The organism is Streptomyces xanthochromogenes (genome assembly GCF_014650455.1).
In the GTDB taxonomy this organism is placed as follows: domain Bacteria; phylum Actinomycetota; class Actinomycetes; order Streptomycetales; family Streptomycetaceae; genus Streptomyces; species Streptomyces xanthochromogenes.
This window is the reverse complement of the sequence record NZ_BMUZ01000002.1, coordinates 144586-373149: the sequence shown is the minus strand read 5'-3', so window position 1 is coordinate 373149 and position 228564 is coordinate 144586. Positions and strand designations below refer to the sequence as shown.

Annotated in this window: 203 protein-coding genes, 1 tRNA gene, 1 other RNA gene and 2 riboswitches (2 of these 207 cut by a window edge); of the genes, 118 read left to right on the top strand and 87 right to left on the bottom strand. The window is 72.4% G+C overall.

The features are described 5' to 3' along the window. A protein-coding gene (locus IE267_RS05495) for a cysteine desulfurase/sulfurtransferase TusA family protein (protein WP_189762313.1) crosses the window boundary here: on the top strand, positions 1–96 show its 3' portion. The gene continues 1359 nt to the left of window position 1, outside the view; only the last 96 of its 1455 coding nucleotides appear in the window; its start codon lies off the left edge, out of view; it ends in the stop codon at positions 94–96. Between the two features lie 34 nt (positions 97–130). Here the strand turns inward: IE267_RS05495 and IE267_RS05490 are convergent, their stop codons facing one another. Next, entirely contained in the window at positions 131–1105 is a 975-nt protein-coding gene (locus IE267_RS05490; RefSeq protein ID WP_161252825.1) for a carbohydrate kinase family protein, read from the bottom strand. Positions 1106–1269: 164 nt separating this feature from the next. Between IE267_RS05490 and IE267_RS05485 the strand changes: the two genes are divergently transcribed. After that, positions 1270–1473, top strand: a complete 204-nt coding sequence (locus IE267_RS05485) for a hypothetical protein (protein WP_167153746.1) — start codon at positions 1270–1272, stop codon at positions 1471–1473. A 114-nt stretch (positions 1474–1587) separates the two neighbouring features. After that, complete coding sequence (locus tag IE267_RS05480) at positions 1588–3084, top strand: hypothetical protein (protein WP_308428673.1); 1497 nt, start codon at positions 1588–1590, stop codon at positions 3082–3084. Between the two features lie 102 nt (positions 3085–3186). Here the strand turns inward: IE267_RS05480 and IE267_RS05475 are convergent, their stop codons facing one another. Continuing rightward, positions 3187–3543 carry a HesB/IscA family protein gene (locus IE267_RS05475; protein WP_030933606.1) on the bottom strand — a complete coding sequence of 119 codons (357 nt, stop codon included), beginning with the start codon at positions 3541–3543 and terminating at the stop codon, positions 3187–3189. 289 nt (positions 3544–3832) lie between these two features. Here IE267_RS05475 and nadA point away from each other — a divergent pair, with 289 nt between their 5' ends. After that, positions 3833–5047, top strand: a complete 1215-nt coding sequence (gene nadA, locus IE267_RS05470) for a quinolinate synthase NadA (protein ID WP_167153742.1) — start codon at positions 3833–3835, stop codon at positions 5045–5047. 110 nt (positions 5048–5157) lie between these two features. Here nadA and IE267_RS05465 read toward each other — a convergent pair whose 3' ends face one another. The 5 genes from IE267_RS05465 to IE267_RS05445 all read right to left on the bottom strand — a co-directional run bounded on the left by IE267_RS05465 (position 5158) and on the right by IE267_RS05445 (position 11521). Then, the gene (locus IE267_RS05465) at positions 5158–8277 is read right to left on the bottom strand and encodes an efflux RND transporter permease subunit (RefSeq protein ID WP_189762312.1); all 3120 of its coding nucleotides are present in this window, start codon (positions 8275–8277) and stop codon (positions 5158–5160) included. Between the two features lie 206 nt (positions 8278–8483). Beyond that, complete coding sequence (locus tag IE267_RS05460) at positions 8484–9173, bottom strand: response regulator (protein WP_161251196.1); 690 nt, start codon at positions 9171–9173, stop codon at positions 8484–8486. Next, on the bottom strand, positions 9170–10393 hold the full coding sequence (locus tag IE267_RS05455) for a sensor histidine kinase (protein ID WP_229860755.1): 1224 nt from the start codon (positions 10391–10393) through the stop codon (positions 9170–9172). Before IE267_RS05455 ends, IE267_RS05460 begins: the two co-directional genes overlap by 4 nt. A gap of 35 nt (positions 10394–10428) precedes the next feature. Beyond that, the gene (gene pspAA, locus IE267_RS05450; RefSeq protein WP_161251198.1) at positions 10429–10707 is read right to left on the bottom strand and encodes a PspA-associated protein PspAA; all 279 of its coding nucleotides are present in this window, start codon (positions 10705–10707) and stop codon (positions 10429–10431) included. Between the two features lie 19 nt (positions 10708–10726). Continuing rightward, complete coding sequence (locus IE267_RS05445; RefSeq protein ID WP_161251200.1) at positions 10727–11521, bottom strand: PspA/IM30 family protein; 795 nt, start codon at positions 11519–11521, stop codon at positions 10727–10729. Between the two features lie 263 nt (positions 11522–11784). On the opposite strand from IE267_RS05445, the gene IE267_RS05440 reads away from it, so the two are divergent. The 3 genes from IE267_RS05440 to IE267_RS05430 all read left to right on the top strand — a co-directional run bounded on the left by IE267_RS05440 (position 11785) and on the right by IE267_RS05430 (position 14415). Then, entirely contained in the window at positions 11785–12381 is a 597-nt protein-coding gene (locus tag IE267_RS05440; RefSeq protein ID WP_100574661.1) for a DUF3043 domain-containing protein, read from the top strand. Between the two features lie 86 nt (positions 12382–12467). Beyond that, positions 12468–13175: a class I SAM-dependent methyltransferase gene (locus IE267_RS05435; RefSeq protein WP_229860753.1), complete on the top strand. Its 708-nt coding sequence runs from the start codon at positions 12468–12470 to the stop codon at positions 13173–13175. A 142-nt stretch (positions 13176–13317) separates the two neighbouring features. Beyond that, positions 13318–14415, top strand: a complete 1098-nt coding sequence (locus tag IE267_RS05430) for a S1C family serine protease (RefSeq protein WP_189762311.1) — start codon at positions 13318–13320, stop codon at positions 14413–14415. 39 nt (positions 14416–14454) lie between these two features. On the opposite strand, the gene IE267_RS05425 is transcribed toward IE267_RS05430, so the two are convergent. Then, a complete protein-coding gene (locus IE267_RS05425; RefSeq protein ID WP_167153737.1) occupies positions 14455–14664 on the bottom strand; it encodes a hypothetical protein in 210 nt (69 codons plus the stop codon). A gap of 79 nt (positions 14665–14743) precedes the next feature. Here IE267_RS05425 and IE267_RS05420 point away from each other — a divergent pair, with 79 nt between their 5' ends. From IE267_RS05420 to IE267_RS05405, 4 genes are all read left to right on the top strand, one after another. Continuing rightward, positions 14744–15940, top strand: coding sequence for a bifunctional adenosylcobinamide kinase/adenosylcobinamide-phosphate guanylyltransferase (locus tag IE267_RS05420; RefSeq protein WP_189762310.1), 1197 nt, complete (start codon positions 14744–14746; stop codon positions 15938–15940). 30 nt (positions 15941–15970) lie between these two features. After that, complete coding sequence (cobT, locus tag IE267_RS05415) at positions 15971–17056, top strand: nicotinate-nucleotide--dimethylbenzimidazole phosphoribosyltransferase (protein ID WP_167153733.1); 1086 nt, start codon at positions 15971–15973, stop codon at positions 17054–17056. A gap of 79 nt (positions 17057–17135) precedes the next feature. After that, positions 17136–18905 carry a phosphatidylglycerol lysyltransferase domain-containing protein gene (locus IE267_RS05410; RefSeq protein ID WP_161251213.1) on the top strand — a complete coding sequence of 590 codons (1770 nt, stop codon included), beginning with the start codon at positions 17136–17138 and terminating at the stop codon, positions 18903–18905. After that, complete coding sequence (locus IE267_RS05405) at positions 18902–19633, top strand: hypothetical protein (protein WP_167153731.1); 732 nt, start codon at positions 18902–18904, stop codon at positions 19631–19633. Before IE267_RS05410 ends, IE267_RS05405 begins: the two co-directional genes overlap by 4 nt. Here the strand turns inward: IE267_RS05405 and IE267_RS05400 are convergent. Beyond that, positions 19582–20337, bottom strand: coding sequence for a hypothetical protein (locus tag IE267_RS05400; protein WP_167153729.1), 756 nt, complete (start codon positions 20335–20337; stop codon positions 19582–19584). The two genes, IE267_RS05405 and IE267_RS05400, sit on opposite strands and share 52 nt — an antisense overlap. 69 nt (positions 20338–20406) lie before the next feature. Between IE267_RS05400 and IE267_RS05395 the strand changes: the two genes are divergently transcribed. After that, positions 20407–21201, top strand: a complete 795-nt coding sequence (locus IE267_RS05395; protein ID WP_373304483.1) for an adenosylcobinamide-GDP ribazoletransferase — start codon at positions 20407–20409, stop codon at positions 21199–21201. A gap of 54 nt (positions 21202–21255) precedes the next feature. On the opposite strand, the gene IE267_RS05390 is transcribed toward IE267_RS05395, so the two are convergent. The 5 genes from IE267_RS05390 to IE267_RS05370 are packed head-to-tail and all read right to left on the bottom strand — an operon-like array spanning position 21256 to position 27768. After that, positions 21256–22089 carry an endo alpha-1,4 polygalactosaminidase gene (locus IE267_RS05390; protein WP_189762308.1) on the bottom strand — a complete coding sequence of 278 codons (834 nt, stop codon included), beginning with the start codon at positions 22087–22089 and terminating at the stop codon, positions 21256–21258. Continuing rightward, the gene (locus IE267_RS05385; protein ID WP_189762307.1) at positions 22086–22703 is read right to left on the bottom strand and encodes a spherulation-specific family 4 protein; all 618 of its coding nucleotides are present in this window, start codon (positions 22701–22703) and stop codon (positions 22086–22088) included. The genes IE267_RS05390 and IE267_RS05385 overlap by 4 nt, the downstream gene beginning before the upstream one ends. A gap of 49 nt (positions 22704–22752) precedes the next feature. Continuing rightward, positions 22753–24189 carry a hypothetical protein gene (locus IE267_RS05380; protein WP_189762306.1) on the bottom strand — a complete coding sequence of 479 codons (1437 nt, stop codon included), beginning with the start codon at positions 24187–24189 and terminating at the stop codon, positions 22753–22755. Next, positions 24186–25736: a GT4 family glycosyltransferase PelF gene (gene pelF, locus IE267_RS05375; RefSeq protein WP_189762305.1), complete on the bottom strand. Its 1551-nt coding sequence runs from the start codon at positions 25734–25736 to the stop codon at positions 24186–24188. Before pelF ends, IE267_RS05380 begins: the two co-directional genes overlap by 4 nt. Before the next feature lie 52 nt (positions 25737–25788). Then, positions 25789–27768: a hypothetical protein gene (locus IE267_RS05370; protein WP_189762498.1), complete on the bottom strand. Its 1980-nt coding sequence runs from the start codon at positions 27766–27768 to the stop codon at positions 25789–25791. 364 nt (positions 27769–28132) lie between these two features. Here IE267_RS05370 and IE267_RS05365 point away from each other — a divergent pair, with 364 nt between their 5' ends. From IE267_RS05365 to IE267_RS05330, 8 genes are all read left to right on the top strand, one after another. Then, positions 28133–29653, top strand: a complete 1521-nt coding sequence (locus tag IE267_RS05365) for a leucyl aminopeptidase (protein WP_167153719.1) — start codon at positions 28133–28135, stop codon at positions 29651–29653. A 333-nt stretch (positions 29654–29986) separates the two neighbouring features. Then, complete coding sequence (gene lpdA, locus IE267_RS05360) at positions 29987–31375, top strand: dihydrolipoyl dehydrogenase (RefSeq protein WP_161253784.1); 1389 nt, start codon at positions 29987–29989, stop codon at positions 31373–31375. Between the two features lie 55 nt (positions 31376–31430). Next, complete coding sequence (sucB, locus tag IE267_RS05355; RefSeq protein WP_189762304.1) at positions 31431–33215, top strand: 2-oxoglutarate dehydrogenase, E2 component, dihydrolipoamide succinyltransferase; 1785 nt, start codon at positions 31431–31433, stop codon at positions 33213–33215. Between the two features lie 128 nt (positions 33216–33343). Next, the gene (locus IE267_RS05350; protein ID WP_161244238.1) at positions 33344–33970 is read left to right on the top strand and encodes a GntR family transcriptional regulator; all 627 of its coding nucleotides are present in this window, start codon (positions 33344–33346) and stop codon (positions 33968–33970) included. A 226-nt stretch (positions 33971–34196) separates the two neighbouring features. Further along, positions 34197–36893: a pyruvate dehydrogenase (acetyl-transferring), homodimeric type gene (aceE, locus tag IE267_RS05345; protein ID WP_189762303.1), complete on the top strand. Its 2697-nt coding sequence runs from the start codon at positions 34197–34199 to the stop codon at positions 36891–36893. 149 nt (positions 36894–37042) lie between these two features. After that, complete coding sequence (locus tag IE267_RS05340) at positions 37043–37816, top strand: VOC family protein (RefSeq protein ID WP_189762302.1); 774 nt, start codon at positions 37043–37045, stop codon at positions 37814–37816. 442 nt (positions 37817–38258) lie between these two features. Beyond that, complete coding sequence (locus IE267_RS05335) at positions 38259–39239, top strand: helix-turn-helix transcriptional regulator (protein WP_167153711.1); 981 nt, start codon at positions 38259–38261, stop codon at positions 39237–39239. A 76-nt stretch (positions 39240–39315) separates the two neighbouring features. Continuing rightward, complete coding sequence (locus IE267_RS05330) at positions 39316–40227, top strand: GntR family transcriptional regulator (RefSeq protein WP_189762301.1); 912 nt, start codon at positions 39316–39318, stop codon at positions 40225–40227. Positions 40228–40267: 40 nt separating this feature from the next. Here IE267_RS05330 and IE267_RS05325 read toward each other — a convergent pair whose 3' ends face one another. Continuing rightward, a complete protein-coding gene (locus IE267_RS05325) occupies positions 40268–40495 on the bottom strand; it encodes a hypothetical protein (RefSeq protein ID WP_167153709.1) in 228 nt (75 codons plus the stop codon). A gap of 259 nt (positions 40496–40754) precedes the next feature. On the opposite strand from IE267_RS05325, the gene IE267_RS05320 reads away from it, so the two are divergent. Both IE267_RS05320 and IE267_RS05315 read left to right on the top strand, forming a co-directional pair. Next, entirely contained in the window at positions 40755–41627 is an 873-nt protein-coding gene (locus IE267_RS05320) for a GntR family transcriptional regulator (RefSeq protein WP_167153708.1), read from the top strand. A gap of 97 nt (positions 41628–41724) precedes the next feature. Next, the gene (locus IE267_RS05315) at positions 41725–42246 is read left to right on the top strand and encodes a DUF4240 domain-containing protein (RefSeq protein WP_167156305.1); all 522 of its coding nucleotides are present in this window, start codon (positions 41725–41727) and stop codon (positions 42244–42246) included. 92 nt (positions 42247–42338) lie between these two features. Here the strand turns inward: IE267_RS05315 and IE267_RS05310 are convergent, their stop codons facing one another. Further along, entirely contained in the window at positions 42339–43142 is an 804-nt protein-coding gene (locus tag IE267_RS05310; RefSeq protein WP_167153706.1) for an SDR family NAD(P)-dependent oxidoreductase, read from the bottom strand. Between the two features lie 124 nt (positions 43143–43266). Between IE267_RS05310 and IE267_RS05305 the strand changes: the two genes are divergently transcribed. Beyond that, positions 43267–43953 carry a TetR/AcrR family transcriptional regulator gene (locus tag IE267_RS05305; RefSeq protein ID WP_189762300.1) on the top strand — a complete coding sequence of 229 codons (687 nt, stop codon included), beginning with the start codon at positions 43267–43269 and terminating at the stop codon, positions 43951–43953. An 8-nt stretch (positions 43954–43961) separates the two neighbouring features. Here IE267_RS05305 and IE267_RS05300 read toward each other — a convergent pair whose 3' ends face one another. Further along, the gene (locus IE267_RS05300) at positions 43962–45227 is read right to left on the bottom strand and encodes an amidohydrolase (RefSeq protein ID WP_373304468.1); all 1266 of its coding nucleotides are present in this window, start codon (positions 45225–45227) and stop codon (positions 43962–43964) included. 87 nt (positions 45228–45314) lie between these two features. Continuing rightward, entirely contained in the window at positions 45315–45842 is a 528-nt protein-coding gene (locus IE267_RS05295) for a GNAT family N-acetyltransferase (protein ID WP_167153702.1), read from the bottom strand. Between the two features lie 36 nt (positions 45843–45878). On the opposite strand from IE267_RS05295, the gene IE267_RS05290 reads away from it, so the two are divergent. Then, positions 45879–46778 (top strand): TIGR01777 family oxidoreductase, encoded by a 900-nt coding sequence (locus IE267_RS05290; protein WP_189762299.1) that lies wholly within the window; start codon positions 45879–45881, stop codon positions 46776–46778. 87 nt (positions 46779–46865) lie between these two features. Here the strand turns inward: IE267_RS05290 and IE267_RS05285 are convergent, their stop codons facing one another. Next, on the bottom strand, positions 46866–47618 hold the full coding sequence (locus tag IE267_RS05285; RefSeq protein ID WP_167153698.1) for a DUF4097 family beta strand repeat-containing protein: 753 nt from the start codon (positions 47616–47618) through the stop codon (positions 46866–46868). 517 nt (positions 47619–48135) lie between these two features. Between IE267_RS05285 and IE267_RS05280 the strand changes: the two genes are divergently transcribed. Next, entirely contained in the window at positions 48136–49452 is a 1317-nt protein-coding gene (locus tag IE267_RS05280; RefSeq protein WP_167153697.1) for an NAD(P)/FAD-dependent oxidoreductase, read from the top strand. 26 nt (positions 49453–49478) lie between these two features. Here the strand turns inward: IE267_RS05280 and IE267_RS05275 are convergent, their stop codons facing one another. Further along, positions 49479–50927, bottom strand: a complete 1449-nt coding sequence (locus IE267_RS05275) for an NsdA family TPR-like regulatory protein (RefSeq protein ID WP_167153695.1) — start codon at positions 50925–50927, stop codon at positions 49479–49481. Between the two features lie 232 nt (positions 50928–51159). On the opposite strand from IE267_RS05275, the gene lipB reads away from it, so the two are divergent. From lipB to IE267_RS05255, 4 genes are all read left to right on the top strand, one after another. Continuing rightward, positions 51160–51957, top strand: a complete 798-nt coding sequence (gene lipB, locus IE267_RS05270) for a lipoyl(octanoyl) transferase LipB (RefSeq protein WP_161248500.1) — start codon at positions 51160–51162, stop codon at positions 51955–51957. 131 nt (positions 51958–52088) lie between these two features. Further along, positions 52089–53045: a lipoyl synthase gene (gene lipA / locus IE267_RS05265; RefSeq protein WP_161248475.1), complete on the top strand. Its 957-nt coding sequence runs from the start codon at positions 52089–52091 to the stop codon at positions 53043–53045. Between the two features lie 322 nt (positions 53046–53367). Then, a complete protein-coding gene (locus IE267_RS05260; protein WP_161248477.1) occupies positions 53368–53580 on the top strand; it encodes an SCO2195 family GlnR-regulated protein in 213 nt (70 codons plus the stop codon). Positions 53581–53599: 19 nt separating this feature from the next. Further along, a complete protein-coding gene (locus IE267_RS05255) occupies positions 53600–54307 on the top strand; it encodes a DUF4191 domain-containing protein (protein ID WP_100576873.1) in 708 nt (235 codons plus the stop codon). A 110-nt stretch (positions 54308–54417) separates the two neighbouring features. Here IE267_RS05255 and IE267_RS05250 read toward each other — a convergent pair whose 3' ends face one another. Further along, positions 54418–54885 (bottom strand): RDD family protein, encoded by a 468-nt coding sequence (locus IE267_RS05250; protein WP_161248479.1) that lies wholly within the window; start codon positions 54883–54885, stop codon positions 54418–54420. A gap of 209 nt (positions 54886–55094) precedes the next feature. On the opposite strand from IE267_RS05250, the gene glnA reads away from it, so the two are divergent. Together glnA and IE267_RS05240 are read left to right on the top strand one after the other, a co-directional pair. Next, entirely contained in the window at positions 55095–56504 is a 1410-nt protein-coding gene (gene glnA, locus IE267_RS05245; protein WP_161248481.1) for a type I glutamate--ammonia ligase, read from the top strand. A gap of 260 nt (positions 56505–56764) precedes the next feature. After that, a complete protein-coding gene (locus IE267_RS05240) occupies positions 56765–58576 on the top strand; it encodes an ABC transporter ATP-binding protein (RefSeq protein WP_189762298.1) in 1812 nt (603 codons plus the stop codon). Positions 58577–58591: 15 nt separating this feature from the next. Here IE267_RS05240 and nicT read toward each other — a convergent pair whose 3' ends face one another. Both nicT and IE267_RS05230 read right to left on the bottom strand, forming a co-directional pair. After that, positions 58592–59701, bottom strand: coding sequence for a Nickel transporter NicT (nicT, locus tag IE267_RS05235; RefSeq protein ID WP_167156296.1), 1110 nt, complete (start codon positions 59699–59701; stop codon positions 58592–58594). A 29-nt stretch (positions 59702–59730) separates the two neighbouring features. Then, positions 59731–59929: riboswitch (cobalamin riboswitch) on the bottom strand. Positions 59930–60014: 85 nt separating this feature from the next. Continuing rightward, positions 60015–60296, bottom strand: a complete 282-nt coding sequence (locus IE267_RS05230; protein ID WP_189762297.1) for a hypothetical protein — start codon at positions 60294–60296, stop codon at positions 60015–60017. 117 nt (positions 60297–60413) lie between these two features. On the opposite strand from IE267_RS05230, the gene IE267_RS05225 reads away from it, so the two are divergent. Continuing rightward, positions 60414–60776 carry an ArsC/Spx/MgsR family protein gene (locus IE267_RS05225; protein WP_189762296.1) on the top strand — a complete coding sequence of 121 codons (363 nt, stop codon included), beginning with the start codon at positions 60414–60416 and terminating at the stop codon, positions 60774–60776. Positions 60777–60883: 107 nt separating this feature from the next. Here the strand turns inward: IE267_RS05225 and IE267_RS05220 are convergent, their stop codons facing one another. After that, positions 60884–61789 carry a Gfo/Idh/MocA family protein gene (locus IE267_RS05220; RefSeq protein WP_189762295.1) on the bottom strand — a complete coding sequence of 302 codons (906 nt, stop codon included), beginning with the start codon at positions 61787–61789 and terminating at the stop codon, positions 60884–60886. 338 nt (positions 61790–62127) lie between these two features. Here IE267_RS05220 and glnII point away from each other — a divergent pair, with 338 nt between their 5' ends. The 6 genes from glnII to IE267_RS05190 all read left to right on the top strand — a co-directional run bounded on the left by glnII (position 62128) and on the right by IE267_RS05190 (position 69142). Further along, positions 62128–63159: a glutamine synthetase gene (gene glnII / locus IE267_RS05215; RefSeq protein WP_161248489.1), complete on the top strand. Its 1032-nt coding sequence runs from the start codon at positions 62128–62130 to the stop codon at positions 63157–63159. A gap of 389 nt (positions 63160–63548) precedes the next feature. Then, positions 63549–64133: a winged helix-turn-helix domain-containing protein gene (locus IE267_RS05210; protein WP_167153688.1), complete on the top strand. Its 585-nt coding sequence runs from the start codon at positions 63549–63551 to the stop codon at positions 64131–64133. A gap of 244 nt (positions 64134–64377) precedes the next feature. Then, complete coding sequence (locus tag IE267_RS05205; protein WP_167153686.1) at positions 64378–65643, top strand: sensor histidine kinase; 1266 nt, start codon at positions 64378–64380, stop codon at positions 65641–65643. Beyond that, positions 65628–66275: a response regulator transcription factor gene (locus IE267_RS05200; RefSeq protein WP_161248495.1), complete on the top strand. Its 648-nt coding sequence runs from the start codon at positions 65628–65630 to the stop codon at positions 66273–66275. The genes IE267_RS05205 and IE267_RS05200 overlap by 16 nt, the downstream gene beginning before the upstream one ends. A gap of 123 nt (positions 66276–66398) precedes the next feature. Next, positions 66399–67544: a methyltransferase gene (locus IE267_RS05195; protein WP_189762496.1), complete on the top strand. Its 1146-nt coding sequence runs from the start codon at positions 66399–66401 to the stop codon at positions 67542–67544. Positions 67545–67642: 98 nt separating this feature from the next. Beyond that, a complete protein-coding gene (locus IE267_RS05190; protein WP_189762294.1) occupies positions 67643–69142 on the top strand; it encodes a DUF1996 domain-containing protein in 1500 nt (499 codons plus the stop codon). Positions 69143–69192: 50 nt separating this feature from the next. On the opposite strand, the gene IE267_RS05185 is transcribed toward IE267_RS05190, so the two are convergent. Beyond that, entirely contained in the window at positions 69193–69579 is a 387-nt protein-coding gene (locus tag IE267_RS05185; RefSeq protein ID WP_229860747.1) for a hypothetical protein, read from the bottom strand. Positions 69580–69678: 99 nt separating this feature from the next. Here IE267_RS05185 and IE267_RS05180 point away from each other — a divergent pair, with 99 nt between their 5' ends. From IE267_RS05180 to IE267_RS05155, 6 genes are all read left to right on the top strand, one after another. Further along, on the top strand, positions 69679–70281 hold the full coding sequence (locus tag IE267_RS05180) for a rhomboid-like protein (protein ID WP_189762293.1): 603 nt from the start codon (positions 69679–69681) through the stop codon (positions 70279–70281). A 28-nt stretch (positions 70282–70309) separates the two neighbouring features. Beyond that, positions 70310–71104, top strand: coding sequence for a tyrosine-protein phosphatase (locus tag IE267_RS05175; RefSeq protein ID WP_167153680.1), 795 nt, complete (start codon positions 70310–70312; stop codon positions 71102–71104). Positions 71105–71181: 77 nt separating this feature from the next. After that, positions 71182–73125, top strand: coding sequence for a hypothetical protein (locus IE267_RS05170; RefSeq protein WP_189762292.1), 1944 nt, complete (start codon positions 71182–71184; stop codon positions 73123–73125). Positions 73126–73212: 87 nt separating this feature from the next. Then, positions 73213–74100, top strand: coding sequence for a metal-dependent hydrolase (locus tag IE267_RS05165; RefSeq protein WP_189762291.1), 888 nt, complete (start codon positions 73213–73215; stop codon positions 74098–74100). A 1-nt stretch (position 74101) separates the two neighbouring features. Beyond that, on the top strand, positions 74102–75202 hold the full coding sequence (locus IE267_RS05160; RefSeq protein WP_189762290.1) for a PDR/VanB family oxidoreductase: 1101 nt from the start codon (positions 74102–74104) through the stop codon (positions 75200–75202). Between the two features lie 13 nt (positions 75203–75215). Next, positions 75216–75929 carry a TetR/AcrR family transcriptional regulator gene (locus tag IE267_RS05155; RefSeq protein ID WP_161257053.1) on the top strand — a complete coding sequence of 238 codons (714 nt, stop codon included), beginning with the start codon at positions 75216–75218 and terminating at the stop codon, positions 75927–75929. 16 nt (positions 75930–75945) lie between these two features. On the opposite strand, the gene IE267_RS05150 is transcribed toward IE267_RS05155, so the two are convergent. From IE267_RS05150 to cynR, 4 genes are all read right to left on the bottom strand, one after another. After that, positions 75946–77547 carry a fused response regulator/phosphatase gene (locus IE267_RS05150; protein WP_189762289.1) on the bottom strand — a complete coding sequence of 534 codons (1602 nt, stop codon included), beginning with the start codon at positions 77545–77547 and terminating at the stop codon, positions 75946–75948. Positions 77548–77666: 119 nt separating this feature from the next. Beyond that, on the bottom strand, positions 77667–79697 hold the full coding sequence (locus tag IE267_RS05145; RefSeq protein WP_308428669.1) for an ATP-binding protein: 2031 nt from the start codon (positions 79695–79697) through the stop codon (positions 77667–77669). A 93-nt stretch (positions 79698–79790) separates the two neighbouring features. Further along, positions 79791–85100: a pullulanase-type alpha-1,6-glucosidase gene (pulA, locus tag IE267_RS05140; RefSeq protein ID WP_229860743.1), complete on the bottom strand. Its 5310-nt coding sequence runs from the start codon at positions 85098–85100 to the stop codon at positions 79791–79793. Positions 85101–85284: 184 nt separating this feature from the next. After that, entirely contained in the window at positions 85285–86181 is an 897-nt protein-coding gene (gene cynR / locus IE267_RS05135) for a transcriptional regulator CynR (protein ID WP_189762287.1), read from the bottom strand. A gap of 126 nt (positions 86182–86307) precedes the next feature. On the opposite strand from cynR, the gene IE267_RS05130 reads away from it, so the two are divergent. Together IE267_RS05130 and cynS are read left to right on the top strand one after the other, a co-directional pair. Further along, on the top strand, positions 86308–86886 hold the full coding sequence (locus IE267_RS05130; RefSeq protein WP_167153670.1) for a carbonic anhydrase: 579 nt from the start codon (positions 86308–86310) through the stop codon (positions 86884–86886). Positions 86887–86929: 43 nt separating this feature from the next. Further along, positions 86930–87400, top strand: coding sequence for a cyanase (cynS, locus tag IE267_RS05125; protein WP_167153668.1), 471 nt, complete (start codon positions 86930–86932; stop codon positions 87398–87400). A 25-nt stretch (positions 87401–87425) separates the two neighbouring features. On the opposite strand, the gene IE267_RS05120 is transcribed toward cynS, so the two are convergent. The 5 genes from IE267_RS05120 to IE267_RS05100 form a co-directional block, all read right to left on the bottom strand. Then, entirely contained in the window at positions 87426–88475 is a 1050-nt protein-coding gene (locus tag IE267_RS05120) for a LacI family DNA-binding transcriptional regulator (RefSeq protein ID WP_373304467.1), read from the bottom strand. Then, positions 88460–90109, bottom strand: a complete 1650-nt coding sequence (locus IE267_RS05115) for a glycoside hydrolase family 13 protein (protein WP_189762286.1) — start codon at positions 90107–90109, stop codon at positions 88460–88462. The genes IE267_RS05120 and IE267_RS05115 overlap by 16 nt, the downstream gene beginning before the upstream one ends. A gap of 77 nt (positions 90110–90186) precedes the next feature. Further along, a complete protein-coding gene (locus IE267_RS05110; protein WP_229860741.1) occupies positions 90187–91038 on the bottom strand; it encodes a sugar ABC transporter permease in 852 nt (283 codons plus the stop codon). 7 nt (positions 91039–91045) lie between these two features. Beyond that, positions 91046–92038 carry a carbohydrate ABC transporter permease gene (locus tag IE267_RS05105; protein WP_189762285.1) on the bottom strand — a complete coding sequence of 331 codons (993 nt, stop codon included), beginning with the start codon at positions 92036–92038 and terminating at the stop codon, positions 91046–91048. A gap of 81 nt (positions 92039–92119) precedes the next feature. Next, complete coding sequence (locus IE267_RS05100; RefSeq protein WP_189762284.1) at positions 92120–93394, bottom strand: extracellular solute-binding protein; 1275 nt, start codon at positions 93392–93394, stop codon at positions 92120–92122. 287 nt (positions 93395–93681) lie between these two features. Between IE267_RS05100 and IE267_RS05095 the strand changes: the two genes are divergently transcribed. The 3 genes from IE267_RS05095 to IE267_RS05085 all read left to right on the top strand — a co-directional run bounded on the left by IE267_RS05095 (position 93682) and on the right by IE267_RS05085 (position 97339). Further along, positions 93682–95286, top strand: coding sequence for a glycoside hydrolase family 13 protein (locus tag IE267_RS05095; protein WP_189762283.1), 1605 nt, complete (start codon positions 93682–93684; stop codon positions 95284–95286). A gap of 25 nt (positions 95287–95311) precedes the next feature. Next, positions 95312–96340: a LacI family DNA-binding transcriptional regulator gene (locus tag IE267_RS05090; protein WP_167153659.1), complete on the top strand. Its 1029-nt coding sequence runs from the start codon at positions 95312–95314 to the stop codon at positions 96338–96340. Between the two features lie 102 nt (positions 96341–96442). Next, on the top strand, positions 96443–97339 hold the full coding sequence (locus IE267_RS05085) for a phosphatase PAP2 family protein (protein WP_189762282.1): 897 nt from the start codon (positions 96443–96445) through the stop codon (positions 97337–97339). A gap of 335 nt (positions 97340–97674) precedes the next feature. Here the strand turns inward: IE267_RS05085 and IE267_RS05080 are convergent, their stop codons facing one another. Further along, positions 97675–100668 (bottom strand): bifunctional [glutamine synthetase] adenylyltransferase/[glutamine synthetase]-adenylyl-L-tyrosine phosphorylase, encoded by a 2994-nt coding sequence (locus tag IE267_RS05080; protein ID WP_167153655.1) that lies wholly within the window; start codon positions 100666–100668, stop codon positions 97675–97677. Positions 100669–101327: 659 nt separating this feature from the next. On the opposite strand from IE267_RS05080, the gene IE267_RS05075 reads away from it, so the two are divergent. Beyond that, positions 101328–103421 carry a PIG-L family deacetylase gene (locus tag IE267_RS05075; RefSeq protein ID WP_229860736.1) on the top strand — a complete coding sequence of 698 codons (2094 nt, stop codon included), beginning with the start codon at positions 101328–101330 and terminating at the stop codon, positions 103419–103421. Between the two features lie 118 nt (positions 103422–103539). Here IE267_RS05075 and IE267_RS05070 read toward each other — a convergent pair whose 3' ends face one another. Next, complete coding sequence (locus tag IE267_RS05070) at positions 103540–104646, bottom strand: acyltransferase family protein (RefSeq protein WP_189762281.1); 1107 nt, start codon at positions 104644–104646, stop codon at positions 103540–103542. Between the two features lie 199 nt (positions 104647–104845). Here IE267_RS05070 and IE267_RS05065 point away from each other — a divergent pair, with 199 nt between their 5' ends. From IE267_RS05065 to IE267_RS05055, 3 genes are read left to right on the top strand one after another with little or no spacing between them, the layout of a single operon-like run. Then, on the top strand, positions 104846–105733 hold the full coding sequence (locus IE267_RS05065) for an alkaline phosphatase family protein (protein WP_189762280.1): 888 nt from the start codon (positions 104846–104848) through the stop codon (positions 105731–105733). A gap of 1 nt (position 105734) precedes the next feature. Next, a complete protein-coding gene (locus tag IE267_RS05060) occupies positions 105735–107048 on the top strand; it encodes an MFS transporter (protein WP_189762279.1) in 1314 nt (437 codons plus the stop codon). Continuing rightward, entirely contained in the window at positions 107045–108070 is a 1026-nt protein-coding gene (locus IE267_RS05055; protein ID WP_189762278.1) for a TolB-like translocation protein, read from the top strand. Before IE267_RS05060 ends, IE267_RS05055 begins: the two co-directional genes overlap by 4 nt. A gap of 94 nt (positions 108071–108164) precedes the next feature. On the opposite strand, the gene IE267_RS05050 is transcribed toward IE267_RS05055, so the two are convergent. Next, entirely contained in the window at positions 108165–108524 is a 360-nt protein-coding gene (locus tag IE267_RS05050; RefSeq protein ID WP_167153646.1) for a 5-carboxymethyl-2-hydroxymuconate Delta-isomerase, read from the bottom strand. Positions 108525–108789: 265 nt separating this feature from the next. Beyond that, positions 108790–110151, bottom strand: coding sequence for a gamma-glutamylpolyamine synthetase GlnA2 (gene glnA2, locus IE267_RS05045; protein WP_161252544.1), 1362 nt, complete (start codon positions 110149–110151; stop codon positions 108790–108792). A gap of 291 nt (positions 110152–110442) precedes the next feature. Between glnA2 and IE267_RS05040 the strand changes: the two genes are divergently transcribed. The 5 genes from IE267_RS05040 to IE267_RS05020 all read left to right on the top strand — a co-directional run bounded on the left by IE267_RS05040 (position 110443) and on the right by IE267_RS05020 (position 116412). Continuing rightward, positions 110443–112419: an APC family permease gene (locus IE267_RS05040; RefSeq protein ID WP_189762277.1), complete on the top strand. Its 1977-nt coding sequence runs from the start codon at positions 110443–110445 to the stop codon at positions 112417–112419. A gap of 158 nt (positions 112420–112577) precedes the next feature. Then, complete coding sequence (locus tag IE267_RS05035; RefSeq protein WP_189762276.1) at positions 112578–112934, top strand: hypothetical protein; 357 nt, start codon at positions 112578–112580, stop codon at positions 112932–112934. A gap of 69 nt (positions 112935–113003) precedes the next feature. Continuing rightward, positions 113004–113678 (top strand): thioredoxin-like domain-containing protein, encoded by a 675-nt coding sequence (locus IE267_RS05030; RefSeq protein ID WP_167153642.1) that lies wholly within the window; start codon positions 113004–113006, stop codon positions 113676–113678. Positions 113679–113719: 41 nt separating this feature from the next. After that, positions 113720–114316, top strand: a complete 597-nt coding sequence (locus tag IE267_RS05025; RefSeq protein ID WP_167156284.1) for a DUF305 domain-containing protein — start codon at positions 113720–113722, stop codon at positions 114314–114316. Between the two features lie 176 nt (positions 114317–114492). Beyond that, positions 114493–116412 carry a S53 family peptidase gene (locus IE267_RS05020; protein ID WP_189762275.1) on the top strand — a complete coding sequence of 640 codons (1920 nt, stop codon included), beginning with the start codon at positions 114493–114495 and terminating at the stop codon, positions 116410–116412. Between the two features lie 371 nt (positions 116413–116783). On the opposite strand, the gene IE267_RS05015 is transcribed toward IE267_RS05020, so the two are convergent. The 3 genes from IE267_RS05015 to IE267_RS05010 are packed head-to-tail and all read right to left on the bottom strand — an operon-like array spanning position 116784 to position 118598. Continuing rightward, positions 116784–117620: an alpha/beta fold hydrolase gene (locus IE267_RS05015; protein WP_229860734.1), complete on the bottom strand. Its 837-nt coding sequence runs from the start codon at positions 117618–117620 to the stop codon at positions 116784–116786. After that, a complete protein-coding gene (locus tag IE267_RS39415; RefSeq protein ID WP_229860732.1) occupies positions 117617–118297 on the bottom strand; it encodes a DUF998 domain-containing protein in 681 nt (226 codons plus the stop codon). Before IE267_RS39415 ends, IE267_RS05015 begins: the two co-directional genes overlap by 4 nt. A 13-nt stretch (positions 118298–118310) precedes the next feature. Then, the gene (locus tag IE267_RS05010; protein ID WP_229860730.1) at positions 118311–118598 is read right to left on the bottom strand and encodes a hypothetical protein; all 288 of its coding nucleotides are present in this window, start codon (positions 118596–118598) and stop codon (positions 118311–118313) included. Between the two features lie 261 nt (positions 118599–118859). Between IE267_RS05010 and IE267_RS05005 the strand changes: the two genes are divergently transcribed. After that, a complete protein-coding gene (locus tag IE267_RS05005) occupies positions 118860–120611 on the top strand; it encodes an NAD+ synthase (protein WP_167153636.1) in 1752 nt (583 codons plus the stop codon). A gap of 63 nt (positions 120612–120674) precedes the next feature. Here the strand turns inward: IE267_RS05005 and IE267_RS05000 are convergent, their stop codons facing one another. The 3 genes from IE267_RS05000 to IE267_RS04990 all read right to left on the bottom strand — a co-directional run bounded on the left by IE267_RS05000 (position 120675) and on the right by IE267_RS04990 (position 124162). Then, positions 120675–121697: an endonuclease/exonuclease/phosphatase family protein gene (locus IE267_RS05000; protein ID WP_167153633.1), complete on the bottom strand. Its 1023-nt coding sequence runs from the start codon at positions 121695–121697 to the stop codon at positions 120675–120677. Positions 121698–121881: 184 nt separating this feature from the next. Further along, the gene (locus tag IE267_RS04995; RefSeq protein WP_189762493.1) at positions 121882–122493 is read right to left on the bottom strand and encodes a TetR/AcrR family transcriptional regulator; all 612 of its coding nucleotides are present in this window, start codon (positions 122491–122493) and stop codon (positions 121882–121884) included. 61 nt (positions 122494–122554) lie between these two features. Beyond that, on the bottom strand, positions 122555–124162 hold the full coding sequence (locus IE267_RS04990) for an MFS transporter (protein WP_167153631.1): 1608 nt from the start codon (positions 124160–124162) through the stop codon (positions 122555–122557). Positions 124163–124359: 197 nt separating this feature from the next. On the opposite strand from IE267_RS04990, the gene panB reads away from it, so the two are divergent. The 3 genes from panB (at position 124360) to IE267_RS04975 (ending at position 127351) form a co-directional block, all read left to right on the top strand. Beyond that, positions 124360–125232, top strand: coding sequence for a 3-methyl-2-oxobutanoate hydroxymethyltransferase (panB, locus tag IE267_RS04985; protein ID WP_167153629.1), 873 nt, complete (start codon positions 124360–124362; stop codon positions 125230–125232). Positions 125233–125465: 233 nt separating this feature from the next. Further along, entirely contained in the window at positions 125466–126500 is a 1035-nt protein-coding gene (locus IE267_RS04980) for an ATP-binding cassette domain-containing protein (RefSeq protein WP_167153627.1), read from the top strand. Next, positions 126497–127351: an ABC transporter permease gene (locus tag IE267_RS04975; RefSeq protein WP_161245841.1), complete on the top strand. Its 855-nt coding sequence runs from the start codon at positions 126497–126499 to the stop codon at positions 127349–127351. Before IE267_RS04980 ends, IE267_RS04975 begins: the two co-directional genes overlap by 4 nt. 40 nt (positions 127352–127391) lie before the next feature. On the opposite strand, the gene IE267_RS04970 is transcribed toward IE267_RS04975, so the two are convergent. Next, positions 127392–130691 carry an AfsR/SARP family transcriptional regulator gene (locus IE267_RS04970; RefSeq protein ID WP_189762273.1) on the bottom strand — a complete coding sequence of 1100 codons (3300 nt, stop codon included), beginning with the start codon at positions 130689–130691 and terminating at the stop codon, positions 127392–127394. A gap of 183 nt (positions 130692–130874) precedes the next feature. Here IE267_RS04970 and IE267_RS04965 point away from each other — a divergent pair, with 183 nt between their 5' ends. Further along, positions 130875–131678 carry a site-2 protease family protein gene (locus IE267_RS04965; protein WP_167153623.1) on the top strand — a complete coding sequence of 268 codons (804 nt, stop codon included), beginning with the start codon at positions 130875–130877 and terminating at the stop codon, positions 131676–131678. Here IE267_RS04965 and IE267_RS04960 read toward each other — a convergent pair. Together IE267_RS04960 and npdG are read right to left on the bottom strand one after the other, a co-directional pair. Next, on the bottom strand, positions 131662–131850 hold the full coding sequence (locus IE267_RS04960) for a hypothetical protein (protein ID WP_189762272.1): 189 nt from the start codon (positions 131848–131850) through the stop codon (positions 131662–131664). The genes IE267_RS04965 and IE267_RS04960 overlap by 17 nt on opposite strands. A gap of 155 nt (positions 131851–132005) precedes the next feature. Further along, positions 132006–132719, bottom strand: coding sequence for an NADPH-dependent F420 reductase (gene npdG / locus IE267_RS04955; protein ID WP_161245472.1), 714 nt, complete (start codon positions 132717–132719; stop codon positions 132006–132008). A gap of 95 nt (positions 132720–132814) precedes the next feature. Here npdG and IE267_RS04950 point away from each other — a divergent pair, with 95 nt between their 5' ends. Next, positions 132815–133417, top strand: coding sequence for a hypothetical protein (locus IE267_RS04950; RefSeq protein WP_161245471.1), 603 nt, complete (start codon positions 132815–132817; stop codon positions 133415–133417). 118 nt (positions 133418–133535) lie between these two features. Then, positions 133536–134834: an MFS transporter gene (locus tag IE267_RS04945; RefSeq protein ID WP_189762271.1), complete on the top strand. Its 1299-nt coding sequence runs from the start codon at positions 133536–133538 to the stop codon at positions 134832–134834. Between the two features lie 126 nt (positions 134835–134960). On the opposite strand, the gene IE267_RS04940 is transcribed toward IE267_RS04945, so the two are convergent. Then, a complete protein-coding gene (locus IE267_RS04940) occupies positions 134961–135191 on the bottom strand; it encodes a hypothetical protein (protein ID WP_161245858.1) in 231 nt (76 codons plus the stop codon). Positions 135192–135271: 80 nt separating this feature from the next. Here IE267_RS04940 and map point away from each other — a divergent pair, with 80 nt between their 5' ends. Both map and IE267_RS04930 read left to right on the top strand, forming a co-directional pair. Next, a complete protein-coding gene (map, locus tag IE267_RS04935; RefSeq protein ID WP_161245857.1) occupies positions 135272–136141 on the top strand; it encodes a type I methionyl aminopeptidase in 870 nt (289 codons plus the stop codon). 151 nt (positions 136142–136292) lie between these two features. Next, a complete protein-coding gene (locus tag IE267_RS04930) occupies positions 136293–136955 on the top strand; it encodes a biliverdin-producing heme oxygenase (protein ID WP_189762270.1) in 663 nt (220 codons plus the stop codon). Positions 136956–137303: 348 nt separating this feature from the next. On the opposite strand, the gene IE267_RS04925 is transcribed toward IE267_RS04930, so the two are convergent. The 3 genes from IE267_RS04925 to IE267_RS04915 form a co-directional block, all read right to left on the bottom strand. Then, entirely contained in the window at positions 137304–137990 is a 687-nt protein-coding gene (locus tag IE267_RS04925) for a PhzF family phenazine biosynthesis protein (RefSeq protein WP_373304466.1), read from the bottom strand. Between the two features lie 65 nt (positions 137991–138055). After that, complete coding sequence (locus IE267_RS04920) at positions 138056–139543, bottom strand: HtaA domain-containing protein (RefSeq protein WP_189762269.1); 1488 nt, start codon at positions 139541–139543, stop codon at positions 138056–138058. 99 nt (positions 139544–139642) lie between these two features. After that, positions 139643–141049 (bottom strand): HtaA domain-containing protein, encoded by a 1407-nt coding sequence (locus IE267_RS04915; protein WP_189762268.1) that lies wholly within the window; start codon positions 141047–141049, stop codon positions 139643–139645. A gap of 199 nt (positions 141050–141248) precedes the next feature. On the opposite strand from IE267_RS04915, the gene IE267_RS04910 reads away from it, so the two are divergent. From IE267_RS04910 to IE267_RS04880, 7 genes are all read left to right on the top strand, one after another. Next, positions 141249–142256 (top strand): heme/hemin ABC transporter substrate-binding protein, encoded by a 1008-nt coding sequence (locus IE267_RS04910; RefSeq protein ID WP_229860727.1) that lies wholly within the window; start codon positions 141249–141251, stop codon positions 142254–142256. Then, on the top strand, positions 142253–143344 hold the full coding sequence (locus IE267_RS04905; protein ID WP_189762266.1) for a FecCD family ABC transporter permease: 1092 nt from the start codon (positions 142253–142255) through the stop codon (positions 143342–143344). Before IE267_RS04910 ends, IE267_RS04905 begins: the two co-directional genes overlap by 4 nt. Further along, the gene (locus IE267_RS04900) at positions 143341–144195 is read left to right on the top strand and encodes a heme ABC transporter ATP-binding protein (protein WP_189762265.1); all 855 of its coding nucleotides are present in this window, start codon (positions 143341–143343) and stop codon (positions 144193–144195) included. Before IE267_RS04905 ends, IE267_RS04900 begins: the two co-directional genes overlap by 4 nt. Before the next feature lie 181 nt (positions 144196–144376). Continuing rightward, a complete protein-coding gene (efeO, locus tag IE267_RS04895; protein ID WP_167153607.1) occupies positions 144377–145522 on the top strand; it encodes an iron uptake system protein EfeO in 1146 nt (381 codons plus the stop codon). 24 nt (positions 145523–145546) lie between these two features. Continuing rightward, positions 145547–146812, top strand: a complete 1266-nt coding sequence (efeB, locus tag IE267_RS04890) for an iron uptake transporter deferrochelatase/peroxidase subunit (protein ID WP_189762264.1) — start codon at positions 145547–145549, stop codon at positions 146810–146812. Between the two features lie 9 nt (positions 146813–146821). Beyond that, positions 146822–147796 carry an iron uptake transporter permease EfeU gene (gene efeU, locus IE267_RS04885; protein ID WP_167153603.1) on the top strand — a complete coding sequence of 325 codons (975 nt, stop codon included), beginning with the start codon at positions 146822–146824 and terminating at the stop codon, positions 147794–147796. Further along, a complete protein-coding gene (locus IE267_RS04880; RefSeq protein WP_167156277.1) occupies positions 147684–148655 on the top strand; it encodes an SCO2278 family lipoprotein in 972 nt (323 codons plus the stop codon). The genes efeU and IE267_RS04880 overlap by 113 nt, the downstream gene beginning before the upstream one ends. Positions 148656–148881: 226 nt before the next feature. On the opposite strand, the gene IE267_RS04875 is transcribed toward IE267_RS04880, so the two are convergent. Continuing rightward, positions 148882–149619 (bottom strand): bifunctional DNA primase/polymerase, encoded by a 738-nt coding sequence (locus tag IE267_RS04875; protein ID WP_167153601.1) that lies wholly within the window; start codon positions 149617–149619, stop codon positions 148882–148884. 469 nt (positions 149620–150088) lie between these two features. On the opposite strand from IE267_RS04875, the gene ddaH reads away from it, so the two are divergent. Then, positions 150089–150931: a dimethylargininase gene (gene ddaH, locus IE267_RS04870; protein ID WP_346346922.1), complete on the top strand. Its 843-nt coding sequence runs from the start codon at positions 150089–150091 to the stop codon at positions 150929–150931. Between the two features lie 63 nt (positions 150932–150994). Here the strand turns inward: ddaH and IE267_RS04865 are convergent, their stop codons facing one another. Both IE267_RS04865 and IE267_RS04860 read right to left on the bottom strand, forming a co-directional pair. Continuing rightward, positions 150995–152014 (bottom strand): small ribosomal subunit Rsm22 family protein, encoded by a 1020-nt coding sequence (locus IE267_RS04865; protein ID WP_167153598.1) that lies wholly within the window; start codon positions 152012–152014, stop codon positions 150995–150997. 10 nt (positions 152015–152024) lie between these two features. Next, a complete protein-coding gene (locus tag IE267_RS04860) occupies positions 152025–153386 on the bottom strand; it encodes a Bcr/CflA family multidrug efflux MFS transporter (protein WP_167153596.1) in 1362 nt (453 codons plus the stop codon). Positions 153387–153588: 202 nt separating this feature from the next. Here IE267_RS04860 and IE267_RS04855 point away from each other — a divergent pair, with 202 nt between their 5' ends. Continuing rightward, a complete protein-coding gene (locus IE267_RS04855) occupies positions 153589–154350 on the top strand; it encodes an SDR family oxidoreductase (protein WP_167153595.1) in 762 nt (253 codons plus the stop codon). Between the two features lie 257 nt (positions 154351–154607). Next, a complete protein-coding gene (locus IE267_RS04850; protein ID WP_373304465.1) occupies positions 154608–155486 on the top strand; it encodes a PhzF family phenazine biosynthesis protein in 879 nt (292 codons plus the stop codon). Between the two features lie 34 nt (positions 155487–155520). Here the strand turns inward: IE267_RS04850 and IE267_RS04845 are convergent, their stop codons facing one another. Beyond that, entirely contained in the window at positions 155521–155844 is a 324-nt protein-coding gene (locus IE267_RS04845; protein WP_161249043.1) for a nuclear transport factor 2-like protein, read from the bottom strand. A 109-nt stretch (positions 155845–155953) separates the two neighbouring features. On the opposite strand from IE267_RS04845, the gene IE267_RS04840 reads away from it, so the two are divergent. Continuing rightward, entirely contained in the window at positions 155954–156319 is a 366-nt protein-coding gene (locus tag IE267_RS04840; RefSeq protein ID WP_167153594.1) for a MazG-like family protein, read from the top strand. A gap of 128 nt (positions 156320–156447) precedes the next feature. On the opposite strand, the gene IE267_RS04835 is transcribed toward IE267_RS04840, so the two are convergent. Continuing rightward, positions 156448–156642, bottom strand: a complete 195-nt coding sequence (locus IE267_RS04835; RefSeq protein WP_159030374.1) for a hypothetical protein — start codon at positions 156640–156642, stop codon at positions 156448–156450. Positions 156643–156888: 246 nt separating this feature from the next. Beyond that, positions 156889–157286, bottom strand: an RNA gene (gene rnpB / locus IE267_RS04830) — RNase P RNA component class A. A gap of 107 nt (positions 157287–157393) precedes the next feature. Between rnpB and IE267_RS04825 the strand changes: the two genes are divergently transcribed. Next, positions 157394–158191, top strand: coding sequence for a MerR family transcriptional regulator (locus tag IE267_RS04825; RefSeq protein ID WP_189762263.1), 798 nt, complete (start codon positions 157394–157396; stop codon positions 158189–158191). Further along, positions 158188–158796, top strand: coding sequence for a hypothetical protein (locus IE267_RS04820; RefSeq protein WP_189762262.1), 609 nt, complete (start codon positions 158188–158190; stop codon positions 158794–158796). Before IE267_RS04825 ends, IE267_RS04820 begins: the two co-directional genes overlap by 4 nt. Positions 158797–158807: 11 nt before the next feature. Here the strand turns inward: IE267_RS04820 and IE267_RS04815 are convergent, their stop codons facing one another. Then, on the bottom strand, positions 158808–160247 hold the full coding sequence (locus tag IE267_RS04815; protein WP_189762261.1) for an RNB domain-containing ribonuclease: 1440 nt from the start codon (positions 160245–160247) through the stop codon (positions 158808–158810). Positions 160248–161002: 755 nt separating this feature from the next. Here IE267_RS04815 and yaaA point away from each other — a divergent pair. Continuing rightward, a complete protein-coding gene (gene yaaA, locus IE267_RS04810; RefSeq protein ID WP_161249034.1) occupies positions 161003–161803 on the top strand; it encodes a peroxide stress protein YaaA in 801 nt (266 codons plus the stop codon). 71 nt (positions 161804–161874) lie between these two features. Further along, positions 161875–162519: a bifunctional 4-hydroxy-2-oxoglutarate aldolase/2-dehydro-3-deoxy-phosphogluconate aldolase gene (eda, locus tag IE267_RS04805; protein ID WP_189762260.1), complete on the top strand. Its 645-nt coding sequence runs from the start codon at positions 161875–161877 to the stop codon at positions 162517–162519. Between the two features lie 94 nt (positions 162520–162613). On the opposite strand, the gene IE267_RS04800 is transcribed toward eda, so the two are convergent. From IE267_RS04800 to IE267_RS04785, 4 genes are all read right to left on the bottom strand, one after another. Next, positions 162614–163921 carry a bifunctional RNase H/acid phosphatase gene (locus IE267_RS04800; RefSeq protein WP_167153589.1) on the bottom strand — a complete coding sequence of 436 codons (1308 nt, stop codon included), beginning with the start codon at positions 163919–163921 and terminating at the stop codon, positions 162614–162616. A 9-nt stretch (positions 163922–163930) separates the two neighbouring features. Then, positions 163931–164674, bottom strand: coding sequence for a zinc ribbon domain-containing protein (locus IE267_RS04795; RefSeq protein ID WP_167156273.1), 744 nt, complete (start codon positions 164672–164674; stop codon positions 163931–163933). Continuing rightward, a complete protein-coding gene (locus IE267_RS04790; RefSeq protein ID WP_167153588.1) occupies positions 164671–165519 on the bottom strand; it encodes a Nif3-like dinuclear metal center hexameric protein in 849 nt (282 codons plus the stop codon). The genes IE267_RS04795 and IE267_RS04790 overlap by 4 nt, the downstream gene beginning before the upstream one ends. 76 nt (positions 165520–165595) lie before the next feature. After that, positions 165596–166648, bottom strand: a complete 1053-nt coding sequence (locus IE267_RS04785; RefSeq protein ID WP_189762259.1) for an ABC transporter substrate-binding protein — start codon at positions 166646–166648, stop codon at positions 165596–165598. Between the two features lie 227 nt (positions 166649–166875). Here IE267_RS04785 and IE267_RS04780 point away from each other — a divergent pair, with 227 nt between their 5' ends. After that, the gene (locus tag IE267_RS04780) at positions 166876–168009 is read left to right on the top strand and encodes a hypothetical protein (RefSeq protein WP_167153586.1); all 1134 of its coding nucleotides are present in this window, start codon (positions 166876–166878) and stop codon (positions 168007–168009) included. A 55-nt stretch (positions 168010–168064) separates the two neighbouring features. Further along, entirely contained in the window at positions 168065–168211 is a 147-nt protein-coding gene (locus tag IE267_RS04775) for a hypothetical protein (RefSeq protein WP_189762258.1), read from the top strand. A 64-nt stretch (positions 168212–168275) separates the two neighbouring features. Here IE267_RS04775 and IE267_RS04770 read toward each other — a convergent pair whose 3' ends face one another. The 3 genes from IE267_RS04770 to chsH3 form a co-directional block, all read right to left on the bottom strand. Beyond that, positions 168276–169220, bottom strand: coding sequence for a 3-oxoacyl-ACP reductase (locus IE267_RS04770; protein ID WP_189762257.1), 945 nt, complete (start codon positions 169218–169220; stop codon positions 168276–168278). A gap of 54 nt (positions 169221–169274) precedes the next feature. After that, the gene (locus IE267_RS04765) at positions 169275–170351 is read right to left on the bottom strand and encodes a Zn-dependent alcohol dehydrogenase (protein ID WP_189762256.1); all 1077 of its coding nucleotides are present in this window, start codon (positions 170349–170351) and stop codon (positions 169275–169277) included. A gap of 67 nt (positions 170352–170418) precedes the next feature. After that, a complete protein-coding gene (gene chsH3, locus IE267_RS04760) occupies positions 170419–171273 on the bottom strand; it encodes an enoyl-CoA hydratase ChsH3 (RefSeq protein ID WP_189762255.1) in 855 nt (284 codons plus the stop codon). Between the two features lie 315 nt (positions 171274–171588). On the opposite strand from chsH3, the gene IE267_RS04755 reads away from it, so the two are divergent. The 4 genes from IE267_RS04755 to IE267_RS04740 all read left to right on the top strand — a co-directional run bounded on the left by IE267_RS04755 (position 171589) and on the right by IE267_RS04740 (position 175221). Beyond that, positions 171589–172521: an ABC transporter ATP-binding protein gene (locus IE267_RS04755; protein WP_189762254.1), complete on the top strand. Its 933-nt coding sequence runs from the start codon at positions 171589–171591 to the stop codon at positions 172519–172521. Continuing rightward, the gene (locus IE267_RS04750) at positions 172521–173246 is read left to right on the top strand and encodes an ABC transporter permease (RefSeq protein ID WP_189762253.1); all 726 of its coding nucleotides are present in this window, start codon (positions 172521–172523) and stop codon (positions 173244–173246) included. Before IE267_RS04755 ends, IE267_RS04750 begins: the two co-directional genes overlap by 1 nt. 104 nt (positions 173247–173350) lie before the next feature. Continuing rightward, entirely contained in the window at positions 173351–174553 is a 1203-nt protein-coding gene (locus IE267_RS04745; RefSeq protein WP_167153574.1) for a sensor histidine kinase, read from the top strand. A gap of 35 nt (positions 174554–174588) precedes the next feature. Further along, positions 174589–175221, top strand: coding sequence for a response regulator transcription factor (locus tag IE267_RS04740; protein WP_167156270.1), 633 nt, complete (start codon positions 174589–174591; stop codon positions 175219–175221). Positions 175222–175236: 15 nt separating this feature from the next. Here the strand turns inward: IE267_RS04740 and IE267_RS04735 are convergent, their stop codons facing one another. The 3 genes from IE267_RS04735 to IE267_RS04725 all read right to left on the bottom strand — a co-directional run bounded on the left by IE267_RS04735 (position 175237) and on the right by IE267_RS04725 (position 180417). Next, positions 175237–176676 carry an MFS transporter gene (locus IE267_RS04735; protein ID WP_373304462.1) on the bottom strand — a complete coding sequence of 480 codons (1440 nt, stop codon included), beginning with the start codon at positions 176674–176676 and terminating at the stop codon, positions 175237–175239. A gap of 369 nt (positions 176677–177045) precedes the next feature. Continuing rightward, positions 177046–178233, bottom strand: coding sequence for a lipid-transfer protein (locus IE267_RS04730; RefSeq protein WP_167156268.1), 1188 nt, complete (start codon positions 178231–178233; stop codon positions 177046–177048). Positions 178234–178257: 24 nt separating this feature from the next. Then, complete coding sequence (locus IE267_RS04725; RefSeq protein ID WP_189762251.1) at positions 178258–180417, bottom strand: acyl-CoA dehydrogenase family protein; 2160 nt, start codon at positions 180415–180417, stop codon at positions 178258–178260. A gap of 252 nt (positions 180418–180669) precedes the next feature. On the opposite strand from IE267_RS04725, the gene IE267_RS04720 reads away from it, so the two are divergent. The 4 genes from IE267_RS04720 (at position 180670) to IE267_RS04705 (ending at position 184398) form a co-directional block, all read left to right on the top strand. After that, positions 180670–181263 (top strand): class I SAM-dependent methyltransferase, encoded by a 594-nt coding sequence (locus IE267_RS04720; RefSeq protein ID WP_189762490.1) that lies wholly within the window; start codon positions 180670–180672, stop codon positions 181261–181263. Between the two features lie 56 nt (positions 181264–181319). After that, positions 181320–182276, top strand: coding sequence for an N-acetylmuramoyl-L-alanine amidase (locus IE267_RS04715; protein WP_229860722.1), 957 nt, complete (start codon positions 181320–181322; stop codon positions 182274–182276). Between the two features lie 144 nt (positions 182277–182420). After that, entirely contained in the window at positions 182421–183287 is an 867-nt protein-coding gene (locus tag IE267_RS04710) for a DUF5336 domain-containing protein (RefSeq protein ID WP_189762250.1), read from the top strand. Positions 183288–183387: 100 nt separating this feature from the next. Next, the gene (locus tag IE267_RS04705; protein WP_189762249.1) at positions 183388–184398 is read left to right on the top strand and encodes an LLM class F420-dependent oxidoreductase; all 1011 of its coding nucleotides are present in this window, start codon (positions 183388–183390) and stop codon (positions 184396–184398) included. A 7-nt stretch (positions 184399–184405) separates the two neighbouring features. Here IE267_RS04705 and IE267_RS04700 read toward each other — a convergent pair whose 3' ends face one another. Continuing rightward, entirely contained in the window at positions 184406–184975 is a 570-nt protein-coding gene (locus IE267_RS04700) for a hypothetical protein (RefSeq protein WP_167153564.1), read from the bottom strand. A gap of 15 nt (positions 184976–184990) precedes the next feature. On the opposite strand from IE267_RS04700, the gene IE267_RS40085 reads away from it, so the two are divergent. After that, positions 184991–185113 (top strand): hypothetical protein, encoded by a 123-nt coding sequence (locus tag IE267_RS40085; RefSeq protein ID WP_267907167.1) that lies wholly within the window; start codon positions 184991–184993, stop codon positions 185111–185113. Here the strand turns inward: IE267_RS40085 and IE267_RS04695 are convergent. The 3 genes from IE267_RS04695 to IE267_RS04685 form a co-directional block, all read right to left on the bottom strand. Further along, positions 185098–186174: a prenyltransferase gene (locus IE267_RS04695; RefSeq protein ID WP_161246292.1), complete on the bottom strand. Its 1077-nt coding sequence runs from the start codon at positions 186172–186174 to the stop codon at positions 185098–185100. The genes IE267_RS40085 and IE267_RS04695 overlap by 16 nt on opposite strands. Beyond that, positions 186171–186914: a class I SAM-dependent methyltransferase gene (locus IE267_RS04690; protein WP_161246294.1), complete on the bottom strand. Its 744-nt coding sequence runs from the start codon at positions 186912–186914 to the stop codon at positions 186171–186173. The genes IE267_RS04695 and IE267_RS04690 overlap by 4 nt, the downstream gene beginning before the upstream one ends. Before the next feature lie 73 nt (positions 186915–186987). Next, a complete protein-coding gene (locus IE267_RS04685) occupies positions 186988–188310 on the bottom strand; it encodes a glycosyltransferase family 4 protein (RefSeq protein ID WP_167153561.1) in 1323 nt (440 codons plus the stop codon). A 236-nt stretch (positions 188311–188546) separates the two neighbouring features. Between IE267_RS04685 and IE267_RS04680 the strand changes: the two genes are divergently transcribed. Then, complete coding sequence (locus IE267_RS04680) at positions 188547–189173, top strand: TetR family transcriptional regulator (RefSeq protein ID WP_167153559.1); 627 nt, start codon at positions 188547–188549, stop codon at positions 189171–189173. Between the two features lie 189 nt (positions 189174–189362). Here IE267_RS04680 and IE267_RS04675 read toward each other — a convergent pair whose 3' ends face one another. Together IE267_RS04675 and IE267_RS04670 are read right to left on the bottom strand one after the other, a co-directional pair. Continuing rightward, complete coding sequence (locus IE267_RS04675) at positions 189363–189596, bottom strand: ferredoxin (RefSeq protein ID WP_161246300.1); 234 nt, start codon at positions 189594–189596, stop codon at positions 189363–189365. Then, positions 189596–191056 (bottom strand): aldehyde dehydrogenase, encoded by a 1461-nt coding sequence (locus tag IE267_RS04670; RefSeq protein ID WP_189762248.1) that lies wholly within the window; start codon positions 191054–191056, stop codon positions 189596–189598. Before IE267_RS04670 ends, IE267_RS04675 begins: the two co-directional genes overlap by 1 nt. 261 nt (positions 191057–191317) lie before the next feature. On the opposite strand from IE267_RS04670, the gene IE267_RS04665 reads away from it, so the two are divergent. From IE267_RS04665 to IE267_RS04635, 7 genes are all read left to right on the top strand, one after another. Beyond that, on the top strand, positions 191318–192418 hold the full coding sequence (locus IE267_RS04665; protein WP_167153555.1) for a Strvi_7410 family MBL fold metallo-hydrolase: 1101 nt from the start codon (positions 191318–191320) through the stop codon (positions 192416–192418). Between the two features lie 439 nt (positions 192419–192857). Continuing rightward, positions 192858–192927: riboswitch (cobalamin riboswitch) on the top strand. 130 nt (positions 192928–193057) lie between these two features. Next, entirely contained in the window at positions 193058–194296 is a 1239-nt protein-coding gene (locus tag IE267_RS04660; protein ID WP_189762247.1) for an SCO2321 family membrane protein, read from the top strand. Beyond that, complete coding sequence (locus IE267_RS04655; RefSeq protein ID WP_189762488.1) at positions 194296–194943, top strand: SCO2322 family protein; 648 nt, start codon at positions 194296–194298, stop codon at positions 194941–194943. Before IE267_RS04660 ends, IE267_RS04655 begins: the two co-directional genes overlap by 1 nt. A 7-nt stretch (positions 194944–194950) precedes the next feature. After that, positions 194951–196234 (top strand): energy-coupling factor transporter transmembrane component T, encoded by a 1284-nt coding sequence (locus IE267_RS04650; RefSeq protein ID WP_189762246.1) that lies wholly within the window; start codon positions 194951–194953, stop codon positions 196232–196234. Beyond that, complete coding sequence (locus IE267_RS04645; protein ID WP_189762245.1) at positions 196231–197952, top strand: ABC transporter ATP-binding protein; 1722 nt, start codon at positions 196231–196233, stop codon at positions 197950–197952. The genes IE267_RS04650 and IE267_RS04645 overlap by 4 nt, the downstream gene beginning before the upstream one ends. Beyond that, entirely contained in the window at positions 197949–198821 is an 873-nt protein-coding gene (locus IE267_RS04640) for an ECF transporter S component (RefSeq protein ID WP_189762244.1), read from the top strand. The genes IE267_RS04645 and IE267_RS04640 overlap by 4 nt, the downstream gene beginning before the upstream one ends. A 330-nt stretch (positions 198822–199151) precedes the next feature. Next, entirely contained in the window at positions 199152–199550 is a 399-nt protein-coding gene (locus tag IE267_RS04635) for a lytic transglycosylase domain-containing protein (protein WP_506417143.1), read from the top strand. On the opposite strand, the gene IE267_RS04630 is transcribed toward IE267_RS04635, so the two are convergent. Then, positions 199496–200755, bottom strand: coding sequence for an alpha/beta fold hydrolase family protein (locus tag IE267_RS04630; protein WP_229860718.1), 1260 nt, complete (start codon positions 200753–200755; stop codon positions 199496–199498). The two genes, IE267_RS04635 and IE267_RS04630, sit on opposite strands and share 55 nt — an antisense overlap. Before the next feature lie 616 nt (positions 200756–201371). Continuing rightward, positions 201372–202541 (bottom strand): steroid 3-ketoacyl-CoA thiolase, encoded by a 1170-nt coding sequence (locus IE267_RS04625; RefSeq protein ID WP_189762243.1) that lies wholly within the window; start codon positions 202539–202541, stop codon positions 201372–201374. 237 nt (positions 202542–202778) lie between these two features. Here IE267_RS04625 and IE267_RS04620 point away from each other — a divergent pair, with 237 nt between their 5' ends. From IE267_RS04620 to IE267_RS04605, 4 genes are all read left to right on the top strand, one after another. Beyond that, on the top strand, positions 202779–204026 hold the full coding sequence (locus IE267_RS04620) for a cytochrome P450 (protein WP_167153541.1): 1248 nt from the start codon (positions 202779–202781) through the stop codon (positions 204024–204026). A gap of 84 nt (positions 204027–204110) precedes the next feature. After that, the gene (locus IE267_RS04615; protein ID WP_189762242.1) at positions 204111–205061 is read left to right on the top strand and encodes a phosphotransferase family protein; all 951 of its coding nucleotides are present in this window, start codon (positions 204111–204113) and stop codon (positions 205059–205061) included. A 217-nt stretch (positions 205062–205278) separates the two neighbouring features. After that, positions 205279–205998, top strand: coding sequence for a pyridoxamine 5'-phosphate oxidase family protein (locus tag IE267_RS04610; protein WP_189762241.1), 720 nt, complete (start codon positions 205279–205281; stop codon positions 205996–205998). A gap of 99 nt (positions 205999–206097) precedes the next feature. Then, entirely contained in the window at positions 206098–207219 is a 1122-nt protein-coding gene (locus IE267_RS04605; protein ID WP_189762240.1) for a DUF2330 domain-containing protein, read from the top strand. Positions 207220–207342: 123 nt separating this feature from the next. Here the strand turns inward: IE267_RS04605 and IE267_RS04600 are convergent, their stop codons facing one another. Then, on the bottom strand, positions 207343–207846 hold the full coding sequence (locus IE267_RS04600) for a GNAT family N-acetyltransferase (RefSeq protein WP_189762239.1): 504 nt from the start codon (positions 207844–207846) through the stop codon (positions 207343–207345). A gap of 77 nt (positions 207847–207923) precedes the next feature. Then, the gene (locus tag IE267_RS04595; protein WP_167153532.1) at positions 207924–209966 is read right to left on the bottom strand and encodes an MFS transporter; all 2043 of its coding nucleotides are present in this window, start codon (positions 209964–209966) and stop codon (positions 207924–207926) included. 195 nt (positions 209967–210161) lie between these two features. On the opposite strand from IE267_RS04595, the gene IE267_RS04590 reads away from it, so the two are divergent. Together IE267_RS04590 and IE267_RS04585 are read left to right on the top strand one after the other, a co-directional pair. Next, on the top strand, positions 210162–211028 hold the full coding sequence (locus IE267_RS04590; RefSeq protein WP_229860716.1) for a peptidoglycan-binding domain-containing protein: 867 nt from the start codon (positions 210162–210164) through the stop codon (positions 211026–211028). Between the two features lie 205 nt (positions 211029–211233). After that, on the top strand, positions 211234–211908 hold the full coding sequence (locus IE267_RS04585) for an HAD-IA family hydrolase (RefSeq protein ID WP_167153528.1): 675 nt from the start codon (positions 211234–211236) through the stop codon (positions 211906–211908). Positions 211909–212074: 166 nt separating this feature from the next. Here IE267_RS04585 and IE267_RS04580 read toward each other — a convergent pair whose 3' ends face one another. Together IE267_RS04580 and IE267_RS04575 are read right to left on the bottom strand one after the other, a co-directional pair. Further along, entirely contained in the window at positions 212075–212656 is a 582-nt protein-coding gene (locus IE267_RS04580) for a TMEM165/GDT1 family protein (protein ID WP_161255967.1), read from the bottom strand. Positions 212657–212914: 258 nt separating this feature from the next. Further along, complete coding sequence (locus IE267_RS04575; RefSeq protein WP_167153525.1) at positions 212915–213667, bottom strand: ABC transporter permease; 753 nt, start codon at positions 213665–213667, stop codon at positions 212915–212917. A gap of 465 nt (positions 213668–214132) precedes the next feature. On the opposite strand from IE267_RS04575, the gene IE267_RS04570 reads away from it, so the two are divergent. The 4 genes from IE267_RS04570 to IE267_RS04555 all read left to right on the top strand — a co-directional run bounded on the left by IE267_RS04570 (position 214133) and on the right by IE267_RS04555 (position 218080). Then, a complete protein-coding gene (locus IE267_RS04570; protein ID WP_167153523.1) occupies positions 214133–214801 on the top strand; it encodes an HNH endonuclease family protein in 669 nt (222 codons plus the stop codon). Between the two features lie 168 nt (positions 214802–214969). After that, positions 214970–216646, top strand: a complete 1677-nt coding sequence (locus IE267_RS04565; RefSeq protein ID WP_189762237.1) for an alkaline phosphatase D family protein — start codon at positions 214970–214972, stop codon at positions 216644–216646. Between the two features lie 82 nt (positions 216647–216728). Continuing rightward, complete coding sequence (locus IE267_RS04560) at positions 216729–217187, top strand: DoxX family protein (protein WP_161253939.1); 459 nt, start codon at positions 216729–216731, stop codon at positions 217185–217187. 257 nt (positions 217188–217444) lie between these two features. Further along, entirely contained in the window at positions 217445–218080 is a 636-nt protein-coding gene (locus IE267_RS04555; RefSeq protein ID WP_189762236.1) for a DedA family protein, read from the top strand. Between the two features lie 27 nt (positions 218081–218107). Here IE267_RS04555 and IE267_RS04550 read toward each other — a convergent pair whose 3' ends face one another. Further along, positions 218108–218338, bottom strand: coding sequence for a DUF2277 domain-containing protein (locus tag IE267_RS04550; RefSeq protein ID WP_161254988.1), 231 nt, complete (start codon positions 218336–218338; stop codon positions 218108–218110). Positions 218339–218509: 171 nt separating this feature from the next. Between IE267_RS04550 and IE267_RS04545 the strand changes: the two genes are divergently transcribed. Together IE267_RS04545 and IE267_RS04540 are read left to right on the top strand one after the other, a co-directional pair. After that, the gene (locus IE267_RS04545) at positions 218510–218923 is read left to right on the top strand and encodes an RNA-binding S4 domain-containing protein (protein ID WP_161254985.1); all 414 of its coding nucleotides are present in this window, start codon (positions 218510–218512) and stop codon (positions 218921–218923) included. Positions 218924–219101: 178 nt separating this feature from the next. Next, positions 219102–219368 carry a hypothetical protein gene (locus IE267_RS04540; protein WP_161254982.1) on the top strand — a complete coding sequence of 89 codons (267 nt, stop codon included), beginning with the start codon at positions 219102–219104 and terminating at the stop codon, positions 219366–219368. A 142-nt stretch (positions 219369–219510) separates the two neighbouring features. Here IE267_RS04540 and corA read toward each other — a convergent pair whose 3' ends face one another. From corA to IE267_RS04520, 4 genes are all read right to left on the bottom strand, one after another. Continuing rightward, positions 219511–220596 (bottom strand): magnesium/cobalt transporter CorA, encoded by a 1086-nt coding sequence (corA, locus tag IE267_RS04535; protein WP_167156260.1) that lies wholly within the window; start codon positions 220594–220596, stop codon positions 219511–219513. A gap of 85 nt (positions 220597–220681) precedes the next feature. Next, positions 220682–221266: a DUF1990 domain-containing protein gene (locus IE267_RS04530; RefSeq protein ID WP_229860714.1), complete on the bottom strand. Its 585-nt coding sequence runs from the start codon at positions 221264–221266 to the stop codon at positions 220682–220684. A 301-nt stretch (positions 221267–221567) separates the two neighbouring features. Beyond that, entirely contained in the window at positions 221568–222017 is a 450-nt protein-coding gene (locus tag IE267_RS04525) for a hypothetical protein (RefSeq protein ID WP_189762235.1), read from the bottom strand. Between the two features lie 235 nt (positions 222018–222252). Then, complete coding sequence (locus IE267_RS04520; protein ID WP_229860712.1) at positions 222253–223752, bottom strand: MFS transporter; 1500 nt, start codon at positions 223750–223752, stop codon at positions 222253–222255. Positions 223753–223869: 117 nt separating this feature from the next. Between IE267_RS04520 and IE267_RS04515 the strand changes: the two genes are divergently transcribed. After that, positions 223870–224406 carry a MarR family winged helix-turn-helix transcriptional regulator gene (locus IE267_RS04515; RefSeq protein ID WP_167153511.1) on the top strand — a complete coding sequence of 179 codons (537 nt, stop codon included), beginning with the start codon at positions 223870–223872 and terminating at the stop codon, positions 224404–224406. Between the two features lie 242 nt (positions 224407–224648). Here the strand turns inward: IE267_RS04515 and IE267_RS04510 are convergent, their stop codons facing one another. Together IE267_RS04510 and IE267_RS04505 are read right to left on the bottom strand one after the other, a co-directional pair. Further along, the gene (locus IE267_RS04510) at positions 224649–224825 is read right to left on the bottom strand and encodes a hypothetical protein (RefSeq protein WP_167153509.1); all 177 of its coding nucleotides are present in this window, start codon (positions 224823–224825) and stop codon (positions 224649–224651) included. 222 nt (positions 224826–225047) lie between these two features. Further along, positions 225048–225122, bottom strand: a tRNA-Val gene (locus tag IE267_RS04505). Positions 225123–225280: 158 nt separating this feature from the next. On the opposite strand from IE267_RS04505, the gene IE267_RS04500 reads away from it, so the two are divergent. The 4 genes from IE267_RS04500 to IE267_RS04485 form a co-directional block, all read left to right on the top strand. Further along, positions 225281–226642 carry a coiled-coil domain-containing protein gene (locus tag IE267_RS04500; RefSeq protein WP_167153506.1) on the top strand — a complete coding sequence of 454 codons (1362 nt, stop codon included), beginning with the start codon at positions 225281–225283 and terminating at the stop codon, positions 226640–226642. A 129-nt stretch (positions 226643–226771) separates the two neighbouring features. Next, a complete protein-coding gene (locus tag IE267_RS04495) occupies positions 226772–227290 on the top strand; it encodes a DUF4383 domain-containing protein (protein WP_167153504.1) in 519 nt (172 codons plus the stop codon). A gap of 177 nt (positions 227291–227467) precedes the next feature. Beyond that, a complete protein-coding gene (locus IE267_RS04490; protein ID WP_229860710.1) occupies positions 227468–228163 on the top strand; it encodes a FadR/GntR family transcriptional regulator in 696 nt (231 codons plus the stop codon). Then, positions 228160–228564 carry the 5' portion of a sugar kinase gene (locus IE267_RS04485; protein ID WP_189762232.1) on the top strand. 525 nt of this gene lie beyond the right edge of the window, so 405 of the gene's 930 nt are visible here — the first part of the coding sequence; the start codon lies at positions 228160–228162; its stop codon lies off the right edge, out of view. Before IE267_RS04490 ends, IE267_RS04485 begins: the two co-directional genes overlap by 4 nt.

Below are 228564 nucleotides of genomic sequence, written 5' to 3'. Positions count from 1 at the left end.
GACATCCCCGCGTGGTGCGAGATGCGGGACCAGGAGTACCTGGGCGAGCACCCGGTGGACGGCGGGACCGCCTACCGGGTGCGCCGCAGGAGCTGAACCCCGGCGGGGGGGGACACCGCCGCGGCAGGGGCTACTTCAGGTGGGCCTGGACCTCGGACGCGGCCTCGTCGCCGTACGCCTTGGTGAAGCGGTCCATGAAGTTGGCCCGGCGCAGGGTGTACTCCTGGGTGCCCAGGGTCTCGATGACCAGGGTGGCCAGCATGCAGCCGAGCTGGGCCGCGCGCTCGTGGCCGACGCCCCAGGACAGGCCGGTCAGGAAGCCGGCCCGGAAGGCGTCGCCCACGCCCGTCGGGTCGACCTTGGCCTCCTCCTCGGGGCAGCCCACGACGATCGGCTCCGCGCCGACCTTGTCGATGCGCACGCCGCGCGAGCCGAGGGTGGTGACCCGGTAGTCGACCTTGGCGAGGATCTCCTCGTCGCTCCAGCCGGTCTTGGTCTCGATGAGCCCCTTCTCGTACTCGTTGGAGAAGAGGTACGTCGCGCCTTCGAGCAGGGTGCGGATGTCGTCGCCGGACATCCGGGCGATCTGCTGCGAGAAGTCGGCGGCGAAGGGGATGCTCCGCGCCTTGCACTCCTCGGTGTGGCGCAGCATCGCCTCGGGGTCGTCGGCGCCGATCAGCACGAGGTCGAGGCCGCCCACCCGGTCGGCCACCGACTTCAGCTCGATCTGGCGGGCCTCGCTCATCGCACCCGTGTAGAAGGAGCCGATCTGGTTGTGGTCGGAATCGGTGGTGCACACGAAACGGGCCGTGTGCAGGACCTCGGAGATCCGCACCGAGCCGGTGTCGACGCCGTGCCGGTCGAGCCAGGCGCGGTACTCGTCGAAGTCGGAGCCGGCCGCGCCGACCAGGATCGGACGGCCGCCGAGCTGCCCCATGCCGAAGCAGATGTTGGGACCGACACCGCCACGGCGTACGTCGAGGTTGTCGACCAGGAAGGAGAGGGAGACCGTGTGCAGCTGGTCCGCGACCAGCTGGTCGGCGAAGCGGCCGGGGAAGGTCATGAGGTGGTCGGTCGCGATGGAGCCGGTGACTGCGATACGCACGGCGAGGGCGCTCCTGAAAGGAATGAGGAGGGCGCGCAAGGCGCTCCGATGAGGGCGGGCGTTGACAGTTCACGCTACCGGGTCGGTCCGGCTGGGCCGACCGGCGGAAACTACCCAATAGTAGGTCTTACTGCGCATGCTTCCTGATGCGTACGGTGCGAAGCATGGAAACCAAGCTGAACAGCGGGTACGGGGCGGCGGGCCGAGGCCTGGAGGAGCTGCGCGGCGACTGCGCGCGGATGGCACCGCACTGGGTCGTCCCCGCGACGAGCGCCCCGGCACCGGTGCCGCCGTCCCTGATCCACGGTGTGACGATTCCGCCCGCATCGGTACGGCTCATCGCGGACATGTCCGATTACGGGGACTGAAACGGCCTGATCGCGCGGGTGCGGCGCACGGATGGAACCGTGCGCTCCCCCGCTCCGTCCAACCGGCGTCCCTCGTAAGGGGGATGCGGGATACGACTGGACAGGAGCGATCTGGTGAGCAGCGAGCACACGCAGGACGAGCCCCGGCAGCGGCGTTCGCGTCGGTCTCCCTTGATCCTCGCCGCGGCGACCCTGGCCGTACTGGCCGTGGGGGGCGGTGGGGCGTACTGGGCGACGACGGCGTCCTCCAGCAGCGACGGGAAGCCCGGCGCGGACGGCGCGCCTCCGCCGCTCGCCCTCGACAGCACCCCCGGCGCCCCCGGCACCCCGGGCTCTCCCCGTGGTGGCAGCGGTGGCGGCAACGGGATCGCGCCGGGTGAGCCGGACCCCAACGGGGTGGTCTACCGGGCGTCGGTCAAGCTGCCCGAGGGCCCCGGCAGGGCGGCGGTCCATCAGCCGCGCGGCACGGTGGGTGAGGCGGATGTGAACCGGCTCGCCCGGGCGCTCGGCATCGACGGCACGGCACGCCTGGAGGGCGACAGCTGGAAGGTGGGCGCCACCAAAGACGGCTCGGGCCCGACTCTGACGGTCACTCAGAAGGCGCCGGGGACCTGGACGTTCGCGCGGTACGGCAGCGGCGGAACGGACAACTGCCCCAAGGGCAAGATGTGTCCGATGCACACCACCGGCGCGGACACGGGCGCCGGCGCCGGCTCGGGCGCCCCGATCGGCGAGCAGGCGGCGAAGGCGGCTGCGGCCCCGGTGCTCAAGGCGCTCGGCCAGGACGACGCCAAGCTGGACGCGTCGGAGATCCTCGCCTCGGCGCGGGTGGTCAACGCCGATCCGGTGGTCGACGGCCTTCCCACGTACGGCTGGACGACCGGCATCCAGGTCGGCTCGGACGGTCAAGTCGTGGGCGGCAGCGGCCAGTTGAAGACCCCGGACAAGGGCGACACCTACCCGGTGCTCAGCGCGGACAAGACGCTGGCCCAGCTCAACGGCCACCGCGAGCAGCCGAAGACCAAGGACTGCACGGGCCCGGTGCCGCTCGACGGGCAGCCCACCAAGGGGCGGCTGCCGAGTGACCCGCAGGGCAACACCCGGCCCTGCAAACAGCCCACGCCCTCGACCGTGACGATCGACGGGGCCACCTTCGGGCTCGCCGCGCAGTTCGTGGCGGGCACGCCGACCCTGGTGCCGTCGTGGCTGTTCCAGGTGAAGCCGGACGCGGGGCAGCCGTTCACCATCACCGCCCCGGCGCTGGCCCCCGAGTACATCGCCAAGCCGCCGGCCGGCGCCCCCGTCCCGACGCCGTCGGGCTCGGCCACCGCGCCGGGCGCGCACGGGCAGTCGCTGGAGTCGTACGCCCTGGCGCCCGACGGGCGGACCCTGAACGTGACGTTCTGGGGCGGGGTGTGCAGCACGTACACGGCGACCGCGGACGAGAGCGGTGACGGTGTGCGGGTGAAGGTGACCGGCCAGGTCACCGACCCGAAGAAGATGTGCGTCGCGCTGGCCAAGCAGCAGACGGTCTCCGTGGAGCTGCATCAGGCGCTCGCGGCCCGCAAGGTGCTCGACGCGGACACCGGCAAGGAGCTGCCGAAGAAGTAGCGGCGCGGGCCCGCCCGGCGCCGGACACGACGAAGGCGGGCGCCCCCGGATGACCGGGGGCGCCCGCCTTTCGCTGCCGCGAGGCCCGGCGGGCCGCTTCGACTAGCTGAACGAGTCGCCGCAGGCGCAGGAGCCCGTCGCGTTCGGGTTGTCGATCGTGAAGCCCTGCTTCTCGATGGTGTCGACGAAGTCGATCGAGGCGCCGCCCAGGTACGGGGCGCTCATGCGGTCGGTGACGACCTTGACGCCGTCGAAGTCCTTGACGACATCGCCGTCGAGCGAGCGCTCGTCGAAGAACAGCTGGTAGCGCAGGCCGGAGCAGCCGCCGGGCTGAACGGCGACACGCAGCGCCAGGTCGTCCCGGCCTTCCTGCTCAAGGAGGCCCTTGACCTTGGCCGCGGCGGCGTCGGACAGGAGGATGCCGTCGCTCACGGTGGTGGTCTCGTCCGATACGGACATCTGCTTCTCTCCCGGGTTGTACGGAGACTGCTTGCCGACGGTTGCAACCGGCGGGGCCCCGGAATCATTCCGGGTTCTTCTTCTTTCATGCTCGCACACACGGGGGCGGGCGGGAAAAGGCCTGGGGAGAACGCCGTTCGGGACCGGGTGCGTCACATCGACGCTATCGCCATCGTCAAAGTGACGTGAAGCGGTTATGATAGATAGCGTCATTTAGACGAAAACCCCTGGGTGCACGCACCTGGGGCCACTGGAGCGGCTCCGCCGCACTGCTCAGGAAACAGAAAGGGTGCGTGACGTGACCACCGCCCAGCCCCGTCAGGACCTCGCCGGCCGCGTCGAGCTCGACGTCCAGCCGACGCCGCTCGCGCTGCTCCTGCTCGGCCGCGAGGCCGACCCCAAGAGCGAGCGCGGCGTGGAGTGCCCCGGCGACCTGCCTTCGCCCTCCGACCCGGACCTGGTGGCGCGGGCCCGCGCGGCCAAGGAGAAGCTCGGGGACAAGGTCTTCATCCTCGGGCACCACTACCAGCGCGACGAGGTCATCGAGTTCGCCGATGTGACGGGCGACTCGTTCAAGCTCGCCAAGGACGCGGCCGCCAGGCCCGAGGCCGAGTACATCGTGTTCTGCGGTGTGCACTTCATGGCCGAGTCCGCGGACATCCTGACCGGCGACGACCAGAAGGTCGTCCTTCCGGACCTCGCCGCGGGCTGCTCGATGGCCGACATGGCCACCGCCGAGCAGGTCGCCGAGTGCTGGGACGTGCTGACCGAGGCCGGGATAGCCGAACAGGTCGTCCCCGTCTCGTACATGAACTCCTCGGCCGACATCAAGGCGTTCACCGGCAAGCACGGCGGCACCATCTGCACCTCCTCCAACGCCGAGCGCGCCCTGAACTGGGCCTTCGAGCAGGGCGAGAAGATCCTTTTCCTGCCGGACCAGCACCTGGGCCGCAACACCGCCGTGCGCGACCTCGGCATGTCCCTCGACGACTGCGTGCTCTACAACCCGCACAAGCCGAACGGCGGCCTCACCGTCGAGGAGCTGCGGAACGCGAAGATGATCCTGTGGCGCGGTCACTGCTCGGTGCACGGCCGCTTCTCGCTCGACTCGGTGAACGACGTGCGCGAGCGCATCCCGGGCGTGAACGTCCTGGTGCACCCCGAGTGCAAGCACGAGGTCGTGGCCGCGGCGGACTACGTCGGCTCGACGGAGTACATCATCAAGGCCCTGGAGGCGGCCCCGCGCGGCTCGAAGTGGGCGATCGGCACCGAGCTGAACCTGGTCCGGCGCCTGGCCAACCGGTTCGCCGCCGAGGACAAGGAGATCGTCTTCCTCGACAAGACGGTCTGCTTCTGCTCCACCATGAACCGCATCGACCTGCCGCACCTGGTGTGGACCCTGGAGTCGCTCGCCGAGGGCAAGCTGATCAACCAGATCCAGGTCGACCGCGAGACCGAGAGCTTCGCGAAGCTCGCCCTGGAGCGGATGCTGGCCCTGCCGTAACCCGGGCCCCGGACACAGCGGAAGGCCCCGGACACGACGGAAGGCCGCCCCCTTGCGAGGGGGCGGCCTTCGGCGCACCTACGGGCCGGATCGGGCCCGTACGGCGAGGATCAGGCGTGGGCCCGCTCCAACTCGTCGGAGTCGTCCGACGTCGTGGACTCGGGCGCCTTCCCGCCGCGCTTCGCCGCCTTCTTCTCGGCCCTGCGCTCCTTGCGGAGCTCGACCATCGCGTAGAGGGTCGGGACCAGCAGCAGGGTGAGCAGGGTCGACGTCACCAGACCGCCGATCACCACGACCGCGAGCGGCTGGGCGATGAAGCCGCCCTCGCCCGTGACGCCCAGCGCCATCGGGAGCAGCGCGAAGATCGTCGCCAGGGCCGTCATCAGGATCGGGCGCAGACGGTGGCGGCCGCCTTCGACGACCGCCTCGACCACGCCGAGGCCCTGCTTGCGGTACTGGTTGATCAGGTCGATCAGGACGATCGCGTTGGTCACCACGATGCCGATCAGCATCAGCATGCCGATCATCGCCGGGACGCCCATCGGGGTGTCGGTGGCCGCGAGGAGGCCGATCGCACCGGTGGCCGCGAACGGGATGGCGACCAGCAGGATCAGCGGCTGGATCAGGGACCTGAAGGTCGCGACCAGGAGCATGAAGACGATCGCGATCGCGGCCAGCATCGCCAGGGCCAGGTTCTTGAACGCGTCCGACTGGTCCGAGGAGACGCCGCCGATGGTGGCGGTGGCGCCGGCCGGCAGCTTCAGGTCCTTGATCTTGGCCTGGAGGTCGGTGCTGACCTTGCCCGTGTTGTCGCCGACCGGCTTGGCGGTGATGGTCGCCGAGCGGGCGCCGTCGATCCGGGTCATGGAGACCGGGCCGGGCACCAGCTTCACGTCGGCGACGTCACCGAGCTTGACCGGGCCGAGCGGCAGGTTCTTGAGCTGGTCCAGGGTCGTGGCCGGGTCGGGCGAGGTGATGTACACGTCCCGCTCGGAGTCCCCCATGATCGCCTTGGTGACCTGGGTGCCGTGCACCTGCTGGGCGACGGCCATGCCGAGCGTGGCCTGGTTGAAGCCCGCGTCGGCCGCCTTGTCGTTGGGCTGCACCGAGACCCGGGGCACGCTCTGCGCCAGGTCGCTCTGGACGTCGCTGACGTCCTTGAGGCTCGCGACGGCCTGGCGCACCTGCTCCGACGCCTTCTTCAGGACGTCGCCGTCGGACGCCTTGACGACCACGCTGAGGTCCTGGCTGCCGAATCCGCCGCCCGCGGTGATGGCCGGGTTGCCGGGCTGGCCCTTGAGCGCCTTCTCCAGGCGGTCGTGCGCCTTGTCGTAGTCGCTCGCGTTCTTCAGCGTCACCGTGTACGAGGCCTGGTTGGCGCCGGTGCCGCCGCCGAAGGCCGCCATGAAGCCGGAGGAGCCGACGGTGACCTGGTAGCTCTTGACCGCCGGGTCGGCGGCGAGGATCGCCTCGACCTTCTTGGACGCGGCGTCCGCCGCGTCCAGGCTGGTGCCGGGCGCCAGCTCCTGCTTGATCGACAGGCTGTCCTGCTCGCCCTGGTCGAAGAAGTTGGTCTTCAGGAGACCGGCCATGCCGAAGGTGCCGATCAGGACGACGACCGCGATCAGGACGCTGGTGAGGCGGCGGCGGGTCGCGAAGCGCAGCACCGGGACGTAGAGGCGCTGCAGGCGGGACTTGTTCTCCTTCTCCTCGGCCCTGCGGCGCGCCTCGTCCGGGTCGATGCCCGCGATCGCCTTGGGGGCGCGCAGGAACCAGTACGACAGGACCGGCACAACGGTCAGGGAGACGAGCAGCGAGGCGAGCAGGGCCGCGGTGACGGTGAGGCTGAACGAGCCGAACAGCTCGCCCACCATGCCGTTCACGAAGGCGATCGGCAGGAACACCGCGACGGTGGTGAGCGTCGAGGCGGTGACCGCGCCGGCCACCTCCTTGACCGCCGCGAGGATCGCCTCCTGGCGCTCCTCGCCGTAGCCGAGGTGGCGCTTGATGTTCTCCAGGACCACGATCGAGTCGTCGACGACCCGGCCGATCGCGATCGTCAGCGCGCCCAGCGTGAGCATGTTGAGGGAGAGGTCCTGCGTCCACAGCACGATCAGCGCGAGGACCACGGACAGCGGGATGGAGACCGCGGTCACCAGCGTCGAGCGGATCGAGGCCAGGAACAGCAGGATCACGATCACGGCGAAGAGCAGGCCGAGCGCGCCCTCGGTGGTCAGGCCGGAGATGGCCTTGGAGACCTGGGGGCCCTGGTCCATGGCGACGGTGAGCTCCGCGCCGGAACCGAGGTCCTTCTTCAGGTCGGGCAGCTTGTCCTTGACGGCCTTCGAGATCGCGACGGCGCTGCCGTCGTGGTCCATGGTGGCCGTCACGGCGAGGCTGGGCTTGCCGTTGGTGCGGGTGATGGAAACGCGCTGCGCGGGCTGCTGCTTGACGGTGGCGATGTCACCGAGGCGGACCGGGGTGCCCTGCTGCGGCTTGATCCGCAGGTCCTCGATCTGCTTGAGGGAGGTGTAGGGGGCGCCGACCTGGACCGTGCGGCTCTTGCCGTCCTCGGAGAAGGAGCCGCCGGGAACCGTCGCGCCGCCCGCCTTCAGGGCGTCGCCGAGCGTCATGGTGGTGAGGCCGGCCGCGGCGAGCTTCTTCGCGTCGGGCGTCACATTGACCTGGAGGTCCTGGACGCCGTCGACGCTGACGCGGCCGACGCCCTTGATGTCCTCCAGGGCCGGGACGACCGTGCGGTCCAGCTGGTCGGCGAGCGCCTGCTGGTCCTTGTCGGAGGTCACGGCGAGCACCACGGTCGGCATGTCGTCGGTGGAGCCGGCGACGACCTGCGGGTCGACCTCGGTGGGGATCTGGGTACGGGACCGGTTGACGGCCTGCTGGATGTCGGCGACGAGCTGCTTCGTGCCGGTGCCGAAGTCGAAGGTCGCCATGATCACGGCGTTGCCCTCGGAGGCCGTGGACGTGATGCCCTTGACTCCGCTGACGGCCTTGATGTTCTTTTCGAGCGGCTCGACGACCTGCTTCTCGACCACGTCGGGGGAGGCGCCCTGATAGGGGGCGAGCACCGACACCATCGGCAGTTCGATGGTGGGCAGCAGTTGCTGCTTGAGCTGCGGAATGGCGATCGCCCCGAAGACGATCGCGACGATCGACATCAGGCCTATCAGGGCCCGTTGTGCGAGGCTGAATCTGGACAGCCAGGACATGGGTGGGGTCTCTCTTCTGTGGCGTGCGAGCGGCGATACCCAGCAGGAGGGGCAGGCGGGCCGGCCCGCGATCACGCGGCGCGCCATCCGGGATGACCCGGCCCCCGCCTACAACCCTCTGCCATGGGACGGGTTCGATTCCTCGCTCCCAGGTCCCTTTCCTTATCCCGCGCATACCGCAGCCGCAGTACGCCGCACTCCACCCTTCAGTCCACCCGTGGACGGACAAGCCCCGATTCGTACGCGATTACCACCAATTGGGCCCGGTCCCGGGCGCTCAGCTTGGCCATCGCACGGTTGACATGGGTCTTGACCGTGAGCGGGCTGACGGCGAGGCGCTCGGCGATCTCGTCGTTGGAGTGGCCGCCCGCGACCTGGACGAGGACCTCGCGCTCGCGGACGGTCAGCGTGGCGAGCCGCTCGCCGTGCCGTCTCGGGTCCTCGTCGCCACCGTCCCAACTGCCGCCCTGCGCAAGGAAGGTGGTGATCAGGCCCTTGGTCGCGGCCGGCGACAGGAGCGCCTCACCGGCCGCGGCGACCCGGATCGCGCCGAGCAGTTCCTCGGGCTCGGCGCCCTTGCCGAGGAAGCCCGAGGCGCCGGCGCGCAGCGACTGCACCACGTACTCGTCGACCTCGAACGTCGTCAGCATCACCACGTGGACGGTGGCGAGGGCCGGGTCGGCGGTGATGGCGCGGGTGGCGGCGAGGCCGTCGGTGCCGGGCATCCGGATGTCCATCAGGACCACGTCCGGCAGGGTCGCGCGGACCACGTCGACGACCGCCGCCCCGTCGGCCGCCTCTCCCACGACCTCCATGTCCGGCTCGGAGTCCACCAGGACCCGGAAGGCCGAGCGCAGCAGCGCCTGGTCGTCGGCGAGTACCACCGTGATGGTCATGACGTGCCTTCCCCCGGGGCCCCGGTCTCCGCGGCCTTGACCGGCAGTATCGCCTGTACGCGGAAGCCGCCGCCGTAGCGGGGTCCCGCGGTGCAGCTGCCGCCGAGGGCGGTGACGCGCTCGCGCATGCCGAGCAGGCCGTGGCCGCCGCCGTCGCCGGCCGTGCTGCCGGTGCCCGTGCCGTTGTCGATGACGGTGATCTCGGTGTGGGGCCCGACCCGTACGACGCTCACCTCGGCCCTGGCGCCGGGCCCCGCGTGCTTGCGCACATTGGTCAGGGCCTCCTGGATGACCCGGTACGCGGCGAGGTCGACGGCGGCGGGCAGCGGGGCGTCGTCGGTGCGGGCGAGCTCCACCGGCAGGCCCGCGCGCCGGAAGCCGCCGAGCAGGTCGTCCAGGACGGCGAGGCCCGGGGCCGGCTCGGTGGGCGCGGCGGGGTCGCCGGACTGGCGCAACAGGCCGACGGTGGAACGGAGTTCGTTCAGGGCCGAGCGGCTGGCCTCGCGCACATGGGCGAGCGCCTCCTTCGCCTGGTCGGGCCGCTTGTCCATGACGTGGGCCGCGACACCGGCCTGCACGTTGACCAGGGCGATGTGGTGGGCCACCACGTCGTGCAGGTCGCGGGCGATCCGCAGCCGCTCCTCGGCGACCCGGCGACGGGCCTCCTCCTCGCGGCCGTGCTCGGCCCGCTCGGCGCGCTCGCGGATCGCGTCGATGAAGGCGCGCCGACTGCGCACGGCGTCCCCGGCGGCCGCGGCCATGCCGGTCCAGGCGAAGATCCCGAGGTGTTCCTGGGAGTACCAGGGCGGGGTGCCGAAGAGCATCGCCGTGCCGGTGAGCACGACGACGCTGAGCACGCCGACGCGGTAGGTGGTGGAACGGTCGGTGTGGGCGGCGACCGTGTAGAGCGCGACGACGGCGCTCATGGCGACCGGCGCGGGCGGATCGCCCAGGCTCAGCTCGATCATGGCCAGCACGCCGGTGCAGCCGAGCACGGCCATGGGCCTGCGCCGCCGCAGGACCAGAGCGCCGGCGCCCAGAATCATCAGGACGAGCGAACGCAGACCCGGCGTACGGGTGCCGAAGGTCGGCCCGTTCGGCCCGTGCGGGTCGGCGAAGGAGCCGAGGACCATGCAGATCAGGACGCCGAGGGCGAGGGCGGCATCCAGGGCCAGCGGATGCGCCCTGAGCCAGGGGCGGGCACGGTCGATGGGGGTCACGGTCACCTACCGTAAGGGGGCCGGGACCCCGCCCGTCAGCCCGGGATGAGGCCGTCGTCGCTGAGCATCTCCCTGACCTCGTCCAGACTCGCGTCCGGGCTCGGAAGGATCAGCTCGGACGGCTCCAGGGAGTCGTCGGGAAGCGGCTCGCCGAGGCGGCGCACCGCGTCCAGGAGCGCGCCCAGGGTGCGGCGGAAGCCGTCCTCGTCGCCCTCCTCCATTTGGGCGAGGAGGTCGTCGTCGAGCTTGTTGAGCTCGGTGAAGTGGCTGTCCGCCAGCTTCACCTGACCCTCCCCCATGATCCGGACGATCATGAACGTCTCCTGCCGCTCGTCACTGCTTGTCGAAGCGCGGGCTCTGCTGCGGGGCCTTGTCCTGCGGAGCGGCGGCGCCGCCCTCGATGGCCTGCTTCCCGGCGGACCCGCCGCCCGTCAGCTCGGCCTTCATCCGCTGCAGTTCCAGCTCTACATCCGTACCACCGGACAGCCGGTCGAGCTCGGTCTGGATGTCGTCCTTGGCGAGCCCCGACTGGTCGTCGAGGGCGCCCGAGGCAAGCAGTTCGTCGATCGCGCCGGCCCGCGCCTGGAGCTGCGCGGTCTTGTCCTCGGCCCGCTGGATGGCCATGCCGACGTCGCTCATCTCCTCGGAGATGCCCGAGAAGGACTCCGCGATCCGGGTCTGCGCCTGGGCCGCGGTGTACGTCGCCTTGATCGTTTCCTTCTTGGTCCGGAAGGCGTCGACCTTGGCCTGGAGGCGCTGGGCCGCAAGGGTGAGCTTCTCCTCCTCGCCCTGCAGCGTCTGGTGCTGCGTCTCCAGGTCGGTGACCTGCTGCTGCAGCGAGGCGCGGCGGGACAGGGCCTCGCGGGCCAGGTCCTCACGGCCGAGCGAGAGGGCCTTGCGCCCCTGGTCCTCCAGCTTGGAGGACTGGCTCTGCAGCTGGTTGAGCTGCAGCTCCAGACGCTTGCGGGAGGTCGCCACGTCGGCGACTCCCCGGCGCACCTTCTGGAGCAGCTCAAGCTGCTTCTGGTACGAGTAATCGAGGGTCTCGCGAGGGTCCTCGGCCCGGTCAAGGGCCTTGTTCGCCTTCGCGCGGAAGATCATCCCCATACGCTTCATGACACCGCTCATGGGCTTCGCGCGCCCCCTTCTGACGGACTCCAGCTCCAGCTGCTGCAACAGAACCCACAGTACGGGCCCTGCATCCATTACCGCACTGTTCGGGCGACGATGCGCTCATCCCCAAGGACGACTGTGTCCGGCGTTGATCCGGCGCAGGGAGTAGGTGAACCTCGGGGAACGGTGCATCGGTCACCGGTGAGGACGCAAGGCGTTGTGGGATCGTTCCCCACCGGCCTGGGGTCCATGCCGGGTACCCCGTACCCTTGGGGATTGTGTTCCGTAGCCGTTCCAACGCAGAGAAGGCCCCCACCGACAAGGTGACGGCGGACCTCTCCAAAGCGCCCCGCGACCCCGAGGCCCCCAAGGGGCGCCCCACTCCCAAGCGGAGTGAGGCGCAGACCCAGCGGCGCCGTGCCTCGACCGTGCCGACCGACCGCAAGGAGGCCGCCAAGCGCCAGCGCGAGGCCCGCCGGGTCGACATGGCCAAGCAGCGCGAGGCCCTCGCCAATGGTGACCAGCGCTATCTGCCGGCCCGTGACAAGGGTCCGGTGCGCAAGTTCACCCGTGACTTCGTCGACTCCCGGTTCTCGGTCGCCGAGATGTTCCTGCCGCTCGCGGTGATCATCCTCGTGCTCTCGATGATCCGGATCGGCAGCCTGCAGAACCTTTCTCTGCTGCTGTGGCTCGTGGTGATCGTGCTCATCGTGCTCGACTCGATCGGCCTCGCCTTCCGGCTGAAGAGGGCGCTCGCCGCCCGCTTCCCGGACGAGCCGAAGAAGGGCGCCGTCGCGTACGGCCTCATGCGCACGCTCCAGATGCGCCGGCTGCGGCTGCCCAAGCCGCAGGTCAAGCGCGGAGAGCGGCCCTGAGCGGGAAGCCGTCCGGGTTCACCGGCGCCTCCGGCGCCTGGCTGAAGGGCCTCGGCGGGCTGCGCAATGTGGTCCGCCAGGAGCTCGTGGCCCGTCATCTCGACGAGCAGATAGCCGGGCGTTTCCCGGTGGGCCAGCGCCTGCGCGTCCTGGACGTCGGCATGGGCCAGGGCACCCAGGCCCTGCGCCTGGCCCGCGCCGGCCATTCGGTGACCGGGCTCGAATCCGACGTCCAGATGCTGAAGGTGGCCCGCGAGGCGCTGGCCACCGAGCCGGAGGGCATCCGTGAGCGGGTCCGCCTGATCGAGGGCGACGGCCGCGAGACCGGGGTGCACTTCCTGCCCGGCTCCTTCGACGTGGTGCTCTGCCACGGCGTCCTGATGTACGTGGAGGAGCCGGACGCCATGCTCGCGGGCCTGGCCCGGATGCTGGCCCCCGGCGGCCTCCTCTCGCTCCTGGTGCGCAACGCGGACGCGCTCGCGGTGCGGCCCGGCCTCGCCGGTGACTGGGCCGGCGCCCTCGCCGCCTTCGACTCCGACTCGTACACCAACCGGCTCGGCCTGCCGGTGCGGGCCGACCGGCTCGCCGCGCTGACCCGCACGCTGGACGGGATCGCGGCGCCGCTGCACACCTGGTACGGGGTGCGGGTGTTCACCGACAACGTCTCCAACGACGCGGACCTTCCGGCCGCCGACGAGCTGGCGCGGCTGCTCGCCGCCGAGGACCGGGCCGGCCGCACCGACCCCTACCGGCACACCGCGGCACTGCTGCACCTCTTCGGCGTACGCGGCTGACGTCCCGGTCGCGCGGGGCCGAGGGCCCCGGCGTACCGGTCTTGGGCAGGGGTATCCGCCGAACGGGCCCCGGCCCGGGACCCCGGTACCTGATCGGGCTCACCGACAGGCCGCCATATCGGACCAAAGGGATACTCCTGCCATGGATGCATCTCTTCACCCCGGCCGGGTGCGCCGTGCGGTGCTGCCGCTGACCGCCGCCGTCGCCACCGCCGCTCTGCTCGGCGGCTGTTCGGACGGCAGCACGGCCGCGGCACCCAAGCCGGCCAGTCCGTCCGCGAGTTCCTCACCGGCCCAGCGCAACGGCTCCGGCGTGACCGACAGCCTGCAGAGCGACTACCAGCGGGTCATCAAGAACGTGCTGCCGTCCGTCGTGCAGATCGACGCGTCCAACAGCCTCGGGTCCGGGATCGTCTACGACGACCAGGGGCACATCGTCACCAACGCGCACGTGGTCGGCAACGAGCGCACCTTCAAGGTGTCGACGTCGGGCAGCGGTACGGCGATCACCGCGCGGCTCGTGTCGTCGTACCCGGAGCAGGACCTCGCCGTCATCAAGCTCGACTCGATGCCCAGCGGCCTCAAGGCGGCGCGGTTCGGCGACTCGTCCAAGGTGGAGATGGGCCAGATCGTGCTGGCGATGGGCTCGCCGCTCGGCCTGTCCTCCAGCGTCACCCAGGGCATCGTCTCCGCGACCGGACGCACCGTCTCCGAGGGCAGCGCGGGCGGCGGCACGGGTGCCACCATCGCGAACATGGTGCAGACCTCGGCCGCGATCAACCCGGGCAACAGCGGCGGCGCCCTGGTGAACCTGGACAGCGAGGTCATCGGCATTCCGACGCTGGCCGCGACCGACCCGGACATGGGCGGCAGCGCGGCCCCCGGCATCGGCTTCGCCATTCCGGTGTCCATGGTCAAGACGGTCGCCGACCAGATCATCAAGAGCGGCAAGGTTACCGACTCGGGCCGGGCCGCGCTCGGCATCACCGGCCGCACGGTCGTGAACGCCGGCTACCAGCCCGCCGGGGTCGCGGTCGTGCAGGCCCCCGCGAACGGAGCGGCCGCCAAAGCAGGACTGAGGGCGGGCGACGTCATCACCAAGGTCGACGACACCGAGATCGCGACCATCACCTCGCTGACGGAGGCCCTGGCCGCGGACAAGCCCGGCCAGAAGGTCACGGTGACGTATACGCGCGACGGCGCGAAGAAGACCGCCGAGGTCACCCTCGGCGAGATCTGAGCGGGGCCGGGGGCGCCCCGTGCGCCCCCGGCCGGACCGTCAGACCTGCTCGGCGTGCAGACTCATCGGGCCGTAGATCTTGGTTCCGTCGTCGAAGAGGAACACCTGGTCGGCCCCGCCTTCGACCAGGTCCTTCCACACCTCACCTATCCAGGACTCCGCATCGCCCTGGGTCGTGAACTCCTCCGGCGCCACCGCCGGCTCGACCTCCGTACCGTCCGACTTCTCGAAACGCCACGTCCACGCCATGTCCGCCTCCTGGGTCACGTTGCTGCCCGCAGCGTAACCGGGCGCGCAAGAGGGCCGACGACGCGGGAGGATCGTGCATGTGGAACTGACTCTCCTCGGCACCGGGGCCCCCGCCGGCCTGCCGCGCCCCGACTGTCCCTGCGCCGCGTGCGCCCTCGCCCGTGGCAAGGACGCCCGCGCCGCCACCGCCCTGCTCGTCGACGGCGCACTGCTGCTCGACCTCACCCCGGGCGCGGCGCTCGCCGCCGCCCGCGCCGGGCACTCGCTCGCCGGGGTGCGCCAGGTGCTGCTCACCCATCCGCACGACGGTCCTGCCGTGGAGCTGCCGGCCGGGCTGCCCGCGGCGGGCCGGGTGCCGGACGGACGCAGGCTGACGCTGATCAGCGGGCACCGCGTCCTCGCCGTACCGCTGGACTCGCCGGGCACCGGCTACGAAGTGACGTCCCCCGAGGGCGAGCGCCTCCTCTACCTGCCGCCCGGCGGCGCCCCGGCGGGCCTGGCCGAAGTGCGGCCGTACGACATGGTGGTGGCCGACGTGTCCGGGCGGCCCGACGCGCTCGCGCGGCTGCGGGCGGCCGGCGGCATCGGTCCGGCGACCGATGTGATCGCGGTGCACATCGACCACGACGTCCCGCCCGGGCGGGAGTTGGAGCGCCGGCTCGCCGCGCTCGGGGCGCGCGCGGTGCCGGACGGCACGACGCTGATCGTCGGCGAGTACCACGCGGTGCCCGATCTGCCGCGCCGCACGCTCGTCCTGGGCGGGGCCCGCTCGGGCAAGTCGGTGGAGGCCGAGCGGCGCCTGGCGGGTTTCCCCGGCGTCGTCTACGTGGCGACGGGCGGCGGCCGGGACGGCGACGCGGAGTGGGCGGCACGGGTCGGCCTGCACCGCGAACGGCGGCCCGCCTCGTGGCGCACCGAGGAGACCTGCGACCTCGCACCGCTGCTCGACGAACCGGGCCCGCCGCTCCTGATCGACTGTCTGGCCCTGTGGCTGACCGACGCGATGGACCGGGTCGACGCCTGGGACGACGAGAAGTGGGCGGCGGGCGGCGAGCGCGCGCTGAGGGAACGTACGGAGGAACTCGTCGCGATGGTGCGGTCCACCGCGCGGACGGTGGTGGCGGTGAGCAACGAAGTGGGCTCGGGGGTGGTCCCCGCGACGTCGTCGGGGCGGCGCTTCCGCGACGAACTGGGGCGCCTGAACGCGGCGTTCGCGGGCGAGTGCGAGCAGGTGCTGCTCGTCGTCGCGGGGCAGGCGCTCACGCTGCGCGGCTGATGTCCACCCGCTGGCGGTACTGTTCGGCAAATGAGCAGGCTGAACCTGGACGACTTCTCCGATCTGATCGAACGCCCCGACAACGGTGTGCGGCGTGACGCCGAGGAACGCCGGGAGCGGCTGACCGTGCCGCCCGGCGCGCTCGGCCGGCTCGACGAGCTGGCCACCTGGCTGTCGGCGGCGCAGGACGCCAGCCCGGTCCGGGCCGTCGAGCGCCCCCGCGTGATCCTCTTCGCCGGGGACCACGGCGTGGCCGGGCTCGGCGTCTCGGGCCGCCCCGCCTCCTCCGCACACACCCTCGTACGGTCCGTCCTGGACGGCGCGAGCCCGGTCGCGGTGCTCGCCCGCCGCCAGGGTGCCTCGGTCCGCGTCGTCGACGCCGGCCTGGACTGCGACCCCGCCCTGCTGCCCGAGGACGTCGTACGCCACCGGGTGCGGCGCGGCAGCGGCCGCATCGACGTCGAGGACGCCCTGACCGTCGAGGAGGCGGAGGCGGCCGTACGGCTCGGCATGAAGATCGCCGACGAGGAGGCCGACTCCGGCACCGACCTGGTGGTGCTCGGCGACCTCAGCGTGGGCGGCACCACCCCGGCGGCGGTGCTGATCGCGGCGCTGTGCGGCACGGACGCCTCGGTGGTCACCGGGCGCGGCGGCGCCGGGATCGACGACCTGGCCTGGATGCGCAAGTGCGCCGCGATCCGCGACGCGCTGCGCCGGGCCCGGCCGGTCCTCGGCGATCAGCTGGAACTTCTGGCCGCGGTGGGCGGCGCGGACCTTGCCGCCGCCACCGGTTTCCTGCTGCAGTGTGCGGTGCGCAGACTGCCGGTGATCCTGGACGGGGTCGTCTCGTCGGCCTGTGCGCTGGTGGCCCAGCGGGCGGCCTTCCGGGCTCCGGACTGGTGGCTTGCGGGCCAGTTGAGCGGCGAGCCGGGCCAGGCGAAGGCGCTGGACCGGATGGCACTCAACCCTCTGCTCGATCATGGCGTCACAGTGGGCGAAGGAACCGGGGCATTGCTCGCTCTTCCCCTCGTACAAGCCGCGGCCGCCCTGGCCGCGGAGCTGCCCGAGCGCACTGACCAGCGCGCGGAGAGCGCCGAGGAGAACAGCGACGCGTGAGCCACGGCGGGGCCGGGGGATTCCCCCGGCCCCGCCCGAGGCCGCTGTGAAACGCTTTGCCGCCATATCATCGCGTTTCATGGGAGAAGTCCGCTTGAGCACCACTGAAGGAACGAACCGGAGCACCCCCCGCTCACGCACCGGCGCGGCGTTCGCCGTCTGGTACCTGCGCGTGGTGACGTTCATCAACTTCCTCAGTGCCGTGTGGGTGACCCTCGGCCAGGGGCTGCGGCGGCACAACACCGACGACTACTTCACGCCGTACCTGCTCGAAGCCGGTTTCACCTCCGGGCTGGTCACGCTCTTCCTCGCGGTCACCATGCGCCGCCGCAAGCGGGCCGCCTGGATCCTCAACATGGTGCTCGGCGGGCTCTTCCTGATGCTGTTCGTGTTCGCCATGACGTTCCCGGAGATCCACCGCTACGCCCAGAACTGGATCTCGCTCGTCCTGACCGCGGCGTTCGTGCTCGCCCTGCTCGTGGGCCGCCGCGAGTTCTACGCCAAGGGCGACCGCTCCAACCCGCTGGCCGCGATCGCCACCGCCGTCGGCGGCCTGCTCGTCACCTCGCTCGTCGCGGCGGTCCTGGTCAGCGCCACCAACACCTACGACGGCACCGACCAGTCGACGTTCCTGCAGCGCTGGCGCTACGGCGTGATGCGCCTGGTGTTCCTCGTCCCCGACGACCGGCACACCCAGGGCGTCACCACCCCCGGCTGGGTCAACGTCACCATCAACGTACTGGCCACCCTGCTCCTGATCGCGGTCATCTACGCGGCCTTCCGCAACCGCAGGGCCGTCGACCCGCTCACCGTCGAGGACGAGGAGAAGCTCCGGGCCCTCCTGGACAAGCAGGGCGAGCGCGACTCCCTCGGCTACTTCGCGCTGCGCCGCGAGAAGGCCGTCATCTGGTCCCCGACCGGCAAGGCCGCCGTCACCTACCGGGTCATCAACAGCGTCTCGCTGGCCTCCGGCGACCCGATCGGCGACCCCGAGGCCTGGCCGGGCGCGATCGAGCCCTGGCTCGCCGAGGCCCGCGCGCACGGCTGGATCCCGGCCGTCACCGGCGCCAGCGAGGAGGCCGGGCAGATCTACGCCCGGCACGGCCTGGACGCCCTGGAGATGGGCGACGAGGCGATCGTGGAGACCGCCGAGTTCACCCTGGAGGGCCGCGCGATGCGGACCGTGCGCCAGGCGTACAACCGGGTGAAGAGGGCCGGGTACGAGGTGCGGATCCGCCGTCACGCGGACATTCCTGCCGAAGAGATGAACGAACTCCTGCGCAAGGCCGACGACTGGCGCGACGGCGCCACCGAACGAGGCTTCTCCATGGCGCTCGGCCGGCTCGGCGACCCCGCCGACGGCCAGTGCATGATGCTCGAATGCTTCGACGGCGACGGCGAGTTGAGGGCACTGCTCAGCTTCGTGCCCTGGGGCCCCGAGGGGCTTTCGCTCGACCTGATGCGGCGTGACCGCGACTCCGAGAACGGCCTGATCGAGTTCATGGTGATCGAACTCCTGCAGCGCGCCAAGGAGATCAGGATCACTCAGGTCTCACTGAACTTCGCGATGTTCCGTTCCGTCTTCGAGCGCGGCTCGAAGCTCGGGGCAGGACCCGTGCTGAGGCTGTGGCGCTCGCTCCTCAGCTTCTTCTCCCGCTGGTGGCAGATCGAGTCCCTCTACCGGTCCAACGCCAAGTACCGGCCGATCTGGGAGCCGCGGTTCACCTTGTTCGAGAAGAGCGCGGATCTGCCGCGCATCGCCATCGCGTCCGCGCGCGCCGAGGGATTCCTGGAGGCACCGGGCCTGCCCAAGTGGCTGCACCGCAGACACCTGGAGTCCGAGAGATGAGCGGTGGGGCACGGAGCCGGGTGGTCCGGTTCGCCGAGCGCGAGTGGGGCCCCCTGTTCAAGACCGTGAAGTACGCGCTGTACACCCAGCGCTGGCGGGCCATCTGGCTGACGCTCTCGGCGGTCGCCCTCACCTCGGTCTTCCAGGCCGTCCAGAACCAGTCCTGGGGCTTCAGACCGATCCAGATCATCGGTTCCGTCAAGGCCGAGTACCCCTTGTGGATCTCGCTCCTGCGCACCCCGTTCTCGCTCTTCGTGCCGGCCCTCGACCTGCCGGTGTGGGGCGCGCTCGCCCAGGTGCTGCTCGTCTTCGGCATCGCGGAGATCTGCATCGGGCGGGGCCGGATGCTGCTCATCGCCTACGTGGCGACGCTCGCCGGCACGCTGTACGCCCGGGTCGGCATCCGCATCGGTCCCGACAGCGTCTTCGGGCTGCCCGCCTCCGCCGCCGACATGGTCGACACCGGCCCCTCGGCGGCCGTCGTCGCCCTCGCGGTGTACGTCTGCTGGCGCTACCGGGCGTACTGGACGGCCGGGGTGGTGGCGGGCTCGATGGTCGTCGAGGTGGTGCTCAAGAACAACCTCGCGGGCAAGGAGCACATCGCGGCCCTGATCGCGGTGGCGGTGATCTGCTGGATCACCTGGGTCCGCAGGAAACGGCGGCGCGACCGCCATGATCAGGGGCGGCGCACCGGAAGCTTGTCGGGTGCGCCGCCGATCCAGTCCTGAAGGCGCCGGCGCGGCATCGACCAGCGCCGGTCGTGGCGGTAGGCCCGGAGCCCGGCCCGCGCCCTGGCCCGCGCCCGCTTGCGGTAGAAGCGCTGGGCCCACGGGGAGCCCGGCTTGGCCAGCCTGATCGCGCCGAACAGCGCCACGAACGGCACGAAGATGCCGATCACCGCCACCCGCACCTTGCCCTTGAACAGCGCGATCAGCACGAAGCAGAAGTTGATCGCGATCGAGGTGATGAAGGAGGCCCGGTCCTGTCGCTCCCCCGGGCTCACATCGTTGACGCCGAGCGGTGAGAACCCGGCGAGCACCAGCGTCATGAGGGCCGCGGCGAGCACCACGATCTCGACGCTCTTGCGCCCGTTCTCGCTCCAGTACACGTCGTCCAGGTGCAGGATCAGCGCGAACTCGTCGAGGACCAGGCCCGCGCCCATCCCGAACAGCACGGCGAAGACGGCCGGCGCGATGCCGTGCCGGCCGCTGCCGACCGCACCGAAGCCCCCGATCATGGTGAGGATGACCCCGGGCACCACGTGGTGGATGTGCAGGCCGCCGGGCCTGATGTTCCGGAAGGGCCCGCGTCCGGCCCTGATCAGCCGGGTGATGGAACGCGTGATCAGGAACGTCAGGACGAACGAGGCCAGCGCGAGCAGCATGGGGAGCTTCCCCGGCTCGGTGATGTTGCGGTAGAACCAGTGACCCATCCCACCCGCTCCTGTTTGCTCCGATATGCGCAATTTACCGCCGGGGCGGCCCGGAGTGCTCGGGATAGCCTGCGCCGGGTGAACGCAAGCAAGGCCCTGCACGGCGTACGTTTCGCCTTCGGCACCCTCACCGTCTTTCCCGCCCGCATCACCCGGTGGGACCGCGCCGCCGCCCGCGCGGGCATGACGCTCGCCCCGCTGGCCGGGCTCGCCGTAGGCCTGTGCGCGGCCGCCGCGGGCGCGGGGTTCTGGGCGCTCGGGACCGGGGCGCTGCTCGCGGGGGTGGTGAGCACGGCCGCGCCCGCCCTGCTGACCCGGGGTCTGCATCTGGACGGGCTCGCCGATGTCGCCGACGGGCTCGGCAGCGCCAAGCCCGCCGAGCACGCGCTGCGCATCATGAAGCAGAGCGACATCGGCCCCTTCGGCGTGGTCACGCTGCTGTTCTGCCTGCTCGCCCAGATCGCCGCGCTGGCCCATCTGTACGAGCAGGACGGCTGGGCCCGGGGCGCGCTGGGTGCCGGCGTCGCGGCGACCGGTGCCCGCACCGCGCTGACCCTGGCCTCCCGGCGGGGCGTCCCGGCGGCCCGGCCCGACGGGCTCGGCGCGGTCGTGGCGGGCACGGTGCCGGGCCGACGCGCCCTGGTGGTGGCCGCCCTGGTGACGGCGGCCTCCGCGGCCGCGGGGCTGCTGTCCGGGCCCGGGGCCGCCCTGCACTTCGCGCTCGCCGCGGCGGCCGGGCTCATCGCGGCGGAGGGCTTGCTACGGCGCTGCGTACGGCGGTTCGGCGGGGTGACGGGCGATGTGTTCGGGGCGGTCGCGGAGACCTCGGCGACGGTGACCCTGGTCGCCCTCACCCTCGGCTGAGAGGCCGAGAGCCCGAAAGCGCGGGAGGCCGGTCGGGGGCCGCGGGCCGGGCGCTCAGCAGGGGTCGCGCCACACCTGGAGGTCGTACTTCTTCGCCATCGAGCTGAGGCCCAGCTTCTTGGACGCGGCACAGAAGCGGGCCGGGGGCAGCTCGTACTCGACGTGGAAGACGGCCTTGCCCGCCTCGACGAACGGCGTGAGCCGGTCGCACTCGTGGTACTGGGCGCACTGCTCGTTGACCGCGAAGTCGAAGTGGGCCAGGAGCCGCGGGATCTGGTCGAGGTCGTTCTTCAGGCCGACGGCGAGACCCCGGTCATGGGCCAACCGGGCGATCAGCTCGTTGTAGCGGAGCTGGTCGGCGGCCTTGAGGGGAAAGCCGGTGTCGTTGTTGTAGCCGTCCATGTTGTCGGGCTCGACCGCGTCGAAGCCCTTGGCCCGGCACAGGTCGAAGCGCTGGGCGATCAGCGGCTCCAGGACGTCGGTGCGGCGGATGTCGAGCCACTTCTCGCCGTCCCAGCCGTTGCCCTTGCCGAGCACCTCCTTCGGGAACCGGCCCGCGTCGGGCCGCCAGTTCTCCCAGGCGCCCGTCGAGACGTAACAGATCACCTTGCGGCCCCTGCGGTGCAGATCGGCCACGGCCGCCGCGCTCTGGTCGAAGGCGTCGATGTCGTAGACCTGGGCGTCGACGCTCGGGTCGAGCCTGCCCTTGAGCTGCCACTGCCAGGTGAGGCCCGGCTTCGGCTGCCAGTGGGGTCCCGAGGACGCGGGGGGCGCCGTGCCCCGGCCGTCCCCGCCCCCGTCGTCGGGGCCGTCCGGTGAGCCGGTGCAGGCCGTGAGCAGGAGCAGGGGCAGGAGCAGGGGCAGGAGCAGCCGGCGCGCAGGCCTCATCGGACGGGCTCCAGCTGGTACGGCAACGTGCCCCAGGGGTGCGGGAGTCGGCCGGGGACCAGGCAGTGGACCGGGGCCTGGGCCACCGCGTCCGGCGGGGCCTCGTACACCAGGTGGCAGGTGTCGGGCCCGGGCGGCCCGGACGGCCGGTAGGCCGACCAGGGCCCCTCGAAGGTGACCAGGAGGTCGGCGATCCGGGCATAGCCGGCGTGCGGGACCGCGCCGTGGTTCAGGACCAGCGTGACGTACGTGTCGTGGGTCGCGGCGAGCGCGGTGCGCAGGTCGGCGTAGTAGGGCAGTTGGCGCGCCGAGGTGGCCGCCTGGTCGAGGAAGAGCCCGTGCACCCCGTACCAGGCGTGGTGGCGGGCCGCCTCGCGCACCACGTCCTGGGGCGGGCGGCGGCCGTAGGCGGTGTCCACGTAGCCGAGCACCCGTACCCCCGCCGAACGCAGCCGGCCGGCCACCGCGGCGAAGGCCTCGTCGGGTGAACTCCCGGGCCCGTCGGCCGGGTTGAGGACCACCCCGTACAGCGAGGGCGCGGCGGCGATCAGCGCGTCCCAGGCGTCGGGACGCTCGGCCGGGTGCTCGTAATAGGGCACCAACAGCTTGCTCATGTGCTTCCTCGCAGCGTGCTCGGGGTACTCGGGGTGCTCCGCGACGGTCTCATGAGCGGTGGGCGGTCGCCCGTCCCAGGAGGACGCAGACCAGGGCGGCCAGCAGCGCGGCCGCGGTCCCGGACACCACGAGGCCGGTCGTCGGCGGCGCGCCCAGCACCAGCGCCAGCGTCTGGGCGACGGCCGCGGCACAGCACACCAGGGCCGCGCCCGGCGCCGCCCCGAACGACTGGAGCAGCAGCCCGGTCCACAGCACCGCGCCGATCAGGAGCAGCGTCGCCAGGCGCAGCCCGCTCAGGACGGGGGCGTCCGGCCACAGCCCGGTGCCGGCCTCGGCGAGCGCGGCGAGCACCAGCAGGTACGCACCGAGACACAGGGTCACCGTCGCGACGACCGAGCCACGGAACCCCCGGGCGGTCTGGGTGAACCGGAGGCCGGTGGCGCTCCGGGCGCGGAAGCGGTGCAGCAGCCATTCGGCGGGGCCCATGCTGAGCGTGAGGGCGACCGCGGACGGCCCGGCGACGGTGCCCGTCGAGCCGTGCCGGAAGATGTCGCCGAGGGCGGCGTACAGCACGAGGACACCGGTACCGAGGCCGAACAGGCCGTACGGCACGGACGCGGCGAGCCGCGGCGAGACGGCGCCGTGCGGCCCCGGACCGGCCGCCTCGCCGCGCAGGGTGAGCACGGCGAGCGTGACCGCGGCGATCAGCGAGACGAGCAGCAGCAGCGGCCCCACGGCGGCGGGCAGACCCGGCAGGGCCCCCGGAGTCAGGGGCAACAGGGCCCAGAACAGCGGGCGTTCACGGCCGAGCACGAGCAGGGCGGTCGCCGCCGAGAGGTAGCAGCACTGGCCGGCGGCGAACGCGGCGGCGGACAGTTCCCCGGGTCCGGTCACGGCGATCGCGGACAGGGCGCTGAGGGCGGCCCCCAGCGGGGCGCCCAGGCGCAGGGCGCGGACCGCGGCGGGGCGGTCGGCGAGGCTGAGCCAGGAGTGTGCGCGGTGCGAGAGGGACTGGTTCCACATCCAGCCGGTGACCGTGCCCGCGAGCAGCGGAACGGTTCCGGCGGGCAGACCGAACGCGGCACGGGGCCCGGCGAGCAGGGGTGCGCCCAGGACGTAGGCGAGGCCGGGAAGGGCGAAGACGAGGCCGCGCAGCAGGCACGAGCCGAGGTGGGCGTGCCAGGGCTCCGGGGGCGGGGCGGGAGCCGTGGGGTAACGGCGCTCCACGCGGCCGTAGAGCTCCTCGGCGAGCGAGAAGGAGTCGGGGTGCCCGTAGCGGGCGCTTATCTGGGCGTCGGTCATGCCGTCGGACTCGATGACCGCGGCTATCTCGTCCGGGTGGACGGCCGCGGCTATCAAGTCGTCGAAGCGCAGGGCGAGTTCGGACATCGGATCGCCGCCGGCCGGCCTGGCGGGGCGCTGGCGCGGGATGAAGGGCAGGGTGTCCCGCCCTTCGTTCCCGCCGATCCACAGGGAACCGCTCACCGGGCGGCCCCGCCGAGGGTGGCGGCCGGGACGTCCCGGGACAGCTCGCGGCGCCAGGGGCCGACGAGCTGCAGGGTCCAGTCGTCCTCGGGCGCGGACCCGGCCGGTACGGGCTCGGGTTCGAGGACCCCGGCCAGCTCCCGGTAGATCCGGCGGAAGCCGTCCACCGAGCGGTGCAGGGTGAACTTGTCGATCACCCGTTGGCGGGCCTCGGCACCGAGCCGGGCGCGGCGTTCGTGGTCGCGGAGCAGCCCGACGGCCGCCTCGGCCATCACGGCGGGCTCCCGCGGCGGCACCACGATCCCCGCCTCGCCCGCCGCCTCGCGCACGCCTCCGACGTCCGTGGAGACGGTGGCGCGGCCGCAGGACATCGCCTCGATCAGCGAGAACGGGAAGCCCTCGCTGATGCTGGACAGCATCACCACGCTGCCCGACGCGTACGCGCTCGCCACGTCGGTGACGCGGCCCTCGTAGGAGATGCCGTCGGTGACGCCGAGTTCGGCGGCCAGCTTCTCCAGCCTGATCCGGTAGTCCTCGCCGCCGGCCGGCACTCCCCCGTACAACCGCAGCCGGGTGTCGGGGAGTTCGGCGCGGACGATGGCGTACGAGCGGATCAGGGTCTCCAGGTCCTTGATGGGGTCGATGCGTCCGCACCAGCTCAGGGTGGGGACGGCCGGGTCGGGTCCGGCGTGCGGGAACAGGTCGGGGTCGACGCCGTTGTAGACGGTCCGGATGCGCTCGGAGGGGGCTCCTCCGCGCTCCTCCCAGCGGCGGTTGTACTGGTTGCACGGCGTGATGAGGTCGGCCCTGCGGTAGCCGAGCGTGTTGAGCTCCCGGTAGAAGCTCAACAGGACTGCTTTTACGGGCCAGTTCTGCTCGACGGTGCGATAGCCGAGGTAGCGCTCGCGCAGGTAGATGCCGTGTTCGGTGAGCAGGAACGGCACGCCGTCGAAGTACTGCGCGGCGAGTGCGGGCAGCGTGGCGAGGCCGCTGCTGACCGCGTGCGCCACGCTGTCCGCCGGAATGCGGGCGGACAGCGGGCGCAGTGCGTGTTCCAGGAGGTCGGTCACGGTCAGGGCGTCGTGCACGGTCGGCTTCGCCCTGGACAGTGCCAGGTGCGGCATGGTCCAGATCCACATCAGCGACGTGAGGGCCGCCTCGGAGCGGAGCGCCGCCGAGAGCCGCCCGTCCCGGGCCAGCTCCGCCAGGCCGTACAGGGCCGAGGCGAAGTCACAGCCGGACTCCGGGTCGAGCATGGCGAGCAGGAAGCGCTCGTAGGTGTCGGTGAACCGGCGCCTTTCCTTGCCGAGGAGCGGCCGTCGCCTGCCGGGCTGCGGCCCCCACAGGGGGAAGGCCGTGTGCCGGTAGACGTTGGCCGGGAGCTCCCAGGCGACCGGCTCACGGCCGCTGCCGGTGAGGGCGACGACGTTGAAGTCGACCTCCGGCATGCCGCGTACGAGCTGGTCGCACCAGGTGCTCACACCTCCGTGTATATGCGGATATGTGCCTTCCGTGAGCATGGTGACATGACGGCCACTGCTCGGCATTGTTGTCCCCCCAGGACAAGCGGTCGTGCGGTACTGACGATCAGCCGGCAGGTCAGGCCGGCAGCTTCAGTGTGATCGCCGACTGGAGCACCTCGGGCGAGGACCAGTCGGAGCGCTCACCCGCGTACGGCGTCCCGAACGCGGCGGTGCCGATGAACAGTTGCTTGAGCGTGCCCTCCGGTGCCGTGATCGGTGCGGCCACCCCCTTCGGAGCCTGCACGGTCACCGCGGTGCCGATCCGGTAGGCGGTCACCGAACCGGAAGCGAGCGCCTTGTCCCAGGACGCACGGCGGCTGAACTCGGTTCCCGCGTCCTTCTCGCGCAGGTTCACGATCGGGGCGTTGTCCGCGTACAGCGCCTTGTAGTCGCCGAGCACCTTGTCGAGCACCGGGTAGAGGATCCGCTCCTCGGCCAGGTTCGACTGGTGGACGTAGTGCGGCCGCGGGTCGTTCCACAGGACGTGGCCGAGCGCGGTCTTGGCCTCGCGGGGCACGATGTACGACTGGTAGCCGGTGGCGGTGTCCAGCGGTGCGGTCATGCAGGTGGACGCCGGGTTGTCCTCGCAGATGCCGCTGCCCCCGTTGGCCTTCGAGGTGTACAGCCAGTTGTACTCGTCGGTCATCTCGGCGGCCTTGCCGACGTTGTAGTACACGTTCATCGGGTGCCGGGGCACGGTGAGGGCCGCGCCGACCGCGCGCTGGTCCGGCTCGCGCGAGGCGTCGCTGCCCGCCCACTTGATTCCGTTGTCGGCGAAGGCGCCCGCCAGGTTCGGGTTGTCGTCGGGCTGCTGCGGCAGCACCTTCATGCCGGAGTGCTCACCGGTGACGATCTCGCTCTTGTCGACCGGGAGGCCCTTCTGGACGGCCCAGTTGTAGTTCTGCGAGATCTGCGACGAGATGTCTGCGCGGGTCATCCACTGGGTGGACCCGTCGGCGTTCTTCTTGCAGACCCACGGCACCACGGTGTTGTCCTGCACACAGCCGAGGAACTCGTGCGTGTAGGTGTGGTTCATCCAGCGGAACTTGGCCTTGTCGGCGAGGAGTTGGGCCGCGAGGGCGTCGGTGCCGCCGTTCTCGGACTTCCACTCCTCGCCCGAGCCCGCGTTGAAGACCATGTCGAGCGTGAACCCGCTGGTGGCCTCCCACTGGGCCGCGTACTGGGCGTCCGCCGCGGTCATCCGGATGTCGGTGCTCGCGGTGCCGCCGTCGGGGCAGTCGAAGTCGCCCGGGGTGCAGTTGTGGACGCTGTCCCAGCGGGCGTCCGGCGCGAACACGTCGTCGACGTGCACCGAGAAGTAGTTGTGGCTCTGGCCCAGGTGCACCCCTTGGGTGACCCACTCCACCATGCCCTTGGCCAGTGCCTGGAACTGCTGCTGGTACTGGTTGTAGGCGAAGGTGACGACCAGTTCGCTGCGGCCGTCGTGGGTGTACTGGCCGAGCATGGAGCCGCCGCTCGGGGCGTCGAGGTAGCTGGTGAAGCCGGCCTGGGGGTGGGCCGCGTAGCCGTAGCTCTCGGGCACCGCCGGGTCGTTGTCCTCGAAGGTGAGCGGGCCGTCGAGATACCCGAAGGGCCCCGCCTTGCCGGCCGCGCTGACGGTGGTCTTCACGCCGTCCAGGGGACCGGAGAAGCCCCCGGGCTGGTCGGTGTAGTCGAGCCCGACCTCGGGGTGGGCCCAGGTGTAGGCGTCGATCTGGCGGATCCCGAAGGTCTTCTCGTACGCGGCGAGCGCGGTCTGCTCGGCGGCCGCGGCGCTGCCGAACGGGATCTCGTTGGGCGCGACGACGCCCTGGAACTTGGCGTGCGGACGGCCCGCGATGTTGTCGCTGAGGAACGCGGCGTTGATCGTCGGCCGCCCCGCGGCGCTCAACGCGACCGTCTGGTACGGCACTCCGGTGTTCTTCAGCTCGGCGACGATGGCACCGACCGCGCTCCCGCCGTCGTCGAGTACCAGCACCTTCAGATCGATCCGCGGCAGCACCGTGGCCGCGGCATTGGCGGCCGGTATGGCCGTGGACAGCAGCCCGGCGGCCATCAGCGCCGTGAGCGCGAGCCGCGATCTGCTCAGTTTCAAGGCCTTCGCCTTCATATGTCCCCCCTCGTAGGGCCCTCCGTACGCGGAGCGCGCAGGGAGAACCTGTGGTGATGATGCAAAGGGGCGCGATGCCCCTTGTCCCGATTGAGGCGAGTGTGACGGAGCTCTCAGCGAGCGTGCGGGCCAAACGTGAAAGAGACACCACGGATGAGTGAATTAAGGCCACCGCGATCGAACGCCGTCACCGCGCGTAGGCTCGTGGCTGGTGGTCGACCCGCCCGAAATACGATGTACCGGGCCCCGGCCGGCCCATCCGACGGTCGAACACTCCACAGGATTCTCAAGGAAGAGAGATCTCACCACCGTGACTGCTCTGACTCTCAGCACTGCCGGTGCGGCGACGCTGCGCGCCGACGCCCTCGTCGTCGGCGTCGCCAAGGCCGCGGGCCCCAAGGGTGGGCTGGTCGTCGCGCCCGGCGCCGAGGCCGTGGACAAGGCGTTCGGCGGGAAGCTCGCCGCCGTCCTGGAAACCCTCGGCGCCCGCGGTGCCGAGGGTGAGGTGACCAAGGCCGTGTCGCCCTCCGGCCTCAAGGCCCCGTTCGTGCTCGCCGTGGGTCTCGGCACCGCGCCGGGCGCGGACGAGGCGTACGGCGCCGAGGTGCTGCGCACCGCCGCGGGCAACGCCGCCCGCGCCCTGCACGGCGTCAAGAAGGCCGCGTTCGCGCTGCCGATCGAGGCCGCCGAGGACATCGAGGCGATCGGCGAGGGCGCCCTGCTCGGCGCGTACGCCTTCACCGCCTACCAGGACCGCGGCCCCGACGCCAAGGAGCCGCTCGCCGAGGTGGCGCTGCTCGGCGCCAAGCCGCGCGACAAGGCCCACAAGGCGGCCGTCGAGCGCTCCCTCGCGCTGACCGAGGAGATGAACCGCGCCCGCGACCTCATCAACACCCCGCCGAACGACCTGACCCCCGAGGCCTTCGCCGCGGTGGTCTCGGCCGCCGGCAAGGAGCACGGCCTCAAGGTCCAGGTGCTGGACGAGAAGGCGCTCGAGAAGGGCGGCTTCGGCGGCATCCTCGGCGTCGGCGTCGGCTCCGAGAACCCGCCGCGCCTGGTGAAGATCACGTACACCCACGCCAAGAACGCCAAGCACCTCGCGCTCGTGGGCAAGGGCATCACCTACGACTCGGGCGGCATCTCGCTCAAGCCGGCCGGCCACAACGAGACGATGAAGTGCGACATGAGCGGCGCCGCCGCCGTGTTCGCCGCCGTCGTCGCGGCCGCGCGCCTCGGCGTCGAGGTCAACGTCACCGGCTGGCTCGCGCTCGCCGAGAACATGCCGTCGGGTTCGGCCACCCGCCCCGGCGACGTGCTGCGCATGTACAGCGGCAAGACCGTCGAGGTCCTCAACACCGACGCCGAGGGCCGGCTGGTCCTGGCCGACGCGCTGTGGAAGGCCTCCGAGGAGAAGCCGGACGCGATCGTCGACGTGGCGACGCTGACCGGCGCCATGGTGGTCGCCCTCGGCGACCACACCTTCGGCATCATGGCCAACGACGACGCCTTCCGCACCGCGATCCACGAGATCGCCGAGGAGTCCGGCGAGCAGTCCTGGCCGATGCCGCTCCCCGCGAACCTGCGCAAGACCATGGACTCCCCCACCGCCGACCTCGCCAACATGGGCGTGCGGATGGGCGGCGGCCTGGTGGCCGGCGTGTTCCTGAAGGAGTTCGTGGGCGAGGGCATCACCTGGGCCCACCTGGACATCGCGGGCCCCGCCTACAACGACGGCGCCCCGCACGGCTACACCCCCAAGGGCGGCACCGGCTCCTCGGTGCGCACCCTGCTCCGCCTCGCGGAGCGCACCGCCTCGGGCGACCTCGGCTGACAGCCCGTCCACAGCCGACACACAGGGCGGTCCCTGGCATACGTGCCGGGGCCGCCCGTGTTCACGCTCCGTACCGTCACGCTTCGGCCGGATTTCGCTGTAGATGAAATCCGTACGTCTTCGCGCGGCGGTGGAGTGACCTCTGAGCGGCTCCGTGCCCGACGATCGGCCGTCTCAGACCCCGGCCCCGCGTCCCGCCTTCCGTCAACAAGTGCGAAGATGGGTTCTCGGCAGGACAGGGCCCCCACCACAGGGCCGAAGACAAGCGGCCGAACACCAGCCGCCGCCGGTCATCGACGACCGCGCCCGGCGCACATGCATGGAGGACGTGACGTGGCGAACGACGCCAGCACCGTTTTCGACCTAGTGATCCTCGGCGGTGGCAGTGGCGGCTACGCCGCGGCCCTGCGCGGAGCGCAGCTGGGCCTGGACGTCGCCCTGATCGAGAAGAACAAGCTCGGCGGCACCTGCCTGCACAACGGCTGCATCCCCACGAAGGCCCTGCTGCACGCCGGCGAGATCGCCGACCAGGCGCGCGAGGCCGGCCAGTTCGGCGTCAAGGCGACCTTCGAGGGCATCGACATCAACGCGGTCCACGCGTACAAGGACGAGGTCATCTCGGGCCTGTACAAGGGGCTGCAGGGCCTGGTCGCCTCCCGCAAGGTGACCTACATCGAGGGTGAGGGACGCCTGTCCTCCCCGACCTCGGTGGACGTCAACGGCCAGCGCATCCAGGGCCGCCACGTCCTGCTGGCGACCGGCTCCGTGCCGAAGTCGCTGCCGGGCCTGGAGATCGACGGCAACCGGATCATCTCCTCCGACCACGCGCTGACCCTGGACCGCGTCCCGCAGTCCGCGATCATCCTGGGCGGCGGCGTCATCGGCGTCGAGTTCGCCTCGGCGTGGAAGTCCTTCGGCACCGACGTCACCGTCATCGAGGGCCTCAAGCACCTCGTGCCGGTCGAGGACGAGAACAGCTCCAAGATCCTGGAGCGCGCGTTCCGCAAGCGCGGCATCAAGTTCAACCTGGGCACCTTCTTCCAGAAGGCCGAGTACACCGCCAACGGTGTGAAGGTCACGCTGGCCGACGGCAAGGAGTTCGAGGCCGAGGTCCTCCTCGTCGCCATCGGCCGCGGCCCCGTCTCCCAGGGCCTCGGTTACGAGGAGCAGGGCGTCGCGATGGACCGCGGTTACGTCCTGGTCGACGAGTACATGCGCACCAACGTGCCCACCGTCTCCGCCGTCGGCGACCTCGTCCCGACGCTCCAGCTCGCGCACGTCGGCTTCGCCGAGGGCATCCTGGTGGCGGAGCGTCTGGCCGGTCTCAAGACCGTCCCGATCGACTACGACGGCGTGCCCCGGGTGACGTACTGCCACCCCGAGGTCGCCTCCGTGGGCATCACCGAGGCCAAGGCCAAGGAGATCTACGGCGCGGACAAGGTCGTCGCTCTGAAGTACAACCTCGCGGGCAACGGCAAGAGCAAGATCCTCAAGACCGCGGGCGAGATCAAGCTCGTCCAGGTCAAGGACGGCGCCGTGGTCGGCGTCCACATGGTCGGTGACCGTATGGGCGAGCAGGTCGGCGAAGCCCAGCTGATCTACAACTGGGAGGCGCTGCCGGCCGAGGTCGCGCAGCTCATCCACGCGCACCCGACGCAGAACGAGGCGCTCGGCGAGGCCCACCTGGCGCTGGCCGGCAAGCCGCTGCACTCCCACGACTAACAGCCCCTCGGGCGCGACGACCACTACCGCAATTTCGTAAGGAGCAACCGAAACCATGTCGGTTTCCGTAACCCTTCCGGCGCTCGGCGAGAGCGTCACCGAGGGCACCGTCACCCGCTGGCTGAAGGCCGAGGGCGAGCGCGTCGAGGCCGACGAGCCGCTGCTCGAGGTCTCGACCGACAAGGTCGACACCGAGATCCCCGCCCCCGCCTCCGGCATCCTGGCCTCCATCAAGGTGGCCGAGGACGAGACCGTCGAGGTCGGCGCCGAGCTCGCCATCATCGATGACGGCACCGGCGCCCCCGCGGCCGAGGCCGCTCCGGCCGCCGAGGCCGCCCCGGCACAGGAGGCTCCGGCCCAGGAGGCGCCCGCGCCGCAGGCCGCGCCCTCCACCGAGGCCGAGACCCCCGCCCCGGCCCCCACGGCCGAGGCCGCTTCCGGCGGTGGCTCCGCCGAGGGCACCGACGTCGTCCTCCCCGCGCTCGGCGAGAGCGTGACCGAGGGCACCGTCACCCGCTGGCTCAAGGAGGTCGGCGAGGAGGTGGCCGAGGACGAGCCGCTGCTCGAGGTCTCCACCGACAAGGTCGACACCGAGATCCCGGCTCCGGTCGCGGGCGTGCTGCTCGAGATCGTCGTCGGTGAGGACGAGACCGCCGAGGTCGGCGCCAAGCTCGCCGTCATCGGTGCCCCGGGCGCCGCTCCGGCCGCTGCCCCGGCTCCGGCCGCCCCGGCCCCCGCGGCCGCCCCCGCCCCGGCTCCGGCCGCTGCCCCGGCGCCCGCTCCGGCCGCTCCGGCTCCGGCCCCCGCCGCCGCTCCGGCCGCCCCCGCCGCACCGGCTCCGGCCACCCCGGCTCCCGCGGCCGCTCCGGCACCGGCTGCCGCTCCGGCGTCCGCTCCCGCCGCCACCTCCGGTGACGACGGCGCGTACGTCACGCCGCTGGTCCGCAAGCTCGCCTCCGAGTCCGGTGTGGACCTGGGCGCTGTCAAGGGCACCGGCGTCGGCGGTCGCATCCGCAAGCAGGACGTCATCGCCGCCGCCGAGGCCGCCAAGGCTCCGGCTCCGGCCGCTGCCGCCGCTGCCCCCGCCGCGAAGGCCGCCCCCTCCCTGGAGGCGTCCCCGCTGCGCGGCCAGACGGTCAAGATGACCCGCATGCGCAAGGTCATCGGCGACAACATGATGAAGGCCCTGCACTCGCAGGCGCAGCTCACCAGCGTCGTCGAGGTGGACATCACCAAGCTGATGAAGCTGCGCGCGGCCGCGAAGGACTCCTTCGCCGCCCGCGAGGGCGTCAAGCTGTCCCCGATGCCGTTCTTCGTGAAGGCGGCGGCCCAGGCGCTGAAGGCCCACCCGGTCATCAACGCCCGGATCAACGAGGACGAGGGCACCATCACGTACTTCGACTCGGAGAACATCGGCATCGCCGTGGACTCCGAGAAGGGTCTGATGACCCCGGTCATCAAGAACGCGGGCGGTCTCAACCTCGCCGGCATCTCGAAGGCGACCGCGGAGCTGGCCGGCAAGGTCCGCGCCAACAAGATCACCCCGGACGAGCTGTCCGGCGCGACCTTCACGATCAGCAACACCGGCTCGCGCGGTGCGCTGTTCGACACGGTCATCGTGCCGCCGAACCAGGTCGCCATCCTGGGCATCGGTGCCACGGTCAAGCGTCCGGCGGTCATCGAGACCGCCGAGGGCACCGTCATCGGTATCCGCGACATGACCTACCTCGCGCTCTCCTACGACCACCGTCTGGTGGACGGCGCCGACGCGGCTCGCTACCTGAGCGCCGTCAAGGCGATCCTGGAGGCCGGCGAGTTCGAGGTCGAGCTCGGCCTGTAAGGCCCTGAGAGGCACCGTGGGACGGCTGTAAGACTCGTCTCACCAGCGGCCGCGTCCCCGTCCGGGCACTTCCGGACGGGGACGCGGCCGTATTGTTTGGAGGTCACCGCTCGCCCTAAGGAGCCCGCATGACCGTGCCCGTCGTCCACTCGCTGCGCGAGCAGATCCGCGAGCACATCGTGGAGGGGATCGTCAGCGGGCGCTGGAAGCCCGGTGAGCGGATCGTGGAGCGGCGCATCGCGGTGGAGCTCCAGGTCAGCCAGACGCCGGTGCGCGAGGCCCTGCGCGAGCTGGAGAGCCTGCGCCTGATCGAGTCGGCGCCCAACAAGGGCGTACGGGTGCGCAATCTGAGCGCGGCGGACCTGGAGGAGAGCTATCCGGTCCGGGCCGGTCTGGAGCAGATCGCGGCCGAGCTCGCGGCCGAGCGGCTCGCCGGGGACTGCTCGGCCCTGGAGCCGCACGTGGCGGCCCTGTACGCGGCGGACCGGGCGGCCGACGGCACCGCGCAGGTGCGGCACACGGTCGGATTCCACCGGGAACTGGTGCGGGCCGCCGACAACAGTGTGCTGTTGCACACATGGGAGGGCCTCGGCATCGAGGTGTTCACGGCGCTCTCGATCCGCTGGCTCGGAACCGTACAGAAGTCGTACGCCGAGGAGCACGAGGACCTCGTGGCGGCGTTCCGGCGGCGCGATCCGGCCATCGGCGCGCTGGTGAAGGCCCATGTCCTGGGGTGCGCGCCGCGTAGCGCCTGACCTGCACGGCAGCCGGCCGGGCACCTGGCAATCCAAGGCACCCGGTGCCCTTTTTTACGGCACCCTGTGCCGACTTTTGCGATTCGAAGAAGTTTTTGGCCCAACGCTTTGATCGATCATCGATCGTCGGCTTACAGTCAACGGCGGACTCACCGGTCCAAGGCCCCGTCCTGCCAGACAAAGGCCCCTATTTCTCCACCCCCCTCCTGTCCGGAAGGCGGCGATCATGATCGACCCCGTAGCCAAGTTTCCGAGCGAGCTCGACCAGCTCCCGGACCGTGACACCGAGGAGACCGCCGAATGGGCGGCCTCCCTCGATGCCGTCGCCAAGGCCGCCGGCCCGCACCGGGCCGCGTATCTGATGCGCCGCACGCTGCAGCACGCCGAAGGCGCGGGCCTCGCCCTGCCGAAGCTGCTGGAGACGGACTACGTCAACACCATTCCCTCCTCCTCCGAGCCCGCCATCGACGGCGACGAGGAGATGGAGCGCCGGATCACCGCGTGGAACCGCTGGAACGCGGCGGCCATGGTGACCCGCGGCTCGAAGTACGGCGTCGGCGGCCACATCGCGACCTTCGCGTCCGCGGCCTGGCTGTACGAGACCGGCTTCAACCACTTCTTCCGCGGGAAGGAGGGCGACGGATCCGGCGACCAGCTCTACATCCAGGGCCACGCCTCGCCCGGCATCTACGCCCGCGCCTTCCTCGACGGCCGCCTCACCGAGGCGCACCTCGACAAGTTCCGCCAGGAGTCCGGCGGCGACGGCCTGCCGTCCTACCCGCACCCGCGCCGCCTGCCCTGGCTGTGGGAGTTCCCGACCGTGTCCATGGGACTCGGCCCGCTCTCCGCGATCTACCAGGCGCGCTTCAACCGGTACCTCACCAACCGGAACATCAAGGACGTCTCCAACTCCCACGTGTGGGCGTTCCTCGGTGACGGCGAGATGGACGAGCCCGAGTCGACGGCGGCCCTCGCGCTCGCCGCCCGCGAGGGTCTGGACAACCTGACCTTCGTCATCAACTGCAACCTGCAGCGCCTCGACGGCCCGGTCCGCGCCAACTTCAAGATCGTGCAGGAGCTGGAGGCCCAGTTCCGCGGCGCCGGCTGGAACGTCGTGAAGTCGCTGTGGGGCGGCGCCTGGGACGAGCTCTTCCAGCTCGACACCACCGGCGCGCTCGTCCGCCGCCTCCGCGAGGTCCCCGACGCCCAGGTGCAGACGTACCAGACGCGCGACGCGGCCTACATCCGCGAGGACTTCTTCGGCAAGGACCCGGCGCTCGTCGAGATGGCGAAGCTGCTCTCGGACGACAAGATCCTGGAGTGCTTCCACCTCTCGCGCGGTGGCCACGAGCCGCGCAAGGTGTACGCCGCCTACAAGGCCGCCCTGTCCCACAAGGGTGCGCCGACCGTCATCCTGGCGCAGACCGTCAAGGGCTTCACCCTCGGTGAGGGCTTCGCGTCCAAGAACGCGAACCACCAGATGAAGAAGCTCACCAACGACGAGTTCAAGAACATGCGTGACCTTCTTGAACTGCCCATCTCGGACGCCCAGTTCGTCGACGGCCAGGTCCCCTACGGCCACCCCGGCGCCGGCTCCCCCGAGGTCCGCTACCTCCAGGAGCGCCGCGCGGCGCTCGGCGGCCCGGCCCCGGCCCGCCGCAGCCACGCGATCGCCCCGCTGCCGGCCCCGGCCGACAAGTCGTTCGCGGCCTTCGACAAGGGCTCCGGCAGCCAGTCCATGGCCACCACCATGGCGTTCGTCCGGCTGATGAAGGACCTGATCCGCGACAAGACGACCGGCAAGCGCTGGGTCCCGATCGTCCCGGACGAGGCCCGCACCTTCGGCATGGAGTCGCTGTTCCCCTCGCTCGGCATCTACTCGCCGAAGGGCCAGACGTACGAGCCGGTCGACCGCGACCAGCTGATGTACTACCGCGAGGCCAAGGACGGCCAGATCCTCAACGAGGGCATCACCGAGGCCGGCTCGATGGCCGACTTCATCGCCGCGTCGTCCGCGTACGCCACGCACGGCGAACCGATGATCCCGTTCTACATCTTCTACTCGATGTTCGGCTGGCAGCGGACGGCCGACCAGATGTGGCAGCTCGGCGACCAGCTCGGCCGCGGCTTCCTGGTGGGCGCCACCGCCGGCCGTACGACCCTGACCGGTGAGGGCCTCCAGCACGCGGACGGCCACTCCCCGGTGATCGCGGCGACCAACCCGGCGGCCCTGTCCTACGACCCGGCCTTCGCCTACGAGGTCGCGGCCATCGTCAAGGACGGTCTGCGCCGGATGTACGGCGAGGCGGCCCCGGGCGAGGACCGGGACGTCTTCTACTACCTGACGGTCTACAACGAGCCGATGCCGCAGCCGGCGAAGCCCTCGGGCATCGACGAGGGCATCGTCAAGGGCCTGTACCGCTTCAACACGGCGGAGTCCGCGGGCGTCACCGTCCCTGTCAACGCCTCGCGCATCCAGCTGCTGGGCTCGGGTACCGCGATCCACTGGACGCTCGAAGCACAGAAGCTGCTCGCCGAGGAGTGGGGCGTGGCCGCCGACGTGTGGTCCGCCACCTCCTGGACCGAGCTGCGCCGCGACGCCCTGGAGGCGGACGCCGCCCTGCTGCGCGGCGAGGAGCGAACTCCCTTCATCCGCAAGGCACTTGAGGGCGTGGAGTCCCCCGTCCTCGCGGTGTCCGACTACATGCGCCAGGTCCCGGACCAGATCGCGCAGTGGGTCGAGCAGGACTACTCCTCGCTGGGCGCGGACGGCTTCGGCCTCTCCGACACCCGCGAGGCGGCCCGCCGCCACTTCGGCGTCGACGCCCAGTCGATCGTCGTCGCGGCCCTGGCCCAGCTCGCCAAGCGCGGCGAGGTCCCGGTCACGTCCGTGAAGGAAGCGCGCGAGCGCTACGGCCTGTAGGCCGCGGGGTCCGGTCCCGGCTCCGGTGTGCGAGCACCGCGGCCCGGGCCCGACCCGGAGGTCACCCACGCGTGCCCCGTCCCGATTGCCGGGTCGGGGCACGCGTGCGTCAATGTCGACCGGGGGCGGTACGACTCCGGGAGCAGCGCATGAAGATCTCCGACCGCCCGTCCGCACCCGTCTGGGCCGACCTCTCGACGACCGACGTGCCCGCGGCCAAGGCCTTCTACGGAGACCTCTTCGGCTGGCAGGGCGCGGACGTGCCGATGGAGGAGGCAGGTGGCTACGGCATGTTCCTGCTCGGCGACCGGTACGTCGGCGGGTACGGGCCCTGCATGGCGCCGGAGCAGCCGGTGGCCTGGCTGGCGTACTTCCAGGTCGAGTCGGCCGACGCGACGGCCGCGACGGTGACCGGCAACGGCGGCTCGATCGTCGCGGGCCCCATGGACGTCTTCGAGTCCGGCCGGCTCGCGGTGCTCAGCGACCCCGAGGGCGCGGTGTTCGGCGTCTGGCAGCCCAAGGAGCACCACGGCTTCGGCGTCGTGGACGAGCCGGGCGGCATGTGCTGGTTCGAGCTCCTCACCCGCGACAGCGACCGGGCGAAGACGTTCTACGGGACGGTCTTCGGCTGGCACGCCGACGCGGCCGACCCGTACGGATCGTCCTCCGAGTACACGGAGTGGAAGCTCGGCGGGGAGAGCTTCAGCGGCATGATGCGGATGGGCTCCGACTTCCCGCCCGAGGTGCCGGCGCACTGGATGGTGTACGTCCAGGTCGAGGACTGCGACGCGGTCGCCGCGCGGGCACGGGAACTGGACGGCGAGGTCCACGTCCCGCCCACCTCGATCCCGCCCGGCCGCTTCGCCCTGCTGCGGGACCCGCAGGGCGGGGTGTTCTCGGTGATCGCCCTCACCGAGTCCTAGCCCTCCGGACGCGACCGGGGCCCGGGCCTTGGGGGGGCGCAGGTCCGATGGCCGGTGGTCCAGGCGCGGGCCGGGCCCGGGGTGTTGCGGACGCAGGTCCGATGGCCGGTGGTCCGGGCGCGGGCCGGGCCCGGGGAGTTGGGGGCGCGGGGAACTGTGCGACCGGCCACGCACGGTCCGCACCCGAAGACGGGGTCCGCAGGCACGCCCCGAAGACACGTCCCTGTCCAGCCCCAGGCAACCAGGGGCGCGGGGAACTGCGCGACCGGCCGGGGACGGCCCGCACCCGAAAAGCGACCGCCTTCGACCCCAGGCCGTGCGCGGCCGAGCGCGCAGTCCCCCACCCTCCCCCGGAAGGCAGCCGCGCGGACAAGCCCGCCCCGCCGGGGCAAGCCCGCACGGCCAGCCACGGCCGCGCGGCGAGAGCGCGCAGAATGGGCCCATGCGTGCTGCCCGGCTCATCAAGATGGTGCTGCTCCTCCAGGCGAGGCCCGCCATGACCGCCGCCGAACTGGCCCGGGAGCTGGAGGTCTCCGAGCGCACCGTCACCCGGGACGCGCAGGCGCTCGCGGAGGCGGGGGTGCCGGTGTACGCGGACCGGGGACGGGCGGGCGGCTACCGCCTGGTCGGCGGGTACCGCACCCGCCTCACGGGCCTGGCCCGCTCCGAGGCCGAGGTGCTCTTCCTGTCCGGCGTACCGGGCGCGCTGCGGGAGATGGGCCTGGAGGACGCCGCCTCGGCCGCCCGTCTGAAGGTGTCGGCGGCCCTGCTCCCCTCCCTCAAGGACGCTCCCTCCGTCGCCGCCCAGCGCTTCCATCTGGACGCCCCCGGCTGGTGGCAGGAGCCCGAGACGCCCGAGCTGCTGCCCGCCGTGGCCGAAGCGGTGTGGGACGACCGGAACGTACGGGTGGGCTACCGGCGCCCGGACCGCCCCGAGGCGGAGCGGAACCTGGAACCGTACGGCCTGGTCCTGAAGGCGGGCGTCTGGTACCTGTGCGCACGCCCCGCCGAGGAGCGCGGCGACTTCCGGGTGTACCGGCTCGACCGGTTCACGGCGGTCGCGGTCGGCGAGGACCGCTTCGTGCGGGACGAGGACTTCGACCTGCCGCGCTTCTGGGAGGCACGGGCCGAGGAGTTCGCCCGCGCGGTGCTCAGGGAGACGGTGGTCGTACGGGTCTCGCCGGCCGGAGCCGCCCTGTTGCCGTACGCCACCGGCGACCGGGGTCCCGTCCGCGAGGCATTGGAGCGCGCCGGAGAGGCGGACGAGGACGGCTGGCTGACCCTCACCCTTCCGGTCGAGTCCCAGGACGTGGCGTACAGCCAACTCCTCTCCCTGGGACCGGAGTTGGAGGTCATGGAGCCCGCCGGCCTGCGCGCCCGCTTCATCGAGGCCGCCCATGGGCTGCGCCAACTCTACGCATAGCGCGGGCCATTGGCAGATACGGGCAGTTTCCGGCAGACAACTCGCCGTCATTGGCAGCCCGTTGTAGGCTTGCTGTGTGCCTGGAATCAGCGCTTCTACCGATGGACAGCGTCGTCCGCGGGATGTGGTCGCCGACGGTCTGCGTGCCCTCATCTCCTGCGGGGAGCTGCGGGTCGGTGAGCACCTCCCGACCCAGGCGCAGCTCAGCGAGCGCTTCTCGGTACCGCGCGGCGCGGTCCGCGGCGCCGTCGAGCTCCTGGAGCGGGAAGGCCTGATCCGGCGGGCCCAGCAGGGCACCCCGCCGACGGTGGCCCGCCCGGACCGGCGCCCGGACCGGCAGGACCGGCGCGAGGTACCCGGACCGCGCCGCCATTCGCCCCGCCCCGCCGGCGTCTTCCTGGGCGAGCGGGTGGCGCAGTGCTTCCGCCAGGACGAGGTGACCATCGACGCGTACTGCCTCAATGGCGAGACGCTGGCCTCGGCGCTGGCAGGCCCGCTCGTCACCGTGCAGGCCGAGGGCGCGGGCCCGCGCCGTGTCGCGGTGCGCATCCTGCTGCCCGACGCCGAGGCGCCCCTCGCGCTGCCGCAGGTGATCGGCGACCTCGGCAACACCCGGCCGCGCGAGCGGCTGCGGATCACCAGCGACCACATCTACGGCTCGCTGCGCCACTCGCTGCGGATGCTGAAGGTCCGCGATCTGGTCCCGGACGTGACGGTCGAGGCCCGCAAGGTGTCGATCACGCCGACGCAGAAGGTCTACATCCTCAACGGCAGCGAGGTCCTCGCCGGGCACTACCAGGTGACCGAACGCACCGTGGATCTCGACCGGAATCCGATCGAGATCTACGACATGCTCGGCGTGGAGGGCATGCTCTTCCGGCACACCGTGGTGGACGACGACCAGGTCACCCGCAGCTATGTGGAGCAGACCCAGCAGTGGTTCGACTCCCTGTGGAACACCATCGCCCGCCCCATGGAGCCGAACTGAGCCGCATCCGGAGCGGGCGCCGTTCGCCGTGACGTCCCGCTCAGCGGGCGGCGATCAGCAGGATCACCAGGAGCACGGCCGCCACGCACACCAGGTTGGTGCGCGGCCCGGCCGGGACCGCGGGCGGCCGTTCGCCGTCCGAGCCGCCGCCCTTCGCGAGCAGCACGCCCAGCGCGAGCACCAGCAGGCCCGACGGGCCGAGCAGGGACACCACACCCACGTTCGACAGCAGTTCGAGGACGATTTGCACGCGTGTCTCCAGTCCCATGGAACACCTCCTCCGGTTGTCGCCGCCGCGGACCGCGTGGAGTGACGCTCGGCACCCTCAATGGCAGGCGATCGTGTGCCCTCTTCCTACCCGGGCTGAATGGCTGCCATCTATGGTCAACCGACTGCATATTGAGCAACACGACTATGCCAATGGGAGGTTGACCGACCATGCACCCCAACCAACCGGGCAACAGGGCCAGTTGACCGGTCGATGCAGCCATCTGTCCTGTCCTGACCGCGAGTTGTAGCCTCGGTGGGTGACGACCCACATCAACGGGGCCGACCGGGAAGACGCCGGGGAGATCCCCCGCTACCGATTGGTCGCCGACGCGCTGCGCCAGGACATCCAGAACGGGGTGCCGGCGCCCGGCGAGGGGCTGCCCAAACAGGAGCAGCTCATGCGGCGCTTCCGCTGCGGACGCGGCACCGTGCAGAAGGCGCTCCAGCTGCTGCGCGACGAGCAGCTCCTGGAGGAGGGAGTGTCCGGGCGCGGCGCCCGGGTGGCCCGGCAGGCTGCCATCGGGCGGCCATTGGTCCATTACGTCTCCCGCGCCTTCGAGGCCCCCCACGTCTCCCTGGACGTATGGTCGCTGCACACCGAGGAGCTGTCCCGCGCGGTCCAGCAGCAGGCCGAGCTGATCCGCCTCGGCGACCGGGCGGCCCCCCGTTCGGTCCGGGTACGGGTCCTGGTGCCGGACCTGGACACCCACCACCCCTATCCGCGCCACCTCGACGACCCGGGGGACCTGCGCCCGCTGCGGCGGCTTCGCCGGGTCATCCGGATGTACGCGGAGGCGCTGCACCACTCGCTCACCCAGCTGGCCGAGGAGGGCACGGTCGGCTCGGTGTCCGTGGAGATCCGGGGCCTTCCGACGGTGCCCGGCGAGAAGCGCTACCTCATCAACGGCACCCAGATGCTGACCGGCTACTACTTCCTGCGCAAGACCCGCATCCTGGTGGACGCCGCGTCCATAGAGGTACTGGAACTGCACAGCGACACCCTGTTCCCGGCCACCTTGGAGGGCAACGGGGCGCGGCCCCTGGAACGCGCGGAGTTCCAGCAGGTCCAGGCGTGGTTCGACTCGCGCTGGGAGACGGTGGCGACCCCGCTGCGTCCGCTCGACGAGTAGCCGGGCCGGGCGCGGGGCAGCGTCCGGGAGCGGCAACCGGACGAATAGCGCCGCTCCGCGTGCGCCGCCCTCCCCCACCCACGATGCTGGTTCCGTGATGGACGAGACGGAGTTCTGGGAGATCGTCGACCGTGCTCGCGAGGCCGCCGACGGCGACCCCGAGGAACAGGCCGACCTGCTGGTGGACCGGCTGCTGCAGTACGACCCCGACTCCGTGCTCGACTTCGCCCGGCACTTCGAGGCGCGCTACAACCGGGCCTACCGCTGGGACCTGTGGGGAGCCGCGGCCGTGCTGCTCGACGGGGCGAGCGACGACGCCTTCGACTACTTCCGCTGCTGGCTCATCGGCCAGGGCCGCGAGGTCTTCGAGGGCGCGCTGCACGACCCGGACGCGCTCGCCGGCCTCCTCGGCGAGTTCGACGAGGAGGTCGACGGCGACGGCGAGGAGCTCGGCTACGCCGCGGACGAGGCGTACGAGCAGCTCACCGGAGTCGAGGCTCCGGACCTCGGCATCCCCGCCCAGGCCGAGGAGCCGGAGGGGACGCCGCTGGACTTCGAGGACGACTCGGCGCTCGCGGACCGTTTCCCGCGCCTGTGGGAGCGGTTCGGCACCGGCTGAGCGCGCCGGGACGGGCCGCGCGCCACCGGCCGGAGCCGCGTACCGGCCCTCAGAAGTGCGTGCCGCCTCGACGTGGACCTCGGTGTCGGACCTCAGAAGTGCGTGCCGCCGTCGACGCGGACCTCGGTACCGGTGATGAAGCGCCCGTCGTCGCTCGCCAGCATCGCGACCACCGAGGCCACCGTCTCCGGGCCCGCGAAGCCCTGGCCGATGGCCGGGGCGAGCTTCATGAAGAGGGACATGTCGGCGTCGGCGGGCAGGCCGGGGCCCACGCTGGAGCGGGAGGCGCCGCTTCCGTCCGTCATGCCGGAGGAGATCGAACCGGGCTGCACGGCGGTGAAGCGGATGCCCTGCTTGGCGTACTCGGCGGCCAGTGCGTGCGTCATCGACTGGATTCCGCCCTTGCTCGCCGCGTAGGCCGCCATGTACGGGTGGGCGAACACCGCCGAGGTCGAGCTGAAGTTGACGACGGCGGCCCCGTTGCCTTCGAGCAGCGCCGGAACGGCCTCGCGGATCATCAGGAAGGTGCCGGTCAGGTTGACCGCGACGACCTGGTTGAAGTCGGCCAGGCTCGTTTCGTGGGTGTGCGAGGAGCGCAGGATGCCGGCCGCGTTGACCAGCACGTCCAGGCCGCCGAGCGCGGAGACCGCGGCCGCGACGCCCTCGCGGACCGACGCCTCGTCGGCTATGTCGACGACGAGCGTGGTGAGCCGTCCGATGCCGGCGCCCGCCTTGTCCGCGGTGTCCTTCAGGCCCGCCTCACTGACGTCGGCGGCCACCACATGGGCGCCCTCGGCGAGCATGCGCAGCACGGTGGCCTGCCCGATGCCGGAGCCACCCCCGGTGACCAGGGCGCGGCGTCCTTCGTAGCGGTCGGTGACGGTGTTCACGCTCATCGCGGGTCCAGCTTTCTCGATGTGTCCGACGACTGCCGGGACGGCAGCGTCCGCCTACCGGGGGGTGGCAGCGTTCGACGTCCACCGTACGCCCGGATGGCACGTTTTGCCACGACGTCAATCCATGCACACCCAGAGGTCCCGGGCGTACGCTGGCGAAGTGACCCACCCCGTTCCGCAGTCCCCGTCCGCGCCCGCCCCCTCGCTCACCGAACGCCGCAAGGCCGCGACCCAGCTCGACATCGCCCGGGCCGCGGCCGCACTCTTCGCCGAGCACGGGCCGGACGGCACCACCGCCGAGGCCATCGCCCGGCACGCCGGGGTCGCGCTGCGCACCTTCTACCGCTACTTCCGCTCCAAGCAGGACGCGGTCGGGCCCCTGCTCTCGGGCGGCGCCGAACGGTGGCGCGCGCTGCTGGAGGCCGCCGAGCCCGGCCCCCTCGCCAGGACCCTGGAGGTCGCCGTCCGCCAGGCCCTCTCGGCGCCCGACGCGGCCGCCGTCGAGCAGCTGCGATGGACCAGGGGACTGCTGCGCGCCGCCGAGCACGACGCGGCGCTGCGCGCGGTCTGGTACCGGGTGAACCAGGACTCCGAGGAGCGCCTGCTTCCCGTGCTCGCCCGGCTCGCCGGGCCGGGCGCCGACGGCCTGGAGGTCCGCCTCGTGGCGGCGGCGGCCACCGACGCGATCCGGGTGGCCCTGGAGGCGTGGGCCGTCACCGACGCCCCCGCCTCGGGCGCCGGCTCCCCCGCCGAGCTCGCGGTGCGCTGTCTGCGCGAACTCACCGGCGGGATGCGCCTGTTGGGCCGTTGAGCGGCCGGCTACCGCGCGTCGAGCCAGGCGAGCGCGGCCGTGGTGAGGGCCGTGACACCGGTGGTCAGGGTGGGCTCGACGACCGGGGCGAAGAAGGGCGAGTGGTTGGAGGGGATGTCCCTGTCGACGGTGCCCGCGGCGAACGCGGACCCGTACGCCTCGGGGTCCGTGCCACCGAACAGCCAGTAGCAGAGCGGGACTTGGGCCTCCGTGGCGAACAGGCCGACGTCCTCGCTGCCGGTCACGGGCCCCGGGTCGAGCACGCGGTCGTCGCCGATGACCGCGCCGACCGCGGCCATCGTGCGGGCCGTCGCGCCGGCGTCGTTGACGAGCACCGGGAACGAGTCGATCCCGGTGATGCTGGGCTCGCGCTCCGCCCCCGCGACGGCGGCCTCCCCGCGCACGATCCGCTCCACCGCGGCGAGCACCTTCGTGCGCACCTCGTCCTTGTACGTACGGATGTTGAGCTGCAGCTCGGCCTCGTCCGGGATGATGTTGTCCTTGGTCCCGGCGTTGAGCGCGCCCACGGTGACGACGGCCGTCTCACCGCCCGGGATCTCGCGCGAGACGATCGTCTGGAGCCGCATGACGGTCGAGGCGGCCATCACCACCGGGTCGACCGACGCCTCGGGCCGCGAACCGTGCGCCCCCTTGCCGTACATGACGACCCTGAGCGCGTCGGTGGCGGCGAAGGCGGGACCCGCGTGCGCGCCGATCAGCCCGGCCGGGAACGGCCCGACGTGCTGGCCGAGCACCACGTCGGGGGTGCCGAACCGCTCGTAGAGACCGTCGTCGAGCATGGCCCGCGCGCCCTGTCCGACCTCCTCGGCGGGCTGGAATACGCCGAGGACGGTGCCGCTCCACAGCGAGCGGGCGTCCGCGAGGAGCTTGAGCGTTCCGAGGAGACAGCTGACGTGCATGTCGTGCCCACAGGCGTGCATGACGCCCTCGGCCGTCGACGCGTAGTCGAGCCCGGTCCGCTCGGTGACCGGCAGGGCGTCGAAGTCGGCCCGCAGCAGCACGGTGGGCCCGGGCCCGTTGGCCAGCACGGCGACGACCCCGGTGCGCCCGACCCCGGTCGTCACCTCGCACCCGAACTCCCGCGCCCTGCGCGCGACTTCGGCGGCCGTGCGGTGCTCGGCGAAGGACAGCTCGGGATGGGCGTGCAGATCGCGGTAGACGGCGGCGAGATCGTCCCGGATCGCGTCGAGCCCCCGCAGGGCGATGCGGGCGGTGTCGGCGGCGGCCTTGGCGGAAGGGGTGGAGTCTGACACGGAGCTGCCCTGCTTTCGGGGTCGAGGGGGGGGCGGTGCCGGGGGTAACGGAGTCGATGTCACGCGGGCCGGAGACCGGGCCGGTGGTCAGCGGTCGAGCAGCGTCCGGCCCATCAGGACGTCGTCCACGTGGGCGCCGTCGAGGAGGAACTCCCCCGGCAGTACGCCCTCGACGGCGAAGCCCTCCGCCGCGTACAGGGCACGGGCCGGGGCGTTGTGGCCGAGGACGCGCAGGGTGATCCGGGTGGCGCCCTGGCGGCGGGACGCGTCGTACGCGGCGTGCAGCAGGGCCCGCGCCACGCCCCTGCCACGTGCGGCCTCGGCGACTTCGAGGCCCTGGATCTGGCGGACGTGACTGTTGCACGCGAGCGAGGTGGCCGGCACCAGGCGGACGAACCCCACGACCTCGCCGTCCGCCTCCGCGACGAGATAGTGCTCGGGCTCGTGCTGCTCGTCGTAGAAGGGCGCGTACGGCGGAGCCGGGCGCGGCTGTACGGAGTGCAGCGGGGACCAGGCGGCCCGGGTGAGCTCCCCCAGCGCCTCGCCGTCCGAGCGGCGGGCGGGCCGTATGAGCAGAGGAGTGGGACCACTGGGCTCGGTGTACGACTCAGGCATGCGGCCACTGTGCCATGCGGGCCGGGGCAGGCGAGGATGGACCGCATGAAGATCGCGGTGACGGGTTCGACAGGACTGATCGGTGCGGAACTGGTGCGCTCGCTGCGCGCGGACGGGCACGAGGTGCTGCGTCTCGTACGGCGCAGGCCCGGCGCTCCCGACGAGGTCGAGTGGGATCCGGTACGTCAGTACGTGGACGCGGCGGGCCTGGCCGGCAGCGCGGCGGTCGTGCATCTGGCCGGGGCGGGCGTGGCCGACCACCGGTGGACCGACGCGTACAAGAAGCAGATCCGGGACAGCCGGGTGCTCGGCACGACCGCGCTCGTCGAGGCGCTCGCCTCCCTGGACACCCCGCCGAAGGTGTTGGTCAGCGGGTCGGCGATCGGCTTCTACGGCGACACGGGCGACCGTGCCGTCGACGAGTCGGCGCCGCCGGGCGACGGGTTCCTCTCCCGGGTGTGCGTGGAGTGGGAGGAGGCGGCGGCCCCCGCCGAGGAGGCGGGCATCCGCACGGTGTTCGCCCGCACGGGCCTGGTGGTGTCCCGCAAGGGCGGCGCGTGGGCGAAGCTCATCCCGCTGTTCCGGGCGGGCCTGGGCGGGCGGCTCGGCAGCGGGCGCCAGTACTGGTCGTTCATCGCGCTGCACGACGAGGTGGCGGCGCTGCGGTTCCTGATGGACACGGAGGGTCTTTCCGGTCCGGTGAACCTGACGGCGCCCGAGCCGGTCACGAACGGCGAGGTGACCGCGGCCATGTCCCGGATCCTGCACCGCCCCGCCCTCTTCCCCGTTCCGGCCCCCGCGATGCGCCTGGCCCTGGGCGAAGCGGCCGGGGACATCCTGTCCAGCCAGCGCGTCCTGCCCTCGCGGCTGCTGTCGGCGGGGTTCGCGTTCGCGTTCCCGGGGGTGGAGGACGCGATCACGGCGGCGCTGGACTAGCCGGACCGGCCCCGGGGAGACCGAGGACGAGCGCCCCACGGCCGGGGTCCGGGGCGGAGCCCCGGGGTCCGGCACCCCCGAGCCCGTTCAGGAAGTCCGCACGCTCACGTCCCCGCTCCCGGTCGTCAGACCGATCCCGTACGGGCCCGCAGGGTCATCGGGCACCTTGACGTTCCTGTCCCCGCTGCCGGTCTTCACGGACACCCGGTACGCGGCGGACGGCACGGTCAGGACGACATCGCCGCTTCCGGCGGTGATCTGCACGCTCTGCGGCCTGCTGGGCGTGAGGTGGACGTCCCCGGAACCCGTCCGGGTGTCGATGCCCCCGCCCGCGAGCCCCTTCCCGGTGATCTCGCCGCTGGTGGTCCTCACCTTGACCGCACCGGTGACGTCCGCAAGGTCGATGTCACCGGAACTCGCCGCCACATCCACCGCGCCCACCCGGTGCAGGCTGACGTCACCCGAGGACACGTCGCCGCTGATGGGGATGCCGGCGGGCACCTGCACGGTGTACTTGACCGAGCAGGACCCGGAGCAGCCGCCGAGGACGAGTACGCCGTCCTCGATCCGGTGGGTGGCTCCCGACGGCCTGGTCGCGCCCTTCTCGTAGTACACCTTGCGGTGCAAGGACGCCGAGCCGCCGTCGGTGCCGTTCACGGTGACCCCGCCCGAGCCGTTCTCCAGGCGCACGGCGGTGATCCTGCCGGAGAGCGCGGGGTCGTCCTCGAAGGACTGCGACCCGATCGAGCCGATCGAGCCGATCGAGCCGCACGCGGCCAGTCCCCCGGCTGCGACGCCGACCGCGGTGAGGACGCCGAGGGCGCGGAGCTGCTGACGCATGAATGTCTCCCGGTTCTGGAGAATCGGCTGGACCCGAACGGGCGTGCCGCCCGCACGGGCATGGGGAAAACCCCGGCCCCGAGGGGTCGGACCGTTCCGCGTCACGACGCTAACGCGGTGCGTCACGGCGGGAACATGGGGCAGACCCCCGGGTTCTTCTTGAGGACCGCCCCCGCCGCACGCGGGCCGGACGCGCGTTCACCCGCGGCTCGCACGTGGCCGATCGCGCGGTTCTCCGCGCCCCGAACTCCTCGGCGTCGGCCCGCAGCGCGCCCACCGGCCCGTCACGCTCGGGGGGCCTGGGCGAACCCCCAGGACGCCGGGGCGGAACCCCGGCGGTATGGGGTGGGCCGCCCCCGGGAGGGGCCCCGTGCGCCCGCCGTGCGCCCACGCCCACCCGCACGCGCGCAGCGCGAAGCCGCGGAACCTCCCTACTCTCTCCCCGAACTCCGGCATTCCGTGGGCCAGTTGGGGGCATGAGGCCTCCACCGACCGCGCCTACCTCGGGGAGGGCCACGTGCTCAGCACCGCACACCATGCGGACGTACTCATCGTGGGGGCCGGGCTCGCGGGCCTGTCAGCGGCTCATCGGCTGACCGGCGCGGGAGTCACGGTCAGCGTCCTGGAGGCGGCCCCCGACGTGGGCGGCCGCATGTCGACCGCCCACGTCGACGGCTTCCGCCTCGACCGCATCGGCCAGCTGCTGTCGACCTCGTACCCGGAACTGGCCCGCACCCCGGGCCTGGAGGACCTGCCGCTGCGCCCGTTCTCGCCCGGCGCCCTCGTGCACAGCGAGGGCCGCCGCTACCGGGCCGGCGTCACCGGGAGCGCACGGGGCGCACTGGCCGCCGCGCGCGCCCGGGCGAGCGCCCCTCGCGGCACGGCCACCCCGCTCGGCGGCGCACTCGACCAGGCCCGGCTCGGCAAGGCGCTGGCCAGGCTGGCCGCGACCCCCGTCGAGCGCATCGTCGCCCGGCCCGAACTCCCCATAGGGCAGGCCCTGTTGAGCCGCGGACTGCCCGCCCGCACCCTGGACGGATTCGTCCGCCCGCTGCTCTCCGCCCTGCTCTGCGACCCGGACCTGACCACGTCGAGCCGCTGCGCGGACCTCGCGCTGCGCGGCTTCGCCCGAGGCCGGCTGTGCGTCCCGGCGGGCGGCGCGGCCACCCTGCCGGAGCTGCTCGCCGCGGCGCTGCCGCCCGGCACGGTGCGTACCGACGTGAAGGTGACCTCCGTCGCCACCACCTCGGTCACCACCGCCGACCACGGCGTGCTCGGGTGCCGCTCGGTGCTCCTGGCCACCGACGCCCCCGCCGCCGCCGAACTGCTGCCGGGCCTGCGGGTCCCCGGCTTCCATCCGCTCACCGTGCTGCACCACACCGCCCCCCGCTCCCCGCTCGCCGACCCCGCGCTGCTCCTGGACGCGGACCGCAGCGGCCCAGTGGCGTACACCTCGGTGATGAGCGAGGTCGACCCGAGCCGCGCGCCGCACGGCCGGGCCCTGATCACCTCGACCGTGCTCGGCACCCCGCCGCCCGACCTGGAGGACGCCGTACGCCGCCAACTGGCGCGCCTGTACGGCACGTCCACGCACGACTGGGAGCTGCTCGCGGTGCACCACACCCCGCAGGCCGTGCCTTCGATGCCCGCCCCGCACGACCTGCGCCGCCAGGTCCGCCTCCTGGCCGGCCTGTACGTCTGCGGCGACCACCGCGACACCAGCACCGTCCAGGGCGCCCTGTACTCGGGCCGCCGCGCCGCCCGGGCGATCCTCACCGACCTGGGCGTCCCATCCTGGCAGGCCACGGCGGAGGTGATCCACAAGGCCGCCTGAGGCCCGGCGCCCCGGTCCGGGGCGCCTCAGCCAAGGGCGGCCACCCGGTCCCGGTAGGTGCGGACCGCCGCCGCGTCCCGGTACGGCTCCAAGCGGCGCTCGAAGTCGCGTACGTACTCGACCGCGCGCGCCGACCGCATCTCGCCGGCCTGCTGCGCGGCCTCCGCGCCCAGCGCGCAGGCCTGGTCGAGTTCGCCGAGTCCGAGGCGGGCGGTGGCGAGCACGACCCGGCAGAACAGCCGGGAGCGGGCGTAGCCCGGCGCGCGCAGCTGCAGCGAGCGCTCCGCGTGCTGGGCGGCCGCGCGGTACTGCTGGAGGTCGCGGTGGCAGTGGCCGAACTCGTCGGCGAGCTGCGCCTCGTCGAAGTGCCGGCCCCAGTGCGGCACGTCGTCGCCGGGGCGGGCGCTCTCCAGGGCGCGTTCGGCCCGCGCGAGGGATGCCGTGCACGCACGGACCTCGCCCAGCACCCCGTGCCCCCGCGCCTCGACGGCGTTGAGCAGCGACTGCACGACGGGCGGCGCCGCCGAGCCCACGCCCTGCTGGGCGACCCTGGCGAGCTGCACCGCCTCGCGGCCGTGCCCCAGATAGACGGCCTGCCGGCTCATGGTGACCAGGACGTAACTGCCGTAGGCCCGGTCGCCCGCCGCCTGCGAGAGCCGCAGCGCCTGCACGAAGTACCGCTGGGCGAGCCCGTGCGCCGCGATGTCGTACGAGGTCCAGCCGGCCAGTCTCGTCAGGTCCGCGGCGGCCGCGAAGAGCCGGCGCCCCACGTTCTCGCCGTAGGTGCCGCGCAGCATCGGCTCGGCCTCGTGCTCCAGATAGCGCACCAGGGCCTGGCGGGCGTGGCCGCCGCCGTAGGCGTGGTCGAGCGTGCGGAACAGTTCGCCGACCGAGCGGAGCGCCGCGATGTCCCCGCCGGTCACCCGCTGTCCGGGGCCCCGGTCGGTGGTGCGCTGGCGGGGCACCGTGGGCCGGCCCTGGACCGGGATGCGGGTCACGTTGCCCGGCGGGCCGGGCTCACCGCGTCCCACCCGGTCGTCGGCCCGCCCGATCAGCCAGTCCCGGCTCGGGACCACCAGGCCCGCCGGGGTGAATGCGATCTTGCGGAGCTCGGCATGGCTGCCCGAGTCCTTGCGCCACAGGCCGCTGACGATGTCGACGGCCTCCTCGGGTGTCGCCGCGAACTCCAGGCCCGCGTACACCGGCGCGCAGGCGTCGAGCCCGAGGTCCTGTGCGGAGAGCCGGCGGCCCAGCCGCCGGGTGAACACCTCGGCGATCAGTGCGGGTGTGGTGCCGCGCGGCTGCTGGCCGCGCAGCCACCGGGTGACCGAGGTCTTGTCGTAGCGCAGGTCCAGGCCGTGCTCGAGACCGAGCTGGTCAACGCGACGGGCGAGCCCCGCGTTGGAGAACCCGGCTTCCGCGATGAGTGTGGCGAGCTGGCGGTTGGGGGTGCGCTGCGAGGGTCGTTCCGTCATCAGCTCTGCGTTCTCCTGCCTTCCGGGCCAACCTTGCAGCCCTCATGGAACGGCGAGAATTTAGCGGTCAATACGGCCGGTGCCGCCACCTTCGCCCCGCATTCATCCGATCGTGTGGTGACGTGCCGTTTCTGCCGGGCTCCGGGGGGCGTGCGGGGGTCCTCGAACACGGTCGTACAGTGATTGAGGGCGCGCATCGATGGCATCCGAGAAGTTCGACAGGGGAGCTGGAGTGAACGAGCTGCGATTTGTCCGGCTGGGTTTCGGCGAGGAAGCGGTCGAGTACCAGGAGGCCTGGGACGAGCAGCGCCGGGTGCACGCGGCCCGGTTCGCGGACGAGGTCCCGGACACCTGCCTGCTCCTTGAGCACCCCCCCGTCTACACCGCGGGCCGGCGCACCGAGGACAGCGAGCGCCCCCTGGACGGCACCCCGGTGATCGACGTCGACCGCGGCGGCAAGATCACCTGGCACGGCCCGGGCCAGCTGGTCGGCTACCCGATCCAGAAGCTGCCGCGCCCCGTCGACGTCGTCGCGCACGTACGCCGCCTCGAAGAGGCCCTGATCCGTACCGCCGCCGACTTCGGCCTCGCCACCACCCGGGTCGAAGGCCGCAGCGGGGTGTGGGTGCTCGGCGACCCGGTCGAGCAGCGCCCGAAGCCCGGCGGTCTCTCCCTCGACTTCGACCCGCGGCTGAACGACGACGAGTTCGACCCCCGGCTCAACGGCCCCGAGTACGCGCCGTCCAACGCCGGCCAGCGCCGCGAGGACCGCAAGCTGGCGGCGATCGGCATCCGCGTCGCCAAGGGCGTCACCATGCACGGCTTCTCGTTCAACGTGAACCCGGACAACACCTGGTTCGACCGGATCGTGCCGTGCGGAATCCGCGACGCGGGTGTGACGTCGCTCTCGTACGAGCTGGGCCGCGAGGTCACGATCGAGGAGGTGCTGCCCGTGGCGGAGCGCCACCTCAAGGACATCCTGGAGCACGCGGAGCTCGCCCCCCGCGAGATCGAGCGGGCCTCGGCCTGACCGACCCGCGGCGAGGGAATGCTCCCGCGCCTCCCCGGGTTGCTCCCACGGCAGTGGGCCGCACCCCGGCCGTTCAATCAACGGGCGTACCCTAGGGTTCGCCGAAGAATCGAAGTCACAGGGAGCCGGACGTGTCCGCAGTCGCACCCGACGGACGCAAGATGCTGCGCCTGGAGGTCCGGAACAGCCAGACCCCCATCGAGCGCAAGCCCGAGTGGATCAAGACCCGGGCGAAGATGGGCCCCGAGTACAACCAGTTGCAGAAGCTGGTGAAGAGCGAGGGTCTGCACACGGTCTGCCAGGAGGCGGGCTGCCCCAACATCTTCGAGTGCTGGGAGGACCGCGAGGCGACCTTCCTCATCGGCGGCGACCAGTGCACCCGGCGCTGCGACTTCTGCCAGATCGACACGGGCAAGCCCGAGGCGCTCGACCGTGACGAGCCCCGCCGCGTCGGCGAGTCGGTCGTCACGATGGACCTGAACTACGCGACCATCACCGGCGTCGCCCGCGACGACCTCGCGGACGGCGGTGCCTGGCTGTACGCGGAGACCGTGCGCCAGATCCACGCGCAGACCTCGCAGCGCGCCGAGGGCCGCACCAAGGTCGAACTGCTCGCCCCGGATTTCAACGCGGTCCCCGAGCAGCTGGAGGAGGTCTTCTCCTCCCGCCCCGAGGTGTTCGCGCACAACGTCGAGACCGTGCCGCGGATCTTCAAGCGGATCCGCCCCGGTTTCCGTTACGAGCGTTCCCTCGACGTGATCACCAAGGCCCGCGACTACGGCCTGATCACCAAGTCGAACCTGATCCTCGGCATGGGCGAGACCCGCGAGGAGATCAGCGAGGCGCTCCAGCACCTGCACGACGCGGGTTGCGAACTCATCACGATCACGCAGTACCTGCGGCCCTCCGTGCGCCACCACCCCGTCGAGCGCTGGGTGAAGCCGCAGGAGTTCGTGGAGCTGAAGGAGGAGGCCGACGAGATCGGCTTCTCCGGTGTGATGTCGGGCCCGCTGGTCCGCTCCTCGTACCGGGCCGGGCGCCTCTACCAGCAGGCGATGGAAGCCCGGAGCGCCGCCACCGCCGTCTGATCGAACAGCGGGTCCGTGAGCGGACCCGCAGGCCGCTCCGGGGCCGGCCCGACGGCCGCCCCGGGAGGGCCGTACGTGAATCCGCTCACAAGCGGCTACTGATCAGTAATGGCCGATTCGTCGCGGCTCGTACCTTCCCCGCAGGTCGGGGCCGCGTACGGGCCGCGTCAACGTTTTGCGGGGCCGCGTCAATGTTTCATTGGCGTTTGACCGGTCGGACACGCCCTGGTAACACCAATCAGTGACCCTGGCTTTACGCACCGCGCATGCCCCCACACCACCGTCCGTTCCTGACTTCCCGTCCCGAGGGGGGACCTCGACGATGCAGGCCGCTACCGCTCCGCAGACCGTGCGAGCCACCACGCTTCCGTCCGTCACCGGCGCGCTGCGCGCCATGGAATCGCTGATCATGGGCTCCGGCCAGCGGACCGCCCGGCGCAACGCCTGGACCGCGGTCCTGGAGGACCGGCGCCGGGCCAAGGACCGGGTCGAGGCCCAGCACGTACTGGAGGCCGTGGCCACCCGTCCCTCCTAGGCCACGTAAACTTCCTGGTATGGCGAGGAAGGCAACCGCAGAGAGCGCTGCGAACGATGCGAATGCGGGGCGACTGAAGCAGATCGCCCTGACCTACAAGATGACCCGCAAGGCCGATTCCAAGATCGGGCTTGTCATCGCTGGCGTGGGAATCGTCGTCCTCGGCGTCTTCCTCGCGATCGGGTTCCTGCTCGGGCACCCGGTCTATCTCGGCATCCTGGGCCTCCTGGTGGCCGTGCTCGCGATGGCGATCGTCTTCGGACGGCGTGCCGAGCGGGCGGCGTTCGGTCAGATGGAGGGCCAGCCGGGCGCGGCGGCCGCCGTGCTCCAAAACATCGGGCGCGGCTGGACCACCACCCCGGCCGTGGCGATGAACCGCAGCCAGGACGTCGTCCACCGGGCCGTCGGCCGGGCCGGCGTCGTGCTGGTGGCCGAGGGCAACCCGAACCGGGTCAAGTCCCTGCTGGCGGCCGAGAAGAAGAAGATGGCCCGCATCGTGGTGGACGTCCCGGTCCACGACGTGATCGTCGGCGACGGCGAGGGCCAGGTGCCGCTGAAGAAGGTCCGCACCACGCTCCTCAAGTTCCCCCGGGTGCTCTCGGGCCCCCAGGTGACCGCGGCTAACGACCGGCTGCGCGCCATGGGCGACCTGATGAGCAACATGCCGCTGCCGAAGGGTCCGATGCCCAAGGGCACGCGGATGCCGCGCGGCGGAAAGATGCGCTGACCTCCACCGCGCGGGCACCCGAGGCCTCGTACGCACACGAAGCCTCCTAGGCATACGAAGGCGGCCCGGACCGAGATGGTCCGGGCCGCCTTCCCACGTCGGTGGGCCGGTCAGATCCTGACCTGGACCGCGCGGGCGAGGCGGTCGTGCAGACCGCGGCCGTCGCGGTCCCAGATCAGCGCCGGGATCGCCAGGCACAGCAGCACGGTGCGGACGACCACGCGCACGATGCCGAGCCGGCCGCCCTCCTCGGCGACCACGCGCAGCCCGAGCAGCCGCTTGCCGGGCGTGAACCCGACGGTCCCCACCGTGAGCACGCCGAGCACCAGGAACACCAGGAGCGCCCAGTTGCTCGCGCTGTGCGGGTTGCCGCGGGCGATCAGCTGGTACGCGATCAGGGCGCACAGGGCCCAGTCGATGAAGATGGCGGCGAAGCGCCGCCCGAGCGGGGCCACCGAGCCGGGCCCGTCCTTGGGCAGACCGAGCCGCTGGCCCCGGTAGCCGAAGTCGACGCCCATCTCCTCGGCGGCCGCGCGGGGTCCCGAGAGCCACGATCCGATTGCTTGCCTGTTGTCCACGGATCCCACGGTACTGCGCCCGTTTTCGATCACTTCGGCCCGGGTCAGTCTTGGCACGCTCGTCACCAGGCCGGTTAACTTGGGTGAAACAAACGGGTCACGCTTGAGAAATCCCGCCTGCCTATGGTCGGGTCCAGCGTGTGCCACCGCACTGGCCGCACGACCGAGCTGCAACCCCGCCCCTCCCGGGCGGGAGTAGGAGGAGTTGGATGTTCCAGAACGGCGACGACGCGAAGAAGTTCATCGCGGACAACGACGTGAAGTTCGTCGACGTCCGGTTCTGCGACCTGCCGGGCGTGATGCAGCACTTCACGATTCCCGCGAAGGCGTTCGACGCGACGGAGGAACTGGCCTTCGACGGCTCGTCGATCCGCGGCTTCCAGGCGATCCACGAGTCCGACATGGCGCTGCGCCCGGACCTGTCGACGGCCCGCCTGGACCCCTTCCGCCGTGACAAGACGCTGAACATCAACTTCTTCATCCACGACCCGATCACGGGCGAGCAGTACAGCCGCGACCCGCGCAACATCGCCAAGAAGGCGGAGGCCTACCTCGCCTCCACCGGCATCGCGGACACCGCCTACTTCGGCCCCGAGGCCGAGTTCTACGTCTTCGACTCGGTGCGTTTCGAGACCTCCGCGAACCAGTCCTTCTACCACATCGACTCCGAGGCCGGCGCCTGGAACACCGGCTCCGAGGAGAACAACCGCGGCTACAAGGTCCGTTACAAGGGCGGCTACTTCCCGGCCCCGCCGGTCGACCACTTCGCCGACCTGCGTGCCGAGATCTCCCTGGAGCTGGAGAACTCCGGCCTCCAGGTCGAGCGCCAGCACCACGAGGTCGGCACGGCCGGCCAGGCCGAGATCAACTACAAGTTCAACACGCTGCTCGCCGCGGCCGACGACCTGATGCTCTTCAAGTACATCGTGAAGAACGTCGCCTGGCGCAACGGCAAGACCGCGACCTTCATGCCGAAGCCGATCTTCGGCGACAACGGCTCGGGCATGCACGTCCACCAGTCCCTGTGGTCCGGCGGCGACCCGCTGTTCTACGACGAGCAGGGCTACGCGGGCCTCTCGGACATGGCCCGCTACTACATCGGCGGCATCCTCAAGCACGCCCCGTCGCTGCTCGCCTTCACCAACCCGACGGTGAACTCCTACCACCGCCTGGTCCCGGGCTTCGAGGCGCCGGTCAACATGGTGTACTCGCAGCGCAACCGCTCCGCCGCGATGCGCATCCCGATCACGGGCTCCAACCCGAAGGCCAAGCGCGTCGAGTTCCGCGCCCCGGACCCGTCGTCCAACCCGTACCTGGCGTTCTCCGCGCTGCTGCTCGCGGGTCTCGACGGCATCAAGAACAAGATCGAGCCGGCCGAGCCGATCGACAAGGACCTCTACGAGCTGGCTCCCGAGGAGCACGCCAACGTCCAGCAGGTCCCGACCTCCCTCCCGGCCGTCCTGGACGCCCTGGAGGCGGACAACGAGTACCTCCAGGCCGGCGGTGTCTTCACCTCCGACCTGATCGAGACCTGGATCGACTACAAGCGCACGGCCGAGATCGCCCCGATCCAGCTGCGGCCGCACCCGCACGAGTTCGAGCTGTACTTCGACATCTAGGCCCAGCGGCCCCCGCACCCCCGAGCCCCGCCACCCTCACCGGGCGGCGGGGCTCGCTGCGTCGCGGCTCGCTCCCCCGTTGTGCTCCCTCCCAACGGGTGGTGCCTGGTACGGGACGGGCCCGTGGCGGGGATCTTGCGGGAAAGTGGGCGGATCCTAGCTCGGGGGGCGGCATCGTGGCACCGGACGTCGATGAGCAACTGCGTTACCGGTCAAGCTCGTTGGAGGCGAGTCGGCGGCGGCCGGTGAATACGCGGACCATGGCCCGGCGACTGCCGCAGCTGGTGCGCAAGGCGCTCGCGCTGGCCTGGCGGGTGGACCGGCGGGCGGTGCTCGTGCTGCTGTGCTGCCAGGCGCTCTCGGGGTTCTTCGAGGCGTTCGGACTGCTCGCCACGACGCGTACGATCACCGCGCTCATTGCGAGCGGGGACATCGCGCACCGGCTGCGCGACGCCCTGCCCTCGATCGTGGTGCTCGCCGGGGCAGCCGGGCTGCGGGCGCTGCTCGGGATCGTGGTGGTGAACATCTCGGGGCGGCTCTCGCCGCGGATCTCCCGCGAGGCCGAGATGCAGATGCTGGCCGCCGCCGTCCAGGCCGAGCTCTCGGCGTACGACCAGCCCGGGTTCAACGACAAGCGGGAGGCGGCCGACCGGGGCGCCGAGGTCGCCCAGCAGCTCCTGACCGACTCGCAGGACCTGATGGCGTGCGTGGCCTCGCTCGTCGCGGCGGCCGGGGTGGTCACCGTGCTGCATCCGGCACTGCTCCCGCTGCTGCTGCTCGCCGCGCTGCCGCAGGGCATCGCCGGGGTCCGGGCGGCCCAGGTGCACTACGAGGCGTCGCGGGCGATGAGCGCCGAGCGGCGCACCCTGAACCTGTTGCGCTGGTTCGTGATCGACAAGGACACCGCCGACCAGCTGCGGTCCTGCACGATGGCCCGGTTCCTGCTCGACCGCTACCGGGCGATCGGACAACGGGTGGACGCGGCGACCGACAAGGCCGTGCACCAGGGCGCCCGTTACTCGGTGCTCGGCGCCCTGGTGGGCGGGCTCGCGGCGGGGATCGTGTGGGGCGCGCTCGCCTGGCTGCTCGGGTCGGGGCGGATGTCGGTGGCCTCCGCGGGCACCGCGGTGTTCGCGCTGCGCACGGTCTCCTCCTCGCTGCACGGCGTGGTCGGGTACGGGACGCGGCTCTTTCGCACCGGGCTCTATCTCGACGACTGGGCCGAGTTCATCGACGAGGCGGGCGGGCACCGGATGGCCCGCGGCTCCCTGGCGCCGCCCGCGCCGGAGGTCGTCCGGGCCGAGTCGCTGACGTACCGCTATCCCGGCAGCGAACGGGCCGCCCTGGAGAAGGTGACCCTGGAGGTGCGCAAGGGCGAGGTGCTCGCGCTCGTCGGCGAGAACGGGTCCGGCAAGACCACCCTCAGCAAGCTGCTCACCGGCCTGTACCTGCCGAGCGAGGGGGCCGTGACCTGGGACGGGATCGGTGTCGAACGGTGCGATCCGCAGGCCCTGTGGCGGCAGACCGCCGTCGTGCCGCAGGACTTCGCGCACTGGCCGATGTCCGCGCGCGACAACATCACGCTGGGCCAGCCGCACGGCGGCGACGAGTCCGTGCGCCGCGCCGCCGCGCACTCCGGCGCGGCGGAGGTCGTCGACGGGCTGCGCAGCGGCCTCGACACCCTGCTCGCCCGGGAGTGGTTCGGCGGGGTGGAGCTGTCCGGCGGGCAGTGGCAGCGGATCGCGATCGCCCGGGCCTTCCACCGCCCGGCCGGGCTGCTCGTGATGGACGAGCCGACGAGTGCGCTCGACGCCCGGGCCGAGCACCGCATCTTCACCGGCCTGCGGACGGTCGCCCGCGACCGCGCGGTGGTTTTGGTGACCCACCGGCTGGCGAACGTGGCGGTCGCCGACCGCATCGTCGTGCTCGACCGGGGCCGGATCCTCCAGGAGGGCACCTTCGCCGAACTCGTCGCGTCGGACGGCCTGTTCAGGGAGTTGTGGCGGCTCCAGAACGACCGGGGCGCACCCGGCAGCGACCACGGTGTGCCGGGGCCGCGCGAGGGCGGCTGAGCCCCGGCCCGCGCCTCACGCCCCGCCGGACGCCCACTTCTGCTCGACCTTGCCGAGCCGCCAGTACGCCAGCGCCGCCGCCCACACCACCACGAACAGGCCGACGATCACGAAGCCGACGTTGTCCATGTCCAGCTCCGCGATCCAGCCGCTGACCGGGTCGGTGAGGTCGAGCTTCTCGTGCAGGACGCCGACGAGTTCGATCGTGCCGATGAAGAAGGCCACCGCGATCGAGAGGCCCGTGATGGTGAGGTTGTAGTAGACCTTGCGGACCGGGTTCGAGAACGCCCACTGGTAGGCGAAGTTCATGAACGTGCCGTCGAGCGTGTCGAACAGGCTCATTCCCGCCGCGAACAGCAGCGGCAGGCACAGGATGGCGTACCAGGGCAGTCCGGCGGCGGCGCCGGTGCCGGCCATCACCATCAGGGTGACCTCGGTCGCGGTGTCGAAGCCGAGACCGAAGAGGAAGCCCAGCGGGTACATCTGGCCGGGCCGGGATATGGACTTGGTGAAGCGGCCCAGGACGCGGTTCATGAACCCCCGCGCATCCAGGTGCGCTTCGAGTTCCTTCTCGTCGTACGCGCCCGCCCGCATCGCCCGGAACACCTTCAGGATGCCGAACAGGGCCACCAGGTTGAGGGCCGCGATGAGGTAGAGGAAGGAGCCGGAGGCGGTGGTTCCGACCACGCCGAGCACCTGGTGGGCGCGGGAGTCCTCGTTCATCAGGGTGCCCGCGAGCTGGGCGCCGCCCGCCACCAGGGCCGCCATGATCACGACCACGCTGGAGTGGCCGAGCGCGAACCAGAAGCCCACGGACACCGGCCGCTTGCCGTCGGCCATCAGCTTGCGGGTGGTGTTGTCGATGGCCGCGATGTGGTCGGCGTCGAAGGCGTGCCGCATGCCGAGGGTGTATGCGGTGATGCCGAGCCCGATGCCGTACGTCTTGGTGCCGACGGCGTAGTGCGCGGGGGCCACGAGCAGGAACAGGACGCCGAAGGCGAGGATGTGCAGGGCGGCTATCACCGTGAGGAGGACGGCGGTTCGGACGGTGTCCTCGCGCCGCCAGTGGAAGGAGGGCACCGCGTGGGCGCCCGTCTCGGGGGACGTGCGAACGGGCAGGGTCATGCGGGTCACGCTCCAGCACCTCGTGGATCACTTCGTGAGATGCCGCGGCCGGTCTCCTGGCTGACGGGTGGGTGCCTTCGTCCCGGCCTTCCCGGGCAGGTGGGTCCTGGCCAGTGGCGTCGCGCGGGGACGGCGGCTCCCCAGAACCCCGGGGAACCCGATCACAGTGGCGAGGGCCGCTCCGGTTTCGCACCGGTCTTCCCGAACACCACGGCCAGGCCACACTAAATCATCGGCGCCCCGGGCTCCGGTGCGGGCCCGGGTCACGCCCCCGGCTCCACGGGGGCGTGACCCGGCCCGGATCGCGGGTGCCTCAGCGGCCGTCGTAGATCAGCCCGCGCACCATCCGGCAGGTCGTCTCCGACGGCGGATGGACGCCGATGAGCGCGGCCACGGTGCGTATCGTGCGGTCGGGCGCCTGCTCGGGCCGGTAGACGCCCGTGTCGAGCAGGGCGATGGCCAGGCGCATGGCCTTCAGGCGGCGGTTGTGCGACTCGTACCAGACGCGCGGGCGCCCGGCGGGCAGCGGGACCTTGTGAAGGGGCTGGAGGGACAGCTGTTTCGAGGTGTGCGAGGCGAGTGCGGCAGCGGTCATGGGCGTCCTCCTGGGCGGTCGGGAACCCTGGCTTACCCTCTCGATTTTACTGGGCACCACTGACAATCGCCCCTGGCCAGCCGGGCTTTGAGGCCGTAGCGCGGGTAGCCTGGCGGCATGGAGATCTGGATCAACCCGGCCTGCTCGAAGTGCCGCGGCGCGGTGAAGCTGCTGGATGCCGAGGGCGCCGACTACACGGTGCGCCGCTACCTGGACGACGTGCCGTCGCCCGAGGAGATCAGGGCGGTGCTCGACCGGCTCGGCCTGGAGCCGTGGGACATCACGCGCACGCAGGAGGCCGCCGCCAAGAAGCTCGGCCTGAAGGACTGGCCGCGCGATGCGGAGGCCCGCGAGCGCTGGGTGACCGCGCTCGCCGAGCACCCCGGGCTGATCCAGCGCCCGATCATCACGGCGGACGACGGCACGGCCGTGGTGGGCCGCACCGAGGAGGCCGTACGGAACGCCCTCGCGCGCAAGTAGCGCTCCTTCAGGCCGGGTTGGCCTCCCTCAGGCCCGGCCGGCCTCCGTCAGGCCCGGCCGGCCTCCGTCAGACCCGGCCGGCCTCCGTCAGACCCGGCCGGCCTCCGTCAGACCCGGCCGAGCTGGGTCTCGGCGTCCGCCAGGAGCTCGGTGATGCGCGCCCCGAACCGGGCGTCGCACGGGTGCGGCACCCCGGTGCGGGCGGCGTCGAGCAGCGCGTCGAGCGCGGCACCGAACGCGTCGAGCGCGCCGCCCCAGCCCGGCATCACCTCGGCGCCGGTCTCCCCGAGCAGCGACACCTCGACGCCCGCGGCGGCCGGCGGCGCGGTGAAGCTCAGGTCCGCGGTGCTGGAGGCGCCCGAGGCGTGCCGCAGGATCAGGTGCGCGGTGTCGCCGGGGCCGGCCGCCGCCGTCAGGGCGGTCACTTCGCCGAGCACCCCGGCGAGCACGGCAAGGGCGTGCGGGCCGACGTCCCAGAGCGCGCCCTTCTCGCCCCGCCAGGGCGAGGCGGCGTACGGGCTGCGCTCGGCGCCCGGCGTGAACAGCGACCCGTACCACCGCGCCCGGCCGGTGAACCACCCTTGCGCGGCTGCCTGTCGAGCCACCCACGCCGCGGTCTCCGGCGCGAAGCGGAGCGTGAAGAACACGACGGAGGCGACCTGGGCCCGCTCGGCCGCCTCGGCCAGTTCGCGGGCGCCGGCCACGTTCGTGGCGACCGGCTTGTCCAGGAGCAGATGACAGCCCGCCGCCGCGGCCCGCACCGCGAGCGGCGCCTGCACGTCCGGCGGCAGCGCGAAGGCCACGGCATCGCAGTCCGCGAACAGCTCGTCGGCGTCCTCGTACACCGCGACACCGTGCTCCCGCGCGAGCGCGGCGGCCGCCTCGGGCCGCCGCCCCCACACCCCGGCGAAGTCGACGCCGGGGTGCGCGGCCAGAGCGGGCGCATGCGTGGCGACGGCCCAGGGGCCGGTGCCGAGGAGTCCGATGCGGGGGGTGCGGGTGGTGTCGTTCATGGCGACCAGTCTGCCCCGGCCGTCGGACGGGGCGCGAAGGACCGTTCGCGCTCTCGGTATACGAGCCGGAGCGCGCCGGGGTGCCGAGCGATCGCGCGGGGTCCTCGAAGGCCGCTCCGGGCGGCTGCTTGGGAGGAAGCGCCGAGGCACCGGGCACCGGCCTCGGACGAACCACAGAGCCGCGGGCTCCTCGGGGCACCTGAGGAACCCCAGGTAACACCGGGTTCACAAACGGGCAACGGGCGGGAAATTTCGGGGTGTGAGGCTGCGGGTCGTACAGCAGCGCCGCAGCGTGGCAGCGCGCAGGCAACCCGCAGCTCCCACAGAGGATGGCTTCCGTGACGTACAAGGCCGAGTACATCTGGATCGACGGCACCGAGCCGACCGCCAAGCTCCGCTCGAAGACCAAGATCATGGCCGGTACGCCCGGGGCCGTCGCCGAGCTGCCCGTCTGGGGCTTCGACGGGTCAAGCACCAACCAGGCCGAGGGCCACGCGTCGGACCGCGTCCTGAAGCCGGTGTTCTCCTGCCCGGACCCGATCCGCGGCGGCGAGAACATCCTGGTCCTGTGCGAGGTCTTCGACATCGACGGGACGCCGCACGCCTCCAACACCCGCGCCCTGCTGCGCCCGCTCGCCGAGCAGTTCGCGGCGCAGGAGCCGATCTTCGGCATCGAGCAGGAGTACACCTTCTTCGACGGCGCCCGTCCGCTCGGCTTCCCCGTGAACGGCTTCCCGGCCGCGCAGGGCGGTTACTACTGCGGTGTCGGCGCGGACGAGATCTTCGGCCGCGAGATCGTCGAGAAGCACCTCGACCACTGCCTCGCCGCGGGCCTGAGCATCTCCGGCATCAACGCCGAAGTCATGCCCGGCCAGTGGGAGTTCCAGGTCGGACCGGTCGGCCCCCTCGAAGTCTCCGACCAGCTGTGGATCGCGCGCTGGCTGCTCTACCGCACCGCCGAGGACTTCGACGTGTCGGCCACCCTCGACCCGAAGCCGGTCAAGGGCGACTGGAACGGCGCGGGCGCGCACACCAACTTCTCCACCAAGGCCATGCGCGAGGGCTACGACGCGATCATCACCGCGTGCGAGGCGCTCGGCGAGGGCTCCAAGCCCATGGACCACGTCAAGAACTACGGCGCCGGCATCGACGACCGCCTGACCGGCCTGCACGAGACGGCCCCGTGGGACCAGTACAAGTACGGCGTCTCGGACCGCGGCGCCTCGGTCCGCATCCCGTGGCAGGTCGAGGTGGACCGGAAGGGTTACATCGAGGACCGCCGCCCGAACGCCAACGTCGACCCGTACGTGGTGACCCGCCTCATCGTCGACACCTGCTGCACCGGCCTGGAGAAGGCCGGGCAGGTCTGAGCCGGACGGCCGGGTTCCGTCGGGGCGTCCACCGCTGGTGCGGTGGGCGCCCTCGCGCGTTGGTGGCCGGGTCGCTTCGGCCGGGTCGCGGTGGCCTGATCCGGTCACGCTGTGCCAAGGATTCGTATCAGTCCGTGGGAGGGGGCTGCTGCACCGGGCGGATCGTCTGGTTGAATGGGGACATGACCAGCATCCGGAGCACCTCGACAGGTCGCACCGACCTCGAGCCGTTCTGGCCGTCCCGTCAGGACCACGACTTCGACCGGGTGTGTTGCCGCGCGATGAACGCGCCGGCCCTCTAACGCCTCGATCCACTCCAGGCCTTCGGCCCGCGCGCAACGACGTACGTCTCCCGCTGACGACTCCTCGCGCGAAAGAGCTGACCCCTCATGGCGAACACCCGTACCCTCCCTTCCGCCGACGCCCACACCCCGCTTCCCCTGGGCCGGCACCGACTGCGAGCCGTGGACCGTGACGAGGTGGCCCGGCCGGCCGCCGGTCAGGTCGTCGACTTCCTTCCGCCGGGCGCCACTTGGCTGCCCGCCCCGCAGCACACGCTGCCCGCGCTGCCGGGCCGCCCGGCGATGGTCGGCTACCTGGTCCTCGTCCCCGCCGACCAGCAGCCCCCGCTGCTCGCCGCGGCGCCCGAGCCCCTGACGTCGGTGTCGGTCGAGCCCGCCGCGACCACCGGCGACGCCCTCGTACGGATCGACACGGTGCGCCGCACCGCCGAGGTCGACGGGGCCCAACTCGACCTCACCTACCTGGAGTTCGAGCTGCTCGCCCATCTGGTGGCGCACCCGCACCGGGTGCACACCCGCGACCAGCTGGTCACCACGGTGTGGGGCTACGGCCATGTCGGCGACGGCCGCACCGTGGACGTCCACGTGGCCCGGCTGCGCCGCAAGCTGGGCGCCCAGCACCGCGGCGCGATCCAGACCGTGCGCCGGGTCGGCTACAAGTACGCGCCCTGACAGGCGAGTCGGGAAGGGCGGGGCGCCGGGGGGCGCCCCGCCCTTTTCGCGCCCGTGCCCCGTTCCCCCGCGCTCCCGTTCTCCCGCACACCCGGGCCCCGATCCCCCGCGCGTGCCCCGCGACGCAGCTCAGGGGGTGTTGCCAGCAACACCCCCGGGCCGGGGGCGGAACCCAGTGACCACGCGTGCCGTGTCCGGCGACACTGGAGGCCGGTCCACCGGCGGCGAGGAAAACGGGGAGACAATGAATGCGACCAAGGCGCGCGAAGCGCTTCTGGCGGGGGTGCGGGGCCTCGCCCTGGCGCTGGTGTCGATGGCCGGATCGGTCCTGCTGTTCACCCTGACCGTCGTCTCCATCGGTCTCATACCCGTCGGCATCGGCGTCTTCGCCGCCCCGCTGTTCATCGAGCGGGTGCGCGCCCACGCCGACTTCCGCCGGACGCTGGCCCTGAGCTGGAGCGGCGTACGCATCCCGTCGGCGTACCGGCCGGTGCCGCGTCGCCCGGGCCCGGCCGGCTGGGCCGCGCGGTGCACCACGCTCCTGCGCGACCCCGCGACCTGGCACGACCTGCGCTGGATGCTCGCCGACATGACGGCCGGGTTCGGCATCGCGCTCCTGCCGCCCGTCCTGCTCGCGTACGTGGCGTACGGCTGGGTCATCGCGCTCGGCGTGTGGCGGCCGATCGCGAACGCGGGCGGCGACTGGTTCCTGTTCATCCACGTCACCAGCCAGCAGAGCGGCTACGCGGCGGCCGCGCTCGGCACCGCCCTGTTCGTGCTCGGCCTGTTCGTCAACCCGGCCCTGCTGCGCGGCCACTTCCAGCTCGCCCGGGCGCTGCTCTCCCCCTCCCGCGAGGCCGAGCTGGCGCAGCGCGTCGACCGGCTCACCGAGACCCGGCACGACGCCGTGGACACCTCGGCGGCCGAACTGCGGCGCATCGAGCGGGACCTGCACGACGGGGCGCAGGCCCGCCTCGTCGCCATGGGCATGAACCTGGGCACCATCGAGGCCCTCGTCGAGAAGGACCCGGCCCAGGCCAAGCGGCTCCTCGCGACGGCCCGCCAGTCCTCCGCGGAAGCCCTGACCGAACTGCGCGACCTGGTGCGCGGCATCCACCCGCCGGTCCTCGCCGAACGTGGACTCGCGGACGCCGTAAGGGCGTTGGCGCTGCGCCTGCCGGTGGCGACCGAGGTGTCCGTCGACCTGCCGGACCGCGCCCGCGCCGAGGCACCGGTCGAATCGGCGGCGTACTTCGCGGTCAGCGAGCTGCTCACCAACGCGGTCAAGCACGCGGCGGCGGACAGCGTCTGGGTCGACCTGTCGTACGAGGCCGGCGCGCTGCGGGTGTCCGTCGGCGACAACGGCAGGGGCGGCGCCGAGGCCGGGGCGGGCGGCGGCCTGAGCGGGGTCGAGCGACGGCTCGGTACATTCGACGGCGTCCTGGCCGTCAGCAGCCCCGTGGGCGGCCCCACCCTGGTCACCCTGGAGATCCCTTGCGCGTTGTCCTAGCCGAAGACCTGTTCCTGCTCCGCGACGGCCTGGTCAGAATGCTGGAGGCGTTCGACTTCGAGATCCTGGCCGCCGTGGAGACCGGACCCGAGCTGACCCGGGCCTTCGCCGAGCTGGAGCCGGACGTCGCGATCGTCGACGTCCGGCTTCCGCCGTCGCACACCGACGAGGGCCTCCAGTGCGCGCTCGCCGCCCGCCGGGCCCGGCCCGGCCTGCCGGTCCTGGTCCTGTCCCAGCACGTGGAGCAGCTGTACGCGCGCGAACTCCTGGCGGACGGCGACGGCGGGGTCGGCTACCTCCTCAAGGACCGGGTGTTCGACGCGGCCCAGTTCATCGACGCGGTGCGCCGGGTCGCGGGCGGCGGCACCGCGATGGACCCCCAGGTCATCCAGCAGCTCCTTTCCCGCAGGGCGCGGGACGAGCCGCTCGGCGGGCTCACCCCGCGCGAGCTGGAGGTGATGGAACTGATGGCACAGGGCCGCTCCAACGCCGCGATAGCCGAGCGCCTGGTCGTCACCGAGCGGGCCATCGCCAAGCACACCTCCAACATCTTCGCGAAGCTGGGCCTGCCGGTCTCCGACGACGACAACCGCCGGGTCCTCGCCGTCCTCGCCTACCTCGACCGGGGCTGAACCCGGGCGGATGCGGGCCCCGGCCGCCACGGACGCGGGGCCGAGCCCGGGCGGATACCGGCCCCGGCCGCCACGGCGGGGCACGACCACGGTTTCGGGTTAGCCTGGCAAGCAATGAACCGCATGATCACGCCCTGGGGCGAGCACGACCTGACCCGATTTCCCGAAGACGCCCGTGACCCGCTGCGGGCCTGGGACGCCGCCGACGACTATCTGCTGCGGCACCTCGCCGAGATCGGGAACCTGGACCTCTCGGGGACCGTCGTCGTGACCGGCGACCGCTGGGGTGCGCTCACGACGGCGCTCGCCGAGCACCACCCCGTACAGATCAGCGACTCGTTCCTGGCCCAGGAGGCGACCCGGGCCAACCTGGCGCGGGCCGGCTCCGCGCCCGACGCGGTACGTCTCCTGTCGACCCGGGCCGCGGTGCCCGAGCGCGTGGACGTGCTGCTCGTACGGGTACCCAAGAGCCTCGGGCTCCTGGAGGACCAGCTCCAGCGGATCGCGCCCTCGCTGCACGCGGGCACGGTCGTGGTCGGCGCCGGCATGGTCAAGGAGATCCACACCTCGACGCTGAACCTGTTCGAGCGCATCCTGGGTCCGACGAAGACCTCGCTGGCCGAGAAGAAGGCCCGGCTGATCTTCACCACCCCGGACCCGAAGCTCTCCAGGCCGCGCAACCCGTGGCCGCTGACGTACTCCCTTGAGCTGGGCATCGGCCCCGCCTCCGGCCTCGCGGTCACCAATCACGCCGGGGTGTTCTGCGCCGACCGCCTGGACATCGGCACCCGTTTCCTGCTCCAGCACCTGCCCGAGCGCACCGGCCCCGACCACGTGGTGGACCTGGGCTGCGGCAACGGCATCGTGGGCACGGCCGCGGCGCTCGCGAACCCGGAGGCGCGGATCACCTTCGCCGACGAGTCGCACCCGGCGATGGCCTCGGCCGAGGCCACCTTCCGGATGTGTGCCGGGCCCGCCCGCGAGGCCGAGTTCCGGCTCGGTGACGGCCTGGCGGACTTCCCGCCCGGCAGCGCGGACCTCGTCCTCAACAACCCGCCGTTCCACACCCACCAGGCGACGACGGACCGCACCTCCTCGCGCATGTTCGCGGATGCCCGGGCCGCCCTGCGCGAGGGCGGCGAGCTGCGGGTGGTGGGCAACCGCCACCTCGGCTACCACGACAAGCTGCGCCGGATGTTCGGCACGTGCGAACTCATGGCCTCCGACCCGAAGTTCGTGGTGCTGCGCGCGGTGAAGCAGGCGCGCTGACCGAGGGGGTTTCCTCAACTCCCGTGAATCTCCTGAGCCGTTGAACGCCCCACCGTTCCCATCCGTATGGAACTGCGCGCTTCAAGCGAAGGAGTTCCATGGGACGCATCGCACGCTCACCCCGAAAACGGCCGACCCTCCCCCGCCGGATGACGCTGGCCGCGGCCGCGCTCATCCTGGGCGGAGGCGGGCTCGCCGCGGTCAATTTCTACGCCTCCGCCAGTGAGGGCGGTGCGGGCGGCCGCGGGCCGTCCGGGCACGACATGTCACAGATGCGCATGTTGTCGACCATCGACTGTCCGGACGTAGGCAATTCCCTTTCCACCGTGCCCGATGCGGCGAAGCCGCGGGTCGACCGGCAGCTCGCCGATCTCGATACGCAGATCACCGACGCGTACACCGAGTTCGCCGACAACAAGGACCGGATCCAGCGCGACCCCGGCCTCGCGGACCGCATGGTGCTCGCCCCGCTGAAGGCGAAGCGGACCGATTCGATCGGGCAGATCGCGGACGCCACCGGGCAGCCGGACCTCAACGGCAAGGGCCTGGCCGCCTGTTCGATGCGGGCCGCCGACGCACCGGCGCCGGGTGACCAGGGCAGCGACCCGCGCGGTGACCGCACCGGCGTGCAGGACGACGGCCAGGGCGGTGACCAGGCAAGCGGCCAGGGCGACGGCCAAGCGGTCGCCGCCGCTTCGGCCGCCTCCGCCTCCGGCCTCTCCCGCCGCGACTTCGTCGACATCCGCTCCGTACGCCCGAACGTCGCCGCCCCCGCCCCCCGGCGCGGCGCCTCCACCGGCACCTTCACCAGCGACTGCGGCCGCAACCAGAACGGCAAGCGCAATCCCGACAACGTCATCGTGGCGCCCGGCGTGAGCAACGGCGCCCACCACATGCACGACTACGTCGGGAACCAGGCGACGGACGCCTTCTCCAGCGACGGTGACCTCGCCAGGGGCGGCACCAGCTGCCGCAACCAGGGCGACAGGTCCACCTATTACTGGCCGGTCGTACGGGTCCTGGATCAGGGCAACGACGTGGACGCGAAGGCCGACGGCGGCGGCAAGGACAAGAACCTGGGAAAGATCCGGACCCCCGTGCAGGCGACGATCACATTCGTCGGGAGCCCGGTGGGCAAGGTGACCGCGATGCCCAAATTCCTACGGATCATCACCGGTGACGCGAAGGCGTTCACCAATGGCAATGCCAATGCCAACGCCTCCTGGAGCTGCACCGGATTCGAGAACCGACAGCTCAAGGACAAATACCCGCTCTGCCCCCAGGGCAGCAACGTGGTCCGTACCTTCAAGTTCCAGAGCTGCTGGGACGGGAAGAACACCGACAGCGCCAATCACCGCACCCATGTCGCCTTCGCCGACAAACGGGGTGCCTGCCCGGCCGGATTCAAGGCGATTCCCCAACTGGTGCAGCGCATCGTCTACGACGTGCCCGCCAAGGCCGGCGCGTTCGCGGTGGACTCGTTCCCCGAGCAGCTGCACAAGCCCGTCACCGATCACGGTGACTTCATCGACGTCTTCAGCGATCAGCTGATGGGGAAGGCGGTGAACTGCATCAACACGGGGCGCTCCTGCGCCTGACCTCCCGCGTCCTACGCGAGGGGGCGTCTGCCGCTGCGCGGCCGACCCGGTCAGTGTCCGGAATGCATGGTCCCGGTCTCGACACTGCCACCGAGCCGGCCGTGCAGTGCCGTGACCACGGGCTGCTCGCCCACCGCCACCCACTTGCGGCCGACCAGGTAGACACCGCCGTAGTCCTTCGCCTCATTGATCCACTCGCGCTGGCCCCGGTCGGTGGCGAAGGTGGCGAGCACGTAACGGCCGTCCCTCGTGGTGCAGTTGGCCTGGCGCAGCTCCGCGGAGTCCGTCGAGACGACCGGCGTGCAGTCGGCCCGCGCGGCCAGTTGCTCCAGGGTGCCGCTCGCGGTCGGGTCCGGGTGCGGGGACGAGGAACCGCAGCCGGTCACGACCACGGCCGCCACCAGCACCCCGAGGACCACTCGCGCATCGTTTCGCATCACCCCATCGTGCCCCCAACTCCCTTGTGAATAAAGCGACTTGGCGATACTTGCCGGGCCGATGGGCGGCCCGCTCGCGCGATGCCGGATCATGGGGGCATGCGTGTACCCACCCTCGCTCCCGCCTACGTCGGCGGCGTCCAGCTCCTCGCGCACGCGAGCAGGCGCCTGCTCGCCGGTCCGGCCCGCCGGGACCTGCTGCGCTCGTGCTCCACCAACGTCGACAACCTGGCGGCCGGCCGCTGGTCCACCCTCGTCACCAGCGCGCTCCTCGTCGAGGAGCCCATGGAGCTGCCCTACGCGCTGCTCCTCCTGGCCGTCCTCGGCTACGCGGAGTACGCGCACGGCGCCTGGTGGACGGCCGGGGTGTTCCTGTTCGGGCACACGGGAGCCACGCTCCTGGTGTACGGGGGCCTGCGCGCCGGCCGTCCCTCGCCCGCCACCCGCGCCGCCCTGGACGTGGGCACCAGCTACGGCTTCTACGCGGTCCTGGGGGCCCTGACCTCGGCCCTGCCGCGCGGCCCGCTGCGCGGCGGCGCCCGGCTCGCCCTGCTCGCGCTGGCCGCCAAGCCCCTCCTGGACCGCGGGCGCACCTTCACGGACGCGGGACACTTCGCGGCACTGGGGCTCGGTCTCGGGGTGGCGGGAGTCATCGACCACCGTTCGGACGTCGTGGACTACCGTTCGGTTGCAAACCGGTAGATTCCACCCGCTCAGGAGCCGCCCACCCATGATCGCGATTCCCGCCACCACCGTCGCCAACCTCCGCGACCTCGGCTCCACCCCGCTGTCCGGCGGCCGTACGGTCCGCCCGGGCCTGGTCTTCCGGGCCGGCCAGCTCGACCGCATGGACCCGGCCGCCGACCCGGCGGTGGCCGGGCTCGGGCTGCGCACGGTCCTGGACCTGCGCACCGACGCCGAGCGCGCCGACCACCCCGACCGGGTGCCGGACGGCACCCGGCTCCTGATCGCCGACGCGCTCGCGGACAAGCTGTCGGAGGCCGGGGCGCCCGCCGCCGCCCAGCTCAAGCACATCCTGGCCGACCCGGTCGTGGCCGAGGAGCACCTCGGCGGGGGCAAGGCGCAGGCCCTGTTCGCGGACACCTACCGCTCGCTCGTCTCCTCCGGTTCGGCCCGCGCCGCCTACCGCACCCTGCTGACCGAGCTCGCCGCCGCGGACGCGGGCCCGCTGCTCTTCCACTGCACGGCGGGCAAGGACCGCACCGGCTGGGGCGCGACGGTGATCCTGGCGCTGCTCGGCGCCGACGGGGCGACCGTCGAGCGCGAGTACCTGTCGGTCAATCCGGCGGTGCGCCAGGCCTTCGCCCCGCTCATCGAGGGCTTCGTCGCACAGGGCGGCGACCCCGAGATCGCGCTCGCCATCATCGGCGTGGTGCCCGCGTACCTGGAGGCGGCGCTCGACGAGGTCGACTCGACGTACGGATCGATGGAGAAGTACGTCCGCGAGGGCCTCGGGGTGCCGGACGACGCGGTGGCCCGGCTGCGCGAACGGCTCATCGCGTGATCACCTCACGGCGTCGTCAACTCGCCTGATACCCCGGCCGGTTGGGTGCGGGGTGACCATCTCCACATTCGCTCGTTTTGCTGAACGTGGCCCCAGAGCAGGACATCCTCAACCCACCCGCCCCCAGCGTCGGCGTCGAGCAGGCCGAGGCCGCGCTCGTCGAGCACTATCCGCGACTGGTGCGGCTCGCCTACCTCGTACTGCCGCCCTCCCTCGGGCGCAACCGCCGGGTGCTGACCGCGCACGCGATCGTGCAGCGCTCGCTGCCGCGCGGCCGCGGCGGCCCCGGTGACGGCGCCGAGGAGGGGCTGATCCCGGGGGCCCGGCGGCCCGGGGCCGGTGTCGACCCGGGGTACGTGTACGTGCGGCGCCGGGTGGTGCGCCAGGCGCTCGAAGCGGGGCTGCCGCTGCGCCGCAGGGCCTGGCCCAAGCGCGCCCAGCTCCCGCCGCTGCTGCCCCAGGTCTGGGGCCTGCGACTGTTCCCGCGCTCGGGCGGCGCCGATGAACTCGCCCTGGACCAGCGCCTTTCCGCCCTGTCCGGGCCGGCCCGTGCGGCCTACGTGCTGCGCGGTCTCGAACGGCTCAGCGACGACGCGGTGGGCGCCGAGCTGACCGCGGCCGGGGTCGGCGACGCCCGCCGGGCCCTCGTCGAGGCGGGCGAGCACGAGTCGCGCTCGGCCCTCCTGGAATCCGCCGAGTTCGACCCCTGCTCGCTCCAGGCCAGGCCCACCGATCTGATGCGGCGGCGCCAGCACGGCCGGGCCGCGCTCGCGGCCGTCGCCGCCCTCGTGGTGTGCGGCGCGCTGATCGGGCTGCCGGACGACGGCTGGGGGCCCGACGGCGCGGCCGCGCCCTCCTACGCGCAGAACCCGGCGGCTCAGGCCGCGCTCGACCCCGCCCATCTGCTGCGGGTGGAGCCCACGGCGTGGACGACCGCGACGCGCAGCGACTTCTCCGTCTGGCCGGCCCGGGGCGATCTGCTCGGGGACTCGGGGCTGCTGCGGCGGGCGCTGGCCGTGTGGGCCAGGCCGGGCCCCTCGGTACAGGTCTCGGCGACGCCGGGCACCCCGGCCGGTCCGCCGATGGGCGCGCCCCAACTCCTGTTCGCCGGCGATGTGGATCGGGCCAGGGTGGTCCTGCTCTACGACGGTCTGCGGGTCGCCCGCTATGCCGAGCCGCACGAGGGCACGGCCGGGGCCGCGCTCGACTTCGCCCGGGTGGACGCCGCCGACCTCGCGTCCGCGGGCGCCCTGGTGGTGGGCCGCACCGACGGCAACGTGCGCTATCTGACGGCGCCTTGGGTGCGCGAGGCCTCCGTACGCGATCTGCTGACGCCGGGCGCGGCGGCTCGGCCGCTGCACCGGGACACCTACGGGGTGACCGACCCGGTCGTGTCGCCCACGCAGGCCCGCCAGTGCACGTCCTGGGACGCACTCGAACTCCACGACGACAGCGGGGTGCGGCTCGTCACCGACCTCGGCGAGCTGGCTCCGGCCCGGCTCACCTGGGGGCCGCCGTCGGACCCCCGCGACGTCGGGGACCGCTCCGCACGCGAGGGCTGGGCCCGCACCGCGTGTCTGCTGCCCACCGTCCGCTCGCACGGGGTGCGGTCGGTCAACGACTGGCAGTTCGCACAGCAGGCGCTGCCCGAGAACAACGGCACCGCCGGCTGGATCTGCACCCGGGCCGAGACCTGGCGGGGCGCGGGCAGCCGGGTGTTCGCCCAGTTCCAGGCGCCCTCCGAGCGGCTCGCGCCGGGGGCGATCGCGGCCCGCGCCGAGAACTCCGCGTCCTGCGGATCGCGTGAGGCGCGGGTGCTCGCCGGGGTGCTGTGGAAGTCGCGCGGCGGCAACTGGTTCGTGCTCGCGGCGGGCAGCCCGCAGGTGTCCTCGGTGACCCTGTCGGGCGGGATGTCCGGCACCGAGAAGGGGAACCTCCTGGCCGTGCGGGCCAAGGAAGGGGCGCGCGCCGAGCTCAACGGGCGGCTCGCGGACGGGAGTCCGATCAGCACCCTGCGTTGACACCACGGCCCCCGGCCCGGGGGCCTTCTCCGAACAATCCGGTGCGGACCCCTGTCGCTGCGGCGTACCCGTCAGTACATTGACGCCATGTCTAATACGCCGCAGCCCGCTCCGGTCGCGGAGGAGCGCATCGAGCTCAAGGCCCGGAACGTCTCGTTCGCGTGGGAGAACACCCCGCTGCACTGGATACCGGGCGACCCGTTCACCGGCCACACCATCAACGTGCTGCACCTGTTGCTGCCGGCCGGTGAGCGCTGGTTCGTGCACGTGTACAAGCAGGTCCTGCCGCTCATCACGGACGACCGGCTGCGCGAGGACGTCATCGGCTTCATCGGCCAGGAGGCGATGCACTCCGCCGCGCACGACGACGTACTCCCCCATCTGAAGAAGCTCGGCCTCGACCCGACGCCGTACACGGCGCAGGTGGACTGGCTGTTCGAGAAGCTGCTCGGGGACCGTACGCTGCCGCCGGGCCGGGCCCGCCGGTGGTGGCTGATGGAGCGGGTCGCCACCATCGCGGCGATCGAGCACTACACCGCGTTCCTCGGCAACTGGATCCTCAACGCCGAGACCCTGGACCGGCGCGGCGCCGACCCGACGATGCTGGACCTGCTGCGCTGGCACGGCGCGGAGGAGGTCGAGCACCGTTCGGTGGCCTTCGAGCTGTTCATGCACGTCGACGGGGGCTACCGGCGCCGGGTGCGCACCTGGGCGACCGCGTTCACCGCGCTCGCCTTCCTGTGGCAGCGCGGGGCCCGCTTCTTCATGGACAACGACCCGACACCGGCGGTCGGCAGGGCGAGCCTCGGGGCGTTCTACCGCGCGGGCCAACGGGGGATGCTGCCCTCCACCCCGTCCATGCTCAAGTCGATCCCGCGCTATCTGAGCCGCACCTACCACCCCTCGCAGGAGGGCAGCACGGCCCAGGCCGTGGCCTATCTCGCCTCCTCGCCCGGCGCCAACGGAGGCCACTGACATGCGACGTGCCACCACCGTCGCCCTGGCCGCCGGCGCCGCGCTGCTCGCCCGGCGGGCGCTGCGCCGACGCATCGGGGCCTCGCCACTGTGGCCGATGCCCGCCCTCGAAGAACCCGTCTCGGGGCACGGCACCCGGCGTTCCACCGTCGCCCTCAGGCTGACCGTCACCGAGCGCGCCGGGCCCGCCGAAGGCGTCGTACGCCTGCGCCTCGCAGCCCCGGACCGGTCCGAGCTGCCCGCGTGGGAGCCCGGCGCCCATCTCGATCTGGTGCTGCCCTCCGGTCTCGTGCGGCAGTACTCGCTCTGCGGCGACCCGGCCGACCGCACCGCGTACACGGTCGCCACCCGGCTCGTCGAGGGCGGCCGGGGCGGTTCGCGCGAGGTGCACGAGCAGCTGCGGGAGGGGGTGGAGCTGTCGGTGCGCGGGCCGCGCAACCGCTTCCCGCTGGTGCCGAGCGCCTCGTACGTGTTCATCGCGGGCGGCATCGGGATCACGCCGATCCTGCCCATGATCAAAGCAGTTGAGGCCTCGGGCACGCCGTGGCGGCTGCTGTACGGCGGTCGCTCACGGGCCACCATGCCGTTCCTCGACGAGATCGTGGGGCTCGGCGGGACCGGGGAGTCCGGCGGGACCGAGCGGCTCGGCGGGAAGGTCACCGTCGTCCCGGAGGACGAGTCCGGGACCCCGGACCTCGTGGCGTTCCTCGGCGCATCGCCCGCGGACGCGGCCGTGTACTGCTGCGGGCCCGAGCCGCTGATGGACGCGGTCGGCGTCGCGCTCGGCCCCGGCCGCACCCCGTACCTGGAGCGCTTCGCGCCCGGCGCGGCCACGGCGGGCGCCGGGTTCGAGGTCGAGCTGCGCCGCTCGGGGCGTACGCTCCCCGTTCCGGCGGACCGCTCGCTCCTCTCGGTGCTGCGCACGGAGGTGCCGGGCGTCACCTACTCGTGCGAGCAGGGCTTCTGCGGAACATGCCAACAGCGCGTCCTGGAAGGGGAGATCGACCACCGCGACGAGTTGCTCACGCCCGCGGAGCGCGACGGCTCGATGCTGATCTGTGTATCGAGGTGCCTCGGAAAGAAGCTGGTGCTCGACCTATAGGTACTCTGTTCGCATGACGACCGGGGTACGGCGCAGGATGGGCGTCGACGAGCGCAGGCAGCAGTTGATCGGGGTCGCCCTCGAACTGTTCAGCCACCGTTCGCCCGACGATGTGTCCATCGACGAGATAGCGGCGGCCGCGGGGATTTCGCGCCCGCTGGTGTATCACTACTTCCCCGGCAAGCAGAGCCTGTACGAGGCCGCGCTGCGCCGGGCGGCGGACGAGCTGGCGGGGCGCTTCCTCGAACCGCACGAGGGCCCGCTCGGCGCCCGGCTGCTGCGGGTCATGGGCCGCTTCTTCGACTTCGTCGACGACCACGGGCCCGGCTTCTCCGCCCTCATGCGGGGCGGACCCGCGGTCGGCTCGTCCACCGCGAACGCCATGATCGACGCGGTGCGCAACGCCGCCTACCTCCAGATCCTGTCGCACCTCGACGTCCAACAGCCGCCCGCGCGGCTTGAGTTGGTCGTCAAGTCGTGGGTCTCGCTCGCCGAGTCGACGGCTCTGATCTGGCTGGACGGGCGGCGGATTCCGCGCGCCGAGCTGGAGTTGCAGCTGGTGCACGACTTCGCCGCGCTCGCCGCGGTGAGCGCGGCCCACGACGAGGAGATGGCGGCGATCATGCTGCGCATGCTCGCGGACGAGCCGGCCGACGGCCCGTTCGGCGAGCTCCTCGACCGGCTGACCGCCCTGCTCCCCCTGGTGCCCGCGCCGCGCGTGGGCTGAGCGGCGCGCCGGACGGTCACATCGGCACGGCCGCGCTCCGGTCCGCGCCCAGGCGCAGCGCGAGGAGGGCCACGTCGTCCTCCGGGTCGTCGCCGAAGCGCTCCAGGAGGGTGTCGCAGAGCGCTTCGGTGGCGGAGGGGGCCTCGGCCGCCGCTCGCCTGAGGTGCTCCAGGGACACTTCGAGATCGGTTCCACGGCGCTCGATGAGGCCGTCGGTGACCATCAACAGGCCGTCGGACGGGCCGAGTTGGAGCCGTGTCGAGGGCGGATGGCGCAGGCCGAGGCCGAGCAGCGGACCCCGGGTCTCGATGTACGACGCTCCGCCGCCCCCGGGGAGGAGCAACGGCGGCAGGTGTCCGGCGTTGGCGATGCGGGCCGCGCCCGTGGCCGGGTCGATCAGGGCCAGGCACAGCGTCGCGGTGGCCTCGGGGTGGTAGAGCTGGAGCATCCGGTCGAGGAGGCGGACCAGGGCCGCCGGTTCGTGCTGGTCGGTGGCGTACGCCCGTAAGGCGTGGCGGAGTTCGACCATGACGGTGGCCGCGTCCAGGGAGTGCCCGACCACATCGCCGACGCCGACGAGGAGTCCGGCGGGAGTGCTGAGCGCGGTGTAGAAGTCGCCGCCGATCTCGGCGCGGCTGGAGGCCGGGACGTAGCGCAGGGCGATGTCGGCACCGGGCAGCCGGGGTGCGCGCTGCGGCAGGAAACTGCGTTGCAGGGTGAGCGCGATGTGGCGCTCCTCGGCGTGGGTGCGCAGGGACTCGGCGGCGACGGCGAGGGACTGCGCGAGCCGGGAGAGCAGCGTCTCGGTCTCCTGCCCGTACGGCAGCCGGGCCGGGACGGCCAGGCACACCGGCGGCTGGTCGGCGTGGCAGCGGGCGAGCACCAGGCGGGCCCCTTCCGGGCCGAACAGCTGCGGGGGCCACAGCGGGGCCGGGGCGAGGACCGAGCGGACCCCGCTGCGGCCTGCCATGGCGCGGCGCAGCAGCACGGCGAGGGCGGGCGTCTCGGCGGCCTGGTCGGGGCGGGCCGCGCCACCAGCGTGGAGCAGGGCGTCGGTGCCGAACACGAAACCGGTGACGGGGCCGGAGGTGAGCAGCATGGCCGCGGCGGCGGCCGCGTCCGCGAGTTCCTGCGGGCAGCTCGCCTCGTACAGGGTGGCGGTGGCCTCCGCCAGGCGGCTGAGCCGGCCCGCGCGGGCGGCGGACTCGTGGCGCAGCCGGGCGCCGCGCAGCACGGCCCGGACGACGGCCTGGATCTCCTCGGGCTCGACCGGCACGGTGAGGTAGGCCTCGGCGCCCGCGTCCAGGCCCCGGCTGCGGTCGTGCGGCGTGACGGCCGCGGCCGAGAAGTGCACGACGGGCATGGGTGCGATGCCGGGATGGGCCTTGAGGCGGCGGCACAGCTCGAAGCCGTCCATGTCGGGCAGGCCCACGTCGAGGACGGCGGCGTCGGGCAGGGCGCCCGCGCGCAGCCGGGCGTCCAGTTCGACGAGCGTGGCCGAGGCGCTGGCCAGCGGGACGACCCGGTGCCCGGCACGGCTCAGGACAGCGCCCATCGCGCAGCGGTTGGCCTCGACGTCGTCGACCACCAGGACGGTCGTGTCCCAGGACCTGAACATCCGCTTGTTCACCGCCGATCGGATCAGGGGCCCGTCAACGAAGTCGTCACTGCCCGCTGTTGACCCGTCGCCCACGGTAGCGCTGCCGGGGCGTCCGCCGCGGGCACATCCCGGATTCGTCAACTCCCGTCCGCGAAACCACCCTTGAGGGCCATCGCGAGACCCTCGTCCAGACCGGTGGCCACGCCCCGGTCGAAGGCCGAGTCGTACGCGCCGTCGCCGAGCGCCGCGCGCGCCCGGCGTTCGCACCGCTGGCGCACGGCGGTCAGCTCGGGCGCGCCCATCTGGGCCTTGCCGACCGTACGCCAGCACTCCTGGCCGACGCCGAGGAGCAGCGCGCCGTCCTCGCCGTCGCCCTGGAAGGCGACCGCGCAGGCCAGCAGGTCGAGGCCGATCGCGATGCCGAAGCTGTCGTGCAGCAGGCGTTTGCCGCCCAGCATCGCGCGGGCGTGGGCGGCGGCCTCGGCGGGCCGGCCGAGCGCGAGCGCGCTGACGGCCAGCATGTAGTCGGCGTACGCCCGCATCCAGCGTTCGCCGAGCGCCGCGCACTCGTCGCGCAGCAGGACCGCCTCGGCGGACGCCTCGTGGTGGCGGCCCAGGTTGTTCAGGGCGTAGATCCGGGCGAGTGCGCACAGGGCCCGGCCGGGGGTGAAGCCGGTGTCCTGGGCGAGCGCCGGGCCGAGGATGCCGAGCGCCCCCTGTGGGTCGCCGGGCATCAGGACACTGCCGCCGTGGAGGTAGGCCGCGCGCAGCCGCTGCTCGGGGTCGGTGGCGGCGCGTGAGCACTCCTCGCCGAGCCGGTGCGCGATGACGAAGTCGCCCTGCAGGAAGGCGCACATGCCCAGTGCCCACACGGCGGCGGCCCGGTAGGGGCCGGGGCCCGGGCAGCCGTCCAGGGCGCGCTGCAGATAGCCGCGCCCCTCGCGCAGCCGACCACAGCAGAACCAGACGAACCAGAGCGAGCCCGCCATGTCGAGGGCGGCCTCGGGGTCGGTGGCCAGGAGGTGTTCGAGGGCGGTCCGCAGGTCGGCGTGCTCGGCCTCCAGGCGTGCGTACCAGTCGAGTTGACCGGGGCCGAGCCAGGCCGCGTCGGCCTCGTGGGCGATGCGCCGGAAGCGGCGGGCGTGCCGGTCGGCGACCTCGGGGCCCTCGCCCAGTTCGTCGAGCCAGCGCAGCCCGTACTCGCGGATGGTGTCCAGCATGCGGTGCCCGAGCCGGCCCGAGGGGGCGAGCCGGGTGCGTACCACCGACTTGTCGACGAGGCCCGCGAGGACCTGTTCCACGGCGCGGGCGGGCAGCGGGCCGCCCGCGCCGATGTCCTGGGCGGCGGCGAGGTCGAAGTCGCCCGCGAACGCGGAGAGGCGGGCCCACAGGAGCCGCTCCAGGGGTTCGCACAGCTCGTGGCTCCAGCCGATCGCGGTGCGCATGGTCTGGTGGCGCGGCAGGGCTCCGACGCGGGTGTCGGCGAGCACGTCGAAGCGGGAGCCGAGCCGGTCGGCCAGCTGCTCGACCGACCACAACTTGATTCGGGCGCCCGCGAGTTCGAGGGCCAGCGGGATGCCGTCGAGGCGTCGGCAGACCTCGGCGGCGGCCGCCGCCCGGCCGGGGTCGTCGAAGTCGAGGCGGGGCACGGCCTCGGTGGCGCGCTCCTTGAACAGGGTCAGCGCCTCGTGGGCGACGGGCAGCGGCTCCAGGGGGAAGACACGTTCCTGCGGTCGTCCCAGGGGTTGCCGGCTGGTGGCGAGGACCGTGAGGCCCGGCGAGGTCTGGAGCAGCTCGCCGATCAGGTGGCCGCAGGCGCTGATCAGGTGTTCACAGGTGTCGAGCACCAGGAGCATGCGTTTGTCGGCGAGCCGGCCGCAGAGCGCCTCGCAGGCGGTGCGCAGGCTCTGGTCGGTGATGTCGAAGGCGTCGGCCACGGTGGCCGCGAGGAGGTTCCGGTCCCGCAGCGGGGACAGCTCCACCCACCAGGCGCCGTCGGGACAGCGGTCCTGGAACTGCCGGGCGGCCCGCAGCGCGAGCCGGGACTTTCCGACGCCGCCGGGACCGGTGACCGTGACCAGCCGATGCTGTTCGAGAAGGCCGTCCAGGGCTGCCAGTTCGGCGGACCGGCCGATGAAACTCGTGCTCTCCGCAGGAAGATTCCCCACCACGGGCACAGTCTGGACCACTGCGCGGTCCGTGACGGAACCCGGGGCGGGGAACATCCGAAATCACTCGTCGAGCGACCTGGAATGATCGCTTCAGTGTCGCTTGAAGACCGCAACGGTACGGGCCGGGACTGTGAAGCTCCCCGAACCCTGATCGTATGTGGCCGTCCTGACCACGGGGTCGGCCCCGGCCGCCTGCCGCGGATGCAGGGCGTAAGCGGTTCCCGCGAGGTCACCGACCCGCTGGGTCTGCGCCGTCGGGGTCGCGTTGAACACCACGACCAGCGGGCCGAGGCGCATGGTGATCACCCCCGGGGTCTCCGCGCTCCCCGACAGCGGGAACGAGAGCGCCGACTGGACCTGGCCGGCGGTGGCGAGCCCGAACGCGCTCTCCTGGCCGTGGATCGCCAGCAGGTCCTGGTAGGCGGCGGACGTCCCGTTGATCCGGGCACAGTTCTGGGTGAGTGCCGGGTTGGTCAACAGCGGCCTGGCATAGGGCCACTTGGGCTGGTTGTCGGCGGCCGGCGGCAGCCCCCGTCCGAAGCCGTTGCCCGCCGCGCAGTTCCAGTGCAGGGCGTTGAACCAGTCCCCGCTGTCGTAGGAGTTGCGGTCGAGCGACTTGGAGCGCAGCAGGTCGCTCCCGGCCTGGGACAGCGCCGGGCCCTGCGAGAGGGCGGCGGTGGCGAGCGCCAGGACCTGCATGCGGGAGCGGTCGGCGGCCGAGGTGCGCGCGGGCAGCTTGTAGGCGAGCGCGTCGTAGAGCGACTCGTTGTCGTGGGCGTCCGCGTAGGCGAGGGCGTCGCCCGGGGCGGCCGCGTAGCCCGCGGGGGCGCCGTTGTAGTCGACGTCGGAGCCCTTGACCGTGCGGCCCGCGCTGTCGGTGAAGGTGTACGCGGCGAGGTTGCCGCTCAGGCCCACCTTGAGGAGGTCCTGGTAGTGCAGCAGCCGGGCCTTCTGCTCGGCCGGAGTGCCGTTCGCCGTCGAGGAGTTGGGGTCGGTGTAGAGGCCGGAGGCGAAGCCCTGCACACCGGGGTCGGCGTCGAAGGGGCTGCCGCCGCGCACGGCGTCGCGGGCGCGGTCGGAGAACGTGGCGATGCCGGTGCCCGCCATGTTCTTCTGGGTGGCCTGCGTGAACCGGGCGTCGTCGGCGACCTCCCCGAAGTTCCAGCCCTCCCCGTACAGGATGATCTTTTTGCCGTCGACGCCGTCCTTCGCCGGGGTCAGCGCGTCGAGGGCGGCCCGCACCGCGAGGATGTTGGCCTTGGGGTGGTGGCCCATGAGATCGAAGCGGAATCCGTCGACCTTGTACTGCCTGGCCCAGGTCACCACCGAGTCCACGACGAGCTTGCCCATCATGGTGTTCTCGGGCGCGGTGTTGGCGCAGCAGGTGGAGTCGGCGACGCTGCCGTCCGCGAGGAGGCGCTGGTAGTAGCCGGGCACGATCTTGTCGAGGACCGAGTTGTCGGCCTGGCCGCTCGCCGCGGTGTGGTTGTAGACGACGTCCATGACCGTACGCAGACCCGCGTCGTTCAGCCCCTGCACCATCCGGCGGAACTCGACCGTGCGCCGCGTCCCCTCCGGGTCACTGGCGTAGGAGCCCTCGGGCACGGTGTAGTGCAGCGGGTCGTAGCCCCAGTTGTACGCGTCCTTCGCGGCCGACCGGGCGATACAGGCCTGCTGCTCCTGCGAGTCCGGTGCGAAGACCTTCAAGTCGCAGGCGGGCGTGGCCTGTTCGGACCTCTTCTCGGGGATGCCCGCGATGTCGAAGGCGGGTAGCAGATGGACGTAGGAGGTGCCGGACTTCGCCAGCCGGGCGAGGTGCTTCATGCCGTCGGAGCCGGTGTCGGTGAACGCCAGGTACTGGCCGGGGTAGTGCGAGGTGGGGTCCGCGACGGAGAAGTCGCGGATGTGCAGCTCCTGGATCCGCGCCTCGCGCAGCGGCACCGCGGCCGGCTTCCGCAGGGTGTCCCAGCCCTTGGGGGCCAGCTTCGGATCGGCGAGGTCGACGACCAGGCTGCGCGCGGAGTCGGTGGTGAGGGCGGTCGCGTACGGGTCGGTGACCAAATTGGTCACCACCCGCCGGACGGTCGGCGCCCACACCGTCACGGCGTACCGGTACGGCTTGCCCGCCCAGGACGCGGGCCCGGTCACCGACCAGACTCCGGTCGTGTCGTCGCGCCGCATCGCGACCGTGCGCCCGTCGAGTTCCAGGGACACCCCCCTGGCCGTGGGGGCCCACAGGGACAGGGTGGGACGGCCGTGGGCGAACACCGGGCCGAGCGCGGCCCTGGCGGCCTTCGCTCCGTACAGGTCGTCGAGGACGCCCTGGGTCTGGACGCCGGTCGCGGAGAGCAGCGCCCCGTTCGCGGCCCGCTGGGTCGCGATGAGCTGGCCGCGCAGGGACTCGCGGACGCGGGAGCGGTCGCGGGCGTCCACGGTGAACGCCGGGTAGTCCTTGAGCTGGGGGAACCTGGCCTTCTGGGCGTCGGTCAACGCGGTGGGCGCGAGCCGCAGCCACTGGCCCTCGTCGGACAGGGCGCCTTCCTCGACGGTGATGCCGCCGCCCGGCGCGTACACCAGCTGCTCGCTGGTCGCGTCGGTCGCCTTGACCTTCCACACCACCGTGCCGGCGTCGATCCACTGCGCCGCGGACCTGCCGAGGTCGAGCGAGACACCCGAACTCCCCTGCGGCAGAAGGTACTTGGGCTGTCCGGCCAGCAGCCACGCCTCGTGGCCGTAGGTGGCGAGGTCGAGGGACTGGTCGTCGGGCAGGTCCTTGCGGTCGCCCTGGTGCAGGATGTAGCTCAGCGAGGTCGCGCCCGGGGCGAGCGGCACCTCGAAGGTCACGCCGAACGCGTCGCGGCCGGTCGGCCGGAGCGGCTCGGACCAGTCGGTGGGCGAGGCGGCCCCGGTCCAGGTGTGCAGGCCCCAGCCGTCGTAGTCGCCGTCGGGCCGGGAGTAGTGCAGGACCACCTTGGAGGTGTCCTGGGGCGGGTACGCACCCGGCGGCGCCTGGTCCGACTGGCCGTCCTTGCCCTGCTCCACCCACACCTCGCCGGTGCGGCCCAGGTCGACGGCGCGTTCGGGCCCGTCGGCGCCTTCGCCCCTGGTGACGGTGTACGTGAGCGATGCGGCGCCCTGCGGGACCTTGACCCAGGCGAAGGCGCCGTAGGCGTCCCGTCCGGTGAAGGCCGCGTTCTGGTCCCCGGACGTCAGCCGCCAGCCGTCGTAGTCCCCGGCGGGGCGCCGGTAGTGCACGACGGCGTAGTCGCGCTCGACGGCCGTGGGCCTACCGGGTGCGGGGGTCTGCCCCGCCGTGGTGGCGGCGAGGGCGCTCGCGGTGCGTCCGGCGCTGTCGACCACAACAGCCTTGTACCGCACGGGAGTTCCGCCGGGAAGGTCCAGGTACTGGGTGATCTTGTAGGGGGCGTGGTCGGCGGAGCCGAGCGTCCGCCACGGTCCGCTGCCGCTCTGCGCGGCGAAGACGACCCGGTCGAGCTGCCCACCGCTGACATCCGCGGACAGCTCGACGGTGCCGGTGGCCCCGGCGGCCGGGGCCTTCAGGGTGATCGACGGCTTGGTGGCGGGGGCGGGCAGCGGGGCAGCCGCCTTCAGGACGAGGGAGGACAGGGCGGGCACGGTCACCTCGACGGCGGCGTCCGATCCGCTGCGGACCGAGCCCGAACCTCCGTACAGCACGCGGAAGTCGGCGTTCGCCGAGCCGGTGGGCACGGTGACCGTCCTCGGCCCGGTGGCGTTGTTCACGGCCACGACGTACTCGGTGCGCGCCGTGGCGTCGGTGCGCGAGAAGGCGTACACCGAGTCCTTGGCGTAGCGCTCGGTCTGGACGCCGTCGCGCAGCGCCGGATTGGCCTTGGTGAGGCGGGAGAGGTCGGCGATGGTGCGGTAGAGCGGGTGGGCCCGGTCGTAGGCGTCCGATGCGTGGGTGCGGTCGGTGCCCAGCTCGTCGTCGTCCAGGTAGTCGGGGACCTGGGACGCGAACATGGTCTGCCGGGCGTCCTTGTCGCCGCCCGCGCCGGTGAAGCCCTGCTCGTCGCCGTAATAGACCACCGGGTTGCCCCGGCTGAAGAACATCAACTCATGGGCCAGGCGGTCGCGTTGGAGCAGTTCGGCATCGCTCGCCTGCTGATGGTCCTGTCGGAGGAAGGCCCCGATGCGGCCCATGTCGTGGTTGCCGAGGAAGGTGACCTGCTCGTAGGCGTTGGCCTTGTCGGTGGTGTAGCGGTAGTCGTCGGCGAACAGGGCGGCCAGCTTGGCGGCCGGGGCGCCCTGCGAGGCGTACTGGCGGGCGGCGTCCTGGAAGGGGAAGTCGAGGGTGGCGTCGAGCCGGCCCCGGGTGACGTAGGGGGAGGTGACGGCGGGGTCGGCGGAGTAGGTCTCGCCGAACATGAAGAAGTCCGGCCGCCCCTGCCGCTTCGCGTACGCGTCGAGGGCGGTGGCCCACTGGGTCCAGAAGTCCAGGTCGACGTTCTTGACGGTGTCGATGCGGAAGCCGTCCACATCGAAGTCGTGGACCCACTTCTCGTAGATCCTCTCCATCCCGGTGACGACCTCGGGCCGCTCGGTCCACAGGTCGTCGAGCCCGGAGAAGTCGCCGTACTCGCCGCTCTCGCCCGCGAACCTCGAATCGCCCCGGTTGTGGTACATCGTGGGGTCGTTCAGCCAGGCCGGGACCTTCCGCTCCGTCCCGACGGGCACGACGGGCGTGTAGGGGAAGGAGTTCGCGTCGACCTGCTTCATCCCGGCGCGGTCGTCGAAGGGGCGGCCGGTGGTGTCGAGGTAGGGGTAGGCACCCTTGGGGCGGTAGTCGTACTGCTTCTCGGCGTAGTCGACGGTGTCGGCGGTGTGGTTGGTGATGACGTCGAAGAAGACCTTCATGCCCTTGGCATGGGCCCCGGCTATCAGCCGGGTGAGGTCGGCGTTGGTGCCGAAGTGCGGGTCGACCTGGGTGAAGTCGGTGATCCAGTACCCGTGGTACCCGGCCGACGCGTCCTTGCCGGTGCCCTGCACGGGCTTGTTCTTGAAGATCGGGGCGAGCCAGATCGCGGTGGTGCCGAGGCCCTTGATGTAGTCGAGCTTCCGGGTGAGGCCCGGGAGGTCGCCGCCCTGGTAGAAGCCCTTGTCCGTCGGGTCGTACCCGGTCTCCGTTCGCGAACCGGTCAGTCCCCCGCGGTCGTTGGCCCGGTCTCCGTTCGCGAACCGGTCCGGGAGCACGAAGTAGAACTGCTCCCGCGTCGCCTCGTGCCGGGCGGGTTCGGCGGCGAGACGGGCGTCGCCGGGCGGCGCGGGCGGCCCGGCCACGGCCGTGGCGGGCGGCGCGGGGACGAACGCGGTGCACAGGGCGGCCGCGAGCGCGACCGCCGTTCTTCGCAGGGGGATCACCGGGTGCTCCTCGGTCGTACGTACCGGCGCGGGCTGAATGTTCTTGCTGCAAGATTGCAAGTGCCTCTGAGCAGGTGACCGTAGGAGGAGGGAGGGCCCGGGTCAACGGTTCGGGCGAAATCCGCGGCACGGATGCGTCCATCTGCAAGGAATTGCGCGGCCGTTGGGCCGCGCCCGGCCGCCGTCAGGCCGGCGCGTAGCCGCGGGCGCGGACGAGGTCCTGGGTGAGCCGGGTGAACTCCCGGGCGGCGGCGCTGCGGTATGCGCTCTCGCGTCGCAGCAGCGCGACCGTACGGGCGGGCAGCGGTGGATCGAGGGCGACGGGCGCCAGGTCCGGGTGCTCGTGGGTGACGGCGTCGGGCAGCACGGTGGCCAGCGGGGTCCGGCGGACGATCTCGGTCAGCGCCTGGAGCGAGTTGGCCTCGACGGCGATGCGCGGGGTGACGCGGTGCTGCCCGAGGTAGGCGTCGATATGGCCCCGGGTCGCGAAGTCGCCGCTGAGCAGCGCGAGTTGACGCTCACCGAGGTCGCGTACGGCGAGCGGGCCGGCCGGTGCCGCACCGGCGCCGACGACGAGGCCGAGGGTCTCGGTGTAGAGGGCCGTCGCCTGGATGCCGGGCAGGTGCGGCCCCGCGAAGGCGATGCCGAGGTCCAGCTCGTCGGCGAGCAGCGCCGCCTCGATCCGGTCCTGCGCCAACTCCCGCACGTCCAGGGAGATGTGGGGGTGGCGGGTGTGCAGATCCGCGACGAGCGGGCCGACCAGGTAGGCGGTGAAGGTCGGGGTCACCGCGAGGCGCAGGCCTCCGCGCGAGAGGTCGGCGACGTCCAGGACGGCACGCTCGGCCGCGGCCAGGTCGCGCAGGGCGCGCCGCGCGTAGTGGGCGTACGTCTCCCCCGCGTCGGTGAGCCGGACCGCGCGGCCGCTGCGGTCCAGGAGCTGGACGCCCACGGTGCGCTCCAGCTGCTTGATCTGCTGGGACAGCGTGGGCTGGGAGATCCGCAGCTCCTCGGCGGCGCGGGTGAAGTTGCCGTGCTCGGCGACGGCGAGCAGATAGCGCAGATGACGCAGTTCCGGGGCCATGGAGACAACTATAGATGAGCTCTATGACGGATATGGAAACTGCGTCTTGGACGCTATAGGCCCAGCTCATGCATGGTGGGTTCCGTCGGGCCCCACGGGGCCGGCACCCACCGAAAGGGAGTGACCATGCAAGACCTCGCCGAGGGCGTCGCGCGTTTTCAGCGCGGTGTCTTTCCCGCCAAGGCGGAGCTCTTCGCCCACCTCGCCGCCACCCACCGCCCGGGCACGCTGTTCATCGGCTGCTCGGACGCCCGGGTGGTGCCCGAGCTGCTCACCCAGAGCGAGCCGGGCGAGCTGTTCGTCATCCGCACGGCCGGGAACCTGGTGCCCGCGTACACCCCGGGGGCGGACGGCGTCGCGGCGAGCGTCGAGTACGCGGTCGGCGTGCTCGGCGTGCGCGACATCGTGGTCTGCGGCCACTCGGCCTGCGGCGCGATGACCGCGCTCGCCGAGGGCCACGACCTGGCCGCGCTGCCGGCCGTCGCCGACTGGCTGCGGCACGCGGACGCGGCCCCCGCCCACGCCGACACCGCGGACCTCGCGGCCCTCGTGCGCGGCAACGTACGGGCCCAGCTCGCGAACCTGGCGACGCACCCCTCGGTGGCCCGCGCCTTGGCCGAGCAGCGGCTCACGCTGCACGGCTGGGTCTACGACATCCCCACCGGCAGCATCGAGGAACTCGACGCCGCGCGCGCCCTCGCCTGAGCACCTGTCCCCTCAACTCGCCTGATCCACACAGGAGTTACTCATGATCCAGTCCCAGTACGACACCACCGCCCGCCAGGACCTGGCCACCGCCGCCGTCGAGGCGAAGCTGCGCAAGGACCTCTCGTGGCAGCAGATCGCGGACGCCGCGGGCTTCTCCGTCGCGTTCGTCACCGCGGCCGTGCTCGGCCAGCACGCGCTGCCCGTCGAGTCCGCGCGGGCCGTCGCCGAACTGCTCGGCCTCGACGACGACGCGGCCCTGCTCCTGACCACCATCCCGAGCCGCGGCTCGATCCCGGGCGGCATCCCCACCGACCCGACGATCTACCGCTTCTACGAGATGCTCCAGGTGTACGGCACCACGCTGAAGGCCCTGGTGCACGAGGAGTTCGGGGACGGCATCATCAGCGCGATCAACTTCAAGCTGGACGTGAAGAAGGTCGCCGACCCCGAGGGCGGCGAGCGCGCGGTGATCACCCTGGACGGCAAGTACCTGCCGACCAAGCCGTTCTAGCGGCGGGCCGGGGCGGCCCCCGGATTCACCCCCGCGCCCGCGCCGTCGACCCCCGTACCACCAGCTCCGGCTGGAAGACGAACTCCGTTCGCTGGACGGGGGTTCCGGCGATCTCCTCCAACAGGGCGGACACCGCGGCCGCCGCCATCGCCTGCACGGGCTGGCGGACCGTGGTCAGGGGCGGGTCGGTGAAGGCGATGAGCCGGGAGCCGTCGAAGCCCACCACCGAGACGTCCACCGGCACGTCGAGGCCGCGTTCGCGGGCGGCGCGCACCACGCCCAGCGCCATCATGTCGCTGCCGCAGACGATCCCCGTACAGCCCTGGTCGAACAGCGAGCCCGCGGCGACCTGACCGCCCTCGACGCTGTACAGGGTGGACCGGACGAGGGCGGCCGCCTCGTGTCCGGGCAGGCCGAGGCGCTCCCCCAGCGCCGCCGTGAACCCCTCGGACTTGCGGCGCGAGGGGACGTACCGCAGCGGTCCGATCGCGAGGCCGATCCGGGTGTGCCCGAGGTCGGCCAGATGTCCCACCGCCATCCGCATCGCCGCGTGGTCGTCGGGCGAGACGAACGGCCCGCGCAGCGCCTCGTTGTAGCCGTTCACCAGGACGTACGGGACGCCCCGTTCGGCGAGCGCCAGGTAGCGGCCCGGGTCGGTGGAGGTGTCCGCGTGCAGCCCGGACAGGAACACGATGCCGTTGACGCCGCGCTCCTCCAACTGCTCGACCAGCTCGTCCTCCGTTGCCCCGCCCGGCAGTTGGGTGCACAGGACGGGCGTGTAGCCGTGGCCCGCGAGCACCTGCTCCACCGCCTGTGCGAAGGCGGGGAAGATCGGGTTGGTCAGCTCCGGGGTGACCAGCCCGATCAGTCCCTCGCTGCGCCGGCGCAGCCGGGCCGGGCGCTCCCAGCCGAGCACGTCCAGGGCCGCGAGCACCCGCTGACGGGTGGGGTCGGCGACACCGGGCCTGCCGTTGAGCACCCTGCTGACGGTGGCCTCGCTGACGGCGGCCTGCGCCGCTATGTCGGCGAGGCGCGGCCCGCCCGGCTGCGCGGCTTGGCTCACACCGTCCACCACACCGTGGTGTCGCCCGGCAGCTCGAACCGGTCGCCGTCCACCGCGAAGGGGGCGCTGGCCAGGACCGCGCGCCCGGGCAGCGGCAGCGACACCAGGCGGCCCGTGAGGTTCACCGTGCACACGAAGCCCTCGCGGGCGAAGGCGAGCACGCCCTCGGGTGCGTCGAGCCAGCGCAGGTCGTCCCCGGCTCCGAGGCCCGGGTGGGCGCGGCGGGCCGCGATGGCCCTGCGGTACAGCTCCAGGGTGGAGTCCGCGTCACCGGTCTGCGCCTCGACGCTGAGCCCGGCCCACGAGGCGGGCTGCGGCAACCAGCTGCCACCGCTGCCGAACCCGTACGAGCTGCCTTCGACGGTCCACGGGATCGGGACGCGGCAGCCGTCACGGAAACCGTCCTGTCCCGCGGCGCGGAAGAACGACGGGTCCTGGCGCACCTCGTCGGGCAGGTCCGTGACGTCGGGCAGGCCGAGTTCCTCGCCCTGGTAGACGTAGGCCGAGCCGGGCAGCGCCAGCATCAGCAGGGTGGCCGCGCGGGCCCGGCGCAGGCCGAGTTCGCGGTCGCCCGGGGTGCGCAGCTGGGTGCCGAGGCCGGGCGGGTTGGCGAAGCGGGTGGCGTGCCGGGTGACGTCGTGGTTGGACAGGACCCAGGTGGCGGGGGCGCCGACCGGGCGCATCGCGGCGAGCGAGGTGTCGATGACCTTGCGCAGCGCCGAGGCCTCCCAAGGGGTGCCCAGATACTGGAAGTTGAAGGCCTGGTGCAGTTCGTCGGGGCGTACGTACAGGGCGGTCCGCTCGACGGTGGGGGTCCAGGCCTCGGCGACCGCGATGCGCTCGCCGTCGTACTCGTCGAGGATGGTCCGCCAGGAGCGGTAGATCTCGTGCACGCCGTCCTGGTCGAAGAACGGCATGACGTCGTTGCCGAGCAGCTTGAGCTGGTCGTGTCCGCCGATGTCGGGCAGTCCCGGCGCCTTGACGAGGCCGTGCGCCACGTCGATGCGGAAGCCGTCGACGCCCATGTCCAGCCAGAAGCGCAGGACGGAGCGGAACTCGTCGGCGACCGCCGGGTGGTCCCAGTTCAGATCGGGCTGCTCGGGGGCGAACAGGTGCAGGTACCAGTCGCCGTCCGCGGTCCTGGTCCAGGCGGGCCCGCCGAAGATGGACTCCCAGTCGTTGGGCGGGAGTTCGCCGTTGTCGCCCTGGCCCGTACGGAAGTGGTAGCGGGCCCGCAGCGGTGAGCCGGGGCCCTCGGCCAGGGCGCGCTTGAACCACTCGTGCTGGTCGGACGAGTGGTTGGGCACCAGGTCGGTGATGATGCGCAGGCCCAGCGCGTGGGCGTCGCGGATCAGTGCGTCGGCGTCGAGCAGGGTGCCGAACATCGGGTCGATGGCCCGGTAGTCGGCGACGTCGTAGCCGGCATCGGCCTGCGGGGACGCGTAGAAGGGGGAGAGCCAGACGGCGTCGACGCCGAGGTCGCGCAGATAGGGCAGCCGGGCGCGTACGCCTTCGAGGTCGCCCATGCCGTCGCCGTTCCCGTCGGCGAAGCTGCGCGGATAGACCTGGTAGATCACGGCGTCCCGCCACCACTGGGTACCGGTCTTCCCGGTGAGGCGGTCGGGGGCGGTGAAGTGCTGGGTCATGTCGTCCTTAGAAGGGGGGCCCGGGGGTGGTCGACCCCCGGGAACCGGTGGGATGGGCGGCCGGGGCGGAGCCCGCGTCAGCCCTTGGTCGCGCCCGCGGTCATGCCGGTGACCAGGTGCTTCTGCACCAGGTAGAACACGGCGGAGACGGGGATGGCGATGAGTACGGCGGTGGCGGCCATGTAGTTCCACTGGGCGTCGTGCTGGCTGACGAAGCTGGAGAGGCCCACGGCGAGGGTGTACTTGCCGTCGTCGAGCATGAACGTGGAGGCGAACGCCACCTCGCCCCAGGCGGTGAGGCAGGTGTAGAACGCGGCGACCGCGAGGCCGGGCCGGGCGAGCGGCAGGATGAGGCGGAAGAAGGTGCCGAACGGGGTGAGCCCGTCGACCCGGCCCGCCTCGTCGATCTCGATCGGGATCGAGTCGAAGTACCCCTTGAGCATCCAGGCGCAGTACGGCACCGCGGTGGAGCAGTACACCAGGATCAGGCCGCCGTAGGTGTCGATGAGGCCGAGGTCGCCGAGGATCTGGTACATCGGCACGATCAGCACGGCGATCGGGAACATCTGGGTGACGAGCAGCACCCACATCAGCTTGCGGTAGCCGGGGAAGCGCATGCGCGAGACCGCGTAGCCGGTGGTGGCCGCGAACATCACGCCGATGACGCAGGTCGCGACCGCGATCAGGGCGGTGTTGCCGAGCCAGGTGAAGAACTTGGTGTGCTCGGTGACGAACGCGTAGTTGGAGAAGGACATCTTGGACCAGATGCGGCCCGGGTGCAGGTAGTCGTCCTTGTCGGGTCCGAGGGAGAGGAAGAGCAGCCAGACGATCGGGAAGAGGGCGACGAGGCTGGCGATGCTCAGTGCCAGGTGCGACAGGACGGCGGTGCGGCGCCGGGTGTGGTCCCGGGAGACGGCCTTGTTGGCCATGGGGGCATCAGACCTGTTCATTGCGGGCCAGCCAGCGTCGGTAGAAGGAGGTGAAGACGATCAGGATGGAGAGCAGCAGCACGCCGTAGGTGGCGGACTGGGCGAAGTCGCGGGGCTGCTGTCCGAAGCCGAGCCGGTAGGCCCAGGTGACCAGGATCTGGGCGTCGGGGGCGCCGCCGTTGCCGAACAGCAGGAAGATGATCACGAACTGGTTGAACGTCCAGATGATGCCGAGCAGCACGACGGTGGCGCTCACCGGGCGAAGGCCGGGCAGAGTGACGTGGCGGAAGCGCTGCCAGGCGCTCGCGCCGTCCATCTCGGCGGCCTCGTACAGGTCGGCGGAGATCGACTGGAGCCCGCCGAGCAGCGAGACCATCATGAACGGGACGCCCACCCAGGTGTTGACCAGGATCGCGGCGAGCTGCTGGAAGTGCGGCTGCTCCAGCCACTCGGGCTGCGGCAGGTGGAGAGTGCCGAGCACGGTGTTCACGATGCCGGAGTCGCTGAGCATCAGGCGCCAGGAGAAGACGGTGACGAAGGTGGGCACCGCCCAGGGCAGGATCAGCATCATCCGGTAGAAGGTGCGCCCGCGCAGCTTCTGGTTGAGCAGCAGGGCGAGCGAGAGCCCGATGACGTAGTGCAGGGTCACACAGGCGACGGTCCACACCACGGTCCAGACGAAGTGCGACCAGAACCGGTCCCAGGCGGTCGGCCCCCACAGGATGTCCGCGTAGTTGTGCAGCCCGACGAACTCGTAGGTCGCGTCGATGTGGTTGACGCCGATGGTGCGCGCCGAGTTGAGGCTGTTGGCGTCGGTGAGCGTGTAGTAGACGCCCTGGACGAGCGGATAGAGCACCAGGACGCCGAGCACGACGACGATCGGCGCGACCATCGCGTACGCGTACCAGTGCTTCTGCCAGGAGCGCCGGATGCGCTCCAGCGGCCCCCGGCGCGCCGGGGACGCGCTCTTCGGGGCCGCGCCATCGACGGCAACGGTCATCTCGACACCTTTTCCGGGGGAGTTCGACGTACGTGCGTGCCGCCGGGCCGTCCCCGAGGGGGAACGGCCCGGCGGCGGGGCTCACTTGGTGAAGTCGGGAACCAGCTTGGCCATGTCCTGCTGAAGGCTCTTGGTGGCGTCGGCGACGGACTCCTTGCCGTCCGCGACCTTCGGCAGTTCGGTGTCCATCGGGGTCCACAGCGAGCTGTACTCGGGCAGCTCCGGGCGCGGCCGGGCGGCGGCGAGCACGCCCTGGAAGCCGGCGATGCCCGGGTCGGCCTTGACCTGCGCGGTGTACGCGTCCTCGCGGGTCGGCAGCGTGGAGTTCTTCAGCGCGATGCTCTCCTGGCTCTTGGCCGAGGTCATGAAGTTGACGAACTTCATCGCGGCGGCCGCGTGCGCCTTGTCGGAGCCCGCGTACACGGACAGGTTGTGGCCGCCGGTCGGGGCGCCCGCCTTGCCCGCGGATCCGGCCGGGACGGTGGCGATGCCGAGGTTGGCCTTGTCCTTGAAGGCGGCGCCCTTGTAGAAGTTGGTGATCTCCCACGGGCCCTGGACGATGGCGGCGACCTTGCCGTTCACGAAGGCGTCCTGGATGTGCGCGTACGCGTCGGCGGTGACGTCCGCCTTGTGCAGGCCCGGGCCGTCGAACAGGCCCTTCCAGGTCTCAAGTCCCTTGACGGCCGGGGCACTTGCGATGGTGACCTTCTTGCCGGCCGCGTCCACCGTGTCGGTGCCCTCGCCGTACAGGAACGGCTGGGCGTAGTACCCGGCGGTGGAGCCCCAGTAGCCGTCGACGCCGGCCTTCTCCTTGACGAGGGCGGCGTCCGCCTTCAACTCGTCCCAGGTGGCGGGGGCCTTGGTGATGCCGGCCTTGGCGAACAGGGCCTTGTTGTAGACCAGGGCCAGGGTGTCGGTGACCAGCGGGACGCCGTAGGTCTTGCCCTGGAACTGGGCCTGCTTGATCAGGTTGGGCCCGAACTTGGCCTGGTCGGCGAGGGCCTCGGTGCCGTCGAGCGGAAGGAAGTAGCCCTTCTTGGCGAACGCGGGCGTCCAGCCGACCTCGGCGCGCAGCACGTCCGGGGCGCCCTTGGCGCCGGCGGCGGTGTCGAACTTGTTCTGCGCCTGGTCGAAGGGCACGTTGACGTACTTCACCTTGATCGTCGGGTTCGCCTTCTCGAACTCCGTGACCAGCGCCTGGTACGTGGGTGCCTCGTTCGTGGCGTTCGAGGTGTCCCACCAGGTGATGGTGACGGGGCCGTCCGCCTTGCCGCCATCGCCGTCGCTGCCACCGCAGGCCGTCGCCGCGAGCGCGAGGGTCGCCGCGATCGCGGTGGCCGCTATGCCACGTCGCATGAGAACTCCTTCACTGGGTGCCGCTCCATCACGGCGCCGGATCGCCAGGAACGTAACAAGGATGAAAGGCGACCGAAAGACCTTGCGAAGAATTTCTGCAAGAGCGGTCGATCGTTACATCAGCGTGTCCGCACGGTTGCCGTTGTGCGCCTTGTCAAAGCCGGTATTGCCGGTCCATCTGCATCCGCACAGGGGCTGCAAGGGTTCCGCAAGTCCTTGCAAGGCTGTTACTTTCGAGGCCCATCGGCGTTGATCCCGTGAGTGCAGGATTCTCGAGAGGGCACCCCATGACGCAGGAGCTGACGACGGCCGCCGTCGCCCACGAGCCCACCGGGCCCCGGACCGGCTGGTGGCGCGACGCGGTGATCTACCAGGTGTACGTGCGCTCGTTCGCGGACAGCGACGGCGACGGCATCGGCGACCTGCCCGGCGTCACCGCCCGGCTCCCCCATGTGAAGGAGCTGGGCGCGGACGCGGTCTGGCTCACCCCCTTCTACGCCTCCCCGCAGGCCGACGGCGGCTACGACGTGGCGGACTACCGGACGGTCGACCCGCTCTTCGGCTCCCTGTCCGACGCCGACGACCTGGTGCGCGAGGCCCACCGCCTCGGCCTGCGCGTCATCGTCGACATCGTCCCGAACCACACCTCCGACCAGCACCCCTGGTTCCGCGCGGCGCTGGCCGGCGGCCCCGAGCGCGAGCGCTACCACTTCCGCCCCGGCAGCGGCGCGGGCGGCCAACTCCCGCCCAACGACTGGGAGTCGGTGTTCGGCGGCCCCGCCTGGACCAGGACCGCGGACGGCGACTGGTACCTGCACCTGTTCGCCCCCGAGCAGCCCGACCTGAACTGGGACCACCCGGCGGTGCACGCCGAGTTCGAGTCCGTGCTCCGCTTCTGGCTGGACCTCGGCGTGGACGGCTTCCGCATCGACGTCGCGCACGGCATGGTCAAGGCGGCGGGCCTGCCGGACATCGGCGCGAGCGAGCAGGCCAAGCTGATCGGCAGCCAGGTGCTCCCCTTCTTCGACCAGGACGGCGTCCACGAGATCCACCGCGCCTGGCGGACCCTGCTCGACTCCTACCCCGGCGAGCGCATCGCGGTCGCCGAGGCCTGGGCCCCCTCCGCCGAGCGCCTGGCCCTGTACGTACGGCCCGACGAACTGCACCAGGCCTTCAACTTCCAGTTCCTCACGTGCGGTTGGGACGCCGAGCGGATGCGCGCGACCGTCGACGCCTCGCTGGCCGCGACGGGCGCGGTGGGCGCCCCCACCACCTGGGTGCTCTCCAACCACGACGTCGTACGCCATGTCACCCGCTACGGCGGCGGGGAACAGGGCCTTCGCCGGGCCCGCGCCGCGACCCTGTTCACCCTGGCACTGCCCGGCTCGGCCTACCTCTACCAGGGCGAGGAGCTGGGCCTGCCCGAGGTCGCCGACCTGCCCGACGAGCTGCGCCAGGACCCCGCCTTCCTGCGTGCGGCGGGGCAGGACGGCTTCCGTGACGGCTGCCGCGTCCCGATCCCGTGGACCGCCCAGGGCCCGAGCTTCGGCTTCGGGGACTCGGCGCCCTGGCTGCCGCAGCCCGCCGCCTGGCGCGGGCTCGCCGTCGCGTCCCAGTCGGGCGACCCGCACTCCACCCTGGAGCTCTACCGCGCGGCCCTCGCCCTGCGCCGCGAACTGCCGGGGCTCGGCGACGGCACGATGAGCTGGCTACCCGCCCCCGAGGGGGTGCTCGCCTTCGCCCGGCCGGGCTTCGTGTGCACCCTGAACACCCTGGACCGGGAGGTCCAACTCCCGCTCCCCGGAAGGCCGCTGCTCACCAGCGCGGCCGTCCAGTTCGGTGCGGACAGCGCGCTGCTCCCGGCCGAGGCCGCCGTCTGGTGGGCAATCTGACGTGCGACCGGTACAGTCCAATCCCGTGACCGCACGGCTCGCCGACATCGCAGCCCAGGCGGGGGTCAGCGAAGCCACAGTCAGCCGCGTGCTCAACGGCAAGCCCGGTGTGGCCGCGGGCACCCGCGAATCCGTCCTGGCCGCACTCGACGTGCTGGGCTACGAGCGGCCCGTACGACTGCGCCGGCGCAGCGCGGGGCTCGTCGGCCTGATAACGCCGGAGCTGGAGAACCCGATCTTCCCCGCCCTCGCCCAGGTCATCGGCCAGTCGCTGACCCGGCAGGGGTACACCCCGGTGCTCGCGACACAGACCCCGGGCGGCTCCACCGAGGACGAGCTCACCGAGATGCTGGTGGACCGCGGCGTCTCCGGGATCATCTTCGTCTCGGGGCTGCACGCGGACACCACCGCCGACATGGAGCGCTACGAGCAGCTGCGCGCCCAAGGCGTCCCGTACGTCCTGGTGGACGGCTTCTCGCCGAAGGTGCAGGCGCCCTTCATCTCGCCCGACGACCGGGCGGCGATGCGGCTCGCGGTCACCCACCTCGCGGCGCTCGGCCACACCAGGATCGGCCTCGCGGTCGGCCCGAAGCGCTTCGTGCCGGTGCTGCGCAAGATCGAGGGCTTCACGGCCGGGATGCAGGACCGGCTCGGCCTGACGACCGCCGAGGCGGAGTCACTGATCCAGCACTCCCTGTACACGCTCGAAGGCGGCCAGGCAGCGGCCTCCGCGCTCATCGCGCAAGGCTGCACCGCGGTCGTGTGCGCCAGCGACATGATGGCGCTCGGCGCGATCAGGGCTGCCCGCCAGGCGGGTCTCGATGTGCCCCGTGATGTCTCTGTGGTGGGGTTCGACGACTCTCCGCTGATAGCGTTCACCGACCCGCCGCTGACCACCATCCGCAAGCCGGTGACGGCGATGGGGCAGGCCGCGGTCCGCGCCCTGCTCGAAGAGGTCGGGGGCACCCCCGCGCCGCACAGCGAGTTCGTCTTCATGCCGGAACTGGTCGTACGCGGCTCCACCTCGGGCGCGAGACCCCGAAGCCGACCCTGACGTACGCCGGGAAACCTCGTCCTTTGGGAGTAGCAGGTGCGCAGCGAACCCGACCGGAGGATGATCGGCGGGGGGTATGTGCATCTGGCAGACTCTCTTCCTATGGGTGAAATGACCGTGAAGACTCTGGAAGGCCGGACGGCCGCTCCACCACATGAGCCGTCGGCCACACCCTCGAACGACGAACCGGGCCGCAGCGGATTTTCCGCCCGGCTGCGGAGCGTGCGCCTGCCGCGCCGCCCGCGCATCTGGTTCGAAGTGCTTCTGATCGCGGTGAGTTACTGGGTGTACTCACTGATTCGCAACGCGGTGCCCGAGCAGAAGGCCAAGGCGCTCAAGAACGCGGACTGGATCTGGAGCGTCGAGCACCACCTCGGCATCGCGGTGGAGCAGTCGGTCAACCACGCCGTGAATTCGGTGACATGGCTCATCGTCGGCATGAACTACTACTACGCGACACTGCACTTCATCGTCACCATCGGTGTCCTGGTGTGGCTGTTCCGCTACCACCCGGGCCGCTACGCGGCGTCACGCCTCGTGCTCTTCGCGACCACCGGCGTGGCCCTGGTCGGCTACTACTTCTTCCCGCTCGCCCCGCCCCGCCTGATGAACGGCGGGCACTTCGTCGACACGGTCCTGGTGCACCACACTTGGGGCTCGATGGCGTCGGGCGACCTGAAGAACATGTCGAACCAGTACGCGGCGATGCCGTCCATGCACATCGGGTGGTCGACCTGGTGCGGCCTGACGATCTTCGCGCTCGCCTCCGCGCCCTGGGCGAAGATCCTGGGCCTGCTCTACCCCACGGCCACGCTGATCGTGATCGTCTCCACGGCGAACCACTTCTGGCTGGACGCGGTGGGCGGCCTGCTCTGCCTGACCTTCGGCCTCCTGGCCTCCCGCGCCTGGTACGGCAGCTTCCCCCACCAGCTCCCGAAGCTGGTCCCCGCCTCCCCTCCGAAGCGCCGCTCAGCGAAATCCAGCCCGCCCGGCGTCTGAGGACGAGCGCGCCTGAGCCCGCGAACACCGGGTAGCCCACAGCCCGTCCGGCGCTTGAGGACAACCACGCCCGAGGCCGCGAACACCGGGTCGTCCACAGCCCGTCCGGCGCTTGAGGACAACCACGCCCGAGGCCGCGCACACCGGGTCACCCACAGCCCGTCCGGCGCTTGAGGACGAGCACGCCCGAGGCCGCGAACACCGGGTCGTCCACAGCCCGTCCGGCGTTTGAGGACGAGCGCCCTTGAGGCGCGACGGGGGTCTGGGGGCAGAGCCCCCAGGAGGGGGCCCGGGGTCGGAGAGAAACCCCGCAAACCCCCGCCCGCGCCGCACGGCTAGAGGTGTGCCCCGTAGAACAGCTCCTCCACGATCCCCCGCGCCCTGCGCGTGAGGCGCCGGTAGTCCTCCAGCATGTCCCCGACGTGTCCCGGCTCGTACCCCAGGTAACGTCCCACCGCCGCGAGCTCCCGCCCGTCGGACGGGAACGTGTCCCCGGCCCGGCCCCGGACCAGCATGACCCCGTTGCGCACCCGCGTCGCCAGCACCCACGCCTCGTCGAGTATCGAGGCCTCCTCCGTGCCCACGAGCCCGGCCGCGTGCGCGGCGGCCAGCGCCTGGCGGGTCCGCGTGGTGCGCAGGCCGGGCAGCTCCCAGCCGTGCCGCATCTGCAGCAGCTGGACCGTCCACTCGACGTCGGAGAGCCCGCCCCGGCCCAGCTTGGTGTGCAGCGTGGGGTCGGCGCCGCGCGGCATCCGCTCGGACTCCATCCGGGCCTTGAGGCGGCGGATCTCGCGGACCGCGTCGTCGCCCAGGCCCTCCACCGGATACCGCAGCGGATCGATGAGCTCGATGAAACGGGCCCCGAGATCCGCGTCGCCCGCCATCACCTCGGCGCGCAGCAGCGCCTGGCTCTCCCAGACGAGGGACCAGCGCCGGTAGTACGCCCCGTAGGACTTCAGGGTGCGCACCATCGGACCCGACTTGCCCTCCGGCCGCAGATCCGCGTCGATGAGCAACGGCGGGTCCGCGGTGGGGAGTTGGAGCAGTCGGCGCATCTCGGCGACGACGCGGTTGGCGGCCCGCGCGGCTTCCTGTTCGTCCACGCCCTCGCGGGGCTCGTGCACGAACAGGACGTCCGCGTCCGAGCCGTAGCCCAGCTCGTGGCCGCCGAAGCGGCCCATGCCGATGACCGTGAAGCGGGTCGGCAGGGTCTCGCCCCACTCGGCCCGTACGGCGGCGCGCAGGGCACCCGCGATGGTGGCCGCGTTCAGGTCGGTGACCGCGTTGCCGACCCGGTCGACGAGCGCGCCCGGGTCCTCCTCGGCGGGACTGTCCTCGGTGCCGTAGGAGCCGATGAGGTCGCCCGCGGTGGTCCGGAACAGTTCGCGCCTGCGCACCCCGCGGGCCGCCGCGACCGCGCCCTCGGCGGTCTCGGCACGGCCGACCGCGGCGAGCACCTCCTGCTCCAGGTGGTCCTGGCCGCGCGGCACGAGCCCGTCCGGGTCGCCCAGGATGGCGACCGCCTCGGGGGCGCGGAGCAGCAGGTCGGGGGCGAGCCGGCCGGCCGAGAGGACCCGGGCCAGGTTCTCGGCGGCGGCGCCCTCGTCGCGCAGCAGCCGCAGGTACCAGGGGGTCTTGCCGAGCGCGTCGGAGACCTTGCGGAAGCCGAGCAGGCCCGCGTCCGGGTCGGCGGAGTCCGCGAACCAGCCGAGCAGGACGGGCAGCAGGGTGCGCTGGATGGCGGCCTTGCGGCTCACGCCGGAGGACAGCGCCTCCAGGTGGCGCAGGGCGGCCGCCGGGTCGGCGTAGCCGAGCGCTTCCAGGCGGTGGGCGGCCGCGCGGGCGCTGAGCCGGGTCTCGCCGGGCGCGAGCTGGGCGACCGCGTCCAGGAGCGGCCGGTAGAACAGCTTCTCGTGCAGTCTGCGCACGACGGATGCGTGCCGCTTCCACTCCTTGTTGAGGCTGACGACGGGCTCGGTGCGCAGCCCGAGCGAGCGGCCGAGCCTGCGCAGGTCGGCCTCGTCCTCCGGCACGAGGTGGGTGCGGCGCAGCCGGTAGAGCTGGATGCGGTGTTCCATGGCCCGCAGGAACCGGTACGCCTCGTCCATCTGGGCCGCGTCCGCCCGGCCCACATAGCCTCCGGCGGCGAGCGCGGCGAGCGCGTCCAGGGTGGAGCCGCTGTGCAGGGTGGCGTCGCTGCGCCCGTGCACCAACTGCAGGAGCTGGACGGCGAATTCGACGTCGCGCAGCCCGCCGGGGCCGAGCTTCAGCTCACGCTCGACCTGGGCGGCGGGGATGTTGTCGACGACCCTGCGCCGCATCTTCTGCACGTCGGCGACGAAGTTGTCCCGCTCGGCGGCCTGCCACACCAGGGGTGAGACGGCCTCGACGTAGTCCCGCCCGAGCCGGGGGTCGCCCGCCACCGGGCGCGCCTTGAGCAGCGCCTGGAACTCCCAGGTCTTGGCCCAGCGCTGGTAGTAGGCGAGGTGGCTGGAGAGGGTGCGGACGAGCGGGCCGTTGCGGCCCTCGGGGCGCAGGTTGGCGTCGACGGGCCAGATCACGCCCTCGACGGTGGTCTCCGAGCAGATCCGCATGAGGTGGGCGGCGAGCCGGCCCGCGGCCTGCATGGCCTTGCCCTCGTCGAAGCCGTCGGCGGGCTCGGCCACGAAGATCACGTCGACGTCGGAGACGTAGTTGAGTTCGTGGCCACCGCACTTGCCCATCGCGATCACCGCGAGCCGGCACTGTGCGGCGTCGGCCGGGGCCTCGGTGCTCGCGATGGCGAGGGCGGCGCGCAGGGTCGCGGTCGCGAGGTCGGCGAGTTCCGCGGCGGTCTCGGCCACATCGGTCGTGCCGCACACGTCACGGGCCGCTATGGCAAGCAGGCAGCGTCGGTAGGCGACCCGCAGGGACACGGGGTCGGTGGCCCCGGCCAGGCCCCGCTCGAACTCGGCGACCCCGGGGTGCAGGTCGGCCGCCTCGTAGGTGACCAGGGCGTGCCAGTCGTGCGGGTGGCGGGCGAGGTGGTCGCCGAGCGCCTCGGAGGCGCCGAGCACCCCGAGCAGCCGGTCGCGCAGCGGCTTGGCGCTGACCAGGGTGTCCAGGAGGGCGCGGCGTTCGTCGTCCTCCTGCGCCTCCACGATGCGGACAAGGCCGAGCAGGGCGAGGTCGGGGTCGGCGGTGGCGCCGAGCGCGTCCAGAAGCACCGGGTCGGACCGTACGGAGACGAGCTCGGGACTCTCCAGGAGCCGCTCGGCGGCCGAGGGGTCGGTGAAGCCATGCCGCAGCAGCCGCGTGAAAGTACTGCTCCTGCGCCCCGGCACCGTCATCTGGCCGCCTCCCACGTGTCCGTACACCCGCACGCCCGGCCGGGGGGCGGTTCCCGGAACCGGCCCACCCGATCAAGACCCGGATTCCGAGCCTAGCCGCAGTGGGGCCGCCGGGCCCCGGCGAGGGTTGCCGGGGGCGGCCGGAACGCGGCGGACCGGGTCCGGTCGCGGGCCACGGGCGGGCAGGGGCCCTGCGGCCGGCGGGCGGGGCGAGGAGGCCGAGGGCGGCGGGCGGGCGGGGCCGAGGGCGGGGTTGGGCGCCACGGTCGGACGTCACGGGCGGCGGGGCCGGATGTCACCGGGGGCAGGGCAGGGCGGGCCGGGACTTTCGACCCGAAAGACACCCCGTGCCGCCCGCCCCGGCGTGACGCCCCCTTCACCCGCGGCGACCCCGGAGGGCCTCCGCCCGCGAACTCGCCCTCCCCCGGGTTCCGTTCACGACCCATAAGACGTACTTGTGCCGATATAAGGGCAATTCGGGGTGATCAAGGCCACACGATTTGCCGAGACGTCCAAATGAACCCGATTCTTAGAGCTTTCGTCTTCATAGCCGATCAGGTTCTGACGAACTCTGATCGAGCACTCACCACCGGGCTCGGCGAGGACGTGCTCACGCACTGACCGGCCGTCCAGGCCGCCCGTACCGAAAGACCACACCCATGAAGTCCAGGCTGCCGCTGCGCTCCGCGCTGCTCTCCCGCCGTGGCGCCGTCGCCGGTTCCGCGCTCGCCGCCGTCCTCGTCGCGGGCGGTGCCTTCGCCGAACTCGCCATGTCCGACACCGAGGGCGCCACGCCCCCCGGCGGCCACACCGCGGCCGTCCCCGCGTCCGTGTCCTCGGGCCCGGTGCGGCCCGCGAGCGGCTCGGTGATGCAGATCATGGCGCACCCGGACGACGACCTGTTCTTCATGAACCCGGACACCGGCCAGTCGCTGCGCTCCGGCCGCCCCATCACCTCCGTGTACGTCACGGCGGGCGAGGCGGACGGAGTGAACTCCCCGCCGGTCAGGAAGGGCACCCCCCGCCCGCGCGCGGACCGGGCCGCGTACTCCGAGGCCCGCCAGAACGGCATACGCGGGGCCTACTCCCAGATGGCGACCGGCGACCGGGGCGGCACGTGGACCCGTGCCTCGCTGCCCACCGCCGGCGGCGGCACCGCCGAGGTGGACACCCTCGACGCCCGGCCCGACGTCCACCTGGTGTGGCTACAGCTGCGCGAGTCGGAGACGATCCTCGGCAACCAGCCGCACAGCCTGCGCGGCCTGTGGAACGGCCAGACCGGGACGCTGACCTCGCAGATGGCCTCCGGGAGCCCCGCCCGCCCCTTCACGTACACCAAGGACCAGCTCGTCACGACGCTGGCCGGGCTGATGGAGCGGTACCGCCCGACGCATGTGCGCACCATGGACCCGACGCCGAGCCGGGACGGCAAGCCGCAGAAGATCATCGACCACCAGGACCACATCTTCAGCGCCCGCTTCGCCCAGGCCGCCCTCCAGGAGTACGCCCGCTCCGCGAACCACCCGGACTTCAGCGTCCAGACCTACTTCGGCTACAACACCAGCCACCTGCCGCACACCTTCGCCAAGCCGGCTGCCGACGCCAAGACCGACATCGTCAAGACGTACGCCTGGATGAACCCGAAGGACAACTACTGTGCCAGCGCGGCCGGTTGCGGTGACCGCAAGGTGGCGCCCAACCCGCGCGGCAACAACTGGGTGAACTCGGTGCGCTACAGCCGCACCAACTCCACGTCCTGGCTGCAGACGGCCAAGGACGGCGGCCTGTGGGCGTTCGGCGTGCTCAACCAGCGGCTCGCCGCCTGGCACAAGGCGTCCGGCCCGCAGGGCAGCTGGAGCAAGCCGCAGCTGCTGCCCGGCGACGGCATGGACCCCGGGGTCGGCTCGGTACGCCTGGCCGACGGCCGGCTCGCGGTGTTCGGCACGCGGACCCTGTTCGGCGCGGGTCCGCACGACTACCACCGCGAGGTGGTCACGACCGAGCAGACCGCATCGGGCGGCTTCACCCCGTGGCGTTCGCTGGGCGCGCCCGGCACCAGCGGCAGTGACGGCGTCTTCGACATGTCCACGCCGTCGGCAGCGGTGGACGGCACCGGCCGGCTCACCGTGTTCCTGCGCGGCGGCGACCGCAAGCTGCACGGCACCGTCCGGGCCGCGAACGGCGACTGGACCCCGTGGACCCCGCTCGGCGGCACCGACCTGGTCGGCGACCCGGTCGCGGCCACCGACGGCGGCGGGCGCGTCCACGTCTTCGCCAGCACCGCGCGCACGACGGCGACCTGGGCCCAGCCGGAGCCCGGCGCCCCGATGCCCGCGCGCGCCTCGGACACCGGGCTGCCGGCGAACACGACGGGCCTCTCCGCCCGCGCGGACGGCGACGGGGTCCGGGTGTACTACCGCAAGGCGGACTCGGGCAACGTCCAGAGCGTGACCTTCGCCGACTCCACGCCCACGGCCGTCACCGACCTCGGCGACACCTCCGGCTACGGCATGGTCGGCACGGCCGGACCCCTCGTCGCCGGCCGCACCGCCTCCGGCGCGCTCGCCACCCTGGAGCCCGGCGCCCCCGCCCCGGCCTGGAAGGCGGACAGCGGCATCCTGTTCACCGGGGCGCCCGCCGCGGTGCAGGACGGCAACGACGCCGTGGCCGCCGCGATCGGCCTGGACGGGCGGCTGTACTGGACGGCGACCACGGGCGGCCCGGCCGCGCCCTGGCAGCCCGTCGCGAACTGACCGGAGGGGCCCGTCGGTGGGCGCTCGCCCGAACCGACGGGCCGGTCCTGGCGGGCGGACGTTTGCCCGAACCGACCGGCCGGGCCTGCCAGTTCGGGCAAACGGCCACCGCCGCACCTCAGCCCGCGAGCGTCTTCTCGCGCTCGGCGGCGGCCGTCGGCACGGTCGCCGGCGCGGACACCGCCTCCGCCCGGGGCACCAGCCACTTCGGCAGGCGCGGCTCCACCAGGGGCCGCATCACCGCGCGCACCGGCGGCGTCGACAGCAGTACGACCACGCCCACCGCGGTGGCGCTGAGCACCAGCACGCCCGGAATCCCCGCCTCCCGCACCACCCGGAAGGCGCCGTAGTACTCGGCGACCCGGAGCAGGATTCCGTGCAGCAGATACGGGTAGAGGGTGACCGCGCCGAGCCCGGTCAGCCACGTCCGGCGGCCTGGCACGAGGGCGAGGAACGACGCCACGAGCAGCGTGGTCACCGCGAACAGGGCAAGCCTGATCAGCAGGTACTGCACGAGCGACACGTTCAGGACCGTGTTGTCCGCATCGCTGGAGAGCCAGTCGTCGCTCGGATACGGGGAGAGCCAGTAGGCGAGCGCGAAGACGCCCGCGAAGACCGGCACGGCGATCAGGCGGGCCGTGCGGGTGCGCAGCTTGGCGAAGTGTTCGGGGCGAAGGCGCAGCCCGAGGACGAACCACGGCAGGAACATCAGGACCCGTGGCAGCGCCAGATCACCGCTGATCAGGGTCGTGCCCGCGGCGAGCGAGACGACGATCGAAAGGGGCAGCGGATAGCGCACCGCCTTCCAGATCGGCGTGGTCAGCCGCCACAGGAACAGGGCGATGAGGAACCAGCACAGATACGTGGGCGAGGTCGGCGTGATCGCGAGCTCGGTGCCGCGCAGCCAGTGGTACACGAAGCTGTAGATGGTCTCGAAGATCAGGTACGGCAGCAGCACCCCGGTGAGCAGCCGACGGATCTGGTCGGGGCGCCCGGTGAAACTGCGGGAGAAGTAGCCGCAGAGCAGGATGAAGGCCGGCATGTGAAAGCCGTAGACCAGGTTGTGCACGGCTCGGAGAACCGGTGTGTGCGGGGTGATGACCTGTTCCCAGCTGTGGCCGAGCGCGACCAGTGCGATCAGCAGGAACTTGGCGTTGTCGAGGAACGGACTGCGATCGGGGGTTCGGGGACTGCCAGGACCGGAGTGGGAGGTGGAGCTGGTCATTCGCCCCAACCTAGGGGATGGCGGAGCATTCCCCCAGGCACCACCGCCTCGGGCACGGGACGTTCCCCGGGTCTTCACCCACTTTCACCTTCCCGGTTGACATGGACACCCCTACTCTCTGGGTGCACCGCCGCCCGTGGGTGCATCCCCCATCGACGGGCCCCCCGGGCCCGCCGTCCCCCTCACTCCGGAGGTAGCCGTGTCCGGCGAGCCCAAACCGCGCCGCACCCGCACCGCCCTCTTGTCCGCCCTGGGCCTCGCGGCCGCATCCGCCGGCCTGTGGGCCGGCCTGGGCGGCACGTCATCGGCGCAGGCCGCGGCGAGCGTCCCGACCCCCGACCACGTGGTGGTCGTGGTCTTCGAGAACCACGCCTACGACCAGGTCATCGGCAGCTCCGGCGCCCCGTACATCAACTCGCTGAAGTCCGGTGGCGCGAGCCTGCCCGCCTCGTACGCCGAGACGCACCCGAGCCAGCCGAACTACTACGCGATGTTCTCCGGCTCCACGCAGGGCGTCACCGACGACAGCTGTGTGACCCCCGGCTTCTCCTCCGCGCCCAACCTCGCCTCCGAGCTGATCGCGGCCGGGAAGACCTGGGCGAGCTACAACGAGACGCTGCCCAGCCAGGGCTCCACGAAGTGCACCAGCGGCAAGTACGCGCAGAAGCACAACCCGTGGTTCGGCTTCTCCAACGTGCCGACCTCCTCGGCGTACACCTTCGCCCAGTTCCCCACCGACTACACCAAGCTGCCCAAGGTCTCGTTCGTGACACCGAACCTGTGCAGCGACATGCACGACTGCTCGGTCGGCACGGGTGACACCTGGCTGAAGAACAACCTGGGTGCGTACGCGACCTGGGCCAAGACCCACAACAGCCTGCTCGTCGTCACCTTCGACGAGGACAACCGGCTCGCCGGCAACCGGATACCGACGGTCCTGTACGGCCAGCAGGTGACCCCGGGCTCCTCGTCCTCGGCCACCTACAACCACTACAACCTGCTGCGCACCATCGAGGACATGTACGGCACCGCGCACGCCGGACAGGCCGCCAACTCCGCCGACATCACGGGGATCTGGGCCGGCTGACGTGTACGTAGCGGACAGCCGCGGCACCCCCGCCGCCGCCACCGACGCCGCCCGGGCCCGTTCCGGGCGGCGTTCGGCGATCGCCCCCACCGTGTTCGCGCTCGGCACGGTCAGCCTCATCACGGACGTCTCCTCGGAGATGGTCACCGCCGTCCTGCCGCTGTACCTGGTGACCGGCCTCGGCCTGTCCCCGCTCGGCTTCGGCCTGCTCGACGGCGTCTACAACGGTTTCAGCGCCCTGGTCCGGCTCGTCGGCGGCCATCTCGCCGACCGCGGCGGCCGGCACAAGGCGGTCGCGGTGCTCGGCTACGGCCTGTCCGCGCTGTGCAAACCCCTTCTGCTGCTGGCGAGTTCACTGCCGATGATCGGTGCGGTGCTCGCCGCGGACCGCACCGGCAAGGGCCTGCGCACCGCCCCGCGCGACGCGCTGATCTCCCTCGCCTCCGCGCCCGAGGCGCGCGGCCGGGCCTTCGGGGTGCACCGGGCGATGGACACGGCGGGCGCCATGCTCGGCCCGCTGACCGCCTTCCTGATCCTGCGCCAGGCGGCCGAAGGATACGACGCGGTGTTCACGGTGAGCTTCTGCGTGGCGGCCCTCGGCGTCCTCGTCCTGCTCCTCTTCGTGCCCTCGCGCATCCCGCTCGCCGGACCGGCGGGCCGCGCACCGACGGCAGGCACACCGTCGGCAGGCGCTCCGGCGGAAGCCGCGCCACACCCCTCCCTGAAGGCGGCACTCGCCCTGCTGCACGTCCGGCCGGTACGTCAACTCACCCTGGCAGCACTTCTGTTGGGCCTGGCCACGGTCAGCGACTCCTTCGTCTACCTGCTGCTCCAGCACCGGCTCGGCGTGCCCGACCGCTGGTTCGCGCTGCTGCCGCTCGGCACCGCGGCCGCGTTCCTGCTGCTGGCCGTGCCGCTCGGCCGGCTCGCCGACAAGGTGGGCCGCTGGCAGGTGTTCCTCGGCGGCCACGCGGCCCTGCTCCTCGCGTACGTCCTGCTCCTGACCGGCTGGCAGAGCCCGGCACTCCCCTTCCTCACCCTGGCCCTGCACGGCGGGTTCTACGCGGCGACCGACGGCGTCCTGATGGCCGCGGCGGCCGGCTCGGTGCCGGCCGAACTCCGTTCCTCCGGACTGGCGTTGATCCAGACCGGCCAGGCGCTCGCCCGCTTCGCCTGCTCGATCGCCTTCGGCGCGGCCTGGACGGCATGGGGCGACCGCACGGCGCTCGGCACGGCGGCGACCGTCCTGACCGCGTGCGCGGTGGGTGCGTTCCTGCTCCGGCCCTCGAACTCCCCTAAGGAAGCCCGGCCTTGACCCTCCGCAACAAGATCCTGGTCCTGGTGGCGGCCCTGGCCGTCCTGGCGGGCGTCGCCACCGCGTCCCTGCTGCACGCGGCGGGCCGCGCGGACAAGAAGAACCAGATCCAGGCGGGCGGCCCGCACGTGAGCACGGGGACGGTGTCGTTGGCTTCGGGCTCCGAGCGGCGGATCGTGTTCCGCAACATGGCGTGGGGCCCGCACCGCGACGAGCTGGCCACGGTCGCGGCCACCGCCCCGGCCGGACCGCGCACCGCCTCCGGCGTGAAGTGCCTGCGCTTCTACGCGGCGGCCGGCACCGGCATCTGCCTCCAGGCCGAGCGCGGGGCGGTGACGGACTCCTACCGTGCGGTGGTCCTCGACGCCGGGCTCAAGGAGCGCGCCCACTACGGCCTGCCCGGCATCCCGACCCGCGCCCGGGTCTCGCCCAGCGGGCGCTGGGTGGCCTGGACGGTCTTCGTGGGCGGCGACTCGTACGCGGGCACCAACTTCTCCACCCGCACGGCGGTCCTCGACACCCGTACAGGTCGCCTCACGTCATCCCTGGAGGACTTCACGGCCACGCTGGACGGCAAGGAGCACCACGCGGCCGACACCAACTTCTGGGGCGTGACCTTCGCCGCCGACGACCGGCACTTCTACGCGACGATGGCGACGGGCGGCCACACCTACCTCGTGCGGGGCGATCTCGCGGCGCGCACGGTGACCTCACTGCACACCAACGTCGAGTGCCCCTCGCTCTCCCCCGACGGCACCCGGATCGTCTACAAGAAGCGGGTGCTGGGCCTGCCGGCCGACGCCCCGTGGCGGCTGTACGCCCTGGACCTGGCGACGATGCGCGAGACCGCGCTCGCGGAGCCGCGCAGCGTCGACGACCAGGCGGTCTGGCAGGACGGCAACACCGTCGCGTACGCCCTGGCCGGCGACTACGGCACCGACCTGTACACCGTCCCCGCCGACGGCACGGGAAAGCCCCGCCGCCTCCTGACGGCGGGGCTCGCCCCGGCCTACCTGGGCTGAGCCGGGCCGCGGCCCGGTTCCCGCGGCGAGGCACCCGGGCCGCTCCGCCCGGGACCGGCACACGGCTCACTGCCGGTGCGCCCCGGTACCCGGGTCACTCCTTGTGCGCGCGGTAGTAGTCCCGCTCCATCTCGCGGGTCTCGACCATGACGTGCAGGCGGCGCCCGGCGACCCCGGTCACATGCTTGCGGGCGATCTCCAGGAGGGTCTCGCTCAGCACCTCGATCGCCTTCGGGGTACGCCCGGAGAGGATGGCGGCCTGGATGAAGACGGCGTCGATGTCGTCCTCGTCCGCGCCGAAGTACGACTCCTCGATCACCCGGAACCGGGTCTTGAAGGCCTCGGTGGACGCGTTGATCCCGGTGGGCGCGACCTCGTGGACCTCACGGGCGAAGGCCCGCCGGTCGAAGGTGCCGGCGAGCCGCTCGGAGTATTCGACGGTGACGAATGGCATGGCGATTCCCTTGCGTAGTAAGCCGGTTGGCCGGCTGGAGGACGTGCGGGAGGCGTTGCGGCGGGCGGTCACGGCCCGGACAGGAACGCCTCCACCCGCACGATTCTGCCGAAGCGGGGCGCCTTCGACGTCGACGGGTCGCGGACGGCTCCGGACCGGCGCGCGGCTCGGCCCCGACGGGGCCGTCCACGCACCGAGCCCCCGGTCAACGACCGTTGGCCGCCTGGTACTTGACGCCGCGAAACCTGTGCCGACCGGCCCGCCCCTACAGCACCGGCAGGTTCTTCCGCAGCTCGAAGGCGGTGACCTCGCTGCGGTACTCCTCCCACTCCTGCTTCTTGTTGCGGAGGAAGAAGTCGAAGACGTGCTCGCCCAGCGTCTCCGCCACCAGTTCGCTGCGTTCCATCAGGGTGATCGCCTCGCCCAGGTTCTGCGGGAGGGGTTCGATGCCCATCGCCCGGCGTTCGGCGTCGGTGAGGGCCCAGACGTCGTCGTCGGCGCCCGGGGGGAGTTCGTACCCCTCCTCGATGCCCTTGAGGCCGGCCGCCAGGAGGAGGGCGTAGGCGAGGTAGGGGTTGCAGCCCGAGTCGAGGGAGCGGACCTCGATGCGGGACGAGCCGGTCTTGCCGGGCTTGTACATCGGGACCCGGATGAGGGCCGAGCGGTTGTTGTGGCCCCAGCAGATGTACGAGGGGGCCTCGCCGCCCGCGCCCGCCGTGCGCTCCGAGCCGCCCCAGATGCGCTTGTAGGAGTTGACCCACTGGTTGGTGACCGCGGCAATCTCGGCGGCGTGCTTGAGCAGGCCCGCGATGAAGGAGCGGCCCACCTTGGAGAGCTGGTACTCGGCGCCGGACTCGTAGAACGCGTTGCGGTCGCCCTCGAAGAGGGAGAGGTGGGTGTGCATGCCGGAACCCGGGTACTCCGAGAACGGCTTCGGCATGAACGTGGCCTGGACGCCCTGCTCCAGGGCGACCTGCTTCATGACCAGACGGAACGTCATGATGTTGTCGGCGGTGGACAGTGCGTCCGCGTACCGCAGGTCGATCTCCTGCTGGCCCGGCGCACCCTCGTGGTGGCTGAACTCGACCGAGATGCCCATGGATTCGAGCATCGTGATCGCCTGGCGACGGAAGTCCATGCCCACGTTCTGCGGGGTGTGGTCGAAGTAGCCCGAGTTGTCGGCCGGAACCGGACGGGTGCCGTCCAGCGGCTTGTCCTTGAGGAGGAAGAACTCGATCTCGGGGTGGGTGTAGAAGGTGAACCCGAGGTCGGAGGTCTTGGCCAGGATGCGCTTGAGGACGAAGCGGGGGTCCGCGAAGGACGGGGAGCCGTCGGGCATCCGGATGTCGCAGAACATCCGCGCGGTGCCGGGGGCCTCCGCGCGCCAGGGCAGGATCTGGAAGGTGGACGGGTCCGGACGGGCGATCATGTCCGACTCGTAGACCCGGGCGAAGCCCTCGATGGCCGACCCGTCGAAGCCGATGCCCTCGTCGAAGGCCTGTTCCAGCTCTGCCGGAGCGACGGCCACCGACTTCAGGAAGCCCAGCACATCGGTGAACCACAGGCGCACGAACCGGATGTCGCGCTCCTCGAGAGTCCGGAGCACGAACTCCTGCTGCTTGTCCATAGCCACATCCTTGCAGTTCAGACGGCCTGTGCACCGCTCCCCCGGCGGAGCCGGGGACGGCGGGGGAATCCTCAGTATCGAGGCGCGGGATTACCTCCACATTACGCACCCGGTATGACCTGCGGCACGTCCCCTCCCGATGGGTGCCCCTGCGGGCTCCAGGCATGACGATGTGGTGAATACTCGCTCCTCGTTGCCCGCCGAACGGCCGATCGATCCGCTCGGCGCACCCTCGGCACACACTCGGCCGAACGACGCAGAACGACGCAGAACGACTCAGGAGAACGTCGCATGACCGGCACCCAGGTGGATCCTCCGGATACCGCCGTCGTACCGCAGGCCCGGCGCCGCTGGCGCGGCTGGCTGCTCGACGGGCTGAGCGAGCGCTCGGCCCGTCATCCCGGACCGCACGGCACCCCGCCGGCCGAGCACAAGGGCCACCGCTGGTGGCGCGTCATGTGCCTGACCGGCGTCGACTACTTCTCCACCCTCGGCTACCAGCCCGGCATCGCCGCGCTCGCCGCCGGGCTGCTCTCGCCGCTCGCGACGCTGGTGCTCATCGCCCTGACACTCGGCGGGGCGCTGCCGGTCTACCGGCGGGTCGCCAAGGAGTCGCCGAACGGCGAGGGCTCGATCGCCATGCTGGAGCGGCTGCTGCCCTGGTGGGCGGGGAAGATCTTCGTCCTGGTGCTGCTCGGCTTCGCCGCCACCGACTTCATGATCACGATCACTCTTTCGGCCGCGGACGCCTCCGCACACGTCGTGGAGAACCCGTTCGCCCCCGGCTTCCTGCACGGCTCCAACCTCTGGATCACGCTGGCGCTCGTCGCCCTGCTCGGCGCGGTCTTCCTCAAGGGGTTCAAGGAGGCCATCGGGATCGCGGTGGCCCTCGTCGGCGTCTACCTCGCGCTGAACCTGGTGGTGCTCGCGACGGCGGTCTGGAAGATAGCCACCGAGCCGGTCGTCATCGGCAACTGGTGGGACGCGATGACCGCCGCGCACTCCTCGCCGCTGGCGATGATCGGGGTCTCGCTGCTCGTCTTCCCCAAGCTCGCGCTCGGCATGTCCGGGTTCGAGACGGGTGTGGCGGTCATGCCGCAGATCCAGGGCGACGCCTCGGACACGTACGACAAGCCGGCCGGCCGCGTCCGTGACACCCGCAAGCTGCTGACCACGGCCGCGCTCATCATGAGCGGGTTCCTGCTGGTCTCCAGCCTGGCGACGACGATCCTGATCCCGGAGTCCGAGTTCAAGCCCGGCGGCGGCGCCAACGGCCGCGCCCTCGCCTATCTCGCCCATCAGCACCTGGGCGAGGGCTTCGGGACGGTGTACGACATCTCGACCATCGCCATCCTCTGGTTCGCCGGGGCCTCGGCGACCGCGGGGCTGCTCAACCTCGTGCCGAGGTATCTGCCGCGCTACGGCATGGCACCCGAGTGGACGCGTGCGGTGCGGCCGCTGGTGCTGATCTTCATGGCGATCGCCTTCTTCATCACCTGGTGGTTCGACGCCAACGTGGACGCGCAGAGCGGCGCGTACGCCACCGGCGTCCTCGTCCTGATGCTGTCGGCCTCGTTCGCCTCGACGGTCGCGGTGCACCGGCGCGGCCGGCGGGCCGCCGCACTCGGCTTCGGGGTGGTCACCGCCGTCTTCGCCTACACGCTGGTCACCAATGTGATCGAGCGGCCGGACGGCATCAAGATCGCGATGCTGTTCATCGTCGGCATCGTGGTGTCGTCGTTCGCCTCGCGGGTGCACCGCGCCTTCGAACTGCGGGCGACGGCCGTGACGTTCGACGCGTGCGCCGCCCGGTTCGTGGACGAGGCCGCGCGCAGCGGCCCGCTGCGGATCATCGCCAACGAGCCGCAGGAGCACTCCCGGCGCGAGTACCGCGCCAAGGAGTACAGCCAGCGCGAGGAGACCCACATCCCGGACGGGCGGCCGGTGCTGTTCCTGGAGGTCTTCATCCAGAACTCCTCGGACTTCACCACCGAACTCACCGTCCAGGGCGACGAGAAGCACGGGGTGCGCAGGCTGCGCGTCGAGGGCGCGGTCGTGCCCAACACCATCGCGGCCGTGATGATGGAGCTGCGCGACCGCACCGGCGAGGTGCCGCACGCGTACTTCAACTGGACCGAGGGCCATCCGCTGAGCCATCTGCTGCGCTTCCTGGTGTTCGGCGACGGCGAGGTCGCGCCCGTCACCCGCGAGGTGCTGCGCCGGGCCGAGCCGGACCTCGCGCGCCGACCCCGGGTACACGTGGGCTGACCCCGCCGGGCCCGGCGGCGGTCGGGCCGCAGCCGCGGAGCCGGGGCCGGTCGGGTCGGGCCCGCGGAGCCCGTGCGGCAGAGCCGGGCCCGCTGTTTTCGGCCGGTACGCGACCCGGCCTGCCCCGAGCGGCACTCCCTCGCTTAGCATCTGCGCCCATGGGGGGAGTGCGGCTCACGCGCATCACGCGTCCCGTGGCGCTGCTCGGTGCCATGGCGACGCTGCTCGCCGCGCTCTTCATCTGCCTCGCGGCGGGCGGCGGTGCACACCCCCGCCACCACGAGCCGCCGGCGAGCGGCGCCGCCGCGTACGTCTGCCCCTACGAGCAGGGCGACTGCGGGCTGTTCCCGCGGGACGTTCCGGCCGTGCTCACGGCGCCCCCGCTGGACGCCCCGGCTCCCGCGGCGGTGCAGGACGTACACCCGGCCCCGCCCCGCGCCGGGGCCGCGTCCGGCCGTCCCGACGCCCGGCCACGTGCGCCGGACCTGCACGTCCTTCAGGTGCTGCGGACTTAGCGGGACCCGCGGCCGGAGCCCGGCCGCCCATCCTCCAACTCCCCCTCAGCAGAAGGACGTTACGTACCCATGGCCATCAACGACGACCCCCACACCGCCCGCCGGGCCCGCATGGAGGAGCTGCGCCGCGCCGAGCAGGCCCGGCAGCGGCGCGGCCGGCTCGTGGTGATCAGCTCCGTCACCGCCGGCGTGCTCGCGGTCGCGGGCCTGGTCGGCTTCGGCGTGTACGAGTTCGGCAAGAAGGACGGCGGCGGTTCGTCCGACGCCAAGGCGCAGGGCAGCAGCGACCCCAACGCCTCGATCGCGGGCGAGAAGGACTGGGACGCCAAGAAGCTGACCCGCAACCACGTGACGACGAAGGTGAACTACCCGATGAAGCCGCCGGTGGGCGGCGACCACGACCAGGTCTGGATGAACTGCGGCGGCAACGTCTACCAGAAGCAGGTCCCGGACATGAACGCCGTGCACTCCCTTGAGCACGGCGCGGTGTGGGTGACGTACACCGACAAGGCGTCCGCCGCCGATGTGAAGAAGCTCGCCGACAAGGTGTCGAAGACGCCGTACTCGCTGATGAGCCCGTACAAGGACCAGTCCGGGGCCATCATGCTGAGCGCCTGGGGCAAGCAGGTCACGGTGGACGGGGCGGACGACCCCCGGGTGAACCAGTTCTTCACCAAGTACGTCCAGGGCCCGCAGACGCCCGAGCCGGGCGCCGCGTGCACCGGCGGGTTGGACGAGCAGTGATCCGCAGGTACTGGGGGGTGGCCGCCGCCCTCGCCCTGCTGATGGTGTTCGCGGCGGCCGCGGTGCTCGTCTCCTCCGGCGGGGACGGCTCGGCGGCCGAGGCCAAGTCCCGCACGCCGACGGCCACTTCGGCCGACGCCGGGTTCGCCCGGGACATGTCGACGCACCACCAGCAGGCGGTCGAGATGTCGTTCGTCGTGCGCGACCGCACCACGGACGATGAGGTGCGCCGCCTCGCGTACGACATCGCCAACACCCAGGCCAACCAGCGGGGCATGATGCTCGGCTGGCTCGATCTGTGGGGGCTGCCGAAGAACGAGGCGGCCCAGCTGCCGATGGCGTGGATGGGCATGGGCGTGGAGCCGGGCGCCGACGGCGCGCTGATGCCGGGCATGGCCACCAACACCGATCTGGACCGGCTGCGGGGGCTCAGCGGCAAGGACGCCGAGGTGCTCTACCTCCAGCTGATGACCGAGCACCACAAGGGCGGCATCCACATGGCCGAGGGTTGTGTGCAGCGCTGCACGGTGGGCCCGGAGAAGCAGCTGGCGCAGGGCATGGTCGACTCCCAGCAGTCCGAAATCGACCTGATGGCGCAAATGCTGAAGAAAAGGGGCGCCGCTCCGCGCGCCAACTGAGCGTCGGTAAACGCTCTTTGGCGTTTCTTGGTGATCACATGCCCCCCGCATGAACCGTTCCTGACAAGAGTGACGCATTACATGCACGCATCAGTCAGTGCATGTACAGCAGGCGAAGACCTCACGCAGGGGGTTACATGAGAACCAGCCGCGCCAGGCGGCGCGCCGGTGTGAGCATGGCAGCGACACTGCCACTGCTCGCCGGCGCGCTCGCCTTCGGCATACCGTCCGCCCAGGCGGCCGACCCGGTCCCGAGCGGACGGGCGGCCCTCGCGGGCACCCAGCCCGTCTGGGCCACCGGCTCCGCCGACCAGGGCGCCACCGCCGGCTCCACCAAGGTCAACGCCCGGGTATACCTCGCCGGGCGGGACGCGAAGGGCCTCGACGCATACGCCGCGGCCGTGTCCGACCCGCAGTCGGCGTCGTACGGCAAGTACCTCAGCGCCGCTCAGGCGCAGCAGCGCTTCGGCGCGACCCAGGAGCAGATCGACGCGGTCACCAAGTGGCTGAAGTCGTCCGGACTGACCATCACGGGCTCCAACCAGCACTACATCGCGGTTTCGGGTGACGCGGCGGCGGCGCAGAAGGCGTTCGCCACGCAGCTGCACAACTACCGCAAGTCGGGCCGGACTTACCACGCCCCGTCCAAGAACGCCTCCGCGCCGAACGCGCTCCAGGGCGCCGTTCTGACGGTGACCGGACTGGACAACGCCCCGCACCAGTCGACGCACCAGGACACCCTTCCGGGTCCGGGCGCCGGCTTCCGCAACGCGGGTCCGTTCTCCACGTACTACGGCTCGAACATCGCCAAGACGCTGCCGGACGCGTACGGCACGAAGATCCCGTACGCCGTGCACGGCTACACCGGCCAGCAGCTGCGGGCGGCGTACGGCGCGGGCAAGTACACCGGCAAGGGCGTCACGGTGGCGATCACCGACGCGTACGCCTCGCCGACCATGGCGTCGGACGCCGCGAAGTACGCCAAGCGCAACGGTGACAAGCCCTACAAGACGGGCCAGTACACCGAGGTGCTTCCGACGGACTACAACAGCACGGAGGCGTGTGGCGCGTCCGGCTGGTACGGCGAGGAGTCCCTCGACGTCGAGGCCGTGCACGCGGTCGCTCCGGACGCGAACATCGTGTACGTGGGCGGCGCGTCCTGCAACGACCCGGATCTGCTCGACGCCCTCAACAAGGTCGTCGACCGGCACCTGGCCGACATCGTCTCCAACTCGTGGGGCGACATCGAGGCCAACGAGACCCCGGACGCCGCGGCCGCGTACGACCAGACGTTCAAGCTGGGCGCGATCGAGGGCATCGGCTTCTACTTCTCCTCGGGCGACGACGGCGACCAGGCCGCCGCCTCCGGCAAGAAGCAGGTCGACACCCCGGCCAACTCGGCGTGGGTGACGGCGGTCGGCGGTACCTCGCTGGCGGTCGGCAAGCACGACAAGTACCAGTTCGAGACCGGCTGGGGCACCGAGAAGGCCTCCCTGTCCGCCGACGGCAAGAGCTGGGTGAACTTCCCGGGCGCCTTCACCAGCGGCGCGGGCGGCGGCACCAGCTCCACCGTGAAGCAGCCGTTCTACCAGCGCGGCGTCGTGCCGGACTCGCTGGCGAAGGCGAACGGCGCGACCCGGATGCGTACGGTTCCGGACATCGCGGCCGTGGCCGACCCCAACACCGGGTTCCTGGTGGGCCAGACGCAGACCTGGCCCGACAAGTCGGTGAGCTACGACGAGTACCGCATCGGCGGCACCTCGCTGGCAGCCCCGGTCACCGCGGGCATCCAGGCGCTGGCCCAGCAGGCCAAGCGCTCCCCGATCGGGTTCGCGAACCCGTCGATCTACGAGCGCTTCGACTCGAAGCTCTACCACGACGTGACGGACCACCCGCTGGGTGCGTCCCGTGACCTCGCGGTCGCCCGGGTCGACTTCGCGAACAGCGTGGACGCGTCCGGGGGGCTTCTGACCTCGGTGCGGACGCTCGGCAAGGACAGCTCGCTCGCCGCGACGCGCGGCTACGACGACGTGACGGGTGTGGGTTCGCCCGCCCCCGGCTACGTCGCCTCGTACGCCAACCCGTTCCGCCGCTGACCCCTTCCGGGGTTCCGCCCCGCCCCTCGGCCATGTACCGGCCGGGGGGCGGGGCGGTTTGCTTTTCCCCCGCCCCGGGCCACCACCAGCACCGCCAGGGGCGCGGGGAACTGCGCGAACGGCCCCCGCGGTCCGCAGGCAACGAACCCTCCCCCGGACGACCCCGGCAAGCCCACACCCCCGGCCACCACCAGCACCGCCAGGGGCGCGAGGAACTGCGCGCACGGCCCCCGCGGTCCGCAGGCAACGAACCCTCCCCCGGACGACCCCGGCAAGCCCACACCCCCGGCCACCACCAGCACCGCCAGGGGCGCGAGGAACTGCGCGAACGGCCCCCGCGGTCCGCGGGCGATGAACTTCCCCCGGAGGGTCTAGGGAAGGGGCGGGGTGGGGAAGATCGCCCCCGCCACCAATCCCGGCGCATCCAGCATCACCAAGTGCCCCGCCCCATCGGCCAGTTGGAAGGTCGCGTCCAGCGCCGACGCGAGGGCGCGCTGACGGGCGGTCCAGACGGGGCCGCCCGCACCGCCCGCCACCACCGTCACGGGTACGGACGGCAGGGGCAACCGGCGCCGCAGGTCCAGGAGTTCCGCCGCCACCGAGCCGTACGTGGCGTTCTCCAGGACCATCCCCCGCAGCACCCGGGACGTGCGGTAGCACCCCCGCACCAGCTCCCGCGGAGCCGGATCACCGCCCCCCGTGCGGGACACGCGGACGGTGGCCCGGCGCAGTGCGGGGCCGAGCGCGGCCGGCACTCCCGCGCGGCACAGCCCCGCCGCGACCGCCCGCGCGAGGGCGAGCCGCAGTGCCGGGGCGGCCGGCGGGCGCGCGCGCTCCTCGACGCTGGAGTCGACCAGGACGAGTCCCGCCGTACGGGCGGGGTACAGCCGCGCGAAGGCCTCCGCGTGGAACCCCGCGATGGAGTGGCCGGCCACCGTGGCCGGACCGGTGAGACCCAGCGCGTCGAGGAGAGCCGCGATCCGGCCCGCCTCCCCCGCGGCGCTCGGCGGCACCGCGGCGGGCCCGGACCTGCCGTGCCCGGGCCGGTCGAAGCGTACGACCGTGCGGTGCGCGGACAGGAGCGGCACCACCGGGTCCCAGTCGAACCAGCTCATGCCGAGGCCCGCGCTGAGCACCACCACCGGGCCCGATCCCTCCACCACCACGTAGTGGGCCACCCCGCCCAGCTTCACGAACTCCCCCGTCACTCCCGCTCCTCCCGTGCCACGCTCCACGCGAGCACCCCCAGCCAGACCGCCACGAGCAGCACCTGGAGGCGCTGGCCCGCGCCCAGGGCCCAGGTCCCCCGGCCCGCCTGGAAGGCGGCGACGGAGGCCAACGTCCATACGGTGGCGGCCAGTTCGAGGACCAGGAGGGCCGGGCCGACCCGTGCCCCGAGCAGGGGCCACCAACCGTAGCGGCGGGCCGCCACGGTCAGGGCGACGACCCCGACGAGCGCCCCCGTCATCGCGAGGCCGCTGCTCACCGCGTGCGCGGTGTGCGTCGCCGGAACCAGGCCCGCCGTCTCGCGGGCCGCGCACACCGGGTCGGCGGTGGGGGCGCAGCTCAGCGGGAGCCGCGAGTCCAGGGCGGTGGCCCCGCCGAACAGCGCGAGCCCGGACCATCCGGCGAGCGACCAGCGGCGCCGGTCGCAGCGCACCAGCGCGCAGATAGCCGCGCCGAGCACGAGCAGCCCCGCCGTCAGGTCGGTCGCGCGGAAGAGGCCGCCGAGCGGCTGGTCGGCGGCGGCGAGTTCGCTCACGTACGCCTGGATCGGGTCGAGGCCGGTCTGGAGGACGACTTCGAGCACCCAGGCCGTGTAGGCCAGCGCGCCGAGCGCGAGCAGGACGGCGACGGGCCGGGTTCGCACACCACTGTGGGACATAGTGGGACCAATGCTACGAGGGTGGCAGGGGCTGCTCGTGGTCCGGATGCACCCAGCTGGGCTTGCGGAACGTCAGGAAGGCGATCGGGGCGAGGAGCCCGAGGACGAGCAGGCCGCCGCCGATGAGGAGGTACCGCCAGAGCGGCTGGTTGCCGAACTGGTCCGGCGGCACGAATCCGATGCACAGCGCGGCCACCGACGCCACGAATCCGCTGCCCGCGACCCACGCGACGGCCGGCACCCGGAAGCCGCGCTCGACCTCCGGCCGGGTCCTGCGCAGCCGGGCCACCGCGACGAACATGAGGAGACAGGCGATCGGACGGGTCGCAGGCGTCCGTCGTCGTAGTGCGCCCATGATCGGTTCGACGGCCCGGTCCCGCACGTCGGCCGGCCCCGCATCCGCATGTCGGGCGGCCCCGAATCCGTAAGAAACGCGCCACCTCGCGATCCGGTCCGATCCGGTCGGGGCCGGGTCGGTCGAAGGCAGACGCACCCCGGCCACCGCACGCCGCGCACCCTGCTCCACCCCCATCGCGTCGCTCTGACGATTAAACTGGGCCGCGTGCCTCAACTACGTCTCGCCCTGAATCAGATCGACTCGACCGTCGGGGACGTTCCCGGCAACACCGAGGCGATCGTGCACTGGACACGGCACTGCGCCGAGCAGGGGGCGCACCTCGTCGCGTTCCCCGAGATGATGCTGACCGGCTATCCCGTCGAGGACCTCGCCCTCAGGTCGTCCTTCGTGGAGGCCTCCCGCCGGGCACTGACCGCCCTCGCCGGGCGCCTCGACGCGGAGGGGTTCGGGGAGATCCCCGTGGTCGTCGGCTATCTGGACCGCTCGCCCGTCGCGGTCCCCCGGCTCGGCCAGCCCGCGGGCGCCCCGCAGAACGCGGCGGCGGTGCTGCACGGCGGCCGGGTCGTGCTGGCCTTCGCCAAGCACCACCTCCCCAACTACGGCGTCTTCGACGAGTTCCGCTACTTCGTGCCGGGCGACACGCTGCCGGTGCTGCGGGTGCGCGGCATCGACGTGGCCCTCGCCATCTGCGAGGACCTGTGGCAGGACGGCGGCCGGGTGCCGGCCACCCGGTCGGCCGGGGCCGGGCTGCTCGTCTCGATCAACGCCTCGCCGTACGAGCAGAACAAGGACGACTCCCGGCTCGACCTGGTCCGCAAGCGGGCCCAGGAGGCGGGCTGCACCCTGGCCTATGTCGCGACCATCGGCGGCCAGGACGAGCTGGTCTTCGACGGCGACTCGATCGTCGTGGACGCGGACGGCGAAGTCGTGGCGCGGGCACCGCAGTTCAGCGAGGGCAGCGTGATCCTCGATCTCGAACTCCCGGCCGCGGGGCCGGTCCCGTCCGGCGTGGTGGACGACGGCCTGCGCATCGACCACGTCGTCGTCTCCGATGAGCCCCTCGCGGCGTACGAGCCGGAACTGACCGGCGGTTACGCCGAGCGCCTCGACGACGACGAGGAGGTCTACTCGGCGCTGGTGGTGGGTCTGCGGGCGTACCTGGCGAAGAACGGGTTCCGGTCGGCGGTGATCGGCCTGTCCGGCGGCATCGACTCGGCGCTGGTCGCCGCGATCGCCTGCGACGCGCTGGGCGCGGCCAACGTCCACGGCGTGTCCATGCCGTCGAAGTACTCCTCGGACCACTCCAGGACCGACGCGGCCGAGCTCGCGCGGCGCACCGGGCTCAGCTTCCGCACCGTACCGATCGGGCCGATGTTCGACGCGTACATGGGCTCGCTCGCCCTGACCGGGCTCGCCGAGGAGAACCTCCAGTCGCGGCTGCGCGGCACCCTCCTGATGGCGCTGTCCAACCAGGAGGGCCATCTCGTGCTCGCCCCGGGCAACAAGTCCGAGCTGGCGGTGGGCTATTCGACGCTGTACGGCGACTCGGTGGGCGCGTACGGTCCGATCAAGGACGTCTACAAGACGGCGGTGTTCCGGCTCGCCAAGTGGCGCAACCGTGCCGCGGCCGAGCGCGGCCAGACCCCGCCGATCCCGGAGAACTCCATCTCCAAGCCGCCGAGCGCCGAGCTCAGCCCCGGCCAGGTCGACACGGACTCGCTGCCCGACTACCCGGTCCTGGACGCGATCCTGTCGATGTACGTCGACCGCGACCAGGGCGCCGACGCGATCGTGGCCGCCGGGTACGACCCGGAGCTGGTGGCGAGGACGCTGCGGATGGTGGACACGGCCGAGTACAAGCGGCGCCAGTACCCGCCGGGCACGAAGATCTCCGCGAAGGGGTTCGGCAAGGACCGGAGGCTGCCGATCACCAACCACTGGCGCGAGTCGCTCTGAGCACCGGGGCGTCCCTCGGGGGCGCCCCCGAGGGACGCCCCGGCCCGGACCCGGACCCGTGCCTCAGACCTGGAGCCGGGCCGCGATCGGCAGGTGGTCGCTCTCCGTCTTCGGCAGCGTCCACGACGACTTGGGCTCGATGCCCTTGACCATGATCTGGTCGATGCGGGCCATCGGGAACGAGGCCGGCCAGCTGAAGCCGAATCCGCTGCCCGCCGCGCCCTGGGTGGAGCGCATCTGGGCGGTGACGTTGTTCAGGGAGCGGTCGTTCATCGTGCCGTTGAGGTCACCGAGCAGGACCACCTTCTTGTTCGGCTCGGCCGAGATCGCCTCGCCCAGCAAGTAGGCGCTGTTGTCCCGCTGGTTGGCGGTGAACCCGGCGTTCAGCTTGACCCGCACCGAGGGCATGTGGGCGACGTACACCGCGATGTCGCCGGTCGGGGTCTTCACCGTGGAGCGCATCGCGCGCGTCCAGCCCATGTTGATGTCGACGGGCCGGCTGTCGCTGAGCGGGTACTTGGACCACAGGCCGACCGTGCCCTGCACCGAGTGGTACGGGTAGAGGTCGGCGAGCGCCCTCTTGTACGTGTCGACCTCGTCGCTCGGGATCTCCTCCAGCGCCAGCACCTGCGCCCCGGAGGACGCGACCTGGCGGGCGGTGCCGTTCGGGTCGGGGTTCTGGGCGTTGACGTTGTGGGTGGCCACCACCAGGTTGCCGCCCGAGCCCTGCTTGTCGGTGAGCAGCCCGCCGAACACGTTGAACCAGACGATCACCGGCAGCAGCAGCGCGACGAGCGCGCTCGCCGAGCGGCGCCACAGCGCGAGGCCGAGCAGCACCGGCAGGAACACGCCGAGCCAGGGCAGGAAGGTCTCGGAGAGCGAGCCGAGGTTGCCGATCGAGTTGGGGATGCGGCCGTGCACCAGCATCACCAGGGCGATCAGTACGGAGAGCCCCGCGAGTACCAGGCCGCGGCGCCAGATGCCGCGGTCGCCCCGCCAGCGGTCCAACTGGCGCCGGAACCGGGACCCGGTGCGCTCGCCCTCCGCGCTGCCGTCGCCCGTCTCCGTCATGTACGCCCGCGCCATACCGCTGTCCTCACTGCTGTTTCCGCACATCGTGTCCGCGTGTTCGACCCTAGGCGAAAACGAGTGCGTTTCCCTGCCGCCGTACCTCTCGTACGACATTCCCTACGGCCAGCAGGACGACCGGGCGCGGTGACGGGTTCCAGGACTGCGGCCGTGCGGGCGGCCTGTAACGAAATGCGCATATTCAGCGGGCCGGGCGGAGCCCTTCGAGTACGGCGTCCACGATGCGTGCGGCGAAGTCGGGGCCGGGCAGTTCGGTGTCGGGCCGCATCATCGTGCGGACCAGCATGGGGGCGACGAAGAGGTCGCCCGCCATGTCGAGATCGAGCCCGGCGCGGAGTTCACCGGTGGCGATCCCCCGCCGCAGCACTTCGTCGAAGAGCTCACGGCGGGGGTCGATCACCGTGCTGTGGTACTTGCACCAGAGCTTGGGATAACTCTGCATCTGCGCGAAGACGTTGTGCAGCAGCGCGGAGGACCGCTTGGCGGCTCCGCGCCGGCGCACGTCCTCCACCATGGCGATCAGGTCGCCCCGCAGGGACTGGCCGGGCAGCGGCTCGGCGGGCGACTCCATGGACTGGACGACCTCGACGAAGAGCTCCTCCTTGCCGGACCAGCGCCGGTAGATGGTGGCCTTGCCGACGCCCGCGGTGCGGGCGACGCGTTCGATGGAGAGGTCGGCGAGCGACACGCCTTCCTCCAGCAGCTTGATCACGGCTTCCAGGATCTGCCGTTCCACGGCCTCGGAGCGGGGCCGCCCGCGCCGTGGTTCGCCGTTGTCCCGCCGCTTGTCCATCAGGGTCACACCCGCTCCGCTTCCGTCGACCGACCCGCTGATTGTCCCGAAGCCCACCGCGCTACTTGCGGGCGGCCTCCGCGGGCCGGTCCTGTGCCGTGGGCGTCCGGTCCGCGGGCGGCTTCCCGGGCAGGAACAGGGCGACGACGAGCGCGCCGAGCAGCGCCACGCCGGACGAGGCGAGCGCGGTGACGTGCATGGCGTGGATGAACGCGTCGTCGGCCGGGCCGATCAGGACCTTGCCCGCCGGTCCCATCCGCTCGGCGATGCCGAGGGTCGCCTCGATGGATTCGCCCGCCGCCTTGCGCGCCCCTTCGGGGACCGCGTCGAGGTGGCCCTCGATGTCGCCGCGGTAGACGGTGGAGAGCAGCGAGCCGAGCACCGCGACGCCGAGCGCGCCGCCGACCTGGCGGAAGGTGTTGTTGACGGCCGAGCCCGAACCGGCCTTCTCACGCGGCAGGGACTGCATGATCGAGACGGTGACGGGCGGCATGATGTGGGCCATTCCGGTGCCCTGGACGAAGAAGACGACCTCCATGACCCAGATCGGGGTGTTCGCGTCGAACAGGCCGAAGGCGGCGAGGCCGACGGCCACCAGGATCAGGCCCGCGGTGCAGACCGCCCGCGCGCCGAACCGGTCGACGACGAGCCGGGCCCGTGGCGCGAAGATCATCTGGGCGGCGGCGAGCGGCAGGATGAGCAGCCCGGACTGCAGGGCGCTGTAGCCGCGCACGCTCTGCATGTAGAAAACCGAGAAGAAGGTCACGCCCATCAGCGCGAAGAAGGTCAGCGCGATGGCGACGACCGCCGCCGAGAACGCCGGCTTCTTGAAGTAGGTGATGTCGATGGCGGGGTGGTCGCAGCGCTTCTCGTACACGACGAAGCCCACCAGGACCGCGATGCCGCCGAGGATCGTGGCGAGCACGGTGGGATCGGTGAAGTCCGCCAGTTCGCCGCCGTGGATGATGCCGTACACGAGCAGGACGAGGCCCACCACGGACAGCAGCACGCCGACCGGGTCGAGCTTGCCGGGATTGGGGTCCTTGGAGTCCGGTACGAGGACGACCATGGCGATCAGGGCGATGATCACGACCGGGACGTTGACCAGGAAGACCGAGCCCCACCAGAAGTGCTGGAGCAGGATGCCGCCGGTGATCGGGCCGATCGCGATGGCGAGGCCCACGCCGCCGGCCCAGATGCCGATCGCCTTGGGCTGCTCGTCGCGCTCGAAGACGTTCATGAGGACGGCGAGGGTGGCCGGCATCACGAACGCGCCGCCCAGGCCCATCAGGGCACGGAAGGCGATGAGCTGGTCCGGGGAGTTGGAGAAGGCCGCGAGCACCGAGCCGAGGCCGAAGACCGTGATGCCGAAGAGCAGGATCTTCTTGCGGCCGAGCCGGTCGCCGAGCAGGCCGGAGGTGAAGAGGAGCCCGGCGAAGACGAGGGTGTAGGCGTTGATCGCCCACTCCAGCTCGCTCTGGGTGGCGCCGAGACCGGTGGGGGCGGGGCTCGCGATCGTCTTGACGGCGACGTTCAGGATCGAGTTGTCGAGGACGACGATCAGGAGGCTGAGCATCAGGACGGCGAGGATCGCCCAGCGTCGACGGTGGACGGCTTCGGGTATCCGAGGTGCGGCCGGGGCACCGGACGCGGTAGGCGTGGTTGACATGCCGTCCAGCCTAGACGCATTTCGATACGAGACCGTCTCGTATAGAAAGCTCTTTGCTTTTCGGACACCGGTTCGTTTCGTGACCGATTTACCTTCCCGACACACCCACTTCCCGGGGGAGGGCACGGGATGCCACCATGGATGTGGTCCGGAGACGCCGTGAGGGCGCTTCGAGATGACGAACAGGAGCCGTTGCGATGACGCAACCACTTCAGGCTGCCCAGAAGACCCCCGACAGCAGCGATCCCAAGGCGCTGTACGGAGGCAAGGGCACCCGGCGCATCACCGTCCACGACATCGCCGCCGCCAAGGCGCGCGGCGAGAAGTGGCCCATGCTCACGGCCTACGACGCGATGACCGCGTCCGTCTTCGACGAGGCCGGGATTCCGGTCCTGCTCGTGGGCGACTCGATGGGGAACTGTCACCTCGGTTACGAGACGACCGTCCCGGTCACCCTGGACGAGATCACCATGCTGTCCGCGGCCGTCGTACGGGGCACCTCGCGCGCCCTGGTCGTGGCCGACCTGCCGTTCGGCTCCTACCAGGAGGGCCCGGTACAAGCCCTTCGCACCGCGATGCGGCTGGTCAAGGACGCGGGTGTGGGGGCGGTGAAGCTGGAGGGCGGCGAGCGCAGCCACGAGCAGATCAGGCTGCTCGTCGACTCCGGCATCCCGGTCATGGGGCACATCGGCCTCACCCCGCAGTCCGTGAACACGCTGGGCTACCGGGTGCAGGGCCGCGGCGACGAGGCGGCGCACCAGCTGCTGCGCGACGCCAAGGCGGTGCAGGACGCGGGCGCCTTCGCGATCGTCCTGGAGCTGATTCCGGGCGAGCTCGCGACCGAGGTCACGCGCAGCCTGCACATCCCCACGGTCGGCATCGGCGCGGGCGTCGACTGCGACGCCCAGGTGCTCGTCTACACCGACATGGTGGGCCTGACGCCGGGCAGGACGCCCCGTTTCACCAAGCAGTACATGAACCTGCGCGAGTCTCTCGGGAACGCGGCGAAGGCGTTCGCGGGAGAGGTCGTCGGCGGGTCCTTCCCCGCCGAGGAGCACACCTTCCACTGATCCGTCGCCGAGCGCTGGTCCGTTGCCCCTATAGCCACTGCGGTCACGACGACAGTCCGCCGACTTCCCCCATCGGCGGGCTGTCCGTCGTTGTGGCGCGCATCCCGTGGCGGCGCCCGGCCGGTGGGCGTGCTCCGGTGGCACAGGTGGCGGTGGATGTCCGCACTCTGCTGTCCACAGTCTGTCGGCGGTCTGTCGGTGGCTTGTCGGTGGCGGCTGGCATCTTGGTGTCCATGACGCGAATCGACAAGAAGCCCAGGAACAACGGGGAAGGCGCGGCCGGCATCGCCGTCTCCGTGCGGGGGCTGGTGAAGCACTTCGGCGACACCAAGGCGCTGGACGGCGTCGACCTGGACGTCCGCGAGGGCACCGTGCTCGGTGTCCTCGGACCCAACGGCGCGGGCAAGACCACGCTCGTACGCTGCCTGTCCACCCTGCTCGTGCCGGACGCCGGAACCGCCGTCGTCGCCGGGTACGACGTGGTGCGGCAGCCCCGGCAGCTGCGCCGCACCATCGGCCTGACCGGGCAGTACGCCTCGGTCGACGAGAAGCTGTCCGGCCGCGAGAACCTGTACATGATCGGCCGGCTGCTCGACCTGTCGCGCAAGGAAGCCCGCTCCCGCGCCGACGAGCTCCTGGAGCGCTTCTCGCTCACGGACGCCGGCAAGCGGCTCGCGGCGACCTACTCCGGAGGCATGCGGCGCCGGCTCGACCTGGCCGCCTCCATGATCGGCCACCCGGCCGTGCTGTACCTGGACGAGCCGACGACGGGCCTGGACCCGCGCACCCGCAACGAGGTGTGGGACGAGGTGCGCCGGATGGTCGCCGAGGGCGCCACCGTGCTCCTGACCACGCAGTACATGGAGGAGGCCGAGCAGTTGGCGAGCGAGCTGACGGTCATCGACCGCGGCAGGGTCATCGCCAACGGTGAGGTCGACGAGCTGAAGGCCCGGGTCGGCGGCCGCACCCTCCAGATCCGGCCCACCGACCCGGAGCAGCTGGGCGCGATGGCGCGGGCCGTCACCGAGGCGGGCCTGGACGGCGTCTCGGGCACCCAGGTCGTGCCGGACGAGGGCGTGCTCAACGTCCCGATCCTCAGCGACGAGCAACTGACCGCAGTGGTCGGCCTGTTGGGATCGCGCGGCTACGGCATCGCCCACATAGGCACCCACCTTCCCAGCCTGGACGAGGTGTTCCTGGCCATCACCGGCCAGAAGACCGCCGACTCCCAGGACGCCACCCGTAAGACCGAGGAGGTCGCGGCATGAGCGCCACCACCACCGTCAACGCGCCTGCCCAGCAGGCCCCTTCGCCCCCGCGGGCGGCCGTCGGGTCCGACGACGCACGCATCGGGCTGCGCGCGAACCTGCGCCACATCGGCGCCCTGGCGCGCCGCAACATGCTCCAGATCAAGGCCGACCCGGAGTCGATGTTCGACGCCGTCCTGATGCCGATCATCTTCGTGCTGCTCTTCGTGTACGTCTTCGGCGGCGCGATGTTCGGCGACGGCAACCGCGGCCAGTACGTCAACTACCTGGTGCCCGGCCTGATGGCGATGATGGGCCTCAACATCGCGATGGCGGTCGGCACCGGTGTCAACGACGACTTCAAGAAGGGGGTGATGGACCGGTTCCGGACGATGCCCATCGCCCGGTCCTCCGTCCTCATCGCCAAGATGGTGGTCGAGGTCGGCCGCATGCTGGTGGCCACCACGATCCTGCTCATCATGGGCTTCATCCTGGGTCTGAGCGTCAGCACCTCGGTGTTCGGCCTGCTCGGCGCCATCGGCCTGTCCCTGGTGTTCGGCGCGTCCCTCATGTGGATCTTCATCCTGCTCGGACTCACCATGAAAACGGTCCAGGCCGTCCAGGGAGTGGCCATGCTCGTGCTGATGCCGCTGCAGTTCGGCTCGTCCATCTTCGCCAAGCCGACCACGATGCCGGGCTGGCTCCAGTCCTTCACCGACTACAACCCTCTGTCCAACCTGGCGGACGCGGCCCGCGGCCTGATCACCGGTGGCCCGGTCGCCCACTCCGCGCTGATGACCCTGGCCTGGTCCGCGGGCATCACACTGGTGACGGCTCCGCTGGCGGTCGCCAAGTTCCGCAAGCGCACCTGATTCTGACGGTACGTCAGCCCTGTCGGTGACGTCGGTGACGTCAGTCCTGCCGGTCCTTGCGAGCGCGTCGCACCAGGGCGGTGGCCTCCTCCGCGGAGAGGCCGCCGCCCTCGGCGTACGCGGCCCCGTAGGCGGCGGCGTCGAGCAGGGCCCGCGTGATGCGCTCGGCCACGGCCCGCTGCTCCACCTCGACGGGCGAGGAGAAGTGGCCGACCGGGAGCAGGGCGTCATGGGCGCCGATCAGACGGGCCGCGTCCAGGCCGTTGTCCGTGCCGCCGAGCCCCGCGACGGCCCAGGCGGCGGTGAGCAGATGCACCGCGATCATCTCCGGCGCGACCATCCGCGCCAGCGGCTCCTGGGCCCTGTCCAGCGCGACGAGCGCCCCGGACAGGGCATCGGCGTACAGCCCCTCCTCGTTGTCCAGCCAGGCCCGCACGCCGAGCACGAAGCCTTCGAACAGCATGAGGTTGGCGGAACGGAACTCCCGCAGCATGATGGCGATCTGCTCGCGCGCCTCGTCGAACCGCCGGGTGCGGCCGAGCCACATGGTGAGGAAGAGCCGGGCCGCGGGCCGCGCCTCGACGCCCGAGCGCCGGCCGTCGGCCAGGAGCTCGCGGAGCAGCGCCTCGCCGCGCTCCGCCTCCCCCGTCTCCAGGAGCGCGGCGGCCAGGCGGGCCTTGAGCAGGGACACCTGGGCCTCGGCCCCGAGCTCCTCGGCGCGTTCGAGGGCGGCGGCGAAGTCCTGGGCGGCGAGGCCGAATTGGCCCCTCTTCTCACGCGCCTCGCCGCGGGCCCCGAGCGCCTCGGCCGCACCCCAGGCGTCCCCCAGACGCTGGAACATCAGGAGGCTGCGGTCGGCGTCGGCGGTCGCGTCGCCCGACCATTCGGCCCGGTTGGCCCGGACGTTGGCGCGCATCTGGAGGGCGGCGGCCAGCTCCCACTCGTAGCCGAACTCCTCGCAGGCCGTCACGGTCGCGTCCAGCACCTCCTTCAGGAACTCCTGGTCGCCGCTGAGCACGACGGGGAAGAACCAGAGCGAGGCCGGCATGCGGCAGGTCTGCGGAAGGCCCGGCCGGTAGGCGGACACGATCGCCCGCAGCCGCTCCAGTGCCTCGGGGGTGGTCCACACGTCCAAGTCGTGGTCCATGGAAGCCAGTTGGACCAGGTGCACGCCGCGCCGCGCCTCCTGGAGCACCTCGTCGTCGAACGGGGGCGGAGCATCCGTGCAGCGGACGTGGACGGGCGGCGCGGGCGCCACGGGCGGCGCGAAGGGATCGGGGCCGAGCGCGGCCACCTCCCGCCCCCAGTGCCGTGAATCGACCCGCAGGTCCCGCATCTGCCAGTACCAGAGCATGGCGTGCACCAGGCACAGCGCCTCCTGCTCGTCGCGCAGCGCGACCGAGCGGCGCAGCGCGGTCCGCAGGTTCTCGTACTCGCGCTCGAAGGTGTCGATCGCGGCCCGCTGTCCGGGGCCGCGCAGCTCGGCGTCGGTGAGCCGGGCGAGCTCGCGGTAGTACGTGAGGTGGCGCCGCTCGGCGGCCGCGCGGCCGCCGCTGCCGGCGAGCCGCTCGGCGGCGTACTCGGCGACGGTTTCGAGCAGCCGGTAGCGCATCTCGCCGGTGTCGTCGGGGGCGGCCACGACGAGCGACTTGTCGACGAGCGAGCCGAGTACGGCCGCGACGTCGGGGCCCGCGGGCGCGCCGCCCTCGGCGCACACCGCCTCCGCCGCCGCCAGGTCGCAGCCGCCCGCGAAGACGGCGAGCCGGCCGAGCACCGCGCGTTCGGCGGACTCCAGGAGGTCCCAGGACCAGTCCACGACGGCCCGCAGGGTCTGCTGCCGGGGCAGCACGGTGCGGCTGCCGCTGATGAGCAGCCGGAAGCGGTCGTCGAGCCGGTCCGCGATCTGACGTGGCGTCAGCATGCGCAGGCGGGCCGCGGCCAGCTCGATGGCGAGCGGCAGTCCGTCCAGGCGGCGGCAGATCTCGGCAGCGGCCGCCGGGTCGTCCGCGACCCGGAAGCCGGGCCGGGCAGCGGCCCCCCGCTCGGCGAACAGGCGCAGCGCGAAGGGCGCGGGCAGCGGCTCGACGGGACGCACCAACTCGCCCGGCACGCCGAGCGGTTCACGGCTGGTGGCGAGGACGACCAGCCGCGGGCAGCGGGCCAGGAGGTACTCGGCGAGTTCGGCGGCGGCGCCGATCACATGCTCGCAGTTGTCCAGGAGCAGCAGCATCCGGCGCGGCGCGCAGTGCTCGGCGAGCCGGACCACAGGGTCGTCCGCGCGCGGGTCGGCGGTCCTGAAGTCCTCGGCGCCGGCCGCGTGCAGCACCGTCTTACGGGCTCCGACGGCGGTGAGCACGGCGGCCGGCACCCCGGACGGGTCGTCCACGGGGGCGAGTTCGGCCAGCCACACCCCGTCCGGCCAGCCGGCCGCGAGGCCATCGGCGGCCTCCTGCGAGAGCCGGGTCTTGCCGGCCCCGCCGGGCCCGAGCAGGGTGACGAGCCGGGCGCTCTCCAGGTCGCCGCGGATGTCGGCGAGGTCCGCCTCGCGCCCGACGAACGAGGTGAGGCGAGCCCGCAGGTTGCCGTGCACCGGGGTGGCCGGCGGCACGGGCCCATCGGCCGCATGGAGCAACTCGCCGTGCATGGCGCGCAGTTCGGGCCCCGGGTCGGCGCCGAGTTCCTCGGCGAGCGTGGCGCGCACGCGCTCGAACGCGGCGAGCGCCTCGGCCGGGCGGCCCGCGGCACGCAGTGCCTTGATGCGCAGCGCGTGCAGCGGCTCGTCCAGCGGATGGCCTTCACACAGGACGGCGAGTTCGGCGAGCGTCTCGTCGGCGCGGCCGAGCGCGAGGACGGCGGCGAGCCGCAGCCGCCGGGCGTCGAGCCTACGGGCCTCGGCGCGGGCGGCCAGCGGGCCGGGGTCGGGCAGGTCGGCGAGCGCGGGCCCGGCCCACAGCGCGAGCGCGTCGTCCAGCAGGGCGGTGGCCTTCGCCGCGTCGCCCTCCTCCAGGGCGCGGGCCCCGTCGGCGGCGAGCCGCTCGAAGCGGTGCAGGTCGATGTCGTCGTCCTCGGCGGCGAGCCCGTATCCGCCGCCCTCCGCGGAGAACACCGCGTCGTGGCCGAGCACCCGGCGCAGCCGGCCGACCAGCGCCTGGAGCGCGGCCGGAGCGTCCGCGGGCGGCCGGTCCCCCCAGACCTCGTCGACGAGGAGACCCACGGGCGCGGCCCGGCCCGGCCGCAGCGCGAGCACCGTCAGGAGGGCGCGCAGCCGCGCACCGCCGAGGGCGAGGGGGCTGCCGTCGAGGTGGTGGACCTGGGTGTTGCCGAGAATCCGGTAGCGCACGTCCCCATTCTCATCGACGCCGCCGCGCCCCGGTCCCCCGCGGCGGAACTACCGGCGGCTCCCGGGACGTTTGACGCTGGGAACCCCCCTTTCGATCCGGGCGGGGGCCGGACACGGGCACGTACCCCCTGTACGGTCGGGCGCGTTCGTCCCGACCGTCCCGCCAGCACAGGAGCCGACCGCATGGCCACCGCAACCTCCCGCCACCACGACCGGCGGATCAGCCCGGTCTTCCTCGGGATCGTCGCCGTCATGGCGGTCTCCGGGTGGGCGGTGTGGACGAGTTACGCCGCCTCGCGCGGCCTCGCCGTGTTCCTGTTCGTCACGTCGGCATGGGTGGTGTCGCTGTGCCTGCACGAGTACGCGCACGCCCGCACGGCGCTGCACGGCGGTGACATCACGGTCGGCACCAAGGGCTACCTCACGCTCAACCCGCTGAAATACACGCACGCGCTGCTGTCGATCGTGCTGCCGGTCGTCTTCGTGATCATGGGCGGTATCGGTCTGCCCGGCGGCGCGGTCTTCATCGAGCGGAGCCGCATCCGGGGCCGCTGGCGGCACAGCCTGATCTCGGCGGCGGGCCCGCTCACCAACGTGCTGTTCGCCGTGGTGTGCACCGCCCCGTTCTGGCTGCACGCGCTCGACGGGGTGCCCGACGACTTCCGGTACGCGCTGGCGTTCCTGGCGCTGCTCCAGGTGTCGGCGGCGCTGCTCAACTTCCTGCCGGTGCCGGGTCTCGACGGGTACGGGATCATCGAGCCGTGGCTCTCGCACGCGGCGCGGCGCCAGGTCGAGCCGTTCGCCCCGTTCGGGCTGCTCGCGGTGTTCGGGCTGCTGTGGATTCCCGAGGTCAACCAGGAGTTCTTCCGACTCGTCGACGCCATCCTGGGCGGGCTCGGGGTGCCGGACTGGGCCGCGGCGACCGGCCGCGGCCTCTACCAGTTCTGGCCGGACCTCGGCAGCCTCTCGATCACTCCGCAGCGCTAGCGTTCGCCCGCTCGGCGCGGCCCCTGCGCAGGTAGTACCAGCACATGTTGGACGAAAGCCCGACGAGCAGCACCCAGATGATTCCGAGCCAGCTGCCCTGGGCGAAGGAGACCACGGCCGCGACGACGGCGAGGACACAGACGACGAGGGCGTACAGAGCGAGGCGGGGCATGGAGGTCGGCTCCTGTCGGGTACGGCTGCTGTGCGGCACTGCGGTCGAGCGGGACGAAAGGGACGGGCGGGCGCGCTCGGCACCCGCCGGTCCAGTGTCCCCCATGCCCGTCGGCGCCCCGCACCTCGGGCACGGGTGCGCCCGGACAGGCGGGCTCAGACGTCGGTGACGCGCAGCCCCGCGTGCGCCTTGTAGCGGCGGTTGACCGAGATCAGGTTGGCGACGAGCGACTCGACCTGGTGGGCGTTGCGCAGCCGCCCGGCGAAGACGCCGCGCATACCGGGGATGCGTCCGGCGAGGGCCTGCACGAGGTCGGTGTCCGCGCGGGCCTCGCCGAGCACCATCACGTCCGTGTCGATCTCCTCGACCGAGGCGTCCTGGAGCAGCACCGCCGACAGGTGGTGGAAGGCCGCGGTCACCCGGGAGTCGGGCAGCAGGGCGGCGGCCTGCTGGGCGGCGCTGCCCTCCTCGGGCTTCAGTGCGTACGCGCCCTGCTTGTCGAAGCCGAGCGGGTTGACGCAGTCGACGACGAGCTTGCCGGCCAGCTCCTCCCGCAGCGATTCGAGCGTCTTGGCGTGGCCGTCCCACGGCACGGCCACGATCACGATGTCGCTGCGCCGCGCGCACTCCGCGTTGTCGGCGCCCTCGACACCGAGCCCGAGCTCCTCGGCCGCGGTCCGGGCGCGCTCGGCGGCCCGGGAGCCGATGATCACCTTCTGGCCGGCCCGGGCGAGCCGGTAGGCGAGGCCGCGGCCCTGGTCGCCGGTGCCGCCGAGCACGCCGACGACGAGACCGGAGACGTCCGGAAGCTCCCAGGGGTCCTTCGCGGCGGGCTTCGCGGCGTTGGCGGCGTTGTCAGTGGAAGTCATGGGGCCGACCTTACTCGGCCGTAGCCGAGGGCTTCGTTCGGATGAGGAAGACGCGTTCCGGCCCGCGGGGGGCCCGGATGCGGCAGTGTGCGGGCATGGATGCCGTACGGGTCGCACTGCTGCGGGAAGTGCTCGCCGGGACGGAGTGGCTGCGGGCCACCCGCCGCTTCGCGGGCGTCCTGCGCTCCTCGGTCGTGCCGCACGGCGGCGGGCTCCTCCTGGTCGGCACCGAGTCGTACGAGCCCTGGCACCTGGCCGCGCATCTCACCGACGAGGCGGCCTGGTCGGGGCTTCCCGAGCTGAGCCCGACCCTGGTGCGCCACCGCACCGAGCCGGGCGGGCCGCCGCACCTGTCGGTCGGGCTCGGCCGTCTGGAGGCCGCGCGGCGCGGCGAGACGCTGCTCGTGGTGGCGCCCCAGCGGCCCGCCGAAGGGCTCCTCGAACGCGTTCATGACGCACGGAGGGCGGGCGCGACCGTGCTCGCCCTGGACGGCGGCGACCGTGAAGTGCGGGGCCTCGTCCACGAGTCGCTGACCGTGGCGCCGGACGCGGAGCTCGACCTGGACACCGTGCAGCACCTGGTCAGTGCCGCAGCGGGCGAGAACGTCCTGCCGCCGCAGCGCGGCCCCCGCCGCTTCCGCGACCGCCTCGGCCGCCTGGCCGACCAGCTGACGGCCCCGCCGCCGGGACGCTGGTGACGGGTCACCGGTGAGCTGCCCGGCCGGTCCGCGTGCGGCGCCGGGGCGCGCGCCCGGGGGCCACGCGCGCACGTAATTCGTTTGCGTCCGGCGCCCCCGGCCCGGAGCATGGCCGCTCGTGCCCGAAGAACCTCCCGCGTCCCGACTCCGCTCGATCCTGCCCGACCTCGCCCCCTGGCGGGCCTCGGCCGACTTCCGGCTGCTGTGGGTGCAGGGCCTGATCACCAACTTCGGCAGCTTCATGGCGATGGTCGCGCTGCCGCTGCAGATCAAGGAGCTGACCGACTCACCGCTCGCGGTGGGCGCGATGGGCGCGGTGGAACTGGTCCCGCTGGTCGTGTTCGGTCTGTACGGCGGCGCCCTCGCGGACGCGGTGGACCGCCGCAAGGTCATCCTCGCCACCGAGGCGGGCCTCGGTCTGCTCGCGCTGATCCTCCTGGTCAACGCGCTGCTCCCGAACCCCGCGCTCTGGCCGCTGTACGTCGTGGCCGCGGGCGTCTCGGCGCTCGCCGGGCTCCAGCGCCCGGCGCTCGACTCGCTGATGGCCCGGATCGTGCCGCACGACCAGCTGACCGCGGCCGCCGCGCTCAACGCCCTGCGCTGGCAGCTCGGCGCGATCGCGGGGCCGTCGCTGGCCGGCCTGGTCGTGGCGTACGCCGGTACGGCCACGGCGTACGCCACGACCATCGGCACGTTCACCGTGTCGGTAGTGATGTGCGCCCGGCTGACCCCGGCCCCGCCCGCCCATGACGCCCGGAAGCCCTCGCTGCGTGGCATCGCGGAGGGCGCGCGGTACGCGTGGTCACGGCCGGTGCTGCTCGGCACCTACGCGGTGGACCTGGCCGCGATGTTCTTCGCCTTCCCGAACGCGATCTTCCCGTTCCTCGCCGAGAGCCTGCACGCCGACTGGTCGCTCGGCCTGATGTACGCGGCGGGCTCGGCCGGTTCGGTGCTGCTCAGCCTCACCAGCGGCTGGACCTCACGGGTGCGGCGGCACGGCCTGTTCGTGGTGGTCGGCGCGGTCGTCTGGGGCGCGGCGATGGCCGGGGCGGGCCTGATCGGCAACGTCTGGCTGGTGCTCGGCTGCCTCGCGGTGGCGGGCGCCGGCGACATGCTCAGCGGGCTCGGCCGCTCGACGATCTGGAACCAGACCATCCCGGAGGAGCTGCGCGGCCGCCTGGCCGGCATAGAGGTGCTCTCGTACAGCGTCGGCCCGCAGCTCGGCCAGGTCCGGGCGGGCGCGATGGCCGGCTGGACCGGGACGAGGGCGGCCGTGTGGTCGGGCGGGGTGGCCTGCGTGGCCGCGGTGGGGCTGCTCGCCGCGGCGCTGCCCAAGCTGATCACCTACGACTCGGCGACCGACGAGGACGCGGCCCGCCGCAGGGCGGCCAAGCAGCCCACCACCACGGGGGCGTAGCCGCCGCCCGTGCGGGCCGGCCGTGGTGCCCCCGGGCCCGTGCCGCCCCGGCCGGTGGCGTCGGGCCCGGTCCGCGCCGCCCTGGTCGGTGCCGTCCTAGTCGGCGCCGTCCTGGTCGGCGCCGTCCTAGTCGGCGCCGTCCGTCGGGGCGGACTTGTCGTGCCACTTCGGGTCGTTCTCCCACTCCAGGTTCCGTTCCTGCGCGTTCTGCATCGCGTGCTCGGCCTCCTCGCGCGAGGTGTACGGACCGAAGCGGTCCTTGGCCGGGCAGTCGGGGCCCTCCTCGACCTTGTGGTGGACCAGGCAGTAGTACCACTCGCCGGGTTTGCCGACGGTGCGCTTCTTGAACAGAGCCATGGCTGCCTCTTCCCTGGGACGACGGTGGCCTGGGGCCTCAAGGCCATGCTGCCCCACACCCGCTCGATAGACTCGCCGGCATGTCTGGCCAGCCGAAGTCGCAGTCCCTGCTCGTGCCCGGGGAGATCTCTCCGGCCCGTTCCGTCCCGGGTCGTATCCGGCGTCCCGAGTACGTCGGGAAGCCCATGCCCACGCCGTACACCGGACCCGAAGTGCAGACCCCCGAAACCATCGAGCTGATGCGGACCGCGGGGCGGATCGCGGCGCGGGCGATGGAGGAGGCGGCCAAGCACATCGCGCCGGGAGTGACGACGGACGAGCTGGACCGGGTCGCGCACGAGTACATGTGCGACCACGGCGCCTACCCGTCGACGCTGGGCTACCGCGGCTTCCCCAAGTCGCTGTGCTCCTCGGTCAACGAGGTCATCTGCCACGGCATCCCGGACTCGACCGTCCTGAAGGACGGCGACATCGTGAACCTGGACGTCACCGCGTACATCGGCGGGGTGCACGGCGACAACAACGCCACGTACTTCTGCGGGGACGTCGACGAGGAGTCCAAGCTGCTCGTCGAGCGGACCCGCGAGTCCCTCGACCGCGCGATCAAGGCGGTCCGTCCCGGCCGCCAGATCAACATCATCGGCCGCGTCATCGAGTCGTACGCCAAGCGCTTCGGCTACGGCGTCGTGCGGGACTTCACGGGCCACGGCATCAGCACGGCCTTCCACTCCGGCCTGATCGTGCCGCACTACGACGCCCCGCACGCCACCACGGTGATCAAGCCGGGCATGACGTTCACGATCGAGCCGATGCTGACCCTGGGCACCCACGAGTACGACATGTGGGAGGACGGCTGGACGGTCGTCACCAAGGACCGCAAGCGGACGGCGCAGTTCGAGCACACCCTGGTGGTCACCGAGACCGGCACGGAGATCCTCACCCTGCCGTAGCGGCACCGGCCACATTTTTCGATCGTGTGTCCCGTCGCGGGTCAGCGGGTACATTTTTACCGACAGGACGTCGGGAACCAGTTGACTTAGGTAACCCTAACCTGAAACGATCCTGCTGGTTCCCGCACCCCTCGGTCCCCGGAGGCCCGCCTTGACCACCAGCGCGACGACGCCGTTCTCCACGCTGATCCGCACCGCCTCGCACGAGCAGCACACGGAGGCCGAGACCTCGACGTTCATGGGGGACCTGCTCGGCGGCCGGCTCGGTGTCGACGCCTACGCCCGCTACACCGAGCAGCTCTGGTTCGTGTACCGGGCCCTGGAGGAGGGCGCCTCGGCGCTCGCGGCCGACCCGGTCGCCGGGCCGTTCATCCAGCCGGAGCTGATGCGCACGGCCGAGCTGGAGCGGGACCTGGCACATCTGCGCGGCGCCGACTGGCGGCGCACCGCGACGCCGCTGCCCGCGACGGCCGCGTACGCGGAGCGCGTCGCCGAATGTGCCCGGACGTGGCCGGCGGGCTATGTGGCCCACCACTACACGCGCTACCTCGGCGATCTGTCGGGCGGGCAGATCATCCGCGACAAGGCGGAGCGCACGTGGGGCTTCGCCCGCAAGGGCGACGGGGTCCGGTTCTACGTCTTCGACGGCATCGCCAACCCGGCCGCGTTCAAGCGGAGTTATCGCGAGCGGCTGGACGGGCTGGGTGTCGACGACCTGGAGAAGCAGCGGGTCGTCGACGAGTGCAAGCGGGCATTCGGCCTGAACACGGCCGTGTTCAGGGAGCTCGGGGAGGAGTTCCCGCTCAGCGCGTAGCGCTCCGCGGGGGGTCGGGGGGCCGGTTGCGGTGCGGGCCCACCTCAAACTTCCGTGCAGTTCCCCGCGCCCCTCAATGGGTCCGTTCTCGCCTGCGGACCGTGCGTGGCTGGTCGCGCCGTTCCCCGCGCCCCTGGCAGGACCGGTGCGGGGGCACCTACAGCCTGTCATGGGGGTCCCCCCCTGGCCCTTGAGGCCTTGGGGGAGATTGAGGACGAGCGCCCTTAAGGCGCGAACGGGGTCTGGGGCGGAGCCCCAGGACCTTGGGCTTCCGGTGCGGGTCGTGGGTGGCTGGTCGCGCAGTTCCTCGCGCCCCTGTAGGTGACCCGGGATCGGTTGGGCGGGCTCTCAGCAGTGTCGAGGGACGGCCCGGTTGAGGGTTACTCGGCCGCCCAGTTCGATCTCGCCGTCCGGGCCGGGGGCCGTCAGGAGCTGGGAGCCGGCTCCCTGGGTGATGTTCAGGGCCCGGCCCAGGCTCTGGGTGAGGAGGAGGGCCGCCGCGCCCGTCGCCTCGTCCTCCTCGATGCCGTCGCCCCGGCCGGGGAACGCCCTCGCGCGGACCCGGCCGGCCGCTTCGTCCTGCCAGCCCCAGGCGTACACCCACTCCCCCGGCTCCGGCACCGCGAGCGCGTCCACCTCGGCGGCCGAGGCGTACTGGCGCAGGGTACGCGGCGGCACCCACTCGGAGCGGGCCGTGATCCAGGTGAACTCGCCGTCCTGGCGGGCCAGTACGTCCCCCACCGGCAGTTCCAGGACGTCCAGGTCGAGCAGCCAGGCCGTACCGACCAGGGGGTGCCCGGCGAACGGGAGACGCACCCCCGGGGTGTAGATGTCGACGGTGCCGCGCTCGGGATCGTCCACGAACACGGTCTCGCTGAAGCCGAGTTGACGCGCCAGCTCCTGCCGGGCCGCCTCGCCCGGCACGTCCGACCCCTCGCGCACCACTCCGAGCGCGTTGCCGTGGCCGCCGTCGGGGCCGCAGAAGACCCGGAGAACGTCGATCAGTACGTCCTGCTCACTCACGTACGCATTCACGTACGCATTGAAGCAGCAGACCGGGCCGCACCCCCGGCTCGGGGTGCGGCCCTCGGCCCACGAGGTCAGGCCTTGCGGCGCCGGGCGGCGTACAGCATCGCCGCGCCCGCGGCGGCGACCGCGCCCGCCGCGCCGAGCAGCACGCCCGCCGGGACACCGGCGCCGGTGTCGGCCAGGGCCGCGGTGCCGCCCACGGACGAGCCGACCGCGCCGGACGGGGTGGTGTCGGACACCGGGACCGTGCCGCCGCCGGTGCCGGAGCCCTGGGGCAGCGCGACGCCGTCCCGCACCGTGAAGGCGAGGTCGAGCGGGTCGATCGCGTCGCCCGCCTTGTACATCGAGCCCGTGGTGTCGTTGGCGAACGCGGCCGCGCCCTCGGCCGTGAAGGCGGCCGGTACGGCGGCGAGGCGGACCACGCCGCTCTTCGCGGTGTAGTCGGCCCGGGAGAGGTCGAGCGTCGCGAAGGCGATGTCGTCCTTCCTCCCCTTGGGGGTGGTGACGTCGAGCACCAGCGTGCCCTTGTTTCCTTCGGCCCTGACCTTGAGGTCGTTGAACGTCATGTCCAACTGGTGTGCCGGATAACTGAAGTTCACGCTCCCCCTGAAGGACGCGTCGAGCTTGCGGGCCTTGGCGTCGAGGGCCGCGCCGCCCAGGGAGAAGTCGAAGAGGCCGCCGTTCTTCTTCGCCCCGTCGGCCGCCTTGGTGCCGCCACCGCTGTTGATGTAGCGGCGGAAGGACTCCTTCAGGCCCCAGGTGAGCCGGCCGTCGGAGACCTTGCTCTGCCCGGCCGGTACGGGGGTGGGCGCGGTCGGCGGCACGGGCTTGCCGGACGGCCTGGACGGGTCGGACGGCTTGGGCTTGTCCGACGGCTTCGGCTCGTCGGAGGGCTTGGGCCTGTCCGGCGTGGTTACGGGGGTGACCGTCAGGGTCGCCGGGTCGAGCGGGTCGCCCTCCTTGTACTGGCCGTTGAAGGCAGCGGCCCCGGCCTCGGTGAGGGCGGCCGGTATGTCCTTGAAGACCATCGCGCCGCCCGCGCCGGAGCCCGGCCGCACCTTCGACAGGTCGAGGTCGGCGAGCGCCACGTCGTTCTTGACCTGGTCCTTGCCCGACTGGTCCTTGGTGGTGATGTCGGCGGTGATCGCCCCCTTGGTGCCGGTGGTGGCGACCTTCAGGTCGGACAGCTCGATGTCCAGGACACCGCCGTGCGCCTCGAAGCGGACGCCGCCCCTGAAGGCGTTGCGCGTGGCGTGCGTCGCCGTGTCGTAGGTGCCCGTACCGCCGGTGAAGGTGAACACGCCGTTGGCGGCCGCCTGCTTCGCGCCGTCCGCGACCGTGATGCGGCCGGCCGCCGCGATGTACTTGCGGAAGCTTTCGCGAAAGCCCCAGTCGAGGGTGCCGTCCTTCAACTCCTGCGTGGGCGTGGGCCCTTGGGGAGCCGGAGCCGCCGAGGCCGGCACGGCCGCGCCCAGCGCGGCGGCGGTGGCGACGGCCGCCGCGAGCGCCACGGACCGCCGACGGCGGCGAAGAAGGGAAGCGGAGGGAGTTGTGGACATCGGCCGGGTCTCCTTGATGGGTCTACGGGGGAACGGGAAGGGGGTTACGGGGGGAAAGGGGACAGCGGGAGGAGGGTGCGGTCAGGCGTCGGTGGGGGGTTAGTCCGCGGGGGGTTCGGGGGTCGCCGGTGCCGTCCGGCGCCTGCGCGTCAGGGCGAGCGCGGTGCCCGCCACGGCGAGGAGTGCCGCGCCGATCGCCGCGTAGCCGAGCGCACCCGGGCCCGAGCCGGACGTGGCCCCGGACGTCGGCTCCGCCCCGGGCGGGGACGCGCCGTGCGAGGGCGCCGCCGACGGCACGGTGTCCGCGCCGGTGCCGAGGTCGGGCAGGGCGGGCAGCCGCGCCCCGGGGGCGACGGCGACGGCGAGGGACACCGGGTCCATGGCGGTGCCCGCCGGGTACATCCCGCCGAACAGCTCGGCTCCCTCGGCGGTCAGCTCGGCGGGTGCCTCGACGATGCTCACCAGGCCGTTCTTCGGGTCGAGTTGGGCCGGGAAGGTGACGATCGGGCGGCCGCCGGCCGAGAGCGTGCCGGTGCGGTCGGCCACCTTCACCGCGACCCGGTCGAGGGTGACGTCGAGTTGCTTGCCGGTGAAGCGGACGGCTCCGGTGAAGGTCGCGTCCAGGGTGGCCGCGTGCTCGTCGTACGTGCCCTTGCCGCCGGGGAAGCGGAACAGCGCCCCGCCGTCCCGGGCCCCGGCCGACACCGTCCACCGACCCTGCGCGACGGGACCGCCCACGTACTCGCGGAAGGTGCGGCGCACCCCCCAGTCGACGGCCGCGTCGGCGAAGCCGGCGAACTGGCCTGCCCGGGACGAGGGAGTCGAACCTGCCGTGGCCGACGGTGAGTTGGCTGCCTTCGGCGTCTCCGTGTCCACCGACAGGCTCACCGGGTCGAGCGCCGTGCCCGCCGCGTAGTACCCGGCGAAGGCCTCCGCACCCTCGGAGGTCAGCGTCGCCGGGACGTTCTGGAGGGCGATGGGGGTGGAACCGCCCTCCAGAACGATCCCGGCGAGCGCCAGCGAGGCGAGCGGCACCTGGGACCTGGTGGTGACCTGCCCGCTGCCCTTCGCCTTGCTGGTCATGTCGGCGTAGAGGGTTCCCCTGCCGTTCTCCATCCGCACGGAGGGGCGCGCCACGACGAGGTCCAGCTCATGGGTGCCGTCCGGTTTCGGATGGCCCGTGAAGTGGACGCCGCCGGCGAACGCGGCCCGGAAGCCGCCGCCCTCCGGGTCGTAGGAGCCGGTCGCCGAGTGGAAGCGGAACTGGCTGCCGCCGACGGTGGCGGCACCGCCCGTCAGGCTCCAACTGCCGTGCGCCACCGGGCCGGTGACATAGCTCTGGAAGGACGACTTGATCCCCCAGTCGAGCCGGCCACCCCGCACCGCCCGCTCCCCCGCATCCGCCGCCCGGGCGGACGCCGACGGAGGCAGCGCCCCCAATGCCGCCCCCAGGACCGCCGCGAGCAGCGCGAGGGCGAGGGCCTTGGCGGGTCTGGACGACGACATGGAGATCCCTCCGGTATCGGGCGGCACGGCGCTCGCCCGGGGTGGGCCGGGCAGTCGCGGGGGCAGCCCGGGGGCAAGCCGCAAGGCAGGCCCACAGATGCGGCCTGGCGACTTAGGTAAGGCTAACCTAAGGTGGTCGTGGCTGTGCCGGAAGTCCCCCGCATCGCCGACCACTACCGAGCGAAGGACGGTGCACCCGGTGCGCAGACCAGGACTTCTCGCGGGTGCGCTGCTCTCCGCGCTCGCCCTCGCCCTCACGGGCTGCGGCACCGGCGACGGCACGAGTACGGGCACCGGCCAGGCCGCCGGGGCGGCTCCCGCCCCGGACCGGGTCGAGCCGCTCACCTCGACTCCCGCGCCCCGGCTGCCCGTCACGGTGGACTCCGCGGACGGACGCCGGGTCGAGGTGCGCTCCGGCGACCGGATCGTGCCGCTCACCGGCTCCCTCGGCGAGATCGTGTTCACGCTCGGGCTCGGACCCCACGTGGTGGCCCGGGACATCACGACCACCTTCGAACAGGCTGCGAAGCTCCCGGTGGTGACGAGGGCTCACGACGTCTCGGCCGAGAGCGTCCTCTCCCTGAAGCCGACGCTCGTGCTCGCCGACACCTCGACCGGACCGGCCGAGGCCGTCGACCAGATCCGTGCCGCCGGAATCCCGCTGGTCGTGGTCGAGCCCGCCAAGAGCCTCGCCGACGTGGACCGCAGGATCGACGCGGTGGCCGCCGCCCTGGGCGTTCCGGACGCCGGTAGCGCGCTCAAGTCCCGTACGGACCAACGGATTTCGGCGGCCCGCTCCGCCGCACCGAAGGGCGGCGGGAGACCCCGGGTCGCCTTCCTCTACCTGCGCGGGTCGGCATCCGTCCATCTGCTCGGCGGGGCCGACTCCGGCGCCTCCTCCCTCATCGAGGCGGCGGGCGGCGTCGACGCGGGCAAGGAGTCGGGCCTGTCGAAGGACTTCACCCCCATCACCAGCGAGGCCCTCGCCAAGGCCGCCCCGGACGCCATCCTGGTGATGAGCAAGGGGCTCGCGTCCGTGGGCGGCGTCGACGGCCTCCTGAAGGTGCCGGGCGTCGCCGAGACCCCGGCCGGCCTGGACCGCAGGATCGTGTCCGTCGACGACGGCGTGCTGCTCAATTACGGCCCGCGCACCGACCGCGTCCTGCGGTCCCTCGTGGACCAGCTGTACCCGGAGCCGAAGAAGTGACCGCGACGACCGAGGCCCCCGAGGCGACGGCCCCGCCCGAACCCGAACGCCCGAAGCCGGGGCGCTCGACTCCCTTCCTGCTCACGGTCGTTCTGCTGGCCGCGCTCGTCCTGCTCGCCCTCCTGTCCGCCGGGCTCGGGGCGTACCACATCGCGCTCGGTGACGTGCTCGGCTCGGTGCGCCATCGCGCGGGGCTCGGCGGCCACGGGCTCGACCGGGTCGGCGAGAGCGTGCTGTGGAACGTGCGGCTCCCCCGGGTGGCGCTCGCCCTGCTCGTCGGCGCGTCCCTGGGCTGTGCGGGCGCGCTCATGCAGGGCGTGTTCGGCAATCCGCTCGCCGAGCCCGGCGTGATCGGGATCTCGGCGGGCGCGGCGGCCGGTGCGGTCGGCTCCATCACGCTCGGGCTGAGCTTCTTCGGCAACTGGACCATCACGTTCTGCGCGTTCACCGCCGGCCTGGCCACGGTCCTCGTCGTGTACGCCATGTCCCGCTCGGGCGGCCGCACCGAGGTCGTCGCCCTCATCCTCACCGGCATCGCGGTGAACGCCTTCGCGGGCGCCCTGATCGGCCTGTTCATCTTCTTCGCGGACAACGCCCAGATCTCCCAGATCACCTTCTGGCAGCTGGGATCGCTCGCCCAGGCCACCTGGCCCAAGGTGCTCGCCGTACTTCCGTGCGCCGTGGCGGGCCTGGCCGTCGCCCCGCTGTACGCCCGCAGGCTCGACCTCCTCGCGCTCGGCGAACGGCCCGCGCGGCACCTGGGCGTCGACGTCGAGCGGCTGCGCATGGTGCTCGTGCTCGTCGTCGCGCTGCTCACCGCGGCCGCCGTGGCGGTGGCCGGGATCATCACGTTCGTCGGGCTCCTGGTGCCGCACCTGCTGCGCATGGCGGCCGGCCCCGGACACCGCTTCCTGGTGCCCGGCAGCGCGATCGGCGGCGCGGTCGTCCTGATGGCGGGCGACCTCGCGGCCCGTACCGTGGCGGCCCCCGCCGAACTGCCGCTGGGCGTCCTGACCGCCCTGTTCGGCAGCCCGTTCTTCTTCTGGCTCCTGCGCAGGACCCGGCGCACGCAAGGCGGTTGGGCATGAACGTCCTGACGTCCCTCTTCTCCGTCCTCTCCTCCGCACGCGGGCCGCGCGAGCTCCCCACACCGCCCGCGCCGGGCCAAGTGGCCCTTGAGGCAAGCGAGTTGCGGGTGACACTCGGGGGCCGTGCCGTCCTGGACGGCGTCGGAATCCAGGTGCGTACCGGTGAGGTCGTGGCGCTCGTCGGGCCCAACGGGGCGGGCAAGTCCACGCTGCTCGCCGCGCTCGCGGGCGATGCGGCCGCCGCCTCGGGGACGGTACGGATCGACGAGCGGCCCCTCGCCGACCGGCCCGCGTCGGAACTCGCGCTGCGCCGGGCCGTGCTGCCGCAGCAGGCCGCGCTCTCCTTTCCCTTCCCGGTCGAGGAGGTCGTCCGGATGGGCCGGGCACCCTGGGCCGGGACCGTGCGCGAGGGCGAGGACGACGCGGTGGTCGCGGAGGCGATGGCGGCCACCGAGGTGGCCGGCTTCGCGCGGCGGCCCTTCGACGCGCTGTCCGGCGGCGAGCGGGCCCGCGTCGCGCTGGCCCGGGTACTCGCCCAGCGCGCGCCGGTGCTGCTGCTCGACGAACCGACCGCCGCACTCGACCTGCGCCACCAGGAACTGGTCCTGCGCATCTGCCGCGAGCGGGCCCGCGCCGGGGACGCCGTCGTGGTGGTGCTGCACGACCTCGGCCTGGCGGCCGCGTACGCGGACCGGATCGCCGTGCTGCACGAGGGGCGGCTCGCGGCCGAGGGGCCGCCTCGCGAGGTGCTCACCGAGGAGTTGATCGGCCGGGTCTACCGGCAGCCCGTGGACGTGCTGCCCCACCCCGGGACGGGCTCCCCGCTGGTCGTCCCGCGGCGCCATCCTTGACCCGGCCTTGACCACGGGACGTGATCCTTGACCCGGCCGTGACCGGCGCGGCGCGATCCGTGATCCCGCCGTGACCGGTGAGAGCTGAATCACGCGCCCAGTGGGTATCGGTCAGGTAAGGCTCGGTTAAGTTAGGTCCGCCTCAGTCGACCTGTCGACCCTGACCCAGCGTGGAGCCCGCATGCGACCCGTCCGTACTTCCGTCGTCACCGCCGCCGCGGCCGTCGCTGCCCTGACCGCCGTCACGGGCTGCGCCGACAAGAGCGACGCCAAGGCCGGCGGCGCCGACGGCTCGGTCCAGGTGACGGCCACCGACAGCTCCTGCAAGCTGTCGAAGACCGAGTTCCCGGCCGGACACGTCAAGTTCGACATCGAGAACAAGGGCTCCAAGGTCACCGAGGTCTACCTGCTCTTCCCGGACGACCGCATCGTCGCCGAGCGCGAGAACATAGGCCCCGGCCTCAAGCAGCAGCTCACCGCCGAGGTCAAGGCCGGCTCGTACGAGGTCGCCTGCAAGCCCGGCATGAAGGGCGACGGCATCCGCCAGAAGGTCACCGTCACCGGCGGCACCGCCGCCAAGCGCAACCCGCAGCTGGACACGGCCGTGGCCGAGTACCGCAAGTACGCCCAGGAGCAGGCCGACGAGACGCTGCCCAAGGTGAAGGTCTTCACCGACGCGGTGCGGGCCGGCGACGTGGAGGCGGCCAAGAAGGCGTTCGCCCCCTCGCGCCTGGGCTGGGAGCGCACCGAGCCGGTCGCGGAGTCCTTCGGTGACATCGACCCGAAGACCGACACCCGCGAGGACGGCCTGGAGAAGGGCCAGAAGTGGACCGGCTGGCACCGTCTGGAGAAGTCCCTCTGGGTCGACGGCAAGATCGGTGACGACGAGAAGAACCTCGCCACCGAGCTGGACAAGGACCTGACCGACTGGCAGAAGCGGGTCGGCACCGCCGAGATCACCCCGACCTCGATGGCCAACGGCGCCAAGGAGCTCCTCGACGAGGTCGCCACCGGGAAGATCACCGGCGAGGAGGACCGCTACAGCCACACCGACCTGTCCGACTTCAAGGGCAACGTCGAGGGCGCGCAGAAGGCGTACGAGCTGCTCAAGCCGGTCGCCTCGAAGAACGACGCGGCGCTCACCACCGAGCTGGACAAGCAGTTCGCCGCCCTGGACACGCTGCTCGACAAGTACCGCACGGACAAGACCTCCTACGACTTCACCTCGTACGACAAGGTCGGCGAGGGTGACCGCAAGCAGCTCTCCGACACCGTGAACGCGCTCGCCGAGCCGCTGTCGAAGCTCGCCGCGGCCGTCGCGAAGTAACCGCAGGAGCAGGAGGAGACCCTCATGAGCGACGCCACGACCGAGGCAGCCGGCACCGGCAGGCCGCCCTCCCGCCGGGCGCTGCTCGGCTGGGGCGGGGCGGGCCTGGCGCTCGGCGCCGCCGCGGCCGGCGGCACGGTCGCCGTCGTCAAGAGCGGCGGCAGCGACGCGGTGCCGGCCGCCGACACGGGCGCCGCGGTGCCGTTCCACGGCGAGCACCAGGCCGGCATCGCCACCGCCGTCCAGGACCGGCTGCACTTCGCCTCGTTCGACGTGACGACGAAGGACCGCGCCGAACTCGTCCAGCTGCTCAAGGACTGGACGGTGGCCGCCGCCGCGATGACCGAGGGCAAGACGGTCGGCGAGGGCGCCTACGGCGGGCTCGCCGAGGCGCCGCCGGACGACACCGGCGAGGCGCTCGGCCTCAAGCCGTGCCGGCTGACCCTGACCTTCGGCGTCGGCCCCTCGCTCTTCGCCAAGGACCGCTTCGGCCTGGACGGCAAGCGGCCCGAGGCGCTGGTCGACATCGAGCAGTTCCCCGGCGACAACCTCGAACCGGCGCGCAGCGGCGGCGACCTGTGCGTCCAGGCCTGCGCGGACGATCCCCAGGTGGCGGTGCACGCGATCCGCAACCTGGCCCGCATCGGCATGGGCAAGGTCGCCATCCGCTGGTCGCAGCTCGGCTTCGGCAAGACGTCCTCGACGACGCCGGACGCGCAGACCCCGCGCAACATGATGGGCTTCAAGGACGGCACCCGGAACGTCTCGGGCACCGACACCAAGGCGCTCGACGACCACGTGTGGGTCGGCGCGAAGGACGGCTCCGACTGGATGACCGGCGGCTCCTACCTGGTGGCCCGCCGCATCCGCATGCACATCGAGACCTGGGACCGCACCTCGCTCCAGGAGCAGGAGGACGTCTTCGGCCGCGACAAGGGCGAGGGCGCCCCGGTCGGCAAGGCCAAGGAGCGCGACGAGCCGTTCCTGAAGGCGATGAAGCCGACCGCGCACGTCCGCCTCGCGCACCCCGACTCCAACGACGGTGCCCGCATCCTGCGCCGCGGCTACTCCTTCACGGACGGCACGGACGGCCTCGGCCGGCTGGACGCGGGCCTGTTCTTCCTGGCCTACCAGCGGGACGTACGCAAGGGCTTCCTGCCCGTCCAGCGGGCCCTGGCCCGCCATGACGCGCTCAACGAATACATCCAGCACGTGGGTTCGGCGATTTTCGCGGTCCCGCCGGGCGTCCGCGACAAGGACGACTGGTGGGGCCGGGGACTCTTCGGCTGAGAGGGAGACATGTTCGCCAACTATCTGATCGGCCTGCGCGAGGGTCTCGAAGCGAGCCTGGTCGTGTGCATCCTGGTCGCCTACCTGGTGAAGACCGGGCGGCGGGACGCGCTCAAGCCGGTGTGGATCGGCGTCGCGGTGGCCGTGTTCGTCGCGTTCGCGTTCGGCGCGGGCCTCGAATTCGGCTCGCAGGAGATGACCTTCAAGGCGCAGGAGGCGCTCGGCGGTTCGCTGTCGATCGTCGCCGTCGGCCTGGTCACCTGGATGGTGTTCTGGATGCGGCGCACCGCGCGGCACCTGAAGACCGAGCTCCAGGGCAAGCTCGACTCGGCCCTGCTGATGGGCACCGGCGCCCTGGTGGCGACCGCGTTCCTCGCGGTCGGCCGCGAGGGCCTGGAGACCGCCCTGTTCGTGTGGACGTCGGTGCACGCGGCCGGCTCCGACAACGGCACCTTCCAGCCGATGATCGGCGCCCTGCTGGGCCTCGCCACCGCGGTGTTCCTGGGCTGGCTGTTCTACCGGGGCGCACTGAAGATCAACCTGGCGAAGTTCTTCACCTGGACCGGCGGCATGCTGGTGGTCGTCGCCGCGGGCGTCCTCGCCTACGGCGTGCACGACCTCCAGGAGGCCGACTTCCTGCCGGGCATCAACTCCCTTGCCTTCGACATCAGTTCGACGATCGCGCCGGACAGCTGGTACGGCACCCTCCTCAAGGGCGTCTTCAACTTCCAGCCCGACCCGACCGTCGTCCAGGTCGTCGTCTGGGCCCTGTACCTGATCCCCACGCTCGCGTTCTTCTTCGCCCCGGTAGGGTTCCGGAAGTCCGAGGGGACGACGAGGGTCGAGGGGCAGAAGGCGGTCCATGAGCAGGGTGAGTCGGCTGACGGCGGGGCTCGCGACGGTGACCGTACTGACGGTGACCGCGAGCGGCTGCGTGACGGTGCACGGGGAGCGGGAAGTCGTACCGTCGGCGACGAAGGCTGAGGCCGCGAAGGCGCTCACCGACTTCCTCGACGCCTACAACAAGGCCGACAAGGCCTACGACCCGGCCCTCGACGCGGGCCGGGTCACCGGTGCCTTCGGCGCCACGACCCAGGCGGGCTTCACCGTCCGCCACACGACGAGCCCGGGCGGCAACGCCCAGCACTCGCCGCTGGCCCTGAGCGACACCGCGTACACGATCCCCAAGCAGGCGGGCTGGCCACGCTGGTTCGTCGCCGACGCGGACTCCAACCGCGACCAGGACGACAAGGGCCCGAACGACACCCGCTGGCTGCTGCTCTTCATACGCACCGGGCCCGAACAGGTGTGGAAGCTGGCCTACTTGTCGATCCTGGGCGCCAAGGACGTGCCCGCCTTCAAGGCCGACAAGGACGGCTGGGCCGAGCCGGTACGCCCCGACGACCCCTCCCTCGCGGTCGCCCCGAAGGACCTGAGCGCGGACTACGCCTCGTACCTCCAGAGCGGCAAGCCACCGGTGTTCGCGCCCGGGGACCACACCAGCTCCTGGCGCGAGGCACGCCAGAAGAACGCCGTGCGGTCGGGACGCATCAGCCAGTTCCTCGACCAGCCCCTGAACGACGGCGACTTCGCCCCGCTGGGCCTGCGCACCGCCGACGGCCGCGCCCTCGTCTTCTTCTCCGCCCGGCACTTCGAGCGCCAGACCGCGGCGAAGGGCGTCCGCCTCGACATCTCCCCCGACGAGAAGGCCCTGCTGACCGGCCGGATCAACACCTCCCTCACCCGGGAGTGGATCTCCAACGAACTGGCCCTGGTACCGGCCAAGGGCCCGGTCGTGGTGACCAACCGCATCCAGGGGCTCGTGGCGACGAAGGGCGAGTAGCGGCAGCCGACTCCGCGGCGAGCCGCCTGGGGCGATGCCGGGCGCCCTCAGCCCGTCCGGCGTTTGAGGACGAGCGCCCTCAAGACGCGAACGGGGTCGGGGGCGCGGCCCCGAGGAGGGGCGCAGGGGACGCAGTCCCCGCGGGGGTCCGAGGGGCGCAGCCCCAGGAACAACCCTTGCCCACCCCACCCCCGGAGGGTCTGGGGAAGGGGCGGGGAGGGGGAACCTACCGGCCGAGCGGCCAGGCAACCGCCGGCGCCCCCGCCTCCCCCGCATACCGCGCACACGCGTCGGTCAATGCCTCAAGCAACGTCAGCGGATCCGGAAGCACATGCTCCGGCCCGCGCACCCAGCCCACCGCGAGCTCTCCCGGCAACCGCGCCGGCGGCACCAGCACGTAGCTTCCCCGGCAGTGCCATCGCAGCCCCGGATGCTCGTCCATCGTCTCGGGATGACAGTCCAGCTCGCAGGGCCACCACTCGTCCTCGTCCTCGGGCGTTCCCCGCGTCGCGGTGAAGAACAGCATCCGCCCGTGGTCGCCGTCGCCGGCCGCCTCGGCGACCGGCCCGACGTCGATCCCCTCGGAGAGCAGCCGGGCCAAGGCCTCGCGCCCCGCTTCGAGCGGTACGTCGAGGACGTCGTGGACCATTCCGGTCGCGGTGATGAAGTTGGCCTCCGGCTGCCCGAGCGCCCAGCGCTCGATCTGCGCGGGGTCGGTGGTCGACTGGGTCTGCCAGGCGAAGGAGACGGGGTGGCGGGCCGGCGTGGGACATCCGACGCGGTCACAGGAACATCGGTAGCCGACGGGGTGCGCGGCGGGCGCCAGGGGCAGATCGGCGGCGGCGACGGCCAGGAGCAGCGGGAGCCGGCCCTGGTCCGCACCCGGAGCGTCCTTGGGCCGCCTGCGCAGCCAGCGGGACAGTTTGCTCTCCTCGCCGCGGGAACGGCCGAACTCAGCGCCCATGTATCCCCTCACCTCACCGTCGCCAGGGACTCTCGGTCACGGAGGACCCTGGAGAACATCGTCCCACCATCCTGCTCCCCGGGTGACCGCACCGGACATCCGGGGTGTGTGACATGACCCGCCCGTGACCAACGGCCGACGCCCGGGCGATCAGTGCGGGACGATCCGGCACGGGACCGCCCGTGCGATCGGCGCGGGGCCCTCCGGCGCCGTACGCCCTCCAGGGGAACGGCGCGCGGCGGCCACGGACCGGGCGGCGGGGTGGGCCCGACGGCCCGCAGAGGCGAGCCGCTGAGGAAGTTGAAGGCGGGGCGCACCGCACCGGAAGAGCCGTGAACGCGCGGGTGAACCGGGTGGGCCAGATGAAAAACACCCGGACGGTGCACTGCGCGGACGCCCCGCACGGCGGACCATGGGCTGCACGCGGCTGCACGCCCGTGCAGCCCAAGTCGCCCGTGAGGAGCCCTCATTGCCTCGTGAAGCCCGTGACCTCCGCCCCCAGAGAACCGCCCGACCCCGGCGCTATCTGATGTGCCCACCGGCACACTTCAAGGTCACGTACTCCATCAACCCCTGGATGGACCCAGAGAAGCCGGTCGACCTGCCCCTGGCCCTGGCCCAGTGGGAGGACCTGCGCGACCGGTACCGCTCGCTCGGCCACACCGTCGAGCTGCTCGACCCCCGCCCCGACCTGCCCGACATGGTCTTCGCCGCCAACGGAGCCACCGTGATCGACAGCCGGGTGCTCGGCGCCCGCTTCGCGTATCCGGAACGCGCGGCCGAGGCCGAGGTCCACCTGGACTGGTTCCGTGCGCACGGCTTCGCGCCCGTCCACGAGCCGGCCCACATCAACGAGGGCGAGGGCGACTTCGCCGTGACGGCCTCGTATCTGCTCGCCGGGCGCGGCTTCCGCTCCAGCCCGCTCTCGCACGACGAGGCCCAGGAGTTCTTCGGCCGCCCGGTCATCGGCCTCGACCTGATCGACCCGCGCTACTACCACCTGGACACGGCTCTGTGCGTCCTGGACGACGACGCCGACGAGATCATGTACTACCCGCCGGCGTTCTCGCCCGGTAGCCGGGCCGTGCTGTCCAGGCTGTTCCCGCACGCGTTGATCGCCGAGGAGCCGGACGCGGCCGCACTCGGGCTCAACGCGGTCAGCGACGGCCACCACGTGCTGCTCCCCCAGGGTGCCGTCGGCCTCTTCGACCCGCTGCGTGCGCGGGGTTACGAGCCGATCGCCATGGACCTGGGCGAGCTGCTCAAGGGAGGCGGCAGCGTGAAGTGCTGCACCCAGGAACTGCGTTCCTGACAGGCGCCCGACCGGGCTCCGGACGGTCCCCCGCCCCTGGCCGGGCCCCGCCCCGAACGTGCCCTAGGAGGCCGGCTCCGCGGAGTGGGGCGGCCAGGGGTCGCCCCACTCGGCATCGCGGGCGGCGCGGTACAGCACGCCGTGCCGCTTGCTGACCGTCTCGCGGCGCAGCTGCTCCTGCGCCGTGCAGAGCTCCAGCAGCACCTGGCCCTTGCGGATCTGGGGCCGCCGCACGACCCGCGCCGGGGCGGGGTCCGGGGCGAACCGGGTGGCCGCGAGGTAGCTGAACTTCTCGTCCTCGTACGCCAGTGAGCCGCCCTTGACCTGGCGGTGCAGGGAGGAGCGGCTGACCCGGGCCGAGAAGTGGCACCAGTCGGTGCCGGGCTCGATGGGACAGGCGGCGCTGTGCGGGCAGGGCGCGGCGATGTGCAGGCCGGCCGCGACGAGCCGGTCCCGCGCCTCGATGATGCGGGCGTAGCCGTCGGGGGTGCCGGGCTCCACGATGACCACGGCACCGGCCGCGGTGTCGGCCGCCGCGTCCACCAGGGAGCGGCGGTCGTCCGGGGTCAGTTCGTTCAGGACGTACGAGACGGTGACGAGGTCGGCGCTCTTCAGGGAGAGGGCCGAGCCGATGCGGGCGCGCTCCCAGCGGGCTGTGCTCAGTCCGGGCAGCCCGGAGGCCTCGGCGAGTTCGCGGCCGACGGCGAGGGCGGGCTCCGCCCAGTCCAGAACGGTCGTCGCCACGGGGGTCTCCGCGTCCTCCCACGCCTCGGCGACCGCCCAGCTCGCCGAGCCCGTGCCGCCGCCGATGTCGGTGTGCGTGGCCGGGGTCCAGGGCCCGGCCGCGTCCCGGAACGCGCCGAGCGCGGAGCGCACCGCCTCGAAGGTGGCGGGCATCCGGTACGCGGCGTAGGCAGCGACGTCGGAGCGGTCGCGCAGCACCGGGGCATGGGTCGGGACGACGCCGCGGTAGTGACTGATCAGCCGGTCGACGGCGCCTGCGGTCTGCGAGGGCGGCAGCCCGTCGAGCAGTCCGGCCAGGGCCGAGCGCAGGACGTCCGGGGCGGGGAGGGAGTGGTTCACCGGCAGGAGTCTACTTTTGCGGCGCCGCGTCCCCGGCCGCCGCGGTGCGTGCCTGCGGCCCCCGCTGCCAGGGACGGCAGAGCAGCAGGAAGCAGAGCAGGGCGGCGACGGCCGACGCCAGCTGGACGACCGCCATGGGCACGGCGGTCGCCTCGCCCGCGATGCCGACCAGCGGGGAGGCGACCGCGCCGACCAGGAAGGAGGAGGTGCCGAGCAGGGCCGAGGCGGAGCCGGCGGCGTTCGGGGTGCGCATCAGGGCCTGGGCGTTGGTGTTCGGCATGGCGAGGCCCATCGCCGACATGAGCACGAAGAGACCGGCGGCGATCGGCGCCAGGCCCACCTCGCCGAACGCTCCGGAGGTCATCAGGAGCAGGGCCGTGGCCGCCAGGGTGATCACGGCCAGGCCGAAGCCGAGCGCCTTGTCCAGGCTGACCCGGCCGATGAGGAGCTTGCCGTTGATCTGCCCGACGACGACCAGACCCACGGAGTTGAGGCCGAACAGCAGGGAGAAGGTCTGCGGGGAGGCGCCGTAGATCTCCTGCACCACGAAGGGGGAGGCGGATATGTAGGCGAACAGCGCGGCGAAGGCGAAGCCGCCCGCGAGCATGTAGCCGGTGAAGACCCGGTCCTTGAGGAGGCCGCCCATGGTGCGCAGGGCCTCTCCGACACCGCCGGAGTGGCGCCGTTCCACCGGAAGCGTCTCGTGCAGCCACTTGAACACCACGGCGGTGAGGAGCACGCCGATCACGGTCAGCACGACGAAGACGCCGCGCCAGTCGGTCAGTCGCAGCACCTGGCCGCCGATCAGCGGGGCGACCACGGGGGCGACACCGGAGATCAGCATCAGGGTGGAGAAGAAGCGGGCCATCTCCACGCCGTCGTAGAGATCGCGCACCACGGCGCGGGCTATCACGATGCCCGCGGCCCCGGCCAGGCCCTGCAACAGGCGGAAGGCGATGAGGAGTTCGACATTGGGGGCGAAGGCACAGACCGCGGTGGCCAGGACGTAGACGACCATGCCGATGAGGAGGGGGCGGCGCCGTCCCCACCTGTCGCTCATGGGCCCGACGACGAGCTGGCCCAGCGCCATGCCGGCGAGGCAGGCCGTGAGGGTGAGCTGGACGGTCGCGGCCGGGGAGCGCAGGGCGTCGGTGACCTCGGGCAGTGCCGGCAGGTACATGTCCATGGAGAGCGGCGGGAGCGCGGTGAGTCCGCCGAGCACGAGCGTGACCAGAAGGCCGGTGCGGCGCAGTGCCGCGGTGGCGGCGGTGGCCGCCTTCGGGGGCTCGGGGGCCTTGGGAGCCTCGGCGGCCTCCGCGTCGGCCGTGGTCGGTATGGGGCCCTGGGCGTCCTGACCGGCGCGCTCCGGCATCGGTTTCTCTCCTGAAGGTTGAATCGAATAACCATGCTCTCAGCCGGTTCCGGCGCTGAGCACCACTCGGGACGCACAGGAAAGGAGGAACGGGTCACATCCGGCCCACTCGGTTCCGGGGAACCCGCGGCCCGTCGGCGCGCACTCCCACATCGCGGACGCACGGTCTCACCAGGCGGCCGCTCCCGTACGCTCCGGGCTCATGGACATCACCTCGCAGAAGTCTGCCGTCGTGACCGGTGCCGGGTCCGGCATCGGCCGTTCCGTGGCGTTGGCGCTGGCCGGCGCGGGCTGGTCGGTGGCGCTCGCCGGGCGCCGCGCCGAGGCCCTGGAGGAGACCGCGGCACTGGCCGGGCCGGACGCCGAGGTCCTGTGCGTCCCCACGGACGTGACCTCGCCGGACGAGGTCGGCGCGCTGTTCGCCGCCGCGCAGGGCGCGTACGGCGGAGTGGACCTGCTGTTCAACAACGCGGGCACGTTCGGGCCGGGCGGGGTGCCGGTGGAGGACCTGTCGTACGAGGCATGGCGTTCGGTGGTCGAGGTGAATCTGAACGGCGCCTTCCTGTGCGCGCAGGCCGCGTTCCGGGCGATGAAGGGGCAGACGCCCCAGGGTGGCCGGATCATCAACAACGGGTCGATCTCGGCGCACGCACCGCGGCCGAACTCGGTGGCGTACACGGCGACGAAGCACGCGATGACCGGGCTCACCAAGTCGCTGTCCCTGGACGGGCGGCCGTTCCGGATCGCGGTCGGGCAGATCGACATCGGCAACGCGGCCACCGAGATGACCCAGCGCATGCAGACCGGCATCCCGCAGGCCAACGGGGAGCTGGCGGTGGAGCCGGTGATGGACGCGCAGGACGTGGCGCGCACCGTGCTGCACATGGCGGAGCTGCCGCTGGAGGCGAACATCCAGTTCGCCACGGTGCTCGCGACCGCCATGCCCTACATCGGCCGGGGCTGACGCACCGGGCCCGGGACGGGTCCACCCCGGCCACGGCCCGCGGACCAGCACCGCCCACTCACCACTCGTAACTCACCACTCGTAACTCATCACTCACCACTCGTCACCCACCAGCCACCAGCCGTTGGTCGTTGGTCGTTGGTGGGCGGTGGCCAATGCCGGTGCCGGTTGCCGGTGACCGGTTGCCGGTGGCCGGTGACCGGTTGCCGGTGGCCGGTGGCCGGAATAGGTACGCCCGTGCGGGAGTTGGGGTGATCATGACCAGCGACGACCAGCCCGAGATCCTCCGTTACACCGCCTTCTCCAGCGACCCCGCCGGAGGCAATCCCGCCGGGGTGGTCCTGGACGCGTCGGCTCTCGACGACGCGGCGATGCTGGCCATCGCCGCCGAGCTCGGCTACAGCGAGTCGGCATTCCTGACAGCTCCGCCGGAGGGTCTGGGCGAGCCGGGGCGGGCGTTCACGCTGCGGTACTTCAGCCCGAAGGCCGAGGTGCCGTTCTGCGGGCACGCCACGGTGGCGACCGCCATCGCGCTCGGCGAGCGCATCGGCACCGGGGACCTGACGTTCGCGACCGCGGCCGGCACGGTGCCGGTGACCGTCGCCGAGGACCCGGCGAGCGGCGGCCTGCGCGCCACCCTGACCAGCGTGGAGCCGCACTCCGTACCCATCGACGATAAGGATCTCGCCGAGGCGCTGGCCGCTCTGAACTGGCCGGCCGAGGACCTCGACGGCGCCGTCCCGCCCCGGATCGCCTACGCGGGCGCCCGCCATCTCGTGCTCGGCGCGGCCACCCGTGAGCGCCTCGGCGACCTCGCCTACGACTTCGACCGGCTCACCGCGCTGATGCACCGGCTCGACCTCACCACCGTCCAACTGGTGTGGCGCGCAGCGGAGTCGGTCTTCCACGTCCGCGACCCGTTCCCGGTCGGCGGGGTCGTCGAGGACCCCGCGACGGGTGCGGCGGCCGCGGCGTTCGGGGCGTACGCGCGTGAACTGGGCCTGGTGGCACCGGAGTCGGAGCTGACGCTCCATCAGGGCGAGGATCTGGGAAGGCCCGGAGTGCTCACCGTGACCCTGCACGCGGACGACCCGCGGGTGCGGGTGAGCGGCGCCGGGGCGCGCATTCCCGTGTGATGCCCGGCGAGGTCCGGTCGGGCCCGGGACGCCCCTAGGCCTGGCCGGTCTCGAAGCGGCTCACCTTGCCGCCGTCCACGGTGAAGCGCCAGGCGGTGCGCATCTCGCCCCAGGTGTCGTTGCGGTAGTTGGCGACCAGGCCGAGCCCGTCGCGCGACTGGCTCTCGATGTCCATGTGGCCGCCGGAGGAGAAGACCTCGCGCTCGGTCCAGTCGCCGACGTCGCGGTCCGAGCCGTCGTCGGACATCGTGGCGTCGGGTGTCAGGGCGGCGGCGAAGGCGGCCCGGTCACCGGAGTTGAGGGCGCCGACGAAGGCGCGGACGGCCGGTTCGGCCAGCTTGTCGAGGGCGATGGTCACGGTCTCTCCCGGTCGATGAGGAACGATTCACCCCCCAGAACACCTCTCAGGACACCCCAGGTCGCCCCGGTCCGCCACCGGTGCGCTGCCGGATGGCACCGTGGGGCGCATGGACGACACGCGCGGCACCTCCTGGAACTCCCCCTGGCCCACGGTCACCGCCCTGCACGCCTGGCTGACCGCGCAGAGCCCCGTACCGCCCGAACAGCAGACGCTGCTGCGGATGCTGAAGCTGTCGGAGGAGGTCGGCGAGGTCGCCCAGGCCGTCATCGGGGCGACCGGCCAGAATCCCCGCAAGGGCGTCTCGCACAGCTGGCAGGACGTCCAGTCCGAGCTGTGCGACGTGATCGTCACCGCGATGGTCGCCCTGACCACCCTCACCCCGGACCCGGGCCGCGTCTTCGACGCCCACCTGGCCAAGGTCGCCGCGCGTTCGCTGGGCGACGCCGGGCGGGTCGCCCCCGGAGCGGGCTAGGCGCGCCGGCTCGGCGGGGCAGCCGTCGCCGTGGTCACGGATCTCGACGACGGGCCCGTCCACGCGGTGGACGTCACCGGCGGCGCGCCGTGCCCCACCGGGCGGCGCGGCGACGGACGCCCGCGCGCTCAGCCAAGCTGCCCGAGCATGCCGGTGACGGAGTTGAGCGCGGTGTGCAGCGAGGGGGCCACCGCCGTATCGGCGAGATAGAAGCCGAACCCGGCGCAGATGAGCGCGTGGGAGAGCTTGGTGCCGCCTTTGCGGAGGAGGAAGAAGGCGCCGGCTGCGAGCGCCAGCATCACGGGAAAGTGCAGGGAAGGCACGGCGTTTCACCTCGTGTCCCCGAGTCGACGTGTGCGGCACCCCCGCCCCCTCGTCGGAGTGCGGGCTTCCGGTACCGGGAATCACGCTACGGCGACGGCGGGCGTTGCGCCACACGGAGGATGAGCGCCCGGTCACTCGGGGTCATCGACGCAGGTGAGCCCGCCGGAGTCGGCCCACAGCACGGCCGCTCACAGCACGACGGCCCCGCCCGGGGATTCCCCGGCGGGGCCGTGCGAAGCGAAGGGCAGACGAGCCGGGCTGTACGCCGGGTTCTGTACCCCGGGACCTCGCGGTCGTCGGGGCGACGGCCATCCATCTAGGGCCGGCGTTGCCGCCGGCCTCGTGCGGTCTACCCGCGGACTCGGGCAGGCTGCCCTCGAACGTCCGCGCAGAAGCGCCGAGGCGCTCCCTCTTGACCTTGCTCCGGGTGGGGTTTACCTAGCCGCCTGAGTCACCTCAGGCGCTGGTGGTCTCTTACACCACCGTTTCACCCTTACCCGGGACCGAAGTCCCGGGCGGTCTGTTTTCTGTGGCACTGTCCCGCGGGTCACCCCGGGTGGCCGTTAGCCACCACCCTGCCTTGTGGAGCCCGGACGTTCCTCGGGAAGATCGAAGATCTTCACGCGGCCGCCCGCCCGGCTCGTCTGCCGTGCCGACCATGCTACCCGGCGCGGGGCGCCACGACGGCCGCGGCCCGGTGCGGGCCGGCGTGCTTGACCCTGCCGCAACGTCAACGTTTCTAATGAGGGCATGCGGATCTCGGAGATCGCCGCGCTGGTGGGGGTGACCACGCGGGCCGTACGGCACTACCACCACCTCGGCCTGCTGCCCGAGCCGCCCCGGCTCGCCAACGGCTACCGGCAGTACTCGGTGCGGGACGCCGTCGCGCTCGCCCGCATCCGGCGGCTGACCGAGCTGGGCCTCGGCCTCGACGAGGTGCGGGACGTCATCGCCGACGACGCGGGGCACGAACTGGCCGAAGTCCTGGCCGAGTTGGACGCCGACCTGGCTCGCCAGGAGGCGGAGATACGCACCCGGCGGAACCGCCTGGCCGCGCTGCTCGCCCGGGCCGCGGACGGACGCCTGACCGCCGACGACGAACTCTCCCCCGAACTGGCGGACTTCTTCGTCGAGTTGGGGCCACGGGAGACCGACTCCCCGATGGCCGCGAAGGACCGCGAGCTGCTCGCCCTCATGGAGACCGCCGCGCCCCCAGCGGAGCGGGCCCGCCTGATGGCCGCGATGCGCGCCCTGGCCGCGGCACCCGGAGCCGCCGAACGGGCGCGCCAGGTGTACGCGCTGCTCGACGGCCTCGCGGACGCCGACCCGTCGGACCCCCGGGTGGAGGCGGCCGCGCGGGCTCTCGCCGACTGCCTGCCGCCGGAGCTCGCGGCCCAGGCCGCGGCAGGCCAGGAAACCGCGGCCGCCCAGGGTTTCCTCAGGGCCCTGCTCGCCGACTTCGCGCCCGCCCAGGCCGAGGCGGTCCGGCGGGCGATGCTGCGGGCCGGTACGGCGGCGGGGAAGACGACGGAGAGGAAGCGGACATGACACGCGAGAGGCATCCCGGAGCGCTGCGGCGGCTGGCCGCGCACGAGGGACGGGTGCTCCACAGCTTCGGCCTGTGGATAAGACGCCGGCGCCATCAAGTGGGGCCACTGGACCGGGCGTTCGGGTATGCGAGCCCGCAGGCGGCGACGGTGTACGGGCTTGCCTTCGTCTGCGTCGTCGAGACGGTGGGGGTGTCCTTCATGGTGCGGCAGTGGCCCGCGGTGCACGCGGTGCTGCTCGTCCTCGACCTCTACACGGTCCTCCTGGTGCTCGGCATGCAGGCCGCGGCCGTGACCCGGCCGCACGTCCTCACCCCGGACGCGCTGCGGCTGCGCGCGGGCGCCCGGGTCGACCTGGTCGTCCCGCTGCCCCAGATATCCCGCGTCCGCACGGAGTTGAAGTTCCAGGGAGCGGGCGCCGAGGTGCCGGACGACGTCCTGGAGCTCGCCGTCGGCTCCCAGACCTCCCTCACCGTGGAGCTGCGCGAGCCCGTCATGTACGCACCGCTCCTGGGCGGACGGCGCGCGGTGACGTCCGTGCGCTTCCACGCGGACGAGTCCGGGGAGCTGGCGAAGGCACTGACGGCGGCCGTCGCCCGGCCGTGACCGCCGCGCGTTCACGCCGGGGCGAACACGACCTTCGCGGTGCCGGGGTCGGCCTGGGTGAGGCGGACGCGCAGGCGCTCGCCGAGCGGGAGGTTTCCGCCGCCCTCGATGCGGGCGACCACCGCCGGGTCGGTCAAGTGGACGGTGCCGACCGCCGGTTGACCGTCCTTCACATCGACGACCGTCGCCTCGAACAGCTCGCCCACCCGGTCCTTGAGCAGCGCCGCCTCCACGATGTCCACGCACTCGCGCTCCACGGTGTTGGCGCGGCTGGTGCCCTGCGCCATCTCCTTGGGCAGCTCGTCGAGCGCCGCCACCACCCAGTCCGGCGGGTCCTGCCCCGACACCGCGGCCAGGCACAGCTCACCTGCGTACCGGTCCACCAGGCGGCGCAGCGGGGCGGTGCAGTGCGTGTACGGGGCGGCCACCGCGGCGTGCACGGCGAGCTCGGGAGCGGTGCCGCCGCTGAAGACGGTGTACCCGGCGCCACGCAGCAGCGAGGTGCACTCCTGGAGGAAAGCGGCGTGGTGGGGTTCGCGGGGGTCGAGGGAGCGGACGACCGCCGCGTACGGGACGTGGTGGGGCCAGTCGATGCGCAGCGCCTGGGCCGAGCGGCGCAGCCGGGCGACCGCTCCGTCCGGGGCGCTGGGCAGCGTGCGCAGGATGCCCGTGCCGTACGCCAGCATCAGCTGGGCGCCCGCGATGCCGGTGAGCAGGGAGATCTGGGCGTTCCAGCCGTCGGCGGGCAGCGGGACCCGGTAGGTGAGGTCGTAGTGGTGGTCGTGCTCGACGATCTCCTGCTCGGGGACGTTGAGCGAGATGCCGCCGCGGGCGACCTCCTGCTGTTCGCGCAGGGTGCCGATGTCCCGGAGCAGCGCGAGGGACTCGGGCGCGGTGCCGGTGTCGATCTGCTTCTGGACGCCCTCGTAGTCGAGCTTGGCGCGGCTGCGGACCAGGGCGCGTCGCACATCGGTGCCGGTGGTCGCGCCGTCCGCGTCCAGGTCGACGCACCACAGCAGTGCGGGGCGGTCCTCGTCGGGGAGCAGGCTGGCCGCGCCCTCGGAGAGCACGGTGGGGTGCAGCGGGGTCTTCTCGTCCGGGAAGTAGAGCGTGGTCACCCGGTGGTGCGCCTCCGCGTCCAGGGCGCCGCCCGGCGTGACGAAGGCCGCGACGTCGGCGATCGCGTAGTACACCCGGTAGCCGCCGCCCGCCCTGCGCTCCAGGCACATCGCCTGGTCGAGGTCGGTGGAGGTGGGCGGGTCGATGGTGAACAGCTCGATGCCGGTCGCGTCGTACGACGGAAGGCGCGGCGCGGCCGCGGCCCGCTCCGCCTCGGCCAGGACCTCGGCCGGAAAGTCCGCGGGCACGTCGAGCGAGGCGCGCAGCGCGCTGAATGCGGCGCAGAGGCGAGCGTCTGCGGCGCCCTGGACGCGGAGATGACGGCTGGGCATGTCTTCGAGCGTAGGGCTGGGCGCGGGGTGCGGCACGTCGTACCCGAACGCGCCGCCCGCCCTCCCCCGGCGGCAGGCCTCGCGACGCCGAGCGGTGACAACCCAGCCCCTGTGGCGCTTGGGGGCGGTGTCCGAGGCAGAGCCCGGTGCCGGGGAAGCGACATCCAGCCCCTCCGGCGCTTGAGGAGCGGGGTCCGGGGCGGAGCCCCGTGCCGCCCCGGAGGCTCTCCGGTGCCGGGGAAGCAAATCCAGCCCCTCCGGCGCCTGAGGAGCAGGGCCCGGGGCAGAGCCCCGTGCCGCCCCGGAGGCTCTCCGGTGCCGGGGAAGCAAATCCAGCCCCTCCGGCGCCTGAGGAGCAGGGTCCGGGGCGGAGCCCCGTGCAGCCCCGGAGGCTCTCCGGTGCCGGGCAAGCGACATCCAGCCCCTCCGGCGCCTGAGGAGCAGGGTCCGGGGCGGAGCCCCGTGCAGCCCCGGAGGCTCTCCGGTGCTGGGGAAGCAAATCCAGCCCCTCCGGCGCCTGAGGAGCAGGGTCCGGGGCAGAGCCCCGTGCAGCCCCGAAGGCTCTCCGGCGCCGAGGAAGCGACATCCAGCCCCTCCGGCGCCTGAGGAGCAGGGTCCGGGGCGGAGCCCCGTGCAGCCCCGGAGGCTCTCCGGTGCTGGGCACACCGAGCCTGGTCCAGCACAGCGCAGCGCCCCCGTACCCTGGCGCGAGGGGCCGCACCCCCTCCCCCGTACGTACATGAAGGAGAATCGCCGTGCTGGTGCTGTTGCCGCCCTCCGAAGGCAAGGCCGCTTCGGGGCGCGGGGCGCCCCTGAAGGCGGAGTCGCTGTCCCTGCCGGGGCTCGCCGAGGCCCGCGCGGCCGTCCTCGACGAGCTCGTCGAGCTGTGCGCGGGGGACGAGGAGAAGGCCCGCGAGGTACTCGGCCTCAGCGAGGGGCTGCGCGGCGAGGTCGCCAAGAACGTCGAGCTGCGCACCGCGGGCACCCGGCCGGCCGGCGAGATCTACACCGGTGTCCTGTACGACGCCCTCGACCTCGCCTCCCTCGACGCGGCCGCCAAGCGCCGGGCCGCGAAGTCGCTGCTCGTCTTCTCGGGCCTGTGGGGCGCGGTCCGCACCGGTGACCGCATCCCCTCCTACCGCTGCTCGATGGGCGTGAAGCTGCCCGGCCTCGGCGCGCTCGGGGCGTACTGGCGGAGCGTGATGGACCCGGTGCTCACGGAGGCCGCGGGCACGGGCCTCGTGCTGGACCTGCGCTCCTCCGCGTACGCCGCCGCCTGGAAGCCGAAGGGTGCCGTCGCGGGCCGCACGGCCACGGTGCGGGTGCTGCACTCGCAGATCGTCGACGGCGTCGAGAAGCGCTCGGTCGTCAGCCACTTCAACAAGGCGACCAAGGGCCGGATCGTCCGCGACCTGCTGACCGCCGGGGCCGACCCCGCCGGCCCGGCCGAACTCGTGGAGACCCTGCGCGGCCTCGGATACGTGGTCGAGGCACAACCCCCCGCCAAGGCCGGACGCGCCTGGTCCCTGGACGTGGTCGTGACCCAGATCCACTAGGCCACCGGACGCACGTTGCAACATGCGCAACGAGCGTTGCGCACACCGCAGGGCCCCGGCAGGATGGGCGCATGACGTCCTCCGCCGCGCCCTCCGCCGTCTCCGTCCTGGACCTCGCGCCCGTCGTTCCCGTCGTGGTCATCGACGACGCCGCCGACGCCGTGCCGCTGGCACGAGCGCTGGTGGCGGGCGGGCTCCCGGCGATCGAGGTCACCCTGCGCACCCCGGCCGCGCTGGACGCGATCCGCGCCATCGCCGCCGAGGTGCCGGACGCGGTGGTCGGAGCGGGCACGGTGATATCGCGGGCCGGGGTCGCCAAGGCGGTCGGTGCCGGGTCCCGCTTCCTGGTGAGCCCGGGCTGGACGTCCGCGCTGCTCGACGCGATGCAGGGCTCGGGGGTGCCGTTCCTGCCGGGCGTCTCGACGGCGTCCGAGGTCGTGGCCCTGCTCGAACAGGGCGTGCGCGAGATGAAGTTCTTCCCGGCCGAGGCGGCGGGCGGCACGGCCTACCTGAAGTCCCTCGCGGGCCCGCTCCCCCAGGCCCGCTTCTGCCCGACCGGCGGCATCTCCCTCGCCTCGGCCCCCTCGTACCTGTCCCTGCCCAACGTGGGCTGCGTGGGCGGCACATGGATGCTCCCGCCGGACGCGCTGGCGGCCGGCGACTGGGCCCGAGTGGAGAACCTGGCCCGCGAGGCCGCGGCACTCCGGCGCCATTGAGGGGCGCGAGGCCGTGACATCCCGCGGCTCCGCCGCGCGGGCGCGACCAGCCACAGCCGACCCGCACCCGAAGGACGACCCGCCCAGCCGAGCCCTACCGCAGGTGCCCCGTGTCGTTCAGCACCCGCACCGACGCGTTGCCGTCCGCGTAGTACGCGACCGCCGAGATCGAGGCCGCCGAGAGCTCCATCCGGAACAGGGACTCCGGGGGCGCCCCCAGGGCCAGCCTGACCAGGGTCTTGATCGGGGTCACATGGGTCACCGCGAGCACCGTGCGCCGGGGGTACGCGGCGATCAGGCGGTCCCGGGCCGCGGCCACCCGCCGGGCCACCGTGGCGAAGCTCTCGCCGCCGCCCGTCGGAGCGGCCTTGGCCGAGCCGAGCCACGCGTCGAGGTCGTCCGGGTAGCGCTCGCGGACCTCGGCGAAGGTGAGCCCCTCCCACGCCCCGAAGTCCGTCTCGCGCAGGCCCTCCTCGATGTGGACGTCGAGCCCGAGGCGGGCCGCCACCGCGGCCGCCGTCTCGCGGCAGCGCCGCAGCGGCGAGGAGACGATCGCCTCGATCGTGCCGCGCTCGGCGAAGGCCGCGGCGGCCCGCTCGGCCTGGCCACGCCCGACGGCCGAGAGCTCGGGGTCGCTCCCGCCGCTTCCGGAGAACCGCTTCGAGGGCGTGAGCGCCGTCTCGCCGTGCCGCAGCAGGACGAACGTGGCGGGCGCCCCCAGATCGGCGGAGGTCCCCCAGCCGACGGTCGGCGCGGCCTCAACGGCCTTGCCCCGCACGGAAGTCGAGGCCGCCCCGGCGGCGACCGGGACGGCCGCCGGCGCCGAGGCACCCGGCACCACGGCTCCCGCGACCGACGCACCCGCGAGGGCCGCCCGCGCCCTGGCCGCGCCCGCCGCCGCGTCTCCGACCACCCGGGCCGCGCTCGCGTCGGCGGTGGAGGAGAGGTCGGCGGTGGACCGCGACGGCGACCACCGCTCGCCCCGCTTGCCCGCGTCCATCGCCTCGTTGGCGAGCCGGTCGGCATGCTTGTTCCGCTCGCGCGGGATCCACTCGTACGACACCTGCGAGGACGGCAGCACGCGCGCCGCCTCGGCGGCCAGCGGCCGCATGTCCGGGTGCTTGATCTTCCAGCGGCCCGACATCTGCTCGACGACCAGCTTGGAGTCCATGCGGACTCGCACGGTCGCCGCCGGGTCGAGCTCCCGCGCGGCGCGCAGGCCGGCGATCAGGCCCTTGTACTCGGCGACGTTGTTCGTGGCGACGCCGATGAACTCGGCGGCCTCCGCGAGCGTCTCGCCGGTCGTCGGGTCGAGGACGACCGCGCCGTACCCGGCGGGACCCGGGTTGCCCCGGGAGCCGCCGTCGGCCTCGACGACGAACTGCCGGCCCGCAACAGGCACGGAAGGCACTTACAGACCCGATTCCGAGGTGCGCACCAGGATGCGGCGGCAGTTCTCGCAGCGGAGCACCGTGTCCGGGGCGGCCGCCTTGACCTCGTTGACCTCGGTGATGTTGAGCTCCAGGCGGCAGCCCTCGCAGCGGCGCTGGTAGAGGCGGGCGGCACCGACGCCGCCCTGCTGCTCGCGGAGCTTGTCGTACAGCTTGAGGAGGTCGGCCGGTACGGAACCGGCGACGATCTCGCGCTCCTTGGTCACCGAGGCTGCCTCGGTGTCGAGCTCGCCGAGCGCCGCGTCGCGGCGGGCGGTCGCGTCGTCGGCCTTGGCCTGGACGGAGGAGACCCGCTCGGTGAGCTCGGCGTTGCGCTCCTGGGCGGCCTCGCGGCGCTCCATCACTTCGAGGACGACGTCCTCCAGGTCGCCCTGGCGCTTGGCGAGCGAGGCGATCTCGCGCTGGAGGCTCTCCAGGTCCTTGGGCGAGGAGACGGCACCGGAGTCGAGGCGCTGCTGGTCGCGGGTGGCGCGCTGGCGCACCTGGTCCACGTCCTGCTCGGCCTTGGTCTGCTCACGGGCGGTGTCGCTCTCCTCGGTCTGCGAGGCGACGAGCAGGTCACGCAGCTGCGTGAGGTCCTTGGTCAGCGATTCGATCTCGGCGTGCTCGGGCAGCGACTTCCGCTTGTGGGCGAGCTGCGACAGGCGTACGTCCAGCGCCTGTACGTCGAGGAGGCGGATCTGGTCGGCGGGCGCGGCGTTCAGTTGGGGGCTCCATCAATAGAAGGGGAGGTGTGGTGGGCGGACCACGGGTCGGTGACCGTCTTCGAGACGTGGACCCTGAGGTCCCAGCCGTGACGGTCGGAGATCTCGTCGAGCTGGGCGGCGGCCTGCTCGCACCACGGCCACTCGGTGGCCCAGTGCGCGGCGTCGACCAGACCGAGCGGTCCGTGCTGTACGACCTCGGACACCGGGTGGTGGCGCAGGTCGGCGGTGAGGAAGACGTCGGCGCCCGAGGCACGTACGGCGTCGAAGAGGCTGTCGCCGGAGCCGCCGCTGACCGCGACCGTGCGCACCGGCGCCTCCGGGTCGCCCGCCACGCGGATGCCCTGCGCGGTGGCGGGCAGGGCCGCGGCGGCGCGGGCGGCGAACTCCCGGAGCGTGGTCGGGTGGTCCAGCTCGCAGACCCGGCCGAGGCCCCGGCGCCCCGAGGGGTCGCTCGGGTCGGGCACGAGGGGCCGTACGACCCGGAGGTCGAGCGCGCCGGCCAGGGCGTCGCTCACGCCCGGGTCGGCGGTGTCGGCGTTGGTGTGCGCGACGTGCAGGGCGATGTCGTGCTTGATCAGGGTGTGCACCACGCGGCCCTTGAAGTGGCCGGCGGCGACCGTCGTGGTGCCGCGCAGATAGAGCGGGTGGTGGGTGACGATCAGGTCGGCGCCCAGCTTCAGCGCCTCGTCGGCGATCTCCTGGACGGGGTCGACCGCGAACAGGACCCGGCCCACCTCGGCCTCGGGGTCGCCGCAGACGGTGCCGACGGCGTCCCACCCCTCGGCCCGCTCGGGCGGCCAGAGGGCGTCGAGCGCGGCGATGACTTCAGACAGACGGGGCACGGGAACAGGTTACCTGCGCTCCGCGCCCCGCCGGTCGGCCACCGGGGCGCACCTCGGCGGGCCGCTGAGTGACGGGCTACTTCTTGACGAGGAAGCCGCGCAGGTCGTCCAGGACGGAGTCGGCGGCGGTGACACCGAGACCGAGGTACCAGGTCTCGTCCTTCACGTCCTTGGCGTGCCCGGCCTTGACGGCCTTCAGGTTCTTCCACAGCGGGTTCGACTCGGCGCTGTCCCGCTTGGACTTCTTCGGGTCGCCGTAGACGCCGGTGAAGATCCAGTCGGCGTCGGCCTGGTCGATGGTCTCCGGGCCGACCTCGGTCGCCAGGTCGAGGGCCTGCTGGTTCTTGGGGCGCGGGATGCCGGCGTCGTCGAGGATGGTGCCGATGAAGGAGGCCTTCGCGTAGAGGCGGACCTTGCCCGGCATGTAGCGGAGCATCGTGACGGTCGGCCGGTCGGCGCCGAGGTCGGTGCCGAGCTGCTTGGCCCTGGTCTCGTACGCGGCGAGCTTCGCCCTGGCGTCCGCGGTCCTGTCGAGGGCGGCGGCGTTCAGGAGGTAGTTCTGCTTCCAGGGGAAGCCGGGGCGGATCGAGAAGACCGTCGGCGCGATCTTGGAGAGTTCCTTGTACTTGTCGGCCGCGCGCAGCTGGCTGCCGAGGATGAGGTCGGGCTTGAGCGCCGCGATGGCCTCCAGATTGAGGCTGTTGATCGTGCCGACGTTCTTCGGGTCGCCCGCGCCCTTCTTCAGGTAGCCGGGGATGCCCTCGTCGCCCTCGGTCGGCGCGTAGCCGACGGGCTGCACGCCCAGCGACACGACGTTGTCGAGCTCGCCGACGTCCAGGACGACGACCCGCTTGGGCCGCGCCTTGATCTCGGTGCTGCCCATCGCGTGGCTGATGGTGCGCGGGAACGTTCCGGGCGCCGCGTCGGTGCCCATCTTCGCCGTCCGGTCGGCTGCCGCGGCGAAGTCCTTGCCGCCCTGCGCGACGGACTTCTTGCCGCCGGAGTCCGCCTTGCCCGAGGCCGACGAGGCGCCCTTGTCCCCGCCGTCGCCGCTTCCGCAGGCCGCGAGCGAGAGGCCGGCGGCCACGGCGAGGGCTACGGCGGCGGTGCCGCGGCGGCGTAGGGACATCTCGGGCTCCTGTACGACGGGGAATTCGGGCACGGCACCGGCGGCCGAAAGGTTCCGGCCAACATGGCTTAGGCTCGCCTAACCTTACATAAATCGTTCCTGCACATTCCCCGCCCCCCATACAGGCGAATCGTCCGGCCGCCACCCTTTGGTGTGAAGCCAGTGGTCTCGTGTTGTCCGCCCGGAAGTGCGAAAACTAGCTTCGGTGGCCGGAGGTGAGCCATCAGATGACGGCTTTGGCCATCGAGACCGCGGCCGACGGCGGCGCGGTCGGAGGTACGGGATTCGCGATCACCGCGAACGGTTCGTACGCCGCGCGGCTGGTGCGCGACACGGGCGGCACCGCGGCCTGGTTCCCCGAGCGCTGGACGCTCGACGGTCCCGAGCCGTACGCGGTGCCGCTCCCCGGCAACCAGCCGGAGGAGCCCGACGCCGGGGTGCTGCCCATGGCGGACGGCCGGGTGCTGATCCACCGCAGGGTCGCCGACCGGCACGCCTTCGCCCTGCTCTACCCCACCGGACCGGCCACCGGCGAGCTGCCGCTCGGCGCGGTCGACGCCGGACCGGACGAGCTGACGCTGCTCCCGCCGTCGCCGGACGGCAGCTGCGCCTACGCGCTCGCGGTGGGCCCCGACTCGACCGCGCTGTGGCTGGTGGCGGGCGGCGCGTTCGGCCCCGAGCTGGTGACCCGCCTCAAGGGGCGCTGCTCGGGCGGGGCGTGGCTGGACCGCACCGGCCGGATGCTGGCCCTGGACCGGGAGCTCGACGGGCGCACCAAGGCGGTCGCCGTCGACCTGGAGCGCGGCGGGGAGGTCACCGAGCTGCTCCAGATCACCGACGACAGCAACGACAGGCTGCTGCTCGCGGACGCCGACAGCGGGCTGCTCCTGATCCGCTCGGACGCCCCGGGCCACGACCGGCTCGGCTGGGGCGTGCTCGGCTCCGCGCTCCCGGTGCGCTTCCCCGAGTGCCTGCGCCTGGCGGACGCGGCCGTGACGCCGTTCGCCATACAGCCCGGCCAGGTCCTGGTGCCGGAGTCCTGCGCGGTGGCGCTGCGCATCGACGCGGCGGGCGGCAGCTGGATCGGCATCTGGCGCCCGGCGGGCCGCCATCTGCACCAACTGGCCGCGCCGCAGGGCTGGTTGGCGGGGGCCGGACTGTGGACCCCGGAGGGGGTGCTGCGACTCCCGTTCGTCACGCGGGCGAGCCCCTGTGCGCTGCTCGACGTACCCGCGCCGCCGGACCCGGCACCGGCTCCGCCCGCGCCGCCGCCGGAGCCCGCGCCACCCGCGGCGGCCAAGCCCGTGCCCCTCGGGCAGGCGCCCCTGACCGGCCGTCGGCAGGCGTCAGGGGATCGTTAGAATCGGCGCGCTGTACGACGCACAGGCGAAGACGACTACGGGGTGACCACAGCTCATGTCCAACCAGACCGACACCCGTCCGCAGGGGACGGAGTCCGACAGCGCGGGTAAGCACCGGGGCGGGGCGGCCTCCACGGAGGACTCGGGGACGCCGGCCCACGGGCGCCACCGCCGCGAGGAGAGCTCGGGCGCGAACGGCTGAACGGCCGGACAGGAGAAGGCCCCGGGGTGATCCACCCCGGGGCCTTCTCCTTCCCCTCCGCCGGTCAGTCCCGCTTGAGCCCGAGCACCTCCGCCGCGGCGAAGGTCTCGTTCGCGGGCCTGTCCGCGTAATACGGGGAGATCAGCTCGTCCAGCTCCTGGTACGAGAAGACCTCCTTCGCGGAGTCGAACTTGGCCGCCACCTTGGGCCGTTCGACGATCGCGACCATGCCGCCGTGCACCACGAGCAACTGCCCGTTGACCTTGGCCGCGGCGGGCGAGGCCAGATAGCCCACGAGCGGCGAGACGTGCTCGGGCGCCAGCGGGTCGAGCTGCCCCTCGGCCGGCTCCTGGAACCCCTCGAAGACGTCCTCCGTCATGCGGGTACGGGCGCGCGGGCAGATCGCGTTGGCCGTGACCCCGTACTTGCCGAGCGCGAGCGCGGTCGAGGTGGTGAGCCCGACGATGCCTCCCTTGGCCGCCGCGTAGTTGGGCTGGCCCGCGGACCCGGCGAGGAACGCCTCCGATGAGGTGTTGACGATGCGGCCGTAGACCGGGGCGCCCGCCGCCTTGGAGCGCTCGCGCCAGTGCGCCGCGGCGAAGTGGGTGGTGTTGAAGTGCCCCTTGAGGTGCACATGGATCACCGAGTCCCACTCGGCCTCGCTCATCGAGAAGATCATCCGGTCCCGCAGGATGCCCGCGTTGTTGACCAGGATGTCCAGCTTGCCGTAGGTGTCGATCGCCAACTGGACGAGTTCGCGGGCCTGTTGATGGTCGGCCACGTCACCGGTGTGCGCGGTGGCCCGGCCGCCCGCGGCCCGGATCTCGGCGGCGACCTCCTCGGCGGGGCCCTTCGACGCCTGGCCGGAGCCGTCGCGGCCCGGCTGTCCGAAGTCGTTGACGACGACGGCCGCGCCGAGCCGGGCCAGTTCCAGCACCTCGGCCCGGCCGAGCCCGCGGCCGGCCCCGGTCACGATCGCGGACAGGCCTTCAAGTGGCTGTGCTGCCATGCCGGTTGGATCCTCTCGCAGTCGGATGGATCGATGAGGTGGAGCCGAAGGGGGTCAGATCGTGATGCACGTGCGCAGGGCCTCGCCGCTGCGCATCTGGTCGAGCGCGTCGTTGATCCCGGCGAGCTGCACCCGGTGGGTGATGAGGCCCTCCAGGTCGATGCGGCCGGCCCGCCACAGCGCGATGGCCCGCTCGTAGGAGCGCAGTACGTCGCCGCCGCCGTACATGGACGGCAGGATGCGCTTCTCGTCGAAGAACAGCTCGAACATGTTGACCTGGAAGAAGTCGTCCATGGCGCCCGCGCCGACCACGCACAGGGTGCCGCCGCGCCGGGTGTTCTCGTACGCGGTGCGGGCGGTCGCGGAGCGGCCGACCACCTCGAAGACGTAGTCGAAGCCCTCACCCGCGGTGATCCGCTGCTTGGCGTCGGCGAACTCCTCGGGCGAGACCGCCTCGGTGGCCCCGAACCTGAGCGCCGCCTCGCGCCGGGACGCGACCGGGTCGACGGCGACGATCTGGGCGGCGCCCTGCACCCGGGCGCCCTGGATGGTGGAGATGCCGACGCCGCCGCAGCCGATGACCGCGACCGACGAACCGGCCTCCACCTTCGCGGTGTTGATGGCCGCGCCGAGCCCGGTGGTCACCCCGCAGCCGATCAGGGCCGCGATCTCGTACGGCACGTCGTCGGGGATCGGGACGGCGCAGCCGGCCGCCACGACGACCTCCTCCGCGAAGGTCCCGGTGCCCGCGAAGCCGAACACGTCGCCGCCGGAGCGGCGGAAGTTGGGGGTGCCGGCGTTCATGAACCCGGCCAGACAGAGCTGGGTCTGGCCGCGCTTGCAGGACGGACACGCCCCGCACGCGGGCAGCCAGCACATCAGGACCCGGTCGCCCTGCTTGAGGCTCGTCACGCCGTCGCCGACGTCGACGACCTCGCCCGCCCCCTCGTGTCCCGGCACGAACGGCGCGGGCTGGGGCAGCACCCCGCTCATCGCCGAGAGGTCGGAGTGGCACAGGCCGGTGGCGCGGACGCGGAGCTTGACCTTCCCCGGGCCGAAGCCGGTCGCCTCCATGTCGTCGACCACGTCGAGCTTGTCCTGGCCTATCTCGTGCAGTACGGCTGCGCGCATGGTGCGGCTCCCCTCGATCCCCTCAAGTACCGAAACATGTGGTGCGTCAAGTGCCGGAAACGACAGCTCAGTTGAGTTCCACGACCGTGTCGGAGAGGACCGGAGCGTCGTCCCGCTCGACGGCCGTCACCGACACCTGGACGCGGCCGGGGCCCGACCACATCCGGATGCGCAGGGTCTCGCCCGGGAAGACGATCCCGGTGAAGCGGGTGGCGTACGAGCGGACGCGGGCCACATCGCCGTCGAGGAGCGTGTCCACGACGGCCTTCAGCGTCATTCCGTAGGTGCAGAGCCCGTGCAGGATCGGCCGGTCGAAGCCGGCCAGCTTGGCGAAGTCGGGGTCGGCGTGCAGCGGGTTCCAGTCCCCCGACAGGCGGTAGAGCAGCGCCTGCTCCTCGCGGACCGGGCGCTCGACGACCTGGTCGGGGGCCCGGTCGGGCTGCTCCACACGGGCCGAGGGCCCCCGGTCGCCGCCGAAGCCGCCCTCGCCGCGTACGAAGATCTGCGCGTCGCTGGTCCACAGCGGCCCGTCCGCGTCGGCGGCCTCGGTGCGCAGGACCAGGATGGCGGCCTTGCCCTTGTCGTACACGGCGGCGACCCTGGAGGTCGAGACGGCCCTGCCGCCCACCGGAACGGGCCGGTGCACGGTGATGGCCTGGCCCCCGTGCAGCACGGCCGCGAGGTCCACGTCGATGCCCGGCGCGGACAGTCCGCCGACCACGCCCATGCCGGCGCCCGCGACGGTCGCGAAGGAGGGCAGCACGTGCAGCCGGGACTCCAGGGTGTAGCGCAACTCGTCGGGGTCGGTCGCGGGCGGGCCGGCGCCCAGACCCAGGTGGTAGAGCTGTACGTCCTTGTGGTCCCAGGTGATCTCGGTGGACCGGGGCTCGGCGGCGATCGCCTTCGCGGCATCAATGGGCATGGGGATGCTGCTCCTTGAGCGTTGTGCGGGCACGGGGAAAAGACCTCGGTGCGGCCGTCCGCACCGTCGGCCGCACCGAGGTCGTACTGGACCGGACCGAGGACCCGTCCTTCGTTCTAGAACGCGTTCTAGGCCGATGGCCCCTAGGTATAGCGCACGCCCCGGCAGTTGTGAAGGCTACTGACGTTGCGTCAGATCCGTTGGAAGGGACCGCTACCCGCCACTTTCGGCGGGGGTGGCCCAGGACATTTGTCCTGCCCAGGTCCGTACAACCGCATCTGGGGCGGGGCCCGTGCGCTCCGTAGCGTCTTGGACATGACGCAGACGACGACACAGAGCGCCACCGCGGTCCGCTTCGGCGGGGTGGTCAAGTCCTACGGGGCGGTCCGGGCCGTGAACGGGGCCGACCTGGCCATCGGGCGCGGCGAGACGGTGGCGCTGCTCGGCCGCAACGGGGCCGGCAAGTCCACCACCATCAGCCTGCTGCTCGGCCTCAACGAGCCGGACGCGGGCGAGGTCCGGATCTTCGGGCGCACCCCCGAGCGGGCGGTACGGGAGGGGCTGGTCGGGGCGATGCTCCAGGACGGGCAGCCGATTCCCCGGGTGACCGTGCGGGAGCTGGTGTTCTTCATCGGCAGCATGTACCCGAAGCCGATGCCGGTCGCCGAGGCGCTCGGCCTCGCGGGCCTCACCGAGTTCGCCGACCGCCGGGTCGACAAGCTCTCCGGCGGCCAGACCCAGCGGGTGCGGTTCGCGATGGCGCTGGCCGGCAACCCCGAACTGCTGCTGCTCGACGAGCCGACGGCCGCGCTGGACGTGGAGGCCCGCCGCGCGTTCTGGGAGTCGATGCGCACCTACGCGGACCGGGGCAACACGGTGCTGTTCTCCACCCACTACCTGGAAGAGGCCGACGACAACGCGGACCGCATCGTCGTCATCGACCGGGGCCGCATCGTCGCCGACGGGCCCGGCGAGTCCATCAAGCGGGCGGCGGGCGGCAGCCTGGTCTCCTTCGACCTCGCGGGCATGCCGACCGAGGGGCTCTCGCTGCTGCCCGGCGTCGCCGGCGTCGAGGTCCACGGCGACCGGGCGCGGCTGCGCACCGACGACTCGGACGCCACCGTCGTCGCGCTCGCCGCGATGGGCGCCGTACGCCGCCTGGAAGTCGCCCCCGCCAGCCTGGAGGACGCCTTCCTCTCCCTCACCTCCCCCACCGCCCCCACCGCACGCGAGAGCGAGACCGTCTGATGTTCGAGTACATCAAGCTGGAGATGCGGCGCACCCTCCGTGACGCCTCCTTCGTGACCTTCGGGATCGGGATGCCGGTCCTGATGTACCTGCTCTTCACCAACATCGGCGGCGGGCAGAGCGGTGACGCCGAGTGGAAGGTGTCCTCGATGGTCGGCATGGCCGCCTACGGCGCGCTGGGTTCGGCTCTCGGCACCGGCACCGGGGTCGCCTCCGACAAGGCGATCGGCTGGCTGCGCCAGATGCGGATCGCCCCGCTGCCCCCGACCCGGGTGGTGACCGGGCGCGCGATCAGCGGCTCGGTGACCGTGCTGCCCGGCATCCTCGCGGTGCTGCTCGCCGGCGCGCTGATCAACGGCGTACGCCTGGACGCCTGGCAGTGGGCCGCGCTCACGCTGCTGCTGTGGATCGGGGCGCTGCCCTTCACGCTGCTCGGGCTCGGCAACGGCTACCGGCTGTCCGCGCAGGCCACCGGTGTGGTCAACGTGGCCTGCCTGATGGGCCTCGCGGTCCTGGGCGGCCTGTGGTTCCCGGTGTCCGCCTTCCCCGGCTGGCTGCAGAAGATCGCCGAGTACACTCCGACCCACCGCTTCGCCGACCTCGGCTGGGCCACCTCGCAGGGCCACGCCCCGGGACCGGCCACCGTCGCGCTGATGGGAGCCTGGCTGGTGGCCTTCGGCGCCTATGCCGTGGTCTCCTACCGTCGGTCCGCGCGCACCGCGTGAACGCCGGGCGGGCGAACAGCGTGAGCACACGGCGCGCGGGACCGCGTGAGCACCGGGCGCCGGGGCCGGGTGAGCCCATGAGTCTTCAGTACGGGGAGAACCAGATGCCATCACTGCTGCCGAAGCTGCCCTCGCGGGACGAGGGGGCCGCCGCATTCCCCGGCCCGCCGGCCAACGGCTACACCTTCCTGCCGTGGCTGCTCATGGGCACCGGGGCGGCCGTCGAAGTGGCCAAGGGCAAGGTGGCCCACCCCCTGCTCGGCGGCCTCGGCGTCCTCGCCTTCGCCGTGCTGTACGCGCTGGTCGCCTTCCGGGCCCTGGACAAGGGCCGGCGCGCACAGCGGTCGACCCTGGTGCTGCTCGGCGCGCTGGCCGCCGTCACCTACGCCCTCGGGCTCGGCTACGGCGGGGTGTGGCTCCTGTTCTTCCCGCTGCTCTCGCTGACCTGCGGCGCGGCCCTGCGGGACAAGCGGCTCGGCTACGTGATCATCACCCTCGCGGCCTCGGTGGGCGTGATCTCGGGGATCAAGACGGGCGACCCCTGGGACAACATGACCATCGCGTACGGGACGTTCCTGTCCGGCATGGTCATCGCCGCCCTGCTCTCGCTGTCCGAGACGGTCCGCGAACTGCGCGACACGCGGCAGGAGTTGGCCCGTACCGCGGTGGAGAAGGAGCGGCTGCGCTTCTCCCGCGATCTGCACGACCTGCTCGGCCACACGCTGTCCGTGATCGTGGTGAAGTCGGAGGCCGCCCGCCGGATCGCTCCGCGCGACCTGGACGCGGCGCTCGGCCAGGTCGCCGACATCGAGTCGGTCGGCCGCCAGGCCCTCACCGAGATCCGCGAGGCCGTCACCGGCTACCGCGAGGGCAGCCTCGCCACCGAGCTCGACCGGGCCCGCTCGGCCCTGAGCGCGGCCGAAGTCGAGCCGGTGGTCCGCCAGTCGGGCCCGCCGCTGCCCGCGCAGGCCGAGGCCCTGCTGGGCTGGGTGGTCCGCGAGGCGGTCACCAACGTCGTACGGCACAGTGCCGCGAGCCGCTGCGAGATCGTGGTCGACGGCACCTCGGAGCGGGTCACCCTCACGGTCACCGACAACGGCAGGGGCGCGCCGGCCGCGCCCGCCCCCGCCCCCCGGATCGGCGGCAACGGCCTGAAGGGCCTGACCGAACGCCTCGCCGCGGCGGGCGGCTCCCTGACCGCGGGCCCCGCGCCCCGCACCGGCTTCCAGGTGAGCGCCGAACTCCCCGTCGACCCCGAGGACATCGCCCTCGACGCCGAACTCACCAACGCCCCCGGCGCCCGTTGACCGCCGGGCGCGCATACCCTTTCCCCGTGGACGAGATGCCCCAGGATCACCGACCTGCCAAATCCGTACGAGTGCTGCTCGCCGAGGACCAGGGCATGATGCGCGGTGCGCTCGCGCTGCTCCTCGGTCTCGAGGAGGACATGGAGGTCGTCGCACAGGTGTCCGCGGGCGACAAGATCGTCCCCGAGGCGCTCGTCTCGCGGCCCGACGTGGCCCTGCTCGACATCGAACTCCCGGGCCGCAGCGGCCTGGACGCGGCGGCGGACCTGCGTACCGAGGTCCCGGACTGCCGGGTCCTGATCCTCACCACCTTCGGCCGGCCCGGCTATCTGCGCCGCGCGATGGAGGCGGGGGCCGCCGGGTTCCTCGTCAAGGACGGCCCGGTCGAGGACCTGGCGGAGGCGATCCGCCGGGTGCTGCGCGGCGAGACGGTCATCGACCCGGCGCTCGCGGCGGCCGCCCTCAGCGCGGGGCCGAGCCCTCTGACCGCCCGCGAACGCGATGTCCTGAACGCCTCGGTGGACGGCGCGACGGTCTCCGACATCGCGGGCAAGCTGCACCTGTCGGAGTCGACGGTCCGCAACTACCTGTCGTCCGCGATCGGCAAGACGGGCACCCGCAACCGCATGGAGGCGGTGCGCTCGGCCCGTCAGCAGGGCTGGCTGTAGGGCCGGTCGAAACGGTCAGGCCCGCCGGGCGGGGCCGGTCGCGCGGGGCAGCCACACCAGGGCGAGGACCACGCTGCCGAGCAGGACGAAGCCGCCGACGCGGAACGCGAGCGCGTATCCGGCGGTGAGGTTCTCGGCACTCTGGACCGCTCCGGTCCGCGAGGCGGCGACGGTGGACAGGACGGCGAGACCCAGCGCCCCGCCCATCGTGCGGGACGTGTTGATCAGCCCCGACACCAGGCCGGCCTCGCTCGGCGCGGCTCCCGAAGTGGCCAGTGCCGCAAGGGGAGTCGTGGCCAGCCCCGCGCCGGTCATCATGAGGATGCCGGGCACCAGGATCGACATCCAGTACGGGTCGTCCGCCCGCATCGTGGACTGCCAGCCGAACCCGGCCGCGGTCATCAGGACACCGAGCACGGTCAGGTTCCGGGCCCCGGTCCTCGGCATCAGGCGCGGCGCCAGCTTCGAGCCGATGACGACGCTGAGCGAGCTGGGAATGAGGGCGAGCCCGGCGCCGAGCGGGGTGTAGTGGAGCACGTTCTGCGCGTACAGGGTCATGAAGAACCACGTGGAGAACATCGCCGAGCCGCACACGAACATCACCGCGTTCGCGGCGGAGACGGCCCGCAGCCGGAACAGCCGCAGCGGCATCAGCGGGGCGGCGGTACGCCCCTCGACCACGAGGAACGCGAGCAGCAGCGCGATGCCGCCGATGAGCGGGACCAGCGTCCCGGACGCGCCCCAACCGCCCTGCTCCGTCTGGACGATGCCGTACGCGAGGGTCGCGAGCCCGGCCGTGACGAGGACGGCGCCCGGCAGGTCGAGGCGGTGCCGCAGCCCGGCGCGGGACTCGGTGACCCAGAGCGCGGCGCCGACCAGGACGAGCGCGCCGACGGGCACGTTGATCAGCAGCACCCAGCGCCACGACAGGACGTCGGTGAGCACCCCGCCCACCAGACCGCCCGCGGCCCCGCCGCCCGCGCCGACCGCCGCCCAGGTGCCGATCGCCCTGGTACGGGCGGCGCCCTCCGGGACGGCGGCGGTCAGGATGGTGAGGGTGGCCGGCGCGAGGACCGCGGCCCCGAGCCCCTGAGCGGCGCGGGCGAGCAGCAGCTGCCAGCCCTCCTGGGCGAGGCCGCCGCCGAGGCTGGCCGCGGTGAACAGGCCGAGCCCGACGAGGAACATCCGCTTGCGCCCGTAGAGGTCGCCGGCGCGCCCGCCGAGCAGCATGAACCCGGCGAAGGCGATGGCGTACGCGTTGACCACCCACTGCAGCCCGCCGGCGCTCATGCCGAGGCCGGTGCGCATGGAGGGGAGGGCCACGTTGACGACGGAGACGTCGAGCACGACGAGGAACTGGCCCGCGCAGGCCGCGAGGACGACGGGCCAGGTGCGGGGGGTTCTCGTGGGGGTGGATATGTGGGTGTCTGCGGACGCGTGAGCCATGCGGGTCATGGTCGCACGGGGCGGGTGCCCGTTACAGCCCCTTTCCCCCGAGGACCCCTGGGGCTCCGCCCCGGACCCCGGGAGTCGCCCCACCCCGCCCCTTCCCGCAACTCTCCGGGGGTTGATGTGACCCTGGGGGCTCCGCCCCCAGACCCCCGGTCGCGCCTGGAAGGCGCTCGTCCTCGAACTCCCCCAAGGCCTCAAGGGCCAGGGGGGATCCCCATGACGGGCTGAAGATGCCCATGCCGGCCGGCACCGAGGCCTTGAGGGGCGCGGGGAACTGCGCGATCAGCCACGCACGGCCCGCAGCCGAACTCGCACCCAGGCCCTCCCATCCCCCCCCCGGAGGGTCTCGGGAAGGGGCGGGGTGGGGAAGACTCAGCGGCGCAGCACCGTGACGACGGCCGCGCCGCCCAACCCGATGTTGTGCGCGAGCCCCACCCGCGCACCCGGTACCTGCCGCGCCCCGGCAGCCCCGCGCAACTGCCACACCAGCTCGGCCGCCTGCGCGAGCCCGGTCGCGCCCAGCGGATGCCCCTTCGAGATCAGGCCTCCGGAGGGATTGACCACCCACCGTCCGCCGTACGTCGTCGCGCCGGACTCGACCAGCTTGCCCGACTCCCCCGCCCCGCACATCCCCAACGCCTCGTACGTGAGCAGCTCGTTGATCGAGAAGCAGTCGTGCAGCTCGATCACGTCGACGTCCTCGATGCCGAGGCCCGCCCGCTCGAAGGCCTGCCGGCCGGCCGACCGCGACATCGGGGCCCCGACCGCGTCGATGCAGCTCCCCGACGCGAAGGACTCGTCGGTGTCCGTCGTCATCGCCTGCCCGGCGATCTCCACCGCCCGGTCGCCCAGGCCGTGCCGCTCCACGAACCGCTCCGAGACGACGACCGCGGCCGCCGCCCCGTCCGAGGTCGGCGAGCACTGGAGCTTGGTCAGGGGCCGGTGGATGGTCTTCGCCGCGAGGACCTCCTCGACCGCATAGGGGTCCTGGAACTGGGCGTTGGGGTTGTTCACCGAGTGCCGGTGGTTCTTGGCGCCCACGGCGGCGAGCTGCGCCGCGGTCGTCCCGTACCGCTCCATGTGTTCGCGCGCCGCGTTGCCGAAGATCTGCGCGGTGGGCGGTGTCATCTCGAAGCCGTGCCGGGCCGCCATGATCCCGTAGTGGCGGGCGACGGGGGACGTCGCGAAGTCGCCCCCGTCCGAGCCGCCGCCGAGCGCGCCCCGCTTCATCTTCTCGAAGCCGAGCGCGAGCACGCAGTCGCTGACGCCGCCCTCCACGAACTGCCGCGCCAGCATCAGCGCGCTCGCCCCCGTGGCGCAGTTGTTGTTGACGTTGTAGACGGGCACACCCGTCAACCCCAGCTCGTACACGGCCCGTTGACCGGCGGTCGAGGCCTGGAAGCAGTAGCCGACGGGGACCTGTTCCACCGCGTCGTAGTCGACACCGGCGTCCGCGAGCGCCGCGCTGCCCGCCTCCTTCGCCATGTCCCAGTACTGCCAGTCCCGGGACTCCGGCTTCTCGAACTTCGTCATGCCGACACCGACGACGTAACTCTTCATCGCACTCTTCACGACAGGGACCCTTCAGTCTCGGGGCAGGCCGAGGATGCGCTCGGCGACGACGTTGAGCTGGACCTGGGTGGTGCCGCCCGCGATGGTCAGGCAGCGCGACATGAGGAAGCCGTGCACGGCCCGCTCACCCGGGCCCTCGGCCACCGCGCCCTCGGGGCCGAGGAGTTCGAGGGTGAGCTCGGCGACCTTCTGCTGATGCGGGGTCTGGACGAGCTTGCGCACACTGGCCCCCGCACCCGGTTCCAGGCCCGACACCTGCTGCAGGGTGGTGCGCAGCCCGATGCAGGCCAGCGCGTGCGCCTCCGCGGCGAGCGCGCCGATCCGCGCCCGGTATGCCCCGTCGAGCCCGTCGGCACGGTCGATCAGCGCTTCGAGCCCGGTGTCGAAGGCGACCTGGTCGGCCATGTGGACGCGTTCGTTGCCGAGGGTGTTGCGGGCGACCCGCCAGCCGCCGTTCACCTCGCCGACCACGGCGTCGGCGGGCAGCAACGCCCCGTCGAAGTACACCTCGTTGAAGAGGGAGTCGCCGGTGATCTCCTTCAGGGGGCGGATGTCGATGCCCTCGGTCCGCTTCATGTCGACGAGGAAGTAGGTGAGCCCCTGATGCTTGGGGGCCGCCGGATCGGTGCGGGCCAGCAGGATGCCGTAGTCCGCCCACTGCGCGGCGCTCGTCCACACCTTCTGGCCGGTCACGCGCCAGCCGTCCGCGGTGCGCTCGGCCCGGGTGCGCAGCGAGGCGAGGTCGGAGCCCGCGCCGGGTTCCGAGAACAGCTGGCACCACAGCAGCTCGCCGCGCAGGGTGGGTGCGAGGAAGCGGTCCTGCTGGGGCCCGCTGCCGTGGGCGAGGAGCGAGGGCACCACCCAGGTGGCGATCCCGAGGTCGCTCACCTTGACCGCGGCCCTCCTCAACTCCTCCTGGATGACGATCTGTTGGACCGGCCCCGCGCCCAGCCCATGGGGCGCCGGCAGGTGCGGGGCCGCGTAGCCGGCCGGGGCGAGGGCCCGGCGTGCGGCGCCCGGGTCGAGGCCCCGTGCGGTGTCGATCGCCGCCCGGGCGGGCTCGCGGTAGTTCTCGGCCTCGGGCGGCAGCTCCGTGCGCAGCTCGCGCCGGGCACCGTCGCCGGCGAGCCGTACCGCCCGCAGCCGGTGTTCGTCCCCGGCCCCCAGGAGCTGGCGGGCGACCAGGGCCCGGCGCAGATACAGGTGGGCGTCGTGCTCCCAGGTGAAGCCGATGCCGCCGAGAATCTGGATGCAGTCCTTGGCGCAGGAGCAGGCGGTGTCCACCGCCGTGGCCACGGCGAGGGACGCGACCAGGCCCCGCACCTCGGCGGGCTCGTCCATGGCCCGGGCCGCGTCCCAGACCAGGGCGCGCGACTGCTCCAGGCGTACCAGCATGTCGGCGCACAGGTGCTTGACCGCCTGGAACTGTCCGATGGGACGCCCGAACTGCTCGCGCACCTTGGCGTGTTCGGTCGCGGTCTCCAGGGCGCGGGCCGCCGTGCCGCAGGACTCGGCGGCGAAGAGGACGGCGGCGAGGTCGCGCACCAGCGCCGAGTCCACGTCGAGGACCCGGTCGGCCGGGACCAGGACGCCCTCGGCCCGGACCTCGGCGGTGGGCCGGGTCGGGTCGGCACCGTGCTGCGTACGGATGCGCAGCGCCGCGGCGTCCACCGCGAGCCAGAGCGTGCGGTGGTGGGCCTTGGCCGCCAGCACCACCAACTCGGCCTGCCCGGCGGCCAGTACGGGGGGCGCGGTGCCGTCCAGGAGCCAGCCGCCCGCGCCCTCGACGGCGCAGAGCGTGCCCGCACCGAGCGCGACGGCCGCGGTCGTGCGCCCCTCGGCGATGTCCGCGACCAGGGCCTCCTGCCGTCCGGCGCGGCGCAGCAGCTCGGCCGCGAGCGCCGAGGGGAGGTAGGGGCCGGGCAGCAGTCCGCGCCCCGCCTCCTCCAGGACGACCGCGAGCTCCACGAGGCCGCCCCCGCCGAACTCCTCGCCGAGGTGGACGCCGAGCAGCCCCTGTTCGGCGAGCCCGTCCCAGAACTGCGGGCGGGCCCCAGCGGCCCCGGGTGCGTCCAGGAGCCCGCGCACCTTCTCGACCGGTACGGCCCGGGCGAGCCAGCCGCGTACCGCCTCGGCCAGCTCCCGCTGTTCTTGCGTGTTCGCGATGCCCATGGACGCCCTCACCCGTCGCCGGTCCGGAAGAACGGCGCAAGAGTAGAACACGTTTCAATCTGACGGAAGGTCAGATCGGCGTGAGCTTGCCGCCCCGGCCCCGCGCGGCCCCCGCCGGACCACGCCCGCCCGGGGCGCCCCCGACGGCGTACGGCACCATGGACCGCTCACGCACCTACGACCCCAAGGAGCAGGGCCGTGGCCACTCCCCAGCCTCAGATCCTGGCCGCCTTCGAGGCGGCCAAGGGCTTCATGCCCGTACGCGAGGGGCTCGCCCTGTACGAGGCGGCCGCCTCGGCCGGGGCGCTCGGCCTTCCGCTCCTGGAGGTCGGCACGTACTGCGGGCGCTCCACGATCCTGCTCGCGGAGGCCGCCCGCGAGAGCGGCACGGTCGCCGTCACCGTCGACCACCACCGCGGCAGCGAGGAGCAGCAGCCGGGCTGGGACTTCCACGACCCGACGGTCGTCGACCCGGAGGTGGGCCGGATGGACACGCTGCCCACCTTCCGGCGGACCCTGCACGCGGCGGGCCTCGAAGACCACGTGATCGCGATGGTCGGGCGCTCCCCGCAGGTCGCGCGGGTGTGGGGCGGGCGGCTCGGCTTCGTCTTCATCGACGGCGGCCACACCGACGAGCACGCGAGCGCCGACTACGAGGGCTGGGCGCCGAAGCTCGCCGAGGGCGGCACGCTGGTCATCCACGACGTCTTCCCCGACCCGGTGGACGAGTTCACCGGCCAGGCCCCGTACCGCATCTATCTGCGAGCCCTGGAGTCCGGCGCCTTCACCGAGGTCTCGGCGACCGACTCGCTGCGCGTCCTGCGCCGCACGGCCGCCGCGCTGTGACACGTCGCGCAGCCGAGTGCCCGGGCCCGGGAGAGGCGCGCCGTTAGCATCGGCTCGTGTCGTACGACAGCGAGTCATCGAATCAGGACAGCCGGTCGCGCCGCGTACGCGGCCGGGCCCTCGTCGCCCTCGCCGCCCTGGCGCCGACCGCCCTCGCGGGCTGGCTCGTGTGGCAGGCGATGGAAGGGACCGCCGGCCACGACGACAAGCCGCCCCAGGTCCTGCCCCTGCCCAGCCGCACCGAGCAGTCCGCGCGCCCCGGCACCGGCACCCCGGCCGTGACGGGCAGCCCCCGCCCCGCCTCGCCCTCGGCTCCGCCCGGGGGCGGTTCCGGCACCGGCACGCTCGCCGGAAAGACCGTCGTCATCGATCCGGGTCACAATCCGAATAATTTCCGGCATACAAAAGAGATCAATGAGCCGGTGGACATCGGAACGAACAAGAAGGAATGCGACACCACCGGCACCGAGACCAACGACGGTTATACGGAAGCCGAGTTCACCCTCGATGTGTCGCACCGGATCAGGGCGATCCTGGAAAAGCAGGGCGCCAAGGTCGTCTTCACCCAGGACGGCGACCGGACATTCGGACCGTGTGTGGACGAGCGGGCCCGGGTCGGGAATCGGGCGAAGGCCGATGCCGTCGTATCGGTGCACGCGGACGGGGCGGACGAGGGGCAGCGCGGCTTCCACGTCATCCTGCCCGCCAAGGTGAAGGGCGGCGGCGCCGACACCGCCCCGATCGTGGGGCCTTCGCGTGAACTCGGTGTGCGGATCGCGGGGAAGTTCGTCCTGGACACCGGCATGAACGCCTCCAACTACGTGGGCGGCGGCACCGCCCTCGACACCCGCAGCGACCTCGGCGGACTCAACCTGTCGACCGTCCCGAAGGTGTTCATCGAGTGCGGCAACATGCGCGATTCCCGGGATTCGGAGCTCCTCAAGAGCGGGGCCTGGCACCAGAAGGCCGCTCAGGGCATCGCCGACGGCATTACGGCGTTCCTGGGCGGGTAGGCTCCCGACCCGCCGTACGGCCCACAGTTCCAGACGATAGATTCTTCCGCACAGGGGGAACCACCTAGAGCTTCACGCCGTGTGCACGTACACCGGCGGCAGCGATGACCGCCCCGACGAGACGACATAAAAGAGGACTTTTACGTGAACATCCGCTCCCTCACACGAGGCGACGGCGTGGTGATCGGTGCAGCGGTGGTGCTGTTCATCGCCTCGTTCCTGAATCTCACATCCACTCCGAGCTGCTCTGGCCAGTTCTGCCCGAGCCAGTCCGCCCCGAACGCCTGGGACTCGCTCTCGCTCCTGATGAGCATGTACCTCGCGGGCATCATCGGCGCGGTGCTCGTCGTCGTCGGCCGCTCGCTGCCGCAGCCGAAGACGGTCGCGGGCCTCGACCTCACGCAGTTCGGTGTCGCCTTCACCGTCTTCGCCGCGTGGACCGCGTTCTGGACGATCATCGACGCGCACGGCTCCGGCGCCGGCATGATCCTCGGCCTCATCGCCGCGCTGGTGCTCGCCGCGGCAGCCGTCGCCGCGCCGCTGGTCGCCGCGCTCAAGGCGCCCCTGATGGGCACCCCGAGCCCCGCCGCCGCCCCGCAGCCCTACGGCTACCCGAACGCGGCCCAGCCGGCCGGTGGCTACGGCTACCCCGGCGCGGCCCAGCAGCCCTACGGCGCACAGCCCGGCGACCCGAGCCTCGGCGGCCACCCCGGCGCCCAGGCCCAGGCCCAGCCGTTCGGCGCGCAGGCGCCGGCCGCCGCCGAGCCGAACAAGGACAGCCAGGCGCAGCCCGCCGCGGCCGCCCCGGCCGGCGACTTCGCCCCGTTCTGGTTCGCGGTCCCCGTCGCCCGCCCGCTGTACGCGGAGGACGGCTCGCCCACCCCGATCGCCGAACTGGCCCCCGGCACGTGGTACTTGGCCGTGGACCAGCGCGGTCCCGGCCTGGTCGCCCAGACGCAGGACGGCCGCCGCGGCGTCCTCCAGGACACCACCGGCATCCAGCGCGGCTGATCACCCGCAGCACCCCGACGGCCCCCCGCCCCTTCCGGGCGGGGGGCCGTTGCCCTACGCTCCCCTGACGGATCGTCAGATCACCGGGAGGGGACGGCACATGCGCCTGGGACTCGCACTCGGCTACTGGGGACGCGGACCGAACCCCTCCCACCTCGAACTCGCCCGCACCGCCGAGGAGTTGGGCTATCACTCGGTGTGGACCGCGGAGGCCTGGGGCTCGGACGCCTTCACCCCGCTGACCTGGATCGCCGCGCACACCTCGCGCATCCGGCTCGGCACCGCCGTCGCGCAGATGGCGGCGCGCACCCCCACCGCCACCGCCATGCACGCCCTCACCCTCGACCACCTCTCGGGCGGGCGCATGATGCTGGGCCTCGGGCTCTCGGGGCCGCAGGTGGTGGAGGGCTGGTACGGCCGGCCCTTCCCGTCGAGTCCGCTCACCGCGACCCGCGAGTACGTGGACGTGATCCGCCAAGTGCTGCGCCGCGAGGGCCCGGTGGAGCTCGACGGACGCTTCCACGCGCTTCCCTACGCGGGCCCGGACGGTACGGGTCTGGGCAAGCCCCTCAAGGCCATCACCCATCCCCTGCGCCCGGACATCCCCGTACTCCTGGGCGCCGAGGGCCCCAAGAACATCGCCCAGACCACCCGCATCGCGGACGGCTGGCTCCCCCTGTACTGGTCGCCGACCCGCACGGGCGTCTACGAGGCCTCGCTCGCGGACCTGCGCGAGGGCTTCCTGATCGCCCCCATGGTGCGCGCCCACGTCTGCGACGACATCGCCGAGGGGCTGCTCCCGGTCAAGGCGATGCTGGGCTTCTACATCGGCGGCATGGGGCACGCGGCCCGCAACTTCCACGCCGACCTGATGGCCCGCATGGGGTACGAGGACGCGGCCCGCCGCATCCAGGAGCTGTTCCTCGCGGGCCGCCGGGAGGAGGCGGTGCTCGCCGTGCCGGACGCGTTCGCCGACGAGATCTCCCTGGTGGGTCCCCGTCAACGCATCGCGGAACGCCTGGAGTTGTGGCGCAAGGGCCCGGTGACGGACCTGTTGGTCACCTCACCGGACCCCTTGACGCTGCGCACGCTGGCGGAGCTGAACTCCTAGCGCCGCTTCAGCCGCCGGCGAGCTGGCCCGCGGAAGGCACCTGGTCCTTGACCGGCGCACCCGCCTTCTGGCCCGCGTCCTTGACGCCGTTGATCATGTTCTCGAACACCCCGACGTCGGAGTCGTTCGCGTCACCCTTGCGCAGCTTGCCGCTCAGGTTCTTGAGCGAGTCGATGCCCGAGGTGAGGGGCGCCACGGCCTTGGAAAGCAGCGGGTCGCCCTTGGCGTTCTCGGTCGCCGCCTTCAGGCGGTTGTACGTGAACGCACCGGCCAGACCGGCCTTGACGAGCGCGAACGTACGGCCCTTCGCGCCCTTCTTGAACTTGCCCGCCTTGTACGGCTTGATGATCCACTGGTAGGCGGCGCCCGCGGCGAGTCCGGCGTTGGCGACGAAGCGGGTCTTGGCGAGCTTCTGCCGCTCGGCCGACGCGGTCGGCGAGGGGGTGCTCTCGGCCGCGGCGAGCGCGGCGCGCTGGGTGGACCTGGTCTCTCCTCCGCAGGCGGTCGTCGACACCAGGACGGCGCAGGACAGGACGACCGCCACGATTATGCGGCGGATGGGGAACGTAGTGGGCACGATGACCTCCGGGGGATGTTCGGCCTCCCCGGCAGCCTCACCCGGCCCACCGCACTGCGCCACTCGGGCGACTCCGTACGGGTCGTCCCGGCCGCGGCGGGGCCTCTCCGTACGGGCCCGTCCTACCCGCAGCAGTAGGGCGCCAGGCCCCTGGGCAGCCGTTCGCCGCCGAAGACCGCCCCGGTCGCCTCGTCGCCGCCGAGGGCCGCCACCGCGAGCAGCAGCGAGCCCGCCGTCCACGTCGTGAGCTCCTCGGGCCATACCGCGCGGTTGCCCTCGAAGACGTAGCCCGTCCAGTACAGGCCCGTCGCAGGGTCGCGCAGGTGCTGGATGGACTGGAGGACCTCAAGGGCCCGGTCGGACTCGCCCGTCGCCCACAGCGCGAGGGCCAGCTCGCAGCTCTCGCCGCCGGTGACCCACGGGTTGGGCAGCACACAGCGCACTCCGAGGCCGGGCACCACGAAGTCGTCCCACATCGCGTCGATGCGGGCCTTGGCCTCCGCGTCGGTCAGGGCACCGCCGAGGACCGGGTAGTACCAGTCCATCGAGTAGCGGGACTTGTCGAGGAAGCGCTCGGGGTGGTGCTGGATGGCGTGCGCGAGCGCACCGGCCGCCAACTCCCAGTCGGGCTGCGGCTCTTCGCGCTGCTCGGCGATGGCGAGCGCGCAGCGCAGGGCGTGGTGCACCGAGGAGCTGCCGGTGAGCAGCGCGTCGGTGACGGCGGTGCCGTCCTCCTCGCGCTTCCAGCCGATCTGCCCGCCGCTCTGCTGGAGCGCGAGGACCCATTCGACGGCCGCGAAGACCTTGGGCCACATCCGGTCGAGGAAGGTGTCGTCGCCGGTGGCGAGGTAGTGGTGCCAGACCCCGACCGCGATGTAGGCGACGAAGTTGGACTCGCGGCAGCGGTCGGTGACCCGGTCGTGCTCGCCGTCGTGATAGGCGGCGTACCAGGACCCGTCGTCGTTCTGGTGCCGGGCGAGCCACTCGTAGGCCCGCTCGGCGGCGGCGTGTTCGCCCGCCGCGTCCAGCGCCATCGCGGCCTCGGTGTGGTCCCAGGGGTCCAGGTGGTGGCCGCGGAACCAGGGGATGGCGCCGTCGGCGCGCTGCGCGGCGAGCAGCGCCGCCACGGTCTGCCCGGCCTGGCCCGCGGTGAGCACCCCGGGCAGCACGAGGTGTTCGGTGCGCTCCGGAGAGGTCACTTGGCGGCGCCCACGGGCAGGTGCGGCTTGGTCGCGTACGCCACGAAGCTCTTGCCGACGACCGGGTTGAGCGCCCGCTCGGCGAGCCGGGTGACGGTGCTGATGCCGGGCGTCTTCATGATGTCCCAGACCAGAAGCTGGTGGTACGCCTTCACCGGCAGCGCCTTGTCGTTGTCGACGCCGAAGGCGCACTTGAGCCACCAGTACGGCGAGTGCAGCGCGTGCGCGTGGTGGGTGCCGTACGGCTTGAGGCCGGCCTGCCGCATCTTGCCGATGAGTTCGTCCGCCTTGTAGATGCGGATGTGGCCGCCCTCGACCTCGTGGTACGCGTCGGACAGCGCCCAGCACACCTTCTCGGGCCCGTAGCGCGGGACGGTGACCGCGATGCGGCCGCCGGGCCGCAGCACGCGGACCATCTCGGCGAGCACGCCCTTGTCGTCGGGGATGTGCTCCATGACCTCGGAGATGATCACGACGTCGAACGACTCGTCGGGGAAGGGCAGGTTGAGCGCGTCCCCCTCCATCGCGGTGGCGGTGGCCCCCTCGGGCGCCTCCCCCGCCTCCTTCATCGCGGCGAACCACTTGGCGACCTCGCGGATCTCCTCGGCGTTCTGGTCCAGCGCCACGACCTGGGCGCCGCGCCGGTAGCACTCGAAGGCGTGCCGGCCCGCGCCGCAGCCCAGGTCGAGCACGCGGTCGCCCGGGGCGAGCGGGAAGCGGGAGAAGTCGACGGTCAGCACGGGGTCTGCCCTTTCCGATGGAGATCACCTGTGGCCGCGGAGCGGCCGGTAGTCGTGGGCGCGGGGCGCCCGGTCACCTGGCGGGCTTCCGGGCCGTACGGCCCTGCGCCTCGATGGCCTCGCGGTAGAGCTCGGCGGTGCCCCGGGCGGCGCGGGCCCAGGTGAAGCGTTCCAGGACCCGTTCGCGGCCGGCCGCGCCGAGCCTGGCCCGCAGCTCGGGGTCACCGAGGAGGCGGGCGAGCCCGGCCGCCAGCGCCCCCGCGTCGCCGGGCGGCACCGCGAGGCAGGTCTCGCCGTCGGTGCCGGCGACCTCGGGGATCGCCCCGCCGGTCGTGGCGAGCAGCGGGGTGCCGGTCGCCATGGCCTCGGCGGCGGGCAGCGAGAAGCCCTCGTACAGCGAGGGCACACAGCTGATCTGCGCGGAACGTACGAGGTCGACGAGTTCGGCGTCGGTGATGCCCTTGACGAACCGGACGGCGTCACCGAGCCCGTACTTCTCGATGGCGTGGGCGACCGGCCCGTCCTCGGCGCGCTTGCCGACGACGACGAGGTGGGCCGCCGGGTGCTCGGTGCGCAGCTTGGCCAGGGCCTCGACGAGGAAGACGAGGCCCTTGAGCGGCACGTCCGCGCTGGAGGTGGTCACGATCCGGCCGGGCACCTCGGCGACGGCCGGGTCCGGCGACCACAGGGCGGTGTCGGCGCCGATGTGCACGACCTCGATGCGGTCCGCGCGCACGCCGAGGTGGTCGACGATCTCGCCCTTGGAGGTCCCGGAGACGGTCAGCACCGACGGCAGCCGGCGGGCGACCCGCTTCTGCATCCGCGTGAAGCCGTACCAGCGGCGCACCGAGGCGCGGCGCTTCCAGTCGGGCGCCGCGTCCAGTTCGAGCCGGCGGTCGACGGTGATGGGGTGGTGGATCGTGGTGACCAGGGGCGCGCCGACGTCCCCGAGCAGCCCGTAGCCGAGCGTCTGGTTGTCGTGGACCACGTCGAACTCGCCCCGCCGGGCCACCAGATGACGCCGGGCGCGCAGCGAGAAGGTGAGCGGCTCGGGGAAGCCGCCGGTGCGCATGGCGGCGACCTCCAGGCGGTCGATCCAGTCCCGGTACTCGTCCCTGGCGGGCGTGCGGAAGGGATCGGGCGAGCGGTACAGGTCGAGGCTGGCGAGCTCGGTGAGCGGGACGCCCTCGTCGAGCACGGGGTAGGGCTGGGCGCCGATGACCTCCACGGAGTGCCCGAGCCGGGCGAGTTCGCGCGAGAGGTGGCGGACGTAGACGCCCTGGCCGCCGCAGAACGGGTTCCCCTTGTAGGTGAGCAGCGCGATCCGCAGCGGGCGATCGCCCGCACGGTCGGCGCCCCCGGCGCGGGGGCTTGCCTCGATGGCCTCAGCGGTCACACGCGGCCCCCTTCATCACTGCGTTTCGCCGGAGCGTAACCGCTCGCGCTAATCTAGAACAAGTTCCAGACTTGGTCCTTCTTGAGCGTACTTCGATCACTCAAGGAGCATCGAATCTACCGGCAGGTAGCGCGACCGTAAGAGCCGGATCAGGTGATTCGCGCCACGGCGGGGCCCCTGCCATGCTGGGCGGCCGAACACCGGTGGCAGAGAACTGGACAAACGGAACGGGACACATGACAGCGGAAGCCAAGGCGGCCGTCCCGGCCGCCCCTCCCCTGACGGAACGCCAGGAGGCCCGGCGCCGTCGCATCCTGCACGCGAGCGCCCAGCTGGCCAGCCGCGGCGGCTTCGACGCGGTGCAGATGCGCGAGGTGGCCGAGGCCGCGGGGGTCGCGCTCGGCACCCTGTACCGCTACTTCCCGTCCAAGATCCACCTCCTGGTCGCCACCATGCAGGACCAGCTCCAGCATCTGCACGGCACCCTGCGCAAGCATCCGCCGTCCGGCACCGGTTCGGCGGAGCGGGTGGCCGAAACCCTCATGCGGGCCTTCCGCGCGCTCCAGCGCGAGCCGCACCTGGCGGACGCGATGGTGCGCGCCCTCACCTTCGCGGACCGCTCGGTGAGCCCCGAGGTCGACACCGTCTCGCGGCAGACCACGGCGATCATCCTGGACGCGATGGGCCTCGATCACCCCACGCCCGAGCAGCTCTCGGCCGTCCGGGTCATCGAGCACACCTGGCACTCGGCCCTGATCACCTGGCTCTCGGGCCGGGCGTCCATCGCCCAGGTCAAGATCGACATCGAGACCGTCTGCAGACTCATCGACCTCACGGCCCCGGCCAGGGACCAGCGCGCCTAGGCCTGCGGCCCGCTCAGGGGCCGACACCCGCCCCCGCGGCCCCAGGACCGACCCGCTCTGCGCGCGCAGGCGCCCCGGCGCCCCCACCGATCCGTTCGCCCGGACCGCGGACCGACCCGTGTTCGCGGGGTCCGAACAGGCAGGGCCCACAGGGGAGTTGGCGCCAGGGTCGGGGCCTGCGCGGCGGCGCTAGTCCTCGGGCGGGAAGACGGCCTCCCGGGAGTCGGCCAGGGTGATCGAGATGGCCTCGACCGGGCAGCCCTCGGCGGCGGCCAGGACCTGTTCGCTGGCGTCGCTGTCGGGGCTGCGCGGGTGGGACTGACGTGCGGAGTCGAGCTCGAACCCGGCCGGGGCGTGGTTGACGCACATGCCGGATCCGATGCACACGCTCCGGTCGACCTCGACGTGCCAGCGGTCGCCCATCACTCGCCTCCGTGCCCGGCGGGCAGGTGGATCATCTTGTGCTCCAGGTACTCGCCGAAGCCCTCGGGCCCGAACTCCCGCCCCAGACCGGAGGACTTGTAGCCGCCGAACGGGCCCAGCATGTCGAGGCTGAAGGTGTTGACGTTGAAGGTGCCGGTGCGCACCGAGCGCGCGAAGTCGATGCCGTGCTCGACGTCCCCGGTCCACACGCTGCCGCTGAGCCCGTACTCGGAGTCGTTGGCGATCCTGAGCGCCTCGGCCTCGTCCCCGTACGGCAGCAGACAGATGACCGGTCCGAAGATCTCCTCCCGGGCGACGCGCATCGTGTTGTCGACGTCACCGAAGAGGGTCGGCTCGACGTACCAGCCCCGGTCGAACCCGGCCGGACGCCCGCCCCCGGTGAGGATCTTGGCGCCTTCCTCCTGTCCGATCCTGATGTAGTCCAGCGAGCGCTGCCGCTGCCGCTCGGCGACCAGCGGGCCGACCTGGGTGGCCGCGTCCAGCGGGTCCCCCACGACGAGCGCGCCCGCGGCGGCCGCGAACGCCTCGGCGATCTCCTCGTACCGGCTGCGCGGGGCCAGGATGCGCGTCTGGGCCACGCACGCCTGCCCGTTGTTCATCCAGGCGGCCGGGACGACGCCCGCGACGGCCGCTTCGAGGTCGGCGTCCGGCAGGATCACCGCGGCCGACTTTCCGCCCAACTCCAGGGTGACGCGGGTGAGGTTGCGCGCGGCGACCTCCATCACGCGCTTGCCGGCCGCGACGGAACCGGTGAAGGACACCTTGTCGACGCCGGGGTGCCCCACGAGGTACTCGCTGACCTCGCGGTCCGCGGGCAGGATGGACAGCACCCCTTCCGGCACTCCCGCCTCGGCCGCGATCTCGCCGAGGATGTAGGAGTCGAGGGGCGACTCGGGGGACGGCTTGAGGATCACCGAGCAGCCGGTGAGCAGCGCGGGCCCCAGCTTGGCCGCGGCCACGAACTGCGGGACGTTCCACGGCACCACGGCGGCCACGACCCCCACCGGCTCCCGCCGCACGAGGAGCGGTCCGAGCGCGCCCGACCGCCGTTCCTCGTAAGGGAATTGGCGGGCCACGGTGATCGCCGAGTCCCACACCATCATCGCGCCGAGCGCCTGGGCGAGCACGCTCCAGGAGTACGGGGAGCCGTTCTGTGAGCTGATGGACCGGGCGATCTCCTCGTGCCGTACGAGAATGGCGTCCTTGATCCGGGACACCACCTCGATGCGCTCCTCGGGCGTGGCCCGCGCCCAGGGTCCGGTGTCGAAGGCCCGTCGCGCGGCGGCCACGGCCCGGTCCACGTCCGCCCGGGAGGCGTGCGGGACGTGGCCGATGACCTGCTCGGTATGGGGCGAGATCACCTCGATGACGTCGGTGCCGAGCGGGTCGGTCAACTCCCCGCCGATGAAAAGCTGTCCGTGTTCCACGAGCTCGGTCATGCCTGGTGCCTCCTGCGGCGCGGGCTTCGCTGTGGCCTGACGTTGTTTCAGAACTGATACCAGTTCTAGTTGCACTAGTCCACGGCGGGGACGGGTCGGCTGACGTCCGAGCGAACGGAGTTGATCGCGGGAGGGCGGGACGAACCGGGCGACCAGTGGAACCAGTTCTAGTTATAGTGGCCGGGGCGTGCCACTCGACCGGGTGGCGCCGGCCGGCCGCACACGGACCCGGAGTTCGGGGTCCAGAGAGACGAGGACTCCATGCCGCAGGAGCCAGCGCGGGAGCGGGCACAGGAGCCGACGCGGGAGCCGGCCACGCCTCGGGTGACCGACCACGGGGGCGGGGTCCACTCCATCGAGGTGCCGATCCCGGACAACCCGCTCGGCCACACCCTGGTCCACCTCGTCGACACCGACCGGGGGCCGGTGCTCGTCGACACCGGGTGGGACGACCCGGACTCCTGGGACACCCTGGCCGCGGGCCTGCGGGCGCTGGGTACCGACGTGTCCGCCGTGCACGGGGTGGTCATCACCCACCACCACCCCGACCACCACGGCCTCTCCGGTCAGGTCCGGGAGGCCTCGGGCGCCTGGATCGCGATGCACGCGGCGGACGCAGCCGTGGTGCGCCGCACCCGGGAGGCCCGACCGGGCGTCTGGCTGGACTACCTGTGCGCCAAGCTCGCGGCGGTCGGCGCACCCGAGGAGCATCTCGCCCCGCTGCGGGAGGCCCGTACGTCCGGACGCATGCGCACCCTGCCGGGGCTGCGGGCCGCACTGCCGGACCGCGAGATCGTGCCGGGCGACCTGCTGCCGCTGGCCGGGCGCCGGCTCCGCGCGATCTGGACACCGGGGCACACGCCGGGCCACGTCTGCCTCCACCTGGAGGAGGAGCACCCCTCGGGGCTGCCCGGCAACGGGCGCCTGTTCAGCGGCGACCACCTGCTGCCCGGGATCACCCCGCACATCGGCCTGTACGAGGACCCCGACGACGCGGTAGAGACCGACCCCCTCGGCGACTACCTCGACTCCCTCGAACGGGTCGGCCGCCTCTCGGTCGCCGAGGTGCTGCCCGCCCACCAGCACGCGTTCACGACGGCGGGAGCGCGGGTGCGCGAGCTCCTGTCCCACCACGAGGACCGGCTGACGGGCCTGCTGTCCCTGCTCGCCGTCCCCCTCACACCGTGGGAGCTGGCGGAGCGCATGGAGTGGAACCGGCCCTGGGCGCAGATTCCGTACGGGTCACGCACGATCGCGGTGTCGGAGGCGGAGGCGCACGTGCGGCGGCTCGAAAAGCTGGGCAGGGTCGAGCGGGTGCCGGGGGGCGGGGTGGTCCGGTTCCGCTCGACCGAGCCCGGCTGAGGCACCCCGGGGCTCCCCGGACCCCGGTTCTTGGCCCCTCCCCGCCCCCCTCCCCAAACCCTCCGGGGGGGAGTGGCGGGTGGGTGGGCTTCCGGGGGCTGCACCCCCGGGCCCCCATTTTTCGGCTGCGGACCGTGCTGGGCCGGCCGCGCAGTTCCCCGCGCCCCTAAAAGCCTTGGTGCTTGCCCGCACCGGGCATTCAGCCCTCCCGGCTGATCGGTGCGGGCCGGCGCAGGCATCTTCAGCCCGTCATGGGGGTCCCCCTGGCCCTTGAGGCCTTGGGGGAGTTTGAGGACGAGCGCCCTTCAGGCGCGAACGGGGGTGCAGGGGGCGGAGCCCCCGCAGGGTTCGAGGGGCGGAGCCCCTCAGGGGGGCCGGGGCGGAGCCCCGGCGGCGTCCACCCGCCGGGTAGGGTGGGCGGGTCGTCATGCACGTACGGGGGGAAGCCGGTGCGAATCCGGCGCTGACCCGCAGCCGTGAGGCCACTCCGGTGGCAAGCCGGAATGCCCCGTCCCGCATGACCGGCTCACACGTCACCCGCACACCGCGGGTGGCCCGCACCGTCGAGGTATACGGGGCCCGAGCCGGGTGCCAGCGCGCGCCCGCCCGCGCTCCCCCGCAGGAGAGGCACCGCCCGCCATGACCGTACGCCGCTGCGCCGCAGCGCTCGCCGCCGCCACCGCCGTCCTGGGCGGCGCCGCCCCGGCCGCATTCGCCGACGGCACGCCGTCCCCCGCGGCGGTCCCGCCGGGCCTGTACGGAACCAAGGACCCCCAGTACGACGGCGTCTTCCGGCAGTCCCTCGCCTTCCTCGCCCAGGAGAAGGCGGGCGTCAAGCCCGCCGCCCGGGCCATCACCTGGCTCACCGGCCAGCAGTGCGAGAGCGGTGCCTTCACCGCGTTCCGCGCGGACGCGGCCAAGCCGTGCGACCCCAAGGCGATGCTGGACACCAACGCCACCTCCGCCGCGGTCCAGGCACTGGTGGCGCTCGGCGGCCACGACGACGCCGTGAAGAAGGGCGCCGGCTGGCTGAAGTCCGTACAGAACGACGACGGCGGCTGGGCCTACAACCCCGGCTCGAAGAGCGACGCCAACTCCACCGCGATCGTCATCGGCGCGCTCGCCGCCGCCGGCGAGAAGCCGGCCGAGGTGAAGTCGGCCAAGGGCGGCAAGTCTCCGTTCGACGGGCTGCTCGCCTTCGCGCTGCCCTGCGACGACCCTTCCGGCGGCGGCGCCTTCGCCTACCAGGGCGACCTGAAGACCGGGAAGCTGTACGCCAACGCCGACGCGACCGCCGCCGCGGTGACCGGCTCGCTCGGCAAGGGCCTCACCGCCACCGCGGGCCCCGCCGACGCCAAGGGCACCGCCTGCGAGAAGGCCACCACGCCCGAGCAGGCCGCGCACAACGGCGCCGCCTACCTCGCCAGGACGCTGGCACCGACCGGATTCCTGAAGTCCGCGATGCCGGGCGCCGCCGACCAGCCCGACTTCGGCAACACCGCGGACGCGATCGTCGCCCTCGCCGCCGACGGCCGGGCGCAGCAGGCGAAGGCGTCCGCCGACTGGCTCGCCAAGAACGCCACCGCATGGGCCAAGGAGAACGGCCCCGCCGCCTACGCCCAGCTCGTCTTCGCCGCGGACGCGACCGGCGCCGACCCGACGAACTTCGGCGGAGTGAACCTGGTCACGTCCCTCAACGCGACGGGCCCGGCCCCGGAGTCGGCGGCGTCCCCGGCCGCCTCGTCCGAGACGTCGGACCAGAAGTCGGACGAGAAGAACGACGGCATCTCCGTCTGGTGGATCGTCGGCGTCGGCCTGGTCGCCGGTATCGGCGTCGGCTTCCTGATCAGCGGCCGCAAGAAGAACCAGCAGCTGTGATGCGCACGCGCCTCGCCTCGTTCGCCGCGCCGCTCCTCGCCCTGGTGGTCCTCGCCACCGGCGCCGGGCCCGCCCAGGCGGCGGGCTACCGGTACTGGTCGTTCTGGGACCTGACGGGCGACGCGTGGACGTACGCCACTCAGGGCCCGGCGTCCGCGCACCCCGGCGACGGCTCGGTGGAGGGCTTCCGCTTCGCGGTGAGCGCGGACTCCAAGGACGCGACCCAGCCGCGTACGGCACCGTCCTTCGAGGCGGTGTGCGGTGCGACGCCCACCAAGGACGACACGAAGCGGGTCGCGCTCGTCATCGACTTCGGCACGCCCCAGGACGCGGCCCCGGGCGACACCCCGCCCGCCCCGCGCACCGCCTGCGCGCAGGTCGCCCCGGACGCCACCACCGCCGACGCCCTGGCCGCCGTGGCGAAGCCGCTCCGCTACAACAGCGCGGCCCTGCTGTGCGCGATCGGCGGCTACCCGCGCACGGGATGCGGCGAACAGGTCGACGGCCCGGCAGCGACCGCGAAGCCGGCCGCGGCGAAGGACACGGGGGGTTCGGGCCCGTCGGTGGGCCTGCTGGCCGGAGTGGCCGCCATCCTCGCGCTGGGCGCGGCGGCGATCTGGCAGTCCCGCCGCCGCCGCGGAAACTGACCCGGCGATGCCACCCCAGAACGAAGGCGCCGAGGGCGGGCCGGCAGCGGGTACCGGTGGCGGCAGCGGCCCGGCCGGAGGCCGGGCGGGTACCCACCGGCCCGCGGCCGCCCGAGCAACCCCCCGCCCCCGCCGGAGGTTCGCACCGGCCCCGCCCGCCGCGAGCCGGAGCAACGCCGTGCACCCCGGCGCCTGGTGGCTCTGGGCGCTCGGTCTCGCCACGGCCGCGTCGCGCACCAACAACCCCCTCCTGCTCGGCCTCCTCGTCGGCGTCGCCGGATACGTCGTGGCCGCCCGCAAGACCGACGCCCCCTGGGCCCGCTCCTACACCGCGTTCATCAAGATCGGCCTGTTCGTCGTCGGCATCCGGCTCGCCTTCAACCTGGTCCTCGGCTCGCCGATCCCCGGCAGCCACACCCTGTTCACGCTGCCCGAACTCCCGCTCCCCGACTGGGCGAAGGGCATCCGCGTCGGCGGCCGGGTCACCGCGGAGGGCATGCTCTTCGCCCTGTACGACGGCGTTCGTCTGGCCACCCTGCTGATCTGCGTGGGAGCGGCGAACGCGCTGGCCAATCCCGCCCGCCTCCTCAAGTCGCTGCCCGGAGCCCTGTACGAGGCCGGGGTGGCCGTGGTCGTCGCGATGACCTTCGCGCCGAACATGGTCGCCGACGTCGTACGGCTGCGGACCGCGCGCCGGCTGCGCGGCCGCCCCACCGGCGGCATCAGGGCCATCGCCCAGATCGGGCTGCCGGTGCTCGAAGGGGCGCTGGAACGCTCGGTCGCGGTGGCCGCCTCGATGGACGCCCGCGGCTACGGACGCACCGCCGAAGTGACCGCTTCCGTACGGCACTTGACCACGGCCCTCACCCTGGGCGGACTCCTCGGCGTGTGCGCGGGGACGTACGGACTGCTCGCCTCCGAAGGCGCCGGGTACGGCATCCCCGTCCTCGCGGCGGGGATGGCCGCCTCCCTCGCCGGGCTCCGCCTCGGCGGCCGCCGCCAGATCCGTACCCGCTACCGGCCCGACCGCTGGGACACCCGGTCCTGGCTGGTGGCCGGTTCCGGCGCGGCGGTCGCGGCGCTGATGATCCGGGCGGGCGCGCACGCCTCCGACGCCCTGACCCTCGGGGTCGTCCCCCTCGCCGCACCGGCCCTGCCGCTGTGGCCCGCGCTCTCGTTGCTCGTCGGCCTGCTCCCCGCATTCGTCGCACCCGTACCGCCCGCGCCGGCCGCAAGGCCCGTACCACCGGCGCCACCCGCACCGCCCGCACCGCCGAAGGAGTCCGTGTGATCCGCTTCGAGAACGTTTCGGTCACCTACGACTCCGCCCCCGAACCGACCCTGCGGAACGTGCAACTGACCATCCCCGAGGGCGAGTTGGTGCTGCTGGTCGGCCCGTCCGGGGTCGGCAAGTCGACGCTCCTCGGTACGGTCTCCGGGCTCGTCCCGCACTTCACCGGCGGCACCCTGCGCGGCCGCGTCACCGTGGACGGCCGCGACACCCGCACCCACAAGCCGCGCGAACTCGCCGACCTGGTCGGCACGGTGGGCCAGGACCCCCTCGCGCACTTCGTCACCGACACCGTCGAGGACGAACTCGCCTACGGAATGGAGTCGTTGGGGCTCGCCCCCGCGGTGATGCGCCGCCGCGTCGAGGAGACTCTGGACCTGCTGGGCCTCGCCGAACTGCGCGATCGCCCCATCGCCACCCTCTCCGGCGGCCAGCAGCAGCGCGTCGCGATCGGCTCGGTCCTCACGCCGCATCCGAAGGTGCTGGTCCTGGACGAGCCGACGTCGGCGCTCGACCCCGCCGCCGCCGAGGACGTCCTGTCGGTCCTCCAGCGCCTCGTCCACGATCTCGGCACGACCGTCCTGCTGGCCGAGCACCGTCTGGAGCGCGTGGTCCAGTACGCGGACCAGGTCATCCTCCTGCCCGCACCCGGCGACGCCCCGGTCCTCGGCACCCCGGCCGACATCATGCGCGTCTCCCCGGTCCACCCCCCGGTGGTGGCCCTGGGCCACCTGGCGAACTGGACTCCGCTCCCCCTCTCCGTCCGGGACGCCCGCCGCAGGGCGGGCCCCCTGCGCGAGCGGCTGTCGACGCGTACGCCCCGCACCCCCACCGCCGAAGGCACCCAGCGGCCGCGGGCGGCCACCCCTCGCCCCGCGACGGCGAAGCGCACCCTCGCCTCCCTCCTCCGCCGCCCGCCGGTCAACCCCGACGCCTCCGCCACAACGGCGACGGCCACCACCCGTGCTGCCACCGCCACGGCCACCGCCCTCGGCGTGCGACGCGGCCGGGTCGAGGCGCTGCGCCGCCTGGACCTGAACGTCACCCCGGGCGAGACCATCGCCCTGATGGGGCGCAACGGCGCCGGCAAGTCCACCCTGCTCGCCACCCTCGTCGGCATGATCGAACCCACCTCGGGCGCGGTGACCGTGTCCGGCCGCACTCCCCACCGCACCCCGCCGCGCGAACTGATCCGCGAGGTCGGCCTCGTACCGCAGGAACCCCGCGACCTCCTGTACGCCGACACCGTCGCCGCGGAGTGCGCCGCCGCGGACCAGGACGCCGGGGCCGCTCCCGGAACCTGCCGCGAGCTGGTGTCCACGCTGCTCCCGGGCGTACGGGACGACACGCACCCCCGTGACCTGTCCGAGGGCCAGCGCCTCGCCCTCGCGTTGGCGATCGTCCTGACCGGCCGCCCGCCTCTGCTCCTCCTGGACGAGCCGACCCGGGGCCTGGACTACGCGGCGAAGGCACGCCTGGTCACCGTGCTGCGCGCACTGGCCGCCGAGGGGCACGCGATCGTGCTCGCCACCCATGACGTGGAGCTGGCCGCCGAGCTCGCCCACCGGGTGGTGATCCTCGCGGGCGGCGAGGTCGTCGCGGACGGCCCGACCGCCGAGGTCGTCGTCTCCTCGCCCGCCTTCGCCCCCCAGGTCGCCAAGGTCCTGGCCCCCCAGCACTGGCTCACCGTCGCGCAGGTACGCGAGGCCCTTTCATGAGCCCCATTCGCCCCACGAGCCCCACGACCTCCACGAGCCCCACGAGCCCCACGAGCCAGGACGTCACGAAGGTGGCCCGGGCCATCCGCCTGGGCCCCCGCGCGGTGGTGGCCCTCTCCCTCATCACCCTCATCGGCATCGCGGCCTTCGGCTGGCCGCTGCTCGCAGACGCGGACTCCGGCCTCGCCCACGCCCGGGACGCCCCCTGGCTCTTCGCCGCGCTGCTCCCGCTCCTGGTGGGTGTGGTGGTCGCCACGATCGCCGACGACGGCATGGACGCCAAGGCCGTCGCGATGCTCGGCGTGCTGGCCGCGGTCGGGGCGGCGCTGCGCCCGCTGGGCGCGGGCACGGCGGGACTGGAGCCGATGTTCTTCCTGATGGTGCTGAGCGGCCGGGTCCTCGGACCGGGCTTCGGCTTCGTACTCGGCTCGGTCACGATGTTCGCCTCCGCCCTGCTGACCGGCGGGGTCGGCCCGTGGATGCCGTTCCAGATGCTCGCGATGGGCTGGTTCACGATGGGGGCGGGCCTGCTGCCCGGCCCGCACCGGCTGCGCGGCCGGGCCGAGCTGGTCCTGCTCGCGCTCTACGGCGCGCTCGCCTCGTTCGCGTACGGCACGGTCATGAACCTCCAGGGCTGGACCTTCATCGGCGGAATGTCCTCGGGCGTCTCCTTCCAGCCCGGCGCCCCGCTGTCCGACAACCTGGTCCGCTTCTTCGCGTACTGCGCGGCCACCTCGCTCGGCTGGGACCTGGGCCGGGCGGCGCTCACGGTGGTGCTGACCCTGACGCTCGGCGCGACCGTCCTGAAGGCGCTGCGACGCGCGACGAGGCGTGCCGCCTTCGAGGCCCAGGTCACATTCGAGGCCTGAAAAGGGTCCCTCCGGGGTGAGGCGGCCCACAGGACCTTCGTCCTCTACGAGGCGGAATAGGGGCCCACAGCCATGATCCAGAGGCCCTTCCGCAGCGGCGTTGACCTGGACTTATGTATCCCTTACACCCCCGGGGACGTTCCACCCCCCATGCGACTCCCACTAGTAAATGGGGTGATTGCGGACCCCTGGGCGACCCGGTTACAACTGTTCGAGTCGCCGGAACCGCACGGTCCACACACGGGCCACTCACATCGGGTTCCCTCGCCAAGGAGGTCCTTGAACCTCCGGCGGTGTGCGACCCCCATGTCCCCGAAGTTAGGTTTCGTGTTGTCTTTCGCCGCTCGCATCTCCGCTCGCAAGAAGTCCATCGCCGCCGCCGGCGCCACGCTGCTGGCCGCCTCCGGCATCGCCATGGCCGCCGTCCCGGCTCAGGCCGCACCGACGAGCGCCAAGACGATCGCGCAGCAGATGATGCCGTCCGACCAGTTCCAGTGCTTCAGCAAGATCGTGACCCACGAGTCCGGCTGGAACCCGTCCGCCACCAACTCCTCCTCCGGCGCCTACGGCCTGGTCCAGGCCCTGCCCGGCTCGAAGATGGCCTCCGCCGGTGCCGACTGGAAGTCCAACCCGGCCACCCAGATCAAGTGGGGCCTGAACTACATGAACGACCGCTACGGCAGCCCGTGTGGCGCCTGGAACTTCTGGCAGCAGAACAGCTGGTACTGAGCCGTACCGGCAACGGAGTCGAAGAGCCGCACGATCTGCGGCACCGACTTCCTGAAGGCCCCGTTGTGATCGACCGCTCCCTGGTCGGTCACCGGGGCCTTCTTCCCGTGTCCGGCCAGCCGCCGGGCGCAGCTGAGCGTGTTGCCCATCGGTACGTCGGTGTCGCCGCTCGCGGTGTAGAGGCGGACCGGCACGTCGGGCTTCCAGTCGCAGGTGCGGTCGTTGTCCCGCATGGCGTCGAGCAGGGCGCCGCGGGGCCGCTGGAGCCGCGCGTAGAACCCGGGCGTGAGCAGCTCCTCCACCGTCCCGGGCAGCGCCCCGAGCACCTCCTCCGTGGTGTGACGGGTGTCGATGAGCCCCTCGACGACCCGGGCGTACGGCTCCCGGAAGGCCTCGCCCGGGTCCTGGTACAAGGGGTGCAGGCGGTTCTGCGCGGTGAGCCAGTACGCCAGGTACAGCACCCCGCTGGTGTCGTTCACCCGCCCGTCGAAGAGCCCGGGCATCTCCTGCCCCGCGATGTCGTACGGCCCCGACACCGGCGCGAGTGCCTTCAGCCGGAAGTGCGCGTCCGCGCCCCGGCTCAGCGCCCGGCCGAGCGCCATGGCGACCTGGCCGCCCTGCGAGAACCCGGTCCCGTACACGTCCCCGGTCAGCGGGCGCCCCAGCTCGCGGGCGGCGGTGCGGGCGGCCCGCAGCATGTCGAGCGAGGCGGACACGCCGGAGGCGGTGTCCATGTACGGGTGCCGTCCGGGCCCCGCGCCGAGCCCCAGGTAGTCGGGCGCGGCGACGGCCCGCCCGACGGACGCGTGCAGATACGGCGACAGCCGTCCGTCGTCCTCGGCGGCGGAGGGCGCGTAGTCGCGGTCGACCATGGTGCCGTGGGTGTCCGCGACGAGGTCGAGCCGGGTCCGGCGGCCGTCGTCGGGCAGCACGAGCAGGCCGGTGGCGGTGGTGCGGGTTCCCTGCGGGGTGATCGTGCGGTACGTCAGCCGGTATCCGCGTACGCCGTAGCGGACCTCGGTGCTGTCGATGCCGGCCGCTGCGAGGAACTCGGCGACCTGGGTGGGGGTGCGGGTGGACACGGCCTCGACCGAGACGAGGGCGCCCCGCGGGGCGGGGCGGGCCGGGGCGGCGGGGGCGTTGCCCCCAACTCCCCCTGCGAGCAGGGTAGTTGCGCCTGCGAGCCATACGATTGCCTTTACCATCCCCCGAACGTAGGCGGCGCCGCCCCCCGGCGACATCCGGCCACCCCCCGCCCAGGAGGGGGCCTGGGCCCACCCCTCCGGACACTGGGGCTGCGCCCCAGACCCCGGTTCCGGCCCCTCCCCGAAACACGCCGGGACAAGAAGGTACGGCTGGGCCTCCGGGGGCTGCGCCCCCGGGCCCCATGTGTCCGTCCGCGGACCGTGCGTGGCTGGTCGCGCAGTTCCCCGCGCCCCTGAAGACCTCGCCCTCGGCACGGCCCGACACGGACATGCCCAGCCCGTCATGGGGTCCCTCGGCCCGGCCCGTTCCAGACGGACACCCTCCCAGGCACGAACGGCCCCCGAGCCCGTAGAGGCCCGGGGCGCAGCCCCGGGGGGCAGAGGGCGAAGCCCCCGCAGGAATCCGGGGCGCAGCCCCGGGGGGCAGAGGGCGAAGCCCCCGCAGGAATCCGGGGCGCAGCCCCGGGGGGCCCGGAACCAACCAACCCCGCGCAACGGGCGGGCGGGTGGGCAAACCCCCAGGGGGCGAAGCCCCCGCAGGGATCCGGGGCGCAGCCCCGGGGAGGCCCGGAACCAACCAACCCCGCGCAACGGGCGGGCGGGTGGGCAAACCCCCCTACAGGCGCTGCAGAATCGTGGCCGTAGCCAGCGCCCCACCCGCGCACATCGTGACCAGCGCGAACTCCTTGTCCCGCCGCTCCAGCTCGTGCAACGCCGTCGCGATGAGACGAGCCCCGGTCGCCCCGACCGGATGCCCGAGTGCGATCGCACCCCCGTTCACGTTCACCTTCTCCAGGTCCTGCTCGAAGACCTGCGCCCAGCTCAACACCACGGAAGCGAACGCCTCGTTGATCTCGACGAGGTCGATGTCCCGCAGGGACATCCCCGCCTTCCCCAGGACCGCCCGCGTCGCGTCGATCGGCCCGTCGAGGTGGAAGTGCGGGTCGGACCCGACCAGCGCCTGCGCCACGATCCGCGCCCGGGGCTTGAGCTTCAGCGCCCGGGCCATCCGCTTGGAGGCCCACATGATGGCGGCCGAACCGTCCGATATCTGCGAGGAGTTGCCCGCCGTGTGCACCGCCGTCGGCATGACCGGCTTGAGGCGCCCGAGCGCCTCCATGGACGTGTCGCGCAGGCCCTCGTCACGGTCGACGAGCCGCCACATGCCCTGCCCGGCGGCCTGCTCCTCCTCCGTCGTGGGCACCTGCACGGCGAACGTCTCCCGTTTGAAGCGCTCCTCGCTCCAGGCGACGGCCGCCCGCTCCTGCGACAGGAGGCCGAGGGAGTCGACGCGCTCCCGGGTCAGCCCCCGGTTGCGGGCGATCCGCTCGGCCGCCTCGAACTGGTTCGGCAGGTCCACGTTCCACTCGTCGGGCCACGGCTTGCCGGGGCCGTGCTTGGAGCCGGAGCCGAGCGGCACCCGTGACATCGCCTCGACCCCGCAGCTGATGCCGACGTCGATGACCCCCGCCGCGATCATGTTCGCGACCATGTGGCTCGCCTGTTGCGACGATCCGCACTGGCAGTCGACGGTGGTCGCGGCGGTCTCGTACGGCAGCCCCACCGCGAGCCAGGCGTTGCGCGCCGGGTTCATGGACTGCTCGCCGGCGTGCGTGACCGTACCGCCGACGATCTGTTCGACGCAGTCGGCGTGGATGCCGGTGCGGCCGAGGAGTTCGCGGTAGGTCTCGCCGAGCAGATAGGCGGGGTGCAGATTGGCGAGCGCGCCTCCGCGCTTGCCGATGGGCGTGCGTACGGCTTCGACGATGACGGGTTCCGCGGCCATGAGCTCGTCCTCTCCTGACACAGCCGCTGGGTGTCCCGGCACCGCACGGCCACGAACTGATACGCGTTCTAGTTCTGAGTGCAGTCTTATGAGAGCTACCCCGGGTACGCAAGGGTTGTGCACGCCCCGCGTGGGGAGTTCAGTGGGCAACAGATGCTGCCGCGAGCCTTGCTTGTTGTAGAACCCGTTACTACCTTTCGGACAACTTCTGATGGACCGTCAGACATGGAGTGGCCGATGCGTTGCCCCCACCTGCCCGACGGGTTCGACTTCACCGACCCCGACCTGCTCCAATCCCGCGTACCGCACCCGGAGTTCGCCGAGCTGCGCGGGACCGCCCCGGTGTGGTGGTGCGCCCAGCCGACCGGCATCTCCGGCTTCCAGGACGACGGCTACTGGGCGGTGACGCGGCACGCCGACGTCAAGTACGTGTCCACGCACCCGGAGTTGTTCTCCTCCACCACCAACACCGCGGTGATCCGCTTCAACGAGTCGATCAGCCGCGAGCAGATCGACGTACAGAAGCTGATCATGCTGAACATGGACCCGCCCGAGCACACCCGGGTCCGCCAGATCGTCCAGCGCGGCTTCACCCCGCGCGCCATCCGCTCCCTGGAGGGCGCACTGCGCGACCGTGCCCGCTCCATCGTGGACGCGGCGCTCGCGGAGGCCGACAAGAACAACGGCACCTTCGACTTCGTCACCAACATCGCCGTCGAACTCCCCCTCCAGGCCATCGCCGAGCTGATCGGCGTCCCCCAGGAGGACCGGACCAAGATCTTCGACTGGTCCAACAAGATGGCGGCGTACGACGATCCGGAGTACGCGATCACCGAGGAGATCGGCGCCGAGGCGGCGATGGAGCTGGTGTCGTACGCGATGAACCTCGCGGCCGCCCGCAAGGAGTGCCCGGCCAAGGACATCGTCTCGCAGCTGGTGGCGGCCGAGGGCGAGGGCAATCTGCTCTCCGACGAGTTCGGCTTCTTCGTGATCCTGCTCGCGGTGGCCGGCAACGAGACGACCCGCAACGCGATCAGCCACGGCATGCACGCCTTCCTGACCCATCCCGAGCAGTGGGAGCTCTACAAGCGCGAGCGCCCGGCGACCGCCGCCGAGGAGATCGTGCGCTGGGCCACCCCGGTCGTCGCCTTCCAGCGTACGGCGACCCAGGACACCGAACTGGGCGGCCAGAAGATCAAGGCGGGCGACCGCGTCGGCATCTTCTACTCCTCGGCCAACAACGACCCCGAGGTCTTCGAGGAGCCGCACCGCTTCGACATCACCCGCGACCCCAACCCCCACCTCGGCTTCGGCGGCGGGGGCCCGCACTTCTGCCTCGGCAAGTCCCTGGCCGTGCTCGAAATCAACCTGATCTTCAACGCGATCGCCGACGTCCTGCCCGACCTGCGCCTCGCGGGCGATCCCCGCCGACTGCGCTCGGCCTGGCTGAACGGCATCAAGGGTCTCCAGGTGACACGCGACTGACCCGCCACCCGGAACCGGGAGGCAGGGGCCGTCCCCCTACGCCCCGCCCCTGTCTCCTCCCGGGCACTCGCTACCCTCGGCCCCATGATCAATGGGACTGGTCCGAGGCCGAGTTGGGACACCACCCGGCGCTGGGTGGAGAAGAACGTGGGCGCGCCCGTGGAGGGGGCGGTCGCGCTGCACGGCGGCTGGACCTCCGAGATGCGGCGCCTGTCCGTGGGCGGCGAGCGGCCGCGGTCCGTGGTGCTCCGCTCCTTCGTCAAGGAGTTCTACGCCCGGGCCGCCCCCGGGCTGCTCCGGCGTGAGGCGGACGTCCTGACGCTCCTCGCCCGCACCGGCGTGCCCGGCGCCGAGCTCATCGCCGTCGACCCCGAGGGGGCGTACTGCGACCACCCCTCGCTGCTCATGTCGCTGCTGCCGGGCGAGGTGCGCATCGACCCGCCGGGCGCCGACCGGCGCGCGCCGCTGCTGGCCCGGCAGCTCCTAGACATCCACCGCATCGAGGTCGACGAGGCCCACCGGCCGCGCACCTACGAGCCCTGGACCTCTCCCGGAAGCGTCCGGATTCCCGAAGCCACCCGCCGGCCCGACCTCTGGCGGCGCGCCGTCGACGTCATCCGGCACGGCCCGCCCGCCCACCGGCCGGTCTTCCTGCACCGCGACTTCCACCCCGGCAACGTCCTGTTCACCGGTGACGGGGCCGACCCGCACATCAGCGGCGTGGTCGACTGGGTCGAGACGTCCTGGGGCCCGGCCGACCTCGACGTGGCCCACTGCTCGACCAATCTCGCACTGCTCTACGGCGTCCCGGCGGGCCTCGCCTTCCCCGGGCAGTACCTCGCCGCGGGCGGCCGGCTCTCGCCCGACCGGCGTGACCTGGTCCACTGGCTGCTCCTGGACGCGCTCGCCTTCGCCCCGGACGCCGAGAAGGTCGCCGTCCCCTGGCGCACGCTCGGCCGCACCGACCTCGCACCGGGTGTCGTCGGGGCACGCCTGGAGGACTACCTCCAGGCCGTCCTCGACCTCGCGCCCTGAGCCCGCAGCTCTGGCCCACCCGACCCCTGAGCCCCCAGCCCTGGCCCTCTGCCCCCGACCCCTGAGCCCTGGCCGCCGCCCCGCCTGCGTCCACCCCTGCGCATCGCATCGCATCGCATCGCATCGCATCGCATCGGGGACCGAAAGCCCTTGATGCCCACCCCTCCCTGCTGAAACAGTTGCACTGCCCCCATATCGCGACGGAATCGGCAGGAAAATGGACGTACACCAACCGGATCAGCAGCCCCGGCAGGCATCGGCAGATTCGGCAGAGCTGGGTGTCACCGAGCGGACCCGGCACCGGCGGCTCCGCGAGCAGGGCAGTACGCGGGTCGCCGACCTCGACGCGATCCTGCGGGGCGGCTTCGTGTGCCACCTCGGGGTCGTCGTCGACGGCACCCCGATGGTGGTTCCGACGGTGTACGGAGTGGACTTCGCGACCCGGACGCTGTTCGTGCACGGGTCCGTCGCCAGCCGCAGCATCGTGCGGGCGCCCGAGGCCGAGGTCTGTGTGACCGTCACGCACATCGACGGGCTCGTGCTCGCACGCTCGGTGTTCGAGCACGGCGTCAACTACCGCAGCGCGATGGTGTACGCCGTGCCCCGGCTCATCACCGACGGCGACGAGCTCCTGCACGGGCTCAAGGTCCTGACCGAGCACTGCGCACCCGGTCAGTGGGACTACGCCCGGCGCCCCAACTCCAAGGAACTGGCAGCTACTTCACTGCTCGCCCTGCCCCTCGACGAGGCATCCGTCAAGACGGCATCGGGCCCGCCCGACGACGCTGACGGGCCCGACGGGGAGCTCGGCCTGTGGGCCGGGGTCGTGCCGGTGCGCACCTCGTTCGGGACGCCCGAGGCCGATCCGGCGCTGCCCACCGGCATCCCGGTCCCGGGCCATGTCGCGGCCCTGGGCGGCGGCACGCCCGGCAGCTGACCGCGGCCGGCCCGTAACGGACACAGCCGTACGGGCGGAACCGCCGGTCCCGCGGCGCCGTCGTAGCTCCCGGCAGTCGATCACACGGGGGACGCGGACATGCGGGACGGTCAAGGACACTGGCGGCGGGCGCTCCTGGTGGCGCTCGCGCTGGTGGCGCTGCAACTGGGTTCCCTGGTGGCGCCGGCGTACGCGTGCGGCTGCGGGGCGATGGTGCCGCAGAGCGGGCGTCAGCTGAGTGTGCGTCAGGAGACGTCCGTGGTGCGCTGGGACGGGCACACCGAGCAGATCGTGATGCGGCTCACCGTCGACGGGAACGCGCCCCGAGCCGCCTGGATCATGCCGGTGCCGAGTCGGGCCACCGTGAAGCTCGGCGACCGCGCCCTGTTCGACCAGCTCGAAGGGCTCTCCGCGCCGGTGCACCGCACCCACTCGTACTTCTGGCCCCGGGACGGCGACTGGCCGTTCGCCGAGGAGCGCGGCGTGGGCGACGGCGCGCCACGGGCCGGGGCGACGCCTCCCGTCGAGGTGGTCGGCCGCGAGCGGCTCGGCCCCTTCGACGTCGCCCGTCTCACCGCCTCCGACCCGACGGCGCTGCGCGACTGGCTGGCCCGCAACGGCTTCCGGCTCCCGCCCGCGCTCGCCACCGAACTGCGGCCCTACGTCGAGCAGAAGTGGGAGTACGTGGCGATCCGGCTGGCCCCCGACCAGGCGGGGCGCACCCTGGGCGGCCCCCTCGACCCGCTGAGCCTGACCTTCGCGAGCGACCGCGCCGTCTACCCGATGCGGCTGTCCCGGCAGGCGAGGACGCCGCAGATCCTGAACCTGTACGTCCTGTCCGGCCACCGCATGGAGACGGCCTCCGCGATCGGCGGCCCGGCGCCCGAGACGCTGTTCGCGGGCCGGGTCGAGCATCCTTCGGGTGCGCTCGGCGACCTGACCGGCCGGGCCGCCCCGGTCTATCTGACCGCCCTGACCCAGACCTTCCCGAAGCCCTCCCTCATCACCGGCGACCACGAACTGAGGGCGGCCGCCGATGACGCCCCCTTCCAACGAGTCCGGTACACCGACGAGTTGACGACGGTGGGCGGGGTCCCGGCCTGGCTGCTCACGGTGGGCGGCGGCCTGCTGGTGCTGCCGGCCGCGGCCGGGGGCGCCGCCGCTTCACGCCGCCGGAGGGCCGGCGCCCGGGCCGAAGCCGCCCGTACCCCGGGCGTTTAGGGGCGCGGCGGACCGCGCGCGAGCCACGCACGGCGGGCGGAAGGGAGCGGGTTCGAGGGCGCGGGGAACTGCGCGACCGGCCCCACGGCCCGCGGCCGGAAGCGGGGTTGGAGGGGTGAGCCCTCACAATTCCTTGGCGAACCAGCGCTCGCTGTAGGGGCCCTCGCTGTAGGGCGCCACCTCGCGATAGCCGTGCTTCGCGTAGAGCCCGCGCGCCTCGACCAGATCGTGCCGCGTGTCCAGGGCGATCCGCCGTGCGCCGAGGCGCCGAGCCGCGTCCTCCAGGGCCATGAGCAGCGCCCCGCCGCCCCCGGTCCCGCGTGCGAAGGGGCGGACGTAGACGCGGGTGAGCTCGGCCGTCGCCGGGGCCGTACCGTCGATCACGGGGGCCTCGGCACACAGCAGGACGCCCCCGCACGCGGCCGGCCGCCCTTCGTACCGGCCGACCACGAAGTCACCCGTCGGCGACCGGAGCCGGTCCGCGCCGTCGTCGGTGAGTCCCCGCTCGATCTCCTCGGAGGTGGCCGGTCTGCCGTACCACCGGCTCGCCACCTCGTCGTAGTAGTCGCGCCGCAGCACGCTCGCGTCGGGGGTGTCGGGCCGCTCGACGGCCATGATCCAACTCATGGCCACTGCCTATCCCGGGCCGCCCCGTCCTCGCCACCCAATTAACGCCGCCCCGTTCCGCCCGGTCGGCGGGCGGTTCACGCCGCGTGGTCGCGCGGGGCGGCCGGGCCCGTCGGCCGTTCCGACTCGGAGCCGGACAGCTCCGAGGACAGCTCCTCGATCAGCTTCACCAGATCCCGGGGACGGTCGGGCCCCCACCAGTCGCCGAGCAGTTCGGCCAAGGACTCCTCGCGGGCCTCGAACAGGCGCACCGCGACCTCGCGGCCCTCCTCGGTCAGCACCAGCGGCAGTCCGTCCCGTCGGGCGAGCCCGCGCCCCTCCACCTGGCGCGCTGCCTCGGTGATGACGTGCAGCGGCACGGGGGCGCGCTCGGCGAGCACCGCGGGGTCGGCGGAGCCGTACTTCCGGATGCGCAGCAGCAGCCAGCTCGCCGCCGGGAGCAGGTCCAGGTCCGCCTTCGTGGTGATCGTCCGGTAGATCTCCCGGCGCCCCTCGCGCGTGCCGAGCACCGAAAGGGCCCGCGCACACTCGTCGTAGGAGGACCGCTCGACGGGATTGGAGGCGAGGGTCTGGCTGGTGTCGGGCGCGGTGACCGCGCCGCGCAGCTTGTCCTCCTTGAGGAACCACGCCGTCACGAAGGCGAGGAGGACGACCGGGGCCGCGTACAGGAAGACGTCGGTGATGGACGAGGAGTAGGCGTGCAGCACCGGTGGGCGTGCGGCGGGCGGCAGTTGGGCGATGGCGTGCGGGTCGGCGGAGATCGTGGAGGGGCCGATGCCGGGCGGCAGCGTCTGTCCGGCCAGGGCGTCGGAGAGCTTTCCGGTGAGCCGGTTGGTGAAGATCGTGCCGAAGATGGCCACGCCGAAGGAGGCTCCGATCGACCGGAAGAAGGTGGCTCCCGAGGTCGCGACGCCCAGGTCGGCATAGTCCACCGCGTTCTGCACGACCAGGACCAGGACCTGCATGACCAGGCCGAGACCCGCGCCGAAGACGAAGAAGTAGGCGCTCATCTCCCAGGTGGAGCTCGACTCGTCGAGCCGGTGCAGGAACAGCAGGCCGATCGCCGTGATCGCGGTGCCCAGGATGGGGAAGACCTTCCACCGGCCGGTGCGGGAGACGATCTGGCCGGATGCCGTGGAGGTCAGCAGCAGGCCGAGGACCATCGGCAGCATGTGCACGCCGGACATCGTCGGCGAGATGCCCTGGACGACCTGGAGGAAGGTGGGCAGGTACGTCATCGCGCCGAACATCGCGAAGCCCACGATGAAACTGATGACGGCGACGAGGGTGAACGTGCGGATGCGGAACAGCTTCAGCGGGAGCACCGGCTCCACGGCCCTGCGCTCCACCGCGACGAACGCCACGAGCAGCACCACGCCGAGCACCGCAAGACCGATGATCTGCGCCGAGGCCCAGGGCCAGGTCGTACCGCCGAGTGACGCGACCAGGACCAGGCAGGTCGCGACGGAGGCGATGAGGAAGGTGCCCAGGTAGTCGATGGTGTGCCGGGTGCCGCGCGCCGGGATGTGCAGCACCGCGGCGATGACGAGGAGCGCGACCACGCCGATGGGCAGGTTGATGTAGAACACCCAGCGCCAGCTGAGCTGTTCGGTGAAGAACCCGCCGAGCAGCGGCCCGAGCACACTGGTGGCGCCGAACACCGCACCGAACAGGCCCTGGTACTTGCCGCGTTCGCGGGGCGAGACGAGGTCGCCGACGATCGCCATGGACAGCACCATCAGGCCGCCGCCGCCCAGTCCTTGGAGCGCGCGGAATCCGATCAGCTGGCCCATGTTCTGCGCGATGCCGCACAGTGCCGAGCCGATGAGGAAGATGACGATCGCGACCTGGAACAGCTTCTTGCGGCCGTACTGGTCGCCGAGCTTGCCCCACAGCGGTGTCGCGGCGGTCGACGCCAGCATGTACGCCGTGACGACCCACGACAGGTGTTCCATGCCGCCCAGGTCGCTGACGATGGTCGGCAGCGCGGTCGAGACGATGGTCTGGTCGAGCGCGGCGATCAGCATGCCCAGCAGCAGCGCGCCGATGGCGACCAGTACGGTCCGCCGTTCCTGCCCCGCACCGGGGGCGACGGTGGCGGGGGCGGTTCCCTGAGCCATGGCCACGTCCCATCCGTGTGTGTGCTCCGACTCGCTCCCCCCATCTTGATCGGAATGTACGGAAATGGCCTGCCGGGGTCGCCCGCGCACGCTGGGGCGCCCGCGGGCCGCCCGGCATAATCGCTCGCAGTTTCTTGGGGAGGGGACCCGACGATGACCCGACAGGGCTGTCCCGCATGCGGTGCGGAACGCGGGGTGGACGGCAGACCCGGCTGCGTCTGCGGCGAGCGCGCCGCCGAGACGCTGCACGCCGAACGCTCGGCCGAGGCCGCCGCCGCGGAGGACTTCGACCCGCTGCGCATCAGGCCGTACGTGCTGCTGCCGAACGCCTCGGCCGGGCCGGAGGAGGGCGCCCCGGCCGCCCCGGAGGCGCCCGCCGAGCGGACGATGCGGCTCGGGGCGGTGGTCCCGGCTGCGGAGCCCGCGCCCACCGGAGCGGCGCGTCCCGCACCCCCGGAAGCCGGGCGCAGTCCCCGCAGGCGCCGCGTGGCCGCGCTGACCGTCGGCGCGGTCGCGGCGGTCGCGGTCGCCACGGCGGCGTTCGCGAGCACCCTGTTCGCCGACGACGCCACCCCGAAGCAGGCGCTGCCGGACGCGGCCGGGACCGTCGTTCCGTACAACGGCGACGACTCTGCGTCCCCCCAGGCGCCCTCGGCCGCCGCGTCCCGCACGAAGAGGGCGAGCCCGAGCCGGTCGGCGTCCGCGCGGCCCTCGGCGTCACCGTCCGCGTCCAGGGCCGCCTCGCCGACCCCGTCGAAGCCGCCTCCGGTCCCCTCCGCGTCCGTGTCCGGGCAGCCCTCGCACTCCCCCACGCGCCAGCCGCTCGCGCCTCCCGCGAGCAGCACGCTGCGGCGCGGCGACAAGGGGCCCGGCGTGCTCGAACTCCAGCGGCGGCTGGCCCAGTTGGGGCTCTACACCGGCAGCATCGACGGTGGCTTCGGCTCCCGGACCGAACGCGCGGTGCGCGACTTCCAGGCGTACCTGGGCGTCGAGGGCGACCCGGCGGGGGTCTACGGGCCGCCCACCCGCCAGGCCCTGGAGTCGGTCACGCGACGGCCCTGAGAACGCGACGCCCGCACCCGCGGGGGACGCCGTCCACCCAGCACGAGGGGGGCGGGTGGCACAACCCCCCTCGCGTTTTGTATCGTGGAGGAACAAAGTGATCCCTGCCTGTACTCCCTGACCGGCGGGCGGGGGTCACCTTTGTTTTTCCGCGCCACCCGTTCGCTTTTCCGTGCCACCCGCTCCCGTGCCCTGGAGTCCGCCGATGTCGGCCAGCACCACGACCACCACCGTCCTGACCGCCCGCGCCCTCCTCCTCGACATGGACGGGACGATCGTGAACTCCGACGCCGTCGTGGAGCGCTGCTGGCGCCGCTGGGCCGAGCGCAACGGCCTCGACCCGGAGGCGGCCCTCAAGGTCGTCCACGGCCGCCAGGGCTACGCCACCATGGCCGTGCTGCTCCCGGAGCGGCCGATGGAGCAGAACTACGCGGACAACAAGGTGATGCTCGCCGAGGAGACCGCCGACACCGACGGCGTCGTCCCGGTCGCCGGGGCCCCCGCCTTCATGGCCGCCATCGCCGGCCTTCCGCACGCCCTGGTCACCTCGGCCGACGCCGCGCTCGCCCGGGCCCGTATGACGGCCGCCGGTCTTCCCATGCCCGAGGTGCGGGTCACCGCCGAGAGCGTGGGCGCGAGCAAGCCGGACCCGGAGGGCTTCCTCAAGGGCGCGGCCGAGCTGGGCTTCGACCCGGCGGACTGTGTCGTGTTCGAGGACTCCGAGGCCGGCATCGCGGCCGGCCGGGCCGCCGGGATGCGGGTCGTCGGCGTGGGCCCCCGGGCGAACGCCCACGAGCCCACCGCGTACGTCCCCGACCTCACGCACCTCACGGTCACCGCCCAGGCGGACGGCACCCTGCGCCTGGAGATCACCGGCTGAGCGGCCCACCCCCCGAAGACGAACGGCCCCCGTCCTACCACGGGGGCCGTTTTCGTCGTCCTGCTGTGGGCGTGCGGGACGGTACGGATACGGTCCCGCACGCCCACGGGGTCGTCACCCGTAGGCGTGCGAGGCGTACGCGCTACCGGGCGCACCCGTGCGGGGCCTAGCCCGCGATCGCCTCGAAGAGGCTGAAGCCTGCCAGGGCCAGCATCAGGCAGGCCGCGATCTTGGTGATCAGACGCAGCGGCACGCGCTTCATCAGGGTCCGGCCCCCCAGGATGCCGAGGCCCGCGACGGCCCACAGGCCGAGCACCGCGCCGATGCCGACGGACAGCGGGTTGTCGTAACGGGCGGCCAGGTTGGCCGTCATGATCTGGGTGAGGTCACCGAACTCGGCGACCAGGATCAGCATGAAGCCGGCCCCGGAGACCTTCCAGAACGACTGGTCGGCGGGCGGCTTCACGTCCTCGTCGTCGTCGCCCTTCTTGAAGAGCAGCATCGCCGCGCCCGCGAGGAACAGGACGCCCACGATCGCCTGGAGCAGCCGCTGCGGCAGCAGGGTCAGCACACTGCCCGCCGCGATGGCGAGGACGACGTGGACGGCGAAGGCGGCGGCGACGCCGACGAAGACGTAGGAGGCTTTGTAGCGGGTGCCGAGCATGAGTCCCGCGAGCGCGGTCTTGTCGGGGAGTTCGGCGAGGAAGATCACACCGAAGGTGATCGCCATGATCGTGAGGCTGAGCACGGAAGGGGTTCCTCAATCGGTCGGGCGGGCCGCACCGAGAGCAGTTCCGAGCTGGATTCGGGGTCGCTTCGGCACGACAGCGCCATGAATGGTCATGTCACTGCGGCCGAAGGTCTCGCTGGCGGGTCCCTTGCGGGAACTCGCCTCCGGGCGCCGGCCAAGAACCCCTGGTGAGGGACTCGGCAGTATGTCGACGTTCCGGCGAAGAGCTACTCCCCTTCTGCGCCCTCAAGGGTACGGCATGCCGCACGCGGGCCATCAGGGACCAAGGTCCCGGACCTCGCGGTGCACCTTGCCGCGTGCCACGAGTTCGAGCACCACCGACACCGCGACCGCCTGTACGCACATGAGCGCGACCAGCACGAACAGCTGAACCGCGCCCGCCTGCACCGGGGACGCGCCGCCGAGCAGCATGCCCACGAACGCGCCGGGCAGGGTGACCAGGCCCACCGTCCTGGTCTGGTCGAGACCGGGCAGCAGGGCGTCGGACGCGGCGGGCCGCGCGATCTCCAGACGGGCGTCCCGGTCGAGCAGGCCGAGCGCCATGCCGGCCTCCACCTCGCCGCGCCGCGCGGTCAGCTCGTCCAGCGCGCGGCGCCCGCCCAGCACGGTCGCGGTGAGCGCGCCGCCGATGAGGATGCCGGTGACCGGGATCAGCGCGATTCCCTTGAGCGGGACGAGACCGGTGAGCAGCAGCGCCGCGACCACGGGTGCGACCCCGGCCGCGATGGGGGCGGCCGCCCACCACCAGGTGGCGTTGGCGGTCATCCGGCGGCCCGCGGTGCGAACCGCGACGGCGAACATCAGCGCCAGGAATCCCAGCAGCAGCGGCACCGAGCCGACCACCCAGTGGATCGCGAGGGCGACCACGGCGAGCTGCACCGCCGCCCGCACCCCGGCGACGAGGATCTCGCGGTGCCGCCCCAGATGCGCGGCAGCGGCGACGCCCGCGGCGACGAGGAGCAGGGCGACCAGGACAGCCCCGAGCGTGATGTTCACGGGCAGCAGCACGCGCCCACCGTACGACGCGGGGCCCCCGGTGACGGCGGACCACTCCCCCGCGAGCCCGCCCGACTCCCGCACCGGGTGGGTGCCGGGCAGCCCGGTACCCACACCACATACCGGTGCCGCGCAGCCCGTTGCTCCCCCGCATACCGGCGCCGGGCAGCCCGCCACTCCCGCCGCGAGCCGGCCCCGGGCAGGCGGCCGCCCCCGTCGTCAGCCGGTGCCGGACGCCGCAGCGCTCCCGTCGCGAGCCGGTGGCGTCGGGCCGGAGCGCGCTCTGCCACAGGGGCCGTGCGCGCCGACAGTGCGTCAATTCCCTTGCCGTTCCGTGCCGTCCGGACTCTTGATCTGACGTGCCCATGTCGCCAGGCTGTTACCTGGCGCCCATTCCCAGGCAACCTGGCGCCGTCACGCTGGCCGGGCCGCCCATCCCGTGGCCGGTCAAGTTCCCCCCACTTCAAGGGAGTTCGCATGTCAGCCGCCATAGGAACGCGTACGCCCCGCGTCTACGCGCGTCGCTCCGCCGTCCTCGCCGCCGCTGCCGCACTCGCCGCGGGCGCCGCCCTGATCACCGCCCCGGCCGCCGAGGCCTCGCCGCCCACCCCGGTGAGCGCCGCCACCGCCCGCACCTATCTGGGTCAGCTCACCGTGCAGGCCGAGGGCTCGCTGACCGGCTACAGCCGCGACAAGTTCCCGCACTGGATCACCCAGTCCGGCACCTGCAACACCCGCGAAGTCGTGCTCAAGCGCGACGGGACCAACGTCTCGACCGACTCCAGCTGTGCGGCGACCAGCGGCAGTTGGTACTCCGAGTACGACGGCGCCACCTGGTCCGCCGCCTCCGACGTGGACATCGACCACATCGTCCCGCTCGCCGAGGCCTGGCGCTCCGGGGCCAACAACTGGACCACCCCCCAGCGCCAGGGCTTCGCCAACGACCTGACCCGCCCCCAGCTGATCGCGGTCACCGACAACGTCAACCAGGCCAAGGGCGACAAGGACCCCGCCAAGTGGCTGCCCTCCCTGACCTCCTACCGCTGCACGTACGCCCGGATGTGGGTCGACGTGAAGCACTACTACAGCCTCACGGTCGACTCCGCCGAGAAGAGCGCGCTGCAGGGCATCCTCAACGGCTGCTGACATCGCGTGTCGTGACATCGCGTGACGTGACTTTGCGTGACGCGACTTTGCATCAGGTGACGGCTCGTCAGGTCAACAACAAGCTTTACCCACAAGGCTGTTGAAACCTGTCGCACCCCTCCGTCGTTCCGTACCGTACGAACGGATCGGCGACGGAGGGGGCATCACATGGCCGGGCTGCGCCTGGGGCCGCTGCTGCGATATCTGGACCCGCACGGAGCCGCCACGCTGTGGGTCGAGGCCGACCGGCCCTGCTCCGCCCGGGTGCGCTGCGCCGACGGCACCGAGGGCGAGGCCGGCACCTTCCAGATCGCGGGACACCACTACGCCCTGGTCGCCCTGGACGGTCTGACGCCGGGCACCGCCACCGCGTACGAGGTGCTGCTCGACGGGCGCCCGGTGTGGCCGCCGCCCGACTCCCGCTTTCCGCCCAGCACCATCCGCGTCCCGGGGGCCGACGCCCCGCTCCGCGTCACCTTCGGCTCCTGCCGGCGCGCCCCCGACCCCACCGCCACGGACGCGCTCGACGCGCTCGCCACGGGCATCGCCGCGGACCCCGCCGCCGAGCGGCCCGACCTCCTGCTGCTCCTCGGCGACCAGGTGTACGCGGACAACGTCTCGCCCGACACCCGGCGCTGGCTGGCCGCGCGGCGGGACCTGCGGGACGCGCCGGGCGCCGAGGTGGCGGACTACGAGGAGTACACCCGGCTGTACTACGAGACCTGGCTCGACCCCGAGGTGCGCTGGTTCCTCTCCACCGTGCCGAGCTGCCACATCTTCGACGACCACGACGTGATCGACGACTGGAACACCAGCGCCGCCTGGCTCGAAGAGATGCGCGGCACGCCCTGGTGGCAGGAGCGGGTGCTCAGCGGCCTGATGTCGTACTGGGTCCATCAGCACCTCGGGAACCTCTCGCCCGCCGAGCTCGCCGACGACCCGCTGTATACGGCGGTGCGGGGTGCACCGGACGGTACGGAGGCGCTGCGCGCGTTCGCGGCGCTGGCCGACCGGGACCCGGCGACGGTGCGCTGGAGCTATCGGCGCGACTTCGGCCGCACCCGGCTCGTGATGGTGGACAGCCGGGCCGCCCGCGTCCTGGAGGAGGGGCGGCGGGCGATGCTCGACGAGGGCGAGGCCCGGTGGCTGGAAGAGCAGATGCCGGCCCCCGGGGAGTGCGACCACCTCCTGCTCGGGACGTCCCTTCCCTGGCTGCTGCCGCCGCTCGTCCACGACGCGGAGCAGTGGGACGCGGCCCTGTGCGCGGGCTCCCGCGGCCCGCGCTGGGCACGGATCGGCGAACGGCTGCGCCGCCGTGCCGACCTGGAGCACTGGGCCGCGTTCCCGGCCTCGTTCGAGCTCCTCACCGAGCTGATCGCCCGCACCGGCTCGGGTCCTGGCGCCCCCGCCACCATCAGTGTCCTGTCGGGTGACGTGCACCACGCATACGTGGCCCAGCCCTTCTGGCCAAATTCGGCGCCCCAACCCACCGCCCGTGTCTGTCAGTTCACGTGTTCGCCGGTCCACAACTCGGTTCCGGCCCCGGTCCAGGCCGGATTCCGCTTCGGCTGGAGCCGTGTCGGGCGCCGTATCGGCCATGCCCTCGCACGGCACGCGCGCGTGGTTCGGCCGGTGTTCGACTGGCGCAGGACCGGCGGGCCGTGGTTCGGAAACCAGCTCATGACCCTTACGCTGCACGGCCGTTCGGCACGGCTGCGGCTGGATCGGGCGCGCCGCGCCGGGCATCTGCGCAGTGGTCCAGTCCAACTGGAGACCGTCATGGACCGGCCGATCGCGCCAGACGGCACACCTGGCTCAATTCACCCAGCCGAAACAAGACATTAAGAATGTTGAACTTGCAAGCACTAATGAGGGCTGCCTAACCTGTGGAACCCATCGGTCCCGTCCCCAACCGAAGGAGCCCCCAATGGCTTCCCCCACGCTCGACGCCGAGCGCGCGCGTCCCTACGCGCTCGCCCTGTTCCGCATAGTCATCGGCCTCCTCTTCGCCTGCCACGGCGCGGCCTCCCTCTTCGGCGTCTTCGGCGGTGCGATGGGCGGCGGCTCGATCCCCGCGGGCACCTGGCCGGGCTGGTACGCGGCCGTCATCCAGCTCGTCGGCGGCATCCTGGTGCTGACCGGCCTCTTCACCCGCGCCGCGGCCCTGGTCTCCTCGGGCTCGATGGCGTACGCCTACTTCAGCGTCCACCAGTCGAACGCGCTGCTGCCCCTGCAGAACGGCGGCGAGGCCTCCGCGATGTACTGCTGGGCGTTCCTGCTCCTGGTCTTCACCGGTCCGGGCGCGCTCGCGCTCGACCAGCTCATCGGCGCCCGCCGCACCGCCCGGCCGGCCTCCGACACCCAGCGCGAGACCGTCGCCGCCTGAGCGGACGGACCGGCCTTCGCGCCGCCAACGCACCTGCCGCTGCCCGGAGTTCAGTCCCCGAACTCCGGGCAGCGGCCTGCCGGGGACCTCTCTCGCAGCCCGCTCGACTTCCGCTGTACCGGGACACCACCCACCCCTGGCAGAAATCTTCTGCAGGGCCGGGCGTACGCTCTACGGCTGTACCGCTGCCCCTGCCGCTTCCCCGCGACACCGCGGTATTCAGTCCCGGGGAACCGACAAGCCGCAGAGGAGCGAACGTGCTGGAGAGTGTGGGGGCGCTGACGTCCAGCCCCTGGATCTACGCCGTCGTGACCCTCTCCGTCCTCCTCGACGTCTTCCTTCCCGTGCTGCCCAGCGGTGTCCTGGTGATCACCGCGGCGACCACGGCCGCCGGGTCCGCCACCGCGGTCGGCGCGGAGGCGGCGGCGGGGACCGGCCACGCCGACCTGCTGGCGCTCGCCGCCTGCGCCGCCGGCGCCTCCGTCCTCGGCGATCTGGTCGCCTACCGCCTCGCCCTGCGCGGCGGCGCCCGCTTGGAGCGCGCGATCGCCCGCTCCCGCCGGCTGACCCGCGCGCAGGAACGACTCGGCATGGCGCTCAGCCGGGGCGGCGGCAGCCTCGTCGTCATCGCGCGCTTCGCCCCCGCCGGGCGGTCCGTGGTCTCCCTCGGCGCGGGTGCGGCGCACCGCAAGGTCCGCGAGTTTCTGCCCTGGTCGGCCCTTGCCGGCGTGGCCTGGGCGACGTACAGCGTGGGGCTCGGCTACTTCGGCGGGCAGTGGCTGGGCGCGACCTGGCTGGGCACGGGGGTGTCCCTGCTGGCCCTGTTCGCGGCGGGCGGCCTCGCGGCGTACGTCGTCAAGCGCCCGGGCCCGACGACGGCCCCGGCGGCCTGACGGGGCCGAGCGCCCCCGGCCCTGCGGCTACGCCGGCTTCCGCGCGGCGGCTCCCCGCACCTCAAGACCGTCCAGCAGCGCGCGCGTGGCTTCCGCCACCTCGTCCACCGCGCGCTCGAACACCTCCCTGTTGTGCTCGGCGGGCGCCCGGAAGCCGGACACCTTGCGCACGTACTGCAGGGCGGCGGCCCTGATGTCGTCATCGGTGGCCTCCTCCGGCATGGCCGGGGGCCTCAGCGTCTTGATGCTTCTGCACATGCCTCCAGTGTGACCGACACCACTGACAACGGCCCCGGCCCCCCGAATCCGTCCCACCCGGCCCGCCCCGCTCACCCCGCCCCACCCCCATCCCCATCCCCCATCGCGTCATCCCCCATCGCGTCCGAAAAACGCGAGGCTCCGCGGCGTCCGCCGATTAAGGTCGAGGGCATGGCGGAAGCAGCGAACGGCACCAGCACCGGCCCCGTACGCGTCGACAGCTGGATCTGGTCGGTCCGGCTCACCAAGACGCGCTCCCAGGCGGGCACGGCCTGCCGGGCCGGACACGTCCAGGTCAACGGCGAGCGGGTCAAGGCCGCCCACCAGGTGAAGGTCGGCGACGAGGTGCGGCTGCGCATGGACGGCCGGGAGCGCATCGTCAAGGTCGTCACGCTGCTGCGCAAGCGGGTCGGCGCCCCGGTCGCCGTCGAGGCGTACATCGACAAGAGCCCGCCGCCGCCCGCCCGCACGGACGCCCTCGCGGCGGGCGTACGGGACCGGGGCCTGGGCCGGCCCACCAAGCGCGACCGGCGCGAGATGGAGCGTCTGCGCGGCCTCTCCGAGAGCCGGCGCAGCGCGGGCTGAGGACAGCGGGCGGGGTGGGCCCGCGGGGACGGCCGGGCTCGCCCCGCGGTGCGCGCGGATTCCTCCGCGCATCAACTCGGAGGCCAACTCCCGTCATTGCGGAGTAACTTGGAGGCTTGCACCGGGCGCCAGGGGAAGCTCCCGGTCCGTCCCTCAAGGACTCGCAATGATCCTCTTGATGATCCTTCTCGCTCTGATCCTGCACGGAATCGGTCTCAGTCTCGGCGCCACCGTGCTCTCGGTGGCCGTCGCAGCCCTGCTGTACGCCGTCCTGCGCCGCTCCGGCGGCGGTTCGGCCTCCGGAGCGGGCGGCAGCGGTGCCGCCGGAGGCGGCCGGGCCGACTCCGACTACCGCTCCTACCGTGCCCGACGGGACCGGATGGACCGCTGGGAGCGCCGCTACCGGCGCGAGCGCCAGGGCCTGTTCTCCCGCCACCGCGACTGACGGCACGTCACCCCAACCGGAGTCGCCCCAACCGGGGTCACCTCGACCGGCGCCACCTCAACCGGCGCCACCTCAACCGGCGTCACGGCAAACGGCGTTCGCCGTCATCGGTCGGCTGTGGCCGGGCCCGTCGAGGACCCGGCTACAGCCAGCCGTTGCGCCGGAAGCCGCGGTGGATGACGAAGCAGGCGGCCGCCATCAGCCCGAGTGCCATGAAGTAGCCGTAACGCCAGTGGAGTTCGGGCATGTTCTCGAAGTTCATGCCGTAGATGCCGCAGACCATGGTCGGCACGGCGACGATCGCCGCCCACGCCGTGATCTTCCGCATGTCCTCGTTCTGGGCCACCGTGACCTGGGCGAGATGGGCCTGGAGGATCGAGTCGAGCAGCCCGTCGAAGGCGGCGATCTGCTCGGTGGTGCGCAGCAGATGATCCGCCACGTCACGGAAGTACGGCCTGACCTCCGGGTCGACGGAGGGCACCGCCTCACCGGCCAGCTTCTGCAGCGGCCGGTCGAGCGGGGCCACCGCCCGCTTCAGTTCGAGGAGTTCGCGCTTGAGCTGGTAGATCCGGCCCGCGTCGCCGCGTCCGGCGTTCTCGGCGAAGACCGCGGTCTCGACCGCGTCCATGTCGCTCTGCATGGCGTCGACGACGGCGAGGTATTCGTCGACGACGTGGTCGGCGATGGCGTGCAGCACCGCCGACGGCCCCTTGGCCAACTGCTCGCGCTCCTGCTCCAGTTCCTCGCGCAGCGGCCCGAGCGAGCCGTGCATGCCGTGCCGCACGGTGATGACGAAGTCGCCTCCGGTGAACACCATCAGTTCGCCGGTGTCCACCACCTCGCTGCTCGCGGTGAGTTCCTCGTGCTCGACGTAGCGGCAGGTCTTGAAGACGGAGAACAGGGTGTCGTCGTAGGGCACGACTTTGGGCCGCTGGTGCGCGGTGACGGCGTCCTCGACGGCGAGGGGGTGCAGCCCGAACAGCGCGGCCAGGCCCGCGAATTCCTGCTCGGTCGGCTCGTGCAGCCCGATCCAGACGAAGGCCCCGTCGCCCAGCCTGCGTACCCGGCGCAGTGCCTCCTCGACCGGGCAGTCGTCCTTCTGCCGTACCCCGTCGACGTACACGGCGCAGTTGACGACCGCGCTCCCCAGGGGCGAGCGCGCCGGATGGCTGAGGTCGACGGTCCGCCGGTAGGCCCGGCGCACCGCCCTCCGCAGGTTCCGCATCATCGCCACGACCAGCTTCCCTTCACCGAATGAGCGGCCAGTGTGCCACCGCCTCCTGTACGTCCACGCGCCCCCTGGGAGACGCGCCTCACCGCTGCCGCGTTCCCCCGCGGGCGGCGCGGGACACGGCCCGGAGGTAGCGCCGGGTGGCCAGGTCCTGGAGCAGCCGGGTCAGGGGCCCGCCGAGCCGGGCGTACCAGCTGGCGGGCCGGGAGAACGCGGCGACCTCGAACCACACGAGCCCGTCGGCCTCGCGCCCCACGACGAAGGACTCCTCGCCGCATTCGGGGTGGCCGGGCAGCGTGCCGTAGGCGAATCCGACGCGTTCGGCGGCGCGCACGGTCCACACCACGCGGCACGGGATGACCAGGCGCGGGAACGGCAGCCCGGGCAGCCGCAGGACGATCAGCGCGGTCGCGCCGGGCACGGCGGGCGCATCGGGGTGCACCCCGAACCCGGCGCCGCGCTGCACGCCCCACCCCATGACGCAGTCCCCGGCCCGCTCGAAGACCTCCTGCCCGTATCCGATCCGGACCCGGCGCCGGAACACGCGGTATCCGGCCTCGCCGCCGGGCAGCACCGGCCGGTCGGTCGCACCGACCTCCGGGTAGGCGGGCTCCGCCGCGCTGGCCCGTGCGTGGGCCGCCCGCAGCCCCCTGCCGATCGTCCTCACAACCGCCCCCTCTCCCCCGGCCCCGGCGTGGAAATCCCACACCACCGCACCGGAACCAACAGACCCCCGGCATCCCGTGGATCCGCCGGGGCCTCATCATGCACAGGGGTTACGTTTCAGCCAAGTACGGGCGTAATCTCAGCCATCCGGCGGCGTCCTCCCCGCTCCTGGCCCGCCGGATCGCGGCGCCGCGCGTTGACCCCCGAGCGCGCAGCGGTGCCGGCCGAGAAGCCCCGTCCGCACCCTGACGGGGCTTCCCGCTGAGCGCAATGGGCGGGCGGGACCCGCGGTGGGGCCGTCCTCAGACGCCGACGATCGAGTACGTCGCGTCGCGCGGCGTGCGGGCGGGGGTGTCGGCCGTGTAGTGCACGTGCAGCACGGTGAAGTAGGGCTGGCCCGACTGGCCGGGCCTCGGGCGAACGGTGTCGAGGCGGACGGTCACGGGGTACGTGTGGAAGCGGCCGGCGGCGCAGTAGGGGACGCAGTCGTTCACCACGTCCGAGCCCCGGCCTTCGGCCGACGCCGCGCCCCACTGCGTCCACTCCAGGGAGACGAGGCCGTTGTTTCCGTCACCGCAGGCGATCAGATAGCTGCTCGGCCGCACCTGTGGCTGCCCGGAGCAGTCGACCACGACGGTGTGGGGCTCCCCCGGCCCGACCGCGGCAGTGGCGGTTCCGACCGGCCCGACGGCCGCGGCAAGGGCCGCGACCGCTCCGACGAGGACTGCTGACCTGACCTTCTGGCGACCCATGGCTGCTCCTCGGACACTCCGGCTCGAAGCGGGTGCGCCGCGCGAGTGCCGGGGGCGGCGCAGTACCCATTGTCCGCTTCCTGCCGCGCGGCGCGACCGCGGCGGGGGTACGGCCCCGGGGTGGTCCGACCGCGCCTGGGGGGTACGGCTCGGGGTGGTTCGATCGCGGCGGGGGTACGGCTCGGCGTGGTGCTTCCTGCCGCAGCCCCGCCTCGGGGGCCCGCCCGGCCGGGTCTCAGGCCGAGAGGTGCTGGACGCCGGAGTCGCCTGCGGCGGCTTCGGGGGCGAGGCCGTGCTGGTCCTCCTCGGGGCGGCCCTTCCTGGGCAGCAGGAAGGTGATCGCGAAGAAGGCCGCCAGCAGGCAGGCCTGGACGATCAGCGCGTGCTGGAAACCGGTGACGAAGTCCCCGGCCCTCGCCTTGGCGAAGAACACGGAGCCGAAGACCGCGACACCGATGGAGCCGCCGACCGCCTGCACCGCCGACAGGACGCCCGAGGCGGACCCGATCTCGTCGTCGTCGACCGCGGCGAGGATGAAGCTGAACAGGGCGGCGATCACCATGCCGGCGCCGATGCCCGCGACCGCGACGCCGGGAGCGATGTCCCGGATCGAGAACGAGGTGGCGTCGAGCCCGTCGAGCTCGAACCACAGCGCGGCCGCGCCGGCCAGCTGGACCAGCGGCCCGATCTGCAGCACCTTGCGGCCGATCCTGTCCGCGAGGAACGCCCCGCTCACGGCGCCGCCGATCGCGGTTCCCACCGCGAGCGGCAGGTTGCCGAGTCCCGCGTCGCCCGCGGTGAAGTGCCGGCCGATCTGGAGGTAGAGGGTCAGCACGAGCTGGGTGCCGATCAGTCCGCCGAAGAACAGGGCGATGCCGCCGAGCCCGACGGTGAAGGCGGGCTTGCGCAGCAGGCCCGGGGTCACCAGTGGCGCGCGGCCCGCGGCCGCCGCTCGGCGCTGCTGCACGGCGAACAGGGCGAATCCTGCCGCCGAGGCGGCCATGCACAGCCATGTCCACAGCGGCCAGCCGTCCTCCTGGCCCTGGTTCAGCGGCAGTACGAGCAGGGCGCAGGACGCCACCACCAGGGCCGCCCCGGTCAGGTCGACCCGCACCACGCGGTCGCCCGTCCTCTTGGGCACGAACGTGGCGGCGACGATCAGTGCGGCGATGCCGATGGGCAGGTTGACCAGGAACACCGACCGCCAGCCCAGGCCGAAGAAGTCGCCCTCGATGAGGAAGCCGCCCAGTACGGGGCCGACGATGCCGCCCAGGCCCAGGACGGGGCCGAAGACCGCGAAGACCTTGGTGAGTTCGGGGCCGGAGAAGTTCTCCCGGAGCAGGCCCAGGCCCTGGGGCAGGAGCATCGCCCCCGCGACGCCCTGGAGCAGCCGGAAGCCGATCAGGGACCCGATGTTCGGCGCGACGGCGCACAGCAGCGAGCTCGCGGTGAAGGACCCGAGGCCGATCAGGAACATCCGGCGCCGTCCGTAGCGGTCGCCGAGCCGGCCGCCGAGGACCAGACCGGCGCCCAGGGTGAGGGCGTAGCCACCGATCACCCACTGCAGGCCGACGGGACCGGCCCCGAGGGACCTCTCCAGATCCGGGCCGGCGACGTTGATGATCGAGGCGTCGAGGAGATCCATGATCTCCGCGACGAGCATCGCCACCAGGATGAGCCATCGCCGACGGTAGGGCTCGGCCGTCCCGTCGGGGGCGGGGGAAGGGGCGCTCACACCAAGTACCTCCATGGTGAAGTATCTTTATGGTGAAGGTAAAGCGAGGGCGGTAGGTTGTCAAAAACGGGCGGCCCGTGCGGACCGCGCGGCCAGGGAGAAGGGCGGAGGGTCGGCATGGAGGAAGCCGTGCGGGACGGTGTCGCGGAGCGGCGCGAGCGGCTGATGGAATCGCTGAGGATCTACGGCGGCCACTACACCGAACTCGGTCGGCGCTTCGCCTCCTGGCTGGGCCTGCACTCCACCGACGCGACCGCGGTCCTGGAGATCGCCGCCGCCGAGGAGCGCGGCACCCCCCTGTCACCGGCCCGCCTGAGCGAACGCATCTCCCTGTCGACGGGCGCCACCACCGCACTGCTGAACCGTCTCGAAGCGGCGGGGCACATCACCCGCGCCCGTGAACACGCGGACCGACGCGTCGTCACCCTGCGCAGCGGCGGGCACATCCAGGAGCGCGCGGACGAGTTCTTCGGCCCGCTGGCCCATCGCCTCGACACCGCGATGTCGCACTACCCGCCGCGGCTACTGGAACAGTTCGAGGCGTTCATGGCCGACCTGAACAGCACCATGGACACCCACCTCACGGACCAGAACACCCAACCACCGCGCCCCTCCGGACCTCCAGGCCCGGGCCCCACCGACCGGGCTCGCTGACCGAGCATCAAAAGGCCCCCCGGACCGGGTCCGGAGGGCCTCTCAACCGATGCTTGCCTGCTCGGCACGGTGGGCGCGGACGGTTGCGAACCGCCGACATCTGCTTTGCAAGCGCGCCCGGCACCCAGCCTCAGCCGCGCCCGCCTGGATTGTGCCGCCTGCGCCGAACCGCTGAGGGTCACTCCGGTCCGCGCTCGTCGATGTCACCCGTGGATGTCGGCCGAGCGGGCCCGCGCCCCGGCTCACCGCTTCTTGCGAAGCTTCTTCATCTTCGCTTCGGCTTCCTTCTTCTTCCGCTGCTGGACCCCGTAGGCGGACCAGGATCCCGGGTGCTTCGCGCACCGGGAGGTGCCGATGACCGCTTTGTTCTGGCACCGCTTCCCGCTCTTGGTGGGAGCCCCACATATCGACTGCGTCACGTGCCCCTCCTGCGTACGAATCGCTGTGGACGGAACACTGCATCGTCCCAGGGACGACCGTCGCCGGGTAGGCGCGCACGAAGAGCATCGGCGCACGGACGATGGGCGGCACTGAGGTGCCTAGGACAGCACGGCGACCGTTCTGACGACCGGATCCGCCTCGGTGATGTCGGAGATGGACGGCGAAGGCCCCCCGCCATGATCGGCGGGGGGCCTTCGTGCTGGTGGGCGTGGACGGTTTCGAACCGCCGACATCTGCTTTGTAAGAGCAGCGCTCTACCCCTGAGCTACACACCCGTGGATGAGGGAACAGCGTACATGGCCCCGGGGGTGCCGCCGCAAACCCGATTGTGGGCGGGAGAACCGAGGGAGAAGCATGAACTGACCGGGCCGTGTGTTCGTCCCTACCTGGTGGGAGAATGGACCGGCAGGGCGACACAGCACGGGAGAGGGATGTGACGGGGACACACGCGCGGCCGTACAGCAGAGCGGGTGCCACCGTCCGGGACGTGCTGGCGCTGATCGCGTTCCCCGTGGTGCTCGGCGCCGCGGTGCTGCCGGGTGCCTTCGCCGGTGGCGGCACGCGCCGTTGGTTCGGCGGGCGCGGCGAGAGCGTACGGGCGGACGCGCAGGCGGCCAAGGACGCGGCGGCGGCCGCGTTCTACGAACTGGACACCGCCCAGCGCGATCTGCGGATCTCCATCGAGACCATCACGGCCGTGGACGGTTCGCCCGGCGCGCGGCGGGCCGTCGACGACTTCGCCGCCCTGGGCCGTCGCATCGACGAGGTCTCCAACCAGTACATCACCGCGGTCGACGCCCACGACCTGGACCGGGACGACCTGGACGCCTCGGTCGCCGCCCGGGCCCGGACCGAACTCACCGCCGCCAAGGACGAACTCGTCCGCGTCAAGGGCGAGCTCGACCGCTTCGAGCAGAGTCTGCGGCCGCTGCTCGACACCGCCGAGACCCAGCTCGCCCGGCTCGCCCCGGCCGTCGAGCGGGCCCGGCAGGCGCTGCTCGGCGCCAGCACCGCGCTGGACGCGGTACGCGGCTCGGGCCTGCGCGCCGACGACCTCGCGGCACGGCTCGCAGCCCTCGGGCCCGAGCTGACCAAGCTGAACCAGGGCGCGGGCCGGCACGGCGTGCCCGAGACGCTCCAGCGCGCCGACCGGGTGCTGCGCGACGCGGAGGCGCTGCGCGCCGAGGCCGAGCAGCTGCCCGCGAAGGCCGCCGAGATCGACCGCAGGCTGGTCTCGCTCCGCACCCGCGCCCAGGCGCTCACCACCCGGGCGGGCGGGGTCGACCCGGTGCTCAGCGAGCTGCGCCGGCGCTTCTCCGCCGCCTGCTGGCAGGACCTCCAGCAGGTCCCCGAGCAGGCCGCCGTCTCCGTACGGCAGGCGGAGGACAAGCTCAGGGAAGCGGCCAAGGCGCGCGAGGAGCAGCGTTGGCCGGACGCCACGTCGCTGCTCAGCACGGCGCGGGCGCTGCTCAACGCCACGGACGAGGCCGTATCGGCCGCGGGCGACCGGCTCCAGCGGCTCAACGCCGTCGCGAAGGACCCGCAGCAGGAGATCCAGCGCACCCGGTTCGCGATCCGCGACGCCCAGCGCCTCGCGATGTCCGGCCGCAACACCCCCGACCCGCGGCACGCCGGGCCCCTGGACGAGTCGGTGGCGCGCCTGGAGCGGGCGATCGGCACGCTCGAAGGGCGCCACCCGGACTACTGGCACTTCCTGACCGAGACCGAGGCGGTGCGGCGGACCGTGGCCGATGTGGTGGCCCGCATCCGCGAGGAACTCGGCCACGGCGCCTGAGCGACGGTACGACCTGCCACACCCTCGCCGACGCCGCCGGGTTGTCGCCGCTGAGTTGTTGCGGGCCCCGCCCGGGCGGATCCTTGAGTACGTACGCCCTGCGCGCCCAGGAACGAGGAGGGCCCCGCTATGGCCACCCATACGATCTCGCAGCGCTTCAACCACAGCCGCGTCTCGCTCAACGAGCATCTGCCGGTCGACCACCGCCTCAACCGCGTCTACCGTTACGGCGCCGGAGCGATGGGGGTGATCCTCCTGGTCTTCGGCATTCTCGGCCTGGTCCACCAGATCGGCTTCTTCGACACCGGCGGGGACACCGTCGCCGGGCTCAACACCAACGGCGCGCTGAGCGTCGTCTCCATCGTCGTCGGTCTGCTGCTCCTGTACGGGGCGTTCCGCGGTGGCAACTTCGCCTCGACGCTCAACATCGTCCTCGGCGTGCTGTTCCTGATCAGCGGATTCGTGAACCTCGCGCTTCTCGACACCTCGCACAACATCCTGGCCTTCCGGATGCAGAACGTGCTGTTCAGCTTCGTGGCCGGGCTGCTCCTGATGGTGTTCGGGATGTACGGCCGCGTCACCGGCTTCCTGCCGCACGACAACCCGTACTGGCGCGCTCGCCACGAGCCGGCCGACGAACAGCGCTGACCGGCCCGCTCCCAGCACCTGTGCACGGCCCGGCCCGGGACGCCCGAAGGTCCCGGGCACTGCCGTGTCGCGAGACCCCACATTAATTGCTAATTAACCAGTACTTGTGCAACTCTTTACCTTGTCCAGGGGAAACGTTGACCTATGACGGTCGGGCGAGCGAAGAGGAGTCACCACGTGAGCGAGGCCGCCTATGTCGGGCGCGGGGTCCACCGGACCGCCGTCGAGGGCCTGGCCCTGCGAATCTTCGACGGTACGTACGACGAGGGCGACACCCTTGAACTGCCCGCTCTGATGGCCGAGTTGGGTGTCAGCCAGACCGTGCTGCGCGAGGCCGTCAAGGTGCTCACGGCCAAGGGCCTGCTCGACGCCCGCCAGAAGCGCGGCACCTTCGTCCGGCCCCGGGCCGACTGGAACCTGCTCGACAGCGACGTACTGCGCTGGAAGCTGGCGGCCGGGGCGCCGCCGGACTTCTTCGCCGACGTCCTGGAACTGCGCCGCGCCATCGAGCCGGCCGCCGCCTCGCTGGCCGCCGAGCACCGCACGGAAGAGGACCTGGCAGCCCTGGACGGCTCGCTCACCGCCATGCGGTCGGCCGGCGCCGACCCCGTGCTCGCCGTGCGGGCGGACACCGCGTTCCACAGCGCCCTGCTCACCGCCTCGCACAACCGCTTCTTCGTCCAGCTGCGCCGCGTGATCGTGCCCGCGCTCGTGGCGCGCGGCGGCCACGGCAGCTCCGGCGGACAGGCGGGCCCGGTGCCCGCCCACGCCGAGGTCGTCCGGTCCGTGCGGGAGGGCGACGGGGACGGCGCCTACATGGCCGTGCTCGAACTGCTCGACCTCCCCGCCGGGGACCGGGGGGCCGGCGCATGAGCGTGTTCACGTTCGGCGAGACGGTGCTCGCGCTGCGCGGCAGCGGGCCGCTGCGGCTCGGCGCCACCCTGGACGTCGCGGTCATCGGCGCCGAGTCCAACGTCGCCACGGGCCTCGCCCGGCTCGGGCACGAGGTCCGCTGGGCGGGCGCGGTCGGCGCCGACGAGGCGGGCGAGCTGGTGCTGCGTACGCTGCGGGCCGAGGGCGTCGACGTGTCGGCGGCCTCGGTCGACGAGGGGGCGCCCACCGGCCTCGTCCTCCTGGAGCCCCGGCAGCCCGGCCGCACGCGGTCGCACCCCTACCGGGCCGGGTCGGCCGCGTCCCGCATCCGGGCCTGCACGATCGCCGAGGCCTTCACGGCCGCCCCGCCCGCCCTCCTCCATCTGACCGGCACCACCCCG

Excerpts from the sequence above, each read along its gene's own strand:
- IE267_RS04965 (WP_167153623.1), top strand. The coding sequence starts at position 130,875 with ATGGCCACCGCAACCTCCCGCCACCACGACCGGCGGATCAGCCCGGTC.
- IE267_RS04720 (WP_189762490.1), top strand. The coding sequence starts at position 180,670 with ATGCCCGTACGCGAGGGGCTCGCCCTGTACGAGGCGGCCGCCTCGGCC.
- IE267_RS04820 (WP_189762262.1), top strand. The coding sequence starts at position 158,188 with ATGACACGCGAGAGGCATCCCGGAGCGCTGCGGCGGCTGGCCGCGCAC.
- IE267_RS05190 (WP_189762294.1), top strand. The coding sequence starts at position 67,643 with ATGGGACGCATCGCACGCTCACCCCGAAAACGGCCGACCCTCCCCCGC.
- IE267_RS04755 (WP_189762254.1), top strand. The coding sequence starts at position 171,589 with ATGACGCAGACGACGACACAGAGCGCCACCGCGGTCCGCTTCGGCGGG.
- IE267_RS04545 (WP_161254985.1), top strand. The coding sequence starts at position 218,510 with ATGGCGGAAGCAGCGAACGGCACCAGCACCGGCCCCGTACGCGTCGAC.
- IE267_RS04900 (WP_189762265.1), top strand. The coding sequence starts at position 143,341 with ATGAACGTCCTGACGTCCCTCTTCTCCGTCCTCTCCTCCGCACGCGGG.
- IE267_RS05475 (WP_030933606.1), bottom strand. The coding sequence starts at position 3,543 with ATGTCCGTATCGGACGAGACCACCACCGTGAGCGACGGCATCCTCCTG.
- IE267_RS04595 (WP_167153532.1), bottom strand. The coding sequence starts at position 209,966 with ATGGCTCAGGGAACCGCCCCCGCCACCGTCGCCCCCGGTGCGGGGCAG.
- IE267_RS04750 (WP_189762253.1), top strand. The coding sequence starts at position 172,521 with ATGTTCGAGTACATCAAGCTGGAGATGCGGCGCACCCTCCGTGACGCC.
- IE267_RS04990 (WP_167153631.1), bottom strand. The coding sequence starts at position 124,162 with ATGTCAACCACGCCTACCGCGTCCGGTGCCCCGGCCGCACCTCGGATA.
- IE267_RS04950 (WP_161245471.1), top strand. The coding sequence starts at position 132,815 with ATGGATGCCGTACGGGTCGCACTGCTGCGGGAAGTGCTCGCCGGGACG.
- IE267_RS04630 (WP_229860718.1), bottom strand. The coding sequence starts at position 200,755 with ATGGTAAAGGCAATCGTATGGCTCGCAGGCGCAACTACCCTGCTCGCA.
- IE267_RS05210 (WP_167153688.1), top strand. The coding sequence starts at position 63,549 with ATGGCGAACACCCGTACCCTCCCTTCCGCCGACGCCCACACCCCGCTT.
- IE267_RS05385 (WP_189762307.1), bottom strand. The coding sequence starts at position 22,703 with ATGAGCAAGCTGTTGGTGCCCTATTACGAGCACCCGGCCGAGCGTCCC.
- IE267_RS04815 (WP_189762261.1), bottom strand. The coding sequence starts at position 160,247 with ATGCCCAGCCGTCATCTCCGCGTCCAGGGCGCCGCAGACGCTCGCCTC.
- IE267_RS05105 (WP_189762285.1), bottom strand. The coding sequence starts at position 92,038 with ATGACCGTTGCCGTCGATGGCGCGGCCCCGAAGAGCGCGTCCCCGGCG.
- IE267_RS05185 (WP_229860747.1), bottom strand. The coding sequence starts at position 69,579 with ATGCGAAACGATGCGCGAGTGGTCCTCGGGGTGCTGGTGGCGGCCGTG.
- IE267_RS05425 (WP_167153737.1), bottom strand. The coding sequence starts at position 14,664 with ATGGCGTGGACGTGGCGTTTCGAGAAGTCGGACGGTACGGAGGTCGAG.
- IE267_RS04550 (WP_161254988.1), bottom strand. The coding sequence starts at position 218,338 with ATGTGCAGAAGCATCAAGACGCTGAGGCCCCCGGCCATGCCGGAGGAG.
- IE267_RS05095 (WP_189762283.1), top strand. The coding sequence starts at position 93,682 with ATGACGCAGGAGCTGACGACGGCCGCCGTCGCCCACGAGCCCACCGGG.
- IE267_RS05430 (WP_189762311.1), top strand. The coding sequence starts at position 13,318 with ATGGATGCATCTCTTCACCCCGGCCGGGTGCGCCGTGCGGTGCTGCCG.
- IE267_RS05040 (WP_189762277.1), top strand. The coding sequence starts at position 110,443 with ATGACCGGCACCCAGGTGGATCCTCCGGATACCGCCGTCGTACCGCAG.
- IE267_RS04745 (WP_167153574.1), top strand. The coding sequence starts at position 173,351 with ATGCCATCACTGCTGCCGAAGCTGCCCTCGCGGGACGAGGGGGCCGCC.
- IE267_RS05130 (WP_167153670.1), top strand. The coding sequence starts at position 86,308 with ATGCAAGACCTCGCCGAGGGCGTCGCGCGTTTTCAGCGCGGTGTCTTT.
- IE267_RS04540 (WP_161254982.1), top strand. The coding sequence starts at position 219,102 with ATGATCCTTCTCGCTCTGATCCTGCACGGAATCGGTCTCAGTCTCGGC.
- IE267_RS05025 (WP_167156284.1), top strand. The coding sequence starts at position 113,720 with ATGGTGTTCGCGGCGGCCGCGGTGCTCGTCTCCTCCGGCGGGGACGGC.
- IE267_RS05350 (WP_161244238.1), top strand. The coding sequence starts at position 33,344 with ATGACCGTGCCCGTCGTCCACTCGCTGCGCGAGCAGATCCGCGAGCAC.
- IE267_RS05165 (WP_189762291.1), top strand. The coding sequence starts at position 73,213 with ATGTCTAATACGCCGCAGCCCGCTCCGGTCGCGGAGGAGCGCATCGAG.
- IE267_RS04705 (WP_189762249.1), top strand. The coding sequence starts at position 183,388 with ATGCGCCTGGGACTCGCACTCGGCTACTGGGGACGCGGACCGAACCCC.
- IE267_RS05030 (WP_167153642.1), top strand. The coding sequence starts at position 113,004 with ATGGCCATCAACGACGACCCCCACACCGCCCGCCGGGCCCGCATGGAG.
- IE267_RS05285 (WP_167153698.1), bottom strand. The coding sequence starts at position 47,618 with ATGCGTCAGCAGCTCCGCGCCCTCGGCGTCCTCACCGCGGTCGGCGTC.
- pspAA (WP_161251198.1), bottom strand. The coding sequence starts at position 10,707 with ATGATCGTCCGGATCATGGGGGAGGGTCAGGTGAAGCTGGCGGACAGC.
- panB (WP_167153629.1), top strand. The coding sequence starts at position 124,360 with ATGACGCAACCACTTCAGGCTGCCCAGAAGACCCCCGACAGCAGCGAT.
- efeB (WP_189762264.1), top strand. The coding sequence starts at position 145,547 with ATGAGCGACGCCACGACCGAGGCAGCCGGCACCGGCAGGCCGCCCTCC.
- IE267_RS04840 (WP_167153594.1), top strand. The coding sequence starts at position 155,954 with ATGGACGACACGCGCGGCACCTCCTGGAACTCCCCCTGGCCCACGGTC.
- IE267_RS05315 (WP_167156305.1), top strand. The coding sequence starts at position 41,725 with ATGGACGAGACGGAGTTCTGGGAGATCGTCGACCGTGCTCGCGAGGCC.
- IE267_RS05305 (WP_189762300.1), top strand. The coding sequence starts at position 43,267 with ATGCACACCCAGAGGTCCCGGGCGTACGCTGGCGAAGTGACCCACCCC.
- cobT (WP_167153733.1), top strand. The coding sequence starts at position 15,971 with ATGAGCAGGCTGAACCTGGACGACTTCTCCGATCTGATCGAACGCCCC.
- IE267_RS04735 (WP_373304462.1), bottom strand. The coding sequence starts at position 176,676 with ATGACCCGCATGGCTCACGCGTCCGCAGACACCCACATATCCACCCCC.
- IE267_RS05310 (WP_167153706.1), bottom strand. The coding sequence starts at position 43,142 with ATGAGCGTGAACACCGTCACCGACCGCTACGAAGGACGCCGCGCCCTG.
- IE267_RS04860 (WP_167153596.1), bottom strand. The coding sequence starts at position 153,386 with ATGCCGGAGCGCGCCGGTCAGGACGCCCAGGGCCCCATACCGACCACG.
- IE267_RS05370 (WP_189762498.1), bottom strand. The coding sequence starts at position 27,768 with ATGGCCGCCGGGCTGCTGTCCACGGCCATACCGGCCGCCAATGCCGCG.
- IE267_RS05020 (WP_189762275.1), top strand. The coding sequence starts at position 114,493 with ATGGCAGCGACACTGCCACTGCTCGCCGGCGCGCTCGCCTTCGGCATA.
- aceE (WP_189762303.1), top strand. The coding sequence starts at position 34,197 with ATGATCGACCCCGTAGCCAAGTTTCCGAGCGAGCTCGACCAGCTCCCG.
- IE267_RS04915 (WP_189762268.1), bottom strand. The coding sequence starts at position 141,049 with ATGTCGTCGTCCAGACCCGCCAAGGCCCTCGCCCTCGCGCTGCTCGCG.
- IE267_RS05260 (WP_161248477.1), top strand. The coding sequence starts at position 53,368 with ATGCAGGCCGCTACCGCTCCGCAGACCGTGCGAGCCACCACGCTTCCG.
- IE267_RS05115 (WP_189762286.1), bottom strand. The coding sequence starts at position 90,109 with ATGACCCAGCACTTCACCGCCCCCGACCGCCTCACCGGGAAGACCGGT.
- IE267_RS04600 (WP_189762239.1), bottom strand. The coding sequence starts at position 207,846 with ATGAGTTGGATCATGGCCGTCGAGCGGCCCGACACCCCCGACGCGAGC.
- map (WP_161245857.1), top strand. The coding sequence starts at position 135,272 with ATGTCTGGCCAGCCGAAGTCGCAGTCCCTGCTCGTGCCCGGGGAGATC.
- IE267_RS05465 (WP_189762312.1), bottom strand. The coding sequence starts at position 8,277 with ATGTCCTGGCTGTCCAGATTCAGCCTCGCACAACGGGCCCTGATAGGC.
- IE267_RS05195 (WP_189762496.1), top strand. The coding sequence starts at position 66,399 with ATGATCACGCCCTGGGGCGAGCACGACCTGACCCGATTTCCCGAAGAC.
- IE267_RS04785 (WP_189762259.1), bottom strand. The coding sequence starts at position 166,648 with ATGTCCCTACGCCGCCGCGGCACCGCCGCCGTAGCCCTCGCCGTGGCC.
- IE267_RS04680 (WP_167153559.1), top strand. The coding sequence starts at position 188,547 with ATGACAGCGGAAGCCAAGGCGGCCGTCCCGGCCGCCCCTCCCCTGACG.
- IE267_RS05100 (WP_189762284.1), bottom strand. The coding sequence starts at position 93,394 with ATGCGACGTGGCATAGCGGCCACCGCGATCGCGGCGACCCTCGCGCTC.
- glnA2 (WP_161252544.1), bottom strand. The coding sequence starts at position 110,151 with ATGGACAAGCAGCAGGAGTTCGTGCTCCGGACTCTCGAGGAGCGCGAC.
- IE267_RS04515 (WP_167153511.1), top strand. The coding sequence starts at position 223,870 with ATGGAGGAAGCCGTGCGGGACGGTGTCGCGGAGCGGCGCGAGCGGCTG.
- IE267_RS05290 (WP_189762299.1), top strand. The coding sequence starts at position 45,879 with ATGGACCGCATGAAGATCGCGGTGACGGGTTCGACAGGACTGATCGGT.
- efeU (WP_167153603.1), top strand. The coding sequence starts at position 146,822 with ATGTTCGCCAACTATCTGATCGGCCTGCGCGAGGGTCTCGAAGCGAGC.
- nicT (WP_167156296.1), bottom strand. The coding sequence starts at position 59,701 with ATGACCCTGCCCGTTCGCACGTCCCCCGAGACGGGCGCCCACGCGGTG.
- IE267_RS05460 (WP_161251196.1), bottom strand. The coding sequence starts at position 9,173 with ATGACCATCACGGTGGTACTCGCCGACGACCAGGCGCTGCTGCGCTCG.
- npdG (WP_161245472.1), bottom strand. The coding sequence starts at position 132,719 with ATGACTTCCACTGACAACGCCGCCAACGCCGCGAAGCCCGCCGCGAAG.
- IE267_RS04825 (WP_189762263.1), top strand. The coding sequence starts at position 157,394 with ATGCGGATCTCGGAGATCGCCGCGCTGGTGGGGGTGACCACGCGGGCC.
- eda (WP_189762260.1), top strand. The coding sequence starts at position 161,875 with ATGACGTCCTCCGCCGCGCCCTCCGCCGTCTCCGTCCTGGACCTCGCG.
- IE267_RS04565 (WP_189762237.1), top strand. The coding sequence starts at position 214,970 with ATGGCCGGGCTGCGCCTGGGGCCGCTGCTGCGATATCTGGACCCGCAC.
- IE267_RS04995 (WP_189762493.1), bottom strand. The coding sequence starts at position 122,493 with ATGGACAAGCGGCGGGACAACGGCGAACCACGGCGCGGGCGGCCCCGC.
- pelF (WP_189762305.1), bottom strand. The coding sequence starts at position 25,736 with ATGCCGAGCAGTGGCCGTCATGTCACCATGCTCACGGAAGGCACATAT.
- IE267_RS05080 (WP_167153655.1), bottom strand. The coding sequence starts at position 100,668 with ATGACGGTGCCGGGGCGCAGGAGCAGTACTTTCACGCGGCTGCTGCGG.
- IE267_RS04980 (WP_167153627.1), top strand. The coding sequence starts at position 125,466 with ATGACGCGAATCGACAAGAAGCCCAGGAACAACGGGGAAGGCGCGGCC.
- IE267_RS05445 (WP_161251200.1), bottom strand. The coding sequence starts at position 11,521 with ATGAGCGGTGTCATGAAGCGTATGGGGATGATCTTCCGCGCGAAGGCG.
- IE267_RS05070 (WP_189762281.1), bottom strand. The coding sequence starts at position 104,646 with ATGACCAGCTCCACCTCCCACTCCGGTCCTGGCAGTCCCCGAACCCCC.
- IE267_RS04650 (WP_189762246.1), top strand. The coding sequence starts at position 194,951 with ATGCCACCCCAGAACGAAGGCGCCGAGGGCGGGCCGGCAGCGGGTACC.
- IE267_RS05340 (WP_189762302.1), top strand. The coding sequence starts at position 37,043 with ATGAAGATCTCCGACCGCCCGTCCGCACCCGTCTGGGCCGACCTCTCG.
- IE267_RS04585 (WP_167153528.1), top strand. The coding sequence starts at position 211,234 with ATGTCGGCCAGCACCACGACCACCACCGTCCTGACCGCCCGCGCCCTC.
- cynR (WP_189762287.1), bottom strand. The coding sequence starts at position 86,181 with ATGGCCCCGGAACTGCGTCATCTGCGCTATCTGCTCGCCGTCGCCGAG.
- IE267_RS05275 (WP_167153695.1), bottom strand. The coding sequence starts at position 50,927 with ATGACGGAACGACCCTCGCAGCGCACCCCCAACCGCCAGCTCGCCACA.
- IE267_RS05150 (WP_189762289.1), bottom strand. The coding sequence starts at position 77,547 with ATGTTCAGGTCCTGGGACACGACCGTCCTGGTGGTCGACGACGTCGAG.
- IE267_RS05180 (WP_189762293.1), top strand. The coding sequence starts at position 69,679 with ATGCGTGTACCCACCCTCGCTCCCGCCTACGTCGGCGGCGTCCAGCTC.
- IE267_RS04675 (WP_161246300.1), bottom strand. The coding sequence starts at position 189,596 with ATGGGCGACCGCTGGCACGTCGAGGTCGACCGGAGCGTGTGCATCGGA.
- chsH3 (WP_189762255.1), bottom strand. The coding sequence starts at position 171,273 with ATGCCCATTGATGCCGCGAAGGCGATCGCCGCCGAGCCCCGGTCCACC.
- IE267_RS05390 (WP_189762308.1), bottom strand. The coding sequence starts at position 22,089 with ATGAGGCCTGCGCGCCGGCTGCTCCTGCCCCTGCTCCTGCCCCTGCTC.
- IE267_RS05255 (WP_100576873.1), top strand. The coding sequence starts at position 53,600 with ATGGCGAGGAAGGCAACCGCAGAGAGCGCTGCGAACGATGCGAATGCG.
- IE267_RS05035 (WP_189762276.1), top strand. The coding sequence starts at position 112,578 with ATGGGGGGAGTGCGGCTCACGCGCATCACGCGTCCCGTGGCGCTGCTC.
- IE267_RS04960 (WP_189762272.1), bottom strand. The coding sequence starts at position 131,850 with ATGCCCCGCCTCGCTCTGTACGCCCTCGTCGTCTGTGTCCTCGCCGTC.
- IE267_RS05325 (WP_167153709.1), bottom strand. The coding sequence starts at position 40,495 with ATGGGACTGGAGACACGCGTGCAAATCGTCCTCGAACTGCTGTCGAAC.
- IE267_RS04775 (WP_189762258.1), top strand. The coding sequence starts at position 168,065 with ATGTCCAACCAGACCGACACCCGTCCGCAGGGGACGGAGTCCGACAGC.
- IE267_RS40085 (WP_267907167.1), top strand. The coding sequence starts at position 184,991 with ATGTTCGGCCTCCCCGGCAGCCTCACCCGGCCCACCGCACTGCGCCAC.
- IE267_RS04615 (WP_189762242.1), top strand. The coding sequence starts at position 204,111 with ATGATCAATGGGACTGGTCCGAGGCCGAGTTGGGACACCACCCGGCGC.
- IE267_RS05000 (WP_167153633.1), bottom strand. The coding sequence starts at position 121,697 with ATGGCGCGGGCGTACATGACGGAGACGGGCGACGGCAGCGCGGAGGGC.
- IE267_RS05205 (WP_167153686.1), top strand. The coding sequence starts at position 64,378 with ATGAATGCGACCAAGGCGCGCGAAGCGCTTCTGGCGGGGGTGCGGGGC.
- IE267_RS05410 (WP_161251213.1), top strand. The coding sequence starts at position 17,136 with ATGGGAGAAGTCCGCTTGAGCACCACTGAAGGAACGAACCGGAGCACC.
- IE267_RS04655 (WP_189762488.1), top strand. The coding sequence starts at position 194,296 with ATGCGCACGCGCCTCGCCTCGTTCGCCGCGCCGCTCCTCGCCCTGGTG.
- IE267_RS04605 (WP_189762240.1), top strand. The coding sequence starts at position 206,098 with ATGCGGGACGGTCAAGGACACTGGCGGCGGGCGCTCCTGGTGGCGCTC.
- IE267_RS04640 (WP_189762244.1), top strand. The coding sequence starts at position 197,949 with ATGAGCCCCATTCGCCCCACGAGCCCCACGACCTCCACGAGCCCCACG.
- IE267_RS04570 (WP_167153523.1), top strand. The coding sequence starts at position 214,133 with ATGTCAGCCGCCATAGGAACGCGTACGCCCCGCGTCTACGCGCGTCGC.
- IE267_RS05110 (WP_229860741.1), bottom strand. The coding sequence starts at position 91,038 with ATGGCCAACAAGGCCGTCTCCCGGGACCACACCCGGCGCCGCACCGCC.
- IE267_RS04725 (WP_189762251.1), bottom strand. The coding sequence starts at position 180,417 with ATGGGCATCGCGAACACGCAAGAACAGCGGGAGCTGGCCGAGGCGGTA.
- IE267_RS05405 (WP_167153731.1), top strand. The coding sequence starts at position 18,902 with ATGAGCGGTGGGGCACGGAGCCGGGTGGTCCGGTTCGCCGAGCGCGAG.
- IE267_RS05075 (WP_229860736.1), top strand. The coding sequence starts at position 101,328 with ATGAAGTCCAGGCTGCCGCTGCGCTCCGCGCTGCTCTCCCGCCGTGGC.
- cynS (WP_167153668.1), top strand. The coding sequence starts at position 86,930 with ATGATCCAGTCCCAGTACGACACCACCGCCCGCCAGGACCTGGCCACC.
- IE267_RS04625 (WP_189762243.1), bottom strand. The coding sequence starts at position 202,541 with ATGGCCGCGGAACCCGTCATCGTCGAAGCCGTACGCACGCCCATCGGC.
- IE267_RS05085 (WP_189762282.1), top strand. The coding sequence starts at position 96,443 with ATGGGTGAAATGACCGTGAAGACTCTGGAAGGCCGGACGGCCGCTCCA.
- IE267_RS04780 (WP_167153586.1), top strand. The coding sequence starts at position 166,876 with ATGACGGCTTTGGCCATCGAGACCGCGGCCGACGGCGGCGCGGTCGGA.
- IE267_RS04765 (WP_189762256.1), bottom strand. The coding sequence starts at position 170,351 with ATGCGCGCAGCCGTACTGCACGAGATAGGCCAGGACAAGCTCGACGTG.
- IE267_RS04850 (WP_373304465.1), top strand. The coding sequence starts at position 154,608 with ATGACCAGCGACGACCAGCCCGAGATCCTCCGTTACACCGCCTTCTCC.
- corA (WP_167156260.1), bottom strand. The coding sequence starts at position 220,596 with ATGATGCGGAACCTGCGGAGGGCGGTGCGCCGGGCCTACCGGCGGACC.
- IE267_RS04940 (WP_161245858.1), bottom strand. The coding sequence starts at position 135,191 with ATGGCTCTGTTCAAGAAGCGCACCGTCGGCAAACCCGGCGAGTGGTAC.
- IE267_RS05240 (WP_189762298.1), top strand. The coding sequence starts at position 56,765 with ATGGCCCGGCGACTGCCGCAGCTGGTGCGCAAGGCGCTCGCGCTGGCC.
- IE267_RS04620 (WP_167153541.1), top strand. The coding sequence starts at position 202,779 with ATGCGTTGCCCCCACCTGCCCGACGGGTTCGACTTCACCGACCCCGAC.
- IE267_RS04660 (WP_189762247.1), top strand. The coding sequence starts at position 193,058 with ATGACCGTACGCCGCTGCGCCGCAGCGCTCGCCGCCGCCACCGCCGTC.
- IE267_RS05175 (WP_167153680.1), top strand. The coding sequence starts at position 70,310 with ATGATCGCGATTCCCGCCACCACCGTCGCCAACCTCCGCGACCTCGGC.
- IE267_RS04610 (WP_189762241.1), top strand. The coding sequence starts at position 205,279 with ATGGACGTACACCAACCGGATCAGCAGCCCCGGCAGGCATCGGCAGAT.
- IE267_RS04560 (WP_161253939.1), top strand. The coding sequence starts at position 216,729 with ATGGCTTCCCCCACGCTCGACGCCGAGCGCGCGCGTCCCTACGCGCTC.
- IE267_RS04770 (WP_189762257.1), bottom strand. The coding sequence starts at position 169,220 with ATGGCAGCACAGCCACTTGAAGGCCTGTCCGCGATCGTGACCGGGGCC.
- IE267_RS05010 (WP_229860730.1), bottom strand. The coding sequence starts at position 118,598 with ATGTTCGTCGCGGTGGCCCGGCTGCGCAGGACCCGGCCGGAGGTCGAG.
- IE267_RS04740 (WP_167156270.1), top strand. The coding sequence starts at position 174,589 with ATGCCCCAGGATCACCGACCTGCCAAATCCGTACGAGTGCTGCTCGCC.
- IE267_RS05335 (WP_167153711.1), top strand. The coding sequence starts at position 38,259 with ATGCGTGCTGCCCGGCTCATCAAGATGGTGCTGCTCCTCCAGGCGAGG.
- IE267_RS05220 (WP_189762295.1), bottom strand. The coding sequence starts at position 61,789 with ATGAACGACACCACCCGCACCCCCCGCATCGGACTCCTCGGCACCGGC.
- IE267_RS04920 (WP_189762269.1), bottom strand. The coding sequence starts at position 139,543 with ATGTCCACAACTCCCTCCGCTTCCCTTCTTCGCCGCCGTCGGCGGTCC.
- IE267_RS04730 (WP_167156268.1), bottom strand. The coding sequence starts at position 178,233 with ATGAAGAGTTACGTCGTCGGTGTCGGCATGACGAAGTTCGAGAAGCCG.
- IE267_RS05485 (WP_167153746.1), top strand. The coding sequence starts at position 1,270 with ATGGAAACCAAGCTGAACAGCGGGTACGGGGCGGCGGGCCGAGGCCTG.
- efeO (WP_167153607.1), top strand. The coding sequence starts at position 144,377 with ATGCGACCCGTCCGTACTTCCGTCGTCACCGCCGCCGCGGCCGTCGCT.
- IE267_RS04855 (WP_167153595.1), top strand. The coding sequence starts at position 153,589 with ATGGACATCACCTCGCAGAAGTCTGCCGTCGTGACCGGTGCCGGGTCC.
- IE267_RS04665 (WP_167153555.1), top strand. The coding sequence starts at position 191,318 with ATGCCGCAGGAGCCAGCGCGGGAGCGGGCACAGGAGCCGACGCGGGAG.
- IE267_RS05050 (WP_167153646.1), bottom strand. The coding sequence starts at position 108,524 with ATGCCATTCGTCACCGTCGAATACTCCGAGCGGCTCGCCGGCACCTTC.
- sucB (WP_189762304.1), top strand. The coding sequence starts at position 31,431 with ATGTCGGTTTCCGTAACCCTTCCGGCGCTCGGCGAGAGCGTCACCGAG.
- IE267_RS05295 (WP_167153702.1), bottom strand. The coding sequence starts at position 45,842 with ATGCCTGAGTCGTACACCGAGCCCAGTGGTCCCACTCCTCTGCTCATA.
- IE267_RS04875 (WP_167153601.1), bottom strand. The coding sequence starts at position 149,619 with ATGGGCGCTGAGTTCGGCCGTTCCCGCGGCGAGGAGAGCAAACTGTCC.
- IE267_RS05225 (WP_189762296.1), top strand. The coding sequence starts at position 60,414 with ATGGAGATCTGGATCAACCCGGCCTGCTCGAAGTGCCGCGGCGCGGTG.
- IE267_RS39415 (WP_229860732.1), bottom strand. The coding sequence starts at position 118,297 with ATGTCCCACAGTGGTGTGCGAACCCGGCCCGTCGCCGTCCTGCTCGCG.
- IE267_RS04975 (WP_161245841.1), top strand. The coding sequence starts at position 126,497 with ATGAGCGCCACCACCACCGTCAACGCGCCTGCCCAGCAGGCCCCTTCG.
- IE267_RS05400 (WP_167153729.1), bottom strand. The coding sequence starts at position 20,337 with ATGGGTCACTGGTTCTACCGCAACATCACCGAGCCGGGGAAGCTCCCC.
- IE267_RS04525 (WP_189762235.1), bottom strand. The coding sequence starts at position 222,017 with ATGGGTCGCCAGAAGGTCAGGTCAGCAGTCCTCGTCGGAGCGGTCGCG.
- IE267_RS04670 (WP_189762248.1), bottom strand. The coding sequence starts at position 191,056 with ATGACCGAGCTCGTGGAACACGGACAGCTTTTCATCGGCGGGGAGTTG.
- IE267_RS05160 (WP_189762290.1), top strand. The coding sequence starts at position 74,102 with ATGCGACGTGCCACCACCGTCGCCCTGGCCGCCGGCGCCGCGCTGCTC.
- glnA (WP_161248481.1), top strand. The coding sequence starts at position 55,095 with ATGTTCCAGAACGGCGACGACGCGAAGAAGTTCATCGCGGACAACGAC.
- IE267_RS04495 (WP_167153504.1), top strand. The coding sequence starts at position 226,772 with ATGGCCACCCATACGATCTCGCAGCGCTTCAACCACAGCCGCGTCTCG.
- IE267_RS05155 (WP_161257053.1), top strand. The coding sequence starts at position 75,216 with ATGACGACCGGGGTACGGCGCAGGATGGGCGTCGACGAGCGCAGGCAG.
- IE267_RS05230 (WP_189762297.1), bottom strand. The coding sequence starts at position 60,296 with ATGACCGCTGCCGCACTCGCCTCGCACACCTCGAAACAGCTGTCCCTC.